The following is a 229099-nucleotide window of genomic DNA, read 5'->3' on the forward strand; positions in this document are numbered from 1 at the left end:
GAGAGCGAGGCCTGTACATGCTTAAGTTAAACTTGCGTCTGAAATTGCTTATTTTGAACATAAGTATTGCGATGGTCGCTGTCCTGGTGGCCGCCATGGCCTACTGGGGTGGTCACCAAACTCAAGAGAAGTACGAATCTGTGGCCCGAGGTGTTCTGGATGATGTTATTGCGGTCGATCAGACATTTTTGGATTTTAGAGAAACGCGCATAGGCCTTAGATCACTGGGAATTGAAGGCGTTACGGCTCAGCAGGGAGCTGCCGCCAAAAAACAAGCGGTGGATGCTGTCGCCAGCGTGGATGCTCAGTTGGCAAAACTAAATCGTTCGGATCTATCACCAAATCAAAAAAAACTTGTTGATGAGGTTAGTACATCTTGGGCTTCTTTCAAGAAGACAGGGGTTGAGATCTTTGCGCTTTATGACAGTGGGACACCTCAAGACAGAACCCGTCTTATAGGAATCTTTTTTAAAGAATGTCCGGAAGCTGCTACGGAGTTTTTAGGACGTATTGAAAAGCTCAGAAATTTTTTAGCTGAAGAGCAGAAAGTATGGGTCGCAGAGGCCCGCGCTACAGCTGACTTCAACAATCGGCTGCTTGCAATTATATCGATTATTGGAGTTATCTTAGGATTGTCATGTGCGGTGTTGTACGCTGCTAAGTTATCTAAAGAACTTCATCGTGTGACAGAAGATTTAGCCGGAGGATCAAAACAGGTCGCGGAAGCTGCAGGTCAGATTGCCACCACATCGACGACTCTATCTCAATCTTCAGTGAATCAAGCTGGCTCATTGCAAGAGTCTGTATCAACCATTGAAGAGCTGACGGCGACAGTAAAGTTGAATTCAGAGAACGCAAAGCAAGCTTCTGTTTTGGCGAGCTCGACACGCGATATGGCTTTGAAAGGCGAGCGAGATATCAAGGCACTTATTGAATCCATCAATAGTGTTTCTATGGATTCCAAGAAAATTGCTGAGATCACCACGGTGATTGACGATATCGCCTTTCAGACAAATTTGTTGGCATTGAATGCGGCTGTTGAAGCTGCTCGGGCCGGAGAGCAAGGGAAAGGCTTTGCGGTAGTTGCTGAAGCGGTAAGAAATTTAGCCCAGAGAAGTGCAGAGTCAGCAAAGAATATTGCTTCTTTGATTGATGCCAGCGTAGAGCGCATTGGAAAGAGCGCCCAGCAGGCAAATCAAAGCGGTGAAGTGCTTACAGAGATTGTTAATTCAGTGAAGAAAGTTTCCGACCTCAATGGAGAGATTGCAACGGCAAGTGAAGAGCAATCAAATGGCATTGTTCAAATCAGCAAGGCCATGAATCAATTAGACGGCGTCACACAACAAAATGCAGCTGCATCTGAAGAAGCGGCCGCAACAGCAGAAGAACTTTCAGCGCAATCAGCGGTGTTGTTGAAAAACGTGCGTTCGCTGGATGAATTGGTTACAGGGGAAAGTCATATTGAGATTGATTCATCACCGCAGGCAATGAATCACGCATCTTCCCAGGGTGCGAAGGTCGTTAGTTTTAGAAAGAGCTCTTCTCAGGTAGCTAAATCTCAGTTCGTAATTCCTTTTGACGATGCTGAGGCTTCTCGCAAAGTGGGTACGACAAAGTGGTTTTAAAACAGATCTCCAAGAGCGCCTGACTCGCCGAGTGAAGCAAAAGGTGCCAGGCACCTTTTGCGGGTGGGCGTCTTTACTCCGGTAGAAGTCCTTCTGGCATCACACCGTTGGCAATGGCGGTCGCCACCTTCAAATTATCGGGGCTGCCAATAATTTTGATCGCTTCCTCAAGAGGAAGGGGATCAGGATGTGAGATTTTGATTTTTTTGAAATCAAGAATCTTTCGGTGAGTCGCTTCGAGTTCTGCTTTATCTAATGAGCCCTGTGCAACGGCTCCCAAAATCGCTTCAACAGCTTGAGGTGGAACTTCCGGTTCATTGCAGTACAAAAGTAGCTCTGCACCGGCTTTGAGCGCACGCACCGGGATTTCCTCGACGCCAAAGTGAGCTGACATTGCCTTCATTCCTAAATCATCTGTGATGACAAGGCCGCGATAGCGGCATTCTTCTCTGATAATCTTTTTGATGAAGATCTCTGATAAAGTTACCGGCCAATCAGGGTCAATCTTCGGGAATTTAATATGCGAAGTCATGACCATGTCGACGCGGGATTTGAAAGTTTTTTTGAAAGGGATTAGTTCAAGGCTTTCAAGACGCTCCAGATCCAAATTCTCAACTGGTAAATCATAATGACTGTCTACGATCGTGTTGCCATGACCAGGGAAGTGCTTTGCACAAGTGATGATGTCAGCTTTGATATAGCCACGCACCAAGGCTGAAGCATGGCGTGCCACTTTTTCCGGATCATCGCTGATCGAGCGATCGCCGATGACTGTGTTTGCTGAATTCGTAAAAATATCTACGCACGGTGCGAAGTCCAAGTTGATACCAACCGCTTTTAGCTCTTGTCCCATGCGATTTGCAAAGTGGAAAGAAGCTGTGGGTGCATCAAGCTCGCCCAGACGTCTTAGTGGTGGCCAGATGGTGAATGGAGCTTTAAGACGATGAACACGGCCGCCCTCCATATCAATGCCAATGAAAAGCGGTGCTTTATCTGCTTGTTGAAAACGGAGGGATTGAATTTCTGCGCAGAGATCGCGAACTTGTTTTGGATCTGCGACATTGCGGCCGAAAAGACAGATGCCGCCAATATTATTCTCTACGATGAATTGTTTTTCATCTTTGGTAAGGGCATGACCGGAGATGCCGATAAACATGTGCTGACCAATGATTGAATTAATGCTCATGGAGTATTCCTTTACTAACTGAATTTACTGGCTGTCTTTTTCAGGTTGAGCTTTCAGGTTGATTCCTTCGCCTTGAGGAACACCCATTTGCTTTCCGGGTTGAACTGCAGGTTTTGATTTTTGGGATTGCGCGATCACGTTTTGCTGGCCGGTGGGTACTGATGCAAAAAGTGTTTTTAAGATCGTGCTGCTGTAAGGCTGTCCGGTGGTGGCATCATTGGGAGTCGCAACAAGCTCCGTTGTCACTCCTTGCCCCATGGCGTTGGTGCCAAGAACTTCACCGCGTTCGTTGACGTAACTCAAGAACTTGCTGTCTTTGAAGGTGTTCAAGATCTTGAAAGCTTTAAAGCCGTTGTAGGTTTCTTCTTTGCCCACCAAGGCTTGGCCTTTGTAAATGCCACCATCTTCTTCGGCTATGGCTTGATACTCATACTTTGTTTCCGAGCGCAGGCCATCTTTGCTTTTGAGCATCAGGTAAACCAAGAAAGTGGAAAGGAAAGTTCCTTTGGGAATCTTCTTTTCAAAACGCTGAATCTTACCGTTGGTTTTAACTACAGCACTGAGGTTTCCTGCCTTGAAACGAGCGTCGATGGTTTTGACTTCTTTGCCCGCAAGACTTGTGTATTCGTAAGAGATAGGAGCCAGTTCAGAATCGGCAACGGCCTTCAAACTTTCGGTAACTTCCGAAGAGCCTTTTCCTGTTTTCAGAATGTACGTGGATAGGAACTGTTTTTTCTTAGCGTCGAATTCATAACGGCTGACGATATAGCCGATGTGTTGGTCCCCGGCTAGAATCTTGGAATATCCTTCGAAAAGCACATCAGCATGGGAGCTGAGTGGCAAAAGCAGGATAGATAAAATGAATGCAAAATACGTACGGACCATAGTCGAGTTCCCTTCGTAGAACTATGCAAGAAAGTCTGTCATCTCACTATAGAACAGTCAAAGTTTTCGAGGTCGAGGTGATTTTCACTTTTGCTTCGCCAAGAGCAAGGGTCTTGCCTCTGGGGACTCTATGCGCGACAATGTTTACACACAAATGCACTTTGATTGAGGCTCATGCTTAAGAACAACCACAGTACTTTCATTTTGAGTTTGAAAAGTCGCAAGGGCCAAGTTGCTCTATTCGTGGCGTTGATTTTTCAAATTCTGTTTTTGTTCTTCGCAATGGTCATCAATGTCGGTCTTTTGGTTCATCATAAAATCAACCTGCAGAATTCCGTGGATCTTGCGGCATACTATGGGGCCGCGAAACAGGCAGAGAATCTGAACGCGATCGGACATATGAATTATCAGATTCGTCAAAGCTGGAAGTTGTTGGCTTGGCGGTATCGGATGTTGGGGAGTGGCGGTGAGTTCGAGTACCACCCGTTTAAAAAGCCAAATCCGCCTCACTTGGATGAGTCCCAAGCGTATGAAGGTATTGCGAATGAAAACACAGATCCAATTCGCAATGGATTTCAAGAGGCTCCAGCATTTTGTATTACTTATATTCCCTTTAAACCTATGCCAAAGGATGAAAACACCTGCAAGTACATGGCCTCAAGAAGCGGTGTGAAACTTTTCCGACCACCAAAGCATTTTGGTTTTTTGCAAGTTACGGCGACAGTAACATCGATTTCCAATCGACTTCTGGATCGAGCTCAAGAGCGATGTCGCGCATTCGGTTCATATAACTATCTTATGCTGGGGAAGTTTGTCGTTGCATATAACGCCGATCAACGCGATCGCATGATTGTGATTAACGAACTTTCCAGAACAATGAGCTCTAGTGTCGAAGATTTTTATGACCTGGATGGAGAAAGTGTTAGCACCGGAGTAAAGAATACTTTTCAAAATAATCTGACAGCACCGAATCGAAGCGCGGTTACTTCTTTCAAAATGCATAATTCGTTGGGCGACCCCAAGTGTGGCGTTACTGGCAACAGTGACCGCCCGGTTAAGTGGTTGAGTCCTATAAAAATTTATCCCGGATTTTCCTATATCGATACAAAGTGTGATCGTCAGCGAATCGATACTGTTGGCAAAGAGTTCAATGCATCCAGAGATGAAGACGATAAGGGTGTACCTATTCACTACAAAGATGGAACTGTTGATCCAAGTCTTGCGAGCGGTATCAATGAACTCCTTCCTTACATTGGGTATCGCTCAAACTTAGTTGATACTTATAATTTTTCTTTGGGTGTTGAAAAGAACCCTTGGTGCATGGCCTATGTAGGAGTTTCTGCGGAGACTCAGCCAGTGATTCCATTTTCTCCATTTGGTAAAGTTACTTTGAAAGCGCGTTCCTTCGTTAAGCCATTTGGTGGGCGGATTGGTCCTTGGTATTCAGATCGGTGGAGTCGCCGCGACATGGACGCTCAGAATTCAGATGGTAATAATAGAACAGATGACTTGATCCCACCTCGTGTTTCGGATCTTGCCAGTTTGACGACGGGAATGGCTGATCCAAAAGTTTTAAAATGGCGTGCAGCAAATTATAGTCGGTATGTTGGCGATCCTTACGGATTGAAGTCAGCAATGATGATTGGTAATTATGGAAAAAGTATTTATGAATTGGATCCGGCCTGGGCTCCACTTCCTCAGGGCAACAGTCCCAATGCAGACATGGGATCAAACGTAGATATTTACAATGGATCCAATCCTCCGAACTTTGCTGATTGGGACGCATTGCCTTTTAACTACGCGCAAACCACTGGCGACATTCTTGCTTGGGCAAAGGATCAACCATCAAAGATGCGACTTCTTGAAATGTCAGCCGTGGCTCCCAATGCATTTGACATCGCATATTATTCGATTGAGCCAGACTTCTATCACAACTATTTCACCAGAATGCGGGATGGATTCATTAGGAAGGTCGGCTCTTCAGTCGCAAAAAGTTTCAGACCCGATATTGGCTATCATAAAGGTTTTAGAGTTGGTGCTTATAACTTCGATGAGTTTTCTGTAAAAGATCAAATTGCGGAAGTCGGGGGGATTGTTGAATCAATGCTACCGATTAAAAGTAAATTTACTTACTCGGTGTTAAATTGGAAGAATTTATTGACGGGTTGGGGAAGTAAAAACCTCAAAGACTACTCTCTCAATCCGGGAACCTTCGGCAATTGCACATCGGAGCCTGTTGGCGGAGTCCCGAATCCAGGTAATTGCGTGGTTGGCGGGTCTACAGGGTATTCGGTGAAGATGGTGTCTTCTGACTACTTAAGTTCAGAGTTGCAGCTTGGCGGCGAGAATACGGGTAAAGGAAAGATCTTAAACTTACCACCGAGCGACTTTTAATCTAACCGTCTCATTCTGATACAAATCTAAATAATTTTAAGATTGTCTGACTTTTGTCCGAAAAGCAGGACATAGGGGAATCTTATGAAAAAGTTAGGTGTGTGTTTACTCACTGCTTTTATTTTTGGTGTGTTTGCGACATCACCGTATGCTTTTGGTGACGAATCCGCCACAAAGGCACCCGTAACAGATAAGTCTGATATTCAGAGCGCACGTGAAGCCGCTGATGGCGGCTATGACAAAGAGGCAGGTGACGTTAAAGCAATGCTTGCTGAAATCAACCAATTGGCGGTGAGCATTACTGAAGCGCAGGCGCAGATTCCAAGAGCTGCAATTAAAAAGGCTCTAGGTCATGCAGGATATTACAGTATGTATCACGGTACGTGTACTTCTACCCAATCCACAGCGGGCGATATTTGCCGTGAGAGAACCAGTCCCCAGCTTCAAAATACGTTGAACTCCATTAATACTGTGGCGAGTATGATTACCGGTGTAGCGGTTAAGGATTCATGCAGTACTTTTGCGAAAATTGCTAAACTTGGTCAGATGGGATTAACTGCTTACACTGCTGCATGTTCAGCTGCTCGAGCTGCATGTGAGGCCTCTTGTTCTACAGTTAAATCAAATTTAGACTCGTTAATTAATTCAAAGATAGAAACATTTTCTACATGTATTCCTCAAGGGCTTAACGCCGATTTAATAGCAAACAAGGTTTTGTGCGAAAAATATTCTGCTCAAGTAAATTCTTTGATTTCAAAAATTAACCCAATTCTAACATCGGACGCAAAAAAAGAAGATGTGAAATCTGTTGCTATGAAGAATATTGCTTGCACATATGACTATGCAAATATGATCGTCTCTGCGGGAACTGGTATCGCATCGATGATCGCCGGACTTAAGCAAGGTCAAAGTTGCGATGAGGAATCCAATGGTACAGCGGGAACGACTGCGGCTGCGGATTTGCGAGCGACTTGTGAAAAAGCTGAGAATGCACAGATGCCAGAGTGTCTGTGCTTAGCGAATCCACGTCTTCCTGGCTGCGCGAATGCTTTGCAAAAAGCAGGTGACTCGTCCACTTCAAACTTCTCTGCGTTATCTTCACCAAATGCTGGCGCGGGATCAGATAGATCCGGAGCAGGTTTAGATCTTTCTGGCGGCGATTCAGGTCGGGATCCGGCAAGTGATTTTAATAAGTCTGCAGATTCCGCCGGTGGCGTTGGTGCACCAACAGGAGGTGGCGCTGGTTTCGGCGGCAGTGGTGGTGGCTTCGGTGGCGGTGGAGCTGCAGGAGCTGGTGGATCTGACAAGAAAGGTTTGAATGCCAATATTCTTGGCGGATCTAGTGGCGGCGGTGGTGGAGGTGGAAGTTGGGGATCCGGCGGTTCTTCTTCTGACTCCAAACTTCGCCCTTATCTTCCAGGTGGAGAAAAAGACCCAAATAAAATGGCGGGTCAGCAGAATTGGACCAAAGAAGTTACAGGTCAAGGTGGCAAGTCGAACTGGGAAAAAGTTCGTGACCGTTATCGCGATAACAACTCGACACTGTTAAATAACTAAAGGGCGCATTATGAAAAAGCAAATCACTTCCGGTGTTATTACTTTAAGTTTAATATTTTCGCCCTTGTTAGCTTATTCGGCAACGGGTGTTGAGGATGGGAAAACTGTTTCAGGTACCAGAGATAATCAACCAAGCGTAAAAGATGGTGCAGATAAATCCAAGAGTGGAAATGGTTTTGCTCAGGCCGTAAATATGGTAACTGGGGGCGCTCAAGTAGTTATGGGCGGTGTGATGATTCAGCAAGGCTTTGCATCTACTCCAGCCACTAATTGGTCGTTAGTTGCCATGGGTACGATGGTACTCAGTATGGGGCTTACAAATTTAGCTCAAGGTAAAGATCACGGTGGCGCTGCTGGTTCGGCTGGAGTTACAGGATTTCAAACGGACGGCTTTGGGGGGCTTACGGAGACCGGCAACACAAATGATCCTTATGTGAATGCCGCGACTAAAGATCCAAACTATAAAGCCATCGGATCCACATTAAAAACTCTTGAAGCTCAAGGTGTCTATAATCCAAAAACCGGTGCTTTTAAAATTGGGGATAAAACCTACAAGTCTTCTGACTTTAGCTCAGCTGGAGCTATGGCCGCAGCAGGCTTTCCGAAAGGGATGATCGACGGCGCGATGGCGGCAAATGCAGAAGCGGAAAGGAAAGCCCTCGCGAAACTTGAGAAAGTTAAAATTGGTGCTTCAACTGCAGCCAATGGCTACGAAGAAGGTGGCGGCGGAGGCGGTGGCGCTCCGGTTGGTGATGGCAGTGGGGGAATGGATGATGGTTCTGGTGCCTATGCAGGTGCGGGCGGTGCTGGTCATGGAAAAACAGGCCTTGAGCGCGATCCTTCAAGTCTTGCCGGCATGTCGAAGAACTATAATGGCGAACCTATCGGGGTTGCTGCTGACAGTATTTTCTTGATGATGAGTCGTCGTTATAAAGTCAAAGAAAGCCAAGAATCATTCTTTGGTCCTGCTGACTTGGCTTTGCAAAAGTAATTTTCTTGAGTTGGTGGCACAGCTCCGGTGAAGCCGGAGTGTAGCTGCCAAATCTCCCTCCAATCCAAAATAGAAAAAGATACCCAAGATTCAATTTCTCGTTAGACTAATGAGGAAAAGGAATCTGTTGTTATGAAGTTGGGTGTTGAAGTTCTATTGAGTGATGTGAAGCGTTTAAAATCTCTTAAGGGCAAACGTGTGGGTTTGATTTGTCATCCGGCCAGCGTTGATGCGGAACTTAAGCACAGCCTCGATCTTCTTTCCAAAAAAATTAAATTGTCTTGTGCCTTCGGTCCTCAGCACGGTGTGCGTGGTGATAAACAAGATAACATGATCGAGAGCCCAAACTTCATTGATCCCGTCCATCAGATTCCTATCTTCAGTCTTTACGGCGAAGTTCGTCGTCCCACTGCAGAGATGATGTCACACTTTGATGTTCTGCTTTTTGATCTTCAAGATTTGGGTTGCCGAATCTATACGTTTATCACGACGTTATTGTATGTGATGGAAGAGTGCGCGAAGACTCAAAAGAAAATCATCATTCTTGATCGTCCTAATCCAGCGGGTCGCGTGATCGAAGGATTCCGTATGCGCCCAGGTTGGGAATCTTTTGTCGGAGCAGCTCCGATTCCAATGCGACATGGTCTGACAGTCGGTGAGTTGGCGTTGTACTTCAAAGATTTCTATCAGCTCGATCTTGAACTTGATGTTGTTAAGATGAAAGGCTATGCGCCTAATAAGGCTCCGGGTTTTGGCTGGGATGTGAAAAGACCTTGGGTGAATCCATCTCCGAATGCGGCTTCCTTGAACATGGCTCGTGCTTATCCAGGAACGGTACTGATCGAAGGAACCACACTTTCAGAGGGGCGCGGAACGACCCGAGCATTGGAAGTAATCGGGGCCTCTGATTTGGATTACACAAAGATTTTGGCAGAGATGAAAAAGAAAGCACCGCAGTGGCATAAAGGCGTGATTTTGCGCGAATGCTATTTCGAGCCGACTTTCCATAAGCATCAAGGCAAACTTTGTCATGGCTTCCAGTTCCATACAGACTGCGAGTCCTACAACCACGCGCAGTTTAAGCCCTTCCGATTAGTGGCTTTGATGTTGAAAGTGATCCGTGAACTTTATCCTGATTATCCAATTTATCGTGATTTCGCTTACGAGTATGTTCACAACAAACTTGCTTTTGATGTCATTAATGGCGGACCTGAATTGAAAAACTGGATTGAGAAGAAGAATGCCAAGCCAGCGGACCTAGATAAAGAACTTCTAAAAGACGAGAAGTCTTGGGCTAAAGAGAGCAAAAAATATTTGCTCTACAAATAACCCTTACTCCGGCGAAACCGGAGTGCTGACCTATATCAGCAGAACATTTTCAGCTTGAGTGCCGGGGGGGATTTGAACTCCCTCGCCAATCACAACGTTCTTTAAGTTGCAATTTTCAGGAAGGCGACTTCCTTCCGCGCAGCAGACGAACCCTTGAAATTTAGATTCAGTATTGATGCTGGCCTCGTTTGAGAAGTGCAGGTGAGCGCCTTCCAAACTTTGAGAAATCATTTTTGAATTCGCATATCTGTCGAAGACACGTTCAAGAGCCGTTTTTTCAGGAGAGGCCAGGGGATTCAGAAGGAAGCTGATGCATTTTTCTGAAGCCTCCAGGAAATCTGTGGGATTGCCTGTTTCAAACCAAGTTGCTTCAAAAGGGAAGCATTGAACGGACTCACCATTGGCAATCGCGGCGGCCATCACATCATAAAGAATGTTTGAAGCTCCTGTTGTCGGAATGTACTGGAAGATTCTTTCGGAAAGAATCTGTACTCCGATGAAATGCCAGGCTTTCTTTGTGCCATCAATTGCTGTCTTGCCGAAGCCTTTGACTTGATTGGCTCCATCAACCCACACACCACCAAATTGAGTTCCCACTCCGTGATGTTCCATAACCATCAATGTTGCGATCGCGCCAGAGGCCTTATGTTGAGCGACAGCTTTTTTGACGACATCTGAATCTGTCGGAAGAATGACTTCATCTGAATTCATCATGATAAAATCACCACCGCCGCTGAAATGCGCTCGTGCTTTACCAAGACCGCCACCATTGCCAAGGATTTCACCGACCTCATTAGAAAAATGCAACTCTTTAGCGTTGTGGGGAATTCTGTGGAAAAGACTGTGGATTTTTTCAGGAAGATGGAAAGTATTAACGACCAGTTTGTTGATTGGCAGATCGTTCAAAAAACCCAGTGAGTGTGAAGCCAAAGGTAAGTTTAAAAACGGAATGGCGGGCTTTGGCAAAGTCAAAGTGTAGGGGCGAAGGCGTGTGCCCTCACCCGCAGCAAGCAACATCACATTCATAGAGATTCGTACTTTCTTTCAAGAGCGCCAGAATCGATCAGCACATCACCGAAAACTTTGTATTCCGGGAATTCATTGATGGCCTTCATGACTCGGCGAAGAGTTCCTGAAAGATACTTAAGGTAACGTTTGTCTTCACGCTGGTGATAGAAGCTTGCGAAACTGCCGCAGGCCTTGAAGCAACGTTGAATAGACTGAAGTTCATAAATGCGATCAAAATGTTCACGCGAGAAGTCTTTGGGCAAATAAGGTTTAGACTGCTCAAGATAGTAATTGATCAAACTTTTTGCCATGGAGTCGTTCATGTCGACGTACGAATCACGCATCAAGCTGACTAGGTCATACTGAATAGGACCAAGGCGCGCATCTTGGAAATCGATCACGACCATTTGGTCCAATTTCAACATCAAGTTGCGTGAATGATAGTCGCGGTGTGCAATGCGTTTCGGTTCTGCGTGAAGCTTTGAGCAGATATCCAGAAAGATGTCTGAGATCTCTTTGTTACGTTGCTCGCTGAATGGGAACTTCAAAACTCCAGAAAGCAGATTGTCTTTTCCGTAGTTCATTTCCCACAAAAACTTTTCAGTATCGAATTGAATCTTAAAGGCTGTGCAGTCGGATTTATCCAGGGTTGCCGGGTGATGGATCTTAACGATCTCATCAATCGCCATTTTGTAGAAGTCCATGGAGGACTCTTGATTTTGGCTTTCCCAGAATTTTCTTTCCAAAGTGTAGTCGCCAAGGTCTTCAAGAAGAACAAGTCCTTCTTGCGGACTCATGGAGACAACTTGAGGAACGTGTACGCCATTTTTTGCAAAATGATTCAGGACACTCAGGAATGGATAGTTATTTGGATCAAAAGGCTCCCAGCGCATGAGCACCCAGGATTGATTGTCCAAAACGACGCGGTAATAGCGACGATTCGAAGCATCTCCTGCAAGGGAAAAAACTTTGTAGGCATTTGAGCCTAGGGAGCGATCTAAGAAAGGAACTAAAAATTCATCATGAGTGACCATAAGAAAAATTCTCACAGACACTCATGGGATTTTCAAGTTTTATGCGTCTATCGGGCCATCTTTCATAAAGAACAGCTCGAGAACTTCTTTGAGTCCTTGAGTCGTCAATGGAGCGCGATCGACCTCAAAGCAGTTTACAGAAAGTTCGTCGATCAAACCTGCAGACAATGTTTCGACAGTTTCAAGCTCTCCGGCGTTCATTTTCGAGCTGGTGATGATCAAAGGTTCATCGGCAGAACGCTCTTCTGCAAGGTATTCCATCAATAGTTCTTGTTCGGCAGCATTCAAAGTTTCAACGTTTTCGATAAAGATCGTCATTCCACCCAATTTTGCAATGTCATAGGATGAGTGAAGTTGTCCTTTGATGTCATTGAAAGGAACAAAAGCCCAACGGCCGGTCATTTCATGTAGAAGTAGAGCCACTTTTTTGTTGGTGGTTTCCGTGCGTCCCTCTAAATGAATAAGGTTTGAAATCAAATCGAAACTTAGACCTTTGGCGAGGTCCGTATCTTCTTTGATGAGATCATCTATTGAGGGCATTTCTTCCGCGAACAAATGCACGTTATCCAGATTTAGGTTCGCTTTGCTGATTTCAGCAAGATTGGCTTCGCGTTGATCGAGATACCACTTGTACATCGCTGGTTCCAAAACCATGCGAATTAACTGAGTCACCCCTTGGCGTTTTTCCTGATTCAAGTCGTCTGCAGAAGGAACAACGGCGGTCCCCAAAAGCGCGCCGTTGACCTTGATAGGAACATGCAAATCACGCCCCCGCGTGTAAGCATCTTCTTCTGATTGAAGCTCTGAAAGATCCATCAACTGACGAATCTGTAAACCCTTCCCATAGCGGTTTGATAAAATCTGCTTCAAGCGATTCACGAATGAACTATCTAACGTTGAGTTCTGCATAGACCACGTATCCCCTTACTCTCGAAAGCCTATTATACAAAGGCAATGCCAAGACTTCGCAGTATTAAGATTCCTTAGAGGTTTCATGTAGATAGTGGGGCTTGGTGTCTAATAAAGTAGCGATTCGGAGGGGCTCAAAATCCCACCAATTTTAGTTCAACAAGGTAATTAATTTAGGGTAGGCGCCCCGAAAGGTCACCGCATCCAGGGCAGCCTTCGACACGGTGAGTGAAGCAAAAGGTGCCTGGCACCTTTTGCGGATTCGAGGGTGAAAAAAGAAAAAACCCACAATTCTGCTGAACTGTGGGTTTTTAAATTTAGTTTTTTGGGCTGATTAACGAGCTAGTTTGCGTTTATCAAGGCCGTATTTCTCAACCTTCATAATCAAACCAGCGCGACTGATGCCAAGTTCTTTCGCAAGTTTGGATTTATTCCAACCTGTGCGGCGTAGACCCTCGCGGATCATCTCGCGTTCAAGATCTTCCAAGGCGTCTTTCAACTTACCTTGCAAACGAGAACCTTGAACCTTGTTCTTTTCGCCAGCTTCCAAAACTTTTGGAGAAAGAAGTTCCGCCATCAATTTTGTTTCTTCGCCAGAAAGAACACAAAGTCTTTCGATTTCATTTTGCAATTCACGCACGTTACCTGGCCATGGATAGTCATACAACTTTTCCAAAGCACGTTTCGTCAACTGGCGTTTTGGTCCGCCTTGTTGTTCGTGAATTTTATTAAGGAAGAAATCCGTCAAGAAAGGAATGTCTTCTTTTCTTTCTCTAAGTGGTGGCACGCGAATGTTGATAACATTCAAGCGATAGTACAAGTCCTCACGGAACGTACCTTGCTCAACCATCTCCTTCAAATTTCTATTCGTCGCCGCCACGATACGTACGTCAACTTTTCTGGATTCAGTTGCGCCCACTGGCATGAAAGTGCCTTCTTGCAATACACGAAGAAGCTTAACTTGCATTTGTGGTGATGTATCACCGATCTCATCCAGGAAGAATGTTCCTTTGTCGGCCATTTCGAAAAGACCTTTTTTGTCTTTCAAAGCGCCGGTGAAAGAACCCTTCATGTGACCGAATAGTTCTGATTCTAAAAGATTATCATTGAAGGCAGAACAGTTCTGAATGATGAATGGCTTGTCTTTGCGGTTGGAGTTGTAGTGGATCGATTTCGCGATCAACTCTTTACCTGTACCGTTTTCCCCTTGTACAAGCACTGTAGAATCAGCGCCTTTGATTTTGTCCATCAAAGCGTACAAAGATTGCATTGGTTTAGATTTACCGATCATGTTGTCGTATTTAAATCTGTTACCCAACTCTTTATTAAGCTCTTTAATGCGATCTTCACGTGAAGAGATTTCCAAGTGAAGAGTCACGATCTCCTGAGCCACCAGTTCACAAATCTCAGTGAAGTGAGTGCGGTCTTGATCATCAAGGAACTTCAATTTGCCCAAGCATTTTTCGATCACTTCGCCAGACATGCCAAAAGCAGCCAGACGGTCGCGGATCTCTTGCAAGCGGGAAGTGAAGTTTGAATCGCGGAAGAAGCCCATCGCAACAACAGTACCCACGCAATCATTTTCAATCATGATTGGGAACACGCCGACGTCAAAACCAACCATATCCCATTTACGGATGCTGAAACGGTTTTGTGAAGTGCGAAGATCATCCAAAGATTTAGATACAAGTTCAGCAATGCTTGATTGACCAGCTTCTTTGTTTACAAGAGCTGCGATAGCTGGATTATTGAAACCCGCTTTATCAGAGTCATAGCCCTTAAGCATTCCACGCTCATCAGTGAATACCACATCGATATTCCACCAAGCGCTGAGGATATGTTTGAGCTTCTTGATCACGTGTATGTGTTCAAACTCATCCCAATTAATCATAGTTCCGTCCCTTCAAGTTTTGACTGTAAAAAAGTGTCGAATCTTTTATCGTCAACTAACTAGACGAACTTTAGCTTTGCTGTCTAAAAATCATGCAAACCCCGACTTTTAAATTAATGCTTAAACCAGAGTGTTTCAGCCTGAAACACTTGGGGAGGTACGGCGTACCTTTTTGAGGCTCGTAGCGTTAGATAAGTCTGGTGAGTGTCTAGTTTTAGATGGGAGACTGTCTAGAGAATGTTCTGAGGTCTCTGACTGTCAGGACGACAGTCAGAGGATTGTATAGCCGTCGGACGGTATTAACTGTGTTGCAGGCTGTGGAAACGGTGGTATTCGCCTTCGTTTTTCAGAAGTTCGTGGTGTGTGCCGATTTCTACGATTTGGCCGCCTTTAAGGACGACGATCTTGTCAGCTTTTTGGATTGTTGAAAGACGATGAGCAATAACAAGTGCTGTGCGGCCTTCCATCAAATGATCCAAACCCTTTTGAACTTCGATTTCGCTGGCAGTATCAAGAGCACTGGTTGCTTCATCAAGGATCAACAAGGGAGCATCTTTAAACATCGCACGAGCGATGCTCACGCGTTGTTTTTCGCCACCAGAAAGAAGATTCCCACGATCGCCGACGCGGCTTTGATAGCCATTTGGCATCTTCATGATGAAGTCATTTGCGTTAGCCAATGTCGCCATTTTTACGACGTCTTTTTTATCGCGTGAAAGATTTCCTGCTCCGATATTGTTCTCAATGGTGTCGCTGAATAGGAAGACGTCTTGAGTTACCAGCGCGATATTACGGCGTAGTTCTGTGAGCTCAATGTCGCGAATGTTGACGTCATCAAAAAGAATTTCACCTGAAGTGGAATCAAAGAAGCGTTCAAGAAGATTAACGATCGTTGACTTGCCGCTACCGCTTGCGCCAACCAAAGCGACGATCTCGCCGCGCTTAATTTCCAGATCAACATTTTTCAAGATCATTTCGCGACCATAAGAGAATGAAACATTCTTGTAAGTGATCTTGTTCCACTGCTGCGGGAATGGTTTGTTTTCGATACTTTCAGGGACTTCGTTTGGATCATCGAGAACGTGGAAAATACGTTTAGCCACGGCAACGACAGATTGAATGCGCACATAAGACTCTTGGAACTTCTTAATAGGAGCATTCAACATCAGCAAAGAGGCGATGAAGCCGACAAAAGTACCAGGAGTCGCACGACCCGCTTTTACTTCCCAAGTTTCATAAAGAAGCACGCCCATGACGATCGCTGAAGCCAGAATCTCTGTCACAGGGCCCATGATTTCAGTGCGCGCATGAACGATCTTACGAGTCTCAAGATATTCTTTAGACTCATTGATAAGGCGGTTGCCCATGACTTTTTCAAGATTGAAAGACTGGATGATGCGAACACCGTCGATGCTTTCTTTGATTGTCGAAGTCATCTTTTGCAGCAGTGTTTGGCCAATTGGCGTGTACTTACGCAAGCTGCGTGAAGTTGATTTCAAGAAAGCTCCAATGATTGGAACCAAAATCATCGTCGCCAAAGTCAGCTTCCAGTCGATGATCAACAAGTTGCCCAAAAGGAAGATGAAAAGAAGCGGATGAAGGAAGATATCCGCAACCATGCGAAGTCCATCTTGAATTGCGCCGATGTCATTCAAGATCAAGCTGATCAATCCACCAGAGCCCGTTGCATAGGTATTGTGGAATGAAAGATTTAGCTTCATGAATTTTTGCTGCAATTTTTGACGAAGCGCTTGAGTGATACACTCTGCTACATAGTTCATAAGATAAATATGGAAGTAGCGTGCAACGCCCGCGATCACTGCTAGCAACATGGCCCAAGGAACCAATTGAAGAACCAGATCGAACTCAGCTTTTGCCAGGTTGTCGAAAAGAGGTTTGATCAAAAGAGCCATTCGCGCAGACGCAGCAGCGTGAATAACTCCGGCGACAGCAACGATTACGATAGTTTTTTTGTAAGGTTTTGCTTCGCTAAGGAGTCTTTTAATTTCAGTTACCATTGACCTATCTTACCTATGACTTTCCACGTAACGCTTCAGATACTGACCGGTGAGGCTTTTTTTAGCCTTGATGATGTCATCCGGAGAGCCTTGAGCGACTATTGTTCCGCCTTTTTTACCTGCTTCAGGACCGAGGTCAATCACATAATCGGACCCACGGATCACATCCAGATTGTGCTCAACCACGACGACGCTGCCGCCAGTCTCAATAAGCTTGTTCAGAACCCTCATAAGCAGCTCTACCTCGCGGAAATGCAAGCCGGTAGTGGGTTCATCCAGGATATACAAGGTCGACTTCTGGTGGACCTGAGAAAGCTCTTTGGCGATCTTCAGACGCTGAGACTCACCACCGCTCAAAGAGTTGGCTGGCTGCCCCAAAGCGAGGTAATCCAGGCCGACTTCTTTAAGGACACTGAGAGGTTTTCGAATATTTGGATGCGCCACGAAGAAATTCATGGCCTCGCTGACGGTCATCGCAAGTATTTCGGAAACATTCTTTCCTTTGTACTGAATTTCAAGAATTTCGGGACGGTATTTTTTACTGTCACAGACATCGCAGGGAATGACGACGTTATCCATGAACATCATGTCGATCTCTTCGTAACCAGTCCCTTTACAAGCTGGGCAACGACCGCCATCGACATTCAAACTGAAGGTCCCCGGAGTGTAGCCGCGGGCTTTCGCTTCGGGCACAGTTGCCATGATGGTGCGAATTGCATCGAAAGCCTTCAAATAAGTGATCGGCGAGCTTCTCGCTGATTTCCCGATGGGCGACTGATCGATGAGCAAAACGTTTTTGATATGCTCAACCCCTTCAAGGGCCGCATATTCTTGTGATGGAATGTATTCAATATCAAGGGCGCGCGCCAGGGCTGGATACAAAGTCTTAGAAATCAAAGTTGATTTTCCGGAGCCGCTCACGCCCGTGACTGTGACCAGACGATTGAGCGGAATAATCACATCCAGATTTTTTAGATTGTGACCTTTCGCCCCTTTAAGCTCGAGCTTGACCTTGTAAGACTCAACATCCACCGGGCGAATGATTCTTAGGGGCGTTGAGCTCTTATTTAAAAGGTAAGGAACAGTGACTGATTTATCGAACTTGTAAAAATCATTGGTTGTTCCAGAGTAAACAACCTGTCCGCCGAGATAACCAGAGCCAGGTCCCATCTCAATGATGTTTTCGCTGGCCTTGATCACATCATGATCATGTTCAACGATAACCAGGGTGTTTCCCAGCTCTTTGAGGTCTTTTAGAATTGAAATCAGGCGGTCATTGTCACGAGGATGTAAGCCAACGGTCGGTTCATCCAGAACATACAAGGCTTGGGAAAGACCCATGCCCAGCTGGTTTGCCAAAATCAAACGTTGATACTCTCCACCGGAAAGTGTGCGAGTTTCGCGACCCAATGAAAGATAATGAACTCCAACACGCATGAGGAATTCGAGTCGCGCGCGAATCTGTTTCAGAACTTCATTGGCCACTTCAAGTTGATGTGGAGCCAGCTGCAGCTTTTGGAAAAATTGGTGAAGATCTTCAATCGTCATGTTTGAAAGCTGATTGATATTGGAGTTATCAATCAAAACATGATTGGCTTCGACACGCAGGCGGGCACCTTTGCATGTGGGACAAATAAATGGACTGCGGAAGCGCGAGATAAAGACGCGCACATGCATTTTATATTTAATTTGATCGAGATATTCGAACAAGCCACGCACGCCAAAGAAATCTTTATTGCCATTCCAGATCACATCACGGTGATCTTTAGGCAGTTCTTTCCAGGGAGTGTGCGTGTCGATTTTAGCTTTCTTACAATAAGCCAAAAGTTGTTTCTTTTCATGAGCAGCACTGGGCATCCAGAAGGGACTCAAGGCACCTTGGGCCAAGCTCATGTTAGGATTAGGAATAACCTTTTCCTCGTCGATATCCAGAATATTGCCGAAACCCTTGCAGGTCGGGCAGGCTCCGATCGGTGAGTTGAAGCTAAAAAGCTTCGAACTCAACGCTGGAGGGGTGTATCCACAAACAGGACAAGAAGACTCTTCGCTGATCTGAAGGCGCTGACCTTCAGTCGTCAGCACTGTGGCCTTGCGGGAAATAAAATTAGTATTGTATTTGATGCTGGCTTCGTAAGCCTGAGTCATGGAGTCAGCGATACGACCGCGTTCTTCTTCGTTGAAGCTCATGCGATCGATAACCAAATAAAAGCTTTCTTTAGGAAGACCTTTTTTAATAGCCGCAGCATCGCCGATTTCGACGACAGTGCCCATGTCTTCAGAAGTTACACCACCGACACCGGTGCCAGAGCCCATGCCAACAACAGGAGTTGGCATTTCAACTGCGGCAACTTTCTTTGTCGCTTTTTTTCCTGCCGTCTTTTTCGCCGCTTTGCTGGAGGACTTTACAGGCTCGCTGACTTTTGGAATATAAATTCTTAAGTAGCCGTCCTGCAAAAGAAGCGAGTGAAGTTTCTTTCCTTCAGCCACGCGTCCCTCGGCGCTGATTTCAACCAAAAGATAGCCACGTTTTCCAGAAAAGTTCTTAATCACCTTATCAGTCGCTTCGGTGACACTCTCTTTTTCGGTCAGGCAGTGATGAGTGGGGCAATAGGATCTGCCGATCTTTTCATAAAGCAGACGAAGGTAATCAATGATTTCAGTCGTTGTGCCCACTGTTGAGCGCGAGCTCTTGATTGTGTTCTTTTGTTCAATAGAGATAGCAGGAGGAATGTTGTTAATGCCCTCGATGTCAGGCTTTGGCGCCTTATTCAAGAATTGGCGGGCATAGTTCGACATGCTTTCGATAAAACGACGCTGACCTTCCGCAAAGAGAGTCTCAAAGGCCAAGGAGGATTTCCCTGACCCACTCGGGCCACAAATCACCGTCATAGAACCGACAGGAATTTTGACCTCGATGTTTTTGAGATTATTCTGCTTCACCCCCCAGAGGTGAATATTGTGTTCGCGGTCTTTGACGTCGTCTTTCACATGATCCTTTACTCAGAGAGATCCTGTTTGTAGAAGTCCGTAGCTTCTTCTGATTTACCAGAAGCGGCTGTCGGCTCAGTTCCTTCAACAAACGCTTGGCGAAGAATATTTTTCGTCGAAGCATTTGCCAGTTTTCCTGTTTCACTGTCGATATTCGCAAATACGATACCGTCAGGAACTGGGAAAGTCATCTGAGGAAGTCCCTCGTGAGCAGCTTTCATGTAATCTATCCAGATTGGCAATGCGGAGCGACCACCAACCTCGCCTTTGCCCAGGCTTTTCTCTTTGTCAAAACCCACCCAAACACCCGTGGCAATTTGTGGGCTGTAGCCGATGAACCATGCGTCATAGTAGTTGTTCGTCGTACCAGTTTTACCAGCCACTTCGCGACCCAAAGAACGTGCGCGAGCGCCGGTTCCTTTTTTATCTTCAATAACACCTCTTAAAAGAGATGTCATAACGAAAGCCGTTGTTGGTTTGATCAACTGATCTGCATCTTCAAAGAAGATATTCTGTGCAAGAGCAGCTTTTTTTGGTTCTTTCTTTTTGAACTCTTCAAGCTTTGCCGGATCTTTGGCAATGGCGAGGTACTCTTTTCGGCGATTTTCGAAATCGTCGTCGTAAGTTTTAAGTTCTTTCTCCATGCGCGCATCCAAAGAAATTGTTTCCATCAACGTTTTACCGTTTTTGTCTTCAACTTTGTGGATTAACAAAGGTCGTGTGCGTTTACCTAAACGACCGAGTTCAGAGAAAACTTTCGTCATTTCATATAAAGTGACGCTGCTTGATCCAAGAACCAATGTGAAGTCAGGATTTAACGGAGAATAAATTCCCAAACGATGTGCGTATTCAGTGGCCCAAGGAACGCCCACGTCTTCGATGACCTTCACGGCTGGAATATTTAGGGATTGTGAAAGTGCATTGCGAACAATGATATCACCACCGAAACTTTTTGAGTGATTCGCTGGCTTCCAAACTTTCGGATCTCCTTGACCTTCTTCATCACCACCGGAACTGTTGCCACCTTCTTCATAAACCAAGGGAGCGTCCATGATGGGAGTTGAAGGATTGTAGCCCTTGTCGAGTGCCGCCGTGTAAACGATGGACTTGAACGAAGAACCTGTTTGACGGGGAGCCTGGATAGCTCTGTTGAACTCACTTTTTCCAAAGCTGGTTCCGCCAACCATCGCAAGAACATCTTCTGATTGCTGGTCGATTGAAAGCAAGGCACCTTCAACCAGAGGCTCTTGATCCAACTCAAGATCTACGTACTTTCCAAAATCCGGCAGCTTCGCAGGAGTCACGTTTTTCTTTTTGCTTTGTCCGATGATACGAGTCGGAGAGAATTTATCGCCGACGACGCGAACCAAGATCACATCACCTTTTTTCAACGCATCAGAAGGTTTTTTGATGGTTGATAAATCATAACGTTTGTCAGAGTCCGGTTTGCGGGCCCAAGTCATGGTATCAAAATCAATCAAACCCTGAGAGTCAGGGAACTGAACATAAACCAATCCCAAAGAATCATCGATATCCTGCACGACACCCTGAACGGTGTCGCGAAGCTTGATGTAGGTAGGAAGAAGCGGGTGCTCTTTTGCTGCCTTCTCATCGCGCTTAGGTACGATGTCCGCGAATTTTCCCTCGGGCAAAATAATACGCTCGGGGGTCGAATCGCCGACTAACTTTGCGCGGGTGTCTTTGAGGAATGTTTCGACATCCTTTTGATCAGCGATATTTTTAAGCGGACCGCGATAGCCTTGGCGTTTATCAAGACTCTTGAGGCCTGCCATCACTGAATCTTGGGCTGCCAATTGCTTGGTGAGATCCAAACTTGTGTAGATGCGAAGACCTTTATCCAAAACCATGTCTTCACCAAGTTGAGCCACTAGAAGCTGGCGAACTGTTTCAAGGAAGAAGGGAGCATACTCTTCATAGTTTTCCCGCACATAAACCTTAACAGGCTCTTTGCCGGCTTTGTCAGCTTCTTCTTTGGTGATGAAACCAACATCAGCCATACGATGCAAAACGTACATTTGACGTTCTTTGGCTCTAAGAGGATTTCTGACCGGGCTGTATCCACTTGGAGCTTGTGGAAGACCTGCCAGGATGGCCATCTCAGACAAAGTTAGTTTTGAAACTGGTTTGCGATAGTAAGTTTGTGCAGCTTGTTCCACACCGTAGGCACCTTGACCAAAATAAATTTGATTCAAGTACAGGAACAGGATGTCTTGTTTGCTCAAGTTCTTTTCCATCTCAAGAGCAAGAAGGATGTCGCGCATTTTTCGAGTTAAAGTTTTCTCAGAGGAAAGAAGCAATGTCTTGGCAACCTGTTGAGTGATCGTCGATCCCCCTTGAACCGAACGACCTGCTCTTAAGTTTGCCAAAGCAGCTCTGAAAATTGCTTGAGGATTGATACCTTTATGCTGGAAGAATTGGTCATCTTCCGCCGCCAAGAAGGCATTAACCAGATTTTTAGGAATCTTTTCGTAGGGAACCAAAGTGCGACGTTCACGGAAGAATTCGCCGATCTTTTTTCCATTGCGGTCATAGACCTGACTGACCAAGAGAGGTTCATAGTCTTTGACGGTGATAAGTTGCGGTAAGCTTGACTTAACTGATTGATAAACGAGAAACAATCCGAAGATACCAATGAGGCCAAGAGCAGCAATGAACAGGATGATTTTCTTTAGCACTTGAGGGGGCTCCTTTAACAAGCCCCCATACTATCAGTGCAGATCGAATGGGTCTAGGGACACTGGTCCGAAGGCGAGGCCTATTTTGTAGCACCTGATCTTCTTGAACCACCACCCGATTTAGATGAGGCAGAACTACCGCAGTACTGATCAACGGAAGCCTGCGCTTCCTCGATATTCTCTTGAAGACCGCCAATTTCAGATCCGACTTGTTTCACAGTTTTGGTCGAATCTTCGCTTGGAGCAGGACCAAGCTGTGCCAGCTCGTTATTCAAACGGTTGAGTTTCTCAGACAAGCTCTGATTTTTAGTGGCAATTGTTTGCAAGTTTGACTGCATTTTCTGCTGAGCCGCGAGCATTTTGGTCTGGTTGGTCTGCATGAGTTTCAGAACCTTTTGAGTAGCTGCGTCTTCTTCAGTTTTCGCGTCTTGCTCCATTTCAGCCAATTGGGAACTTGCAGTATTCATGCTGTTGGTAAGTTCTTCTGCTGACTGTTGTGTGTCTGTGATCGCTTTATTGATTTGGTCTTGCTCTTGTTTTTTAGACTTATTCAGAGCAACACGCTGTTGTTGGAAGGAATCCATACAGTCGTTATATGTACTGATCAGGTCTTGCTTTTTTTGCTTGGCTTTAGCGATGTAATTGCCGCTGCCGCTGGATACGATCGCATCATAAGCCTTTTTCGCATCATTAACGGCCTTTTGGCAGGCACGTTTACCTGAAGCATCTGACATGGCGATCAGCTTAAGGGCTTGATCCTGTTGAGAAGAAATCAACTGACCACGCAGACTTAGCAAATCTGTACTCTTTTTACGAAGTTCTTCCTTGGCTTGGTTTTGACTCGCCTGGAAGTCGGCAATCTGTTTGCGTTTTCTTTCCTTCATCTCAAGCTTTTGCTTGTCGAGTTCCTCTTGAGCCTTGTTCAGCTCATCTTGCAGATCTTGAATTTGCTTATTGAAATCATCTTCAATAGTCGCTTTCTCGTCATTGAGCTTCGCGAGATCTTCTTTCGTGCTGTCGATGTCCTTATTAAGACTGTCTTTTCTGTTGAAATATGTTTTACCGGCCATTTGCGGGCAGCCTTTGCCGCCGGCACCCAAAGCGCTCACTAAAGAGCCGTACTGATTACCGATAGCACTCATGTATTGTCCTGCAGTAGCAAAGGCACTCGAGCCCCCCACTTCGGCGCAGGCATCTACCTTTTCAGCGCAATCAGAACCCATGTCAGCTTCGCTGCAAGTTTTTGCGAGGTCCTTTTTGGCATTGGAAAGATCTTTTTTCGCATCAATACAAAGTCTTGCATCTTGATTGCTGCAGTTATTTTTGCAGGCGTTGACTGCCTTGATATTTGTTTCGCCAGCATAATCATAATCACATTGTGATATACAGGCAGATCCAGCACTTGCGGGGAGCGTGATGAATTGAGATGTCACAAGAGACAATGCGAAGAAAATTTTGACAGTCGTCGTATTTGTATAGTTCGAAATGCGATTCATTTGAACTCCTCCCCGATGCAGTTTGATGATGCAATTGCAGTACCATTTATCGGCACTTGTGGAGAGAAAGTTTACGGCTCAATTTGAGACAGAGACGTGGGGGCAGAAAGGGAGTGTGGTCACACTCCCTTTAAAAGAAACATAATTACATACTTCTGCTGGGGGCCGAGGCCTTATCAGAGTACATGGTCGAGGTCTGAAGGCTTCCACAGTGAGAACATTTACGGGCTTTCAAAGGGATGGCGGATAAGCATTCTGGGCACTCTTTGGTATCAGGAGCTTTCGCTTCTTCCTTTTTTTGCAATCTATTAATCGCCTTGATCAGCATGAAGATCGCAAAAGCCACAATCAGGAAATCAATGACCGCATTGATAAAAAGACCATAGTTCAAAGTCGCTACGCCCTCTTTTTTGGCCGCTTCTAAAGTAGCATAAGTGCCGCCATTGAAAGCGACGAACATGTTTGAAAAATCAACTTTCCCCATTGCCAGACTAATCACGGGCATTAGCACATCACCGACGAAAGAGGTTACAATCTTAGTGAAGGCAGCACCAATGATGATACCGACCGCCAAATCCAAAACATTGCCTCTCATGATAAAGGTCTTAAATTCCTTCAACATAGTACAGAGTTCCTTTCTCAATACGTCGAGCCGTCTGATGGCTGACTCGGTTATTGTAATGACTAACACTAAGAGTGTGGTCGAAAAAATGATCTCGAGTCAAATAACAACATCTCCATAATAACACCGCGGACATTCCAGGCGATTCATGACAAAAAAGAGATGAGATCTGGTGAGTTTCTTGATAGATTTCCAAAGGTGGTTAAAGAGGTTTAGAGGATGCAAAAAGGTTTTAATTCAGACATCAATGTACGCGGACAGAAATATCATGTGCAAACAGAGGACTGGGGTGCGCAAAACCCATTCTTGGTGAGCCGTATTTTTTGTAACGGTGCTGTGATGAAAACCATCAAGATTCCTCATGACCAAGTCCTGAAAGTAGGCTCTTCTCATAGAGAAGAAGCGATCAAATTAGCCCTTCATCGCCAGCACTCCACCATCATCGACACTCTGATGGCTGGAGGAATGCCTTAAAATAATAAAAACCTCGACTGAAGGCGAGTATTCAAGAACCCACATCTTCCATAAGATGATGGGATGATTGAATTTTCCCACGTATATAAGACATATCCCGGCCCGGTTCACGCTCTTAAAAATATCGATCTGAATATCGACAAAGGTGAATTCGTATTTCTTACCGGTCCTAGCGGTGCAGGGAAGACAACTCTATTTAAGATGATATCCGCTTATGATATTGCGACTTCCGGCGGCGTGAAAGTTGCGGGCTACGATTTGTCAGAGATTAAAGACGGTCAGGTGCCTTACTTCCGTCGAAAAATCGGGGTGATCTTTCAGGATTTCAAACTTCTTAAGGACCGAACGATCTTTGAAAATGTCGCTTTACCACTAATCATCCGTGGCGACAAACCGATGGCGATTTCTCGTCGAGTCTCTGAAGTTTTAGAACAAGTTGGATTGGCCCATAAGCATGACCAATACCCTGAGTTCATTTCGGGTGGGGAACAACAGCGAACTGCTATTGCCCGCGCCATCATTCATCAACCGGGTGTTTTGATTGCCGATGAGCCGACAGGAAACTTGGACCCTCGCCTGAGTGAAGAGATCATGGATCTTTTGGAGCGAGTTTGCGCTCAAGGAACGACAGTCTTCGTGGCTACACATGATCACGATATGGTGAAGCGACGTAAAAAGCGAACCTTAGAACTTCGAGATGGAATGATCGTGGGGGATACTAAATGAAACCTCCACAAAAAAATATAGCACTCAAGCTTTCAACTTTAGTGGTCGTCACGGCTTGTTTTGTAGTGATGGGTGCCGCGCTCTTGATCTCGCAAAACTTTAAAAATATTCTGACGATGTGGGGGGAAGACGTGCAAATGACAGTCTATCTTTCCCAGGATCTTTCGCAGCAAGGCCGGGAAGGTCTTGAAAGTTTTCTTAAAGAAACGGGCAAGGTTGGTGAGATTCGCTACGTCACGCAAGAAAGTGCCCTCGGTGATTTCCGCACTCAGCTTGCTAGCTATGCGCCAGATATGAGCCAAGATGAAGAACTCTTGAAGCTTATCCCCGCGAGTCTTCAAGTAAGTCTGGCTCCTTCCGTTGCGACTCAAGATCAGATGCAAGTTCTGCAAAATCTTGCTGCGGATTTAAAGAAAAAAGAAGGCGTCGATGAGGTCAGCTACGGGCAGGATTGGGTTGAAAAATACGGAGCCTTGGTAGCGGCAGTTGAAATCACGATGAAACTTCTGGGCCTGGTTATTTTGGCGGCTTCTTTGTTTGTGATGTCCAATGCCATCAGAGCCTCAGTTCAATCGCGCCGAGATGAAATCGTCGTGCTTGAGATGATTGGGGCTACGAACTCGATGATCCGCAAACCTTTCCTTAAGGAAGGGGCCTTGTTGGGAGTGATTTCGTCGGTCCTCGCCGTGAGTCTATGCTTCGGGACATATCTGTTTTTCAAAAACTTGTTGATCACAAAATTGAGCTTCCTGCAGTTAGGTCAGCATCTTACTTTCATTCAACCTATTGCCATTGTGATCTTAATTGCGGGTGGAACAGCCTTAGGTGCATTTGGTTCTTATCTTTGTGTCAGAAGAATTAACGACGGCTGGGCCGCGAGTCAGAGGTCCTAGTTTGAAATGGCAACAGGCCCTCGTGGCCGTCTTCTTTTTTGCTTCGTTAGTTTCATCCGCCAGCGCGCAGGGTTCTGTGCCTTTTGGCGCAAAAGCTTCAGTGCCTGTCGACGCGGACGCGTTGGCTAAAGACTTTGAAGTCAATAAGAAGAAGATCGAAGACGCAGAGATCAAACAGCGTCAGGTCCTGTCGGGTCTTTTTGAAATCAATAAGAAAATTAAAAAAACAGTCACCGAGCGCGGAGCTTTTTCCCAGCAGCGCGCTTTGATTGAAGTCAATATTAAGAACCTCACTCAAAAGGTCGAGGAGCTTGAGGGTAAAGCGAAATCTCAGCGGGCCCTTTTGGCGGAACGCTTGAGGGCCATTTATAAGCTCGGCGGACCTTCAGTCGCTCGTTATGTATTCTCATCAAACAGCTCGTCCTCTTTGGAGCGCAATCTCAAAATCTTAGGCATTGTGGCTGAACGAGACCTGGAGCTTATTAAGAACTACCGATTGGACCTAAAAGACCTTCAATCGAAGAAGAAGATCCTGGCCCAGCGATTGGAAAGTTTAAAATCGATAGAAGAGAAGATCTCCAGCCAGGAAAAGAAGCTAATTGCTGAACAAAACCTTAAGAACAAACTTTTAGACGGTATCCGCAAGAGCAAGCTTTTCGCTCTCAAGCAGATCAATGGGCTTCGCGAAAAGTCGACCCAGCTGAATATCGACGATGCCGGAGTCTTCGATCTTTTGTTCAAGCCATCTTTCCTGGATCAAAAAGGGGAGTTGCCTCATCCCATTCTTGGGGTCGTGACTCGCAAATTTGGACTTATGAAAGGCCAGGATCAGCCGTACACTTTATCAAATAAAGGTATTTTCATTTCTGCCGCAAAGGGCAGTCCGATCAAATCAGTCTTCGAAGGAAAAGTTTCTTTCGTTGGTGAGATCCCTGGATTTGGAACGACATTAATTGTCGACCACGGAGATCATTACTACACGGTTTACGGTCATGCAGAAGAAGTGAAGGTAAATGTTGGGGATGAGATCACTCAGTCCCAAGTTATTGCCGCCGCAGGAGTTCCCTCTGGTGATGATCCTGCTGGAATTTATTTTGAGATTAGACATTTTTCAGAACCCTACGACCCGCAGCTGTGGATGAAAGGACTTTAACTACATGCAATCACTGAAACGCTATTGGAAAACCTATATCTTGGGATTTATTTTAATCCTGACGATCTTCATCATGGCAGAAACAGGTTTTCAAGTCCCTGCATTCGCTCAAGAAAGATACGCAGATCTTCAAAATTTCAGTAAGGTTCTAAACCTCATCCAACAATACTACGTTGAAGAAGTAGACACGAAAAAACTTGTCTATGGAGCCATCAAGGGGATGTTGCGCGAGCTGGATCCACATACCAATTTCATGCCTCCGGAAATCTTTAAAGACTTCGAAACTGAAACGAGCGGAGAATTTGGTGGTTTGGGGATTGAGATCTCCATTCAAAACGGCATTCTGACTATTATTTCTCCAATTGAAGACGCTCCAGCCTGGGAAGCGGGAATCAAGGCGGGCGATAAGGTTGTCGGCGTTGACGGAACGAGCACTAAAGGCATGAGCCTGGTTGAAGCCTCTCAATTGATGCGCGGTAAAAAAGGCAGCAAAGTTGTTCTGCGAGTCGTGCGTGAAGGCGAGGATAAGCCTCGGGATATCACCGTCACTCGTGGCAGCGTGAAAATCAAATCAGTTAAATACACAGACATGGGCGACGGTTTTGCTTATGTCAGAATCACAAGCTTCATTGAGAACACATCGAAAGATCTTGAGAAGATCTTGGAAACTCATGCGAAGAATAACAAAGGGAAAATCTCTGGTTTGTTGATTGATATGAGAAGAAACCCAGGCGGTTTGTTGGATCAGGCAATCAAAGTCAGTGATATGTTCCTTAAAGAAGGTGTGATCGTCAGCACGATCGGTCGTAACAAGGCTGAAAAAGAAGTGGCTTCTGCGACTAAAAAAGGAAAATACACAGATGTTCCTTTGGTGATCTTGGTAAATGAATACACCGCGAGTGCTTCGGAAATTGTTTCCGGTGCTCTTCAAGATAACAAACGCGCTTTGATCACCGGTCAACGCACGTTCGGTAAAGGCTCTGTTCAGTCAGTTATTAAATTGGGTGATGGCAGTGGTTTAAAACTGACCGTTGCTCGCTACTACACACCAAGTGGCGTTTCGATTCAGGCGGAAGGTATCCATCCTGATATCGAGATCGATGATGTGGATGTCGAAGCATTTGCGAAGTCCGTCGTGAAAGGACAGACCACTCGTGAGGGCGATATCGCGGGTCACTTGAAGGGTGATAAAGAAAGAGCCGCTGAAAAATTGGATCTTAAAAAAGCCACAGAAGAAGGCGCAATGGCTTGGTGGAAGGATTTGGGCTCAAAAAAAGAAGAAAAGCTGTCGCCTCGCGACAAACTTCTGAAGTCAGATTATCAAGCATATCAAGCATTTAGCTATTTGAAGGCGTGGAACACCATGAAGGGTTTGACGCGCTAGTTATTGCCTCTCCTAAATAGGTCTCCTACTCTACGCGCCTACTTGAGGGGCAGATGAGGGGGCCTTTTATGTTAAAAGTTGTCTCTACAATCTTGCTACTTTGCTCTGTTGCGAAATCCGCTGAACTTGCGGGTTTTGCTTCGGGACGCGAATTTGCAGCGACTCCTCTTGAGGGGACTGTTGTTATGACCTGCGAAGGTTTCAACGGAACCGGGCAGGCTGTCTATACCTGTCGTGATGTCGTTTTAGATCCTCAATCCTACGATACATTTATTGGCCCTGTGGATGCTCGTGCAAGCCAGGTTGAACTTCGCGCTGAGCACGAAGACGGATCAACTCGCGTCAAGATGGCGGGCTATAACGGAAAAGTCGGGAAGAGTGTTTCGACGTTCAATCTTTGGGTTTCAACGTTGTTCCAAAAGCCGTTGTTGATGGCGGGTACAAATAAGCTTTCCTACACGATCTACAACGGAAGCGGAGAGAGCTACCAGGAATATGCTCGTGGCAACTTCATCGTCACAGTCAAACGCAACAGCCTGCGCCGCTGTCCAACAACTCAGTACAACTCTACAGATGTTACAGATTGCAATTCTCAATACTCCATCTGTCAGCGCTACTTCGAACAATACAATAACTGCCAATAAGGTACGGACACACTTTTGGTGTCGCGCACGCGTCAAGGAGTCCATCTCTCAAAAAGAGCATTGCCGCCGATTGCTTCTATTCAGAGGTTCGAAGACTGTCTTTTTCAAGTTTTGTTGAATAATAAGACGTGTTTCTTGTTGGAAGCTTTGATTAAGCCAATCTCTTAAATCATTTGAGGCTACAGGAATATCAGCGAACCATTCGTCTCGTTCGGTGGTGGGTATTAGTGAAGTGTTTAGGGTTGAGTAACTGTAAAGCTCGACCGAACTCGTGATGCCAGCTTCCACTGGATTTCTGGCGACATATTTAAACACGGCAGAAAAATGTTCTGGGTGTCTGATGAGGCAAGCTTTGTAAGGGCCTCCGAAAATATGATTCGTTCTTTGGGCTTGCTTGTTAATTTCTCGGCTTACAGATTTTTGAAGCCAAGCCATGACTTCGCCGAGGTTGTGCTTTGATGAGCAACTTCCGATTAAGTGGTAGTGGTTGTCCATTAAAACAAAGAGATAAACTTTAAAACCAAATTTTTTTTGAGCGAAAAATAAATGCCTAGAAAAAATTTTCCAGCATTCGATAATGGGGAGATAAAACCACTCCTTGTTATTGGAGCGGGCCATGATGTGATAGGGATGTTCATCGGTATATAGCAATGGTTTTCTAGGCATTCTGAACGTACTTGCTAATGTAATGCCGACGATGAAGAGGAAATAACGCGGATGCGACACCAAAAGTGTGTCCGTACCTCGCGCGTGATTTCATGAAAAGTGAATAGAGTTTGTTCACTTAAACAAAGAGATATGCACTGATCTCGCTATTTTCTGAGCTGAATTTGCAGAATAAATACTAGAATTTTGACAGTTTTTCGAACAGTCAAGGCCGTTAAAAATCAGCCGATCTGTTATTCATGCAAAAAACTACTTTCAAAATAATTTTGGTAATCGCGGCTCTTGTCACTTTCAAAGCAAACAACGCGTGGTCGTTCGGCCAAAGACTGCCGGCTTTGGATACGTCGACCTCAACGCCCACTCCAGCACCATCACCAGTCCCTCCATCGTCGGGAACAGGTGGCACGACATTGGAGGTAGCGCCGTTGTGGGAGGCAAAGATTTCCGGAAGCAAAACTTGGACAGATCATGTGAACAATGAGCTCGATAGACTTGGAAAAAATCTTTTGGATGTGATTCCGGCAGATAAAAACACCTTCTGTCCCAAGTACGACAAGTTGTCTTATGCCCAACGTAAACAGTATTGGGCCTTCTTGATTTCTTCGATGGTGAAGTTTGAAAGCAACTTTAATACGAACACTTCATACACAGAGAGTTTTGCTGACAGTAATGGCAATCGTGTTGTGAGCCGTGGCTTGCTGCAAATCTCAATTGAAAGCGGAAATGCCTATGGGTGCGGATTTAAAACAACCAAAGATCTGCACGATCCTCTACAAAACTTAAGTTGCGGTATCAGAATTTTGGATCGTTGGATTGGCCGGGACGGCCGGATCGCAGGAAATGTCGGAGGCTGGAAAGGCGGATCCAGATACTGGTCGGTTCTTCGCACCAGCAACTCAACCCCATACAACTCGATTGTGAACGGCAGTAAAAACTTAGCAATGTGCAAATAAAAAAAGGCTCCCTTGGGGGAGCCTTTTTAGTTTCTAAAAGTTTAGAAAGCTAATTAGTTAGCTTCGTCTTTCAAAGAGCCAGCTGGCACTTCTTTTACTTTCACAGTTTTGTTGAGGAAGTTGATCACTTTCTCTTCTGTGATTTGATAAGTCAGACGGCTAGCTTGGTCTGGGCGACCGTAGAATTCTTTGATACGAGAAACTTCAATACCAGTTTGTTGAGCGTACTCAGCAAATTTAGCATCAAGGTCTTCTTTCTTCGCAAAAAGATCATGTTTTTTCGCAATAGCATCAACCAAGAATGAAGATTGGATCATCTCAGTCGCAGTTTTAGCGAAATCGCCATCCCATTTTTCAACGTAAGAAGCGAAATCAGCTTCGCCCATGCCTTGTTCAGACATACGTTTTTTGAAGTCTTCTACCAATGAAGCTTTTTGTTCTTTCAACAAAGAAGGTGGAACTTCGACTGGGTTTTCTTTTACAAGAGTTTTCAAAAGACGGTTTTTGAAAGCGTCTTCGATTTTTTTCTTGTCGCCTTGTTCAAGGTCTTCTTGGATTGTTTTTTTCAAATCAGCCAAGTTGTCTGGTCCACCAAGTGATTTCAAGAAATCATCAGTCAACTCAGGCAAAACTTTTACTTGGATGTTGTTAACAGTCACTTTGAACTCAACTGGTTTACCAGCAAGGTCCGCAGAGTGGTATGGATCTGGGAATTTCAAAGACAAAGTTTTAGTTTCGCCTTTTTTCATTCCTACGATGCCATCTTCGAAACCGTCGATGAATTGTTTTGCGCCAAGATCAAGGTGGTGGTTAGTGCCCGCACCGTTTTCAAGTTCTTTACCGCCAACATAACCAACGAAATCGATAACTGCGATATCGCCAGCTTTAGCAGCGCGCTCTTCTTTAAGATCTTCAAAAGTCGCGCGTGATGCACGGATGTTCTCAAGAACTTGATCAACTTTTTTAGGGTCGAAAGAGTAAGCTTCTTTTTCTACTTCAAGACCTTCGTATTTTTTCAAATTGATTTCAGGGCGAACATCGAAAGCTGCCGTGAAAGAGAAGTCTTTGTCTTCAGTTGGATCTGCAAATTCAAACTCAGGGTAGCTGATTGGCTCAAGTTTGTGTTCTTGCAAAGCTTCTGCGTAGTGCTTTTGAACCAAGTCTTGAACGACGTCTTGTTTTACGCGATCGCCGTACATGCTTTTGATTGTGTTCAAAGGAGCTTTACCTTTACGGAAGCCTTTGATTGTTACGTCTTTTTGGATGCCGTTAAACACCTTATTGAAAGATGATTGAACTACAGCAGCTGGAATTTCGATGCTGATTTTTCTGGAAAGGTTAGAAACCTTTTCTACATTTGATTTCATGTTTTTACTCCTAAGTGCAGACAGATAAGCGCGAATACGCCAAAACCGCTGGATCTTAGAAGATGCCCACTGTATTGGCATCAAATAATGCCATGCGCAATGCCTATATTTCAGAGGTCAGCCACACTTAGGGATCTATGAAGCAACAGATTCACTTTGTGACGGGAAAAGGTGGGGTTGGAAAGTCGGTTCTGGCCGCTGCCCTGGCTTTAAAATTGAGCCAATCGGGAAATCGGGTCCTTCTGGTGGAGCTCGGTGACCAGAGCTTTTATCGCGATTTCTTCGATTTGCCACAAGTTGAGTTCCATCCGACCCAAGTTAAGCAAAATCTTTCAGTGGCTTTGTGGTCCGGAGACACCTGTCTTCGCGAATATGCCCAATATTTAATAAAGGTGGAGAGTCTGGCAAAGCTCTTCTTCGATAATGCCGTCATGCGTGCGTTTATCAATGTGGCGCCGGCCCTGCCGGAGCTCGCAATTCTAGGTAAAATCACCAGTGGCCCCCGCAAGCATGGTCCGGCACTCCCGTTTGATTGCATTGTGGTGGACGCCTTCGCAACAGGACATTTCAAGGCGCTGCTGGAGGCCCCGAAAGGGATGGCACAAGCCGTTCAATTTGGCCCGATGGGAGAACAAAGTCGCAATATCGACAAGGTGATTCGCGACAAAGAGATTTGCCATTACCACATCGTGACTTTGCCAGAAGAACTTCCGCTTAAAGAGGCGACGGAATTGTCGCAAGATCTCAAGTCAGAGTTCGACATTGAAGCAGAGATCATCCTTAACAAGATGTTGGCGGTGCCGGTTTCAGTAAGCGCTATTGACGAGGCTGCGAAAGAACCAGAAGAGGGTCTTCGTGATTTTGCTTTGTATCTTCAGCAGCATCTTCATCGACAAAGTGAAATGGTGAAGAATGCTCAAGGACTCACGAAAGATTTGAAATCTGTGCCACTCTTTTTTGAAACTCAGCCGTGGAAGCTTGTTGAGTTGATCGGAGAGAAACTCTGATGGCTTCAGAACTTTTTAAAGACACGAAGGTTTTGGTTTGTGTAGGCAGCGGAGGAGTGGGAAAAACCACAGTCGCTGCTTCATTGGCGGTAATCGCAGCGAAAGAAGGCAAACGCGTTCTGGTGTTGACGATTGATCCGGCTAAACGTTTGGCGCAAACTTTGGGAATTGAAGGTTCCACTGATATCACCAAGGTTCCGGGGCAGAACTTTAGTGGTGAGCTCTATGCTTCGGTTATTGATCACAAAAAAACTTTTGATGAATTTGTAACTCGGGCCGCGCAGAAATCGGAAGCGGTTAAAAAGATCTTTGCAAACAGTTTGTATCAGCAGCTTTCAACCAATCTCAGCGGCTCTCAGGAATTCACTTCTTTAGAAAAACTTTATTCATGTTATGAGTCGGGCAATTTTGATCTGATCATTCTCGACACTCCTCCAACGAAACATGCGATTGATTTCCTCCATGCTCCGCAAAAGCTTTCGGCATTGTTCAACGAAGGAGTTGCAAAGTGGTTCCGCGATCCTGAAGGCAAAAAATCAGGATTCTTTGGACAGCTTCTGCAAACCAGCACGCGACAGGTGCTAAAAATTCTGGAAAACCTGACGGGATCTCAATTCATTCATGAGTTGGGCGATTTCTTTATGAACATCGAGCAATGGCAGGGAAAACTTTTGCAACGAACGGTCGACGTTCATCGTATGCTCGTTTCTCCGACCACCAAGTTTGTACTGGTTACGAGTTTTGATCAGGCAAAGCTGAAAGAGGCTGAGTACTTCTCTCGCGAAATAAAAAAGGGTGGCTACCACCTTGACACCGTCATTTTGAACCGCATCTTTCCTTATTGGCTGGACCTGGGAACAGGATCTGAGAAGAGCGGACCGGATCAGCCACTCATCGACTTGTACACGCAGATGAAGTCCTTCTACAATCAGAGGGATGCTTTGTATCAGCAGTTTGAATCGAGAATGGAAAAGGAAGCTCGCGTCTTGCGAATTCCTGACCTGGTTAAAGACATTTCAGATCTGTCTGGGTTGGAAGAACTCAGCGAGTTGATTGAAGAAAGGGAAAAGAAAAAGTGAAGTCTAAAATTCTGGGGCTGAGTTTACTTTCTTTTCTTATGGGCTCCATAGTAGCTTGCAGCTCTTTCCAGATTGATCGAAGTGATGAGTCCGCCGTTGCCGCAAAGAATCTTGCAGAAGAAAATGAAATCAATAATGCCGAAAGACTCTTAGCCCTGGCGCGATTTGAAGAAGCTCGCGCACAGTTCAAGAGTTTTCAAGGGACTTATCCACAGTCATTTTATTTTCAATCTTCACGCTTGGGTGAGGCGGAGTCCTTAGAGGGCCTGGGGAAATGGTCGGAAGCTGTCACCATTGATCGTGATGTGTACGAGAAAACTTTGAAGCACCAACCAGCGATCGCGGCGCGTGCACTTTATCGGATGTCATTTGCCTATGAGGCTTTGGGCGATGATTTAAAAACTTTGGCAACTCTTTTGGATGCCTACAGGATGGGTTCACAACTTCCCAGCGAAGTGGCGAATGCCGAAATTCCTGCGCGCTTGGCATCGGTCTATGGCAAAGCGGGACGTGATAAAGAGGCGATGGAGTATTTGAATCTTGCTGAAAAAGGAATTGCGAAAGTTCGCGAGGAAAAGCGCGATCTGGATCAAACTTGGCTGGCAAAAACTTATGTCCAGATGGGAACGGTCTCGACCAATCAAGTCTCCAGTGAAAATTTCGAGGCCGCAGTCGAAGGTCAAAAGATGGTGCAAGTTTATTTGATCAAGGCGATGCAAATGAATGACCCAATTTGGTCTCAGCGTGGTGTGGATCAGGCTAAGAACACCTATCTCGTTTTCCTCACCTTGCTGCAGGCACAACACGGCAATCGTCAGCTTGAAGCCAATATGGGCGGAAGTTTGAGTGATTTGATCGAACAAGCAGAATTGTTTAAGCCGCTGCAGGGACAAAAAGTGAACAGCTTTGAGAAAGATTTTTTCTCATATCTGCAGGAAGTTAGAAAAAAAATAGAAGATATTTTATATCAAACCAAAGAGACAATGTCTTTGACCGAAGAATCGCAACGTATGAACAGCGTGAAACGGCCAGGCCGGGCCAAGGTAGATGCCTTGCTTCCCGAAGAAGAGAAGCGTCCTATTCAAACGCCTCCGAAAATTGTACCTACTGAAGATCCGAATCTGTAAGGAGATAAGATGGCGAAGCTCACACTTCACAAACAAACACTCGCCAACATGAACGAGATTTGCGAATGGTTCGCGGCAAAGACGGCAACTTTGTCCTATCCTATTTATTCAAGCTATGACATCCGTGATGCCGGCTACAAGATTTCAAACGTCGATGCGAATATTTTTCCGGCGGGGTTTAATAACATTTGTCCCACTGACAAAGAGACCTCTGCTGGGTTGATGACGAAATATATAAGCAAACATTATGGTGACGTGAAAAACGTTATGCTGGTGACGGAAGAGCATACAAACAACGCCTTCTATTGGGAGAACGTCTACACGATTAAGTCGTTGATCGAATCATCCGGTATCGTTGTGAAAGTTGCTATTCCCAAGGATCTTCCGGAGCCGTTAAAGGTGACGAGTTCAACGGGACGCGAGATTGAGGTTCACTCTGCGTTGGTGGGTGGTCCTCTTTTGAAGACATTCAAGCCGGATCTCATTATCAGCAATAATGACTTTTCTGAGCAGTATGAAGAATGGTCCAAAACAGTGTTGGACTATCCAATGAATCCTCCCCATGAATTGGGTTGGTACCAAAGAAAGAAAAGCACTTACTTCAAATACTACAATCAACTGGCAGAGGAGTTTGCCGCGATCGCGAAGATCGATCCGTTCCTGTTGACGGTTGAAACAGAGTTGTTTGAGCATTTCGATATTGGTGATGAAAAGAGCCGCGAAGCTCTTGCCGCTCGCGTGGATGCCATGATTGAAAAACTTCGCGCAGATTACAAAAAACGCGGAATTGACCAAGAGCCCTTTGTTTTTGTGAAAAACAATGCAGGTACCTACGGGTTGGCAGTGATTCGTGTTGGTTCTGGCGCGGAAGTAAAAGAGTGGAGCTATAAATCTCGTAAAAAGATGAAAGCTGCCAAAGGTGGCCGTGACGTTGAAGAGGTGATCATCCAGGAAGGCATTCCTTCGGTGGTTCAATCGGATGGCGCAAGCGCAGAACCTTGTATCTATATGATCGGCTGTGAATTGGCGGGGGGCTTCCTGCGCACTCACTCTGAGAAAAGTTCAACAGACAGCTTGAACAGTCCCGGTGCCGTTTACAAACGTCTGTGCGTTTCCGATCTTGCGATCAATACGCCAGGTTGCCCTCAGGAAAATGTTTATGGATGGACGGCGAAGTTGGGGTTGCTGGCTATCGCGCACGAAGCTCGGGAGCTTGGCGCGCGCTATAAAGGGTATGTTCAGACAAGTTGTAGAGAATCTTAAAAGCGATTCCTAGTAGCATGAGCGAATATTGCCGACAGGTTCGCCGGTTTCGCTCAAGCTGACTGAGACATTGGATTTTATCAAGTCGGGTGTGAATCTGATTTTAGAATCATAAGGCGTTCTGCAAGGGACGCCACCCAGTCCGATCTCAATCAAATTCATTTTTCTATCAAAGCCGAAAATAGAATCTTGAGAAGAATAGGTTGCAAGAGAGCTTGGGCTTACAAAGACAGTTCCTTTGTAAGAAAACTCAGCTTGTGTTGTTAAAGGAGCTCCTTGAATTTGAACGACCTGTTCATTCTCATCAAATCTCCATTTGGTGCCAGAAATAAAGAGTGAAGAGTCAATTGAGTTGTACTGAAAGTATGGCAGCGGACAAGCCATTGATGACGCGAATTGGGGATCGACTTCAACATTTAAAAGCTTTCCCTCTTTAGAAAGAAAAACAGCTCCCATGCGCGGACTCGCCTCAAGGTTAAAGCAAAGATAGTTGAAGTACGGCTTGTTGATGCTTTGGTGTGAGGAGAGAGCGGCATATCTAATTCTGCCACCCTCGTCGATATTGACTGGCGAACTTATCCATTCACCGGTGCTGTTCGCGGCACCCAGGAAAATCATAAGATCGTTGTACTGATAGCGACTGATGTGAACATCTTGAAGTTTTGCGATATAATCTTTTAAGCTAAAGATTCCCGGAAGATCAGAATGAATGAAAGCGTTGAAGTAGCGAACTCTTTCAGAACTGAACTCTTGTGAGGGCGTCGAAATGAATTCACGGTAAATCAACTCATGAACGATCAGCGCCGCCTGATTGTCGGGATCCAGCTGATTCCAAAGCTTGGAATTGATAAGATAGCGATAGTTGTTAACCACCGAAGGCTGCTGTTGAACGATGACCTGCTCCAGTTGGCAGTTGTCTGGAATTAAAACCGCCCCCAGGTCTGGCGTTTTCGCAAAACTTCCACCGACAAAACTTGCAGTCCCCAAGAAACCGTCGAGCCAATCTTTGAAGAGCTTGGCGCGGTGTGAATCTATTCCTGAAAGGCGTGAAATCAACTCTGAAGCTTTAGCTAAAGTCTCAGTGGACTTTGTGGGCACTGGTGGAAGGTTAAAGCGTGTAGATGCTTCATAAAGATCGAGAACCTGTGGCTGTTGCCCCTGGCACAGAAGAACAAATCCGCCATTGCCGCGATCATACCAGTTATTCGCATACGAATTGATAGAGAACAAAAGAACAAGCGCGATAATGGTTTTCATTATTTTGTTACCTTCGTGACGGGGAAAAGTTGGATATTGAGATTGTATACGTCAGTCTTTGGACCTTGTGACATGAGGTCCGCCATTTTTCTTCGGAATTTACGAATGATGCCTTTTGCTTCGGCGATTTTTTTTCGATTGATGGCAAAGGTGATGGAAGTCACATCTCTGAGATGCACCGGGACCGTATCCAATTGATCGACGACCTGTTGTAGTGACTGCCTATGCGAGCGACGAAGAGAGTCCGAAGGAATGTTATGTGTCGTCTCAAGTTGGCGCCTGGTTGCAACGAATTTTTTATCCTTGAGTTCTATTAGGCCTAAGCGAAGCAAGCGATCCAAGGCCGCCTGTGCAACTTCTGCAGGAATATTCAGGCGTTCACCAATCCATGCTGGATCTGATTGGAAAGACTTTAAGGTCATTAAAGCCATGATTGCAAAATGATACCAATCGCAAATCACTGAAAACTCATCTTCGCGAAGTTGTGTTTCTGAGCGCAAAGTTTTTTTGCTTTTCTTGTCTAACTCAATCAAAGTTTTGAGATGTTCCAGATCAGCGGGGTTCAATGAGAGGTTCTTGGTAATCTGTTTGGCGACCGCGACAGTCATTACTCGGCGGCCATTCAAATAGTCACTGAGGCGACTGGCCGGAATTCCTAAGTTTTTAGCGAATTGAGAATTCGTTAATGCCGGAGACAAAGTTTTCTGTCTTTGGAATTCATTGAGAAGAAATTCTGAAGATTTATGCATAGGCTTCTTTTACTATAACGACAGAGTAGGGAGTCAAAGGCTTAGTGAGTTAGTATCGTATTCCTTCGAGGGTAGTGGTAAAATTACCAAATAAAATCAGGTAATTTACCATTTTGTAAGGGCCGAGGAATGCTGGAGGGGAGCGGGTTTGAGGGCTCTCATACAATTTTTACAATTGTCTCTCGAATGGCACTCTTCTGATTCATTTGAAAGGTCAAAAAAATTTCCGCGTTCATGACTTTTTGAGGGGCGGAATCTTTATTTTGTGATCTAAGTTCTTCCAGAAATTTGCGGTAATTTGCACCGATTCGTCTGGGTTTCCATTGCAAGGCTATCACACTTCTTTAGGGCGACATATTCTAGTCCGAAGAGGAGATATGAGATTTAGTCTGTTCTTATTCATAGTTCTTTCGACATCACTTTTTTGCGTAGGTTGCTCCATCGATGCGAGCATTCAGTCGCTGGTGCAAGACAAATTCTCTATCGAGCGAAGTGGAAGTGCTTTGGCCATAGCGCCCTCCGTGCAAAGACAGGCCAAAGATCAATATGGTCAATACAAAGTTCAAAGCGCAGTAGGCGAAGTTCTGAAATCGGAAGGCAGCAAAACTAATGACGGTGTTTATCGAGCTGAAATCAGTGTGACATATCAATCGATGTGAATGAGGAACGTATGAAGAGCATGAAGCTGATTGTTGCGATACTTATCTTTGCGCAGACGGCCCTGGGAAATGGGCCGAAGGGCATCAATATATCAGGAAAGATTGTTGAAGATGCCTCTAACGTCGCGTTGTCGTCGGCAGCCGTGGATTTTACTATTAAGGTTTTAAGTCCAGACAATTGTTTATTGTATTCCGAGCAACATCTAAATACAGATCTAAGCGCAACAGGCGGAACGTTTTCATTTACTATCGGTGAAGGAACATCTCCTATAAATGTTTATTCTGTGGGATCACCACAATCTCGCGCGAGCCTACTTAAGGTATTTTCAAACTCAACAGCATTAGTGAGCGGTTTAACTTCAGAGGATCAGGGGCTCGAAACAACAGTGTGTCCTGGCTCCTACACTCCAGCAGCTGGAGATCAACGCAAGGTTAAAATCATTTTTAATACGGGGTCTGGTGGCGATCGAGCGATCCTGCCTTATCACAATATTGGCTCAGTCCCTTATGCGATGGTTGCGGAAGAAGCTACAAGCGCGGCAAAGGCCACTGATGCTGATCAGTTAGGTGGGCAGCCTGCTTCAGCCTATGCACTCGCTTCAGATTTGAGTGTTTCAGTTCCTGCAAATGAAACCGATCCTTCGGTAAAATCATTTGCGAAGTCCAATCTTCCTTCATGTAACGCTGGTGAAGTATTAAAAGCTTCAGGCGGAGTGCTGACTTGTGTGAGTGCGGGCGGTTCTGTTGCTGTCGCAACAACAACATCCACTGGTATAGTGCAGGTAGGCAGTGGCCTTTCGGTCAACGGTGCGGGGGTGCTTTCAACTGATACGGCGGCAATTAAAACTGCATTGGCTCTGGGACTTACCGATGTCACGGGATTACAAACAGCTTTGAACGATCGTGTTTTGTATTCTCAGATGCCTTCGTGTGGTGCGGATGAAGTTTGGACTTTCGTTTCCCCTGCAGGTGGTTTCGTTTGTACTCCAATTTCGATCACGTCAGCCAAGGTGAGTGACTTCAATACCGCGGTGGATGCACGAATTGCTGCTGATACGACAAAACTACCTTTGAGCGGCGGCACTATGACAGGTGCGATCAACATGAATGATCAGAATTTGACTTTAACCGGTTACATTACGATGAACCCATCAAAGTCATTGCACCTTTCGAACAATGCGACGGATCCAGCGGGCTTGACGGTTGCAGATAAAGGTAAAGTTTGGTTTAACTCGACAACTAACGAAATGAAATACTGGGACGGCACGCAGGCTAAAGTAATAGGTACTGCGGGGGCTGGTGTTCAATCAATGAATGGTTTGAGCGACAATGCTCAGGCTTTTGCTTTGGGCACGAGCGGTACTGACTTTAATATTAATTCCGCTTCTGGCGTTCACACATTTAATATTCCAAGTGCTTCTGCCTCAAATCGCGGTCTTTTGACGGCGGCTGATTATACGACATTCTCTAATAAACTCTCTGCGGTTAGTGGCAGTGCTTTGCCTTCAGCTCAAATTTGGGTGGGTAATGCTGGTGGTAATGCTGCGGCTGTATCGCTGAGTGGTGATGCGACGATTAGCAACGCTGGTGTTTTTGCGCTGAAAAACACTGGCGCTGCTGGAACTTACTACAAAGTGACAACGGATGCGCAAGGTCGCGTTTCAAGCGGTGTCTCGACACTGGCTGTTTCAGATGTAACAAATCTTCAAACTGATTTGGATGCCAAGGTTCCATACGCTCAATTGGCAACTTGTACTGATAATCAAACTTTGAAGTTTATTTCCCCAGTGGGTGGTTTTTCGTGTGTGAACATTGCGATCACCGCTTCACAGGTAACTGATTTCAGTACGGCAGTGGATGCGCGAATTGCCGCAGATACGACGAAGCTGCCAGTTGCTGGCGGCACCATGACAGGTACCCTCAATATGGGTGGCCAAGATGTTACGAATGCGGGAAATGTTTCTTTAGCTTCAAATAAAAATCTTCAACTGGGTTCTTATGCAGCGGATCCATCAACGGCGGCTTGGGGAGCAGCGGAAAAAGGTCGGACTTGGTTTAATACCACCAGTAACCAGATTAAATATTGGGATGGAGCTGCAGTGCAGGCTCTGGGAATTTCTGGAGCGGGTTTAACTTCATTCAATGGTCAAGTTGGTTCTACTCAAACTTTAGCGGTGCCGGGCACTTCGGGCGCAGCTCCAAACTGGTCGTCATCTGGTAATACTCATACCTTGAATATTCCACTGGCGTCTTCTGCCGGCGCAACAGCGGGTCTTTTAAGTAAAACAGATTACGATTCTTTTGTTGCGAAACAGCCGGCAGGAAACTATGTCACAGCCTTGACGGGGGATGTGACTGCTACAGGCCCGGGTTCTGCGGCGGCGACAATTGCCGCGAATGCAGTGACAACAAGTAAAATTTTAGACGGAACCATCTTGGCTGCTGATTTGAATTTCACGGGCGTGAATACAGCAACTTCTGGAATTGCCATCGTAGATTCAGCTGGTAAGTTTAATAACTTCGCGTGCGGAACTACGGGTCATGTTGCGACTTGGACCGTGACAGGCTGGGCTTGTCAGGCTCCTGCCGCAACAGGGGTGACGAGTGTTGCGACGGGCACGGGACTTACTGGTGGTCCCATCACAGGAACTGGCACTATTTCTTTGGCAAATACTGCGGTCGCGGCTGCCTCCTATGGTTCCGCGACACAAATTGGAACCTTCACAGTGGATGCGCAAGGTCGTTTGACTGCAGCGGGCAATGTGACGGTAACTCCTGCGTGGTCTTCAATCACAGCAACGCCAACAACTCTTGCGGGCTATGGAATCACAGACGCTCAGTCATCTACATTGACTGATGGAAAAATCTTAGTAGGTAATGCTTCGAATATTGCGACAGCCCAAACAATGAGTGGTGATGCCACACTATCGAATGCTGGGGCTTTGACATTGGCTTCAAGCGGTGTGTCTGCGGGAACTTATTCTAAGGTGACCGTGGATGCAAAAGGTCGCGTGACTGTTGGAGCGAATATCGTTTCAGGTGATGTGACGACAGCCTTGGGCTACACTCCGCTGAATAAAGCGGGCGATGTGATGGCAGGGCTTTTAGGTCTTAATGGTGTTGCTGCGGACCCAGGTGGCCTTGTTGCTGGTGACAAAGGTAAGATGTGGTATCGCACGGATACTAACGAGATCAAATACTGGAATGGCTCCGCAGCAATTGCACTTGGTGTTTCGGGTGCAGGGTTGACTTCTTTGGGTGGTCAAACAGGATCAACACAAACTTTTGCCACGGGAACAACAGGTGCGGCTCCAGCTTGGTCATCAGCTTCCAATACTCATACACTCAATATCCCAATGGCTTCTTCTGCGGGGACTACCGCAGGTCTATTAAGCAAGACTGATTACGATTCTTTCGTAGCGAAGCAACCCGCAGGTAACTATGTCACAGCCTTAACTGGTGATGTAACTGCCGCTGGTCCTGGCTCTGCGGCGGCGACAATTGTCGCGAATGCAGTGACAACAGGTAAAATTTTAGACGGCACGATCCTAGGTGTTGATTTGAATTTCACGGGCGTGAACACCGCGACTTCAGGAATTGCTATCGTAGATTCAACGGGCAAGTTTAATAACTTCGCCTGCGGAACTGCGGGCCACGTTGCAACTTGGACGGTGACGGGTTGGGCCTGTCAGGCTCCTGCAGCAACAGGGGTTACGAGTGTCGCAACGGGCACTGGATTAACGGGTGGTCCAATCACGGGAACTGGTACGATTTCTTTGGCTAACACGGCTGTCACTGCTGCTGCGTATGGTTCTGCAACTCAAGTGGGGACATTCACCGTAGATGCTCAAGGCCGTTTGACTGCTGCAGGCAACGTGACAGTGACTCCTGCTTGGTCGTCGATTACGGGAACTCCGACGACGCTAGCGGGTTATGGCATCACCGATGCTCAATCTTCCACTCTGGCAGATGGAAAGATATTTGTCGGTAACGGCTCCAACGTTGCAACCGCTCAAACAATGTCCGGCGATGCATCTTTATCGAATGCGGGCACACTTACTTTGGCGAGCTCTGGTGTGACAGCGGGAACTTATTCTAAAGTGACTGTGGATGCGAAAGGTCGTGTGACTGTTGGAGCGAATATCGCATCCGGCGATGTGACGACGGCCTTGGGCTACACGCCGCTGAACAAAGCGGGTGATGTCATGACTGGAAACTTTGGTCTTAACGGTGTGACCTCAGATCCAGGCGGTCTTGTCGCTGGCGATAGAGGTAAGATGTGGTATCGCACGGATACCAACGAAGTTAAATATTGGAACGGTACAAGCGCAGTTGCTCTCGGTGTTTCTGGTGCGGGTCTTACTTCGTTGAATGGTCAAAATGGTTCCACTCAAACATTTGCAATTGGAACGACGGGCGCAGCGCCAGCATGGTCATCAGGTTCTAATACTCATACACTGAATATCCCATTGGCGTCTTCTGCGGGTACAACCGCAGGTCTGTTAAGTAAAACTGATTACGATTCTTTTGTAGCAAAACAACCCGCGGGTAACTATGTCACAGCATTGACTGGGGATGTGACTGCCGCAGGCCCAGGCTCTGCAGCGGCGACTATTGCCTCGAATGCAGTGACGACTGGTAAAATTTTGGATGGCACTATTTTGGGTGCAGATTTGAACTATACTGGTGTTAACACTGCCACTTCAGCAATTGCAATTAAAGACAGCACCGGTAAGTTCTTCGATTTTGCCTGCGGAACAACTGGCCACGTTGCTACGTGGACAGCAACTGGTTGGGCCTGTCAGGCTCCGGCAGCAAATGGAACTGTAACTAACGTTGCGACTGGAGCTGGTTTGACTGGTGGCCCGATCACTGGCTCTGGAACTATTTCTTTGGCCAACACCGCAGTAACTGCTGCTTCGTATGGTTCTGCAACTCAAGTCGGAACCTTTACTGTCGATTCTCAAGGTCGTTTAACTGCGGCTTCGAATGTGACAGTGACACCAGCTTGGACCTCGATCACAGGAAAACCGACAACGCTTGCGGGCTATGGCATCACTGATGCTCAGTCTTCAACTTTGGTGGATGGAAAAATATTAGTTGGTAATGCTTCGAATGTTGCTACAGCTCAAACAATGTCTGGAGATGCAACTTTATCTAATGTGGGAGCCTTGACACTCGCGTCAAGCGGTGTGACTGCGGGAACTTACTCTAAAGTCACTGTCGATGCAAAAGGTCGCGTGGCTGTCGGAGCGAATATCGCATCCGGCGATGTGACAACAGCATTAGGCTTTGCTCCACTAAATAAAGCCGGTGATGTGATGTCGGGTCTCCTCGGCCTTAATGGTGTTGCAGCAGATCCAGGCGGACTTGTTGCTGGTGACAAAGGTAAGATGTGGTATCGCACGGATACCAACGAAGTTAAATACTGGAACGGCTCTACGGCTGTTGCTCTTGGTGTTTCAGGCGCTGGTTTAACATCGCTGAATGGTCTTAGTGGATCGACACAAACATTCGCGACAGGAACGAGTGGAACTGACTTCAATATTTCTTCTGCATCGACAACTCATACATTTAATTTCCCGAGTGCTTCTGGCACCAATCGGGGTCTGCTAACGTCAGCAGACTGGTCTTCGTTCAATTCAAAATTGGGAACAGCTTCTGCGTTTTCTGGAGATGTAAGTGGAACTTCATCGACGATGTCCGTGGATAAATTAAAAGGTAAGAGCCTTGCTCCAGTTGCTTACTCTGCCGGGCAACATCTTCGGTATGATGGCACGAACTGGGTCAATAGCTTATTGGCGCTTTCAACCGATGTGACTGGAACCTTGCCTGTGGCCAACGGGGGGACGGGCTCGACGACTATAGGTTCAGGTAACTTGATGGTTGGTGCAGGCACTGGTGCTGTGACTTCGCTGGCGGCAGGAGTTGCAGGAAATGTAGTTTATGCGACAGGTGTTTCTACATGGGCAAGTGGTTCTCCTGATGCAGCGGGGGTTGTGGATAAAGCTAGCACCCAAGTAATCTCAGGCGCAAAGGCGTTCCTCAACTATATTCAATTGAGTTCACGAAATGAGGTTCGTTTCGCCGATCTGGATTCAAGTAACTACGTTGCATTCAATGCACCTGCGAATGTTGCTGCAAACGTGACGTGGACTTTGCCAGCTGCCGATGGTGCAAGTGGTAGTGTCTTAAGTACGAACGGAGCTGGAATACTGTCTTGGGCTCCCGTTTATAATGGTTCAGATAAGGTTACGAAGACCGGTGATAGCATGACCGGGGCGTTGCAAATGAATTCTCGAAATGAAATTCGGTTTGCTGATTTAGATTCGAGTAACTATGTGGGGTTCAACTCACCAGCTAATGTGACTGCAAACGTTGTATGGACATTACCCGCTGCTGATGGCACAAATGGGCAAACTCTAACTACCAATGGATCTGGGGCTTTGTCCTGGACAACTCCAAGTGCTGGAGGAATCACTTCATTAAACGGTCTTAGTGGAGCGGCACAAACTTTTGCAACAGGAACGACGGGAACAGATTTTAATATCTCTTCTGCATCAACGATCCATACTTTCAATTTTCCAAATTCTTCGGGTACCAATCGTGGTCTTCTAACATCTACCGACTGGACAACTTTCAATTCTAAATTGGGAACAGCTTCGACTTTTTCCGGTGATGTTTCTGGTACTTCTAGCACGATGTCAGTTGATAAAATAAAAGGTAAGAGTGTTGTTCCCGTGGCTTATTCTGCCGGCCAGGCTCTTCGTTATGACGGCACGAATTGGGTCAATACCTTAATCAATATATCAACGGATGTAACTGGGACTTTGCCAGTGGCCAACGGTGGCACAGGTGCGACTTCGATTGGCTCTGGTAACATAGTTGTCGGAGCAGGCACGGGTGCGGTGACATCATTGGCAGCAGGTGTGGCCGGAAATTTAGTTTATGCTACGGGTGTTACAACTTGGGCAAGCGGCACACCTGATACGGCGGGCCTTGTTGATAAGACTTCAACCCAGACAATCTCTGGAGCAAAAGCATTTACAAACTATCTTCAAATGAGTGCGCAAAATCAGTTGCGTCTTGCCGATAGCGATTCTTCTAATTACATCGCTCTGCGATCTCCAGCAACTGTAGCAGCAAATGTGACTTTAACTATGCCAGCAACAGCAGGCACAAATGGTCAGGCATTAACGACTGACGGTAGTGGAACATTATCTTGGGTGACTCCAGGATTACCAAGTAATTCAATTCCCATCTATCAAGTTCGAGTCGCAACGACGGCGAATATTACCTTATCAGGGACCCAAACAATTGATGGAGTCAGCGTTATCGCTGGGGATCGTGTGTTGGTAAAAAACCAAACGACAGATTCACAAAATGGCGTATATGTGGTGGCTGCAGGAGCTTGGACTAGAGCAACTGATATGGACGCGTGGACGGAGACAATTGGTTATCATGTGCAAGTGAGCGAGGGAAGTGCTGGAGCGGGGATGAGCTTTTCTTCCAGCACGGTGCCGTCGGGAACAATTGGGACTACATCTCTTAACTGGACATCAAATGGAAGTGCGACAACGGTTGAAAATACAGCAAATGGTTTAAGTGCTCTATTTAAAAACACCACAGGGACCAACAATACCGCAAACGGTGCATGGGCGCTTCTGAACAATACTTCGGGAATTGAGAACACCGCAAATGGCTGGGGCACGCTTTTCACAAATACCACTGGTGGTGAAAATACTGCAGACGGCTCCGCAGCACTCTATGCGAATACGACCGGATCACAAAATACCGCAAACGGATGGAGTGCGCTTCGTTACAACACAACTGGTTGGTATAACGTAGCATTGGGAGATCAAGCTCTCTACAGCAGTGCTACAGCGGATAACAACGTTGCCGTAGGCTCAAGTGCCATTTACTCCAACTCCACGGGGAGCAAAAATTCGGCGATTGGTGCAAATAGTCTGTTCGGTAATACGGTAGGTACTGGCAATACTGCCTCCGGGTATCAGGCCCTCTATAGCAACAACGCAAAATTTGAATCAACTGCTATTGGATACTTGTCAATGAAGTATGCGGATAGTACAGCCACGGCGTCCACTTCGTACAACACGGCCCTTGGCGCATATTCACTTTATGGAAGTACAACGGCTTCTGCGAATACAGGAACTAAGAACACGGCACTTGGCCATTCAGCTTTAAAAATTATGACATCTGGAAGCTCAAATATTGGAATCGGTTATAACTCGGGATCGGCGATCACAACGGGAAGTAACAACGTTGTAATTGGGTCTAATACCGGTTCGACGATTGCAACAAGTTCAAATACTATTCTAGTATCCGATGGCGCGGGCACAGAGAGATTGCGCATTGATAGTTCCGGCAACGTTGGTATCGGAACGACTACGCCCGCGCGATTACTTCATGTCTCTGGGCCGATGCGAATTACTCCCGCCGCTTTGCCAGGTTCACCAGCAGCTGGTGATATTGCCATAGACAATGCTGCTTCCAACGCTCTCAAGTATTACAATGGTTCATCTTGGGTGTCAGTGGGTTCCTCTTTCCCTCTTTTGGGTTCTGGTGGTTCATGGTCAGGTCCGACATATAGTTTTGCTTCGAGCACTACGACTGGTATGTATAGTTCGACTCTTGATACTCTTGAGTTTGCAGCAGGAGGCAATCGAGTTTTCTATATTGATTCTCAAGGATTCAATGTGGGTGGCTATGGTCGCATCAAAGATGCTGGAATGGCATCAGCTCCCACCTATACTTTTCAGGCTGATACATCCAGTGGCATGTTTCAGCCTGCTGCAAACACTTTGGCGCTTTCCTCAGCAGGATCGGAGCGTGTTCGCATCACTGCAGCTGGAAACTTCGGTATTGGAACAGCGACTCCATCTACGGCACTACAAGTAAGCGGAGTGATTTCTCCGGCGGCGGATAATACCAACACTTTAGGAACAGCGGGTTTGCGATTTACGACTATCTACGCGACGAATGGAACAATCAATACCTCGGATCGTCGTCAGAAACAGGACATTGAAAATTCTGATCTGGGCTTGGACTTTATCAATAGGCTTCGTCCCGTTTCATACCGTTGGAAAACTGGAACAGATAAAGATCAGCATTATGGTTTAATTGCACAAGAAACTGAAAAAGTTCTCAACGAGGTTTCAAAGTCCAACAGAAAACCAGCCGGCCAAGGCGTTGTTACTTATGACCGCGAGAGTGACCGTTATGGTATTCGCTACACCGAGCTGATTTCACCCATAATCAAGGCGATTCAGGATCTATACGAGTCGTTAGTGGGAACTCAGAAAGAGGTCGTCGCACTGAAAGCTGAAAATACGATGATCAAAGCTTACCTTTGCAAAAAAGAGCCTACCGCACCCTTCTGCGGAGAGAGTTCAACCTTACTAGCCCGTTAGGAAAGGAACCTAATTGGGCCGACCGTCTAACAATTTGTCGCTGGCGTCTTTGTCTTTAGCCTTATAAACCCATCTATTGCCTTCTGGGATGAGCTATCTGAAGAGCTTCCCCGGTATGGAGTTTGCTCTTCCAATCCTTGTTAAAATCAATTTATTTCAGGGAGATTATCATGTTGAAGAAAAAGGCTATTTTGGCGTTTATGTCGGGTCTTCTCATTCAAAGCGTTGCTTCGGCAGGTGTGAAAGAAGCCGCCTTTCAGTGTGTGTACTTCACATGCCCTGCGATCCTATTGCGGGTAACAGGAGTCAGCTACCTTCTTGAGAATATTGAGCGCAATAAACAAGCTCAGAAAATTGTGGCCGCCACAGAAGATGCTAACTTCTTTAAGTCACATGTCATTCAGTCAAATCGCGGTGAGCTGGCGAATGATCTCTATAACAAACTCGTGATTCATGTGGCTCCTGGGGACGTTGTAACACAATCAGTTCAGGTGAAGCATACCTCTGGTGATGGCTCTTACTACTACACTTCAGAAGATGCGTTACTTGAAGTGGACACGACTCAGCCTATCCTTTTAGAAAACAGAATCGCAACGGGAGTAAAGATCAATGGGCGTGCGCTTATTTCGCCAGCTTTGGCGGAAGCCCATTTGGCGGTGCAGTTCCTGATTTTCTCTGATGCCTTGGTTGTTAAAGATACAGATCGCACACAGTACTCCATCGCAACGGATGCTCTTTCGTTGAACGAGATTGCGATCATGTTTGCTCATAAAAAATAACCCTGAACGTAGAGGTTTACCATGTCCGGGATGTTATTTTGATATCCCGCTTCCCACCAAATATTTTTTCCGTATCCTTTAAATCGGGGGGCGGAATGTCTGAAGATGTGAAGGCGCAAGTTGAAATGAATACGGCGGGCGCTCATATGAGAACCTATCTTGAGGAGATGGTTAAAAAGATCGTTCGCAATCCCAGTGACGCGCGGATTGAGTTTTCCCAGGGGGAGAAGACGACGGTTTATATCGCTGTTGTAAATCCAGACGATCTTGGATTGTTGCTAGGTAAAAAAGGAGCGACGATTGATGCTATCCGAACTTTAGTGAGAGCGATGATGGCTCGGTATGGGATGAGAGCCATCGTGCAATTAGACGAGCAACTTGAGAGTCATTGCGCTAAGAGTGATCTGGATTAGCGACGAAACTTTACGAACCACTTTGTGATCGCATCGGGAGCTTGATCCAACCATTGATGACTAGCGGTTGGGTCAGTCACGAGTGCGCTTTTAACGCCACTCTCTTTAAGTAAGTTATAATAAGGCAGCATTGTGCTGATAGGGACGATCAGATCGGCATCACCGTGCAAAAATAAAGTGGGCGGGTGATCCTCAGGAAGTTGTTCTGGTAGATTGCAAAGAGGGCCACCACAAGTTGCCCATGAGCCTGATTGAATCGCAAGAGCTTTGAAAACCCCTGGGAATGAAAGTGCCATACGGCTTGTATTATACCCACCGCTAGAAATACCCGTCGCAAAAAGCTTGCTCATATTGATGGGGCCGAAGCTGCCTTCATTCATATTTTGCAAAAGATTCTGAATGAAGATTTCGTCTTCAGAGTTTTCGTATGGGATGCCGATCAGATTGGTCATCCATGCCAATCCGGATATTGCGGGCGGTGCGATCACGGCAAATCCATGATCCAAAAGACTTTGAATCAGGCGGATCTCGTTGAATCCTCCAAAAGGCATCCCTTGATATCGCTCAAAATCGACAGAGAAAAAACTGCCTTGAAAAATCACGACAGTGGGCCAACCTTTTTTGGGAACTTTGCCCGGTGGAAGGGAGTACTTCACCGTTCGAGTGAGATGGTGTCCCTTGATGTCCAAACTGGAAGAGGGGCAGGTGATATGAGAAATCACAATTCCAGTTGTTTCGCAGAAAGAAGTTTTTTGCTCAGCCAGAGCCGAGGCTGCTATGAAAGTTAGAAGTACGAACAAAAATTTCAAGGGCTCCTCCGTTTGGACTCAGAGATGTTTATCAATGTCTGGGGTCGGATTGCAAATGAAAGGCTGTCCCGAGGCTCAAACTCGGGACGAATAGTTGATACATATGTAAAGGTTCCCAGCTTTTGTTGGACAGACCTAAGGCCTGACAGAGGCCAAAATAAGAGGTCCCATTCAGAAAGCATGTTATTCTGCATAAAAGAGGGCTAACTATGCGTAATTTTGCAAGTGTATTGGGGATCTTTTTTCTGTGCTTTGCTGTGGGATATTCCTACCTCAGATCAACAACAGACGCCTATCAAGTGAACCGGGACCCGGCTGCCATTCGTACAAACTTTGATTTTTCTCATCTTAGTGGCACGAAACTTCAAGACGCGGTTAAGCAAAGACTGGTAGCAGGCTTTGAGTTGAGAAAAAATGCAGAAGGAACCGGCATCGGTCTTGGTCACTTTGTGTTTCTCGATGAGAAGGGTGAAAAGAAATTGGCTTGCCAAGAGTTTGGTAAAGTCACTTTGTCCTTCGTGGCAGAAGGTATTTCAGTCGCGGGCGACAAACCGGCAATGGAACTTGAAGGTCGCTGTGAGTTTTCAACCGATATGACGAAGATCAACCCGTTGTACCTTCCTGTTGCGAAAATCTTGGGCGAAAAGCCGGGCGATGGTGAATTCCAATTTAACGAAGGCCATGCCATCACGGTTCGCTTCACCAATCTTCCAGAAGAGTGGCCAAGAACTTGGTTGCTGAAATCAGTGAAACTGACAAACGAGAAAAATAGCGAAGCTTTGGTCGTTGAAAGCAACGAAGTCGCTCGCTACCTAGGGCATCCGCTAGTTCTTACTTTCTAGTTAGTGGTATACGGCGGTCCCGCCCACTCATAATTTTTGGGCATAAAAAAACCCTCATAGGAAACTATGAGGGTTTTTGTTTTTTTGAATCGAAGCAGAAGTCGACTAAGTGTAAGACTTAGCGATTTCTACGAATGTACGGATCATCGCACCTGAAGCACCTTTTTTAGGAGCGTAAGGCAAACGATTTCCAACTGCCCAGCCAGTTCCCGCGATGTCGAAGTGAGCCCAAGGGATGCCTTCGCCAACGAATTGCTCAAGGAATGCCGCCGCAGTTGCAGAGCCTGCACCTTTACCAGATGACATGTTAGAAAGATCGGCAAAAGTGCCTTTCATGTCTTTCACGTGGAAATCTGTCAAAGGCATATGCCATACCCATTCACCAGACTCATCAGCCGCTTTTTCCACTTTGTTTTTCAAAGCATTGTTGCGAGTGAAGTAACCTGTGTGAGTGTTGCCCAATGCAACAACCATTGCACCGGTCAAAGTCGCAGCATCGCAGATCATTTGTGGTTCAAGTTCAGTTGCGTAAGACAAAGCGTCCGCCAAGATCAAACGACCTTCAGCATCTGTATTGTTGATCTCGAAAGTTTTACCGTTGCGAGCTGTGTGAACGTCGCCTGGCTTAGTTGCAGAACCGTTAACCAAGTTTTCAGTTGAAGCGACCAAGCCAACAGCGTTGATTTTTAGCTTCAATTTTGCGATCGCAAGCATTGTACCGATAACATTTGCGCCACCGCACATGTCGTATTTCATTTCTTCCATACCAGCTGAAGGCTTGATGCTGATACCACCGCAGTCAAAAGTAAGACCTTTACCTACGAAGCAAACTGGCTTTTTAGAAGCGGCAGCGCCTTTGTATTCCATGATAATGAAGCGTGGCTCTTGGTCAGAACCCATAGAAACACCAAGAAGACCGCCCATGCGTTCTTTTTTGATGCGAGCTTTATCCCAGACAGTCACTTTCAAGTTGGCGATGCCTTTGGCAGCTTCAACTGTAGAGTCTGCCAGGATGGTTGGTGTCATCAAGTTGCCTGGCATATCGCCAAGACGACGAGAGAAGTTCACCACAGAACCCAAGATCACGCCTTCGTTGAAAGCAGCTTTTACAGCCTTGTCATTACCTAGTTTAGTAGCAACGTGGATCGTGATTTCTTCATTTTCTTTTTTTGCATCCTTTTTCGCAGAAGATTTCAATTCGTCGAAAACGTATGAAGTCATAACAAGACCTTCAACAACCGCTTTGGCGAAATCAGCAAGGTCTTTTTTAGAAGTTGTGATGCCGTCGAAGTGCAAAGCTGCTTCTTTAACATTCAAAGCTTTAACAGCCTCGTAAGCAGAAGCCACTGACTGACGAACTGATTCGTGCGTGATTTCATTTTCTTTACCAAGACCGACAACGATCACGTGACGGAAGCCAGCGTGGTTGATTTCGCGGAAAGTAACCGCTTCTTGGTGTTTGCCGGTGATTGATTTTTCTTCGATAGAAGCGGCAAATTTTTTGTTGAGCTCAGAATGAGTCACTTTTGCGAGCTTTTCTTTTTGCGAAGATGATTTAGAAAACACGACCAAAGCCGGGCATGTAAGTGAATCGACATCTTTGTTTAACAAGTTGATAGCCATATGAACCCCTTAAAATTATTAAGCTTTATGAAGCAGAATAAGATGTAACATAGCAGTGTTGTGGGTCAAAGGTTTTTCGTAAAGTCCTGTTGGAGTATTCCGATAGGTAGCACAGCATAGGACTTCATTTCCAACCACAGGAGACAGCGTGGCAGTCATTCCATACGTCATAGAGCAAACATCTAAGGGCGAAAGATCTTACGACATCTATTCTCGCCTATTAAAAGACCGTATTGTGATCCTCGGAACACAGGTAACGGACGAAGTGGCTAATGCCATCATTGCTCAATTTCTATTCTTGGAAGTGGATAATCCAGAAAAAGACATCCATTTCTACATCAATTCTCCGGGTGGTAGCGTTTCAGCTGGTCTGGCGATTTACGACATTATGCAATTCGTAAAATGCGACGTGGCAACTTACTGTATGGGTATGGCGGCCAGTATGGGTTCGCTTCTTTTGACGGCGGGTTCTAAAGGTAAGCGTTATAGCCTTCCGAACACTCGTATCATGATCCATCAGCCACTTCTTTCTGGAGGCGGTTTGTCAGGTCAGGTTACGGATATCGAAATTCATGCCAGAGAGTTGCTCCGCACGAAGGAAAAGCTCACTCGTATCTATGAAACGCACACGGGTAAAGACTACCAATTCTTGAAAGATCAAATGGAAAGGGATAACTTTATGGACCCTTACCAAGCGAAGGAATTCGGACTTCTAGATCACGTTGTAGAATCTCGTAAGGCAAAAAAAGGATAACAACAGATGACGACGAAAGATACCAACGGCACTTTGAGATGCAGCTTTTGCGGTAAAGGCCAAAAAGAAGTCAAAAAACTGATTGCAGGCCCAGGCGTCTACATCTGCGATGAATGTATTGATCTATGCAATGACATTATCGACGAGGAAAAAGACAGAGAGACCGCGGTTAAAGGCACCTTTAAGGTTCCAAAACCGTCCGATATTAAAACTTACCTTGATGACTATGTGATCGGCCAAACTCAGGCGAAAAAGACGCTGGCAGTTGCGGTTCACAATCACTACAAGCGTGTGAATGCTTTGGCACAGGGTAAAAAATCTGCTGACGTTGAGATGCAAAAATCGAATATCTTGCTTATTGGTCCAACGGGATCTGGTAAGACGATGCTTGCTCAAACGATCGCTAAGATCCTCAATGTTCCATTTGCGATGGCAGATGCGACTACATTGACGGAAGCAGGTTATGTCGGTGAAGACGTTGAAAACGTGGTGTTGAATCTTCTTCAAGCTTCTGACTACGACGTAGAAAAGGCCCAAAAAGGTGTGATCTACGTGGATGAGATCGATAAGATCTCTCGTAAATCAGAAAACCCATCTATCACGCGTGATGTGAGCGGTGAGGGTGTGCAGCAAGCTCTCTTGAAAATTCTCGAGGGAACTGTGGCAAATCTTCCGCCAAAAGGTGGTCGTAAGCATCCGCAGCAAGAGTTTATCCAGGTGGATACAACAAATATCTTGTTCATCGTGGGTGGTGCGTTCGTTGGTTTGGATAAAATCATCGATAACAGAACATCAAATAAAACAATGGGTATCGCAGCGGATATTCGCACGGAACAAGAGACAGAGAAAAGCGCCAATCTTCTTGCGAAGGTGGAGCCAGATGACTTGTCTAAATTCGGTTTGATCCCAGAGTTCATTGGTCGTTTGCCAATGATCGCGGTGTTGGGTCAGTTGGATGAAGAAGCGTTGATGGATATTCTTGTGAGACCAAAAAATGCGATCACAAAGCAATACCAAAAGCTTTTCAGCTATGAAGGTGTCGAGTTGAAGTTTACGGAAAAAGCTTTGCGTGCGGTGGCACAAATGGCTTTGAAACGTAAAACAGGTGCCCGTGGTCTGCGCGGTGTTCTTGAGACGGCAATGTTGGATATCATGTACGACATTCCATCCAAGAATAACGTGAAAGAAGTGATCATCGATGAAAACGTGATCAACGACGGTGGCGCTCCGATGCTTGTTTATAAAACGGAAGAAGAAATTCAAGCCGAAGAAGAAGCAAAAAAGAAGAGCTCAGCTTAGTAGCCACTCTTTTAAAAGAGATTTAAACAAAAAAGCCCAAGGACTTCGAAAGTCTTTGGGCTTTTTTCATTCTACCTATTGCTTTTTCACATAAGCGCTTAAGCGCATGCCTGGAGCCAGAGAGCTCGTCACAGACACCGTTGTGCCGCGAACAAGGTCTTCCACGGTGGTAGAGGCAAAGTCGATGTTGAAGTCAATTTTCTTACTGCGATCGCTTGGGCAGGTCATTTTGCCTCTGAAGGCCTTATTCGCAGCCAGAATGGCGTAGTCGTTCAAATAGAATGAGTTGGTCAGCGTATAACTGCCGTCACACAGCTCATCTTTGCGGCCATCTGGATAGGTTCTTTGAAACTCAAAAGAGTCTTGGTCAAGCACGCGAAAGTTCACATAGACGGTTTGGAAGCCCGCTTTAGCCTGAACTTTATAGTGCCCTGGGAGATTGCCCGGAGAAAGTTCCGTGGCAAAAGCCTGAGAAGTTGAAAGCATTAGTAATGCAGTTGTTAAGATATACTTCATCATATTGAATCCTCCATTTTTATAAGAAGATTTTTATAGAAGTGAATGCGATACAGGACAAAATAAAACCGCTAAGTGTGGGGGAATACATGAAGCGCAGACCACGCTGCATGGCGTGTTGCAGAAGTGTTGGAGAGTTTTAGATTGAAAGGTTGAGGTCGACTTTCAAGGCTTCATTTAAAGCGTTGAAGTCCACGGGCTTGCTGAGGAATCGTTGCGCGCCCAGGCTTTCGGCTTTGGTGCGGAACTCAGTGGATTCGTAAGCGCTGACAACGTAGAAGGGCATCTTGGCATCAAATTTACGAACCTCTTGCAGAAGCTCGAAACCGTCCATTTCAGGCATATTAATATCAGACATGACAAGATCAACGTGGGGAGTGTCTTCGCGGCGAAGATAATTTAAACAATCCTTTGCGCTCAAAAAGGAAACCAACTTGAGGTCTCCCAAGGTCGCAAAAAACTTCTTAAATTTTAACTTATAAAGCAGATGGGTATCTGCCTCATCGTCCACTATCACAATATGAATCATGCATGCAGTCTTTCATGGGAGATCGGTATAGACATCACAAATTCTGTCCACTGACCAAACTCACTCGTGTACTTTAAAGTACCACCATGTTTCTGTGCAATATTAAATGCAACAGTCAGACCTAGACCGGCACCTTCTCCGGGTGCTTTTGTGGTCAAGAACGGATCGAAGATTTTCTCTCCAAGAATAGCAGGGATCCCAATTCCATTGTCGCGAATGGAGATTTCGACATTTTCGCCGCGAACCATCGTGGAAATAGTGAGTTCAGGTTCGAAATTTTTTTGGACCAACACCTTTTTTTCGATCGCATGAATCGAGTTGTCGATGATATTTGACAGGGCCCTTTGTAATGACACTGAGTACACCTGAGCGTGAACGTTGTCGCCTAGGCGGTAAGTCACTTTCGGTGGAACATAGCTTGATCCCAGAGAGCGATTTGAAATCGTCTGCTGATAGGCTTTTTTTAAGATGTCGTTGATATCAGTGCTCTCAAGAAGGTCGCTGTCATAGCCAGACAAAATCTGCATAGAGCGGACAATCTGGTCAATGCGCTGGCTGTGCTTTAGAACCACGCGACTGACTTCTTTGATCTCTTCTGCATCTTCAGACTCTGTGAGCAGTTCGCTGAAGTTGAGAACAAAATTCAATGGGTTGCGAATCTCATGGGCAACGCTGGCCGTTAGGCTTCCCAAAGAGGCCAAACGCTCTTGGGCCACCAAAGTTGCCTGCATACGCTTAATCTGGAACATCGCCTTTTCCAGACTTTGATTTTTATTGGTGAGTTCGCGAGTACGATCCGCAACCTTCTGCTCCAGGGCCTGGTTGAGCTGTTCCAGTTTTTTGTTGGCTTCGAGCAACTCGACCCGGAAAAGGTTGATGGAGTCCGCCAGAACATCGAGTTCGTCCTTCTCAGCGTGGGGAGGACGGTTTAGGGCAAGATTCTTATTCTCCCGGAATCCCGTTTTTAGGTAGTCGGCGATATGCTTGATGTGAATGACGATGATTCGATTGAAGATGAAGTACAAGCAGAAGACCACGACCAGGGTTTTTGCTGCCTGACGCACGAAGATCCAAATCGCCTCATGAAAATAGCGATCACGCAGGCTTTTTGTGTCGAGTTCCACATCCAGGTTGCCGAGGGTTTCATTTGTATTTTTGTGGCGAATTTCGAAATTCTTATGGCTTTCTTCGGTCGGGTCCGTTTTGCCCGTTTCGTAGATGACCTTGTTGTCTGCCGTGAGTTTGAGATAGCTCACACCTTGCAAACGGCTCAAGCCATCCAGCTGGATTTCCAACAAGCGAGTGTCATAGGACCATAAATGCTCCGCCATGGAGTCCAAATAGGAGTTCTTGATAATCGAAAAGTTGTTCTGAAGCTTATCGAAGTCCTTTTGGTAGTCCAAAATCAATTGTCCAGCTGTGAGGATAAGCGTAGCAAACGAGCTGACGGCCCATGTTGCTATAAGCAGCTTGAGTGATAATGAGTTGGTGCGTACCCAGGGTGATTCGTTACGTGTCACAGAGCACTTATCGTGCAATTTGCGGAAAAAAGGGACGAAAATCTTTGTATGCGGTATTACAAATCAGAAAGGTCCCTGGATCCCTCTCAGAACACTACACAAATTAGAAATATTTTCGGGTAGCATTAGGCTGTTTTATATTGCACAAACTTTGAGCAAGGCCGACCTCTGGCAAGGGCCAGAACTAAAAATTACTCTGATATATTTACTTCCCAGCAATCGTACACATAGTTAGACTGGATATAGACTTCGCGAAGGTTGAAATGGAATTAACCTGAATGGAGATCCTCTTGTGTCCTATACGCAAGAAGCTCGTTAACCCAAGGGAGGGAGAGGATTATGAGCGAGGGAAAAGTACAACAACTACCACTTTTGCCCCTAAGAGACCTCATCATTTTTCCGCATATGATGATGCCTTTGTTCGTAGGTCGTGAAAAGAGCATTAATGCTCTTGAAGAGGCCATGAGCAAACAGACCGACATCGTGTTGGCTGCTCAAAAGGACGCTAAAACCAACAACCCAGAGGCGAAGGACATCTTTGCAATCGGTACAGTTGGAACAATCATTCAACTCCTCCGTCTTCCAGATGGAACTGTAAAAGTTCTGGTGGAAGGTAAACGTCGCGTAAAGATTAAGAATTTCGTAAACAACGAGAACTTCTTTGTCGTGGCAGTTGAAAACCTTGATGAAGAACCAACGAATATCGTTGAGGCACAAGCCCTTGTTCGCTCGGTAAAAACGACGTTCGAGACTTATGTGAAGCTCAATAAGCGTATTCCACCAGAAATCTTGATGCGTGTTTCAACGATCGAGAACCCAGGTGAACTTGCGGATATCATCGTTGCCCAACTCAATTTGAAATTGGAAGACAAGCAAACTGTATTGGAGATCATTGATCCATCCAAACGTTTGGAGCATTTGCTGAACTTGATGACAGGTGAGATCGAAATTCTTGAAGTAGAGAAGAAGATTCGCACTCGCGTTAAGAAGCAAATGGAGCGTTCTCAGAAAGAATACTATTTGAATGAGCAAATGCAGGCCATTCAAAAAGAACTTGGTGAGAAAGACGACTACCAAGCTGAGCTTCAAGATCTTGAAGTGAAATGTAAGAACAAGAAAATGTCTCAAGAAGCTAAAGACAAGGTCATGAAAGAGATTAAAAAACTCAAAATGATGTCACCTATGTCGGCTGAAGCGACTGTTGTTCGTAACTACATCGACTGGATCTTGTCTCTTCCATGGGCTGATTACTCTGAAGAGAAACATGACCTTAAAAATGCTCAACGCATCTTGGATGACGAGCACTGGGGTCTTGAAAAAGTTAAAGACCGTATCCTTGAATACCTAGCCGTTCTTTCGATTTCGAAAGATATCAAAGGTCCTATCCTTTGCTTGGCGGGTCCTCCAGGTGTGGGTAAAACTTCATTGGCGAAATCTATCGCTGAATCTTTGAATCGTTCTTTCGCACGTATCTCTTTGGGTGGCGTGAGAGACGAAGCAGAGATCCGCGGTCACAGAAAAACCTACGTTGGAGCAATGCCAGGTAAAATTATCCAGGCTTTGCGCAAAGTAGATAAAGGAAATCCATTGGTTCTTCTCGACGAAATCGACAAGATGGCCAATGACTTCCGCGGTGACCCATCAGCGGCAATGCTTGAAGTTTTGGATCCAGAACAAAACTCAACATTCCAGGATCACTACCTAGAAGTTGAATACGATCTTTCAAAAGTGATGTTCATTGCGACGGCGAACAGCCTTCATACCATCCCACGTCCATTGTTGGATCGTATGGAAATCATCCAGCTTGAAGGTTATATCGAGCAGGAGAAATTCAATATCGCGAAGAACTACTTGGTTCCAAAACAATTGGAAAACCATGGTTTGAAAGACTACAAGGTGAGCGTTAAGGATGAAACTATCCGTGACATCATCCGCTACTACACAAGAGAAGCGGGCGTGCGTAACCTTGAAAGACAAATTGCGAATGTCTGCCGTAAAGTTGCAAAAGACATCGTGATGGGTGAAACAGTTGAAAACTTTAAAGCTGAAGGCACTAAAAAGACTGCGAAAACTGCAGCCGCTAAAAAAGGTGCAAAAGGCGCGAAGACTTCAACAACGACAAGCAAAAACGCGGGTTACGTTGTAACTCCGGCGAAGTTGGTTGAGTTGTTGGGTGGCCACAAATACAAATTCGGCGTCATCGAAACTGAAAACGAAATCGGTTTGACGAATGGTATGGCTTGGACGGAAGTGGGCGGTGACCTTCTTGCTGTCGAAGTGAGTGTGGTTCCAGGTAAAGGCAAATTCACAGTCACAGGCCAACTTGGCGATGTGATGAAAGAATCTTGCGCAGCTGCGATGAGCTACGTTCGTTCAAGAGGTCCTTTGTTCGGTTTGGATAAAGAATACTTCGCGAACATTGACGTGCATATCCATTTACCTGAAGGTGCTGTTCCTAAAGACGGTCCTTCTGCTGGTATCGCTCTGACAACTTCGATCGTTTCTGCGATCACGAAGATCCCTGTTAAACGCACAGTTGCGATGACAGGTGAAGTTTCTCTTCGTGGACGTGTGATGGCCATCGGTGGTTTGAAAGAGAAAGTACTTGCAGCTCACCGTGGTGGTATCAAGTTGATCATCTGTCCTAAAGAGAATGAAAAAGATCTTAAGGACATCCCTAAGGAAGTGATGAAAGACTTGAAAGTGATCTTGGTAGATCACGTTGACCAAGTGTTGATCAATGCATTGGATGTTAAAGGTCCTAAAGAGATCTTTAAAGTTCAAAAAGAACGCGAGTTCGGCATCAAGGCTCAATACACTGGCCAACAAAATGTCGCTCACCACTAGATCCATCTAGTGAAAAAATAATTAAGTTTGAAAAAGGGCTGGTAGAAATACCGGCCCTTTTTTTGTTCAAAATTTTCTCTGAATCAAAGGTCCTTATTTCTTTCTGCGGATTAAGCTTCTTTAGAATGACAAATTGCTGAAGCGTAGGGGTGGGTCTACCTTAAGGGTGAATGATTCGCTCACTAGGAGGTGGGTTATGAAATCACTTCTTATGATTCTTGTGCTGGCGCTCTCATTGAGCCCCCGTGAATCGCAGGCGGCGCAAGATTTTGTTATGGTGGGTGCCGATCAGGCTTACTACGAAATTCGTGAAACATTTGGATTTGTTCCGACCTTTTTAAAGCAGTTTCCAGCGGAAGCCATCTCGGGCGCCTGGCAGGAAATGCGTGATCTGGAATTAAGCCCGACGACATCTCTCAATCAGAAGACGAAGGAGCTGATCGGTCTTGCCGTGGCTTCGCAGATTCCCTGTCAGTACTGCGTTTATTTTCACAAGCGAGCCGCTAAGTTCAGCGGTGCCACAGAAAAAGAAATGAATTATGCCATCGCTGTTGCCGCGAGTACGCGAAAGTGGAGTACATACTTTTATGGCGCACAAATTTCCATGGAGTCCTTCAAGTCAGACATTGGTAAAATGATTCACTTCATGAAAAACAAATCAGTGTCAGGTATTCCTGAAAGCTCCGGCATCGTGGCTTACGATGCACCCGAGGCAATGACAGACATGCGGAAAGCCTTCGGCTTCACACCTGATTTTATTAAATTCTATAGCAGTCGCGGACTTGCGGGCGCTTGGAACGAAATGAAAACTTTGGAAATGAACACGCAAGCACCACTGCAAAATAAAGTTTTGGATCTCATCAGTTTGGCTGTGTCGTCGCAGATTCCCTGCCAGTATTGCATTTACTCAGATACTGAATTCGCGAAATTTGACGGAGCCAACAAAGATGAAATCCAAGAGTCTGTGGCGATGGCGGGAATTGTACGTCACTGGAGTACTTTCCTAAATGGAATGCAACAGCCGCAGAAAGCTTTTGAAAAAGAGGTCGATCAGATTTTTAAAAACTTGGAAATGAAACGGGATAGCTTAAATAATAAACGAATTACATATCGCTAAGACCAATCCTCCACACTAGGTTGTTCAAAGCGTTTTTAGGAAAAGAGCTGGTTGAAAATGCCGGCTCTTTTCTTCAGAAAGCCCCGAGTTGCTTGGCGCTGCAGCCTTACTCCTAAGCCAAAATTGACAATTGACCCACCTCAGCAAGAGGTGATTTCCGTGAGCTTTCATTAAATTACTGAAATCAATTCCCATGTTGCACAAATATTGAGCAACTGTCCGCGTCTTGCATTGACCTTATCCTGACAATCTGACAGAAATCGTTTCCCTGCGAGTAAGGCAGATTTTGTTTTGGAGTTTTAATATCTTATGAATCAATTCGATCGCGCTTTTGAGCTCGGCAAGCTGTACAGCGATCGCGGAGAGTTTGGTCCTGCAATAGACCATCTCCGTGAGGCCTCGGACGGCTATTTTGCTGAGAAAAATTTCTCTCAACACCTCAAGTGCATGAACTTGCTGCTGCGTATTTTTGCCGAGCGCGAGCAGTTTGACGACATCAACGCAACCAAAGAAAAACTCCAAGACTTGGTTTTGCAAGAAGGCTTTGAGCTCAACTCAAAGACTTACTACACACTCGCGATCTGCGCGTCTTACAAGCAGCAACTTGATACAGCGATGGATTATTTCCAAAAAGCTTTGGCTATCGCTTTGGCTTCCGACAACAAGGAAGACATCTGTCACGCTATCTTCGGTCTTGCTCACGTCTATGCAAGCCCTCAAGTAAACCGTCAGTCCGATGCATTGAAAGAGATCTACAATCTTCAGGTCTTCTTCCAGGTGTATCAAATGCCGGATGTTCAAGCGGCTTCATTATTCCTCAATGCGGAAATTTTGAAATCGATGAAAAAGTACGACGAAGCCATTGAGATCTTGTGGCGCGCGTATGATGTCATCAGAGAAACTCGTAACTTCGTTATGAGCAATTATTTGATGGGTGCCTTGGCCGATGCTTACTATGAAATCGGCGACAAGGACATGGCGAGAACTTATATCACTCTTGCTCAGAAATCGATTGATGGTGAGAACCACCGTCGTTTGGCTCGCATGGCGAAAGCCTTGGCTGAGAAAATCGGTGGCGAATCACAAACGAATTTCGATCTGATCTTCGATGAAATCAATCACTCTGTGATCGAGAAAAAAATCGGTCGCATTGATTTCAAAAACCAATTTATTCTTTTGGATCTTTTGCGCCTGTTCGTTACGAACCAAGGCACGATCTACTCAAAAGAATTCCTGGTCGAGAATGTTTGGAAGCAGCCGTATGACCCGGCTATTCACGACAACAAGATTTACGTGACGATCAAACGTCTTCGTAAATTGATCGAACCAGATTATGAAAAACCAAAGTATATCTTCAGAGCCAAAAACGGCTATTACATGAATAAAGCGGCTCGAGTTCATTTCGAGCACTAATTAGGGGGATTCATGTTGCGTCACATCTTGCTAGCTACATTGATTGCGTTTTCGGGTTTAACGGCTCACGCGGTAACATCGTCTTATCTACAGGACGAAGAGCAGATTATGCCTGCTGGGGACCGCTGGACTCCGTTTCCTTGGAATTTTAAAAATGCTCAACCGTTCCCTTGGTCTGATATTCAGGGCACATGGAAAGTTGAACAGGACAGCTTCATTTCATACTTCTCTTTCAAAGTGATTCAGCAGAAGAACGGCGTGAGACAGTTGAAAGTGAAACAATACGACGGTGAAAGCTGCCGTTTGCTTGCCACAGGCGTTGGTATCGAAAAAGGCCAACTGGTTTATGCGCAAATGACGAGCAAATCTGGAAAGATCTACAGAGTGAGTCTGACAGCGTTTAAACGCTCTGATTCACCTCAGCCACCACTACAAGGCAATGTTTATACAGAGTCAGTGATGGTTCTTTCTATCGGTGAACTGAATCAAGTGAGCGTCGAAGATATGATGCACACCCAAATTTTGAAGGTTTCATCTCAGCTAGATCAAAAATCTTGCGTCGATGACTTGAAAAATTAGTTTTTTATAAAAAAGAGTTTGCAAATGAGGTCGGACCTTTGTTATTAATTGGTCCTTCCAACGATAGGGAGTTAGCTCAGTTGGTAGAGCGCCACCCTTACAAGGTGGATGTCGCAGGTTCGAATCCTGTACTCCCTACCAATCTTTCCTTGAAAGATTGGCCTATCAAATCGAATTAAACCGCCTCATGGGCGGTTTTTTCGTTTCTGGGCCTGTAATTTCATATCAATCTCAAAAAAATCACTTTTATCTTAATATAAACTAGTCGTTGTTATTTGCGGCGCTGGTGTTGCGTTGCATTCTATTCCACCAGTAAACGGGGAGAGTTATTTTTCTAAGAGGTGAATCAGATTTAAAATCTATATCCGTAAAAGAGTTGTCCGCTCATCACCGTTGAATAAATGTCCAGGGATCCAAGGCGCGAATAAAGAGTGTCAGTAAAAATTCGAGCCCCCCAGATGTCTTCTGTAGTGTTGTGAGCCAGACAAATTTTAAAGCCCCATTTTCCAGAGACTCCAAGGGTCCTTTCAGTTGCTGTATTTGGATTTTCAACGGTTTGACTTTGAATTGCCGGGCCAATCGAAGACTGAACCGAAAAAGAAGAATGATAGTTTGGAATCAACCAAGTATGACCGTAACCAAACGTACTGCCCAAGCTGACCAGTTGCAGGTGATTGATATCAGGCTTGGTTTGGATGGCGTCACTTTCGCTGCCGACAATGATTTTATCCCCCATATCTAAGACAAGATAATTTAAAAATGGCATAGCAAACCAGCTGCCGCCATTCGACAGAGGAATCTTCGTTTGGTCAAAGGCAGCTCGCGGACTATAGTGAGCTTCATCAAAGACGTAATAGAAATTTGCACCGATATTGCTTACTGAGGCATCGGGAAACTGAGTGAAACGTTCCGGCTTACTAAATGAAAACTCTGTCAGCGGATTCCCCGCGTAAAGACCACGGTAATACTGCGAATAAAAATCAATAGCGTGCTCACGCCAGCGCGTGTGAAGAATGATGCTCTGCTGATCCGAATTTCCACGGCGATCGAGCTCTTCTTTAGGAATAGGTAAAGCGAAAGCCACGGTCAGTTGAGTGGCCTTCCAGCCTAAGGTTATACCAAGGCGGGTCGCATAGTTTGGTACAAAGGCATAACCCTTAATATCCGGAGCTCCTAAATAGAATGAATAGGTAGGCAATTCAAAAAACGGTTTGATCAAAAATGGTGTTTTTAGTTCTTCAAACAAAGAGGTCGGTGGCGGAGTTGGCATTTGCGCCACTACCGGAATTTGGGGCGGAATTTCGGGCGGAATTTCGGCAATTCCTGTTTGCGCTTGTGCCTGGATGCAAAACGGAAACAGCATAAATATAAAGAGAGTAAAATGGAGCTGTAAGTGCATTCTGGTATTGGATTTTAACTTTCTGTCCCGAAGTAATAGAATCTAATTGTGCTGAAATACTCACTTTTTGCCTTTTTAAAGCCCTAAGGCCAGGTGGTGGGAAGCCCGCTAGTGGGCGACCATTGCTCTCATGAGGAGTGTTTAAAAAAACGACACATCCATAATCCTTACAGGGCTGCTTCGTTTCGGAGGCAGAGGCCTTATCTTTTTGCTACAACCATTGAGATTTTAAATATGAACGCCTGTTTATTCGGAAAGAATAAGGAGATCTGTATGAAGTTACTTGCTGCTGCCATGCTTGTTTTGGCTACCACTATCTCAGTAGCCCCTTCGGCACATGCTGAAACTGTCCAAGAGCTCGAAGCAAAATTGATGGTTGAAAAGCCTTATGAGGCTCCAAGAGGCCGTCTTTTTGATGAAGAAGCCTATTTCCGTGGTGAATTGGCTATTAACCAATTCACGAACGTAGTTGTGGTGAATAAAGCAGCCTATGGATCCGAAGCGCAAACAGCTCGTCTTTATATCAATCGCCAATTGGTTTTAAAAACGAAGGTCTCTACCGGTCGTGAAGACGTAGAATATATCGCTCCGTTGAAGGGTCTTTTCCGTAAGATCTTCCAAACCAAAGGGACTTCAGAGTCTCATTGGAGACACACACTTCGTGGTTTCTACGGCGTAACTCGCGTGATGGATGAGAACTACAAATCTGGCGAATCTAAAGTGCAAATGCCTTACGCTATGTTCTTCAATGACACTCATGGTTTGGCTTTGCATCAAGTTCCACCTGACTTGATCGGTGGGGAAGCAAATGGCATCGCAGCCTTGGGAACACGTGCATCTTCTGGTTGCGTTCGTGTGAATAAAGACCAAGTAATCCAAATCCACGATGCCGTTGTGGCAGCTGATCAAGGCCAAGTTCCTGTTATCGACTCACGAACAGGTCAACAAGTGGTGGATCAATATGGTCGTCCACAGACCAAAATCGGTTGGAAAACAATCGTGATCGTAGAGGAATTCTAGCGAGAACGCGTCTTGACCGAAATTAAAATTCATAGGAAAAAGGCTGAGCAAAATGCTCGGCCTTTTTTTATCCAGGAGCTCGCTCATGACATTGACTGACTTAGTTAAAATCCCTGACGAAAAACGCGATCACCAGTGGGAAATCGATTTTTTCATGGCGATCTCCAAGGGGAGCTTGAGACTTATTAACGATGCTCCCCAAACCGGACCTGACGGTTGGCCTTATTTGTTGGCGGAAACTTCTTTGGAAGCTTCGGAGCCGGCTCAACAGGTGATGCAGTGGTTGGCGATGAAGGGCGTGGGGCTTGTCGTAAACCCACAAAAAGAATATCCCGACTATGTTTTCACCTATGGCATGATCTGGAACTTCCGCGAAACGGGATTGTTTTATCAAACCGCAGAAGCGGCTCCGGTGGGCGCTTTGCAGATTAACGAAGGTCAGGCTTTGCATGCCGGTCCTCCGACGCCTCAATATCTGCCTCAGTATGTTCGCAATATTTTAAAAGAATTCTTCCGTGATCAAGCGGTGCTTCGTCCGCGCATCCTTGTGATGAGTACGGATCGCAAACACTATGACCTGGCGTTTTCTTTGGAGTCTTTGGGAAATCCGCCTGAAAAAGAACATCAGGGTATTGCGGAAGCGATCAGCTGGTTCTTGCCGCCACATTATTCTATCGTGTTGGTTTCTGAAAAAGGACTTCCAGAGTTCGTAGATTTGTAAGCTTCAATTTACCAGCGAAGGAAATAAAAAAGGGCTGAGAGATCAGCCCTTTTTTCATTAATCCAACTCACCTGGGGTCGGCAAAAGATCCATCAGGCATTCTCTCCAGTACTCGGGAGCTTCGTCGCTATAATCGACAGCCACATAGAAACCTTTTTTACCCAGAAGTTGAGTGCGAGTGATCACACCTGACACTTCCAAATTCATTTCTTCCAAGTGCATGAAGACACGATCACCAATCAGGCAATCCAGATTCAAATTTTTACGAAGAGCGGTGGGGATGAGATCTTCGCGTTTAATCAGAAGGAGCAATCCAGAAGAGGACGCTTCGACGATTTCACTATTTTTTGCGATCTTCGCAAAGTCATCCAATGAAGTTAGATATGATATATGAATGGGAGAGACTTCTTTCCTTGGAGCCACTCGTTTGTTGCTTTTTGAACTTCCCATTTTTCACCTGCTTGTTTAAGAACACTCTACAAATTGTCTGTTACTAAACTGATCGGCAGGACTCGACCAAAGTTAAGAGCAAAAAATAAAAAAGCCGAGAGTATGTGCGGATAAATGTTTTATCACGCCCCGTCCTTCAGAGGGAGCATTGAAGGCAGATGCATTTATGAGACGGAACGTCTCAGTCTGAGAATCAATTTTTTGCCATTCCCCTATAGAAATTTTCGAAAGGACCGACGGCTGATCATAGCTTTTAAGCGCTTTAAAAGCCGCTTCCTTCGCACACCACAGGCTGACGGGGCTTGGTGCTGCCTTAACCTCTTCGCGCGAACTGACACGGGCTACGGGGGCTTCTGTCACGCGGGCTGATAATTCAACATCAACACCTATGGCTGAAGACGACAGGGCTATGGCTCCCAATTCATGGGTGTGAGAAATAGAATGCTGAAGATAAGAATCCACATTCACTTCTTGAAGAGCCGCTTTGATAAAATTTCTGTATTCAGGATTGTTGCTTCCCCATTCAGACCTGGCAAAGAGTTGCAAATCAGGGGAGCGCAGTAAGAAGCGCAAGGATTCGATTTGGGACTCTAACACGTCATTTGAAATAGGCATGTCAAAGTCCCTTGTCTTTCCTGAGAAAAATTAAACAGTGAATTCCGCAGGCCATTGAACTGGCTTGCCGCTGGTGATAGCCATCATGCGATCCAAAGAAACCTGCGCCTTCACGCGAAGAGTTTCATCCAAGCCGACTTCAGGCTGCAAAGTCTCAAGCGCATGCTTGATCTTTTCCATATTGTTCATCTTCATGTAAGGGCAGTTGTTGCAAGAGCAACCCGCATCCAAAACCGGCGCTTGAATCAAAGTCGCCTCAGGACGTTTTTTCTGCATTTGATGGAAGATCCCAGTTTCCGTAGCGACAATAAATTTTGTCGCTGGGTTTTTCTCGACTTCTTCAAGCAAGCGAGAAGTTGAACCGACAACAGAGGCATACTGAAGCACAGACTCATCACACTCAGGATGCGCGATAACCACTGCATCGGGATGTTGTTGAATCAACTCGTACAATCTTTTTGCATTGAACAGCACATGCACTTCACAAGCGCCTTGCCACAATTCAAAAGGACGATTGAGTTTCTTAGACAGCCAACGACCTAAGTGCTGATCCGGCCCAAACAGAACCTTACGGTCCTTCGGAATAGAATCAACGATTTGAGCGGCATTGGAAGAAGTAATAATCACATCAGAAATAGATTTCACTTCGGCACTGGAATTAATGTAAGTCACCGCGATGCCATCAGGATGCTGACGACGCCAAGCCAGGTACTTATCGTAAGGAGCACCCTTCACCAAAGAACAGCTGGCTTCCAAGTTAGGAACCAGAACAGTCTTAGTAGGATTCAAAATCTTCACGGATTCGGCCATAAAGACCACACCAGCAAGCAAGATCACTTGCTCTTTGACGGTCTGACCCATCTTAGCCAGATAGAAGCTATCACCGACATAGTCAGCAACGTCCTGAATATCACCATCTTCATAGTAGTGAGCCAAAACAACAGCATTCTTCTCTTTTTTAAGTCGCTGAATATCAGCAGCAATATCATAACTCATAGCAATCACTCCAAGCCTAGATTCTAACCTGAAAAGTCGCGAACACCTATAGCATAACTACCCGAAGGTCGTAAGCCAAATCCAGCACTGCGCAAGAGGGCAAAAGAGCCAAAAATTTATAGCAAATCAAAGGATAGTCATCATGGCAAAGAGCTCGTTAAGGGGAATAAAGTACCCTGAGCCAAGTTCCGCAAGCGAACAAAGAAACTATGAATATGAAAAAGGCCAACAAGAGCGAGGACTGTCCGAAGGATCAGGGTACTTTATTCCCCTTAACGAGCGGACTTCGCTATAAAGTCGTTCCGCCTTTTAAGACGTTGATAATGGATTTAGAAACGGTTTTAAGAGACTCGAACACACCACGGCCCTCAGAAGCACAGCCTTCGATTTCAGGCGCGTTATAAGGGTTCAGGGCGCTACGAAGTTCAGCCAAAGAAGCCACATTCGGAAGGTCACGCTTGTTGTATTGCATGATCAACGGAATTTCGCGGATGTCGTAGCCTTGTTGTTCCAAGTTTCTTTCAAGATTGCGCAAAGACTCAAGGTTTTCGTCCATACGTTCAATTTGAGAGTCCGCTACGAAAATCACGCCATCAAGACCCTTTAAGATCAATTTGCGAGAAGCATCGTAAACAACTTGGCCTGGAACGGTGTAAAGATGGAATCTGGTTTTAAAGCCACGGATGTCGCCGACATTCAAAGGCAAGAAGTCGAAGAACAAAGTACGCTCAATGTCCGTATTCAATGCCACCAGCTTGGATTTTTGATCCTCAGCGGTTTTTTGGTAAACCCACTGAATGTTCGTGGTTTTACCACCCAATGAAGGGCCGTAATACACGACTTTGCAGTGAATTTCTTTGGCATTGTAGTTAATAAAAGACATTACAGCTCCACTCTATTTTGCAGGGCACGACCCATAGTTCTATCATCTATGAAATCGATGTCGCTGCCAATAGGAACTCCATGAGCAATGCGAGATAATTTCAATCCCTTACCTTGAAGCTGCTTTGTGAGGTACAAAATTGTCGTATCGCCTTCAAGATCGGCATCTAATGCGAGAATAATCTCTTTTATAGTCGGACCATCGCCATCGATTCCGTTGTTCACGCGATCGAGCAGTTCTTGGATTTTCAAATCTTTAGGGCCAATACCTTCCAATGGCGAGATCGCACCATGCAAAACATGGTAGCGGCCGCGGAAGGCGCCTGAAGATTCAATTCGCATAATATCGGCCGGTTCTTCAACCACGCAGATAGATTCATCTGAACGATGGGGCTCTTCGCAATAACGGCAAATATCCGCATCAGTAAAGTTGAAACAGCGAGGGCAATCATGAACCTCGGCACGCACTCTGAGCAAAGCTTCGCTGAGTCTTTCAGGAAACTCGTTTTCAGATTTTAGAATGAAATAGGCCAAGCGCTGAGCAGTCTTTGGCCCGATACCGGGAAGACGGCTCATTTCATGGACTAATTTTTCAAGTGCCGAGATGTGAAGCATGCGTTTAGAACAATCCTGGGATGTTCATGCCGCCAGAGATTTTTTCCATCTCTTTAGCAGAAGTATCACGTGCTGTTTTAACAGCTTCGTTAGTTGCAGAAAGGATCATGTCTTGAAGCATCTCAACGTCGCCAGATTTTAGAACTTCTGGATCAATCGCCAAAGAAACGATCATGTGGTCGCCGTTTACTTTTACTTTAACTGCGCCGCCGCCTGAAGTTGCTTCGTATTCTTTTACAGCAAGCTCTTCTTGTGCTTTTTTCATGCGCATTTGCATTTGATTAGCTTGCTTCATCAATTGAGCCATTCCGCCTGGAAGACCTTTCATAAGAAACTCCTTTTATCTTTTCGAACTCTGATTTGAATCAGTTTTAAGTTCAACTACGGATTTGATCTGCCCTTTGAAAACTTCTTGGGCGGTCTTAACCATAGGATTGGTTTCGATCCGAGTGCGAATCTCATCTTCAGCCAATTGCACCTTTTTTTGCTGCAAAGACTGAGCAGATTCACCGACCTGATCGCGGTTCATTAATACCTCAAAAGAATACCCAGCCGCCCAGTATGAATCAATAAATCCTTGAAGCTTTTTACGCACCTGAGTGTCGGACATTTGATCTTTGAGGAAAGCTAATTTTGGAGGAACGCCAAAGGTTAAAAGTTTGCCTTCTTCCTTAACGAAAAGAAGATTTTCAATTTTGGCTGCAAACAAGGCATCGTCTTGACGAAGCAACTCAACGAAACTGACCCATTTTTCCGAAGGCGTATTGCCAGTGGCCACTTTCGGAGCCGCAACAATGGGCTCAGCAGGAGCCGTTTGGACTTCTTGAGGAGCGGGAATCGAAGCCGCAACCGACGTCGACGCCGCTTTAGGCTTCGGCGCTTCCATCACGGATTTCATTTTTTCCAAACCCTGAGGAACTTCAGCTACTTTTTGAGCTTCTTGAAGACGCTGGTGGCCTTTGACAGGAAGTGCTACCGGCGGAACGTAGGGCCTGGCCCCACCTGCGCTGACTGTTTGCACTCCGGCGCCGCCTTGTAACAGACTTTTTAGATCAGTCAGTTTCGGAGCTGAGGCCATGCGAAGCAAAACAACTTCCAGCACAATGCGCGGATCTTGAGCGCGAGGAATATCACTGCCGCCTTTTAACGCCATGTCGAAGAGCAAGTGAATGTCTTCTTCGGAAAGTTTTTGAGACATGTCGTTCAAGGCATTCATTTCAGAGTCAGGCATTTCCAAAATCTGATCGACTTGGTTGCCTGAAACTTTAACGAGCAAAAGATTGCGAATCATCTCAAGCAAATCTTGAGAGAACAAATGCGGTTCAAAGCCAGCTTGGGCAATCTTTTCGATAACACCGATAATGCCCTGAGTGTTGCGCTCGACCAAGGCATCCAATGTTTCAAACAAAAGCGCGCGATCCGTCAGACCCAGGATCTCGACCACGTTGGCGCGAGTCAGGGGGCCGTTGGCAAAAGTGATCACTTGATCGAGCAAGCTTTGCGAGTCACGCATGGACCCGTCACCTTGGCGAGCGATCACCCACAAAGCATCTTCATCAGCCGTGACACCGTCTTGATCGCAGATCAATTTCAAGCGCTCGGTGATTTGACGAGTAGAGATTCTGCGGAAATCGAAACGCTGACAGCGAGACAAGATCGTTTGCGGAATTTTATGAACCTCAGTGGTCGCCATGATGAAGATGACGTGAGACGGCGGCTCTTCCAAAGTTTTCAAAAGCGCATTGAACGCGCTCGTTGAAAGCATGTGCACTTCGTCGATGATGTAGATTTTGTATTTACCGCTGGTCGGCATGAACATGACGGTTTCGCGAAGCTCACGGATGGAGTCGACACCGTTGTTTGAGGCTCCGTCGATTTCCATAACGTCGACGCTGTTGCCAGTGGCGATTTCTTTACAAGAGTCACACTCGTTGCATGGAGTGAAGTTCACGGCATTGGGGCAACGCAAAGCTTTCGCTAAGATACGTGCTGAAGAGGTTTTACCTGTACCGCGGGGACCTGTGAAAAGAAGTGCGTGAGGAAGACGACCGTTTTTAAGAGCATTTGAAAGAGTTTGGGTAATATGATTCTGTCCGACAACGTCAGTGAAAGATTGGGGACGCCATTTGCGTGCAATCACCTGATAAGACAAGAATCACTCCCGACTGGTCTACACTCTGACTTCGTCAGAGTACAAAAAAAGTGGCCGAGCACCCCACATCACATAGTCCCTCGAGTGCCGTTGCTTCCTTCCGGACCTAGCGGAGTTCGTCAAGAGAGCTATTGTATGGGACCCGGCCACTCAGGGATGTACCCCATCGCCCCCCTCAATTCAGCCAATAACTCACCGCAGAACAATCAAAAGGGTGCCTGCCATCTTCTCGGAAAAGGTGCCTGCCATCTTTTTGGGTCTACGCTGCGTTATTCCCGGCATTTCAAGAGTTTAACCGAGTGAAAACGGGTTCATTTGCCAAATAGCCGCGAAAATTGACAGAGGTTCCAAAAGGTTTGAAAGATGGAGGGGTTCAAAAGATGTTAGTGCGAGAACTCTTCGGAAAATTTGAGGCAAAAATGTTAATCAAAGATCAGTTTAAGAATCAGGATTTTACTCTTTCGTTGAGTTCTGGCTACTTTGGTTTTTTTGCTCACTGCGGATTCGTCAAAGCGGTTTATGAAGAGGGCTTGAAGCCAAAACTTCTAACTGGCAGCAGTGCAGGGGCGATTGTTTCGGCATGTCTGGCTTCCGGCATGACTCCACTTGAAATGGAAAAAGAGTTTCTGACTTTGGGAAAGCACAGCTACTGGGATCCCGCTTTTGGTTTTGGCGTGCTCAAAGGTGAGATCTTTGAGAAAACTTTGAAGCAGTTTCTTAAGGCAGATTTCGCTGACCTTCAGACGCCTTTAAGAATTGCGACTTACAATATTCGAAAAAGAAAAACAGAAATTTTCGATCAAGGCCCTCTGGCAAAAGTGGTCAGAGCCTCCTGTTCTATGCCGCTTTATTTTCATCCGGTGAAGATTGGCGATCATCACTACTGGGATGGAGGTATCAATGACAAAATGGGTTGGACCGGAATTGCAGAGTCAGAGCTCATTCTAGGACATTGGCTGCCTTCCGATAAAATCAGCGACTGGTTCGAGAGAAGATCCAACAAGCAGGCAAGTGCCGGAGCTAGCCAGATCTTGAAGATTCAAAATCTTCCGCCGACCGGGCCGGGACACTTCGCGAATGCTCCAAAGGCCATCGCTTTGGCCTATGAGGAAACAAAGAGATTTCTCAATCAAACCGTTGTGGACTAAATTTGTTTTAAAACCCCCTTTTTGCCTAGATTTTTGACAGCCTTGAAAACTCTTCTTTAAGGTCATTTTGTTTGGAATTATCCACGTCATTTCAATAGATTAAGCTTTTATATCGATTTATCCAGTTGAGCCTAAAAAGGGACGGTCATGAAGCATCTTGCGGCGCTTGTTTTGAGTCTGACATTGAGCCTTCTTTTCATCAGTTTTTCCGCACAAGCGTCGAACTGTTCTGGCGTTAACGGCGCGATCAAAGACGTCGTGTTTCTTGCGCAGCCTAACTGCGATCTTGCAGAAGGCGTTTCAATTGTTGTGAATGAGATCGCGAAAACTTTCGGTGGACCAAACATCACTGTCATCATGGGGTCCGTTTCGAACAATGCCTCTTTCGACTTGGGTCATCTGATCGAACTTCCTTATCAAATGATTTTCTACGGGCAGTACGGTGCCAGTTATCCGATGTCCCGAGTGAGTGTGATCACCAGTGCCGCTCATGAATATGGTCACGCCATTTTCCATGAGAGAGTTAAAAAAGAATTTCCAGATAAGTTCGGTGATCTTGCCGCAAAGTTCGCTAAGGTTTCAGATCTTAAAGAAGCAGTTGCACGCGGCAAAGCAACATCAGAGCAGCTAAGCAAAGCCGCACTGGAGCTCGCGGCAGCCCCAGCCTATGCGGATTTCAGCAAATACCTAACGGCTTATTCGGAGTTTTACGCAGATGTTATCACCGTATTTAACTTCGAAAGTAAAAGCGCGATGCTCAAGGCCCTTTACTACGATCAAATGTCTGACAATGAATATTACTATGTAAGAACCAGAGACTTCGATTCAAAGCCATCTTCAAGTCATGATGATATGCTGAGCGAAGATCACGCCAAACTTGCGTATGTGCGCGCCTACGTCGGTGAGTTCATGTGGCCAGAGAATCGCGAACAAGCTCGTGTATACGCAGATAAAATCCTTTCCGCAATCATGGTCGTCGCAAAGGAAGACATCAAGTCCGGTCGCAGCCCCGAATTCAAAGAGATGAGCGATCGCCTGATCGCGGAATTGAAAAAGCCTTAGAAAAAGTTTCTTTGAAGTCTTTTTTAAAATCTGAGAAATTTGATTAATGTCTTAAGGTGAGACGGGTGAAGGGTCCAAAAATGGCAGCTTTAAAGAAGTTTGTCGCCGTCTCGTCTTGAATCGCCTTCTAATTATTTGAAATTATAAGAGTTTCCTCGCCTGAAAGGCTGATGTTCGGGGCATGTCAAATGCACTATCTCAGCTTAAGCGGAGGAATTTCCTGTGAACCCAAAGACATTAAACTTTAAAGCATTAATGACTTTTATAATAGTAATGTCTGCCGTTGGATGCAGCTTTAGGAAATCGGGCGAAGTAAATCAAGAGTCTCCTATCGAAGTAAAGAAGATTGCAAATGAGGATGACATTCAAGCGGTGCTTGAGTCTAAGATCGGAAAGAAAGATCTGGTTGGAGCTCTAAATTATGCTCTCTATAACGAATTAAGCCTCAGATATATCATCAAAGAAAAAGATAAGTCACTGATTGAGATCGCTGAAAGTTTCTCAGTGGAAGAGCTTTCTAAGTCCTCTGTTGTCTCACTGCTTCAATCTATTCAAAAAAAGAATCCAGTAAAAATATTGGATCAACGAAGTATGTTGGTAGTTGCTGCGAAGTCGATGGATAGAAGCTTCTTCCAGGAAACTGTTCAATCTCTTAGCGAAGAAGTGAAAGTCACAAAGGTAGATCATGAAGAGCTTTCTTCTGCCCTTGAAGAGATCGCATTAGAGTCGGAAAATAATTCAACCTTTGGAGAGGTTATTGAGGATTCAAGACTTTCTCAGAGGTTTGAGTGGATTAAATTTAAGACGGAAACTTTAGGGAGTTTAAATCTCATTTCGAAAATGAATATTTCGGTGAAGGTGCTTAATTCGTATCTATATTCAAATTATATTAAGCAAAATCCTTCGAAGTCTTTGGAGTTGGTTAAGGCGCTAGATTCAGCAAAGATCGCTTGGGATTTAACTCATTCGGAGCAGCTATCAGTTTTTACGACTATTTATGCTGTTGGTCTTCCAGGTAATACGACGAAAGAATTAACCTTGTTTTTTCTGAGTAAAAATCGGTCAGCTGCCGAAATACTAACTTCAGAGTGCGACTTATCTACGCCATATTTGCTAGATCCAGTAATTGCTAGTTTTAAAGTTGGCCACGACGATGAAGGTATTCTTGCAATGAGAGATTTAAGGGCGGCAATGAAAGGTAGCAAGAACTACTGCCAGAATGGAATTAAGTATATTGTTGGAAATGTTACCGATGATGCAATTGCGGCAAGACTTATAAAGTCTTATGTCCAAATAGAGGGGCTGCCTACTGAAGAGTTTATCAAAACTTTGCAGTTTGAGAGCAAGGCTAAAAAAAGACCTAATCTTGTTTCAAAAGTTCGTTCTCTTATTCCAGAAGAGCAAAGAAGCCAATTTGATCTATATGTGCAGATAGCTTCAGGCGACAAAGCTGAATAAAAAAAGCCCCAGGTTTCCCTGAGGCTTTTTGGCTCACCGTGTGAAGCAAAAGGTGCCAGGCACCTTTTGCGGATTACATTGAAAGAGCTTTTTTCAAGTTCTCATCAAGTTTGTTCAAGAACGGCTCAGTGTTCATGTATTTGTCTGCAGGAACTTTATCGCCGTAGATGCAAACCGCAAGGTCTTTAGTCATGAAGCCAGCTTCAACTGTTTCAACGCAAACTTTTTCCAAAGTTTGAGCGAACTTAACCAAGTCTGTGTTTCCATCCAAGTTTCCACGGTGCTCAAGACCACGAGTCCAAGCAAAGATAGAAGCGATTGGGTTGGTAGAAGTTGGTTTGCCTTGTTGATGCTGACGGTAGTGACGAGTCACAGTTCCGTGAGCAGCTTCAGATTCCATTGTTTTACCATCTGGAGTGATCAAGACAGATGTCATCAAGCCCAAAGAACCGAAACCTTGTGCCACTGTATCTGATTGAACGTCGCCATCGTAGTTCTTACAAGCCCATACGAAGTTACCGTTCCATTTCAAAGCAGAAGCGACCATGTCGTCGATCAAACGATGTTCGTAAGTGATGCCAGCAGCATCGAACTTCGCTTTGAATTCTTTTTGGTAGATTTCTTCGAAGATGTCTTTGAAGCGACCATCGTATTTCTTCAAGATTGTGTTCTTGGTAGAAAGGTACAAAGGCCATTTTTTAGTCAAAGCCTGGTTGAAGCAAGAGCGAGCAAAGCCAGAGATAGACTCATCTGTGTTGTACATTGCCAATGCCACGCCATCACCTTTGAAGTTGTAAACTTCGTGAGTGATTGTCTCGCCACCATTTTCAGGTTGGAAAGTGATCGTCAATTTACCTTTGCCTTTAGTCACGAAATCAGTTGCGCGGTATTGGTCACCGAACGCATGACGACCGATACAGATCGGCGCCGTCCAGTTAGGAACCAAACGAGGAACGTTTTTGCAGATGATTGGTTCACGGAAAACAGTTCCATCCAAAATATTTCTGATAGTACCGTTTGGTGATTTCCACATTTGCTTCAATTTGAATTCAGTAACGCGAGCTTCGTCAGGAGTGATCGTCGCGCATTTGATACCAACATTGTACTTTTTGATGGCTTCAGCAGCATCAACAGTTACTTGGTCGTTGGTAGCATCACGATGCTCCATGCCCAAGTCATAATATTTAATGTCGATATCTAGGTAAGGAGTGATGAGTTTTTCTTTGATGAATTTCCAGATGATTCTCGTCATTTCATCGCCGTCTAGTTCAACGACGGGATTTGCAACTTTGATTTTCTTCATAAGTCAGTCCTTTTGGTGTTTTGTAATTGAGCCCTGAAAATATAGAATGAAGCCCCTCTCAAGACAAAGGAAATCCATGTCCATCCCCGACCATATTTCTTTGAATTGGAGTGAAGTGAAGCTATTGCTCTTGCGTAGGCGTTTTGCGGCATCGAGTCGTGGAATAACAGGCTCAGGAGTCTTCTATCGTGGGGCGTAAAAAAGGGAGACTCTATAAGTCCCCCTTTAAAAACCTAGCGGGGAGCCAGAGTCAGGCGGTCAGATTTTCCCTGTTGATAGAACACCAGGCAGTTCCCATCAAATGTGTAGTTCATCTTAGTTGTGCTCAGGCGGGCTTCGCAGCTCATCTTGAAAGTTGGGTTTTCGATATTCTGAACATCATAAGCCGCATTCATCGGCTGGAAAGTCATGTGATCGTAAGAGGCTGGTGCTGAAACCTGCGCACGCAGAGTCATGTCATTCATCACGCAGTCATTTGTAAGCTGAACAGCTCCGTTGGCAATTTGGAAGGTGGTAACGAAACGGAAAGGTCCTTGAGATTGAGTCATGTACCAAGTGCCTTCAATAGAGTGGGGAGCCGGGCTGATATGGCAAACACTGTAATCAGTTTCATTGACGAGTTCGTTGTCGGGATTAACTTTAGATTTCGTTTCTTCTGGCTTCTCACAGGCGGTGATTGAAAGAGTCAAAAGACCGACCAGAGCCATGGATAAGAACTTCATAAAGCCTCCCGCTTTGTAGAACATGTTGTTTGTACCCATAAGCTTTTCGTGGCGACTGTAGGGAGTCAATGAAAAGTGTGAGCGGTATTTACAATAACTACGCGAACCCCTAGGATGAGGACATGAAGAAGATAAATGCTTTCTATCGCATGCTGATGATTTTCATTCTGATCTCACTCAGTGCAAGGTTTGCGGGATTTCTTCGTTCTTGGCCGGAAGTTCTTTTGATGACAATGACCTTGGTATTCTTCTTTGCGGGCGTCAGTCATTTTACCAAAGCACGACACGATTTCGAGAAAATGGTGCCCCCAGCAATTCCCGCAAGAATGCTTATTGTCTATGTGACCGGAGTTTTGGAAGTCGTGGGTGCAATCACCTTGCAGATTCCCTCTTTGCAAAAGATCACTGCTGTAGCTTTGATACTTTTTTTGATCGCCGTCTTTCCGGCAAATTACTACGCAGCAAAATCAGGAACTCTGTTTCGAGGCAAGGCTCATCTGGGAGTCGTGCAAAGAGGATTGATTCAGCTGGGATTCATTCTCGCGCTCTATTTCGGAGCGCTCGCTTAAATAATTAAAAACGGGGGACCTTGCGATCCCCCGTTAAGAATTACACTCTGAAGAATGGATTTCTTAAGTTGGTTTCCAGTTGTTGCAGACCTGGTTCAACAGATTCTGCTGCTCTTTCAGGTGTGATGAAACGTTGAAGTTTCGGTCTTTGAAACATCCATCTTGCAATGGCGAGCATTACTCCCAGTGTTTTATACACAAGGTAAAGGAGGAAGCTTGTTATTTGACCGGCCTTCTTAACGCTTTCAACAGACACATCCGCAGAGGTTTCAACGAGCCTCAATAAAGTTCGCTCGTTCTGGTATTCCCATATTCTTTTCTTACGCAATAGTGCGTTCATAATCTTCCCCCTAAGGTTGATAATGCTCGCCAAAGCGTAAGATCCAAAGGCCATGGACCAAATCTTCAGCGAGAGTTGATAATCTCCGAGTTCGTCGGAGTAATTGTTTAAATTTAGTTTCGTTTCAAAACCGATTTCTTCGAGTGAAGACAAGGCGACGCGCGAGATGGAGATTCAGACTTTCAAAAGCCCGAATTGCAAATGCAGCAATGCCTAAAACGGTCATTAGTTTTTTAAAAATGCAAATTAGCAGTTATTTTTAGCAGTCAATTTTTTTACGTGATACCTGAGAACCTATAGTAAGAACGGCTAGCAAAGAGCCATAGAATTGTCAGAGGCCACGTCGACGTGTTGTCCTGTAGTTGTCATTTTTGCTGTAATCATCATTGTGTTAATCATGATGGCCTCCTTTCATTAGAGTGATTTCTAATATCAAGGATAGTGCTTAAAAAGTAAACTAATATTTTTGAAATATTTTAATTTTCGCTCTAGAGGCCAGTTCCAAGACGGAACCATTCTTAAGTTCGAAGAGCTTCTAGCAAGGTTTTTGATTCTACTTTTTTGTGATCGAAGTAATGAGATCTTTAAAATACGTCGGCATTTCTGCGCGTGGATACCATGCGAGTGCAACGGCCTCGTCGAAAAACATTTCCTTATCCAAAGAAATCAAAGTTCCTTTTTTGATGAAGTCCGCAGCGAATTCAGAAGTAAGAACGGAGTATCCTACTCCTTGTTGAATCATAGATGTTAAAGCGTCGATGTTATTCGCGAAGTGTCTTTCGCTGCGGGCTTTTTTAAAGAGCTTATATTTTTTCAGTAAGTCAGAAGTCATAGTGTCGTTCGGATCAAAATCAATGATGCATTCTTTCTCCAGGATATCAGTCAAAGATCTTTTTTTCCAAGAGGCCGGTCCCACTAATATATAGCGCTCAGGCGCAAGCATTTTTGAATCCAGCTCCAGGCCCACTTGATTTGCAGGCATAGCAACTATTTGCGCGAAGCCGGTTTTTAATTTTCCAAGAATGCTATCTGTATCAGTCAGGTCAAAGCGCACGCGCAGTTGTGGGTGCTTCTTTAGAACAGCACTCACGCGGGGAATGATTCTTGAGCGCATCAAAGTTGATGTCCCACTAAAGCAGATATTCACAATCGCAGAACTTTTCTTTCCAGAGAGCTTGGCAAGAGTATCGCCTTCAAGATCGCGGGCGGCCTGCACATAGCGGAGTAAAGATTCGCCCTCGTTAGTCAGTCGCATGCCTTTACGAGAGCGTGTGAAAAGGGTGACCCCCAGCTGTTTTTCCAAACCTCTGATTCTTTGGGTCACCCCTGTCTGGGTGAGATTCACTATTTTAGCTGCTTCCAGGACCGTGCCTTTTTCGACAACGGCCCAGAAAGCTTCAAGGGAAGGGCTTAGTAAACTCATTTAAAATGATAATAAAATGATATTTATGAATTATACAAATACTTTCTTTAAGATTATTTAAGATTTTCAAAGTGCGTAATGTACGACGAAGTTTTCCACAGCAAGAATGTGGAAAAGTCGCGACAGTCACCACCACTAGGAGATTTATGAAACTCAAAACTATGTTAGAAACTCTTATCGTGACTCTCGGGCTGCTTCTGGGGAAAGCCGCCACAGCAGCGGATAAGCCGAGCGTGCATGGAATGTTGGTCTTTGGCGAAAGCACCATTTTCTTTTCACATCTTCCGATGTTTCACAGTCCGCACGACTATCAAGCCATCTTTAGTGTGAAGATAAGTGACGAAGTAAAAGATCTTTATCTGTCTGATAAAAAAGCACACCGTGAAGAAAGGGTTTACACTTTCGTACCTGAATTGATGGTGTTGTCAGATGCAGTTTTGCAAACAAAGACCTTCAAAGGCCAGTTGTACAGAGGCCACTTCGAACGTGCAGGCACTTTGCTTGCCAATGACGTCCAAGTCACAGTTCAAGACGTTATCGTTTTCAAGAAATTTGATCCTGGCGCCAACAAAGCGACTCAAGCGTCGTATTATCTTTTCGGAAAAGACGGGGAGTACTGGTTGGCCCACAATATCACCAAGAAGCCTGATTTCGATCACGTCATCCCCGTGCGACTGATTTCTTCCTCCCATCAAGGGTCCGTAACCTTAGTGAACTTTGAACAGAGCGAAAAACCTTTAAACGATGGAATGTCATTCAACGCCCATTCAAGCGGTAAGACATTTCATCTGGAGACTCTTCGCTCAATCTATTTGGAATTTGGCGATCTCGCTATGTAAGGGGCTCAGCGCCCGGAATATATTTGCGATGATGGTTGTTATGGTGGGCGGAGTTTTAGCCCACAGCTTTTCAAGCAGAATGAAATCTAGGAGGGATTGATCGTCCAGGCGATTTTTTCTAATGCTTCCACTTCTTCGGCCCAATATCTGTAGGTGTTAAACTCAGGGAATAGGCGGGGGAAGCTGGGGTCATCCCAGCGTTTAGCGATCCAGCCAGCGTAAGAAATGATGCGAAGACCGCGAAGCAAAGGAATCCAGGCCCATTGATGATCTGGGAATTCACGAAGCTCTTCATAGCCCGCGATAATTTGTTCACGCTCTGTCGTTAGGGACTCTGTATCTCCGGAAAGAAGCATCCAGAAATCTTGAATGACGGGGCCATTTACAAAATCATCGAAGTCGACCAGAAAGAACTGCTCGCCGTTATTGAGAAGATTTCCCTTATGACAGTCGCCATGAATACGAATGAATTCCGAAGGATCGAAATTGTCGTCAATCGAATATAGAATATCTTCAGCGGCAATCGTATAGCGTTTGCGCAGCTCGGGAGTGATCCAATCCTGCAAATTATCTAAAGTTTCCCAGCCACCATAATAACTCGTATCTAGGACGGGACGATGTGGAGCCTCTTTGCGCGCACCCACATTGTGAACTTGCGCCATCAGACGGCCGACTTTTTTGAAGTCATCTCCTAAAAATTCCTGCGGCATACGACCGAGTACTTTCGGAAAGAAGGCGACGTACATGCCATCCACTTCACTGACAGTTGAGCCGCCTTGAAGCAAAGGAGCCACGGCGGGAATCCCCTCACCCTTTAAGGAAAGAAGAAACTCATGTTCCTCAAGGATGGCTTCCTTGCTCCAGCGATTTGGTCGATAGAACTTCGCAATGATGTTCTTGTTGTGGCTATTTGCTTCGAAAGGTTCTTCGAGCTTGATATCGAAAACGCGATTCTCGTAGGAATTTAATTGCGTGAACTCACCCGTCGGATAAAAGCCCGCATTTTCCGCAGAGAGCAGAACTTTGTCGGGATCCAAATTATAGAAAGAAGAGCTTTTATCCATTTTTCCTTAAACAATGAAGCGGTGAGCCTCAAAAGCATTCGATGCCCACCTGCGGCGGGACCGGCGTACCCATTTCCTAATCTTGCCACTGGGCGGGGGTTAAGTCATTCTTTCTTGCGATGGGTAGTCAGACTGAAAACTTTCTTTTCGCTAAATGGCCGGTAGAGGTGCACAGACGCGCCTTTCGTCGATCTGTCTCCATCTATTTATACCCGAATAAGCCTATTAAAGTTGTCGCCAGCAAGATGACCTCGCAAAAGGTGATTATAGATTTTCTGATGGCGAAAAAAGATTGGATCGCCAAGAACTTTGAAAAGTTCGCCGATCTGGCAGAGAAATTCCCGGAAAAGAAAATCAAAGCCTATGAGGATTTTCCCTATTTAGGCAAAGATCGAAAATTCAAAGTCGTAATTACTTTGAATAAGAAATCTTTCGTCTCAGTCACTGACGAGCATTTGCTCTTACATATTCCGCGCAACGACTGGAATGCCGACACTCCTTTGCAGGAACATCCCACGGCGCTGAATGAAATTCGTCACTTCTATAAAAGAGAAGCCGTGAAGCTTTTGAGTGAGCGCATTCATCACTGGTCACAGCAGATGAACTTGCATCCTTCGCAAGTGAAGTTCCGCGAGCAGCGCACGCGGTGGGGCAGTTGTTCTTCAAAAAAAATCATCAACCTGAACTGGCGTCTGATCGTCTTCGGGCAAGACATAATCGATTACGTCATCGTTCACGAGCTGGCGCACTTAGAGCACATGAATCACTCAGATCGTTTCTGGAGCCTGGTCGAAAAGCATTTGGCGAACTATCAGGATCTGATGAAGACCCTCAAGCAATCGCAGAATTTGGTCGAGTTTCTGTCGGAAAAACCCTAAAAAAAGGGCCCTTGATCATCTCAAGAGCCCGAAATATTTAGTCACCAAACTCAATCAGGGAAACATCGCCATCACAACTTAAAGTGGCGTGGATCCAGCATTCCGCACCTGGTCCGCAAGCCCAATAGTACAAGGTCCCCGTCAGGAAAACATTGCGGGAATCATCCCAAGCCGTCGTCGCAACACCTTCAGGAATGGAAGTGCGAGAGGTGGCTGCGCCGTATTGTTTCTTGATCATTTTCAGAAGAACTTTTTCTTGAGAGTGAAGCGTATCGCGGGCTTCAGTGTCGCTCATGCAAGCGGGGGCTGCGATAGCCTGGGCATTGAAAGAGATAACAAAAGTGAGGGACAATAGACTCAGAACAAGTTTATTCATGGGGCCTCCTGATTTGGTTTTCAGCGTTGTCGCCGTTGCCAGATCAAGAGGCAAGTAAAGATTGTGTCAGGACGCCCTAATGAAGACTGTTCGGAGTCTTCTTCATCATCAATCTTAAAGCGAGCAAAGTACCAACGTATCCCACGCAAGCTCCAAAGATGGTGTCGCTTAGGAAATGATCGTGCACAACAATACGAGTCGCACAGCCAATAATGGCGATTGCGAGCCACAGCCAACGCAATTTCGGGAATGCAATACTGAACATGGTGGCAGCAGTAAACAACACTTGAGAGTGGCCCGATGAAAACGAATGCCAGTGCCAGTGAGTCGTGAATGGATCAAAAACAAAAGGATCAAAGTCAGGGGTTTTATGCGGGCGCTGACGTCCCACAGTGGCCTTAATAAGATGAGTTAGTACTCCTGAAACCAAGAGGGCAACCAACAGACTCAAGCCCCAGCGACGAGCATAATCAATTTTCGCGGAATACTTTTTCAAAGAGGCGATTCGCGGCAGAACCCATCGAGCCAATGCCCACGTAAGAATCGCTATCACAAAATAGTAATCAGAAAGACCGATATCAGTCACAACGCGGGCCACAGGACGCCAAGTGGTGCGAATGTCTTCATGGTTAAAGAACAAAGACAATCGCTGATCTAAGAAAGCCGCTGCTAAGGCCGCAAGAATCAAAGCAGATAAAGTCACAAGCAGGATATGCTTTTTCAATTTAGAGGGGCTGCGCAGGAGCTCGCCGAATTGTTGTACAGGCATGTAATTCCTTCCAAAAGGGAGTGTAAAACGGTTGTGTATTCGAATACAAGCCCTGATAGAGGGTGACGAAAACTGGCCCAAGCCTTGCTGACGGCTAAAAGCTGAGTTGCTTCATTCGAACCAAATCTTGGAGGTTTCCATGTTACCAATGCTTCACAAGCATACTATTATTACGGCAGCTTTGATGGCATCACTCAGCCTTACTGCGTGCGGCAGTAAGAAAGATATTTTTACCCCACCAGAGACTCCTCAGCAGCAAACTGATTCTAACAAAGGTGAAACTGAAACAGGTGGCACTATTGGTGGTAACCTTCCTGATCCTAACTCTGCAAATAACACCGAACCACCACTTCCTCTTCCAGACTATTCTGACTTGCCAAATCCTGGTCAAACACCTGGCTCGGGCCAAACTCTTCCTCGTCCACTTCCTGAAACTCCAAAAACTCCTCCTCCTGTGGCGGACACCCGACCTTCTCCTGCACTTGGAACAAATCCACTTCCGGCAGACTATCGCTCTAACGACGCTTCAAATGTAGGTCGTGATAATTTGACGAAACGTATGACCGGTGGCGTGACGGCGGATGGACTTGTCTATACATCGTCTTCAACAGATGAACTTTTGAATTTGCTCAGAGGCCGTAACGAACGCGTTGATGAGTACTCTCGCCAAGCCAACTTGCAAGCGGCTGCTTCTGTGTTGTCAGCGAAGCTCACCGTTGATGGTATGTCCGGTGATGCGATCGTGACTTTGAAAGTTCAAGAAGGTCGCGATGTGAAAGTCTATAACGTAGCTGGTGGCATGAGCGGCGAATATGCGTCTCCATTGAAATCAGTGCGTGCGGGCAATGGCGAAAAATCAACAGGTCAGCGTGCTGTCGAAGGCACTATTAAATGTCTGGATCTTGATGGCCTTTGTGAAAATACTTTCGTCCGACTTAAAATTGGAACGCCCGGATCCAGCGCCATCGTTAACGTCGTCTTCAGAAACTCAGTTGCGGACTTGTACTTCAACTTGCCAGGCAAATATTCTGACAATCCAGAGTATTTGATTATGCGTGAGTTCATCAGAAACACGATCACTCAACAAAACACCGACAACAAAATCAAGCAAGCTCGTATGAGTTCATTTGAAGTTGTGAACGGTCGCTCGGGTGTGGCGTTGACGATGAAGGGTAAGAACAACGAACTTCTTGGTTTCTCAGGTCCATTGTTGGCTCCTGAAGCTGGAACAGGCGTGAATATCACTCTTTCTAGAATTGCCAAAGATCAAGACGACAGTTTGGATCTAATCAGTCTTGATAAATCACAATTAACTTACGCAAACTGGATTGGCGACGCCCGTATGGTGGCTAATAACGGTTTGGGCCAAGTTAAGATCGCTTTGAAAATGAGAAAGCGCTCTAACTACGGTCAAGACATGTTCACGGTGACTTTCATGAGAAAAATCAAACCTCTCGTGGAATTGACTGACGACAATTTGAAATAAGCTAAAAGCAAACATATAGAGTTCCTCCCTACATGTTTCCAAAGAGCCCCCAGTCTCCAAGCTGCGGGCTCTTTTTTTGTCCTTTGGGCAGCAGTTGGTATCTCTTTGGCCCTAAATTCTTTGGTACGGCGATTGCTTTATTGCTTGTCGGGGACTTTAATTGAAAACCACGGGGGACAGAATGGCTCTAAAAAATAAAATCTTTCTAGCAATCGCAGTAAGTACTCTTTTAGGGATGGCTTCAGCGAAAGCCTATATCGTACCAGGCGGGACACGCCCGGAACCACCACCACAAGGTGGCATTGGTCCCATTCCACAACCTATTCCTCAACAACCGAACGCACCCGTTCCACCTCCAATGCCCCTCCCGGGTGATGACGGCGGTGGTTACAATCCATACCCAGGTAATGGTGGTGGATACCCACCGGGCAATGGCGGCGGTTACGGCCCAGGCCAAGGCGGGGGCGGATACAACGATCAAGAACAACGTGTGATTCAAGTTCGTCGTCGTATTATCAACGAACAACTTCCACTTCTTCAATTGGCTGGTATCGATCGTCGTTACGATGGTTACACTGTTCAGTCTATCGTTGTTTACGTTTCTGGCAGCGGTCCTCGTTCAGACATGTCTTTGGTGATCAACGGTCAACGTGATGCCAGCGCAGTGTCTCCTCGCGGAGCAGTGACTTTGATCCCTCGCTACAAGGCAGTTTTGGGCAGAGGCCAAGTGAACTCTATCCAACTTGCGATCTCTGGCGGAGTTGATGTCGATTCAATCGTCTTGAATCTGCAACCACGTAATGGTGGTGGTTACCCTCCAGGTAATGGCGGTGGCGGTAACTGGGGTCGTGAAATCACAGTTCCACTTTCAGTAGCACGCAGAATGTTGGGTAACGATCGTTTGGATATTTCTCCATACATCGATATGTACCAATACCGTGGTATGAGAATCACTGCGATCGAAATCGAAGCAGCAGCTTTGTACCAAGTGGCTTTCATTGATGTTCTTATCAACAGCTTCGGCCAAGGTCCTTCTGTACAAATCGGTAACTACATCCAAAGATACACTGTGTATCCACAAGATGCTGTGATTGGTCAAAGTGCAGCAAGCATCGTACTAAGCACACGCGGTGACATGGACATCCGCGGAGTGACTTTAAGATTGTCTCGTCGCTAAGACGGAACGACTCGTTCAAAAAAATTGAATTCCCGAAAAGGGCTTCTGGAAACAGAGGCCCTTTTTTTATGCTTTGCGAAAACTGGAAACCCGCGCCAGATTAAATTCTCTTGTTTTGGCGATCCAAATCAGGTCCACTTAATGGGCGTAAAGGGGAATGAATTTCTATGCAAAACAATCATCTAGAGTTTGGCAAAGGCAAAGAGAATTCAACGACTTCGCTGGTTCCGCCAGTCTTGTCTGATTACATGAATTACCGCCAGTTTCTGGCAGACTTTTATAAGTTCAAACGTCAGGCTTCCAAAGGAGCTTTGAGAGCTTATAACTATGCCGTGTTCTCTGCGGCAGCGAACATCAAATCTCCGAACTATTTGAAAATGATCATCGAAGGAAAAAGAAATCTTTCTGACGATATGATCGGCAAATTCGGTAAAGCCCTGGGTTTCAATAAAGAAAACACTGAAGAGTTCCGTTTGCTCGTGCAATTCACGCAAGCAACAGATCCTGCAGACCGCAATATGTTCCTGAAAAAACTCAGCGAACACAGAGTCGGTGTAAAACTTAAATCGGGTGAGATCGATCGTAAGAGCTTTGAAAAAGTTCCGAACTGGGTTGCGTGGATTATCTATGCCATGGTCGATCAAGACGGAGTTTCCTTCGATACAGCCTCTTTGAAAAAGCTTCTTCGTGGCAAAGCCTCTGAAGACGAAATCGAAACTTCATTGAACACCTTGGTGGCTTCTGGCGATCTGCGCAGAGACGAAGTGACCGGGGAGTTGAAGAAGGCCCGCAGTCTGACTGAATCACCGGAAGACATTCCAGTGGCATTGGTCAGAAAGCTTCAATCACAATTGATGTACTTGGGCCTTGAGTCTTTGTACCAAGATCAACCCACAGACCGCGAGTTCGGTACATTGACGATGTCTTTGACGAAAACAGAATTCGAAGAAATCAAATTCAAGCTTCGCCAAATGCGCAAGTCGATCAATAAAGACAACTCTATCGCGCGCATGAAAACAAAAGGGGAGAGAGTTTACCAACTCAACATCCAATTGTTCCCAGTGACCAACGCCGCAGAGGGTTTGGAAAAAGCTGCAGAGAAAACAGTGACCATGAACCAGGTGATTCAGCCGGCTCTTGATGTGAAGGTTGACACAATGGTTGAGGTGGCTGCGGCTGCCCCAGTTGCTGCCCCAATTCCTGAGGCTGCACCAAATGTTGCTTCGGCGACCGCTCCTGCAAAAACTTCGAACGTCAGTTCGCTTGCCGCAACTGCTGCTTCAGCAGCAGATCTTTTCCGCTAAATGCCTATTTGAGAGGCTGTCATTTAACACGACAGTCTCTCACGTTAATTTAAGATTCTTACATTTCAGTGTCACTTTTGCCCCATTTTTTGGGCAGCAATGTGGATAAGTCTGTGGAAGACCCCCATAAATGGTGGATATCTCGACCTTTTGGGACCTATTGTCTCATGCTTATGTTAGCGTACTGTTAGGACCTTGTAACATAACATGCTCAACTTTTGCGCTGTCTGGGTGCTTATTTTTTGATTGCTGTTTGTGTGTTATAAGTAAAGGATGTTCGAGTTATTCACATGGGGGCGTACTGGCTTCGACGTGGGTGCTGAAACATAAGGAGCATACCGGGGCGGATGAGGACCTCGATAAAAACGTCCATTTTGTAATTGGCAACGATTACGCACTTGCAGCTTAATTGACTGCACGATCTCCCTTGAGGCGGCTGCGCTCTTGGATAGATTGTCACTTTAGTGGCCTCGGCGTGTTGGGTTTTCTCCAGCAGACTCGCTTAAATACACTGGGGGAATGTGTCGCGTATATTTTGTCTGTAGAAGCTGCGCGAACAAATTAAAATACTGACTAAGTATGTAGCGCCTTATCGCGGATCACTTGCGGACGGGGGTTCAATTCCCCCCGCCTCCACCTGAGGTGAAATCGAAAGATTTCGGCTGAGGTGGAGGTGTAAAAGTCCTCTTAAATCAATCATTTGTAATTCGATATCGGGTTCGATAAAAATAGATTTCTCTTAACCCCCTAGTTACGTCTTATCGAACCCTTTCGCAGAAACGACGTGAGGAAGAGATGCAAATCGTCCAAGATGACTCTGCTCAAATATTTTTAGATAATTCAGCGGAATTGCTCTATCGAGATGAGCCCACCAACAGTCTTCTGATCGGTTTGTGCGAGAGCATGAGAATATCAGAACCAAAAATTGCGCCAATTTTACTTCGGTTTATCGATGGAGGCAAAACTGTCTCAGCAGCAATTCAAACGTTACCAATGAATTTGGTCCTAACATATTCGAACACAGGTCAGGTTGCCGTCTTGGCAAATTATCTTAATAAGATCAATGCCAGCTTTCCCGGAGTTGTTGGGCCAGCCGTAGAATCAGAACTATTTGCAAATGCTTGGAGCGGGCTAACCGGTAAACCCAATAGACTGGGAATGGGACAAAAAATTTATAAAATCGAGCAAGTGGAATTTCTATCGGGAGTTGCTGGTGAGTTTCGATCTGCAGAAAAAAGGGATTTAGATCTTGTGACCGAATGGGTCATTGCTTTTGCAAAAGAGTCGCTCCCTATAGGTCCTCGCGGTGAGCAACACTGGAAAGACTTTGCAGAAAGATCTATTCAAAATAAAACGGCGTATCTTTGGACAATTGACGATGTTCCAGTCTCGATGGCGCACACGGGGCGTCCCACAAAAAACGGTGTTTCCATTAGTGGTGTCTATACTCCATTAAACGAACGAAAAAAGGGGTATGCATCTGGCGTAGTTTCTCATCTTAGTCAGACGATGTTAGATTCGGGCAAAAGGTTCTGTGTTCTTTATACTGATCTAGCAAATCTTAATTCGAATAAGATTTATCAGAATATTGGGTATCGAGAAGTTTCTGACTCAAAACATTTTCTTTTTTCGGAAATATAAACATGGTCAACCTTATGGATAATATTCCCAAATTTTCTATTTTGCTCCGCAACAAATATTGATCTCTCGATTTTTTTAATTTACCCTTAAGCAGATTTATGCTGTGCTTCAATCAGCTTAAATTAGCGACCATAAAAATATCCCTTATTTTTTTGTTGAAAATCGAATCAAATTCATGAAATAGAAATCTCAAAGCCTTTATGGCGGGAGATCTACATGAACTTACAAATCACATATATCAAGAAGCCTGTTCAAGGAAAACACGAACACATTACTCATTGTGGAAATACGTCCGCCCGCTGGGAGCTATCCGTGGCGGATATCGTTTATCGAATTGAAGCTAAGATCGATAGCTTCTATGTCCAAGATCCCAGAACGGGTAAAGTTGCTTATGTGGGCGTCGTAAGATCAAGCAATCATGCTCCGTACCTTCGCACTTACGCCGACAACACATGGAACGACAATTTACTTTCATTGCCGAACTTGTCTGTGCAAGACCGCGTTTATTAATGATACTACCAGTGGAGGAAACTTCCTCCACTGTACTTTTCCTCCATAATCAAGATTTTATAATTTAATGGTCTGAATGATTTCAAAAAGATAAGACGGATTCTGACGCTGGAGAAAGTTTCGATAACTCGCGACTCGCCGCCACCATTTTTCTAAATCATAGATCTTATTGATTTATTTTGGGTTCAATTCTCCTAGGGTAGCCTGAGGGAATTGAATTTCTGTTATTACTTTAGCAAGATAGATCAAAAATCACCGCTGGAAGTCCGCTATACCCGTATTCAGCAGAGGGGCGTCATGAGTGACCATGGATTTAGAGTATTTAAAGCGATCACGTATATCGATCAGAATTTATTTGCGCAGATAGATTTGGAATCGATTGCTAGTGCGGGTGCATTTTCGCCGTTTCATTTCCATCGCGTTTTTACGAGCTTGATGGGAATGACGGTTAACGAATATGTACGTAAGCGCCGCTTAAGCGAAGCCGCTCGCCGATTGATTGATACTGATCAAGATATCTTAGATCTTGCATTGGAGTGTCAGTACGAATCGCAAGAAGCTTTTACTCGCGCTTTTAAAAAAGCCTATGACATGGCACCAGGCCAACTCCGCAAAATGAAAAAGTCTATGGAGGTCAGTCGATCTTTAACATTAGACGAGATCAACGCCTTAATTAAAGGAGATGCGGTGAAGCCAGAAGTTATAAAACAAAAAGCAAAGCGGTTAGTGGGAATTGCAAAAGCCTATGGTGATTACGATTTCCAAGAGGCACACGATCAGTGGGATCAATTTGCGGCACGGTGGAGCGAACTGAAGCCAACTGACGAGAACATCGTCTATGGAATTCGACTGCCATCACATCCACTGGTTAATAACCCTGCGAAAAACGGATATGTATATTTAGCGGGCATCGAAGTAGGGCAAGACTTCGCTCTTCCGACGGGAATGACAGAGGTTATTCTTCCCGCAGGTAATTATGCGAAGTTTACGCACAAAGGTCATTTAGCTGACTCCGGTGATACCGCCAGAAAGATATGGAATGTGTGGATGCCTGAGAGTGGTCTTAAAATATTGGATGGGCTTTCGATTGAAGCGTATGGTCCAAAATTTGATCGTGAATCAGCCAACAGTGAATTTGATATTTTAGTGCCGATACACGATTGATGTTAGTGGAGGAGTAAATATAATCTTCCATGCATAGAATACTTATTAAAACCGGCATTCGAGATTTTTATAGCTCCAATAATTCCGGCAAGATAGGATGGGTTTTGTTGCTGGAGGAAGTTTCGATAAGAATGAACTCGTTTCTACCAATTTAGAAAATAAAGAACCACCCATTGCGGTGGTTCTTTATTTTTGTGACTATGTTAATCCCTAGGTCTAAATTATAAATAAACAATAGATTGATTTACTTTACCGAGAGAGAATTTTTCAAGGCTTGAAGTAATTTGGTGTGCCTATTATATAAGTCACAATTTGAAGAGGTTAAGTTTGGCTCGCATTTCCAGCATTAAAGCGGCTTTGCTTGAAGAAGCTATTTTGTACTTGCTCGAAGATTCCTGCTATACGACTGTACAATCGGTTCCAAATATTAATCGTAGAGATCCATATCTCGAGAATGCCCCGAATGGAATATGCGTCTTAGGGCGTGGCGAGAAACACCAAATAGATGCCATCGCGGACTATGTTTTTCCGCCGCCATTCTCCAATCCCCTTCGTTTGCTTTGTGAAGCCAAGTATAGCGAGGGAAATCCCGTCGGAATAAGCATTATTAGAAATGCTGTGGGTGTGAAAAAGGATGTAGAGGAATATTTTCGTCCTAGTTCTAATCGCCGTACAAGTAGGTATCACTATCAATATGCTGTAATATCTTCCAGTGGGTTCACGGTAAATGCACAAAACTACGCGTATGCACAAGATATTTACCTTCTTGATCTAAGTGCAGATATCTATGAGAGTATCATTATTGATGTCATCGATTTGTATGTTGAAACGGTGATTGTACAACCTCTCAAAGATAAAGGTCACCGCATCAAATGGAATACCGATATTAATATAGATTTAAAATATCTTAGAGAGACCTTTCGAGGAACTTTATGACCGATGGTAATGTTGAAGTTGAAAAACATCAAATTGATGAACTGGTCAGTAAAGTAAAAGCTGATATTTCTAGAAATAAAGGAAAAGTTATCCTTGGTGTCTTTAATGACAAAATTCCCGTTATTTTGAGACATGAAGGGGAGCGCCCGCTGATCCATGAGCTTTTTAACGAACGTGAATATCGCATCCATTTTGAGGATATCAATGGGGTTTGGTGGATTCAGCTGAATAATAGTTCTGCGAGGTTTGCTTTTTATATTCCTGAAGAACTAAAAAAAATAATTGCGAGTAATCCGATATCCAATGTCTTGGATGTGAAGCAAAGGCATATGTCGACGCTCACAATAACATATCGATTTAATGGCAATGCGATTACTGTCAAATTATTCGTTGATTCAGAATGGATTAAAAAATTGATAGTTTGATAAGTAATTATTGAGACGCAAAAACTAGACCTCTGGCAAAAAAAATAAATTCTTCTGGACACAGATGATTCCAAGTACTTTAAATAAGTAAACAAACATTAATTGTTTACTGGAGTGGCGAATGTCCGAATGGAATCGGCAAGATTTACAGTTGTCCAACTTAGAGCTAAACACTCAAAATCCCCGATTCGAGATGGCCGGTGATCAACGAGAAGCCATCAGAACGATGCTGAATGAGCAGTCAGACAAAATTATAAATCTTGCAGAAGATATTATCAAGTTCGGACTAAACCCGTCAGAGTCAGCAATTGTCGCTCCAGTTGAAACTGTAAAAGGAATATTTGTAGTGTTAGAGGGTAATCGCAGAATTACTGCTCTTAAGCTGCTAGACAACCCAGATTTTGCATCCTTTGATAAAGCACTGCTCAAGAAATTCAAGGAACTCTCTAGTGGATATAAGAAAATAAAATCTATAAGCTGTATAGTTTTTGATGATCCAGATAATGCAAATAAGTGGATTAAGCTTAAACATACCGGGGAGAATGAAGGGGTTGGCACCGTTCGTTGGAACACTCAGCAGCAGGCGAGATTTGAGGAAAGTGTTGGTGGCAACACGGCAGAGGCACTTCAGGTGATCGACTTTTTAAAAAAGAGTTCGTATGTATCTCAAGATGTAAAGTCTAACTTGGGAAAAGTCCCTGCTACTAATCTTGAGAGAATAATAAAAGATAGAAATATGCAATCTGTTCTTGGTATCACGATCGAGGATGGGAAAGTTAACACAGACTTTGAGGAGTCGGAAGTTGTAAAAGGCCTGACAAAAGTTGTTAACGACTTGGTTTCCAAAGCCATAAAAGTTAAAGATATTTACACGAAAAAAGATCGCGAGAAGTACATTGAAACTTTTGGAAAAGGTGACCTCCCCTCTAAGGGAAAGAAAGCTCCGGCAAAGTGGGAAGTGGTTGCATCATCAAGGGGCACTGTGCCTACAGCTACCACAAAAAGTAGATCTAAGAAGCCGAATCCTCTCTCTGCATCAAGAGTTTCGTTAATTCCTAAGGACTGCATTCTTAAGATATCAGAAAGACGTATTAACAAAGTGTATCAAGAGCTAAAAAGCATGAATTGTGACGAATATGTCAATGCTGCCGCAGTCCTTATGCGTGTTTTTGTTGAGTTAAGTGTAGATGCCTATATCGAACGAAAGAAGCTACCGAAGCTAAATAGCGATTCAAAACTGCAATTGAAGATAAATGGAGTTGCGGATCATCTTGAACAAAGTGGGATTATTCATAAGCAGGAGTTGAAAGGTATTCGCGCTAGTGGCGGTAATATTCATCACATGCTGTCTGCGAATACATTCAATGCGTACGTGCATAATAAGTCTTTCAATCCTGTTGCGAATGAGCTTAAAATTAACTGGGATAACATTCAACTATTCGTCGAAGCAATCTGGAGTCAAGTGTAATGGAGTTCTTTTCTCCATTAAGATACCCGGGTGGTAAAGCTAAGCTGTCCAAATATATGGGGCTCGTTTTAGATACAAATCGGCTTGGTGATGCAGACTTCGTAGAGCCTTTCGCGGGCGGTGCTTCTATAGGTCTTTATCTATTGGCAAATGCGTATGCAAGAAAGCTATACTTAAACGATATTGATATATCTATTTATGCTTTCTGGCATTCCATATTGAATCACCCTGAGGATTTTTGCCGAAAAATAGAGAAGATTCCAGTTGATCTCAAGAATTGGCGAGAGCAAAAGGAGATTCAAAGAAATCGCTATGAATCCAATTTATTTGATTTGGGATTCTCCACCTTCTTTCTAAATCGTACAAATCGTTCGGGCATTATGAACGGTGGTGTAATTGGCAGCCTAAAACAAGATGGTCCTTGGAAAATTGATAGTCGTTTCAATAAAGTAGAATTGATTCGCAGAATTGAGAGAATAGCCGACTTTGCAGGCAGGATATCCGTTCATAATCGAGATGCATGCGATTTTGTAAAAGAAATTAAACCAGTTTTATCAAAGAAGTCTTTAGTTTATTTAGATCCGCCATATCTTGAAAAGGGGCCGTCTCTTTATAGAAAATATTTTGATCAAGATGACCATGCAAATATGGCGGAATTTCTGAAAGAATCTGAAGATTTAAAGTGGGTCATTTCATATGACAATCACAGTATATTGCAGAAGCTATACAAAACATATGAGAGAGTTGAATTTACGTTGAGCTATAGTGCTGCAGGAAATCAATTCGGTGGAGAAGTCATATATTTTGCAAAGAGCATGGCTGTGCCGAATATTTCGGAAATCGGTGTAAATGGTGAATTAATGATTTGAGATATCAAAAGATATCTCATCACTGCAGCCGCGGTAATTCGTAAAAAGTATATGCAGGAAAATATACTCCGCTTTATTTTTTTCTTCAAAAACCACCATTCAGATTTTTGGTCGGAATAAATCACACAGCTTGGGTTATTTGACTATGTGTCTCCGGAATGTCAAAAGGTGGCTTCGATGGTGGTGCGCTAATAAAATTAGAAACTAAACTACCTCAGCCCAGTCGAAAACCGCTCACGCATTTCATTCAAATTCAACTCATCCAAAATCCAATTTAAACGATCGGCAGCACGCTGGCGGGGGCCTTCTTTTTTAGTCGCAATGATCAATTCGTTTTTCATCGAATGCTCAAACCCGACAAGTTCAGTGACGGTGACCTGATATCCATAAGCCTCTAAACGAAGACTGCGCAGAACATTCGTTAAGTGACTTCCGAATTCGCGCGTGTGAATGGGGTGGCGCCAAATTTCTGTTAAAGGACTTGCAAGTTGTTTGGCTTTATTTTGACGAAGGACCTTCGCCATTTCAGCTTGGCAACAAGGGACTAAGACGATGTGCTTAGCTTGTTTTTTGAGGGCAAAATCAATGGCGTCGTCAGTGGCTGTGTCGCAGGCGTGAAGAGCTGTGACCAGACCGATCTTTTCAGGCAATAGTTTAGATTCTGTCGCTTCTGCAACCAGCAACGGTAGGAACGACATATTTGGAAAATTCAACTTACCTTGCAGTTCAATTGACTTCTTAACCAGTTCGTCGCGCGTTTCAATACCGTAAACGTGGCCGTTGCCAGCCAGGTTTTTAAAGAACAGATCATAAATGATAAAACCTAAATAGGATTTACCAGCACCATGATCGACCATGTTCACATCTGCGCCGGAGGCCTGAAGGTCTTTCAGTAAAGGCTCAATGAAATTATAAAGATGATAAACCTGTTTTAGCTTGCGACGGCTGTCCTGATTGATTTTCCCATCACGGGTAAGAATGTGTAGCTCTTTAAGTAATTCAATCGACTGACCGTCTCGCATCTCTTCTAGTGGCTTTTTCATGACTCGTTTCTATCTGATTTTGAGTAAAAAGTATATCTAAGGAAGCTAGAAATGCTGGAAATGGTTCTAAGTCGTTAAAATCGTTGAACACAACTCCTCTATAAGTCCGTCAAGTCCATCAAGTCCGTCGAGAATTTAAAATTGGCCAGGGGCGGGCACTTTGCGATATACTGAGTTAAAGTTAAAATAGGAACCTCATGGAACTACCATTCTCCGCTGCCGCCGATCGTAATAAAGAGCCCATCCTCGAAGTTCTTAAGAAAGTTCTTCGTCCTGAAGACAAAAACCTACTTGAGGTCGGCGCAGGCACAGGGCAACACGCGGTTTACCTCGCGCCATTTTTTCCAAAGATGGAATGGACTCCAACTGAGGTGGCAGAAAATCTACCCATGCTGCGCGAACGCATAAAAGAAAGTGGTGTTCCCAATATCAAAACTCCATTTCGCATGACAGTGGGTCAAGATGATTTTCCGATTCGCACTTTCGACGTTATTTTGACGATTAATACCTTCCACATCATGCACTGGAAGGAGTGTAAGACGTTTATTAAGTTGATCAGTGGCCGCTTGCAAGAGGGCGGTAAGGTTCTGATTTACGGCCCATTTAATTATAACGGCAAGTTCACAACCCCGAGCAATGAAGAGTTCGACAAGTCTTTGCGTGCCAATGATCCGCAAAGTGGCATTCGTAATTTTGAAGATGTCCTAGGGGCGATGTTTAAGAATGGCTTTGAACTTTTAAAAGATTTCGAAATGCCAGCAAACAATCGCTTACTGGTATTTCGCAGATTGAAATTCATCAGAAAATCTTAAACTTTTTTCAAATAGTCTAATCCACCCTTAATGGCGGCGATCTGCGCATCTATGCAGATCGCATCAGTGACTTTCGGACTATCAGGATAAACCTCGGTAGTCGTTGTGAATTTCGCTTTTGAAAACCCCGCGCAAAGGTAAAGTTTCTTAACAGGAAGGTTAATCACACCTTCTTGCTCCAAGGGTTCGCCAATAAGTCTTCCCTCTGCATCCGGGGGAGCAATATGAGTCACCTGTCTGACGGAGTGGATGATGGCCTTCTGGAAATCAAAGCACGGATTTTCTGAGTCGCCGACTCCATAAAATCCATCAGGGATTTCGGTCAGCTCTTCATCTTTTCCGTCGCGAGCAATTTTGGCGGGGCGAAAGACAGAGTTATCAGTGTCCGTCGTCTCGTGCAGATCAAAGTGAGCATAGATTTCAGACTCAAAAGGCTCCATGGCCTTGAGGAAGAGCTTGCATTCTTCGGCGGGACTGTTGGGAAGAAATGAACGGTTCGGATCAATCGCGAGGGGATTCCAGCGATTAATGGTTTCATATCCCCACGGACTGATACAAGGAGTGCAGAGGAAATTAAATTCCTGGTAGTTCGCAGCTTCTTTTTTCATGAAAGCAAGAGCGCCCTGAACACCACTGGTTTCGTAGCCGTGAACGCCGCCAGTGATTAGAATGGTTTTCTTTTTTGGATCGAAGTTTTTCGATTTTACTAAGAAAAGGGGATAAAGATCAGGATTGTAAGACAAGGCTCCGTACTGGATAACTTCAAACGAAGATTTCAGTTCTTCGATCTTCGCTAAAACTTCGTCTTTATAAGAACGCTTCACTGATTGTTCTTTGAACCATGCTTCTTTCTCAAGTGCGCCCCAGGGGACTAAATTTTCCATGCGTTTGACCCTCATGCGCATCAAAGCACTTATCTCGATCACGGGTCAATAAAATGACCATTTAAAGCCAAAGTTGTTAAATGTTTTTTATCAGTCAGTGATTTCGAAAATGGCTTCGCTTAGATCTCTGTCAAATATTCAGAAGCTAGTTCCGTTTTGAATTGTTGCGCACTCATTCGCAGAAATTTGTGCTTAGCCTGAACCTCCCTCACGTGTACACTTTCACTAAAATAGGAGAACCTTCACCATGTCTAAAATCTACGCCTGTATCTGGTCCAATGATAAAGCCGAAGAAATGGCCAAGTTCTACAAATCAATTTTCAAAGACACCAAGATTGGCAAGACTTCTTACTGGGGCAGCAACCCCATGGGCGTCAAAGAGGGCTCTGTGCTGACTATGCACATTACTCTGTTGGGTCAAAAAATTATGCTCTTGAATGGCTACACCAAGATGACTTTCAATGAATCCATTTCATTCGTTGTGCCCTGCAAGACCCAGCGCGAGATCGACACCTATTGGAAGAAGTTGACCAGCGGTGGAGGTAAACCTGTGCAATGCGGTTGGTTGATCGATAAGTACGGCGTTCGCTGGCAGATCACTCCGGCTGACTTTGACAAGTGGAACACCAGTAAGAACAAGAAAAAGAAGGAAGCTGTGATGCACACGATGTGGGACATGGTTAAGTTGGACTTGAAGAAACTGAAGGCAGCCTACGAACGGGCTTAGTTCAGCGTGCGGGGAAACTAATTAAAGCAAAAACATTTTTGCCCTGATTGCCAAGCCGCTTTTGAGGCTGCTATCGTGGTGGTCAGGGGGAAGACTATGAAGAAGAGCAAGGTCGGCACTTCGCCGAAAGCCAACTCACCATCTCAGTTGATCGATGCAAGAATCAAGGAACTGGCTGACTGGCGCGGTGAGACTCTTTCCCAGATCCGTTCTCTGATCAAAAAGTCAGTCCCTGAAGTTATCGAAGAGTGGAAGTGGCGAGGCGTTCCAGTATGGTCACAAGATGGGATCATCTGCACGGGGGAGTCTTATAAAGACAAGATCAAGCTGACCTTCGTCAACGGTGCTAAGCTAAAGGATCCCAAAAAGCTTTTTAACTCGAGCCTGGAAGGCAACTCCAGACGCGCCATCGACTTAAATGAGGGCGATAAAGTTAATGTAGCTGCGTTCAAATCTCTCATCCGTGAAGTGGTAGCACTGAACGCTTCGAAACAAAAAGGTAAAAGCATTGGCAAAGTATAGGATATTTTTAGCGATCTGTTATTTAGTAGGGGCTTTCCTTCATCTTATGGATGTCTTTGGTTATCGCCTTTCTTATTCCTCTATGAGCTGGGGATGGAAAGTTTGGATTATCTATCTTTTGATTTTTGATAGCGTTGCTTCATTGGGACTATTTATGAAGCGTCCATGGGGAGATTATGCCTTCCTGCTTGTGGCGCTATCCCAGCTTATTGCTTATGCTGGTTTCTCGCATTATTTTGGCGATCAGGGAGTGCTAATTAAGTTTCATATTATAACTTTGAGTATTTATGGGATCTTTAAATTGCTCTCCCTCAGAAGGTTTAAAGTCTTAGAACAGCAGAAATAGGAAGATTATGACGACATTCACTACTTCTCGTGAAATTCCCGCAACTGTAGAGCAAGTTTTTTCTGCGATCAGCAGTTCAGAGCGCTTGGCGCGTTGGTGGGGACCAGCTGGTTTCACCAATACCTTTAATGTTTGTGAGTTTAAAAGCGGTGGGCGTTGGTCTTTTGTTATGCATGGACCGGACGGCAAAAACTATTTGAACGAAAGTATGTTTGCAGAAGTCGAGTCACCGACAAAGGTGGTTGTGCAGCATATGTCGGAACCAAAGTTTCGCTTAACAATTGGCTTGGCTGCATCGCCGGCGGGAACAATGGTGTCTTGGTCGCAGGCCTTTGAGAATTCAGAAGTTGCAAGGAACGTTGAACATATCGTGGTTCCCGCTAATGAACAAAATCTGGATCGTCTGACAGCTGAAGTGTTGGCGCGGAAGTAATGTACCAAATAAGAAGAGCGAAACCAGAAGATGCGCTGGGAATACACGAAGCTCACATGCGCTCGATTCAAGAAGTCTGTTCAAAGGATCACACTTCGGAGGAAGTTAGTGCTTGGGGACATCGTCCCTTTCGGGAAGATCAAAGAATCAATGCGATCAAAAATCAATTTGTCTGGGTCGTGGAGTCTTTTGCGAAGATCGAAGGATTTGGACACATGGCTCTCTCAGAGAAAGACGGATCAATAAAGGCTCACGTGCTAGGGCTTTACCTAGTGAAGGAAGCCAATGGTTTTGGACTTGGGTATAAAATTGTGAGTGCAATGATCGCGGAAGCAAAATCAAGAGGTGCGGAAGAGGTGACTCTTGAATCCACATTAACGGCTCACAAGTTCTATCAGAAGCAGGGATTTGAAGATTCAGGTCCTCAAGGAACTATAAACATCGGTGGAGTCGGGATTAGATATATTCCCATGAGGTTAATTCTATGAGCTTCAAAATCCAAGAGGTTACGGCGATTCGTATTTTTTCAAATGATATCCAGAAAAGCCGCGATTGGTATGAAGCTCTTTTTAATCTGGAACCCATTGAAGATTTAGACTTTTTCGTTTCGTTTAAAATCGGTGGGGCATGTTTTGATATAACCTTGCCCGATGCGAAGAATCCCTTCTCGCAAGGCGGTTCAGTCGGCTATTGGCTTGTAGATGATATTGATGCAGTTCTAAAAAAAGTCGAAGAATTAGGTGGGAAGCTTTACCGAGGTCCTTTAAAGGTCTCTGAAACTCAAAGGACAATTATGCAGGTGCAAGATCCGTTCGGAAACGTCATTGGTTTTGAGGCTAATACGCTTTAGCTCATTCCTATTAAGGTGGGCGACCTTTAGGCCGCCCCATGATTTCTTGGCTGTTATTGAAGCTCACACCCAATGTTCATACTAGCTCCGAGAAGCTTAATGAAAACATCGCTTCTGTATGATGGCACTTCGAACGTGCAAGTTCTTGCCATTTTTGGCTCGATTGTAATTCTATAAGTTGAGACCCCTTCAGGCAAAATGAAGCTGCTCTTGTAAGCGCTGAACTGATTGAAGGCCCCGAAATTGTACTGGTGATAAACCTCGTCGTTAGAGTTCAAAGCGGATATAGTTACAGTCCCACCTGGAGTGCTTGAGAAGTTAGCGACAGCAATCTCAACATAAGCCCCTGCATTTGCGATGGAAGTGACTAGGAGGGTGGTCAATAAAGTTGCGATCCATTTCATATTCATATCCTTTCAAGGTCTGGTTTTCCTAATATGTGAAAAGCTATTAAATATCCATCCTTTTTTTGGCTGATAAATTAATGGCGCCAGTAATTTCAATAAGATAGGATAAACAAGAGTCAGATTTATTGGCCCAGAGCAAAACTGAGGAGATTTTTTCAAAATGGATGAGAAGGATTTTGAAGGAACATTGGTACTAGAGAAGCTTGCTGAGATTGGCAGGATCGATGCCTTTTTCGAAGCTATTGATGCTGACGATTTTGGGAAAGCCAAGTCTTTAATGAAGCGAGCTGGAGTTGATGCCGAAACCATCTCGATGGTGCTGAAGAAGATGCACCAAGCTGATGGTGAGCACTGAGATGAATTATTTGCCGTCCGCTCTTTCCTTCAATTCACTCAAACAATCATGGGACGTCTTTATGCTGTTCGCGATTCCCATCGGTGGAGGAATTCCCGCGGGCGTCGTACTGGCGCAAAGCAAGGGCATCGGTTGGCTTGCGATGACGATTCTGTACTTTATTTCTGATGTCGCTCTGGCTTTTGTTTTTGAGCCCTTAATGATCGTCATGGGTCATCTGGCGAAACGGTTTCAGTTTCTGGCTCAGTTCATGGCAAATCTTAAAGAGACTACCAACAAAACAATTGCGGGATATGGACCCAATCCAGGTCCATTCTTGTTGGTGCTGATTGCCTTTGGTGTCGATCCCATGACGGGAAGGGCGGCGGCACTTGCGCAGGGACATAGTTTTTTATCCGGTTGGGCTGTTGCGATCATTGGAGATATGTTCTTCTTTGGCGTGGTGATGGTCTCAACGATCTGGCTCAATAGTATTTTGGGTGACGGAACGTGGACTGCGATCATTATTATGGTTTTGATGTTGGGGATTCCAGCTCTTGTACGCCGCTTTAAAAAAGTGAATATATAAGCAGACTCCTACTTAGGTTGAGTCTGAGATGCGACTGGAAATGTATCTGAACCACCTGTAGAATTGAGTCTTGGGGAGAAAATTCCATGCAATCGCAAATCAATAACTTCAGAACAGAAAACGTGTTTTCCATCAACTCCGAAGAAGAGTTTGTTCAGGCTTTCCGAACGCGTGATCAAAATAAACTGGTTCTTCCCGAAAAACTGAAGTTTCCGTTAAACGTTCGTTCTTACTTTACCTGGAAAGAGCCCTCTGGAGTTTATACTTATTTGGTGTTTAAAGCACCGAACTGGGATCTTCCGCGAGGAGTGGCTTTTAAGCGCACCGCCTCGACGGTTGAACCCGTCGGAGGACTTTGTGGCTGGTGCAACTCCTATGGAACTTCCGATGATATCGGCCTGCTTTCTGTTGCGATGAGTGCCAATGTCAGCAACTCGTATCTGATCTGTCAGGATTTGCGCTGTATCGAAAAGATTGAAGAGAACACGATGCTTGCAGGAAAGAATCCGGAAAAGTACATTGCGGATCTTTACTATAAGATTGGAAAACTTTTCGAGAATATCAGCGGCTACAAACAGGAATAGCTGGCAGATCCAGGGTGTTCATTTTGAAGATGGTGGTTTCGAAGCCTCAGTGAGGTAACGTTCCCTGATGCTCTCATGAATCTTCTTTTCTTTTACAATCTGCCAGGCTCTTTGCAGTTTCGTGACAGTGCTTTTTGGGGTTTTGAGGTTGGCAACCAGATAGGCATTGCCGGAAATCTGAGGCAGGGGAAATGCCATTTCAAAACTATCAGGTGAATAGTTGCATTGTTTGACCTGGCTCCAGAAGGTGACCTCGTCCAGTGCGATAAGATCGACATGTCCTCCATTCAGCATGCCAACCAACTGTTCATCTCTACTTACCCGGTAGAAATTTTCACTTCGTACGCCATGTTCCAATAGATAACGATGGGTCACCACTCCTTCCATTGTTCCAAGATAGTATTTGTTTAAGTCAGCCAATGAGTGGACGACGATATTGCTTCGTTTTTTGAGCTTCCAAATCTTAATTCGCGTAGGGGTGATATCAGCAATCCATTGATACTTTTTTTCTCGATCTGCAGTTCTGGAAAGAGAGAAAAACAGGACGCTGTCTTTTTTGGAAGCCAATTCGTGTTCAGCGCGGGACCAGGGAAGAATGGAAATGGTCGCTGTGATTTGAGCTTCCTTGAGGATCTCTCGGACAATGTCGGCAGAAATACCTTCCACTCTATTAGGTCCTTGAGACTGATAGGGCGGATATTCCGTAGTATATATCTGCAAGCTTTCCCCGCCTTGCACCATTTGGTGAAGCAGCAGGATAGCAAGAAACAGCATAAGTTTCATAACGCATCCTAGAGCTGGTTAGCGGTAAAATAGATTGGCTCAATTGTACCAAATCTTATTTTATCACTCGGCTCTGTGGATGAGATCTAACTTTAGTCTCAAAATTTCGCGAGTCATTCTGGCATTGAACACAAAAGCTCTGCATAAATTGGCTTTTGCTAGAATTCCACCACCATCAGTTCATGACGGTCATCCACTTTCAGGCAAGCCATTCCTGCGTTCTTGGCGGCTTCGATGCCTAAGGCGGCATCCTCAAAAACTAAACAATCTTCGGGGCGGACATTGAGCAATTCAGCCGCACGTAAAAAACAGTCTGGAGCGGGTTTGCCGTGGACATAGTCTTCCGCGCAAACAAGGTGATCAAAATACTTTGTTAAGCCTAGGTGTGAAAGGGTCGTCTCAACGGGTTTGTGGCGGCTGCCTGTGACGATCGCCATGGGAATCTTGCCGTGATAGTGTTTGATGATTTCCACAACCGAGACGATCTCTTTCACTTCATGGACCGAAGCGAAATAGTTGACCTCTTTAGCTTTTAAAAACTCATCAACGGGAATATCTACTTTGTGCAGTTCGTTGAGCATTTGCACGATCATGCGTGTGGGGCGACCCGCCCATGCCAGATGTTGCTCGCGGCTCAAGGTCAGATTGTAAATGGAAAGACCGTGATTCCAGGCTGCAAGATGAACACCCATGGTATCAGCAACGGTGCCATCAAAATCGAAAAGAAGAGCCTTGAATTCGCGACTAGGGTAATACTTGTTTAACATCTTTAAGATCCCTCAAGGGAAAATACATTGGTGCAATCTGAATCCACCAATAACTACCTCATAGATCAACTTGTGTCCACTCAAGCGACCTGAATTCTAGTCGATGGCTTGGGTACGGTCACACCTGCTTTCGGCGCCGGTGTTGCGTTTGGTCATGAGAGGAGCCAATAAAATAAAGATTTGAGCTAAGGTTACTTCGAGATCAGAAAATCAGGTCAGCGCTTCCTCATCTCTTCAAGCACGCCCTGAATGGTAATCAGGCCGTGGGCGATCTTGAGCATGAATGATGAAGAAGTAGGGATGTAGTGAAAGTTTGGATGCTGCTCCCAAACTTTCTTTAACTTTTCGTCAAGCAGAGTGGCGGCTCGCGAATCCTCGGAGCGGTAGGGGTTGTTACTTTCAATGTCTTCATTGACCGAGGCTGCTGTTTGAAAAAATATAACAGCATCATAGCGGGCGATTTCTTTCTCGAGACTGGATCCGATGCTTTCAAAAAAGCTGTTTTCGTCTTCCGGCCAGTAAGCCAGGCCGTCGAGGGCGCCACGGTCACAGACCAGCAACCGGTCTGAATACAGATTGTGATAGATATCCTCCAGATTGATTTGCATTTTATAGATAGAGCACTGCAGGAGCTTCATTCTTTCCGGGGTTCTTTCGCGATTGAGTCCGCGTGAAAATAAAGTTGTCGCTGCTTCAGGGATGATCTTTACTTCAGTTCTTAATTCCCTTTGGAAGAGATCTAGCGCCGTCGTTTTTCCGCCGCCGGGGCCACCAGTTATAACAATCTTGAAGTGATTATTTTTCTTCATAAGTGGTCGTTCTCCTAAGTCCGCTAGCAGACCCCTTAAGGATACCTGCGTAGGGAAAAGGCGTGTACCAAGAAGGTTCGGTTTTGTGTTTGGGCAAGGAGCCCAAGGGGCCCAATTTTTTAGGAGCCAAAGAGACAGAGTTTTAGCTGCCTTTTTATTCGATTTGGTATTTAATAGTCAGTCATAAAACAAAGAGGTTTTCTGTGCTTGGGATCATTGGCTTGGTTGTTCTAGCTCTTGTGGTAATTTTTGTGATCTTCATTTCAACTCGTCCTAGCAGTTTTAAATATGAACGCAGTGACCTTATCAATGCTTCGGCCGACAAGATCTTCCCTTACCTTATTAACTTCAAGCTGGCTGGGCAGTGGTCTCCTTATGAGCAAATGGACCCGAAGATGAAGAAAAATTATGGCAGTGTCGACGGTCAGGTGGGCTCTTGGATGAGCTTCGATGGAAACAAGGATGCGGGCACGGGTAATCTTGAGATACTGCAGATTGTGCCTAATGAGTCGGTGCAAATTAAACTTCAGATGCTGAAACCTTTTGAAGCGAATAATTTGGTTGAATACAAACTGACACCTGAGGGTTCTGGGACTCGATTTACCTGGACTATGTCAGGACAAAATCAATTTCTTGGAAAAATGATCACGGTCTTTATCGATTGTGACAAGATGTTGGGTGATCAATTCCTAAAAGGGATCAGCAACTTAAAAAATATTGTCGAAAATAATAAGTAATGTCGGCAAATCAAACAGGTCGAAATTTGAAAATCTCCCGTATCCTTCATGCGGGATACGTTTTTGAGTGCGATCAAACGCAGATCGCCTTTGATACAATATTTGAAAACCCATTCAGCAGGAACTGCCACGCGTTTCCGAACGTTCGATTTGATCACGAGCAAATCAGAAACCTGAAGCTGGATGCGGTCTTTATTTCTCATTTTCACGATGATCACTGCTCTTTCGAAAGCTTGGACTTCTTGGATCGTAAAACTCCGATCTACGTCTATTGTCTGTTTGAGGAGCTCTTTGCTTTGATTAAAGAGCTGGGATTTGTAAACGTCCATCCCTTGCAAATCGATGTTCCCGTTGTTGTGGGCGCCATTGAAATTATCCCACGCAGAGCTTTGGATTCCGATGTCGATTCGATGTTTCAAATTAAAGCTGCGGGCCTGAATGTCCTGAACGTGGTTGATTCGTGGATCGACTATTCGACACTGGATGAACTTGCGCGGATGGGGCCTTGGGATATGGTGATGTGGCCGTTCCAAACAATGCGCGAGATTGAAGTGATTGCACCGTCTCGGGCCACGGCTGCAACCGGAGAGCTTCCGGTGGAGTGGGTTGAACAGCTCACAAAACTAAAACCTAGATATATCGTACCAAGCTCTTGTCAGTTCGTTTTGGAAGACTGGTCTTGGTACAATCAGGCTTTCTTTCCAATATCCTATCGTCAGTTTCAGAAAGAAATTGAATCCGCCTTGCCGGATTCACAGGTCGTTAGATTAAATCCCTCGGTCTCTGTGACTTTGGATCAAGGGTCTCTTCAGCAATCATCGCCGTTGCCTTGGGTTCTGCCTGTCGGAGATCAGGATGTGGATTATGATTACAGACCTGAGCTGCCGCCGCCGCGAACAGCAGAGATCGCTCAACATTTCGAACCACTGACGGCACAACAAACAGAAAGAGTTTACGAATATTGCCGGGTTGGATTGATTGAAAAATATCAGTTGATGGATCCACCTGCTGATATGTACTTTGAAAAGCCAAGGATGTGGCAGTTGTCTGTTTATGACCATAAGGGCGAGGTCAGGATTTTCCGCTATCGATTGGATGGTTCTAGTATTGAAGCTCTTGCAGATACACAAGACCCTTTATCTTGGACAACCGAAGTTCCTATTTCTAAACTCTATGCCGCTTTAGAGCTCGGGGAGTCTCTGACTTCGATGTATATGCGAATTAACGATATGGTCTTTGCGCCAGAGATCGAAAAAGAAATTCAGGACGCTGATATTGTCGATGATCCGTTAATACGCTGCCTGTTCAATGGATTTTTTGGATCCTATCAGATCGCGCAGCTAAAACGAATCAAGGCGCGGGAGCACGCAGAGAAGTTCTGATCTTTTCCAGCAAAAGACCTAGCTTGTTTTTGCCAGTTCGATCTCCGCAATCACCCCAGTAGCAATCATTTTTGGTATGCTCGTAAATTCGCGCAGTCCCCGTAGAAAGCAATAAGTTCTGCAAATCCGGATAGCGCGAAAATTTATCCACGACCGCTTTTTCCATGAATTCATCTTTGCGCTGTTCCCAGTCCGCACGTTTTTCAATATTCTTGTCGCGTCCGCGCAGGGCCGCCTCATAAGGCGTTGGCGCTTCCTTCACCCAGGCCATGAGCTCTTTCTTCTCGTACTTGTGAGCTTGATAATAGTGCTCGCTCGTCGCCCACCATTCATCATCGACGAAAACCGGGAAGAGGGCAAAGTTAGAAAATTCTCCGTAAGGATCTTTGGTGGAGTAGAAATCCAAAATCGCTTCTTGATAGGGGACGGCGGCTGTCTTGGGGAATTGCTCGTAATGGCGGGCCCCAGGATGTGCGCACGCGACTTCACATGAGAAAACTAAAAGAAGTAAAAAGAAGCGATATCTCTGCAGGAAATTCGTCATGAGCCAGTTATTTCAAAAACAATGGGAAAGCTCAATGAAAATAGAATTCTTTGGTGATCTGCGCTGTCGCAAGCCCCGCACGGGGCCTACTGAAGATTACTGATTTATTTTTTGCGGTAGAAGTGCAAAGAACCTTGGCCTCTGCGCATTTGTGGCTGAGAGTTAAAGCCCTTGTCGTAGGCCTCAAACATTTCATCTATACTTTGAATTGAGAACTCTTTGGAGTTGGCGCTTTCTTTTTGGAAGACCATATTGTCACCGATGTAAACAGCACTGTGGCCAACCTCAGTTCCGACGTCGAACCAGACTCTTTTGTGTGTATCCTCGTCAAATTCGCGGACTTGGGTTTGAAACCAAACCGCTACATAGTCGCCGGCCTTTAGCTCTTCTCTGGAAATCTCGACAAAGTCTCGGGCAATGATTCCAGGAACCTCTGTATAGAGGAGTTCCCATTTTTCCACGGCTTCGCGAACCCCTTGTTCATAAAGAGCGTTCCAATGACAATTCGGATAGCCTCCATCAGGATAAACTTTCTGGTCGATGAGCTGCTTCACCTTGGCGACTCGGTCGATGGTGGATTGAGACAACTGATCTATTTTTTGATTGCAGACTTCGGCTGAAATGGAAGGGTTGCAGCAGTTAATGCCCTTATATTGAAGCTGGTTTTCAGGGGAGCAAAAGAAGCTGGTGGCCCACGCTGGCGCAGTTAGAACTGACAAAGTTATAGACAGTAGGACGCGAGAAAAAGCCATGGAGTGCCTCCAAAAACAATAGAGCGAGTTGAGCTTCTGCATTGGAGGATATTGCTGTAATTGTGCCAAGGCTTTTAGAGAATGGTCTCCCGCGATTCATAGGCGCGGGAGACTTTACTTAGACGATTAGCCGCGACGTTTGGGAGCACCTGAAGAGAAGCCACGCTTTGCTGCGGGCTTGGCACCGCCCTTAAATGGGGGCTTCGCTGAGGCGCTTGGTTTTCCTTTTCCCAAAGGTTTCGCATCAGCGGCCTTTGCGGATTTCGCTGCAGGTTTTGCGACGAATTTTCCAGCAGCTTTTTCTGTTGTTTTACCTTTGCCGGCAGCTTGAGGCTTCACATAAGGTTGTGATGCATATTTAGCGGCATCTCTGACTGCAGGCATTTTGCGGCCTTCGATTTGTGCAAGCAAGCGCTCATCACGTTCAGTCACAAGATTGATAACGAGGCCCTTGCGACCGGCACGTGCTGTACGGCCCGCGCGGTGAAGGTAGTTTTCTTTTTGTTTCGGCAAATGGTAATTGATCACACGGTCTACGTTGTAGATATCCAAACCACGACCCGCAAGATCGGTGGCGACCAAGAGCTTTACTTTGCCGTCGGCGAATTTTTTAAGATTCTGACGACGATCATTTTTTTCCATTTCGCCGCGATAGATGACAGCTTCATATCCGTTGTCGGCCAGTTCTTTGGCAAGATTGTCACACTGTTCGCGAGTGTTGGTGAAAAGAATGGTTCCGCCTTCGACGGGTTCGGCCAAAATCTTTTCCAGCAAAGGCCAACGTTTACCGTCTTTGACAATGCGGTTGGATGTTTTCAAAGATTGCACAACTTTACCGCTGCCAGAACTTCTGAAGATCTCTGCAGAGGCAAAAAGGTTATTGATCAAATCCTGAACGGCTGTTGAAACCGTTGCAGAGAACAAAGCCATCTGCACGTCCTTAGGACAGGCATAATAAACTTTATTGGAATCAGGCAAGAATCCTTGATCCATCATCTGATCGGCTTCGTCAAAAACCAACATACGCACGTCTGTAAGATTGATCAGATCGCGATCCATCAATTGAGTCAAACGACCTGGAGTAGCAAGCAAGATTTCAAATGCACCCGAAGTATTTCGGCGCGCTTGTTCCATCGCCATACCACCCAAAGCAGGGCGAACACGCAGGCGAGTATCATGGGTCAATGTTTTAAAAACTTTAGAAACCTGTTCGCCTAGCTCTCTAGTCGGAACCATGACGATTGCGCGAGGTGAAGCCTCCGCAGTCACTGGTGTGCCCTCATCTTCGAGAGTTTTTAACATGTGCAAAAGAGGAAGAGCATAGGCCAAGGTTTTACCGCTGCCGGTTTCAGAAACTCCAACGACAGATTGTCCTGCCATCATCAATGGAATGGTGTTGTTCTGAATTTCAGTGGGTTTGACGATGCGCTGGGCTTTCAGAGTTTTAAAAAGTGATGCCAGTAAACCAAAGTCAGAAAATGTGCTCATGGGAAGGGTCCTTACTCAATGAAATCAAAGATCTGGGCACTCTATCTTTCATTCGGTAGATGCCCTACAAAAATCGCCTTAAAGGCCTAATATATTTGGATTATTTAAAAAAATTACCAGCTCGTAGGCCAAAATAAAAAGCCAACCCCTGGGGATTGGCTTTATTGTTTAGATTCTGAGGCTAAGTTCTATGCTTTGCGTACGAACTCAGACTTCAAATTAATAGCGCCGATACCGTCGATTTTGCAGGCGATATCATGTCCGTCTCCGGCATCAGTAAGGCGAATATTCTTAACTTTCGTTCCGACTTTAACTGCGGAAGAAGAGCCTTTAATGCGAAGTTCTTTAATGACAGTCACTGAGTCGCCATCATTCAAGACGTTGCCGTTAGCATCGCGCACGAGATTGTCTTGGGGAGCTTCGACGGGTTGCTCAGAAGAAGCGAGAGCGCTCCATTCGTGGCTACACTCAGGACAAATCCAGAGGTTGCCGTCAGAGTAAATATTTTCGGAATTACATTTTGGACAATGAGTTGGATCTTGCATGGGCCGATCTTATTCGACGCGGGCCCTTTTTACCAAGAAAATCGAAGCTATTTGATAATGCTTTGAATCCAAGGATAGGCATCTGAAACATCGGCGTAGCCGTCGACATTGGCTTCGTTATCTCGATTGAACGGACGGCAGGCAAAACCCCAGCTGACGATTCCGATTTGGGTGAAGGCGCCATTCGCAAATTGAAACAAAGGACCGCCGCTATCACCTGGACAACTGGATTTTGTATTCTGAAAAGTTTCAGCGCACAAGACATCAGGGCCGAGTGGCCAATTCTTCTTACGCAAGTAAGGGTCTTCCGCGCAGGCTTTGCGACTCAGGAGGGGCAGAGTGATTTTCTGCAGCAAGACACCATCTTGCTTTCCAGCAGAGTCGACAAGGCCCCAGCCCGCCACCGTTCCGAATAAAGGCGTTGAAGAGCTATCCAAATCTTTTTGATTTAGCGAAACAGGAGTGACATCGGTGACGGGGTCAACCAGTTCTAGCAAGGCGACGTCATGATGAGGCCATGAAAACTGTGGATGAATTAAAATAGATTTAGCTTTGAGTGCTCGTCCACCCTGGCCGGAAATTTTATTGCTTCCGATGTACATGACGATGTCTTTGAGTTTGATGGTGCCCACTGTTTTGTCGGTGACATCCTCAAGAAGGCAGTGAGCAGCGGTTAGGACCCATTTTGGATGAATTAAACTGGCTCCGCAAAGATGATCTACGAAATTGTCCTGAGGGCTGTTTTGCCAAATATTAATTAAAAATGGAAATTCATTTTCTGTGGCGTTGGTGCCGCCAATGATAGAAGCGACGGTGTTTTTTGCATTGATCGTTTCTTCAGAACTCTTTGGCTGGCAAGAGGTCTTCATGGTCCATGTTGTGAATAGAAATAGTAATGTCGAAACCCGCATGGAACCCGCCCTGTGATAGGGGAAAAGTATCCGACCCAAGGGAAAAAGGCACTTCTGCCCTGATTCCCCTGCAAAAACTTCATAGCCAAGCCGCGGGAAAGTCCTAGATTTGGTTCCTATAATACAGCTCAACCACGCCGTTCTTTCTGACCTTGGATCTGATTAGCGAGAGCTTCATGCGCTCGTCCATCTCTTTAAACAGGGGATTTCCTTTTCCAAGAAGAATCGGGTTGAGAAGAATTTGGTATTCGTCGATCAGCCTGAGCTTCATAAAGGAGGCCGCCAATTCGGCGCTTCCAAGGATAACGACGTCCTTGCCAGGTTGTTTTTTGATGGTTGCGACTTCGTCTGAGATTGCTCCTTGGGCCAGTCTTGAATTCTCCCACTCCACTTTTTCCAGGGTTCGAGAGAATACGAGCTTGGGCAATTCATTCATGCTTTTTACTATGGGCGATGATTGGGTGGAGGCGTGAGCCCAGGCTTTTTCCATCAGCTGATAGGTTTTCCTTCCGAAGATCATTGTATCCACAGAGTTTAGCAGCTCCACGGCAAACTTATCATGCTCTTCATCGGCATAGTGCCAATCAATTTCTTGCTGGGGTCCTTCGAAGAATCCGTCGATAGTCATGAGGTTGCAGAAAATAATTTTTCTCATCATCAATCTCCTAAATGCACTCAAGGTTTATTATTCAGAACAGATGAGAGAAATTGCAATGGCCCTTACAAATACACACAATATTTTTAAACTGATGAGCAAAGATCCGAAGATGTCGAAAATGAATATGGAGCCTTCGTTCATAGATCCGAAACGTATGGTTGTCGGTGGCTTCTCTCTTTTAGTGGCAGTTGAATAGTTATCATCAAAGTCGGCTGGTAAAAGCTTTCCGACTTTTTTCTGCACAGACCATCAGCGAGCGAAATTGCTCGACAAATCACAGATAGATTTCCTTTAACATTATGAGATAAGGCTTTTTAGCACTCCTAACGATTCATCTAGCGGCACATCTTCTCTTTAGTTAACTTTCCATCAAGATTTCAATTACGCGCAAAGTTCAAAGGAGGAAGATATGCGTTTTGATGTTAAGTTACTTCTTGTTTCAATGTTTTTCGCGACGACAGCCCTCGCAACAGAGACTGTCTCTATTCTTCAACCCGGCCCACCCACTGCCATATCGCCACAGCATGATGATCCGACGGCCCCTGGCTGGTCTCCATGGTCAAGCATTGGAGGAATCGCCACTTCTGATCCGGCATCGTGTTCTCGATCAGGATATAAAACCGATGTCTTTGTAAAGGGCGCTGACAACGCACTTTGGGTTAAAAGTTGGAATGGCTATTCTTGGTCAGCCTGGAAATCACTCGGTGGATTCTTAACCTCATCTCCCGCAGCGGCTTGTTGGGGACCGAATCGTATCGATGTTTTCGCAAGAGGTGGAGACAATGCTCTTTGGCAGAAAACGTTCCTACATGGTTCATGGGGAGCCTGGCAATCTTTGGGTGGAGGCTTAACTTCGGGTCCTGCTGCTGCGACATGGTCGGGTGGACGACTTGATGTCTTCGTCCGTGGTGGCGACAATGCCCTCTGGCACAAATGGTTTATGGGTGGTGCCTGGTCAGGTTGGGAGTCCCTCGGTGGAATCTTAACTTCAGATCCTGCTGCGGTTTCGTGGGGAAGCGGTCGCATTGATGTCTTTGTGCGAGGAACTGACAATGCTCTTTGGCACAAGTGGTTTACTGGTGGTGCTTGGTCGGGCTGGGAATCTTTAGGAGGTATTTTAACTTCTGCTCCTGATGTTTCCTCTTGGGCTTCAGGTCGTCTCGATGTTTTTGTGCGCGGGACAGACAATGCCCTCTGGCACAAATGGTACAGTGGGGGTTGGTCTGGATGGGAATCTTTGGGCGGAGGATTGATCTCGGGACCTAGCGCAGATTCTTCTTCTTTAAACCGCATCCTTGTTTTTGTTATCGGAACTGACAATGCGGTTTGGTTTAGGGCTTATAGATAGTTAAAGTAAAGACTGACTCGTGACGGGATACTTAGTTCACGAGTCGGTCTGTTCAAGTCTTGGCAATTCGATCTTTGCAGAGAAGAGGGATCGGATATTTGCGAAAATCCAGGATAGTGAATAGCCACTCCAAATAATCAAAGTCATATCCACAGGTACTCGGAAACGATTTTCAGATTTGAAAATATAGACCGTAAGAAAAATAGAAAGCATCAACATTGCAAGGACTTGGCTTTCTTTGTGCCCACGTAGATAAAGAAGTATGAATCCCAACAAACTCATTGGGAGCAAAAGATAATAGTAGATATTCTTCCAAGGTCCATAGACAGCTACGAAGGTGTGATTGAAGCCCGCCGGCCAAAGCTCATTGCCTGCAAAGAGGTAATAGATATAGCGGAAACTTGTGAGCATAATCTGCGGATTTTCTTGTACACACTTGATGCCTTCACCCCAGAAGTAAGATTGATCGGTGAAGGGGCGTGGCCACTTTTTGCTGGCGCGCTCACCGGTCTCGTTGAAAAGAGGAGACATCCAGTTGTTTCCCGCAGAGTCCTGATTATTTTTCCAAGGACATTTCCCTTCGACGAAATTTAAGCCTCCCGCTGTAGGACCGGGCATTGCTTTGTTATATGCATATTGAGTCCAAGCTAAGTGAGGCGTCATGATGACAATACAACCTAGAGCCATTGCCGAGACATTGCGCAAAGATTTTTTTAAATCGGTTCTGTCTTTCAATAGCAACAAGATACTAAAGAGAGGAACAAAAACCGCGTGATTACCTTTAAAGTAGAAGCTGATCATCAAGAGTAGACCTGCGACAAAGTATTTCCAAGGCTGCTCTTTTTTGAAGGTTCGGAAGATCCACCACATTGCGAAGGTAAGAAGAAACGTGTAGAGGCATTCCGCCAAATGATAAGAAGCGAAGCTGATTTGCGGAAAATGCAATGTAGCGAGGATCAAGCTGAATAAACCAGCCATCAGGCCGAAATACTCAAGTGCCATCAGAAAAATTAGAAGCGATGTACCCCAGGAAGCAAAGACCTGGCTCCAATTAAGAAGTTCCCACCCACCAATTGCGCGCATTAACAGGGACCAAAAGGTATAACCGAGAGGTTGAAAGTTTTGATCCAAGTTGTATTCACCACGAAGAATTTCCACGGCTCTTTGGAAATATCCAGCCATATCCGATTGAAGAGTTATCTGCGGTGGGCTGATAATGAAGACGGAGTAGAATCGTAACGCGAATCCAGCACCTAGAATGAGGATGGCGAACATTCTCCATTTTTTGTTCTGAATAGGAAGAGTGGAGTAGAGCATTCCCGCCATAACGAGAAATAAGATACCGAGTGCAAAAATCAAAATAGGCTCTGTCCAATCCTTTTCAAGATAAACCCCATAGCGACCCCCATTTGTTTGTCCCGAGAAGCTCCACGTGGTGGCTTCTTTGAAGGTCGATGAGGCTTGGCGCAACAGCATTCCATTTTGATTGTCACAACGAAGTTTTTCGTTGGTAGGTAGATTCCATTCGCGATTATTTGTTGTGATGAAATCCAAGCAGCCCCATATACGCAGGCGAAGGCGCTCTAAAGGAAAGAGCTGTGGTGCCACCTTGAATTTCATCCAGTACAAACCATTTTCGTGGCTGCGATTTTGAACCAAGGATGAAGGAGCTTGATAGTCTGTATAGAGGTCAGGATAAATGACCTCAGTTGTATCCCATCTTGGTGTCACGGCACAAAACCATGCGATAATGCCGAGAATGACCACGATGCCAAGTTTTAAAAGAAAATGAGGTTTGTGTAAAAGGCTGCGAATAGACATAGAGCACGCTTATAGGCATTGCCAACCCGGGCCTCAAGTTACGAATCATTCAGGTGAGCACGACAGGCGATTTGTTCTGGCGAGAATGAAGAACTTGTAATTGGAGTCATCGTGACGGCTTGATGGTGAAGTCATTCCGGGGTAAAAATAGTTGGGGGAAAAATGCAAACTGGAAATGTCGCGCAAACTGTCGGTCAAACACCACTTATCAAGATTAAATCTCTTTCTGATGCCACTGGCTGTGAAATATATGGCAAAGCGGAGTTCCTGAATCCCGGTGGAAGTGTAAAAGATCGCGCAGCCTTGGGGATTATTGAAGCGGCGGAACACGAGGGCCTTTTAAGACCTGGATATACAATTGTAGAGGGCACCGCTGGGAATACGGGAATTGGTTTGGCGACGATTGCTGCGCAAAAAGGTTATAAGTGTGTAATTGTCATGCCGAACAATCAGTCGCAAGAAAAGTATGACACTCTAAGAGCTCTTGGTGTTGAGCTGGTGACGGTTCCACCTTGTCCTTTTGCCAATGAAAATCACTTTTACCATACAGCCAAGAGGATCGCAGCAGAGCGCAATCAAAGCTTTTGGGCTGATCAATTTGAAAATACCGCAAACTACAAGATGCACTTCAAAACCACAGGTCCCGAGATTTGGGAACAAACTGCCGGAGAGATCGATGCCTTTATATCTGCGGTGGGCACAGGCGGGACATTAGCGGGCGTTTCAAAGTTTCTGAAATCAAAAGACAAAAGTATCCATGTGCGTTTGGTGGATCCCTTTGGTTCAGGCCTTCATTCGTATTTGAAAACGGGGCAACTTGCAGCGACGGGATCTTCAATCACCGAAGGCATTGGTATTATGCGTTTGACGGCCAACTTTAAAGAGGCCGTGATTGATGATGCCGTTCAAGTAAGTGATCAAGAGATGATTTCGATGCTTTACCATCTGGCAAAACACGATGGAGTGCTCGTGGGAACATCTGCAGCTTTGAATGTTTTCGCTGCCTACAAATATGCGTTGGAGAATAAGGGCTCGGGAAAAAATATCGTCACAGTCCTTTGTGACTCTGCGGTTCGCTATCAATCGAAAGTATTTAATCAAAATTTTTTGAGTGAAAAAGCTTTGCAGCCAGAGCCTTTGTATTGAAGACTGAAGTCACGGGGGCTCAACATGGGATATGTACTTTACGAAAGCGGTAAAAAGGTCGGGGAGTTGGAAGACTGGAAATTGATCCAACATCCCGCTGAAGTTAAAAATGTGCTGGGTAAAGAGTTTGTCTCTCGTAAGCCTTACGATGAGTGCTCGTTCACCTCACCGAAGCCCGTCAATCGCAAGGGGAAGTTTTCTGTGATTCAAGACAAGAAGACAGAATTTGTTTTGGAAGCCACGAGTATTAAGAATGGCACCATTGTGATTGCCACGGTTTTGGAAAAGAAGAAGATTTAATTTCGGGATAGAAAAAGGGGAGAGTGCCTTTTTTAACCGAAGAAGCAATGCAACACCGGCGATGGTGTTGCGTTGCTTCTTCGCTTGTAAAGGAAAACCCACACCTTGTCAGAGATGCGGGTAATAGTAACGTTGCCTCATTTTTCATGAAGCCTATTTATCTTTAACTACGCGCTCGTGGAGTTTGACGGGCTCAACGTTTTGTTTCTTGCGCATTTTTATATTGAGCATTTCAACCAGAATTGAGAATGCCATCGCAAAATAGACATAACCTTTAGGAATATGCACTTCGACTGATTCGACGATCAAAGTGAAGCCAATCATCAACAGGAAGCTTAAAGCAAGGACCTTTAAAGAAGGATGGGCATCGACGAAGTCGCTGATAGTCTTTGCTGAAAAGATCATTACCAAAGTAGATGCCAGAACCGCCGCAACCATCACAGAAAGCTGACTGACCATACCCACAGCCGTGATGACGGAATCCAATGAGAATACGATATCAAGCAACAGGATTTGGAAAATCACCGCATTGAAGGAGTGCGCGACAGAGTTTGACTGACTGCCTTCGACACCTTCAAGTTTGTGGTGAATCTCAAGAGTGCTTTTGAAGATCAGGAACAGACCACCCAAAAGAAGAATCAGGTCGCGACCAGACAGCTCGTGCCCAAAGACTGCAAACAAAGGTTCTGTGAGGCCGATGATCCAAGAGAGTGACATCAAAAGAAGAATGCGCGTGAAGACCGCAAGTCCAAGACCAGTCATTCGGGCTTTTTGTTGTTGGTCCTTTGGAAGTTTTCCAGCGAGGATTGAGATAAAGATGACGTTATCAATTCCTAGCACCAGTTCCAGTGCAAAGAGCGTGAAGAAAGCGATCCATACCTGGGGATTCGCGAGCATTTCGATCATGAAAGAACTCCTTTGTGTTCGCCCTTACTTATAAACGGATTTATCAGCCTTGGGTATGCGGATTGTGACATCCGTTTTTAACAATTATTAATTCTATATTGTCTGATGTGCGAGATTCTTCAGGGCCTCGCCCGTAACGCGATGGACGGTCCATTCATCCATAGGTTTTGATCCCATCGAAAGATACAAATCAATTGCCGGCTGATTCCAATCAAGAACAGACCATTCCAGTCTTCCGCACTCGCGCTCCACAGCGATTTTTGCCAAGGTCGAAAGAAGTTTTTTTCCATAACCTTTGCCGCGATATTCTGGGAGTACAAAGAGGTCTTCAAGATAAAGCCCGGGTGCTCCTAAAAAAGTCGAGAAGCTATGAAAGAAGAGTGCGAAGCCAACTTTCTTGGAGGATTCTTCGAGGAAAATAACTTCTGCGAATTTTCGATCGCCGAAGAGATTCTTCTTCATCGATTCTGCGGTGGCGATGGCTTCATGTTCCAGCTTTTCGTATTTCGCAAGTTCCTTGATGAAGTGTAAAATCGTAGGAATGTCGTTTTCAGTAGCCCAGGTAATCTGAATGTTATTGCTCATGACGGGGATTGTAGACGGACTTTCAGAAGGTGTCATTAGATAGCAGTAGAGGTCGCGTTTTCCGAAGAGCGTGGACCCCTACCGTTCTGAGTCAGCTGGTGCAAATCATTGCACAGTGATCCAGACATTTGATTTACCGTTGGCTCGAACCAATCGATTGAACATATAGGCATTATCCGGATGCATGCGAATGCAGCCATGTGAGGCGGGGGTGCCGAGCTTAGGCCAATTGCCTCGAGGTGTGCCGTGCAAAGCATAGCCTCCCGTGATGAAGACGGCATAAGGCATATTACCAAGTCCGTTGTAGTCTCCGCCTGGGTATTTTCCCGAAGTATAGGCGTCGTAGATACGTCCGTCAGGATGGCGATCGAAGTTTGGAGTGCCGTAACCCGCCATACCAGTAGAAACCGCCCAAGAGCCACGCAAACTTCCATTTACGTAAAGATACATTCTTTGCGATGATTTCACGACTTGTGCCCACACAGCGCAACTATTGCGTGAACAGCCTCCAAAGATTCCGATGATGTCATCCATAATGCTGTTTTCCAGATGGGCTGATTTGCCGGTTTCGCGTTCGTAGATCTCATCGATCTGTTGCAAAGTTTGTTCAATGTTGGGATCGAAGGGATTGAGCTCTTCGATGACGTTTGTCGTTTCGGGGTCAGGCTCGTTCGAGGCCTGTGAGTTGACGGGAATTGTCATCGAAAAGAGTAATGCTACAACGAGGGATGCTAATTGATGCTTTGTTTTCATGTCACACCTCATTAAGTTTAGTGGGTTCACTGTCATTTCTTGCTCTTAGTTTACGCCTGCGCGTTCAAAGAACTTTATTTTCCTAGTCCTCAAAAGATAGCTGACATAATTTTTGTATTCTTTTTGCGGTCCCCCACAGGACTTCTCGTGGCAGGGTGGAAAGGATGTGTCGAAGGTAGATGATTAACGGCAGGTGATAGTCATTAAACAGTTGTGAACAGAAATCCCGCAGTGGGTCATGCATTGGCATTTGCCTGCTGTCGACTCTGTGGGTATTGGTGTCGAACACATTTGTCCATAGAGGTGAAAAGTGATCAAAGGCTTTAGAGTGCTTGGATGGTTAGAAGGCATTTCTCTTTTGGTTTTGTTGTTTATCGCAATGCCAATGAAATATGTGATGGGGCAACCCGAAATGGTTCGCATGGTTGGGCAGGCACATGGGATGTTGTTTTTGCTTTATGTCGTGATGGCCGTGAATTTGGCAATCTCACATGACTGGAAGAAAATGAAACTGTTGATGGCAGTTATTTTGTCTTCAGTTCCATTTGGAACTTTCTTTTTCGAGAAGAAATATCTCTAGGAAGAAATAAGGAAAGCCAGGCAGCACCACACCGCCTGGCCTTGGGATATCCTTGAGTTCAACTCAAGGATATTAGGAACTAGTTACGATCTTGATCCAAAGTGATGTCCATTCTGTTCAAGCCAAGGTTTACACCGAAACCTTTTGCGAACTGCAATGAAACTTTAAGAGCCATAGTTGGCAAATCTACGCGAGTTGCAGTGATAAGACCAACGCCACCCAAGATAGCGCCTTGAGCTTGAGCCACATAATAAGTACCCAAGATTGAAGCTGGGTTTGTGTCAAACAAAGCGATTTCAGCAGCTTGACCAGTCAACTCCATGCGACCGAAAGCAATTTGTGGAGAAAGCGGTTTCGCTTTCATAGTTACGTTCACTGGATAGTGAGCTGTTGCACCTGAAAGGCTTACGCAGTTCAAATCGCCCTTACCCTGATAAGCATAGTCACCCAAGATAACTTTGAATCCACGAGCTTCACCTTTGAAAGCCAAGTTACATGCCCAAGCTGGAGCTTCCAAAGCGTGTGCAGAAGCTGTTCCCAAAACCATCGCGATAACCAACATAACTTTTTTCATTTTCATACTCCTTGAGAGTTTGTGTTTTTGTTTTTCCGCTACATGCGGTGATGGGCTATAGGTATTTTAGAAAGTTCCGGCTGTCTAGGGGGTGATCGGGACATTGTGTCCCGACTTGTAAAAACGGGACAAAGTGTTCCGAATACTTGCGTTGCAGAAATCGTTGGCATATATAAGACGCATGGAAATCACTGTAAAAAATTTACTCCTGACGGAACTTGCCAAAAGGCAGACACGCAACTCCTCTTATTCCTTAAGAGCCTTTGCGCGCGATCTGAATATTGGTGTGACGACCTTGTCTGATGTTCTTGCAGATAAGCGCTCTTTATCGAAGACCAACCTGCAGAAGGTGATGGAACGTCTTTTGGTTTCTCCCTTGGAGAAAGAGAAGTTGTGGTCGGACTATAAAGATCAAGCAAGTCGTCCGGAAGTGGATGATCGTACGTATTTGGATGAAATGACATTTCGTTTGATCGCAGACTGGCACTACATAGCGATTCTGAATCTTGCGAAGATCAAAGATAATCAAGCGACCCCCGCTTGGATTGCAGAAAGATTAGGAATCAAAAAGTCTGAAGCCGAAGAGGCACTAGAGCGTTTACTCAGTTTGAATCTTGTAAAAAAGACTCGAGGGCGCATGACTAGAACAACTACTCCAATTGCGACTTCGCGAGATATCCCTTCAGCTGCAATTAGAAAGCACCACAGCCAGAATTTGCAATTGGCAGAGGCTTCATTACATCGTGACCCTGTTCACACGCGCGAATTTGGTTCTATTACAATGCCGGTGAACCCTGAAAAACTGCCACAGGCTAAGGAGCTATTAACTAAAACTCGTAAAAAAATAGCTGATCTGCTAGAAGACGGGGCCGTAACAGAGGTTTATACGCTTTCGTTCCAGTTGTTCCCGATAACGAAACTTTCTGACACTTCGACTTCGTCGAAGTAGTTTTACGGAGGATAAAAGATGATTAAGTTAAATCAGTTTGTCTTGTCTGCATGTTTGATGGCGATAGCTTCCTTCAGCACTTCTGCGGCTTTCGCCCGCGGCGGTGATATGGTCAATAACGGCGGTGGCATCGCTGAAAAGAATGTGTTTTACGCATACGAAAAGCTGGATAAATACATTCTAATCTGCCTCAACTCCGATGCTTGCAAATTGAATGAGCGACAAAAGATCGTTCTTCGTCAAATTCTTGCGACCTTGCCGCGCGAAAAATCCATGCAGCAATTGTTCTTCTCTTCAGAGAAAAAAATGCCCGGAACATATATTATCGACGGCTTGGTAAGAGTTGCGAAGACCGGGAGTGAAGTCGGCAGCCCGATCTACATCAACTCAGATCTTCTTTATAGCAGAAATGAAGCTAACAGCTATGATCCCGTTACAATCCCTGAGGCGGTGGCAATTCTAATTCATGAGATGGGACATCACCAGGGGAGCTATTCTCATGAAGAGTTAGACCTCATTGGCGTGCGAGCTTCCATGCTTCTTCAGCAGAAGTTTATTTCAACGCCTTTAATCCCTTGGACTTCGGAAATTTCAGCCAATGTTCTCAATCCGAATGTAGTTTCCTCATTCCCGGAGGTTCTGCTTAATATCGGTGACGACGTGCTCGATATCAGTCGCATGTATGAAGAAACTGCGATGTGCTATGCCATTACAATCCCAATTCCAATTTTGCCATTGCCGGATCTTGAACTTTTAAACAAGAAGCCAGCAGGATCTTTGTTCCACAATGTACATTGGGATAAGTTTTCTGAAAAAGGTGATACATTGACTGTTCGTATTATTGGCAATGTTTCTAATAACTGCGTTTACAAAACTGATATTGGCATTCGTAATAACGATTACAAGATGGCGATTGGTTTTACCGCCAACAAAATCAATGGCAAATGGGTGCTCGACAGAACCTCTGTGGAGATGAATCAATACCGCGAACCTTGGTACAAGCTGATCAAGCTTCCAATCAATCCTTTGCACACCTTGATGTAGTTTTTAAAGCCCACGAAAGTGGGCTTTGTTTTTTGGGTAGATTGTATCGGCCGCAATTTCAACTGCGCTTTTCTGCATCAATGCTGAAGAGCCCAAGTGAAATCGCAGTCGATAATGAGTTATATATGCGCAGCTTGGGCGATAGTCAGTATGCTAAGAATTGCCATGATTACTATTAAGCTTTTCATCTGCAACATCCTTTCGCTTATGTCTGAATTCTAGGACTATAGTTTTACTTAGATAACTCAAAATACACTGATCTTTGGCAGGACAAAACATTTAGTGTTTGTGGACATCCAAGTCTGACATTTGCCATCTATAAAAATGGTCGACATCGTTGCGACGAGGGGTAGCATTTAAGTGGAAGGAGCTTCTATGAAAGTCATCAAGTTCATTCTTGGTTCCGCTCTTGGCGCTATCCTTATTCTGGTCGCGATCGGCTTCTTTCTTCCCTCCAACTGGCGCGTCGAAAGATCTATCATCATTAAAGCCCCGCCTGAAAAAATCTATCCCTATATTGCCAATATCAAAACCGGATGGCCGCAATGGAACTCGTTTGATAAGGAAGATTCCAATATTCAGTTTACCTATACAGGGCCCGAGGGGGGAGAAGGTGCCAGTCGCTCTTGGACATCTGAGAAGGTGGGAAGCGGAGTGCAAAGAATCACCAAGGCCAATATCCACAGTGGGATTGATTTTGAGGTCTCTACGGAAGGTGCGGGTTTTGTTGTGTATGGAAGTATAAACATGGAGCCGCACCCAGAGGGAACCAAGGTGACTTGGCGAGACACAGGTAATATGGGCGCGAATCCCATTTATAAGATTATGGGTTATCTAATGGACTCTATGTTGGGAAAGAATTTGCAAAAGAGTCTGGAGCAACTCAAGGGAAAGGTTGAAGCGGAAGCACCCTAGAGGTGCTCTCATTCGGAGACAGATATCTGTGTCGGCCTAGTATTGTTGACTCAAACCAAGACAGCCATTGATTTGTTTTTGGGGTCATCTTGTGAGTTCCCAGAGACAGAGAGATAATAAGACAAAGTACGTAGAGATAATGTTTCGCATGAAGAGACATTTAAGATTACGGAAGGTTTTAAATATGGCTCGTCATTCAGATAAAAACACATTCTTTATTGTCAGCGGAGATCAAGGCCGTATTGCCAGTCTCACCGAAACCTTGGGGAAAAACTTCGCAAACTCCAGTGTCTTTCACGCCTGCGATTGGTTTGATGTGAAATACAAAGTCGACAATGTCAGACCGCGAATGATTTTTATTGATGAGTTTCTCCCTCGCGGTTCTGGGATGGAGATTCTGGCGAAAATCTTAAAAGAAAAGAACAATGCGGAGTCGCATATCGTGATCATGTCCTATGCGGCTGATCCGAGTCTTTATCCTCAAGAAGTCCAAAAGGGGCGCGTTCAATTCCTGCGGGAGCCTGACAGCGAAGAAGCCATCATTGCCTGTGTTTCCAAGGTCATTGCTCCGAAACAAACTGCAAGTTCCAAGTCCTCCAAGGCCTCTGACTTTAAACTGATTCATCTGACCAAAGGGGATGTTCTGTTTAAGGAGGGCGAGGACACGCGTGTCGTGTACATTGTCAAAAATGGAATTCTGCGTGCTTATGCTGACAGTCGTGAAGGCAGCCGGGTCGATTTGGGTGACATTAATTCAGGTGAGTTTGTCGGTGAAATGGGTCATTTCAATCATGAACCTCGTTCGGCCACAGTGGAGGCTCTTACCGACGTGGAATTAATTGAAATTCCGATGAGCTCTTTGGACAACGTGATCTTTTCGAAACCCTCATGGGCAAAGGCCTTGGTGAAAACCTTGGCGCAAAGACTGAAGAAGGCCAATAAAGCCCTTGCCAGCTAGCAAAGTAGTTGATCCTGCTGGGGACTCTGATTATCGTAAGAGGGCTCTGATCTAGTCAGAGTTTTCTCTAAAGGAGTCCTCAGTGAAATTTCTCGCGCTTGCAGTTATCGCCTTGGCCACTCACTCAGCTTTTGCCGCAAAAACTGAGACCAAAGAATTTGATGCCAAATATGTGAAGTCTTTAGAAATCGAAAACATGCAGGGTGCGATCAATATCACAGGGGTGACCTCTGAGAAGGCCATCGTGGTTGCAGAGCAAGAGAAGTTTCCAGAAGACTGCCGTATGGAGATCCTTCAAGAAGGCACTGAAGTCAAAGTGAAGGTCGATCAAAAAAGCTTCATGAGAAAAGACTGCGTTGTTAATTTCACAATCAATCTTCCGGTCAATGTGAAATTGAATATCAAGCAAGGTTCTGGGAATCTGACTATTTTGAATACCAAAGGCGTGATCGACTACAAAGTCGGCAGCGGTGACGTTTCGATTGATTCCGAGATTGTTAAAATTGACGGTAAAATTGGCTCAGGAACGACGACAGTAAAGGGCTTGCAGGGCGATGCCCATTTCTTTGCTGGCAGTGGTGCGCATAAGGTGACTTATGCCAAGGTGCCGGCAAAAGGCGAGATTGAAATCAAAACCGGTTCTGGCAATGCGGATCTGACACTGCCGGCGGATACCAAGTTTGAACTCGAGTCTAAAATCGGTTCGGGCAAAGTGACGAATGAGATTGGCGAAACTAAGAAAGCCAAATTCAAGGTTATCTACAAAGCGGGAAGCGGAAATCTTAATATTCTTAAAAACTAGGCATTGTCCGGATGCCAATGTGCTTCCTAACTGAGCTTTAAACAGACTTAAAAAGAACTTGAGAATCTTCGTTGCAAGTCAGGCAGTTTGCAACGAAAGTGGTGCCTATGAAAACTCCGCCTCTTCCTCTGGAAAAAACCCTCCACGATTCTTTTAAGCTTGATGCATTTCGTATCGGTCAAAAGGAAATTATCTCTGACACTTTGTCAGGGAAGGACGTGCTGGCGGTTCTGCCGACGGGTGGTGGTAAGTCCTTGTGCTTTCAACTTCCTGCGGTGGCGGAAGGTAAGCTTGTCATCGTGATTTCACCGTTGATCGCTTTGATGAAAGATCAGGTCGCGTCACTGCAAAAAAAGGGAATCCCTGCAGGTGCACTTTATTCCGGACAATCTGACTTTGAAAAGCGTGAAGTTTTTGTCGATATCGATAAAGGTGGAGCTTACATCCTGTATCTTTCCCCGGAAAGAGCGCAAAAAGAGGGGTTTCAACGCTGGATTCTGAAAAGACCTATCGCACTTTTTGCGATCGATGAAGCTCACTGCGTATCGCAATGGGGGCATGACTTCCGCGAAGAGTACGCCCAACTCAATATTCTAAAATCAATAAGACCGGATGTTCCGATCCTGGCGCTCACCGCTTCCGCCACACCGACGGTGTTGGCAGATATTGCAAAACATCTGCAGCTTAAGACTCCTGAACGTCATGTGCATGGATTCTATCGCCCGAATTTGTATTACCAGGTTGAATTCTGTGCCGATGATGAAGCGAAATCCTTGATGTTGCTTGAAGCAATCAAGCGCACACCGCAGGGTCGCATTATCGTTTACTGCGGCACTCGCAAAGTTACTGAAAGTCTTGCGGGCTTCTTGCAAAAGCGTTTTTCTAACGTTGGCTATTATCACGCAGGAATGAGCAATGAAGAGCGCACTTCCACTCAAGAATCCTATGCCCGGGGTGATTTAAGAATTCTCGTGGCGACCAACGCCTTTGGAATGGGAATCGATCAGCCGAACGTTCGCTTGGTTGTGCATTATCAAATGCCTGCGAATATCGATGCCCTTTATCAGGAAATGGGACGTGCGGGCCGTGACGGTGCCGACTCAACTTGTTTGATGCTCTATTCTCGAAAAGACAAGGGATTGCAGGGTTACTTCATTTCCAGTTCTGAAGCCCCTCAAGAAATTAAGAACGCCCGTTGGCGCAATCTGGAAGCTTTGGTGAATTATTCTGAAGGTGGTGAATGCCGTCATGCCGAGATTCTGACTTATTACAAAGATGCTCAGCGAATTGAACGCTGCGGTCATTGTGATACCTGCATTCCAAATTCAAATCGTCGGGTTCCGGTTCCGGAAATCCCGAAATCTCCAGTGTCGGCGGAGATGAAAACAACGAAGACCAGAAAATCATCAAAAAGCAAAAACGATGTGGGAACTCTTGTGCTTGATCAAATGCAAGAACAGCGCTTCCAGCTTCTAAAGGCTTGGCGTAAAGAAAAGGCCAAAGAGATTGATGCTCCGGCCTTTGTCGTCTTCAGTGATCAGACCTTGCGACATTTGGCAGTCCACAATCCGAGCAGCCTGGATGCGCTTAAGAACATTCATGGTATCGGCGAGTCTAAACTGGAAAAATACGGATGGGATCTCTTGGCAGAGCTCGGCCACCGTCACTAGGAAGGTTCAGTCCGCAAGAATCAAGTCATTCGACAACGGAGCTCCCTTATTTTTTTCGACGACATTTATCTCCTTTGGGCTGATGATGATCTTTCGGGGGATTTATGAGAGTAGCAATTGCGGGGGCAAGTGGATTTGTTGGCAAAGCGCTGATGAATGCGCTATCTCGAGATTATGATCTGATTGCGCTCAGTCGCTCTAATAAAAAAGACTCACAAAAAAATATTGAATGGCGCGCCTGCGATCTTTTTAGCCTGCTGGATGCGGAAAAAGGTCTGCAAGGTGCAGACGTTGCGGTTTATCTTGTCCACTCTATGCGGCCCTCGGCTCACCTTTCGCAAGGATCCTTCGAAGATTTTGATTTGATTGTTGCCGACAACTTTGTCAAAGCGGCAGAGCGCTGTGGTGTGAAACAAATTATTTATCTGGGAGGTTTGGTCCCGGAAAATCAAGGACGCCCGTCCAAGCATCTTGAGAGCCGTCGTGAAGTTGAAGAAGTCTTCGAGCAAAGCAAAGTGCCTGCCATCATCTTCAGAGCTGCAGTGATCATTGGCGGCGAAGGGTCTTCCTTTCACATCATGACCCGCTTGGTAGAGCGGTTGCCCGTGATGGTCTGCCCATCATGGACGAGCACCTTGAATCAGCCAGTGGCCTTGTCGGATGTCTGTCGCAGTATTGCGTATGCATTGGGTAAATCTGAATTTGAGAATAAAACCTTCGATTTGGGGGGAAGCGATATTCTCAGTTATCGGGATATGATGCTGAAGGTGGCCGCCTTCAAGGGACTGAAACGAAGATGTATCCCTTTTCCATTCGTGACACCTGGGCTTTCAACCTTGTGGGTATGCGGTGTCACGGGGGCACCTAAAAGCTTGGTTCGCCCATTGATTGAGGGTTTGAGATTTTCAATTGTCGCGCGAAAAGATCATGAGTTTAAAGTGCCAGGTCATCCAAGTCTGAGTCTTGAGCAGGCTTTGCAAGAGGCCAATCAATCATATGATCACCATGCAAAACCCCATGCCTTTAAAAAGCCAGAGATCGGGCGTTTCGAAGCGCGTTCGGTGCAAAGACTGCCATTGCCCAAGGGGTGGAGTGCCGAGGATGTCGCGAAGGCCTATATGGATTTTCTGCCAAAACTGCGTCCCCTTTTTGTAAATGTCAGGGTGAAAGATTCTTGGGTTTATTTTGAAAATAGATTTCCGAAATTCACTTTGCTAGAGCTTGAGTATTCTCCGGAGCGAAGTTGGCGCAACCGACAGCTTTTCTATGTTCGTGGGGGCCTTTTGTCGCAAAAGATAGGGCGAGGGCGTCTTGAGTTCCGAGAAGTTCTCGGTGGTCGGGCCTGTCTTGCTGCGATTCATGACTTTAAACCGAAACTTCCTTGGTTTGTCTACACCTCCACCCAAGCGGTCTTTCATCTTTGGGTGATGACGGAATTTAAGCGATATCTGAAAAGGCAAGAGGGACGTGCGGCTCCCGTGTCGACATAGGATAGTCTTGAATTAAAAGGACCCTTCCAGTATTTTACTAGAGGGAGATTCTATGAAACCAATCATTCTTACTGGCGATCGTCCAACCGGCCCTCTTCATTTGGGACACTACGTAGGCTCTTTGCAAAATCGCGTTAAATTGCAGGCAGACTATCAGCAATTTGTGATCATCGCGGATGCTCAAGCTTTAACTGATTATTATGACAATCCAAATCTAGTGCGCACGAATGTTGAACAAGTGGCATTGGATTATCTGGCGGTGGGCTTGGATCCCGCACAAAGTACATTCTTCATCCAGTCACAAATTCCAGAACTTTATGAGCTGACATTTTACTTTATGAATCTGGTCACGGTCGCGCGTCTTGAGCGCAATCCAACCATCAAGGATGAGATTCGTCAGAAGAACATGAAGGACTCCATCCCCGCTGGCTTCTTCTGCTATCCGGTCAGCCAAGCTGCCGACATTTTGGCGTTCAAAGCAGATCTCGTTCCCGTTGGCGAAGATCAGAATCCTATGATCGAACAGACTAATGAAATTGCGAAACGATTTAACTATCTTTATAAAACCGAGTGCCTCAAGGAAGTGAAATCTTTGATTGGCTCCGTCGGGCGTCTTCCTGGAATTGATGGAAAGACGAAAATGAGCAAATCCCTCGGCAATGCAATTTATCTGGGTGATTCGGCAAATGACATTAAGAAAAAAGTAAACTTGATGTACACGGATCCAAATCATTTGAAGGTGGAGGATCCAGGCACTGTTGAAGGGCATGTGGTGTTCTCTTTCTTGGATATCTTTGATACCAATCAAACGGAAGTTGAAGAGTTGAAAGCACATTACCGCCGCGGTGGACTTGGTGATGGTGTTCTTAAAAAACGTTTGATCGATATTTTGGAGAACATGATTGCGCCCATGCGCCAGCGTCGTGAGCAATTCCAAAAAGATCCAGCTTATGTCCAAGAAGTTTTGCGTAATGGCACGGCTCGAGCACGAGAAGTAGCCGCGAAGACTCTTTCTGAGGTAAAATCGGCGATGGGCATCGTTTACTGACTTCACTCCAAGGAGGATTTATGACCTCTCATCCAGCGCAGACTAAAGATGTCATGACGAGGAAAGTGGTCTCGATTCCCATTGGCAGAAGTATGGTGGATGCCGTGGAAGTCATGCAGGAATTGCGCGTACGCCACCTCCCGGTAGTTGATAATGTTGGCAAGATTGTCGGCGTCCTCACTGGGAAAGACTTTTCTCATATCAAAGAACTTTCCAAATATAATGTTGAAACATTTATGTCTGTACCCGTTGAATGGGTCAGTCAGGACATGCCTCTTCGTGAGGCCATCAAACGCATGATTGAAAAGAAAATCAGTTGTCTTCTAATTGGCGACGACAAGCCTGAAGTCGTTGGCATTGTGACGGCGGAAGACTTGATGTGGTTTCTGGCGAATCGTTTGGAGCAAGAAGAGAAGAAGCATTCACCGTTGACTCTATTTGATGTGCAAAGTTTGGATGAAATTGCGAACCAGATTTCCCTGACTGGACTCTAGACTTTTCTTTTGCTCTGGTGAATTAGCCATAGTTTACTGGAAGGGGAGGGGTCACCATGTTTAAAAATATTCTCGTATGTATGTCGTTGTTACTTGTAGCTTCCGTTTCTCAAGCCGCGCTGAGAGGTGAGTGGACAGGTTGGGGTGAGTGGACTTATCAAGGTCAGGGAACTCACTGCACGGTTATGAAACTCAAGTTCTCAGAGTCCGCTGAGAAACTAACCAGAGACAAAGGTTATTTTGATTGTGGCATCGTCGGTTTGGATCTTCCTGCCCAGGAGTTTATCAAGCAGGGTGATGCTTTGTTGGTCGACGGTGAAGTCGTTGGAAGTGTTCAAGGTGATCTTTATCAATGGAGAGAACAATACAGCGAATCAGTGGTCATCAAGAATTCGATTCAAGTTTCTGGTGGACATTTGGACTACAAAGAAATTTGGTATGATAGCAAGGGTGATGAACTTTACGTTATTACAGGACGCATGTTCCTAAAGGAATAGATTGATGGACAATCAAAATTCAACAGCTACGCAAAATTCAACTCATTCAGTCGTTATTGGCTATGTGTTGTGGATCTTTGGTTTCATGGGCTCACACAGATTTTATTATGGCAGACCTGTCTCTGGTACGATCTGGTTTTGCACCCTGGGTCTGTTGGGAGTTGGTTGGATCATTGATTTATTTTTGATCCCGGGAATGGATCGCTCTGCCGGTCGTCGTTTTAAGTCAGGCAAAATTGATTACAATCTTTGCTGGATTTTGCTGACCTTTCTGGGGTTGTTCGGCGTCCACAGATTTTATATGGGTAAATGGGTGACCGGAGTTATCTGGCTTTTGACGGGTGGACTTTTCACTCTGGGATACCTGTATGATTTTTGGACCTTGAACGACCAGATCTCTGAAATAAACGGCTAAGATTTTAAAGTGATGTGCTGATCAAGGGTTGCAGGTGGCTGCTAAAGGCCACCAGGAAAGGCACTGTGATCGGCAGCACCACGGGCCATGGTTTTGGATTGTGAAAAAAATGAAGCATTGTGATCACAAAAACAATGGGTGCGAAAATCAAAAGATTTAACAGCACCGCGAATTTGCATAACAAGAGTAATCCGCAAACAACTTCAATCATCTTTACTGTTGGCATAATGAAGCGAGTCTCGATGCAGGCTTCAGTAAATCTTGTCACACCATCACCTGAAGGTGGAATGGCCACCCAATGGAAAAATCCATTGAGTCCCCAAAAAGCCATTTGTAATCCGAAAGCCCAACGGCAAATAATCTCGATGTAGTCCAACATGACTTCCAGTTTACATCTAATTCGCATCCTAGGTCACTGATTCTTATCACTGGACTTCGCCCAGCTTTATAAGACTGGAGCACTCTTGATAGCTTGAGATCAGGTGGTTTTGATGGACAGTGAAATAGCGAGACCCGACAAGGAAACAGTGGGGCCTGAGCTTTATGAACAGCTTGGCAAGAAGTGGTATGAAGCGGGTGATGATCCGATAGCGTTGTTGCGCCATCAACATCAGCTGACCAATCCCTGGATGTTGGCGGAGATTCGCAAAAACATAGGTTATCGGGCAGAGATCTTGGATATCGGCTGCGGGCCTGGGTTCTTTGCGAACGAGGCGGTGAAACTAGGGCACAAGGTCACGGGGATTGATATTTCCACCACTCAACTTCGTGTGGCTCAACTACGGGATGCCACAAAATCGGTAAGATATATTTATGGTGATGCCTATGCCATTCCCTATCCTCGGGAATCCTTTGATGTCGTGATGGCGATGGACCTGTTGGAACATGTTTCTGATCCACAAAAAGTTTTGTTTGAAGCATCTCGGGTTTTGCGGCCGGGAGGACTTATGTTCTTCCACACGTTTAACAGGAATTTTCTGTCCTATTTACTTGTGGTCAAAGGTGTACAGTGGTTCGTAAAAAACACACCTGCTGATTTGCATGTTTACCAATTGTTCAGAAAGCCCGAAGAAGTTGAAGAGTGGATCGACAACGCTGGAATGGATTTGAAAGTGACTCGGGGCCTTGCTCCTGTTTTGTGGCAGGCCGGGTGGTGGCAGTTGTTGTGGAATAGAGTTGTTCCAGAAAGTTTTCAGTTTCGTTGGACCAAGAGTCGATTGGTTTCCTATATCGGCTACGCGAAAAAACTCAGAGAGCAGTAAACATTAAAGTATCGAAATAACAAACTTGAAATTTGTTGTTCCTTACTGTTGGTGCGTATAAATGCCAAATGAAATTCAATCAACTCATGAAGTACACAAGCCTGTTGTTGGTAGGTCTCCTGGCGGGGAACTCTTTCGCTTTTGTTCTCGGCATGGGTTCTGCGATGAAAAAACTTTCTGCTTCCTCTTACGTCGCCTTTCATGAGTCTATGCAAAGATCATTTCTTTCTTGGACGCCGATGTTGTGTGTTCTACTTATTTTTGCCTTGTTTTCACTCTTGGTGACGATGCGCAAGCGATGGAAAGAATTAGAATTCTACTTAGTGCTGTTAGCCCTCGTTTGTGTCCTGGATGAGCTCTTTATGACGTGGACAGGAAACTATCCTCTGAACAAAGTGGCGTCAGTAGGTTGGGGAGATATCAGAACACAGTGGCTGCACTTTATGTACTGGCGCTGTGCTCTGTTGATCGTAGGTTTTGGTCTTCTGTTGGCCTCAGTATTTACTAAGAGGTCTGTGTCTCCAATTTCCCGAGATGTCGCTGCTGCCTTTTAGGCAAGCTAGAGCGCTGCAAATCCCCCTCTGGGGATGACTTTCTTTTTACATCTTCATCACCCAGTCTTAAGAACTTAGGCAGATCAATTTTTCCGGTTGCGCGATAGTCGGTCAAAATCAGATCGCGAGCTTGTTCTGCCGGCCATTGCAAACCTTCCGTCAGATAAGCCATTGCCGATTCGAACAAACTCATTAATGAAATTCCAAAATATTGTGAATGGCGTGCCGACAGGTACTCTGAGAACGCAAAGAATTCCCAGAAGAACGATTTGTCGTCACGAGTTTGAGAGCGTTCTTTCAGGGTTGTAACCAGTGTCTTGAAGTTTCCGCTATTGGCATAAAGATCCCAGAACTTTGCAAAGCGATTCATCTTCTGCAAGGTTTCGAAATTCATTGTTTTAGTGCGTAAAATTTGGAATGGAGGTTGATCTGCGTAGACCATTTCCCATTCTTTATCATGACGGGCAATCGGTGCCCCTTTGAGGCGTTTCAAGATGCCCACTTGAATTTCATCAGGACCAACTTCGGAAAGAATATCAAATCCTCGCGCGAAGCTTGGTAGGTCTTCGCCAGGAAGGCCCACGATCAGGTCGGCATGCGTGTGCACGCCCGTTTCTGTGGACAGAAAGCGGAAGTTATCTTTTACCTTTTCGAAGTCATTACGGCGACTTACAAGCTTTGCTACTTCGGTGTTCCAAGTTTGAATCCCGATCTCAAACTGCAAAGAGCCCGCTGGGAATTGCTTAATCAGATCGCGAATTTCAGTCGGCAAACGATCTGGAACCATCTCAAAATGCAGGAAAAGTCCCAAGTGGATGCGGTCCAAGAAGAACTGCAGGATCTGAGTGCAAGTTGTCGGGCTTAGGTTGAAAGTGCGATCAATGAACTTGAATTGACGGGTGCCACGATCAAGCAGGGTCTGCATATCTGCCAAAAAGGTGGTGACATCGAAGTTACGCACCGATTTGTCCAACGAAGACAGGCAATATTCACAGCGATAAGGGCAGCCGCGTGAAACCTCAACGTAAATCACGCGATTCTTGATGTCTTCCTCGGTGTAATAAGCGTACGGAGAAGCGATAGTTTTGATATCTGGGAGCGGACCGGAGATGAATTTCTTCTCTGGAAGAACACCCAAATTTAAATATCCATGGCAGAACTCATAGAAAAGGAAATCTGCTTCCCCTTTGATGGTGAAATCCGCAGTTTGACAGATTTTCTGAGATTCAGACTCGTGGCTGACCTCGGATCCTCCCAAAACGACGATTGTTTCGGGGCTGACTTTTTTAAGAAGTGACACAACTTCCAAAGACTCGTCCGCATTCCAGATATAAACACCTAGACCAATAATCTTTGGCTTTTTGCTCAACAATGATTCGACGATGTCGCGCGGTGAACGTGCCGTGGTGTATTCCACAATTTGGGCGCGCTCTTGAAGTTCCTTGAGATTGGCATAGAGATAACGCAATCCAAACGAGGAGTGGGCATACGAAGAATTCAGGGTGACGAGTAGAATATCGGTATTCATGATTTTCGCATCCTAATGCATGTTGAAAAAATAAGCGAATTGTCTTTGCCAACATGCGGACAATTTAGCTAGCATTAAGCAGTAGCAATATTCATTTCAAAGGACTGAAATATGAAAACTGCCATGATGGCTCTTTTATTCGTCGCATCGTTAGCGCAAGCGCATGTTCCCAGTTTAGAAAGCTTTAATACCAAGCCAATTTTGGCAGATCTGAAGGATCTTCGGGCTTTGAACATCCCTGTGATGGCTAAAGATGAATTTGCGGAAGTGGGTTACGCTGTTGTGACGCCAAAGATGCAGCAAAGAATTCAAGAGTACGCTCATGCCAATGGCAAATGTGGTGGTTTTGAAGATCTCAGCCAAGAGGCGCAGAATTTGACCGGCGGTTTTGACGCCCTTCTTGGCAACTTGGCTTCTCTAAAACAAAAGAACGAATTGTATGACCGAGCTCCTTTTAGAGCTTTGGCGACACAGAAGAATGAAGCCCTGGCTTCAGCAATCACAGAAATCAACGTCGACAATATGAAGGCCACAGTTCAGTGGTTGTCTTCTTACCCGGATCGCAACAATCGTTCTGCTCAGCCAAATGTTCACGTTGAAGATATGAAGAAGAAACTAGAGGCGATGTTAGCAAGCTCAACTTTGCCTTATGAAGTTTCCTTGGTGTCACACACAAGCACAAAACAAAAATCAGTGCGTGTGCGTTTGACGGGATCTGAAAAGCCGAACGAGATCGTTGTTCTTGGCGGGCATCTTGATTCTATCAATATGGGCTGGGGAAGTGGTAATAAAGCGCCAGGTGCTGATGACAACGCCTCAGGTTCTGCAAATCTCTTGGAAGCCCTTCGCATTGTAAGCCAAAAAGTTCAACCAAAACGCACTGTGGATTTCTTCTGGTATGCAGGCGAGGAATCAGGTCTTTTGGGTTCGGCGGAAATTGCCAAACAATACAAAGCACAAAATGCGGATGTGGTGGCTGTGCTCCAATTGGATATGACTTTGTTCCCAGGTTCTGGCGAATTGGTTATTGGCAGCATGACGGATTTCACAAGCGCATGGCTTCGTGATTATTTGAAAGCGGCAAATGAGACTTACATCGGTGCGCGCATTGTAGAAGATAAATGCGGATACGGTTGCAGCGACCATGCTTCTTGGCATCGTCAAGGTTACCCGGCGATCATGCCATTTGAAGCGAGAATGAACGACTCAAATCCTAACATCCATTCAGCGCGTGACTTGGTGTCGAAGGATTCTAACTTCAATCACTCTGTGGCTTACACTAAAATTGCTCTGGTGTTTGCGATGGATTTGGCGAACAGCACGGCTCGCCAACCTTATTAGAATAATTTCCCCATGGCCTGTACGGCCTTTCTGACATCTTCGATCGCCTCGTCATAGTTAGATTCTTTGCGGGCGATCAGATACAGCATATGTTCCCAGTATCCCTTCTTGGGGCCGATCGCAGAGACCTGCCCCAACTTTATTTCCTCCAGCAAATACGGTACGGGTAAAAATCCAAAACCTGCACCATCGACAATCGCACGGCCTACGACTGACATAATATCTGATTCAAAGACGATCCTTTTGCGCATCTTGATTTCTTGCATGTAAACATCAGTTTCCTGACGAAGCTTCATTCGAATCGAAGGGATCACCAACCCCCAGGGAGCCGCAGATATAAAATCAGAGGCAGACGTATTCTTGGAAAGTCGCATTTTAAAACTTTGCAGACTTTGTGATGAGACCATGAGTTTCACTGGCATAGCGACAGCGGCAAGTTCCTGCAGGTCTTCAGAGTAGATGGCTCGATTTGTAAGAAGGAGATCAATTTCCTGACTGCGCAAAGCTTTCTTTAGATTTTCATCTGAAGATGAACTGACTGAGAAGATTCGTTCAGGCCCTTTTTTCTTTTGCAAGACAAGTGGGCTTAACAGATCGGCGACGAAAGGACGCTCGACTTGATCGCTGACTCCGATGCGAATGCGTTGACTGAGTTGTTCAGTGGGTGATTTCAAAGACTCTGCAAAGTCGGCAGCTATGTCGAACATCTTGCGTGCGTAGGCAAAAGCTTTTTCTCCATCACCAGTCAGTTGAAGTTTTCGTCCTTCCTTCTTGAAAAGTTTTTTTCCAAGTGATGATTCCAAAACCTTAAGCTGTGAACTGAGTGAAGGTTGACTAATGTGAAGATAAGAAGCGGCATTGCTAACGCCACCTAGCTTTGCCGTTACGTAAAAGTAATATAAGTGGTTGTAGTTGAACATAAAAACTAGACCCCCTAATAACAGGCATTTTTCGGCTCCTATTTGGAACCAGTCCTTTGCTGCGCTCAGGTAAGTGCATAAGAGCATTAGCTTATCTCTAACAGGACCCTTTTAATATATAACTTTAACCTAAGTATGTCATTTAAATTATATATTTTAGAAAAGTGTCCTCAGCGGCGATAATGAAAGCACAAGGAGGTAGATATGCAAACAGACATCTACTACAGAGACGTCACACGTACCGAAAACTTGGAAAATTTCTTAATGGAAAGACTTGAAGCCGCTTGCGGTGATTTTTTTAAATACGATAGTGACGCTCATCTCACAGTCAGGGTTGAAACGGAAAGACATAGAACTCATAACCGTAAACCCAGCTACACCTGTGAGGTCATTTTGAAACCCACAAAATCTCGTGGAGTTATCAAAATTAGAAAGTCAGATACAAGTTTCAAGCGCGCTGTCGCGTTGACCGTCGCTTCTTTAAAAACAGTTCTTCGTCGCAGATCTTCTCGAAAAGGTCAGCATCACAGAACAGATCCGATGCTGAGTTTGATTCCTGAATGGCGTGAGGAAGAACAAATATACAGTGTAGTGCCAGCATGAATAACTAATTAACTAACTAAGTCGAGGAACAGGAGCAGCCAATGACGAATACTCTACTTCTAAAAAACCAAATCGACAGCGAACTTGCTCGCAAGATTCGTGATCGCCTGAAATGGGACAAGAGAGTAAGTCCGGCTGATATTGATATCGTCGTAAGTGGCAGTTCCGTCATAGTCTCTGGCTATGTCGATACTGCTTACAAGAAAAATGCCGCGATTGAGGTGGTCTCTGATACGGAAGGCGTATGGTCCATCGAGGATCGAATTGTGGTCCCCGCAGATTATTTCCGAAGCGACGAAGAAATCAAAAACATCCTTGAGAAGCAAGTGGCAGAGATGATCAAGATCGGAGGAGAACACATTGAAGTCGACGTCGTCGATTCAGTAGTGACCTTACGAGGTGAAGTCTTCCGCCCTCGCCTCAAAGCGATGGCTGTGGCCTCGGCGTGGGAACTCTCGGGAGTGAGGGACGTTCTTAATCTCATCGCGATTAAGGAGCCGCCTCACCGAGTTCCTCTTTTTGTAAACAATGATTTCGAGGCGTTCTTTCTTCTTGAAAAGAAAGACACAGGTCACCCCGGTGATACCCTCGAAGATAGCAATCCCTTCTAAGGAGGTTTCTTGATGGCAGACCATTCCCTAAAATAGTGCGGTCTTTTCCAACTTATCTCTCCATAAGTAGAAGGGCGCTCCTAGAGAGTGCCCTTTTTTATTCTGGGCGGGCGCATTCACCCTTGTCCTGGCATTCCATCAATTGAGCTCTGAGAGCCATCAGATCATCCAATGAATAATTCAACTCCACATCGAAACCCGCAGATTTTGTGCCTTCCTGTCCAATGGAAATAAACTGCTGGATCCCTTTGAAATTCCGTTCGCTGACGGTGCAGGGTTTTCCAAGGCAGGCCATGAGCAAACTGGTTTTGCTGCGAATCGCAGAGAGGAATCTGGTACGTTGTTCGCGGGCTTTGGAAATTCCAGCATGTGGATCTTGGTAACACTTCACCTCACCAACCAAAATCGCCTTTTTGCTGTCATTTTGGAAAACGATCACGTCGAGTTCGCCGATCACGCGTTTTTTAGTTCCGTACTGAATTCCAGTAATTACGGTGTATTGTGGGGCTGGATAGATCTGTTGCATGTCCAATTTAGCCACTTGTTCGCAGACCGTGCCTACGACGGAATATTTCTCACCAGAATCACGCAAAGCTTCAAAGAGGGGTTGGATGTCCTTGGCCTGAGCCGCTGAAGCAGTCAATAATAGCAGGAAGAAATATTTCATCGGGATGCCCTTTCGAGATTGGCCAGAAAACTGAAGTATGGGCTAACATAGGGGCCTCAGGGCGACAAACCTTTAGTGTTTAGGATGAGTGAACATGGCGGACTCTATAAAAAATTTACTGGTGTTGAACGGAAGCCCTTCGGGTGATCAAGGGAACTGTGCGACCTTAATTAAGTACCTGCAAAAGCTCGTCGGTAAAAAGGCCCATGTCGAAGTCGTTCATCTTGCAAAGAGCACTTATGGAGCCAGCTTTAAAAAGAAGATTGAGAAATCCTCGGGTGTGATCTTTGTCAGCGGAACTTACTGGGATTCCTGGGGAAGTCCGATGCAAAAGTTGTTGGAACAAATGACAGAGCTGGAGGCAACGCCTGCGATTATGGGTAAACCGTGCGCAGTCTTTATTCTGATGCACTCTGTGGGTGGTAAATCTGTGTTGTCACGATTGCAGGGGGTTCTTTCGACCATGGGCTTTCTGATTCCACCAATGAGCGGGATGGTTTATTCCCTGGTCAGCGATATCGCTTTAAAAAGCAAAAGTACGCATGCGAATGACTTTTGGCAGAAGGAAGACGCTGAGCTGATTCTTGAGAATTTGCAAAAAGCCTGTGAGTTGAATGTCGCTTGGACGACCTGGCCGGTGGATAAAAAAGATCCACGCAGAAAGTGGCTGAGATAGATGATGGACGAAAAAAAAGGGAGCAGTGTTGCTCCCTTTTTCATTTGGATCGAGGTTTGACCTAAACCATTGCTTTCGTCAAATCGCGAACTTTTTTAGAGGCAAAGTTTTCTGAAACGAAGTTCCAGTTAACTTGTGACCACATAGTTTCAAGATATTTTAGACGAAGATTTCTGTAATCGATGTAGTAAGCATGTTCCCAAACGTCAGCCACCAACAATGGAGTTGGACCGTTGTTCGTGAATGGAACAGCTGCATTGGAAGTTGAAACCAAGCTCAATTTGCCAGAAGCATCTGTGCAAAGCCAGATCCAGCCAGATCCGAAAGTTTTCACGCCGCCATCAACGAATTTCGCTTTCAATTCATCAAGTGAACCGAAGTCGCGAGTGATCGCCGCCATCAAGTCTGAAGAAGGTTGGCCACCTTTTCCTGCTGGGCTCATACCGAACCAGAAGAAAGTGTGATTCCAAGCTTGAGCTGCATTGTTGAAAACGCCGCCAGATGAAGACAAAGTGATTTCTTCAAGAGATTTACCCTTCAAAGAAGCATCTGTTTCCATGAACTTGTTAAGATTGTCGATGTACGCTTTGTGATGTTTGTCGTAGTGATAAGTCATTTGTTCTTCGTTGAACAAAGGAGCCAAATCAGTTTTTGCGTAAGGTAGTTGTGGAAGTTTAAACATTAAAAGCCTCCTGTTTATGTATAGCTTCCAAATGAAACTATAATGAAAACAGGAGGCGGTCTATTAATTAAGCGTTATCGCCAAGCATCGTCTTAACGAAGGTCGGCAATGCAAAGGCTGCAGTGTGCAGATCTTCATTGTAGTACTTAAGACCTTTGGCTTGAGAGAATTGGCGCGCTTTGTCTTTGTTAAAGTCTTTTGCCGGGTGGCTAGAGCCTTTCACGCCAACTTGCAAACTCCACATACCTGAAGGGTAAGTCGTCGCATGGAAAAGCATTGTGTGAACGCTCTGCTTGCCGAAGATACCTTTTAAGCAATGGTTTAGTTCAACGAAAGTGCCTTCGTGGAACATTGGAGATTCGCCCTGAGTGACAACCAGGCCGCCGTCTTTCAGTGCGTTTTTGCAGTTTGTGTAGAACTCAGCAGTGAAAAGACCTTGAGCAGGTCCAACTGGGTCAGAACCATCCACGATAATGACATCGTAAGTGCCTGGTTTTGCATCCTTAACAAACTGAATGCCGTCACCGATAACAAGATTCAATTTCGGATTGCCGAACTCAGATGCAATAGTTGGAAGATGTTCTTTTGAAGCACGAATAACCGCTTCATCAATTTCAACCATCGTCACTTTTTCAACGTCATATTTGAAAAGTTCACGAATCGTTCCGCCGTCGCCGCCGCCGATTACCAGAATATTTTTCGCGTTGCCGTGAGTTTGCATCACAGGATGAGTGATCATTTCATGGTAGTGGTATTCGTCGCGCTCAGTGCACATAACCATGTTGTTGATCGCCAAGAATTTTCCATGAGAGTAAGAATCTAAAACACGAACACGTTGGAACGGATTTGTTTCGTCGAACAAAACTTCGCCCGTGTAACGCAAAGACAAGGCTTGGTTTTCATCTTTGTCAGTGAACCAAACGTTGCGCTCGATTTGCACACCTTTAGACAAATCGAAAGATGGTTTTTCGCGCATGATTTTAGGTTGGAAATCAGATTTTTGAATGACGTGCAAAGAGCCACGGTTCAATTCCAAAGCAGAGTAATTTGCTTGGAAAGCCTTTTTCAAATGTTCGAAAGAAACCCAAGGGTCTACTGAATCGCCACATGTGAAAAGATCGACAGCTGCATATCTGTATTCAGGCCAAGTATGGATCGCCAAATGGCTTTCTTGAATAACTACAACGCCGCTCACACCCCAAGGAGAGAAATGGTGGAATGTAGAGTTAATAACTGTCGCGCCAGCAATCTGTGCTGCTTCAATCATACTTCTTTCGATGATGGAAACATCGTTCAAAACTTCCGCGTTACAACCACTAAACTCAACCAAAATATGGCGACCTAAAGCTTTCAATTCCATGCCCTCCAAAGACAAAAAACTATTTAATCATGTATTTAAGAATGGGGGGGTTCTAGGACCTTTTGCCCCCCCTGACAAGGAATATTTTGTCCTCAAATAAATTCTTTAAAAAATCGTCTTATCAATGACTTAGTCCTGTGGAGGATTCCCACTCGTGAGCCTCAGGAAGATCACCCAAAAGCAGGCGTTCCTCGAGAGGAATCTTAATAAACTGTTCCTGAGGAGTTCCCAAACCCTTTAGGACATGTGTGGCGCGCTGAATTTCCGAACCCTTCTTGTTGAGCAGGGTCGCGGAGATCTCGAGCTCAGTTCCAACAGGGAAGTGATGGCGCAATAAAGGCAAAGTAAGGCTTCTCAAAGGAATCACTTTTCCGTTTATTTTTAGAATAAGTTTCATTAGCTCCTCGCGGTAATCAGAGCCTGATGCGATGATTTCGATTTTTTCTCCTCTTTTAAGAATTTGCAGGCGGACGTCTAAAGGGCGGGGCGGCTCATATCTGAGCTGTTTAGGGCGGGGCATGGCCTCAAAGTCTCCAGCTCTGTAAGCGGCTAAGGTCTCCTCATTCAAGGACGAAACCCACGTTGCATACTGTTTGTAGTTGATACATTTTACTTCGGGCAAGCCGCAGACTGCTTTGGTGAAATCTTGAAGGGCGTCCCAATAGGCCCCGCCGTTGTAGAGGGCGAAATGGTGGCCAATGTAGACGGGAGCTCTGTTGCCGTAGTAGTTGGCGTTAAAATAGTTGAGATAAGAATCGACCATTTGTTTGCGATGAGCTTCGCGATTTAGCAGATCTTCTTGAGCTTTTGACTGGGCGACATAGAAGTTATAGTCCATGCTCAAAATCTTTTTGCCAGTTCCCGCGACGGATATTACCGGGACTGAGAATTTCCAGAGGCCGTTTGCATCTTTCCTGGGCCAGTTCGTCGCCTCTCCAGTTGTTGAAGCATCGTAAGTGTATCCATAGGCTTTTAGGGCTGGGAAGAGATCCGGGGTTACTCCCAAGTAGGGGGCCCTGAAGCCTACGATCTCTTTCGCATCAAAGGCGTAGCCGTGTAAATATTTGTTATCAGGATTTGGCTGAGCCTTGTTGTTGAAGAATGCTCCAAATAGAAGATCGTTAAATTGTTTCAATTCCGCAGACCAGTCGCTTAGATTCCATTTGTCCGCTTCCGCATCAAAATGTCCATTGGCATGAGAGGCAATCTCTTGTCCCTCTTGGATGGAGTTGTTCATTTGATCCACGCGGTTTGAAATAGCCTGAACGTTATCCTCGCCAAAACCAATCATTGAATATCCGCTGGAATGCTTCGGGGGTGCATAGGTATGCTTGTTGTCGTCTGAAAGGAGGTAAACTCCGCTCACGAAGTAGGTAAGGCTTAAAGGCTTCTTAGTCATTCTCATGGAGTTGGAGAAGTCGCGAATTTTTTGCCACTGCTCGAGGTTTAAACCACCGTCGAAGCCAACCATTACATACTGGGCCGGTCGAGCGACAGGTGTTTTTGCTGGGGCGAGTGTCATCCCTGTTGAGGCAGATAGAGTAAAAATGAGATTTAGAAAAAATCCAAAACGTGTGCGATTCACGATTCACCTCTGAAATCTGCACCCTGCAATTTTCGGCAGGGCGAGCTAAATTTCTTAGAGTGAAGCAGTGTCTGCGGTGATGTTCACCTTACTTGTTTTTAATCTCGAAGCAGACATGAATTTTTTTGTCGTGAAAGTCTTGAGGAATGCTTTCCTCGGTGATGTCTTTCACCTTGTATTTCGATAGAATATTCGCACTAATTTTGAATTTGCGCTTGTTGTTAGAGAAATACAAAACTCCATCAGGTTGCAGCATGCTCATGCAGCTCTCTACGAGGAAATCCTGATCTCTCTCCACGTCGAAGCTTTCGCTCATTTTTTTAGAATTTGAGAAAGTTGGAGGATCTAAGAAAATCATATCAAAGGCTGGAGCGCCCTGGTTGCGGCGCAGCCATTCAATGACGTTCTCGTTGATAAAGCTGTGCATGCTCGTATCAATTTGATTGAGCTCGAAGTTATCCTGAGCCCAACGGAGGTAAGTTTGTGACATGTCAATGCTGGTTGTGCGCGCGCCGCCCAAGGCGGCGAAAACGCTGACGGATCCTGTATAGCAGAACAAGTTCAAAAACTTTTTATCCTTGGCGGTTTTGAAGACTTTCTGGCGCATCGGACGGTGATCCAGGAACAAACCGGTATCCAGATAGTCATAAAGATTTACCTTGAGAAAAGCCTGAGACTCTCGAATGGTCATCGTTTCGTTTTTGGCCGTGAGTTTTTCGTATTGATTCAAACCCTCTTGGCGCTCACGTTTTTTGATCACAATTTTTTCATCAGAGCATTTGAATATGTGCTTAACCGCCTCAATGACATGAGGAAGATGCTGTTTGTCCATATCGACGTAGTAGTCGGTTTTGTCATAGATGACGTAGTGATCTTTATAGACATCCACAATGAATGGATACTCCGGGATATCTCGGTCGTACAGACGATAGGCCTCGATTTTAAGGCGTTCAGCCCACGGTTTTAACTTTTTGAGATTCTTTTCAAGGCGATTTTTAATCATGTCCATAGAGGGGTTTTAGACAAAAAGGCCCCGATATGGTACTAAATCTTGGATGTTAGAGGAAAAAAGAGCAGAGCATATAGCATTTTTACTCGCCGAGCCTGGCAGCGAGACAGCCTTTGTCGAACATAAAGGGGTGGTTTACTTTGCCCGTTTTCCTAAAGAGGCAGTGGCGCCTTCTTCGGCAGTGGTCAAACTTCTGCAAGGTTTGTTTGATCTGCATATCGATCATAGTTTTTTCATTTTGCGGCAGAGAATCTACACCACAGCACTACTGAGCGAAATGTGCCGAGGCATGATCAAAGTGGTGGCCAAAAGAGCCAGCGAAAGTATTTTGCCAATCAACCATTCCCTGGAGTTGGGGTTTGCCTTTCAAGAGATTGGTGATTCCCAGGATGTCCTGGCAAAGGTAACTCACCTCAATGAGGAAAACAGGGCTGATCTTAAAGACGTTCGGACCTGGCTTCTAGCTCAGCAACCACAAAATGATTTTCAATATTTACAAGCGGCGCAGGGCCTTTCGAGTCGGGTTCCGCGTGGTGAAATCCTGCATGACTATGATCGAAATATTGCGGCGATCTTGGTGGACTGTGATGGAGAAATTCTTAGCTTTGGATTGAACTCAAATTCGAAGAACAAGACATTACATGCGGAAGTAAACTTGTTGCAGCGGCTTTACAAAAACGGCGGGCATCGCATTCCTGAGGGCGCGGTGCTCTATAGCACTCACAAGCCTTGTAAGATGTGTGCGGGGATGATTCATGACTGGAGCGAGAACCCGCAAGCCTTGCAGGTCTTTTACGCCATAGAAGAAACAGGGGCGCTGTCCAGACAGACCGTGCTGGATCGCTTGGCCTTGAATAGACGCCTAGAGAGTTGATTCTGCGGGTGGCAAATACGAATTGATGGCCTTAAGCAGGGTGTCCTTGCGAATCGGTTTTGAAAGGTGCATATCACATCCGGCGTCCATGCTCTTGGCGACATCCTCCGTGAAGGCATTGGCCGTGCAGGCCAGAATTTTCGCGGGTTGACGGTTTTGCGCCTTTTCCAACTCGCGAATCAAGCGAGTCGCCTCGTATCCGTCCATCCCTGGCATTTGCACATCCATAAAAATAATGTCGAAGGAAGTTTGTTCCACCAAACGAAGGGCGTCGATGCCACTTTCGGCATAATGCACGTCATGCTGAGAGCTTTGCAGATAAATGCCAAAAAGATTACGATTGTCGTCGACATCGTCGACCACCAGAATCTTCATATTGCTGTCAATGAAGCGATGATTGATATCGGTCAGTTGGAAGCGACCCTGCATGGGATTGTGGATTGAAGTCGTGCGCTCCGTTGTCTCTGGCATTGTTGCTGTGAAAGAAAAGACACTGCCCGTGCCGATTTCACTTTCAAGCCAGATTTGTCCATTCATCATCTCAACCATTTTTTGTGAAATAGAAAGTCCTAAGCCTGTTCCGCCGTAACGACGTGTTGTGGCTGTGTCAGCTTGGGTAAAGGCCCGGAAGATATCTTTGTACATATGCCGGGGAATTCCGATGCCTGAATCGGAGATTCTGAAAAGCAGATTGCCAGGTCGTGTGGTGGTGTTTTTGCCAATCTTAAGAGTGATGGATCCCTGATGAGTAAATTTGATGGAGTTGCTCAAAAGATTGATCAGAATTTGGCGAAGACGATCACAGTCGCCGATAAAGTAGGAATCAAGCTCCGGATCCACCGCGACATGCAATTGCAGGCCTTTTTCCTTGGCTCGAAAACCCAGAACAGAGACCACATCATCAATCACCTTCTGCAGATCAAAAGGGGCCAGATTCAAATGAATCTCTCCGGATTCAACCTTCGTCAAATCAAGGATGTCATTGATGATAGTCATAAGCTGGTGGTTCGCTCTTTGTAAGATCTCAACAAAAGAGGATTGGCGCTCATCCAGTGAGGTTTCGGCAAGAGTGTCTGTGATTCCGATAATGGAATTCAGCGGAGTGCGAATTTCATGGCTCATGTTGGCCAAGAAGGAAGACTTGGCGTAAGTGGCAGCGCTTGCTTTGCTGGCGGCAAACTGCAGCTCGCGATTTTTTCTTTCGAGATTTTCAGCTAGTTGTTTTTTCTCGGTGATATCAATGACGATCATTAAAATTTTAATGATGTTATTGTTCTCGTCCTTTACAGGACTGTAAGATCCATGCACCCAAATGTTTTCATTGCTCTTGGTCGTGCATCTGAATTCCCCTGTTTGTGGACGCCCAGTGGTTAGATCTGCCCAATCAAAATCGGACAGGAAAATCGAATGAGGAGATCCTGCAATTTCATCAAATTCATAGCCCATCAATTTCAAAAAGTTTTGATTGGCCCATAGAATATGTCCTTTGACAGAGAACTCTACGAGTGCGTGTGAATTTAACAATGCTTCAAAAACTGAATCATTCATGTTTTGTAGTGTAACTAAACAAATCTTGTTAAATAAAATTACAAACACGCTTGGGAATTAAGATTGTGTAATCTACAAACCCAAAATCCATCCTTCCTTCTTCAAAGAGGGGACCTTGGGAGTTCTAAAGAGCCGCTTTCTCTTATGAAATAGCAATCCGCTGTAGGCCAGAATGATGGCGTCGCAAAAGTTCAGATTGTGCGGAGACCTGAGGACAGATGGGTGCAGTTTCACGAACTTTTGTGCGGCTAAGAAATTTTTCAGCGATTCAGTGTCGCGAGAATTTGATTTTATTATCTTTTTCCAAAGCAAATCCGGATGAGCTTCGAAGATCCAAGGACCATGGAGATGGAGGCGCTGATGATGGAGATCGTCCATGGGCCAAAGGGAAAACCACTTTTCTTTGGAGGATCCCAGCTCTGTCCAAGAGCGAAAGGTTCCTGTGCTTATGTTTTTTGGAGCAGAAGGCGTTTGAAAAATGGAACTCGCAGAGGCGATCCTTTCACACTCGCGCCGAGGGTGAGGATCCGAAGTCTTTTCCAGAAATTGTGCGAAGAAGGCATGGGCCGTCTTGGGTCCCAACTTTCTTCCATCATCGCTGAAGCGATGCGCTCTTTGCATTAACTCAAAGATATTTTTGTTTTTTGGAAAAACCCCCTTGGGAAGTCCCAGAACGCTGTCTAAAAGGATGATTGTTGAAGAAAGTTTGTGTTGTGGATTTAAGTCTTTGATCAAGGATTCGATATTTCTTTTATTAAGGCCCGAGATTGATAAATCACTTTCCAGTATCCAATGGGAGCCCGATTTGTAGATAGCAGCTGTCGGCAGAGGGCGAGAGTGTCCCTTTTCCGCAGCGGCCTCTGCTTGGTCAATTCCCAGGAAAATCTCAAATGACATGGCATTCTCGATTCTTTAAAAGTATGGTTAGTAATAAGATAGAAGCCAGCTTCGAGAGGGAGAAATAAATGATCACATATCCGTTAAAATTCAGTGTGAAGGCCTCTGGGACCGCTGGAATCAATGCCAATTGGCAAACCTCCAGTCATTCCATGGATCAAGTTTTGCCTGCAGCCGTGCCACCTGAGTTCGCCGGTCCGGGACATGGCTTTTCTCCTGAAGATTTCTATTCTTTGGCGATGGCCAACTGCTATATCGCGACCTTTAAAGTCTTCGCTGAAAGATCGCACCTGGATTATAAAGAGATTCAAGCTGATCTCACCTTGGAAGTGGATCGTGATGAAAAGGGATTTCCCTGGATGGCGAGGGCAGAAATGCAGGTCCGCCTTTATGGCCCTTCTTCAAAAGAAAAAGCTCAGGCTTTGCTTGATAAGACTTTGAAAGGCTGTTTGGTGATGAATTCCATCAAGACTGAAAAAAATGTGACCTTTGAGATCATCGACTGAGTTTGGTGGCTGCTAAATAGTCTGCGCAAAGAAATCGACGAGCTTGCCTTGATCTGAAGAGTAACTGATTTGAATAGGCTTGCAGCAGACTTCACAGTCTTCGACATAGAATTGCCGACCAGGTTCGGAGATATCCAGAAGCATTGAAATCTTCTGATGGCAGTACGGGCAATTGAAATACTTTTCAACTTCTGCGTTTTCAAAGCTTTCGAATTCTATTTTTTCATCCATAAAAAAAGCCCTCTTACACAAAGTATAAGAGGGCTCTTAATTTGATATAATTTGAAACTGTTGCTTATGCTATTTTGCAGTCGGAGTTTCGAACATAGAAGTCGCAAAGTAAGACTTACGGAAAGTTTTCCAGTTATTAGGTCTTACAGAAGCCACGCGCCAGAAGTAGTGTTTACCAGCTTCAAGCTTAGTCACTTCGAAAGAAGTTTCTTTGTGGAATTGATCTTCAGCAACCAACCATTTGAAGTTCGCATCAGTAGCCACTTGAACATGGTACTCTTGCGCGCCTTCAGCAGCTTTCCACTCAAGCTTTACAGCGTCACCTTTAACTGCAGTGAAGTAAGCAGGGCTTGAAAGCTCAGGTTTTGCCGGAACTTTTTGATCTTCAAGATTGGCTTGTTTTGGCGGGAACAAAGAATTCATTTTTTCAGCCAACTGCTCGTGACCGCCGTGGCCTTCACCGTGAGCTTCTTCAGCTGCGAGTGATTTGCTTGTTAGAGCGAAAGTAAGAGCAATAGCGAATACAGATACCAAGATCTTCATAGATAAGTCCTTTTTAAGTCAGTGCTACCAAAGTAAAATAAAACATCTTCGAAGAAAACCCTTTGCGTAATATGCTGGAGGGTGTTAGAAATTGCGTCGGTTATGTGGATGATCGCTCTGATAATATTGTAAACTATTGATATCAGGGAGGAAAGTCCGGACTCCAAATGGCAGCGCAAAGGGTAACGCCCTTCTACAGCAATGTAAGGAACAGTGGAACAGAGAGAATGTCCGGGGCTATGAGCCTGACACCGGGAACGGGAGGGTCAGGGGAGCCGCCGGAGTGAAAACAGCCAAACTCTGCGCGGAGCAAGATCAAATAGGGAGGCACTAGTAGGACGGCCAGTCCGTAGTCTCCGGGTAAGATCGCTCGAGGGTGTCAGTAATGCCACTCCCAGACGAATGATCATCCATTATTATCGGGAAACTCATGGGACCTGGTGATTTGGACAGAATCCGGCTTATAGCATGACCGATTTCCCACCTTCTTAAGTCTTCCCCCCTCGGGGGAGCCAACTCCGACGCCGTCGGAGGGTAGATTCGATAGGCTCGATAAGATCTTTATCAATGCCAACCAAAGCCGCCGCTACTCCAACAGAGTTAGACTGTAAGTTAGATCTTTTTTGATAAATCACATATATGGGCACAGGAAGTGTCCTTTTTTTTCCTTTTAAATCGTACTGATCATCGCCAGGCTTTAGGCGCTCATTTTCACCCTCGTTGAGAAAGGGCCAAATATCCGGGGCGAATGATTCAAAAAACAAAAGCGGCTCACCGGACAAGGTTTTTCCAACACCTTCAATTAACATGCGGCTGTTTCTGCGATTTTCGTTGGCATTGTAAGTGGCAGAAACAATCTCACCTTTTACAAACTCGAAGTCGTCTGGATTTCTTAGAAAATTGCGGAGCGGATCGAGATTGCGTTCTTTAAGAAAAAGACTTGCGGCAAAAAAGCATAAAGCCGCCATCACAATCATAATAATGCTGGAAAAATAGCCCTGCACAATTATTAAAAGAGAGGCGGCAATCAGCAAGCTAAGTAAGCCCGCGAAAGTAAAACCGATGATAACGAATAGAGAGATATGAGATCGCTCTCTAGAAAGAGTGCGAATTCTCTCCAGGGAGCGAAGATCGTTTTCTTGGGAGATGAGCAATGATTTCCATGAACGGTACATGTGTCTACTTTAGCACGAGATCAGTCGATCTCCAGATTCATTTTTTGAATTGTTCTATTCGACAATATTCACGAGTGACGGAATGAACATAAAGCGCTGAAGCGAGTTCTTCTTGATTCCACCATAGTACTGTTCGGCGACCTCTTTATCTTCAGGCTTATGTGAAGAAAGAAGTTTATAAACCTCAAGCATTCGGAGGCCGATTTTTTTGTTTTGATCCGCCCAAAATGCGAAGCCTCCCGTTGGGCCTGCATAACTACTGCTGTAGGGGGCATCGCCTTCGCGGCAGGCTCCGGTGGAGCTGTAAGCAACTCGGTACCATCCATTTGTTCCATCCATGTAAGTATGGAATAGAGGACGCTGCGGACTCATGACTTTCGCGGCAAATCCGTCGGCGACAGCTTTAAGCAAGCCTTGGGCGCGCAAGGTAGGATCCACGATTTTACCGCCGGCCCGAACAAGCCAAGGTTCATTTCGCTGTAGACTCTCAAACATAGGAACAAGTCGGCGAGCATGGCTAATATCCATGTTCACAGAGGGAATCACCGAAACTTTGTCCTTGGGAATGCGATATGTTTTGCTGCCAGTAACTTCACAGACAACTGGTTTTTCCAGAGACAAATGCCCCGCATAGGCCATGTCTTCATAACGACTCCAGGCTCCTAAATCAAAGAGGGCCAAGGTCACGGGTTTCTTTTGTTCCAGCACGGTCGCTTTATCAATACGTGAACGAAGGAAGTCGATTCCTTGATTGTACATCTTGGTCATTTTCCAATTCAAAAGCAGTCCCGGTCGGAACGGAGAAGCCAAGCCCAGTTTTAAATCCGCAGTTTTCATTTCGGAAAGAACAGTGAGGAGCCACATGTCTTTGTCATCGAAGGCATTTCTGAAATTACCTGGGACTTCCGTTCGCGGCAGTTTCGCCAACTTTTCCCAGCGACTTGAATACAGATCAATCCAGTACGGCAAGTGATCTTCAAAAATAACCGGCATAAAGGTCTCTAGGAAATGATGCATTTCCGGAGTCACTTCAGAGCGAGGCAAAGCCGCGATCGTGTTGATCGTATTAGAAATAAGTCCGGCAAATTGCACCGACACTAAGAAAACTTCTTTGTTCAGAAGATGGTTGCTGCGACAGATGTCTCCGCCTTTGCAGATCCATTTTCTTCTTTGGTCTTGGGGGTCCAACGTGAGAACTTTCGCGGACGGTTGCAAGATGCGAACGATTTCATTCAGCTGGGCGGTTCTTTGGCAGCGAGCCGACATGGTTAAGAAATTCTGCAGGAAAATCTGTACGTCATAAAGAGCATAGACGTCGCCCTCTTGAAGGAGTCGTCGATTGATGAGGTCCTCTATTTGTGGGCGGGCATCCGTATTCCAGAGGTTGATGGCCTCTTTTTCAAACTTTGGATTTCTGCAATCGCGAGCCCGCGAATAAGCGGGCAGCTCAAGCGCGAAGCTCATATTTCCAATGATGGAAAGAGCCAGAAAACAAAAGAGTTGAAGGAGTTTAAGCATGTAAGTTGGTATTACAAAACTTGCTCCAGGGTGGGGTGCTTTTAGCCGGTCGTGAAGAGGGGCTGAGTGTCTATTCTTTTGACAGGGGTCTCTGATTGTCACTCTGATGAAGTCTTGAATCGACGTCACCAGAGTCGGTTTTTTAAGAACTTGCGCTCGAGTAGAAGCGCAAAGCAAAGCGCCAGAATTTGTTGGTGATAAACAGAAGAATTCCCGCAAGGACGATAACCCAAGCAATCAAGCCCCATTGAGGCGGCTCTAAGAGCGCACGCGCAGGAACGCTGGCAATGACTCCGACCGGAAGTGCCGTGAGCAAAGTCCACTTCAACCAAGGGACATAGATCGAATCAGGGCGCATGCCCAAACGATAAATTTGATACCAGATAAATTGAAGATTTTCTGAGCGAGCAAAAATCACGGCCGTGGAGGCCATAACAAAACGCATGGCATACAAGGCGATCAAACCACAAGGAACCAAAATGATTAACCAAAGAAGGCGAATCCATTCGAAATCTGGCAGCTGCAAAATGCTGTAGATGAACCAGGTGATAGCGATGCAAAGGTTGCCAATCGCGGGAGTTGAAGCTTTTTGCAGACTGATCATGAACTGCGAGTTGACGGGTTTCGCAAGCAGCAGATCGAGATCTCCTTTGCGAACCTTTTCAGAAAACTGATCCAGATTTTCAGACAAGATAATCATGTAGAGTGCGTCGACCATAAAGACAACGCCCAGGAAAACGCGCATCTGCGGGAGATTCCATCCACCGATTAATTTGGTATGTGTGAAAAGCACCTCGAAGGTCACGACTTGGGCGATGTACCAGAAAATATCGGTCATCACGCGTGTCACAAAATTTGCGCGATACTCAAGGTCCGCGATGAAGCTGGCGCGGAACATGGCTAGGTACAAGCGAAGGTATTTGATGATGTGACTCACGCTACGCTCCCGTTCCTGTATATACGTTCAAACCTTTTTTCCACATCCAAGCGCCAAGAAGATTCACAACGACGATACCAATCGTCACAGAGATGAAAGATTGGTAGATCGAGGCGATTTCCAGGCGTCCTGTGAGATAGCCCACAGGAACATAAACTCCGGCGCTGAAGGGCAGAGCGATGACAAAAGATTTAAAAGGCTCTGGCATCAAATCCAAAGGGAAGAGTTCTCCGGTAAGCAGCCACAGCGCCAAGTTTTTTGCAGCGGTGAAGGAGTAGACTTTGTTCAGATAAAACGCGCAGGAAGCGATAACGAAACTGATCGAATGCACGAGGATCAAATAATAGAATTCCAAGGCAAACGCCATTGGCAGCCGTGCGAATTTGGTTGGAAGTTCGAAGATTCCAATGGCCATGAGGGGGATGATCATCGACACGATCGTCGTGATGAATTTATATCCCATCAACTGTGAGAAATAATATTCATAGTAACTCATGGGCCGGGTCAGCAGACTGTTGATTGAGCCCGAGTCAATTTCTTGAATCATGCGGGATTCATACATCCAGCTGGTGCAGATACGAGCAAAGAATGCGCCCCAAAGTGCATATGACAAATAGTATTCGCGGGTGAAACCTGCAATTTCAGTTGTCTGCGCACCACGAAAGACTGCAAACCACAGAAGGATTTCAATCCCCGTAGTCAGCGTCGGTTGCACAACAGCATCGACGAAGTAATTTAGTCTATACTCAAGATTGGAAACAATCGCGAGCTTAGCGAACGCGAGATTCCGTTTCCAAAAAACGGTGTATGACCTCTTCAAAATCGACCTCTTCATTTTCAGCCATACCTGTGTTGGCTTTTTTTACGAATTCTTTCACTGTGCCTTGGTAAACGATATTGCCTTTTGAAATCAGCAAGAGCTTGTTCGCCAGTTTGGCAATGTCGTCCATATAGTGGCTGGTAAGAATGATAGTGGGACCTTTATCTTTGACGTATTGATCAAGGAACTCACGGATAGTTTCCTGGGCAACGATATCAAGACCGATGGTGGGTTCGTCGAGGAACAATACTTTTGGCTCATGCAAAAGGGCCCCGATGATTTCCATCTTCATGCGTTCGCCAAGGCTGAGGCGACGCAATTGGGTATTCAAGACATGCGAGCATTGAAGCATCTCGGCCAGGTAAGCCACGCGCTTTCTGGCTGCTTCAGGCTCAAGGTCATAGATGCGTGCGAGCAAAGCATAAGAGTCCGCCGGGGAGATATCCCACCAAAGTTGATTCTTTTGCCCGAGAAGAATGCTGATCTGACTGAGGAATTCATTTTTGCGTTCCCATGGCTTGTAACCCAAAACAGTGGCGTCACCGCTGGTTGGCGTGACCAAGCCGGAAAGCATTTTCAGCAAAGTGGTTTTGCCTGCGCCATTGGCGCCGACCAGGCCGATGATTTGGCCCGGCTCAATAGACAAGGTGGTCTTGTCCAGAGCGACTTTGTTGACGTATTTTCTATTGAAGAATCCACGCAGTGAATTCAAAAAGCCTTCAGGCTTTTGATAAGTCTGATAGACGCGGGAAAGATCTTTGGTTTCGATTACGAACGACATGCGGGCGAGTATAGCGAAGTTCTAAGAAAGTCGTAGCTTTTTGTATGGCGCTTTTAGACAAGCGCCATGAATTTTAACAGAATAAAATTAGAGAATTTCTTCACTTGCAAAGTCAGCGTGCTTATCTTCATCGGTGAAGAATGTTTTGAGATCCGGGGAAACATAGCTGACCTCAGAAATACGACCTTCTTGGCAGCCTTTCAGTGTGTCGCGAGTTCCATCGTAATCACACTCACCTGTGTACCAAGCTTTTTCAGAGTACTGGATGGTGTAGCCCACGAGTTTTTGATCCTTATAAAAAGCAGTTACCAAATCCAAACGAGTGTAGCCAGAAGAAGTGTAGTCACCTTCAAGGATCGTGTCGCCCCAGATTTGCGCTTGCTCCCATGCGACCTTTTTCAATTGGTCTTTTAGAACAGCCGGCAATTTAGTTGATTTCGTTTTTTGATTATACAGAACCGCAAAACTGTAGGGAGCTTTGCAAGTTTTGTCAGAGCAAGCATTTGTGAAGTGAGCAGCCTCTTCATAAAATTTATCCCCTTGAGGACCCATTTTATCGGCCATGGCAAAAGGAGACACCAAAACGCTCAAAACCACTGCTGCAAAGAATTTCACGCCCATAACACACCTCTTGTTAAGAACCATAGCCCCAAAACAAAAGATCTTTTAATACATACCCAAGAAGTTAATATACACCCCACGCATACCAAAGGGTGCCTGCCGTTTTCTCGGAAAAGGTGCCTGTCATCTTTTTGGGTCTACACCGCATCAATTTTAAGAGTGCCTGCTTCATTTTCCGAAAAAGAAGCAGGTACTTTTTAGATTTTCTTTTCGAGGATGACGAATTCGAGGTTGTCGACTTTGGGTTGGCCGAAGCGTTCGTCGCCATAAGGGAAAGGGCGCTTTTCGCCGGTGTTGCGGAAGCCGAGCTTTTCATACCAGGCGATAAGCTCTTTGCGAACTGAGATCACGGTCATATAGATTTGAGTGCAATCCCAGAATTGGGCGAAGGCCTCACTCTCTTGAACCAACATGCGGCCGATTCCTTTTTTCTGAAGAGTAGGATCGACGGTGAGCATGCCTAAGTAGCACTTGTTTTCGTGCTGCTCCAGATGAACGCAGCCAACTAATTTGTCATCGTCGTCCTCATCTTGAGCAATTAGAATTGTCGAGTTGTCTCTTGTGAGTGCGGCAATAATACTTTCAGAATCAACACGTTGTCCGCCAAGCAAATCTGCTTCGGTCGTCCAACCTTTTTTGGAGCTGTCGCCGCGATAAGCGGAATTCACCAACGTAACGATGGCATCAACATGACTCTCATCAGCTTGTGTAAATTCAATATGCATAGAACCTCTCAATAAAATGCTGCGCTGTAGACCCAAAAAGATGGCAGGCACCTTTTCCGAGAAAACGGCAGGCACCCTTATTTTTTAGTGCAGTAGATGAATAACTCTTTGCCTTGGCGGTTGGGAACTGATTTTTGCCAGCGGCCCCAGAAAATGGGCTGGTAATTGTTTTTGAGGCGTTGGCGGAGTTCCCATTCTGTGCCGCCGAAAGGTGGGCCCTGGCGTTTTTCGAAGGTGAAGAAGACACCCATGAGGTGGCCGCCGTCGGCAAGAACGCGGTTCCAGACTTTGACCAGATCTTGGCGTAAGCTTGGGTTGATCGCGCAATAACAAGTGTGTTCGAAGACAACATCGAAAGATTTGTCGAAGCTGCGTGGGAGGTCGAACAAGTCGGCTTCCATAAACTTCAAATTTTCCATGTGGCCGTATAGTTTTTTGGCGCGCTCAAGTGCCAGAGGAGAAATATCCACGGCCGTCACGACATGACCTGCGGCTGCAAACATCGCAGCGTCGTGGCCTTCGCCGCAACCCAGAACCAGAATGCGCGAACGTGAGATCTTCAGACGCGGCAACATGTCTTTCAAGGCTTCCGCAGGTTCGCCTAAATTCCAACCGGGGTTGTTGTCGTTTTGATAAGACTTGCTCCAGAAAGTTTCTTTTTCAATTTCGGGCGTATCGTCCCAATAGGGAGGAATTTGATAAACTTTGCCATCGAAAGTGATGCTTTCATCGTCAAACTCTTCAAGCATATTGAAGAACTCGGCCTGGGCTTTTCGCGACATCACGAAAGGAACATTTTTTTCAGTGTAACCGTGGAAACGATCCCACTCATCTAGGGAAAGTGACTCAAGCTGGAAATTAAATTCAGTGCCGTAGAGGCCATGAATTTGCCAGGTTTTTCCTTCAAGATAAATTTGCTGGGCAATCAAAGGCTCGTCGAAGGCTTCGACGATGACGGGGGTTCCGCCGAAAGTACTCAGCAGAGTTCCGCCGGCGTGGACTTGTAGATTTTTTAGAAGCTCAGATCCCACTCGAGAGTCTTGGATGCGCAGCTCGCGGCTGACTCCGTAACCTTCTTCATCAATTTGAACGAATTGAGTGGGAATTGCCATTAGTGTTGTTCAGTTCCGTGAGTATCAGCAGGGGCTTCACTTGGAGCCGGTGTTGCTGGGGTTGTTGCTGGAACTTGAGTGTCACCACCAGGAGTGACCGTGGAGCCCTCAGTGAATGTAACGAAGTCGTTAGTTGTTTTCACGGATTGCAAAGTCCATTTATCAACTTTTGAATCTTCAGAAGGTTCGCGGTGAAGAATAGCTTCGCCTTCGATCACTTGCTCAAGAGCTTCGCCGCCCTCAGAAAAGTCCACAAATCTGTAAGAAAACACCGCGCGAACTTTGTTGTCCGTCATAGTTTCAGTCCAAAGTCTTTGGATCGTAAGGTCTTTGGCGTGAGGTTTCTTTGAAGCCAAAGTGTCCTTGATAAGTTCAGCCAATTTAACTTGAATGCCGGAGTGCGTCTCGAAGCCAATTGCCTCAGTTGTATGAACAACATTCCAAGTCCAAATCAAAGCAGCGATGAAAACAACAAGGCTTACAATTTTCTTCATACGAAGAGTCCTCTCTCTATTTACTCAGTGTGATAAAACTGACATCTTAATCCGAGCATGATATTTGGTTTTTTTCAACGCTCGCACAGAGAGGATATCTCATGAACCAACAATGGCTGACAATCTTAATGTCAAAGGGGATTGAGCTGGAACAAAATCTGCATCAGCAGCTTCAGCACGCCAAAGATGGCCTAAAAACTCAGCTTGAAGATCGTGGCATTCGCTTGAGCGCCGCAGATTTGGCGGCTTTGCTCGAGGAAGTCTCCCCGAAGGCTTCGCATGCTGCTTTGAGTTATGCGCTTGATATCGTTCGTCCTTTCTCTGCGGGGATGGGGCTGAGAATTTCTCGCTTATCAGACACACAAGTTGAGATGGTTGTGCCGGCGCGCACGCGAAATTTAAATGACGCAAATACAATGCATGAAGGTGCGATTACGACCGCGGCCATTGAGGCGGCGAAGCTCTTGTGGATGCGTCATGCTCCATTGGGAAATTTCGAAATCACAGTGACTCGCATTGAGGCGGACTTCTTTAAAGTTCAAAATACTGAGTGTCGCTTGCGTATGGAACTTCCAGAGACAACTCGCGAAGTTGTTCTGGCAGAGCTTCGCGATCAGCGCGAGACTTCGGCCGAAGCGGAAGTAAAAGTTTTTGATGAGCATGACCAGGCCGTTGGTGGAATTATTTTTCAATTGAAATTCAAACACACTCCCGCGCTCACATAAAAGTTGGTCGGAAGAGTTTGTTTTAGTTATTCGCAAAGTTGATTAGAAAAGGTTTTATGGAAATTTTAGAAAGTCATATCGATACAGGTTCTGCGGACTTCAAAGCCAATCAAGAGGCGATGCTTTCAGTTGTTAAAGAATGGCGCGAAAGAGTCGACCTCGTAAAACAAGGTGGCGGGGCAGATGCTACGAAGAAGCACAAAGCCCGCGGTAAAATGACGGCGCGTGAGCGTATCGAAGCGCTGGTTGACGGCGGAACTGCTTTCTTGGAATTTTCCACTTTGGCAGCTTGGGATATGTATGAAGGCCAAGCTCCTGGTGCTGGAGTTGTTACGGGAATCGGTGTGGTTCATGGAACAGAATGCGTGATTGTTGCCAACGATGCGACTGTCAAGGGTGGAACATACTTCCCAATGACTGTGAAGAAGCATCTTCGCGCTCAAGAGATCGCTTTTGAAAATGGTTTGCCATGTATTTATCTGGTCGATTCCGGTGGCGCTTTCTTGCCGATGCAAGCGGATGTCTTCCCTGATCGTGATCACTTCGGAAGAATTTTCTACAATCAAGCGCGTATGTCTGCGGCGAACATTCCGCAAATTGCGGTGGTCATGGGTTCCTGCACAGCCGGCGGAGCTTATGTGCCGGCGATGAGTGATGAAACGGTGATCGTTAAAGAAAATGGTACGATCTTCTTGGGAGGACCTCCTTTGGTCAAAGCAGCAACCGGTGAAGTGGTTGATGCCCAAGAACTTGGTGGTGCCGCTGTTCACTGTGAGCAATCAGGGGTGACAGATCATTTCGCAGAAGATGATCAGCATGCGGTTGAGATCACACGTTCAATCGTAGCGCACTTGAATCATAAAAAAGTGGTTCAGTTGAAAATGCTTCCTATTGAAGAGCCGTTGTTTGATTCAAAAGAAATTTACGGCGTGATCCCTAAAGACAGCCGTGTTCCCTTTGACGTTCGCGAAATCATTGCACGTTTGGTGGATGGCTCCAGATTTCATGAGTTCAAAGCTTTGTATGGAAAAACTTTGGTCACTGGCTTTGCTCATATCTGGGGAATGCCTGTGGGAATTATCGCGAACAACGGTGTGTTGTTCAGCGAAAGCGCGCAGAAGGCGGCTCACTTTATCGAGCTTTGCGAACAGCGTGAAGTGCCATTGATCTTCTTGCAGAACATCACCGGCTTCATGGTCGGTAAGAAATATGAAACGGAAGGTATTGCGAAACACGGCGCCAAAATGGTGATGGCTGTTTCGAATGCGCATGTGCCTAAATTTACGGTGGTCATTGGCGGTTCTTACGGAGCTGGTAACTACGGTATGTGTGGTCGCGCTTACCAACCTCGCCAAATGTGGATGTGGCCGAACGCGAAGATCAGCGTGATGGGTGGCGAGCAGGCAGCGAATGTTCTTTTGACAGTAAAAATGGATCAGATGGCTGCTAAAGGACAAAATATGGATGCCGCGGCTCAAGCGGAGTTCAAGCGTCCGACCTTGGAAAAATACGAGCACGAAAGTTCAGCGTATTATTCATCCGCGCGTCTTTGGGATGATGGTATCATTGATCCTGCAGACACTCGCAGAGTTTTGGCTTTGGGAATTGCAGCAAGTCTGAACAAGTCTTGGGGAGATAAAACTCAAGGCGTGTTCCGTATGTAGGCTTGCTTTCGCTCTGGTTTAAAATAGTTTTTGGATGGGATGTATATGAGTTTTTTAACTGTGACAGAATTGGATCTTGTGGCCTATGTGAAGCTCAATAGGCCTGATGTGCGTAATGCCTTCAATCCAGAGATGATTCATGAAATCACTCAGACTTTCCATTCCTTCAATCATCGTCATGATTTGCGTGCAGTGGTTTTGCAAGGTGAAGGCAAATCCTTCTGTGCCGGTGCGGATCTAAACTGGATGAAGGAGATGGTGAACTTCACTTTCCATCAAAATCGCGAAGACTCTTTGAAGCTTTTTATGATGTTCGAGGCGATTGCAAAGTGTGCGCTTCCCGTAATTGGAATGGTCCATGGCGCAGCCTTTGGTGGTGCCCTGGGGTTGATCGCAGCTTGCGATGAAGTGGTGGCGGAAGAAGGCACACAATTTTGTTTTAGTGAAGTGAAGCTGGGAATTGCCCCTGCGGTGATCAGTGCTTTTGTCGCTCGGAAAACAGTTCCGGGAAAAGTTCGTCCTTTGATGCTTTCAGCAGTGGTGTTCAATCCTCATATCGCCCAGCAAGCGGGCTTGATCAATGAAGTGGTGCCGGCTGGAGAAGGTCACACAGCTGTGCAAAAGATTATTCATAACTACAAGCAATGCGGTTCTGAAGCCGTTCGTGAAACGAAAAAGCTTCTGAATGATATTGATCGTCTGTCGTGGGAGCAACTTCGCGATCGCACCTCAACATTGATAGCTGAACGTCGTGCCAGCTCTGAAGGTCAAGAAGGATTAAAGGCTTTCCTTGAAAAGCGTGAGCCTTCGTGGAGAAATTAAAGTCCATAATTTGGGTTTTCATTGCGATTCTGTCCATTCAAGGTGGGGCGACTTTTGCCAAGCAGCTGTTTCCCGCGATTGGACCTGAGGCGACAACTTTCCTGCGGGTTTGGATCTCTGCCTTGTTATTGCTTGCTGTCTATCGACCGTGGAAACAGGGGCTGTCCAGGAAAGCAATTTTTGCGGTGGTTCTTTATGGGATGTCCCTCGGAGCCATGAATCTGCTTTTCTATCTGGCTCTCGAACGCATTCCATTGGGTGTGGCAGTGGCCCTTGAGTTCGTGGGGCCTTTATCTGTCGCCTTGTTTGCGTCTAGAAAGGCCCGGGATTTCCTTTGGGCTTTGTTGGCGGCTGCAGGAATTATTCTCATTCTTCCTCATACAGATTTTTCACAGAGTATTGATTTGCTCGGAGTTTTGTTTGCTCTAGCTGCCGGCGTTTGCTGGGGGCTCTATATTATTTTTGCAAAAAAAGTCGGAGAGCATATTATCGGAGGCAAAGCCACAGCGTTGGGGATGTTCGTTGCGGCTTTAACAGTGACGCCGACATCCTTAAGCCATGTTCATTTTGCTGAGCTTGATGGAAAGATCTGGATGATGGCGTTCTTTGTGGCAATTTTGTCCAGTGCACTTCCTTATTCACTTGAGATGATGGCTTTACGAAGCATCCCCGAGAAAACATTTGGTGTTTTGATGAGTTTGGAGCCGGCGTTTGCAGCTTTGATGGGGCTTCTGTTTTTAAGCGAGAACTTGAATGGGACTCAGTGGCTGGCGATCTTTTGTGTGATGGCGGCTTCTGCGGGCAGCTCTTTAACAGCTCACAACGTGACTCCGCCACCTCAAACTTGAGCTCGTCATATTCCGAGATTTATTTCGTCGCAAGGTGATACTCCGCAATTTATTTATGTGAGTATATCAAGAATAAAAAAGCTATTGCCGAGAAGTAATCTATGAACAGGTCAAACATCATACAGATGGATTTGGCCCTGTCTGGTGCGCTTTCGGTATTGGGCTTTTTTCATAATCAAAAGAAAAAACAATTTGCCGAAGATGCGCATCGCTCGTTGCGCCGTCTTGCCTTTTACATGGAACCTTCGGTTTTTACCAAAACGGGGTTCGTGTGGAAGGAATAAGAGAATTAAGCTCAGTCATTCTGGTAACTTTCAATTCTTCATGCTCAAAGACATTCAAAGAAACGGACAATCGCTTTGCGATGTTGATGCTAGGGCAATGGGCCTTGGCGATCATTTGTTCAGTCTTCTTGTCACCTCCGGCTTACAAGGGAATGGAGGCAGTCCTTCATACCAACATTTGGATGACCTTGTTCTTTGGTGGTGCGTTGACTTTTGTGGCCTCAGCGTTTGCGCTGGTGCACGCGGGGGAAGAGATCACCCGGCATGTGGTGGCCATTGCTCAGGTGCTCATGGCGGCCTTGTTGGTCTTTCTTGTGGACGGAAGAATCGAAGGCTCGCTTCTGCTGTTGGCGGCTTTCGCGCTCTTGGCGTTCTATCGCGATTGGCGAGTACTTGTGACGGCCTCGATTGTAATTGGGGCAAGTTCGCAGTTCATTGCCGCCACGCACCAGTGGTTCTAAAGACAGCGTGAAAGGCCCTTGGCAATTGCCTTCCAAGGCATTCAAGTTTATAGGTAAAAGCTCTTAAAATTGGAGCTTTTGCACCATGACAAAAATGCCTGGTAAATTCAGTCGTATCGCTATTGCAAACCGTGGGGAAGTTGCGGTTCGAATCATCAAAGCTTGTGAAGAGCTGGGGATTGAAACAGTCCTGCTACATTCTGAAGCCGATATCAACTCTCGCGCATACAGAATGGCGACGAAAACTATTTGCATCGGCCCCGCGCCGACTGCGGAAAGCTATCTGAGCATTCCTGCGAATGTGAACGGAGCTTTAGCAGCGGGTGCCCAAGCAATTCACCCAGGCTTTGGTTTCTTATCTGAGAATGCTGACTTCGCAGAAGCGGTTGAAAAAGCTGGAATGACCTTCATTGGCCCCTCCGCGGAATCTATTCGCTCTTTGGGTGACAAGGTTCACTGTAAAGAGCTTGCGAAAAAAGCAGGACTGCCGTTGGTGCCTGGCTATCAAGGTGAGAACCAAGAAGTTGCCCATTTGATTCAACAGGCTGAAAAAATTGGTTACCCTGTCATCGTCAAAGCAGCAGCTGGTGGCGGTGGTCGCGGTATGAAGTTGATCACAAACTCTGCAGACGCGGCCGAGTTGATTGAATCCGCGCAAAGGGAAGCTCAGTCAGCCTTTGGGTCTCCAAAAGTTTTTCTAGAGAAATACCTGGATCGTGCCAAGCACATTGAGTTCCAAATCTTCGGCGACAGTTCCGGCCAGGTGATTCATTTCTTTGACCGTGAGTGTTCGGTGCAACGTCGTCATCAAAAAATTATCGAAGAGGCGACATCGCCTTCATTGACTGATGATTTGCGCCGTCGCATGGGTGAAGCCGCTTGCGCGATTGCCACCGTTGGAAAGTACAAAGGTGCGGGCACGGTGGAATTCCTGCTTCAAGATGGTGAGTTTTATCTGCTTGAAGTGAATACGCGTTTGCAGGTTGAGCATCCGGTGACTGAAGAAGTTATGGGCGTTGATTTGGTGAAAATGCAAATCCTGACGGCTCAGGGCGATTTCATACATGATCCAAAACAGGTACGCATTCCACGTGGTCACTCCATTGAATGTCGTATCTACGCAGAGAATCCTTTTATGGGTGGCGTGCCTTCGACAGGTTTGTTGGGACATGTTGAATGGCCGGAAGGACCCGGGCGCCGTTATGAGTATGGATTTGATCAGGGTGATGTGATCACGCCATTCTACGACCCGATGATCGCGAAAGTGATTGTTTGGGATGAGAATCGTCCGCGTGCGATTCAAAAAATGATCCGCGTGTTGAAAGACTCCGTGGTTTTCGGTGTGCACACGAATATTCCATATTTGATTGAAATTCTGTCTCACAAAGAATTTGTGATGGGCACCATGACGACTCGATTCATTGAGACATATTTTGCTGAAGCTTTGAAAGAACCGGCTTTGTCTGAAACAGAAAAGAAAATTGCTGAAGGAGCTTTATTGCAACTTCGCGGTGGTGGAGCTTCTGAGGCGGCGATGGCAACATCTCCATGGTCATCTTTCTGGAGAGGTATCTAATGGAAGTAAAAGTTAGAATCGACGGAGTTGATCATAAAGCCCAAGCGCAACTCATGAAGGGAACTTTGTGGGTTCATGTAAATGGTCGTACATTTACAATGGATTCAGGCACTGGACAAAAGTCTCGTAAAAAGGCCGGCGCTGGTGGTTCTTCAGATACGGTTTCTGCTCCGATGCCGGGCAAGGTGACCAAGCTTCTTGTGCAATCTGGCACTGCGGTGAAGGTTGGTCAGGCGGTCCTGGTGATGGAAGCCATGAAAATGGAGTACACCTTGAAGTGCGAAATCGATGGTACAATTGATTCAATTTCATGCGCGGTTGGTGATCAGGTGGCTTTGGGAAAAGCCCTTGTGAAAATCAAACCTTCTGCCGAAAAGTAAGCCTATGAAAAAGAGTTCAGTCGTTATTGTGGAAATGGGACTTCGTGACGGACTTCAAAACGAGAAAACCGTTTTGGATGCAGACACGCGTGTTGAGTTTGCAAAACGACTGATTGACGCGGGAACAAAGCGAGTCGAAATTGGCTCATTTGTTTCTCCAACTTGGGTTCCGCAAATGGCGGGGACTGCTGATGTATTGGCTAAGACTTTTGCTTTGCAAAAGGTGGGAAAGCTTTCCAAGAAGGCCGAGCTGTCAGTTTTGGTTCCCAATGAGCGTGGGCTGCAAGATGCGATTCAAAGTGGCGTGAAGGAAGTTGCGATCTTCGCGGCTTGTTCTGAATCCTTTTCTAAAAAGAATATCAATTGTTCTATTGAGGAAAGCTTTCAACGTTTCGCACCGGTAATGGCTTTGGCGAAGAAGCATAAAATCAAAGTGCGTGGTTACTTGTCGACTTGTTTTGGTTGTCCATTCGAAGGCAAAGTGTCGGAAGCCAAAGTGGTTAAGCTGGCTCAACGCATGCATAAGCTTGGCGTGTATGAGCTTTCAATTGGAGACACCATTGGTGTGGCTGATGTTGGCCAAGTTCGTTCTTTATTTAAGAAACTAAAAAAAGTGGTTCCAGCTAAAAAGCTCGCAGGACATTTCCATGACACTCGCGGGCAGGCTTTGGCCAATATTCTTGCGGCTTATGATTTAGGTATCACAGTGTTTGATACCAGCCTTGGCGGTCTTGGTGGTTGCCCTTATGCTCCGGGTGCGACAGGCAACGTGGCGACAGAAGATGTCGTGTACATGCTTCACGGAATGGGCGTAAAGACAGGCTTGAATCTCGATAAGCTGCTTGAAATCAATCCATGGATCGCTGAAAAAATTCAGCATCCTCTTCCTTCCAAAGTCGGTAAAGTCGGCAGACTAAAACCCCTCGGTAAAGTTTAAGTACGGTGAGGTACGCCGTACCTTTTTGAGGCTCACGGCGTTAGTTGGACTACTCTTCTCTATTTGATTGCTGATGAAGTCTTGTCTGCTGGTGCGGATTTGGTGCCGGACTGTTTTGCTTTTTCTATTTCGAAGATTTTATTCGCTGCCGCTTCAGCCCATTTCTTTCCGTTTGTTCCATCGAAATGCAAGCCATCACTACCTGTTTTGATATCGCTTTGCTGAAGGCCAATGCCATTGGCGCTGTCGATGACGGTACAGCGAGGCGAGGCTGTCTTCTTAATAATGTCGATCAGCTTCACAAGTCGCTCATTGGTTTTTTGATAAGGCTTGCTTCCGGATTTATCTGTCCAAGTGGGAGTCACCCAATAGCAAGTGGCTTTTGAATTTTGCTTTTCCAGTTCTGAAATAATCAACTGCACTTGTTTCTTTGCGGAGGCATCTGAGTTTGCAGAAGGGTTGCGGTAGTCCGCGAAGTTGTCACCCAGCTCGATGACGATGCGATTGGGGTTTGTTTTTGCCAACAAGGGACCTAGCTCTGGAAGTTCAGCTGCGGTTCCACCTTTGATCAGTCTTTCGTTTTCGTTATTGCGATCAGCAAAGCCATAACTGAGGGTGCGTTGTTTGGCATTAGCCGCGACAAAATTGCTTGGTGAGGCGCCAGCCAGTCCAAGCGTGCGCGTGTCTTCTTTGGTTTTAGTGCGAAAGATTTTATGCATATTTTCGCCGAAGGGACCCACGACATGGGAGTCACCGATGATGAGTGTTTCAACATTGGCGAAGACCGCAGAGCTTATGAAAAAGATGATAAGTGCCGAATATTTCATAGGTAATTTAAGTGTCTTGTAAACTGCAGCAGACTTCAAGTATACTGAAACAGTCCGGTGCTAAACCAGACGTCTATGAGAAAATAATATCCGTCTTACTTCCTATTTTAAGAACCAAATTCTGATCCTTCTGGATCATTGACGGATATATCTATGCATAACAATTTATTTCAAGTGACCGCAAGGTCCTTGGGCTTTGAGCTTCCGCAGGGAAGAAAGCTCTTTTCTGACATATCATTCACCTTGAATTCATCACGCTATGGCCTTGTAGGTCCTAATGGTGTTGGCAAGTCCACTCTGGCGAAAATCTTAGCTGGTGAAAACTCTCATTCCGAAGGCGAGCTGCGGATCTCCAACAAGGTCACGTATTTGCGCCAAGACAGTGAGCGACCTTTAGTGACCGTGGCTGAGTATTTGGCAGACCTTTGGGAGAGCCCATTTGCAGACCCTCAAGTGTGGGGGCCTCTCTTGGAGGGGCTGTCTTTTGAAAAACCTCTTTCTGTGTTAAGTGGCGGGGAGTGGACCAGAGTTCGCATCGCGCAGGCTCTGATGTTGGATGCAGGTCTTTTAATATTGGATGAACCGACCAACAATCTCGATCAGGAAGCTCGAGCTCAGATTCAGGAGTTCGTCCGCGGCTACCAAGGGACTTTGCTGGTGATCAGTCATGATCGTCTTTTGCTTGAAGAGGTTGAGTGCATTCTGGAGCTTTCCAATCAGGGACTGTCATCGTATGGCGGCAATTATTCGTTCTATCAGCAAGAAAAGTCAGCGGAGCGAGCGCTGCAGAGTGAAACATTAGATCGACTTCGTCGCGAGAAGAAGAAGCTCGAGCGCGAACACTATCAAAAAGTTTCTTCTCAAGAAAAAAGAATGAGGGCGGGCGCTGCGAAGGCGGCCAAAGGTGGACTGCCAAGAATTCTTATTGGCGCTTTGAAAAGACAGGCTCAGGAAACGCGCGGGCGCATTCATAGCCATGAGGATAAGCGTGTGGAAAATGCGCGAGATGAATTTTCACAATTCTATTCAGGAATGAAGTTAGAAAGCGCTCTGGGTTTGAATCTTCCCGAAACGGCGATTCCTCTTGGCAAGTTGGTTTTCGCCTTTGAAAAATTCAATTTCCAATTTGTCTCTGTAGCCCATTGTCTATGGAAGGAAGAAATCAACCTGGTGATGAAAGGACCAAGGCGGTGGGCTCTGGCGGGGGTGAATGGAGCGGGCAAGTCCACTCTCATCAGTCTTCTGCTCAGTGAGGGGGTAAATCCGTCAGGGAGCTATGTCGGTTCGATGAAGAGAGGGGACCTTCCCACTGCCTACCTGGATCAGCAGTACTCGGTTTTGGACAAGGACAAGTCGGTGTTGGAAAATGTTTTGAGTTCTACACAACGAACACTGACGGAGATTCGCAACGAGCTTGCACGATTTCAGTTTGTTGGGGAGCAAGTTCATCAACAGGTGGATTCCTTAAGTGGGGGAGAAAAGCTCAAAGCGGCATTGGCTAAAATCTTATTGGCCTCGCCCTCTCCGCAGTTTTTGATCTTAGATGAACCAACCAATAACTTGGATATCGCAAGCCTTGAGGTCCTTGAGGATGCGCTTCAAGGTTTTCAGGGAGCTTTATTGGTCGTTTCCCATGATGAAGTTTTCTTGAAGAACATTGGGATTGAGGAGGTCTATGTTTTGCAATCTAAGCCCCTTGTATGATTTCACGTTGGCTCACATATCTTAGTTTCGCGTGTTTTGGCCTACTTAGCCTGGTTGTTCTTCAGATGACGAAGAGGCCGCTTTGTATCGATTCCAAAGTTGTCGAAAGAATTGACAGGCTTGCTGGGAAAACCAGCGAGTCGATTTACCGTTGTGCTTTGAACAAAGATACCGGCTACAGCGAGTATTTCGGTCTACAAAGTCGTGACTTGGGTTCGCGCATTCAACAGACCGAGAAGGTCCTGGAGAGCTTGGAGCCTTTCTATAAAAAGATCCAAGTGACCATCATGGAGGATCATCCATATCTCTATCGTATTCAAGGGCATCAGCTCTTCATCGGCAGCAAACTTCTGGAGGCTCCTGGGCACCTCGAGAAGGGGTTGGCCAAAATCTGGTACCGTGAACGCAATGAGACTCTTTTCGCGCAGCAAAGCCTCATGGAAGAAGTCGTGACCGACTTCTTGGTTTATCTGCAATCAGGCGACTTGGATATCGGTGATCCAAATACTCATTTGGCCACGGCTCTTCGTAAGGTCAAATGGCCTTATATATTAAAGTCAGTCGCCGCCTATTGTGATTCTTCATGGAAGCAATCCGAGCACTTCGCGATCTGTCAGAATCGCACAGATGCCGAGAATGTGTTGAAAGATCAAGTCACCGAGATGAGTCTTCGTCCTTTGTTGGTGTCGAGCTGGGTGCGCTCTTACAAGCAGTTGAGCATGAAGGACCGCTTTGATTTTGTGAACAACCTCACGCAGTTCTTGCGTTCGGATCACAGCCTTCATTTGCCAATGGTGAGTGAAACTTTAGGGGTTGTGCCTGCGACGACCTTGGTAAAGGCTGCTGAAGCCATTAAGAATGTAAATCTGTTTGTCTCCAGCTCTACAGTTGCCAAGGAATCAAATGCGCATCGCAGTTTCGTCGCGAATTTAACAAATGAGCTTCGCACCAGCGGGTTCCAAGACGCTTTCGCGGAAGCGGCCTTTGACGTCTTATTTGTAAGCCAAGTTCCTTTAACAGATTCTTCAAAAGTCTTCCAAGATTTCGAGAAGATCGCCAAGAACCAACCGAAGTTGCAGATGGCATTGAGAGACGGCCAAAACTTGTGGATGCTTCCATCTCGGTATCCGATTCCAGTAGCTTCTTTCGGTCAGATCAAAGCAAACCGTACGATTGTTGAAAAGTGCGGCGGTTATAATTTTAGCTATGTGATGGACTATGCTGATGTTACTGAAAAGCTTTTAGTTGTGGATCGCTGTGACCTTAAGAAACAAGTGCAGTATGAGAAGTTTCTGGCTGAAGGCGCAGAAGGATTTGCCATTCAAAATAAAGGCCTGTCCTTTGTTCAATTCCATTTGCCGTCATTGTTGATGAAAAGAACAGAGCTTGAGCAGGTTGCCAATGTCTTTGAATTCATCCAAAAGAGGGATCTTGAAAGTCCCTCATTCAAAAGTTTGGGATGGCGTGAAGTTCGCTGGAGCCAACAAGCCAATGCTTATCAACCAAAAGCCTTTGTCGACGCCATTGAGTGGTTTCGAGTTCCCACCCTCTAAATTATTACTCTTCTAGTGAGGGCAGTTCGGCGCGGAAATTCGAAATTTCTGCCGCGAGCTGATCTTGCTGTTTGCGAAGGGCTTCGACCTCGCGATTTTTTGAATTCACAGTATTCTGTTTGATGCTGATGTCCCCGGACAAAGCATTGATCTGGCCATCAATATATCCTGCTTGAGTGGGGTTTTGTGCGCTCAAGGCGTTGCTTCTTTGCATCTCAAGGAAATTGCGTCGTCCTTGCAGATTGTTGAGTTCTGCATACACATTGTTGAGCTCAGATTGCTTGGTCAAAAGTGTGAAATTGATTTGTTGGCGCTGATTTTCCTTATCGAGAATTTGCGCGTCAACGAAGCGTTTCCGCCCACGGCGATATCCAGGAAGAAAATCTTTTTCTAAATTTGCCGGGCAAACATTTTGGTACTTCTTGCCGGAGGCACCTGCCGCCACTGAGTTGGCCTTAGAACAGTAATCACGGATTCCTTGTGAATGCTGCGCCAGAATGCTGTTGATTGACGGACCTTCGCAAAGGCCGCGATAGAACAGATCGCCCGATTTACCGATTTGATAAGCCTTCTGGGGAGTGCAGTATTGCTCCATGCCTGCTTTAAAGCCCTGATCGAGTTGGGTTTCATTGATGTTCGCTTCAGCCTTGCGACATTCTTGCAAAGTCTTATCAGCATTCAGCCACTCACCACGTAGAGCCACTTTCTGACCATGGTCGAACCAATTTATATTTTCACATTCTTGTCTTTTGAAGTAGCTCGAGCAGCCAAGAAGATTGATTGAACAAATGAGAGCGAAAGTGGAAAGCGCCAGATGTCGTTTCATTTTAGGATGATCCTTATCCAATAAGCTGTTTCAACTCTGTTTCTTGAGAGTGCTGGTCTTCCATGGCTTGCAGCATGGTCAACTCCAATTCCTCAATGTGCGCGCTGGTCTCGTGCAGATCCTTTGCCAAAGAAGCGGCATTGCTGCCTCCACCTGTCGCCAGAGATTCATTTAAAGCGTCTCTTTTTTTGCTCAATTCGGCAATCTTCTTATCGCAGTCCTCAATCAGCTTCTGCGCTTTTTTTATGAGACCTTCAAGGCGTTTGCGCTCTTCCTTGTAGTTGAACTTTGAGGAATCTGTGGCAGAGCTGACCGTCGAAGTCGTTTTGGCTTCTGGAAGGTCTAAGTTTCTTTCCGCAAGGAAGCCTTTTTGCAAACTCCAGACATATTCATCATAAGTGCCAGGGTAAAGAGTGAGCAATCCATGATTCACTTCCAGAATTTTATTCGCGACACGACCGATGAAGCCGCGGTCATGGCTGACCGTGATGATGGTGCCTTCATATCTTTCAAGCGCCGTCGTAAGAGCTTCGACAGTGTCAAAGTCCAAGTGATTCGTCGGTTCATCCAGCAACAACAGTGGAGATTTTTGCAAAAGTATTTGCCCTAAAGCCACGCGGGACTTTTCGCCACCCGAAAGAATTTTTACTTTTTTGTAAACAGCATCGCCACTAAAGAGCAAGCTTCCGGCGATATTCAAAACTTCTTGCTGAGTCACTTCTTTGTGGGCTGCGGAGGCCATCGCTTCCAGAACTGTGTGCTCTGGATTCAAAGCTTCTGGAGTGTGTTGCGCAAAGTAAGACAGACTGACTTGGTGACCCCATTTGATGGCACCACTCAATAAAGGAATTTGCTGACCCAAAGATTTTAGCAAAGTCGATTTCCCGGCTCCGTTAAGACCCACAATGCCCAGGTGATTGCCACGTTCCAAGCGGAGGTTCACGTTCTTTAGAATAACTTTGTCGCCATATCCGCATTCACCATTCTCAAGTTCAAGAATCATTTTGCCGGTAGGGCTTGCTGGCGGAATTTGAATGTGCGAATGAGTGGGCGCGGCCTTCAGTTCGATCATCTCCATCTTCTCGAGAGCTTTCAGGCGACTTTGCGCCTGGCGGGCCTTTGTGGCTTTCGCACCAAATCTGGTGACGAAGTCCATGATGGATTTCTTCTTGGCCTGTTGGCTAAGAGCCTGCTTTTGCAAGAGTTCTGCAAGCATGGCTTTTTGTTCGAAGTAGTCATCGAGATTACCTGCGAACTTTACAATGTCACCGGCTTCCACTTCCAAAATATGATCGGTCACGCGACGAAGGAATTCGCGGTCGTGCGAGATCAGCAGGAAGGCGCCTTTAAATTCCTGAAGAAAGCTTTCCAGAACCAGCAAAGTTTCCAAATCCAGAAAGTTCGTTGGCTCATCCAGCAGAAGCAGGTTGGGCTCTTGGCCGATCAGGAACAATAGCTTTACGCGCATGCGGTAACCACCGCTGAGCTGTTTTAAATGAGATTGGAAGTGCTGTTCTGTCAGACCTAGCTTTAAACCGAACTGTTTGAGCTCCCACAAAGGTTTGATGCAGTTCTTTGCCAGGTACTCTTCGACCTTTTCGTCGACATTCCAGTCAGACTCTTGTTCCAGGTAGCCAAGGCGGAGCTGTTGAGATTTTGTGACGAGGCCCTGATCAAGATGTTCCTGATCAACAAGAATTTTGAACATAGTCGTCTTGCCGGCGCCATTTGGTCCGATAACACCGACATGCTCGCCTTCATTGATGGCGAAGGTGGCGTCTTCAAATAATACTCTTGAGCCAAAGCCTTTGTGGCCGCCTTGGACTTGTAACAGCGTGATTCCCATAGCAAGAGCACTTTCCTCGAGATCGTTCAGTTGGTCAATCTTTTAGGGGGTGCTGTCTTGAACCGAGGCTTGAATCTAAGAAGAGAGGCATAAGGAATGCCTCTCTGTTTTTTGGATTGAAGAAACGATGCGACACCGGCGCCGGAAGTAGATTTCAAATATTGCCTGTGTAGGCGGGATGAATTGTCCCTCTGTCCTTAGTGCGGTGAAGGCAGACGTTTATTTATTGTTTTTTCTGCTCTCTGCGCGTTTTTCTTTTATACGATTTTTGTCATTAACAAACACGACAGTCGGTTTGTGTTTTTGTGCTTCTTCGAAGCTCAATCCGCAATAAGAGCAGATGATCACAAGATCGCCCTTTTGTACATGGCGAGCCGCCGCTCCGTTGAGGCAGATTTCGCCTTTATTGCCTTTGATCACGTAAGTAGAGAAGCGTGCGCCGTTGTTGCAGTTGTAGATATCAACACGCTCGTTGATCAAAAGACCTGAAGCCTTGATCAGATCCGGGCAAACGCTCACCGAGCCTTCGTAGTTTAGATCAGCACCCGTTACGGTCGCGCGATGAATTTTTGTTCTAAGCATTGAGACATTCATAATATTACCTCTAAGCGCTTTGCTGCTTAAGCAATTAGTTGTTAAGTTGAAGGGCAATCAACATACCTTTTAGGACCAAGTCCGGGATGATCACATCAAAAACTTTTTCTTTTTCAAATAGGGACGAGAAACCGCCCGTGCCGATGACAAAAGGCTTTTCCCCGTGGAAGCACTCTTTGGTCATGCGTTCGATGATTTCCTTCATCGCGCCGACATGGCTGTAATACAAGCCCGATTGAATGCTTTCAATTGTCGAGCGGCCCAGGGCCTCGTGCATAGCAACGATTTCCACTGAAGGAAGTTTCGCTGTTTTGCTTTCCAAGGCCTCCATGCACAAACGAAGACCCGCAACGATGGAACCGCCAAGATAGTCTTTCTCTTTAGTCAATGCGCAGAAGGTTGTCGCCGTGCCGAGATCCACAATCACTACGTTCTGATTTGGATAAAGGTGAGTGGCTGCAATGGAGTTGGCAATACGATCCGCGCCCACTTCCAAAGGGTTGCGGTACTTGACCTTCAAACCTGTTTTCACACCGGCTTGCAAGATGAATGGATTGATATTGAAGTACTTCATGCAGGCGCCACGAAGAGAGTAAATAACTTCTGGAACAACACTGCAGATGGCGATCTGGCGAATCTTCGTGGGGTCGTAGCCGTTCTCGCGAATGGCTGTTCTTAAGAAAATACCAGTCTCGTCTGAAGAGGCGCCGCTCTTTGAGTTTTTACGAAATGACAGGACCATTTTGTCTTTATCAAAAAGTCCTCCGAAAATTTGTGTGTTGCCAACATCCAGGCACAAAATCATAAGTTATCCTTAAGTTCTAAAAAATCAAACTTGTGAATTGAGTTTGTCAAAGTCGTCTTTGGCGATGACTCGAACAAGCTCGCTCGTTAAGCGATCTAAACTTTCACAAGCCACAAAGCCTTCGTGGTTATATAAAGTGAATTTGTGGGTTCTATTAACAATATCAATATCCGTCAAATCATTATGAACGACATAGTCCGCATGGGAGCCTTTAAATAGCTTTTCCACGGCGGCCCGTTTTTGTTCTTCATTGGCATGACTGGTCAGCTTGAAAGCAATCACCTTGAGATCTTTATTTTTTGAATAGTCTTTCAGGCGATCGACAATTTTGTGATTTCGCTGCAAGTGAATCGTCATCGTTTCAGAGTCAGAAGAAACTTTCTTCATTTCCAAAGGACGGTATTTTTGGCCATCAATTTCAATATCAGACACCGAATAGTCGCTGACGGCCGCCGCATGAATGACATGGCTAAAGCTTTCTGTCGAAAGATAGTGTTTTAGCTTTTCATCCAGGCTTGCAAAGCTGACAAAGACATCGCGATGGCTGATATGTTCAGCCTTAGGCGACGAGTGGGCTTGCAACAACGTCACATCAAAACCCATTTGAGTCAGATACTCTGCCAAGGCGATTCCGGTCCGCCCGGAGCTCAGATTTGAGATCACGCGAACAGTATCAATCGGTTCCTGCGTCCCGCCGGCAGTGACTAACACCTTAATTTTAGAAAGCGCTGGTGAGCGAGGGGCGACAGAAGCCGTTTCGGCTTCCGATACCTTAACCTTTAACTTTTCCAGGACAATTTTCAAAATTAAATCCGGCTCAAGCAGTTTGCCGTAGCCATCTTCACCACAAGCAAGAATTCCTGAAGCAGAGTCCAGCACCTCAATACCATAAGTCTTTAGGCTCTCCAGGGACTTTTGTGTCACGGGATGCATATACATGCTGGTATTCATCGCGGGAGCTATTAAGAATGGTTTTTTAAAGTCATGAGCCAGGAAAAGCGTCGAAAGAAGATCGTCGCCAATTCCTTGCGCCGCTTTGTTGATGAAGTTCGCCGTGGCAGGGGCTACCAGAATCAAATCCGCCCAACGCATAAGGTGAATATGATCCATGACATTGCCACTGGCATACATATCACTGACGACAGGCTTGCCCGTCAGTCCTTCAAGAGTCGCATTGCCGACGAACTTCAGGGCCGCAGGCGAAGCCACGACTTGAACCTCGCAGCCCGCTTGAACAAGACGAGAGATCACGTGACAGGCTTTGTAACAGGCTATCGAGCCCGTCATCATAAAAAGAACTTTAGATTTGGACATTGTCGATCAACCTTACTTCACCTAAAAATGCCGCCACATAACGGCGGTTGTCGATGTCGGTGACATAGTCGACTTTGAAACCCTGCTGATTCAAACTGTTTGCAGCTTCCTCGGCAGATTTGCTTTCGCGGATAGCTTTATAGATCGCAGGAGCTTTGGCGCGTTCTTCAGAATTCAGACGAGTATTGCGGGAACTTTTCGCAAGGCCGTCTTCTTCGCGCACGGTTGCAACGGGAACGATTTCCAGATCCATAAAGAAGCTTTCAACCATGCCTTTGATCAAAGTCATTTGCTGAAAGTCTTTTTCGCCAAAGTACGCTTTGGTGGGAGCAACGATATTGAAAAGTTTCATAACCACGGACAGTACGCCATCAAAGTGGCCTGGGCGATGAGCTCCGTCCAAAAGCTTTGAATACTCGCCCTCTGTGACTTTGTAGCGATAGTTATCAGGATACATTTCCGGATAGCGTGGATAGAAAATCGCGTCGACTTTATTTGTCTCGGCCATTTTCAAATCCTGATCCCAGGTCAGAGGATATTTCTCAAAGTCTTTAGGATCATTGAACTGAGTGGGATTAACGAAAATAGACAGAACCACCAAGTCATTTTCCTGGCGTGCACGCTTCAACAACTCTTCGTGGCCAGAGTGCAAAGCGCCCATCGTGGGTACAAATCCTACGGAGGAACCTTTTTGTTGCCGACGCCATTGCTTGAATTCCTGAGGAGAGCGCAGAACAACTGTCATGAGTAGCTCTCTTTCTCTGTGGGGAATTCGCTGTGGATAACCTCTTGATGATAGGTATTGAAAGCCTCTTTGAGGTTGTTAAAGCCGTCATAGTAAGTTTTCAAGAATTTCGGTTTGAACCCTTGATTCATGCCGAGCATATCTTGCAGAACCAGAACCTGTCCGTCAGTGGCAGGGCCCGCGCCGATGCCGATCGTTGGAATGTCCAAGGCCGCCGTGATTTCTTCTGCCAAATGCGAAGGAACACATTCAAGAACGATGCAGAAGGACCCGGCATCCTGCAGACGTAAAGCTTCTTCCTTGATGCGTGCTTGTGCTTTCTCATCGCGACCTTGAACTTTAAAGCCGCCAAGTTGATGCACGGATTGAGGAGTTAAACCCAAATGCCCCATCACTGGAACGCCAGAGCCGATCATGTGTTTGACCAGTTTGTAGTTTCCTTCTCCGCCTTCAAGTTTCACCGCGTGAGCACCGGCACGCATGATGACCTCTGCGGCTGTCATTGAGGCCGTAACACCTTTGCGATAGCTCATGAAAGGCATGTCACCGACGATGAATTTCTTATCGCCAGCGCCGCGTGCGACTGCACCAGTGTAAAGAGCCATAATATCAACAGTCGCGCTTAGAGTCGTTTGATGTCCCAGCATGGTGTTGGCGAGAGAATCTCCGACCAGAAGACAATCGACATCACTCTCGGCAAGAATCTTTGCGAATGTGTAGTCATAGCAAGTCACCATGGTGAATTTTTGCTTTTTAATTTTCTTTTCGTGGAAGTCGAGGATGGATTTCATAAGGCCTCACTTTCTGGGATATTCGGGCCAGTATGTTTTTAAAAACGCTTTGTAGATTTCTGCCGTCGAATCGGAATCCAGTGCCTGCAAATTTGCATTCACTGTTTCAATATCTTTTCTGACCAAGGGGCCTGTCAGAGCTTTGCCAGGCTCTGCGAAAGTGTTGCCAACCACCTTCTCAATATAAAGCTTTGCTGCTTCAGAGGGAATTTTCATCTCAGCAAAGCCTTCAAGCATCTTGGCAAGAAGCAAAGTCGTGAAGTTGCCACCGAGCACGCAATAGGCATGGTAAAGAGCTTTTTGTTCGGCAGGCAAAACACTCGAAGGATTTGTCAGGCCAGGCAGGGCTTCATTTAAAGAAGCACCCGTCATAGTGAAGTGGATCTTTTTATAGAATTCGAGATCATACAGATCAGGACCAAACGTCATTAAGGGGTGGGCGGCAATCATAACATCAAAGTTATGCGCCCCTGAGAAGTGCACGACTGTTTTTTCAAGGCCCGCGAGGTGCAAGCGAAAGAAGCCTTCAATCGCGTTGTCACTGATTGCTAAGAGCACATGGCTGCTTTCATGAATCAATTTCTTTAACGCATGAGGGTCTTGAGAGCGATCCCAGCTTTTATGTTTTAAATTTAATAAATGGAAATAGTGACCGATATGTCGGGCGACGCGGCCAGAGCCAATAACTAAATAGCTTGTAGAAGATAACTTATTCGTCGCCATATATTTTTCGGTACCTGTCTGTTTCTAGATCAAGTCCTCTGTAATGCTCGGAATCTAGCACAATTTTAACAGATTACAATGACTCTTGCCATGATGGGTCAGGGGTGGTAGGTCGATAGTCCTATGAAGTATTTTTACTGGCTCGGCGCTGCTGCCGTTATCGCTCTAGGTATCTATTTTTCCACGCAAATTTCTGTTAAGCCTCAGTCGCTATCGAAGCTTGAGTTGACTCAGGTTGCGGTGCCAGAAGACCTCGGGAAACTCGTCTTTGAGAACCTTCGTCGCGAGGTGAAAGCCGCTCCAGTTTTGATGTTAGGGGTCACTCCCAATCAGATCGAAGATTTGGAATTGTGGAGAGGTTTTCTTGAAGCGAACCAAGAGCAGGGCTCAAAGTACGACCTAATCGTCGTGGAGTCGATGCTTCCTTATGTTGAGATCTTCAACAACGGGATGCACCTGCAGGTCAAAGATGAAATGCCTCGTATGGTCGAGGGGATCAATAAAGCTCTGGCACAGGGTCTGCGTGTTGTGATCATTGTTCCGAGCATCTACGCTTCTCAGTTGATTAAGAGCAATCCCGTTTCGCGTTTGAAGGAAGAATTCAAAGTGGACGTGACAAGTATGTCAGTCAGCAAATTTCCACTAACGCGAGAACAGGAAGCGAGCTTTGATCCAGCTTGTTCCGCCGGCGGCGCCGTGGATCCTGCGGGGACAAGTGCTTTGGGTTGCATGGTGCGGGATATCGCGCGTAAGACTTATCGCAAAAAGTTTGAAGCCAACAAATACTCTGGACTGTTAGAGCAGACTGGGGCTAAAGATTATTTGATCTTGTTTAATAGGAATTAGCAGAGTCAATGAGCGGAGAAATCATGAAGAAGCTATTAGTGTCCGTGATCGCAGTTGTGTTGGCGGTGCCATTGATGGCTTCCGCCCAAAGCAGTCTTGAGGGTCTTTACAGAAATGAAGACAACTCCAAGCAAGTTCGTTTGGTGCAATTCAATCGTTCTTTGACGATGAATACAGTGAGCTACTATTCCACGGGTGCTGCAGTAAATTGGTTCTTTGAGTTTATTTTGCCAGCAGGACGCGATGTGAAGGTTGGCGAAACAATCACGGGTCGTGTGCGCAGCCTGGATTCTTATTATAACTGTGTCTTCGATGAAAAAGCCTTTATTCAAAAAGATTTCCAAGGAAACTTGAAAATCAATCATCCTCTTTTGACTTATCACCGTGAAACGCGCTCTGTGCGCGATAATAGTGGCGGGGGCTATCAATACGGACGCCGTGTTGATTGGAATGGCTGGGGTTGGGTGGAGACCGGTTACTACTTCCCTATCGAACGCTGGAGAGTGATTTCTTCTGAGTGCGTGATCGATCAGCGCAACTGGACAACGGCTTTGTTGATACCTGTCAACGGAGCTCCGCCGCAACCTCTTCCGAATTCAAAAAAGTAATCGGCAGTTAAAGCCAATTTAAGGATAGCGCCATGAAGAAAATTGCAGTTGTCACTGGAGCCAGTCGCGGTCTTGGATATGCAACCAGCGAAGCCCTCGCGCAAAGAGGCTTCAAAGTCGTCATGGCGATGAGAGATCCAGAGAAATCTCAAAAGCAAATCAACGCAATGAAAATGAAAGACCTCGATGTCGTTGCAATGAAACTTGATGTGTCTCAAGAAAAGAGCATCAACGAATTCGCGGAAGCTTTTCGCCGCGAATACGGTTATCTGGATGTCCTGGTGAACAATGCGGGCATCTTCATTGATGACGAAGACGGTGGAAATAAATCCGTATTCAAGACAAAGTCGTCAACGATTCAAAAAACCTTTGCGACAAATACTCTGGGCCCTTTCTTGCTCACCCAAAAACTCTTCCCTTTGATGCAACAAGAGGGCAGTGGTCGCATCGTGAACGTTTCCTCTGGTATGGGCCAGCTCAGTGAAATGGACGGCAATTATGCTGCCTATCGCATTTCAAAAACTGCACTTAACGTAGTCACGCAAGTCTTCGCCGCCGAAGGCAAAGGCCACGATATTCTAGTCAATTCCATCTGCCCTGGTTGGGTCCGTACCGACATGGGCGGCGCAGGAGCAAGCCGTGATATCAATCAAGGAATCAAAGGCATTCTTTGGGCAGCCACTCTTCCAAAGGGCGGCCCCACAGGCGGCTTCTTCCGAGACGGCGACGCCATCCCTTGGTAAAGGTACGCCGTACCTTTTTGTAACGTGAAGAGACTTCATTATGGGATGCGGTTGAGGGTGACTTGGCCGACAAAGTTATACTCGCCAATCTTACTTTTCTCATAGTAGTTCCCGACCCATTGGTCAGTCCCTCCGACTGGGTAGATTTGAATGTATCCATCATCATCGTTAACATTCACGATCAAGGCTTTGCTGCCGTCAGGGCGAGTGAAGTTTTTCAACATCTGATTACCCCGTGATCGACTGAAGGTTTTGCCGTTGGATTTTTCTGTCAGAGTAATCAAAGAAGAGCTGCTGGTTCTGCCTTGAGCTGTGATGTCGTTGATTTCCCAGTAAAGAATCCAATCTGACTTGTGCTTTTTTCGGTCGAAGAAATGGATCTCACCTTGAAAACGACCTTCGATGATCAAGGCTTCACCACGTGAAATATCATGTGAAGATTTTAATGTGGTAAAAAGATCTTCAATGGGATTTTGTTTCAAAGCGCGAAGAATGTCTTCTTCGCGGTCCATGTTGGCGATTCGCTTTTCATTTAATATCCAAGCTGGAGTTTTCACGATGGTTGGAGTTGTTGCAGCAGGAGGAGTCGACATATTACTTTGTTGAGGCGCCGGAGAAGGCGTCGGAGTCACTGCCGGAGCCAGTCCTGGGATCGCACAAGCTCCCTCAAGAAGAGCAGGATTTAAAGGTTTAAAGCTTAGTTTCAAACCAAGATCGGCAAGGAAGACAGTGACGATCTTGCCGAGGATCTCATCCGCCTTCTTGTAGCGATCTTCCATGGTTTTGAGATTTTGATATTCTTCGAAATCCTTCTTGGTCAGTTCTACCAAATCAGCTTTCACTTTTTCTTCGATGCTTGCTTCAGATGACAATGTAGACACGGATTTTTGCCCCGCCTCATAAGAGGCAAAGCTGACGCCAATCAAAAGGAAAAAACCCAATAATAAAGTGGTCGAATTTTTCATATGTTAAGGCTAGCAGAATTTAGCGAAGGCAAAAAAGAAAAACCCTCGATGTCTCGAGGGTTTTGACGCAATGTAGACCAAATTTTGGCTTTAGAAAATCTCGTGGGCGAGAGGTCTGCGTGGAGCGCGGAAGTAGGTTCTTGGAGAAAGTTCCAAGAGGCCCGCCAGCTTTTCCATATAGACGCAAGCGTAACGATCTAGTTGGTAAGCGAAGTAGCTTTCTTCGTTTCCGGCTCTCATCAATTGACCCCAGTTCGAGTTGTACATCGACTGTTGTTTCTTGATGAGCTGACTGATCTGACCATCGATTTCTGAAATGGTCTTTTGCAGAACTTCGATTTGCGATTCATTAAGATCTGCAGACTTTTCAATCTTCTTGGTCATGATCTCAGTAAGTTCATCTTCAAGAGGTTCTTTTTTCTTCATCAGAATTTCGATCTCTTGATTGATGGGCTCTGCCTTTTTGTTGTTTTCAACTTCAACATCCAGCTCTTCGATGACCATGGCAGTTCTCCAGTTGCAATCCTTCTTCAAGCGAAGGATGTCACCGTAGATATGGTCCCCGATGTAAAGAATGTCATCACCTTGAAGATCCAAGTCGGCTGTGAACTTCTTAGCGTTTCCGCCTTGGTAGATTCCCGGTGTCAACTTGCCTTCCATGTTTGTCATGGTGCCATCTTCAGGGTTTACACGAAGATATCTTTGGCTTTCATAGAAGAACTTAGGCTTGGAAGCGAAAGTGATCACGATCTCAAACAGATCCTGCCAAGATTTGTGATCTTTCAGGAAAGGTTGAATCGCATAGTCCAAAAGCAACTTCGTGTAATGGTAGTCAGAGTTCGTTAGAACGAAGATCTTCTTTCCATGACGGCGGAACTTTTCAAGTCCTGCGACCAAGCTTGGATCTTTAATGATGTAATGATCCAAGTTTTGCTTCACGACATCTTTCAAAGAACCATCACGATGCGCTTCATCGACAGCGTCCATAACGTCGTCGGCGATTTGCACGTATTCAGGGTACTTATTGGCAGTGTCGGTGTCTTTCAATTCAACGATCTGTGCAATCAAATTTGCAGAAGAGATCGAGAACGAGGTATCGACAGCCAAGTAGTCACTGTTGCTGAGGTCGATGTATGTCGACTTGTACAATTTCTGATGGCTTTTGAAGTCGAGGGGTTTCAAGCCATGGTAGCTCGCGCGAATCGCCGTGTAGCGATTCAATTTCAAAAGATTTCCCATCTTACGGTCGATAACAAGTCCGCGAATGGCGAAGTTGTAGTCAAACGTCAGTTTGCGCAAAGTTTCTGGGTAACCGCGTTTTACCAGCTTGTCGATCATTGTCGTGTGTGACAAACGCTCGAAGTTTTCGCTGTTGTAGCGAACAAGCGTATGGTCCATGTCGACGCCGACATAGCGGATTTTTTTCATATTAAGAGTTCTATTAACAAATACTTTTCCAGGCATATTTTCTTATCTTTCAACGGGCAGTTGCAATTGATTCCAAAGCAACATTCCGCCTTTCATGTTGTAAACGTTCGTAAATCCATTCATCAGCGCATAAGCAGTGGCGTTGCCCGAGCGGGCTCCGCTGCGACAGATGAACACAATAGTCTGATCCTTTGGCAGATTGGCAATTTGACTTGGTAAAGTATCAAGTACGATCAACTCAGCTCCGCCCACATGGCCGAGCTCGCCAGTGAATTCGTCAGGTTGGCGAACGTCGATCATTTTAACTTGATTCATTTTTTGTTGAAGTTCAGCAGGAGCAATATCGAATACACCCTCGTAGTTCGGGTTTTCCGTTTTTGTTTCGAACTCAACTGTTGTGAATGCCATAGGCTTTACTGTCATAACCCCTCCTTGCAATGGAGCCAGAAGGTAAGAATACCAGAATTGGATTTTGTCTTCAATACAGAGCCCCTCGTATTCACGATTCTCGCCAGTTTTCACCGATTTTCGACGAGGGGCGTAGCGCAATGTCCGCGCTCAAATCTACCAGATTTGAACTCGCTCATTTTCCGGCAGGGTCATCTTGTCTCCGGCTTTACACTGGAATACTTCCGCGAAGGCCGGTTGTTGCTTCACTTGCTCATTGATGCGAGCCGCGCCCGAAGCATGGGGATCGGTTTTCCTCATTAACTTCTCAAAATCAGGGCGAGTGACTGAGCACCACAGGCGGCCATAGGCCACAAAAAACTTCTTCTTGTCGTCCACGCTGCCTTTGCCTTCAGGGAATGCGGCGTTGTAAGCAAAAGTCATCCCGACAAGGTCCGCTGTGTTTTCTCCCAAGGTCAAACGGCCATCATGTTCAGCTTTATTGAACTGATCGACCAATTTCTTCTGACGAGCGGCAAAGTCGAAGACATCTTTTTGAGTCATCCATTGTTTAAGGCGGCCCTCGGAATCATACTTGGCACCATTGTCATCGATGCTATGACCGAGTTCGTGGCCCACAACCGCTCCCACGGCCCCAAGATTTTCAATCAACGAACCGTCCTTGTTGTAGAACGGATATTGAAGAATCCCGATTGGCAAAACGAATTTGTTTTCGTTCTCACTGTAATAAGCATTCACCGTCAAAGGTCCCATACCCCATGCATCTTGGTTGGCAGGCTCTTGAAGCTCTTTCATCATTTTGCTGTGAGCCGCTTCACGGTAAAGATGCTTGTTCACCATCAGATCCGTCTTTGTGTATTTACGAATCGGCATGAAGTCCCACTCTTTATCGGAGTGAGGTTTTACGAGTTGCAAGCGAGCGACTTTGATCTTGGCAATAGCGCCTTTTTTACCCTCGGAAGAAAGCCATTTATTATTTTTAAGGCCTTCCAAAATGCTGGCACGAATGCTTTCCGCGACATCTTGAACTTTCTTTTCATCAAAGTTCGGGAAGACTTGATCGACCAGTGCCGCATCCAGTTCCTTCATGAAATATTCCGTAACCATATCTGTACAACGCTCAGCACGAACGGAGCGAGTGTCAGGTCCGCCGAAGTATTTCTTTTCGAAATCGAAGTTTTGTTGGAAGAATTTTGGATAGGCGTCATCCATTTGGTCGGAAAGATTTTTAACCAAAAGATAGTCTTTCCAAACAGCCAAAGGACGTTTCGGAAGTTCCTCGTTGAGGAAGGTCGCGGTCTCTGCAATCGGCTGGCTGACTAAAGCGTCTTTCGGTGTCTTTTTAAACAGAATTTCAAACTTTAGATTTGGATACTTTTTGATGGTGTCTTCCTGAGTGGAAAGAAATCTTTCACTCCAGCGTTGACGGCGTACTGCCGCCACGGGGAAAACTTTAATGAAGTCTTTTTCGAGCTCAACCAAATCCGTCGCGCGTTTTTCCGCATCAGCAGCTTTTACCTTGGGATCGATAGCTTTGAAGAAGGACGTCAGCAGTTTTTTATAATCCGCCATCAACTTCGCATCCTCATAATATTTATGATCAGGAAGGTTCATGAGGCTTCCGCCGATAATAATATTCAGTTTTTTCGGATTATCTAAGTCAGGAGTATTTCCCATCCACACAAAGGGACCGAAAAGACCTTTCGATGCATGTGTGTTGACGTAAGTAACCAGCTCCTCCGTCGTCTCAATGTCTTTTAAATCTTTCTGAAATTTTTTAACTTCAGCTTTTTCTGAATTGGCGCGGGCTTTGGGATCCATGCAGGACATGTACATATCGCGCATTTGCTCACTGCGTTCGCTCAAGCCTTTTTTCTGGGGCAATTCTGCCATGAACTTCTTTTTGATTTCCAATAGACGTTCGCGAGAGTCGCTGAAGGCAAAGAGATGGTGGCTGCGATCCGGGCGAAGCTTGAATGAAGCCTCAGCCTCAGAACAAACGTACTTGTGAAAGTCTTCACAGGGATTCGTCGTGGTGCTCAATGGAAATTCACGTTTTTCTGGAATTTCCGAAGAGGGCGCTTTGGCATATCCGGTCGCAGAGAATAAACAAACAGAAGCAAGCAGAGCCGATAAGGCGACTCTATTTAAAGAATGGTTCATTGTGTCGAATCCTTTCGAAAGACCCTCTTATTCCATTCCTGAATAATGTGAATTGCAATAGCCGCCTTGCTAATGGTCTAGGCGAATGGCATGATCAAACGCACTCATGACAAAAGCCGTTGTAGATTTATCACCCGAGCAAGCCGAAGCTCTGGATCTTTTAAGATCTGGAGAGAATGTCTTTCTGACGGGTGGTGCTGGCAGCGGCAAAAGCTTTCTGATCAGACAGTTCATGAGGGAGCTTGATCCCAAAGAGTTTCCGATCCTTGCCAGCACGGGAGCGGCGGCCGTGCTTTTGGGCGGTCGTACTTTCCATAGCTTTTTTGGATTGGGAATCATGGAAGGCGGAGCGGACGCGGCCTACGAGCGTGCTTCCCGGGATAATAAACTGATGGCGCGTCTTCGCAAAGTTGAGGGCGTGATCATTGATGAAATCTCAATGATTCCTGGCCAAGCCTTGATGATTGCCGAAGCCTTGTCACAAAAAGCCCGTGAATCAAAACTTCCCTGGGGCGGTCTACGTATTATCGCTGTCGGGGATTTTGCACAGTTACCACCAGTCACCCAAACCGGTGCTCGCGATTGGTGCTTCTTGAATGAAGTTTGGAAAAATTCGGGATTTCAAACCTCGATGCTTTCGCACAACCAAAGAGTTTCGGACAATCTTTTTTTGGATATCTTAAGTGATGTGCGCCACGGGCTTTCCACTCCACGTGTGCGCGATTTCCTGAATGAACATATTCAACATCATGATCCTGATCATCCGGGCACGCGACTTTTCCCTCGTAAGATCAATGCTGAAAACTTCAATCAAATGAAGCTTAAAGAATTGCACGAAGAAGAAGTTACGATTGATTCGATTTACTTTGGCTCTGAGAAGCATATTGAAATTCTGATGAAGACCGCTCCGGTTCCCGTGAAGCTGGTGTTGAAGCTGGGGTGTCGTGTGATGTTCCTGCAGAATGATCCGCAAAAACGCTGGGTGAACGGAACTCGTGGAGTCGTGACCGATATTGCCGATGATAAAATCATCGTTAAAAAAGATGGCGGTCGCGAAGTGCAGGTGGATAAGTCTTCTTTTGCTCTTCAAGATGCCGAAGGAAATGTCATGGCGTCGGTCATTCAATTCCCACTGACCTTGGCTTATGCCACGACCATTCATAAAAGCCAGGGGGCGACTCTTGATGATCTATGGTGTGATCTTAGTCATCTGTGGGAACCCGGTCATGCATACGTCGCTTTAAGTCGTCTAAGAAGTGCTGAAGGCTTGCATTTGATTGGCTGGAATCCTCGATCGATTATTGTCGATCCGAAGGTTTTGGATTTTTATAAGAAGCTCGAGAAATAGATAAAAGCTTAGTAGATCCACATGAGGTCTCGGAGCATGCCGATACCTAAAAGAATGAAGATGCACTGAAGCAATAGAACAAAATAGAACCATGGCGGATTTTTTTGTTTTTGATCCATGATGCCTCCTCATAATACCTTTCGGCTTAATCCGAAAAAACATCATACTATTTAGTCACATTACGAACTATTCATGTTCAAACGAACAGGTGTTCTACAAGAACAATGTGGTCCCATGAACAGGCCTCTTCCAGCTTGAAATAAGGGGTAAACAGCGATAGCCTCGTTGTTGCTTAGTTTCCTAATGATTACTGCAACTTACCTCTTAGAACAAGGAGCCCATAGATGGAACAAGTAAGGTCTTTGCCTATTCCAGCTCGCGGAACGTTGTTGTCCGTTGAACAGGCTATGCAGCTCGCTATCAGCGAAGCCTATAAGGGTGGTCCTCGGGTCAGTCCGAATCCTCTCGTAGGCTCAGTAGTTCTGGATAGAGAGGGGAGATTCCTGGCTTGTGGCTATCATGAATTTTACGGTGGACCCCACGCGGAAGTGAATGCGCTAAAAAATCTATCTGATGAAGAGCTCAAAGATGCTCATGTGATTGTGACCTTGGAACCTTGTGCCCATGAGGGGAAAACTCCTTCGTGTGCGAAGATGATTGCCAAGCTTCCTGTTAAAAAGGTGACCTTCGGCTTGATCGATCCCAATCCTCTGGTCGCAGGGCAGGGAGCTGCAATTCTTCACAAAGTAGGAATCCAAGCCGACGTATTTACAAGTGCAGATAAAAAGCTCGAGCAGCAGATCAAGACTCAACTTGAAGAAGTCTGCGAGGCCTTCTTGTGGAACTTCCGCCAAAAGAAAGTTTTTGTCGCTTTGAAGATGGCGAGCAGCCTCGATGGACAAGTGGCATTGAAATCCGGCGAGAGTCAGTGGATCACCGGGCCTGAGTCACGTGAATTTGTTCATTATATTCGCTCTTGTTACGACGCCATTTTGGTCGGCAAAGGCACTATTGAATTCGACGATCCTTCTTTGAATATTCGTCATCCACAGATCGAGAAGAAAAATAAAGTCGTGGTCATTGATGGTGAAGCGGAGCTGTTGGCAAAGTTCCCAGATCTGAAATTGGCCCAAATTCATGATATGCAAGATGTCTTTTGGTGTGTGGCTGCTGACTTGAAAGAGGAAGCACAGGCCAAAGTGGCGAAGATGTCGAAAGCACCTCAGATGGTTTTTGTGAAAACCAATGTTGGCGGTGATTTGGATCTTGAGGATTTGTTAGCGCAACTTTATCAGCTGGGCTTGCGCTCGGTGCTGGTCGAAGGCGGTGCTATGACGGCAAGTTCATTTGTGGCCCAATGTTTGGTGAATAGAATTTGGATGTTTCAGGCTCCCATCATCATGGGGTCCGGGGGCTCGCGCTCTTGGACGGAAACAGTTCGCATTGATCAGATGAAAAATAAAATTCAAATCAGAAATCCGCGCTATCAAACTTTCGGCGGTGATTTTATGATTACAGGGACTTTGTAGTAAGGAACTAGAAGATGACTGACGAAACGATGAACGCAGGAAACAACTCTGAAAACTCTCAACCCAAGTACCGCTGGGTCCGAGCTAGCGATGGAGCTTTGGCCGGAGTTTGTAAGGGCTTGGGGCAGGCCTTAGGTATTGAAACGTGGATGCTTCGCGTTATATGGATTGTAGCTATTTTATGGTTCGGCACTGGAGTCCTCTTATATTTGATCTTGGCGGTATGTCTGCCACGCGTCGATAGACTGGACCAAGCTCTAGATAGAAAGCTTCTGGGTGTGTGTGCTAGAATTGCTAAGAGATATCAGCTTGAGGTCGGTATCGTCAGAACAGCCGCTGTGTTGTTTTTGTTGGTGACCTTTGGAGCTGCGATCTTGGTTTATGGCCTTTGTTACTTCTTAGTACCCACGGCTGAAACCAGATAGGTAAGTCGCTTTAATGGCGCAGGAGTATTTCACTATATATGGGTGATGACAGTAGTAGGTCGATCGTAAAATCCCTCAAAAAAGAATGGTCCCTTTTCCTCGAAGCCTTTCAAGGCGAGGAAAATTCTGAAACTGAGAAGTCTAATCAAAAATCAACAGATGCTTTTGATTTCTCTCAGGTTGAAGTCATGAACTTGGATAAGGTCCGCGAGATCACCAAGGGTCTGACTGAGGATCGTAAAAAGCTAAATCAAAAACTTGAAACATTATCCAAAGAGTTGGATCTGAACTCTGCGAAGCTTGAAAGCTTGCGCTTGGTTGGTGGCAATGAAGATGAAACCTATCAGCGTATTCAAGAGTTGAATGACTTAGGTCATGCAATGGCGGAAGCGATGGCGAAATTAGATAAAAAGCTGCGCGAAGCCCGTTCGAAAGAATTGGAAATTCAAGAAGAAGCTTAATCCAAAGGACGGCCTTGGTCGCCGTCCCATCTTAGATATCTATTTAATAAAGAAAAAACTGATAAAGGCAGTCAGACCCACAAGGCCTGAGCCAGCACCCATGTAGAAGAAGAACTTCTTGCGGGTCAAGACACCGATCGCGATCACGGCGATGGCAACTTGGAAGAATGTCACAGCCATCGCAAGGCGTTCATGCCAATGCAGGAACTTCTCGCTGGCTTCTTCTTTCTCTTTCGCAGTTTCCTGGATGTGTTCTTGTTCTTGTTTGTACTTTTCGATCTTCTCTTGAATCTTGGCGATTTTTTCTTCGCCTTGGTTGGTATTCATTTCCAAGCGGAACTCTTGCAAAGCGCTTTTGATTCCTTTGGCTTGATAGTAAGACCACTGATCCGAAGATTTGATTTGTTCGATCATGGCTTCGTTTGAATAGTGACCGGCAAGCAAAGCGCAGATCGCCGCAAAAACCGCGAGGATGGCGGAAAGAACTGCACCCAAATTAATTAAGCTTGGGCCGCTTCCGCTGTGATGATCCTCATGCAAAGAAGCATGTTGAAGATGTTCTTGTGTTTGCTCGAGGGGAACTTCAATTTCGTCCATAAAACCCTATTAACTCAGTTAAGTGAAAAGTATGCTTATTTAACTTTTGTTAATATCACGTTTTTGGAACTCTTTCCACTCTCTTAGTTTGCGCGTGGCTTGTTGCAGAACGGTTTCCAGGATCACCAACTCTTTTTTGGTCGGGGTGTTTTGCAGAAGCATACGACGAAGTACCGTGAAGGCATTGATCTTCTTTTGCTTGGTCAAATCAAAACCCATTTCCTCGAGCCAGGTTTTCAAGGTCTGTTCGGGATTGATCCCTTCAATACCTTGAGGTGCACGACGTTCATCTCCTCCGTCTAAAGTGGTGCGGCTTCCGCCCCAAGCTCGACGTAAAGAGAACATTCCCAGTAAGGTGGCTTGCGCCAAGTTTAAGCTCCAGTTTTCACCCCAAGTGGGAAGGCAGGCGCAGAAGTTTGCGTGCTCAAGATCTTCACCTGAAAGACCCCAGTCCTCGGGACCGAAAACCAAGTGCAAAAGATAAGGGGTTTCGCTGGAGTGTTGAAATTGGGGAGCATGATCTTTGATGTCAGCAAGAACTTCATCAATATCCCGAACCTGCCGGCCTTTGCCATCACGAGCGGTGAAGCAGATTTTGATGCTCTCGGGTTCTTTCTCTAGAAAATCGTCCCAACTTTTGTAGGTGGTTCTATTCTGTAAACCCGTCTGCCCGGTAGCCGCTGTTTGTTGAGCTTCGTAAGTGATCTCGCATTGAGGATCAATCAGAATGAGCTTGTCCACCCCCATGTTGCTCATGGCTCTGGAGGTTGCACCGATATTTCGTTCATAGATTGTGCGCACTAAAACAATGCGCACTTCAAAGGGACGTTTCATTTACAGAGTTCCTGCTAGGGCAAGTCCATCTTGGATTAAGTTTTTGGTTTTTTCGTCTTTGCCTGCCAAAGCTTGAAGATCCTTCTCAAGTTTTGTTTTCAAAACGGCTTGCGGTGCGCGTGCATTCAAAAGTTCAATGGCTTCCAGGCGAAGCAGCCAGTCTTCTTTGAAATCGTGATCGTGAGTTGTCAGCAAGGCAGAAAGTTTTTCTTCCAAAGCTGCACCCATTACTTTGTTTTCACGAAGTTCCCGCAAGTTTCCGTACTGGCGTTGCAATTTCAATTCTTGCTCGGTGTATATAGGAGCAGGAACACGTTTTGCCACAAAGTCATCAACTTCACCGTAAGCTTCACGATCTGCAGCGCCACCGAAAACAGAAGTCACTGAAGATCCCACAGCCATATCGAAAGTACCCCATTCGGGCGCAAATAAAATGCGGCCTTGGAATTCGGCTTTAGCGTTTTTCAAAGACAGCAACAAAGTTTTGCCATCGCGAGTGAGAAGATCTTGAACGTCACCAGTCACAACAACCCCAGAATTAAATTCTAGTTTCGTTGTTTTTCCCTGAGTCACATTCAAAGAATCCCACTCGGCAGAAGTCAAAGTCGACGGGCAGCGGCCCGGGAAAGCTTTGAGAAAGCCAACCGGAGTTCCAAAGCCGTGGGCGTGATACTGTTGCCCGTGCCCGGGAAGTTGCTTGTCTTGATAGTTCAACTGCGAAGGACCTTGCAGGCGCAAATAAGCCACTTCATTGTTCGCAGTGATCGCTTCAACAATTTGTCCCGAAATCTGAATTCCAGAATTAAGTTCGGCGGTATTCACGGATTGGGCCTCGATGGCTTTATTCAAACCGGCAAGTCCGCCAATTCGGAAAGCCATTTGTTTGGCCATGTCTTCAAGAACGCTCGTCAAAGATTTAAAATCTGAGGCGACGAACAACTGAGGCTGAGGCTCGGTGATATCATAACCCATCTTGATGCATTCCACAGACAACGGAATTTTCTTAACTTTGTCGTTCAAGCACCATTTCGCTTCGCCAACACTTGAAAGAAGTCCGGCGCCGAAAATTTTTGGATTCTTTAAGTCACCAATCAATCCATACTCAGCGGTCCACCAATTCATGCGGCCCAACTCTGTTGCTTCTGAGATGTGTTGAATGCTTTTGCTGACTTGCTCCAGTTTGTCTTCAGAAGCTTTGATGTCTTCTTTGGTCGAGCTGGGATTTTCTTTGATATCGGAAAGCTCACGAATTGCTTCGTAAAGATTAAGATCTTCTTTGCTGATGATCGCCTTCTTCGCAACCTGTGCATACTGGCGAAGGTATTCGGCGAATTCAGGATGAATCAAAATTGGCGCATGTCCCGCCGCCTCGTGAACGATATCAGGAGCCGGAGTGTAAAGAAGATGATCCAGAGTTCGCATGTCAGAAGCGATCGGAAGAACACCCAAAGACTGAAGCTCCATGAAGGCTGCTGGTGGAATGAAACCGCTTACTGGGTAAGCGCGCCAGCCAAATTCTTGAAGTTTTTTGCTGATATCATCAATGCGCGGGATGCGTTCGACATCAATGCCCGTTTTCACAAGGCCATCTAAGTAGCACTCGTGAGCATGGACCGCGAGGAAGGCACGCAACTGGCGCAAAACATAGCGCCAGACCGCCTGATCAATCGGAGTGTATTTTTCGTAGTGTTGTTCTACGACGTATTTTCTTAAGTGCGGGGGTAGAAAGTCAGTCTCCATAATTAGTGCTCCCTAAAGGGATGGATCCTCTTTTGAGAGATAATTTTGAACATAATCTGGAACTGCTTTTTCCAAAGGCCATTTTGCCGGACTCATGCCTGCGCCCAACCATTTGTCGGTCTTTGCTTCGGTGTAGTACTGATACTGACCACGAATGTTTTCCGGCATTTCCAGCCAATTGATCTTAGTTTCTTTGCCCATGGCTTTGAAAGTGGCATTGGCCAAATCCAACCAAGTGCGTGGCTTTCCGAAGCCCATGTTGTAGACGCCATTTTTTGGTTTCTTTTCCATGAGCTCAGCCATCCAGCCAGTGACATCTTTGACGTAAACGAAGTCACGCATGAATTCGCCGTCTTTGTATTTTGGATTTGCTGATTTGAACAAGCCCAACGCACCAGATTCTTTGATCTGATTGTAGGCCTTGAAGACGACGCTCGCCATGGCTTCTTTTTTGTGTTCATTGGGACCGAACACGTTGAAGAACTTCAAGCCATACCAGTTTGGAGGAGTTTGCGTTTGCTTCAAAGCCCAACGATCGAAAAGAACTTTTGAATCACCGTAAAGGTTTAATGGCTTGAGCAATTCTGGATCGGTTGTGTCATCAAAGCCTAATTCGCCGGCACCATAAGTGGCAGCGCTGGAAGCATAGATCATCGATTTTTGGTGTTTTGTACACCATTCAAAGATTCGCTGTGTGTAGTAAGTGTTGTTCTCCCACAGAAACTCTTTGTTTGTTTCGGTCGTGGAAGAGCAGGCGCCCATGTGAATAATCCAAGTCACTTTGGACTTTGCTTCTTCGCTTTCGAGGAAGGGCCAAAGTTCATCTTTAAGAAGGAATTTAGAGTATTGGCGTTTCTTCAAGAGATCGCGCTCTTGCAAAGAAACCGAGTCCACAGCCACGATGTCGGTCACCCCTTTTTGGTTGAGTTCCCAGACCATCACACTTCCAATAAAACCATTCGCGCCAGTTACAATAATCATAGTGGATTCACCCTATTACAGGGGGGGGGATTTCTCAAGAAATAAGCCCTGTGGAAGCTCTGTCCAAACCTGCATTTTCTTCACGAAACCCCTGTCTAGACCGAACCAATTCGAGCTGGGGCGGTACGGCCCTTGCTCTCCCACTGACAGAAGCTGTCACAGTCGGTGTGTCAGATATTGGGAGGCAATGGGTGTTACGCTCGCCGCGATTGACCATCATTTCATTGTTAATTTTCACCATGGGGATCAGCCTTTCGTTGTCGCGTGTAAAAAGCGACTCTTCCAAGGTCAAATCAGTGGACGCCTACTGGGCCGAGTCGGGGCTCGGTCCAGCGGCCTTGGAAGACCTTCTTCAAGATAATATCTGCGGCAGTTCTGAACGCTATTTCTTGGCTTGTGCCAGTTCTATTCTCAATATCGCCAACCGTTTTAATATGACTTTGACCACAGAGGGCAAACTGGTTCCTGTGGACGTGAACATGTCAGCGGACATGAGCTCTGAAAAAATGCAGCTCGAAAGTTGGAAGCAATTCTTCAACAACAATACGGCGGCAGCCATGAAGCTTTCCTTCCTGAATGTTTGGAAACTTCTTAAGACAAAATATATTTCTGAAAAACAAGAATCCATGATGGTCGGTTTGGGGCTGAATGGTTTCATCTCTGTCTTCCGTGACCCTCACACTTATTTGATTCCGGTTGCGATGTTCAAAGAGGTGGTTTCCAAGGCCGACAACCAAACGACTTCCTTGGGAATCACTTTGGGGAGAGCCAACGGTCAGTATGTGGTGCGTAAAGTGATGGAAGGCAGCCCTGCGAAACTTCAAGGAGTTGAAAAAGGGGATGTTCTTGTGGAAATCAACGGGCAGAAGGTTCGTGGATTGATGCAGGGGCGTGTTTCTGAGCTTCTCAAAGGGGATGTCGGTGCCACTTCGGTGATCAGCGTTCTTCGTAACGGCGAGAAAAAGAAGTTCAAAATGGTTCGTGTTGAAATCACCGTAGCCACGGTATCCACACGAGTGATTGACGGCATTAAACCGATCGGTGTGATCGGTATTAATAAATTTGCCAAAGGTGTCTGTGAAAAAACCAAAGAAGCTATCGGCATGGTTAAGAAAGCTGATGTTCGAGGTTTGTTGTTAGATCTTCGAGACAATCCCGGTGGACAAATGGAAGAAGCTGCCTGTGTGGCGAGCCTCTTTGTCGGTGCGGATAAAAAGATTTTTGAATTGCGTTACTTGGATCCGGGTAAGAAATCTGAGCAGTACTATGGCGGAGAAGAAAAAATCTTTGATCGTCCGGTTGCGGTTTTGATGAATGCAGGATCCGCCAGTGCGGCAGAAATCGTGGCGGGGGCTTTGCGTGACTTGAATCGTGCGGTCTTGGTGGGGGAACGTACTTTTGGCAAGGGCTCGTTCCAAGAAGGTGAGCTATGGACTCAAAACAAACAGATCGCTTTGTTTGAAACCAAAGGATTCTATTATCTTCCCTCAGGACGTTCGCCGCAAATGAAGGGCTTGTCTCCGGATGTGGCAGTGAATTTTGATAAGATTGCTGTGGGTCGGGAGGAAGATCAGTTTATGAATCCTCTGCGTGCTCCAGAGAGACAAGTGAAGGCTTTGGCTGCTTCAATTTCGACCAAAGATTGTTTGGAAATGGAAGACGCTCATTTTTCAGAAGATATTCAACTTACCAAGGCTCGCCAGGTTTTATTCTGTACGAAAACAGTTGGAAAAACAGTGGCAGGGGTGAACTAAAATGATCAGTACTGAGCTCTTTAAACATAAATTTATCGCCGCAAAGAAAAAGTCCGACTTCTTGATGATTGTATTGCATGGTCGCGGCGACAGCATTCGTCCTTTCTATTCATTCGACGAAGAATTGAATATTCCAGAAATGAACTATCTGCTTTTGAATGCACCCAGAAAGTTTCTGGATGGTTATACTTGGTACGGGGAGCCTCCTTATCAAGCTCAAGGAGTGATGAAAATCCGCGAAAAGCTTTTTGATCTTTTGAATGACCTGGAAAATCAAGGTTGGAAGAGCGAAAACATCTTCCTTTTTGGATTTTCACAGGGCTGCTTAATCAGCGCGGATATCGGATTGAACTATCCTAGAAAACTAGGTGGGGTCGTTGGTATCAGTGGCTACTTCAATTTTTATCCTCGTTGGAAAAACAATCTGTCTTCAGATGCGAAACGAACGCCATGGTTGTTTACCCATGGACACCAGGACGATATTCTTCCCTTGGAAGAGACGAAGTATGGCGTTGATAAGTTGAAGACAGCCGGTCTGAAGGTCGAATGGGTCGAGATGGATAAGGATCATACTCTGAAAGATGAAGAGTATCCGATCATACGCAAATGGGTCCGTGAGAAATTGACGGATTTGAGGAAAAATTAAATTCCAGCGCACAGGGGCTGATAAAAAAAAGGGATGTATGACATCCCTTTTTTATTTTTCGGAGCCTTTGCGATCTTCTGCTTTCGTATACTTCTTTAAATCGTATCAAAATTAGAAAAGTAAACCCCGGGTTTAATTTTTTTAAGTTCATGATCGGCATCATGTAGCCATCTAAAGGACCTTCCGAAGAGTTGGCTGTAAACGCCACAAACGAAGAGGTGCCAAATGGGCGAATCATTCTTTAAATGGGATCAGCAAAAACTTACTACTCATGTCGATGCGATGGATCGTGAACATCAGAAGCTCATCGATATCATGAACCGCCTTTATGAGCGCCATGAAGCGAAGGCGACAAAGCCGGAATTACAATCTATTGTGCGTGAACTGGTTTCCTGGACAGTGACTCACTTCGAGCACGAGGAGAAATTCTTTGATACCTTGGCTTATTCCCAAGCGTCGGTTCACAAGAAAATTCATAAGGACTTGATCGCAAGGTTGAAAGAGCATGGCGGTGAATTTGAAAAGACCGGAGTGTTAACTCCGGCCTTCTTTCAGTTTCTTAAAACTTGGCTAACTGCTCACATCATGGGGATCGACACTAAATACGGTCTGATCGCTTCTCAAAAAGCGGGCTAGTGAGCCCGACAAAAGCAGGCTAGTTAGCCCGACGAAGGCAGGCTAGTTACAGCGGCGCCATTGCAAGTGGTAAACGAGGCCTGATGAAATATCGGCGCTATCCACCGTTGCAAGAGTTTGCTCGCGGCGAGAATTTGTTTGCGCCATCATTGACGTGTTGGCGCGAAGATTCACGCTGGCTCCACATGGAGTCCACACCATTGTTGTTGCCAACAAACCATCACTCACAGTGTAGTTGTCATTGTAAGGACCAGCGAATACGCGAGACACTCTGAAGCCACGGCTGCCTGCCCAGAAGTATTCAGCATCAAAACGCGCTTGAGCCCCACGAGGAACAGCAGTGAAGCCACGATAGTCCACTTGGAAAACCGCCACGCTATATCCATTTGGCACTGTCACTGGGATTGAGATGTTACAAGATTTACGGTCAATAGTTTTACCAGTCGTATTTCCCGCTTCTGTCACATAGCTATCAAATAGAATGCTGAGTGAAGATTGATCCGGACTGACAGTCACGCTAGCACTTCCCGCTGGACAACCAGTACCGCCGTAAGCCGCTTGTCCCAATCTCAAACTTTCCGCCTGAGCCTGAGTCGTCGCCAACACAGTCAAAGCCGCAACCACTTTCATTACCATTGCTAATTTCATACTTCCCCCTTTAATAGGTTCTCCCGAACCATTTTTGTTTTTTAAATTAATTCAAATCTCAAATCTCAAATCTCAAATCTCAAATCTCAAATCTCAAATTTCCAATGTCCAATTTCTATCTGCGGCCTGGTTCAGGAAAGCGCGGTGGTCTTCCTGGATTCGGCACCGGTGGTCTCGGATTTTCTTCGCGAGGTGGTGGAGTGTTTGGTGGTGCAGAAGGACCACATCTTCTCCATCTTAATTGAAAATTCTGTGACTGAATGGCACCGTCGACGCTGTCTAAGGTGATCTGTGCCTGGATGGATGACGATAGATTGAGATTTCGCGCCATCAAATAAGTCGTAATAAAGAGAGTTTGTTGGTCAACGGAAGAACAAGGAGCCCAAGGTGCTACACTTGGATTGAGTTCTTGGTGAATCGTGTAGTTGCCGTTGTAAGGCCCGCGGAATTCTTGAGCTCGGAACGAATATTTTCCGTTGTTTTCATATCCTGGGCGTTCATTGATGGGTTTGCTGCCATCAAATGAATAAAGAGCCTGATGGAAAACAGTGGAGCCTTGTTCTGCATAGGCGTAGCCGCGATAGTCTGCGGTGACGACTGTGAAGGTCCAACCGCGTGGCACGCGGAAGTTCACTCTTAACTCGCAATTAAGGCGAGAAATAGGATTGTGCAGGTCAGAAGCTGCGACATAATTATCAAGAAGAAGAGAAAAGGCTTGTCCATCCGGCGAAATATTCGCTGAATAGGAGCCTTGAGGGCATCCTGTTCCATTAGCTTGTAGTCCTTGAATTGAAATTCCCGCTGGCACTTCTGCGCGAGATGTTGAAACGAAAAATAACGGTGCGAGCAGAAGAAATAGACTTCTGTGCATGGTGCCCTCCCCCAAAAAACTTTTTTATCTGCTGGTGATCTTTTGATCACTGCAAAGGGGTAAAGCAAAGGGCAGGCCAATGGTATTGGGGACGAAGTGTCCCTGGTGCATTAACTAGATGCGTCTATATCAGATCGACTATCGCAGCGAAGAGTAAACTTTAATACTCCGACTTCGTCGGAGTGCAAATCAGCTACTCCGACTTCGTCGGAGTGCAAGCCAGCTAGATGGATTCTTTATTTTCTTCGACAAGACTTAAAAGTTTTGCGAACAGATCCATCTTGACGGCACCCGTGAATTCTTTCTCTTTATAAAAACGACCCACCGGAATTTCCGGCATGCCGTTGTGATCAAACACCAAGCGATCAACGATCTTTTGGATTTGTTCAAGAGGAAGGCCGCGTTTCTTTTCGGTGATGATTTCATCCACCATTTCGATCAAGGCATTTCCGGTGATGCGTTTGTCAGAATTGAGTTTCTCTGCGCGCTCACAGATTCCTTTCAAGATGGTGTCAGGCTTTTGTTTCCCCGCAGCTGTTACCACCAAGTCACGGTAAAGCTTCTGGAAAGATTCAATATGCAGGCGTTGCTTTTCGCCCATACGGGCATCACGGCTTTTGGCAAAGCTTGAGAGCACAGTTTTAAAGAAGTCTTTCTCCAGCATCCAGCGCTTTTCAAACGGAAGAGGGCTTTCTGATAAGAAATGCGGATAAGCTTTTAAAAGGTGGCGCATATTGTATAGAGCCGGATGATTGACTCCATCTGCGACCTTTTCTTCGGAGCCGCTGACTTTGGCTCTTTCAAAGAACGAGAACTCTCGGTCAAACTTCTCAAAGAGATCTTTTTTCTCAAGAATGTTCGCACGCTGTTTTTCGTTAAAGCCCATGCGGTAAAGAAGTCTTTGTGCGCGGAACTCAACGAACTGTGAATTAAATTTCAATACCATAGGGTGGCGGGCGAAATCACGAAGCGGCTTTTTCTGCTTCGTCTTCAGGTAATCCACCATTTGCGCAAAGACTTGAACAATCAAACGTGCTTTTTGTTTTTGCTCGTTCAGATTTGTCGAGAATCTTTCCACGTCATCGTATTTGTACTTATCGTGGCGAATGCCGAACTGGCGAATGCTGCCATAGTCAATAATACCGGCATCGGCGAGGACGTTGTCTCCGTCCCAGTCCAACCAGGCAAAAATATAATCAATATCAAGTAAGGCTGTGAACTCCGCGAAGGATTTGCAAACGGCATCCAGAAGTTCATCGTACTTAGCAGCGCCTTTGGCTTTGATATCCCAGGCCTTGTTGGCTACCTGACGATCAATAAGATAGTCGGTTGCCGCTTTTAAGGAATCATAGCGCTCTTGTTTCAAATAGAGGAAGAGATGGGCGGGGCGAACCAAGTTGTGAGCTGCGCGAACGCCGATGCCATAGCCTTTGCCAAGATCAATCACACAGAGCATGCGCTCAGTGCGAATTCCTTGTAAGTGCATCACTTCTGCCAGAATGGAGGCAGCCAGAAGCTCATCCATCTCTGCCAGTCCGCAGCCGTATCCAAACTCAGTGCCGCCTGTTTTCAAAGGCTTTTGCGCAGAGACGGCGCCAGGGGCAAGACACGTGACGCCCGTGCCGCGGCTTGAGACGTCCCAGGTTATTCCGCGATTATAGACAGTGCCATTCCAAATCCCACGACCATCGCCGGAGGTTTTTCCTTGTTTGTTCGCATGTTGCAACTGTAAGTACCGAGTTGCCATATACTTATGAGGACGGATGGTTTCGGGATCGATGCGACGATTGGTAAGCTCATCGTATTCATTTATGATTTGCAGAGAAAATGTTTCGATGAGTTTTTCAGCGAGTTCATCATTCATCTGATCAGAGTGATCTGCAGGGATGAGTCCCATTTCTTTTGCGAGAGCGAAGTTGAAGTAAGCGATTTTGCCAGTGTTGAGTTGGCGCACGCGGTAAGCGACAAATCCATCTTTGACTGCTTCCATCCAAGGATGGACGCCGTTGATCTGATCAAATGTCGAATAGAAGTTCGACATTTGCGAAAGCTTTTTAGCGCCGTTGTGCTTCATCGTCATGCTGGATCTTGGCTCCTTGTTTAAAAACGAGACACTCTTTATTTCTTCCGACTTCGCCGGAATACTTTTTTAAAATCCATAAACAAATACTACTCTTTTATATTAAGCCCTAAAAAACTTCCGCCGAATACTAGACTGGACATATTGAGGGGACTTTTTTAAATGAAATCATCTTGTTTGGCTTCCGGCTTTCTACTTCTGGCGCTGTTTTCAACGACCTCTTTCGCCGTCAAACAAGAGCCTGCGGGTCGCATGTTGCGCCCGAAATTTCACTCTGCGCCTGATTGCCAGGATCGTCCCGAGTTTCTTACTGAGATGAGAAACGACTTCCTTGGCGGCTTGTCTCGCTTGCCAGAGACGGTTTTGGTGGCCAGAGAAGTTGAGTTTTACGTTGAGGGAAATGAAAACGGCGGTCCGGTGAAGCTTCACGGTTACCAGTCTTTCTTAAGAACAAATGTGGGATCATCCGAGGTCCTGTGCGCGAACGCCGCACCAGACCTGAAGGAGCGGTTCTCGTTGTACGCGCCAACACTGATCGATACTCGCAAGCAACCGAAGGTGGGGCAAAGCTTGTGGCAATTTCAAATGATGACAGAGGGAAATAAATATTCTTTCTGGAATTTCAAAACACCGTCGTTTCAGCAGAATGAGGCGCTTGAGGCTTATCTAAAGAGCACGGGTGCGACTTATAAGATCTATCAAAAGACGCACACCGAGTTTGAATTGTTGCTGGTAAAGCAAACTGAGGGTGTGACTCAGTACCTTTCAATTACCTACGATGCCGTCCCCCACCTAAAGTAGGACTTCAGTCCTGTCGTAAAATCTGCAGCTATTTAAATAGAACGCAGCCAAAGCCGCCGTAGGGAGTGCGCAGGTTGGTGACCTGTCCTTGATAGAGGCGGGCCACGATAAGCTGAAGGCGGCCTTGGTAGGCATAGCAGCGCAGATCGTACTTGAAGCTCTGCGGACCTTCAGGAGTTTCAAAAACCTGCTCGGGAGCGGGAACATACTCTTGCCCGATGATGTCCTCTTTCAAAAGATCATCAAATGTTTTTCTGCTGATGGAGGAGCCTTTATAAGACTGCTTAGAGCCGAAAGCATTTTTAGGTTTGAAGAACAATTTCTTGCGAAGTGCCCAGATCTCTTCCGCAGTGCCTTTCGTGACATCGTAAGAACGCGGCACGGCTGTGCGCAAAAGTTTGATATCGGATTCTGAGAGGCCTTGGGCTTCGAAAAATCCCTCTTGGCTCCATTCAATCAAGCGCTGCTTATCTGCCAGCAAAAGATATTCATAGGGATTTGGCGAGAGGCAAACATCGCGGCTTAAGAATTTATCAAGCAACAGCTCACTGCTTTCATCACTCAGGAAGAAATCTGTATAGCGATTGTAAATAAAGTCTGGATCAAAACCTTTGAATAGATCCCGGTAGTCAACAATGCGTGAATCCCAGCCCCAAGACTTAAAGAGTTCGTTGTACACTAGGAATTCGACAAACAATCTTTGCTCTGAAGGTTTGTCGTCGGTGATAGCCACTTTAAAAGTGCCACCGACATCTTTACCCTGAAGCTTCATCTCGGTCAGGATGTTTTGGCGAATTTCGTCGAATGAAAAATCGCTGACAGGAAGAGGAAGTCCCTGGGCCTTGTACATTTCATGACCCAGCGCCAGGAATGAGGCATTGGTGTTGATTTCAATCAGTTTCAAATTTTGCTGTTCATCAACGTGAAAGTCGTAACTCATCAAGATGGATTTGTTGCCGGGATCTTTAAGTCCCTTCATGGCAATTAAATCTTCGTAGTGAGTTTGATAGGATTTTCTTTCGCGCAAATCGAACAGAGCTGAGACCACATCCTGCGCCTGTTGTAAAACGGCTTTAGGCAATTCGATCGTGAACGGAGAAAGAAGATTGTCGGCAACAGCCGACTCAAGGGGCTCGGTTGCAAGCCCCTTGAAGGAAGACCTGAGTTGTTGGATGAACTCAGCTTTAAGATTCATATTACTTCAAAGGCACGATGTGAACGTCGCCCTTTTTCCATCCCGCTGCGCAAAGCTCGCCAGATTGGCAACCTTGAAGAACGCGAAGGATTTCCTTGGCATCACGGCCGACAGCCGTGTTGTGAATGCCCATGTATTGAATTTTTTGGTCTGGATCGATAATGAACGTACCACGAGTTGCAATGCCACGTTCTTCAAAGAGAACGCCGTAATCACGTGCGATGCGTTTTGTAAGATCGGCAAGCAACGGGTAGCCCAAGTTGCCAAGATCATCTCGCAACCAACGTTTGTGCGAGTGCACTGAGTCTACGCTGCAACCCATAACCACTGCTCCCGCCATAGCGAATTCAGCAAGGTGCTCGCGGAATTGAGTCAATTCAGTTGGGCAAACAAAAGTAAAATCTAGAGGATAGAAAAAGAGGATGACCCATTTTCCTTTATAATCGCTCAAGTTCACGTCTCTTACGTCGCCACCGTCAAACACAGCTTGAGTTGAAAATTGTGGCGCGGGTTGGTTAATCATTGGCATAGACACTATCTCCTTGTATCTGCTATCTATTCATAGCTTTTTAGATTCGAAATACAAGGAGAAACTGTGAAAATCATCTCTTGGAACGTGAACGGAATTAGGGCTTGTCATAAGAAAGGCCTGGTCGATTTTGTGAACAAAGAAAATCCAGATATCTTCTGTGTGCAAGAAACAAAAGCTCATATTGATCAGGTGGAAACTGAAGCTCGCCAGTTGCATCGCAATTATGCTTATTGGTCATCAGGCGTGCGCAAAGGATACTCCGGTGTTGCGACTTTCGTAAATGAAGAGCCAAAGAATGTGGCGCACGGCATGGGCATTGATGCTTATGATCGTGAGGGAAGAATCGTAATTACGGATCATGGTCAGTTTGATCTTTATAATATTTATTTTCCGAACGGTGGGTCGGGAGATGAAAGACACAATTTCAAACAGCAATTCCTGAAAGATTTGAATCAGCATCTAAAAGAAAAATTAAAAGCGGGCCGGGAAATTGTCGTTGTCGGAGATTACAACGTTGCTCACCAGGCAATGGATGTTTACGATCCGATTCGCCTTTCAAAAGTCAGTGGTTTCTTTCCAGAAGAACGCGCGTGGTTTTCGTCATTTTTAGAGTTGGGTTTTATCGACACCTTCCGTTATTTTCATCCTAACGCGGCCAATCGCTACTCTTGGTGGTCTTATCGTGAACTGGCCCGCGAAAATAATCGCGGATGGAGAATTGACTACATTAGCGTTTCGAAAGGTCTTGAGAAATATCTTACTTCCGCGGATATTTTGGACCAAGTTGAAGGTTCGGATCACTGCCCGGTGGTTGCGGAACTGAGTTTTCCGTAAAGGAGCTATATGATCATTCCATTTCCCTTTATCATCGCTGAGGTTGTGATTTTCTTTCTTGGCGTGAATCAGTGGGGCTTCTTTAATACTTTGGGGCTTTATCTTTTGCCCTGCATTTTGGGCTTCATCATTGTCAGCACAGTCGGTCGCATGGCGATCATGACGTTGCAAAGCACGGTGACCCAAGGGCAGCTTCCGGCTAATAAGATTTTGCACTCAGGTGCGATCTTTTTGTCCGGTATCTTCTTTTTAATTCCGTCTTTCTTCACTCGCATCATCGGTGTGATTCTGCTTTTGCCGGGTCTTCGCCATTTGGCGGTGTGGAGATTTAAACTCTTTATGGCCAAGCAAATTAAAAAAGGTGCTGCCAGTTTCAACTTCGGTGGCAACGGCTTTGGCTTTGGTGGTATGGGAGGAATGGGCGGCATGGGGCGCGGCGGGCCTCAGGGCTTCCGCTATTATGAATTCCGCAACGACGGTACGGGCTTTCAAGATGTCAGTGAGGTCCGAGAAGAGCGTGAAATTCAAGCTGAGGTTGTCGATGTAACGCCACTTGAGATCACTCATGAAGAGAAGAAGCCGAAAGAAGACTAATTGTCGCGCTGAGCCTCAAAAAGGTACGGCGTACCTTTTTCTACCGCCTCGAGTTTGGCTTAATTTTTTGCGTTATTCTTTGTTCGTTGGTCACTCCTGAGAGGGTACTCTCAGGAGTCCAAGGTGTGCTTTGGTGTGTACCTTAGCGAGATGACACTTTTCTGGAGGCGGCTTTTTGTTGGGCTACGATGGGAGAGAAGTATTTTCTGAACATGCTTTGGCCCAAGTGAGCTGATTTTACTGTCCAGAATTTTTTGTTCACTGTGATGGCTGCGACTGCAATTTTGCGGTCTTCATCAAGAGCGTAGCCCACGAACCAGTCGACGCGGCCGCGAGGGTTGTCGCCGGTTAAGTGGCCTGTTTTTCCGCCCATTTCGATTTCGCGGAATTTACGATCTTTCATGATTGGACGGAAAGAACGACGAGAGGTTCCGGCAAGAACTGTCTGGCCCATTAATTCACGAAGTTTAGCTGCGGATTCTTTGCTCATCGTTGTGCCATGAGAAAGTGTGCTGCCTTGATAAAGGGTTTTGCCAGAGTCGTCTTGAACGTTGCTAACAACATAAGGAACAACCACCTGGCCATCGTTCGCAACAGAGGCTGCGATCATCGCGCCCTGCACAGGGCTCATGCGGTTGGACTTCGTGTAGCCAGAGGCTGCCTCGGCCATTTCAAAGCCTTTGCCCGGAGGAATGTAAGCCACGCCCATCTCAACTGGGAAGTCTGCTGGGATCTCTTGGTTGAACATGAAGCGGTTGGAGTATTCGTTCAAATCTTCTGGGTGAAGATTTTCAATGCTCAAACGACCAAACGCCGTGTTGATGGAGCGAGCAAAGGCATCCTTCAAAGTGATGACATTCGTCCAACGAGTGACGCGTTCTGAAAGAACGTTTTTCTTATAAAGTGTATGCGCGCCACCGTTGTAGTGGATTTTGTGTGAAGGGTTAACCCCGGCTTTGTCCACAGCCGCCGTTGCCGTTACAACTTTGAAGATGGAAGCAGCTGGAAAGGTCGCCTGCAAGTTGATGTTCGGCGCGTGAGCGTCGTCACGTTGGAAGCTCGACATTGTCAGAACTTCTCCTGTCGTGGCGTCCATCACGAAAATCGCGCCGTAGTCCGGTTTGTAAGACTTCAGCAGGCGATCCGCCTCTTTTTGCAGATCTGTGTCGATCGTGTATTTGACTGCAACGTCTTGCTCTTTGCCGTCCCAATTCAGCTTCATTTTCGCAGGCAAATCATTGGCGCGAACCTGATTGGCGAAGAGCTTCGCAATATGAGCACGCTCCTCAATTTGACTGGTGGCCTTTTTGGCAACTTGTTCTGCGGTTGGCGTGGTTGATTGGCCCTCTGAGGCTGTAAATCCCAAAAGGGAATAGAGGGCGATCGCCGAAGCGCTAGAAAATACGAATAGTTTTAGGAGCTTAGATTTTGTTTTGGATCGCATTCTTAAATGGTAGCATCATAAAATTATCAGTTTCAAGACCATTCTCGAAAGAAGTCGCTTTAATTGGTCCTCGCAAACTCAATGCGGACGAGCCTTTTAAGCCCATTTAATTTGTCGAGTTGCGACTCTCATGGTGACTCTCAGTGAGACTTGGACTAAAGACTATAAAGCATGAAGACCAAAGAACGCATTCTCCTAACTTCCGCAGAACTCTTCAACCGCAGTGGTGTGGTATCTATCACCACCAATCACATCGCAAAAGCGATGGAGATCAGTCCAGGAAATTTGTATTTCCACTATGACAACAAGGAAGAAATCCTGGAAGAGCTCTTCAAGAGAATGACGAAAGACACCTACGATGTTTGGCGTCCACGTCGTACCAAGAAGCTGACTCCTCAAGAATTCATTAACGAGAATTTCGAACTTTACTGGCGCTATCGTTTCTTCCATCGCGAAATGTATGCTCTTCGCCGCAAAGACCAGCAGTTGGCAAAAATGTGGAGAGCCCATATCCAGAAAATGATGAAGTTGATGGTCATCCTTTATCGCCAATGGGTGAAAGACGGCAAAATGGCCAAAATCGACGACGTCAGCGAAATGCAATACATCGCTGAGTCTTTATTGGCGATGGCGACGACCTTCCTTCAGTTCTTTGAGTCTGCAGAAAAGCAGCCCGGCAAGCGCACCATCGAACGCGGAAAACACCATGTGGCGCGCCTCTTGTTGCCTTACACTGCTGGCGAAACAAAGAACGAGTTTGAAAAATTTCTTAGGAAGTAGCCTAAAATGTCACCTCTAATGTCGATATAATCGATCTGAGGTGGCAGAGACCTTGCTTTAGTGGTCCTCATCGAATTGAGGTCCAATGATGAAAGCACTTATCCTATCACTATCTTTGCTTGTTACTTCCTTGGGGGCGAGTGCTTCTACGGATTGTGCTGACCTCAAAAAAGAGCTGGCTTCGATGCAAGAGGCTCAAGAAAAGATCATGAACAGTTTGGTGAGCAACCACGAAACTTTCGCCTCCACCATGGAGGAGTATTCTCAGGTCGTATCGACTTCAAAATCTGCATCTTCTAAATCTATTTCTCAAAGTATGGATCAATCAGCGAAGGCTTTCCGTGCGCGTGGGGTACAAGGTAAGCGCATGACCGGAAGGCTTAATCAAGCGACGGGTGATTTGATTGCCCGTGTATCTGCCTGCTTGAAATAGAGATCCATAAAGGAAAGCGGATGCCTCTCGGGGGAGAGCGTTTCGTGACCGGGCTGAAGGCGACTGAAACTAAGTAGGTCGCCTTTTGTCTTTATATATAGAGAATAAATGCACTTCCTTTCTGTATTTCTTGTCTGTACTTTTTGTCTGTGGCCTTCATTCGCGGGCTCTACTCGGTATTAATTAATAAGTCCAAGCCCTCAATAATTGACTCAAAAAGAGAATGTTAAGCCTTGTTTGGCGGGAGCAGTTTGCTTTTTGCTGACTTAGGTCTAGAATTTAACGCTACGCGTGTTTAGCTAAGAAAGTCATTTTTTAGCTGTTTATAATTGTAAGAAGCTTACTGGAAGTCGATTTTTAGAGTCTTTAGCCTAATCGCAGCATTGTCCTCAGTCATAAATTCGTTAGGATTTTCATAAGCTTAGTTAATTTTAAGTTAATGTAAGAATAAGTACTTGCAATATTTACACGCTTGGAACTTAATAGGTCAGTTCCAAATTGGCACTTAAGCAGGAACGAGGGGGCAGTATGGCTATCTCTGAAAAGCTTGTCACTGAATGTAGACAAAGACTTTTGCAAGCGAAGCAAGACATCCTTAATAGAGTTAAGGAAGGTCGTCTAAGCTTGGACCAGAATGAGGAAAAGGGCGGCGACGAAGGCGATCAAACGATCCGCGTTCTAGCTGAGCAAGAGTTCCTTAGCATGCACGAAAGACTTCGTGGTCAGCTAATGGAAATCGAGAGCGCTTTGGCTCGCATCGAAAATGGTTCATTCGGATACTGTGAAGAGACAGAGGAAGAAATTGAACCGGAAAGACTTCGTGCGCTTCCATGGACACGCTTGAGCATTGAGGGTGCGGAAATCCGCGAATCAATGAATAAGCGCTACGCTCGCGGCTAATAGCGCCGTTAAAATTAGAATAAGTATTTCTCGAGGGGATTAGAGGGGAATGAGCTGAAGGGCTTCATTCCCCTTGTTTTTTGCGAACTGTTCATGCGCAAAGAAAATTTCAGCCAAGGCTATCAGACACAGTATCGACATAAAATAAATGAAGATCTTCATAAGACATCCCTCCTGCATTTTTTAAATAGCAATGAGAATGCCAGACCAAACCGACACCAGTTTAATTACGAAAAATTTAAATCAGAATTAGAAATTAAAATTTGCGGATAAGACCAACCACGATCCCGCGGATCTCAACCTCTTCAGGTGAGAACCACATGGATTTCATCGTGGAATTGGATGGGCGAAGTTCTACTTTTTTCGACTTGTCGTCTGAATCCGGTTGGGCGCGGAGGTAGAAACGTTTGACCGTTGCTTCGTTGTCGACAGTCGCGACGATAATGTCTCCGTTCGTCGCAGATTTTTGTTCCTGAATCAGGATAATGTCTTCATCAAAGATTCCGTCTTCGATCATTGATTCCCCTTGAACTTTCAGAGCGAAAGATTTCGAAGGGTTTCTAACCATAGAAGGTGGAACGTCGACAAACTCGTCATATTTAAGTGCTTCAATAGGTTGTCCCGCTGCAACCTTACCAAGTAAGGGAAGGGACAGGATCTCATCACGAGCCTGGAGGAGCTTAGTGCGAGGAGATCCTGTCGTCGTCGAGACTTTTGCTTGGAGATGTTCCTGCACTGCCGACGCAGAGTGGAGCACCTGTATGGCTCTCTTCTGATTGAGGGGATTTGAAATGTATCCCTTGTTCGTTAACTGTTTCAGATAATTCTGAACCGAGTTGAACGAAGCCAATCCGAAGTGATCCTTAATTTCTTGATATGACGGAGAAACTCCTGAACTTAAGAGTTGAGCCTCGATGTATTCGAGGACTCCCTTCTCTTTAGGAGTCAGGGGCGCTGTCGGGGACGCTTGCTTTGGGAGGGGCGATTTCTTTGTCATAACTTACATATAAACTTACAGTGTAAATAATGTGTAAGTCAATGCGGAAAATTGCAGGTCTAGGAAAATAGTCGAGGATATTAGATTGCCGCAGACCGGCTATGGTCCAAGCTCAGCAGGACTCGGAGGAATATCCGAACCCGCACAGGAATTTTCGGCTTCCATCTAAGGTGGGAAGCCATTCTGATTAGATTACTCAGCTGCTGCGCAGTCTTTTTTATTCTCTTCGCAAGCAGGTTTGATCTTTGCAATTACCGGCTTCGCTTCAGAAGCGACCTGACGAATCGCAATTGGAGGCGGTGAGTTTTTGGCTTGGCTTACTGGCGCCATCGAGCAGTTTTGATAAAAAAGTATCACAACGGGATTAATTACCAGCATTGCGACAAAGCTAAAACCACCTCTATTGATCATACGTACCTCCGTAACTGAGTCTTAAATTGCACACCCTTTCTCTAACGGACGAAAGTCATCAAGACTTTAGTCAATTTGTAAGCATTCTCACCTTGGTTCAAAAAAAGGCGTTTTCTCAACTTGAGAGATTGCGCAGACGCGGTGATAATAGATAAGTGATGACGACATTTCGCCACTTAATTACTGGATTGTTTTTTGTCTGTGCTACCGCGACAGCGCAGGCAGAGTTTGCCAATCTTTCTGAAGCTTGTCTGAATGATCTAAAAAAGTTTCCGGGCGCGACGGATGACAAACTTTTGAAACAAGCTTGTGAGAAGGCCATTGTCGACGCTCAATGTGTGAGCGCGGAAGGCCGTCCTATTTACCACTATGAAAAACTAGCGACTGAGCCCGATGCCAAAAGAGTTCTGGTGTTCAGTCTTATTCATGGTGACGAAACGCCTGCAGGAACTGTGGGACGCTATTGGATGGAAAGACTGGAAGCAATCGCACCAAGAAATTCTTGGCGTGTGATCCCGGTTTTGAATCCTGACGGTGTGAAATATAAAACGCGCACCAATGCGAACAAAATTGATGTGAATAGAAACTTCCCAACAAAAGATTGGGATTCAGCAGCGATCTCTAACTGGAAAAGAACGACAGGAGCAAATCTTCGTCGCTTCCCAGGTAAAGAAGCGGGCAGCGAGCCTGAGACAAAATGTGCTCTTCATCATATTGAAGAATTCAAACCTGACTTCATCGTTTCAGTTCATACACCACTGAAAGTTTTGGATTTCGATGGTCCGCGTGTCGCGCCTCCTCCGAAGTTTGACTATCTGCCATGGAAGAGCTTGGGAAATTATCCCGGGAGTTTGGGTCGTTACATGTGGATGGAAAGAAACACCCCAGTGTTGACGATGGAATTGAAGGAAAACTTACCGCCGAATTTTGGTCCTTTTGAAAAGTTGCAGGACATCATCGGTACTCTGGTGAAGCTTGAAGCGAAGAAGACGACGGCTGCGACAAAGTCGAACTTCCTGCCGCTTGCTTTGGATCACAGATAGTACGAACACTGAATATCAGAATCGAAAAAGAGCTCTTCAAACTGAAGAGCTCTTTTTGTTTTTAGTATCTAAGTTTAATAGGTGAAAATCTTTTTAAGATCCTTGTCGACTTCAGGTGTGATGGTGATCTTTAAAGCCCCCAAATTTTCCTGAAGCTGTTCAATGCTGGTCGCTCCTAAAATAACACTGGTCATTCCCGGCTGAGCTGCCAACCAGGCTAAAGCCAATTGCCCACGACTGCACTCCAGTTGGTCGGCAATATTTTTCATGGCACGCACACGCTGCACATTTTGTTCTGTATAAAGAGTTTCTTTGAGCCAATCAATTTTTGAAAGTCGTCCCTCACTCACGCCATTATCATACTTGCCGGTAAGCAGGCCTGAGGCCAGAGGCGACCAGGTCACGAGTCCCATGCCGTGATGAGTGGCTTTCGGTTGGACGTCTTTTTCAAACTTTTCGCGCGTGAGTAAATTGTATTGAGGCTGCTCGACTTGAGGTTTGTAGTAGCCACGCTTTTCGCAGATATCCATAGCCTCTTGAATTTGATCGGCGGTCCATTCGCTGGTTCCCCAGTATAGAATTTTACCGTGATGAATAAGGTCATCCATGATACGAATTGTCTCTTCCACCGGAGTTTCCGGGTCGTAGCGATGGCAGAAATAGATATCCAAATACTCGGTACCAATACGTTGTAAACTTCTATTCACTGATTCGATCACATGTTTACGTGACAGGCCCTTGTCATTGATGTCTTCACTCATCGGCCAAAAAACTTTTGAAGAGATGACTAGTTCATTGCGTGGAAAATCTTTAAGCGCCGCACCCATGATGCGTTCGGATTCTCCTTTGGCATAAACGTCGGCGATGTCGAAGAAGTTGATTCCCGCTTCGAAGGCGACATGCAAAATACTTCTAACGGAGGTGAAATCCTTCACTGAACCACCAAAAGTAGTCCAGCCACCTAGAGAGAATTGACTGAGTTTAAGCCCGCAACGGCCGAGGTTGCGATAAGGCATATTTGGATTAGACATGAGCAACTCCTTAAAGCAGAAGTCTGCTACTCTTCATTGCTCATGTCTAGCTTGCTTGCACTCCGACTTGCTCGGAGTGCGGGACTAATGCAATACAGGATGTTGCAGGTAGTGATTGATCTCAATGATCCTGTCTTGTTGACTGATGACAGAATCTTGGATTTCAACGAGCTGTTTCAAAAGATTGTCTTTTGCCATCTTAATGGCTTGGTAGATATCTTCATGAACGCCCTCGGCCTCCATTTTTGTATCAGCCTCATTGAGAACAATCGCAATGCGGTAGAGCTTTTTGAGATCGCTACGTGAAAACTCCCGTCCTTCTGTTTCATATTGAAGCGCGAGTTTTCTTGGATCTCTGGCGACCACTGCGACTACAGTTTGTGGGGTGACGAAGCCGTCGAACTCAGCAATTTGCTGGTAAATGAACGACTTAACATCTGGATTCTGTTCGATAAGTTCTATTGTGGGGTTTGGAAGGGTCTGCATCGGGCTCCTCCTTTTCCTCTTACACCTAGTTTAACAATGAGGCTGAAATTTGTCTGGTCAAGAACCGCTCGGCATGAAAAATAAATTGAAAACCAATAGGATTGAAATAGAATCCCACACCTAGACCTTTGTCATGTGTCAGGGTGAGACTAAATTGGAATCTGAACTAAAATTACATTCATCATGGAAATCCAAGCTTCAATCTGAGTTCGAGAAGAGCTCAATGAAGAAGCTCACTACTTTTTTGGCTGACGAGTACAAGAAAGGAAAAGTCATCTATCCACAAGAGGATGATCTTTTTGCCGCATTGAATTTGACCCCTTTGGATAAAGTGAAGGTCGTCATTGTGGGGCAAGATCCTTATCATGGTCCAGGGCAGGCGCATGGACTTTGTTTCTCGGTCCAAGATGGCGTGCGTTTTCCTCCCTCTTTGCGCAATATTTTTAAGGAGCTTCAAGAGGATGTGGGTGTTGCGATACCCAAGAGTGGCTCTTTAAAAAAATGGGCAGAGCATGGTGTGCTTCTGCTCAATGCGGTTTTAACTGTTGAAGATGGCAAGGCCAATGCTCATCAGGGCAAAGGTTGGGAAGAGTTCACAGATAAGGTGATTCACCTGGTGAATGAAGAACGTGAAAACGTGGTGTTTATCCTTTGGGGTTCTTATGCCCAGAAGAAAGCCGCCTTTGTGGATCGAAAAAAGCACTTTGTGATCGAATCGGTGCATCCCTCGCCATTGTCCGCGCATCGCGGCTTCTTTGGGACCAAGCCCTTCTCCCGGGCCAATGCGTATCTGAAATCCAAAGGTCTTCCTGAGGTTGACTGGTCGCTTTAGCTCTCAATATGAGACAGATTAAGAGGAAGCCGTAGATTCCGATAAGAGGTCATTCCAAGGAGTGACTTATGAACTGGATGCTTTCCTCATTATTTGTAATTTCATCGATTATCGTTGCGCCAGGTTCGTCTGCGAGAGCTTCGGAGACTTCGGTGGGACGCAAGCCCGCATCAGCTAGAAGTGCAGTCTATGACGTCGTCAAAAAGGTCCGTGAAGATGACGATGGTGTGGTTATCCTTTTTGAGAAAAACACCGGATCTTACTATTTGCGTCGAGATCTTCCTGAGTTCGATGTATGTAAAAAGAAATTGCAAGAAAGTCTCAGTGGCAAAAAGCCTGTAAGCGTCACGGTGGACTCGTCTCAGCTCAATATTCTTGAAGTAAAATAATGCTCCGATGTAAACTGGTCTTCTTCTAAAGGAGACCAGCTATGAAAGCTATTTTGATCGCGCTCGTGACCCTGTCTTTTTCTTTCTCATCCCTCGCTACCACAAAAGAAGAAGTTCAACAGAAAACCGCTGAAGCGGCTTCTGCGGCTGCTGACTACAGCAAAGAACAAAAAGAGCAGTTCCAAAAAGATATGGAATCCAAACTTGACGATTTAAAATCTGAGATCGCTGATCTAAAGAAACAAGCGTCCGAAAAAACCGGCGAAGCAAAAAAAGAAATGAATGAGCAGATCGCCAAGCTTGAGAAAAAACAAACTGAAATGAAAAAAGATCTTTCTAAGCTTGGAAAAAGTTCTGGAAAAGCCTGGGCTGAATTGAAAGTCGGCATGAGTAAAGCATGGGGTTCTTTGTCTGAATCCTACGCAAAAGCTAAAACCAAATTCCAAGAAGAAAAATAATGAAACCAAGCGCAGTTCTTTTTACTCAGAACTTTCCGGCACCTAAGAAACTTGGTGAAGAACTTCTTCTGATTTATGATGAGGTTCTTCCTAAGAAGTCGGAAGAGTTCAAAAAATGGATGAAACAGATCCCTTTGCGTTACGCTGTTCAGGCGGGCGAGGGGCTGAAGAGTATTGACCTCTTTCCGGATCATATTTCTAAAATCACCACACTTTGTGAAAAGGCCTCTGTGAGCAAGCTGACTATCGTCGTCGTCGGTGGTGGCAGCGTCGGGGACTTTGGTGGATTTGTTGCGAGCATTCTAAAGCGCGGTGTGCGCTTGATTCATTTGCCCAGCACCTGGCTGGCCGCGATTGATTCTGCTCACGGTGGAAAGACTGCTTTGAATGTTGGCGGTGCAAAAAATCAAATCGGAACATTCTATCCAGCCACCGAAGTGGTCTTGGTCAAGTCCTTGTTGTTGTCACAGCCACCATCCCGCACCTTTGAAGGTTTCGGGGAGCTTCTGAAAATTGCCTTGATTGAAGGGGGAATTTTATGGGCTCAGCTTTCTCGTGAATATGAAGTGAATGCGGAAGTTTTGTGGAAGTATTTGGAAGCGGGTATTAAAGCGAAATACAAGGTCGTTAAAAAAGACCCTGAAGAAAAAAAAGGTCTGCGCCATGTCCTGAATCTGGGGCATACCGTTGGGCATGTTCTTGAAAGCTATTATGAGCTTCCGCACGGCATTTCTATCAACTACGGTTTGGAATTCGCGCTTCGCTGGAGTGTGGAAAAGAAGATCATGGCCAGGGAAGATTTTGATAGATTGCAGCGTCAGCCAGTGATGGCCTATCTGCTTTCTGCCTCGGCGGATCAGTTGTGGGATGTGAAGGCAAATGTCCTCAAAGAATTCCGACGCTTGCTTTTGAACGACAAGAAGAAAACAAAATCTGAAACATTGCGCTTCGTCTTTATCAAAAAGGCCGGTCAGACGGTTATTAAAGAAGTTCCTGTCGATGACATTCTGGTCGAGATTTGTCGTCAAAGAGAAGAAGAGTTGAATGGGTAATTTTCGCTTTCGCGGAGACATTCCGGGATCCAAATCTGTATTTAACCGCGCTTTGATTGTGCAAAGTTATTTCCCTGTTTTGGATCTTCGAGGTTTTTCCGAATGCGATGACGTTCGCCATATGCGTGAAGGTCTTAAAGACATTCGCGATCGCAGCCGCATCGACTGCGGTGAAGGTGGGACCACTTTTCGCTTTATGGCCCTGCGAGCTTCGAGACATCGAGGCGTGCATATTCTGGAAGCGGCCACGCGCTTGTTGGAGCGGCCTCAAAAAGGTTTGTTGGATCTTTTAAATCAGTTGGGCGTGCAAACTCATATCAAACGTAATGAGTTGTATGTCATCAGTGAAGGTTGGAAAAGACCACGCGGCCCCATCTTTGTGGATACTTCCGAGTCCAGTCAGTATGCATCTGCATTGGTTTTGAATGCCTGGCTGTTGGATTTTGATTTGGAGTTCGAGCTGGTCGGTGATCGTGTTTCAGAATCCTATTTTGATTTGACGATGAAGATGCTTCGCTATTTGGGTATGCGCTATCAAAAGACGCCCAAGGGTTATTTGATTCCCGCGGGACAAAGAATTGAAAAGTTGCAGTATGATATTGAAGCGGATTTAAGTTCAGGCTTCACAATGGCCGCGGCAGGGGCCTTGGCTGGTGAGAGTGTTATTACCAACTTTCCTTTACAGAGTCAGCAACCCGACAAAGTTTTTGTCGATATCTTAAAGCGCATGGGCGCAGAGGTTGAGCTTTCCGAAAATACATTGAGAGTTGTTAAGCCCACGATATTGAAATCTGTTGATTGTGACTTGTATCAGTCACCCGATCTCTTCCCGGTTTTGGCTGTGTTGTGCAGCTGGGCGGAGGGAACTTCGAAGCTATATAACGCTCCTCATTTGGTGAAGAAAGAATCCAATCGGATTCAGAGAGTCTCGGATCTTTTGTCTCTTGTGGGGGTTCGGCATGAAATATTGCCTGATGGCATGATCATTCATGGAGATCCTCAACAAAAGCTGGTGAAAAAAGTATCGTTTAATCCTGATAAAGATCATCGCATGGTGATGGCGGCATCTTTGATGAAACTTAAAGGGCACGGCATCACGATCGAGGAGCCTCAGGCCATCAACAAAAGCTTTCCTGAGTTTTGGGAAATGATAGGACTTCAACCATGATTACGGTCGTGATCGGTCACCGCGGAACTGGAAAAACGGAATTGATGAAGCGCTTGCAGGTTTCCTTGCCAGCGGGCTCCGCTGAGTTCGTGGATCTCGATCATGAAATAGAAATGAAGATTGGCAAGACGATCATGGAGCTTTTCCTGGAACATGGAGAAGCCTACTTCCGTGAGCTGGAGCGCCAATTGTTCCTGGAAACTTTGCAGAAGCCTCACAAGGACATGTATCTATTTGTCGGCGCCGGCTTTGACGTCAATGTTTTGCCGGAAACAGTGCGCACACTTTGGGTGCGTCGTAAAACCGATCTGGATGGACGAATTTTCCTCAATCGTCCCCGGTTGAATCCTGAGATGTCGCCTTTGGAAGAGTTCTTAAAGCGCGCGAAGCAGAGAGAAGAGAATTACGCGAAGGTCGCTGATGAAGTGTATCTGATGCCGGAAGGGCTTTTTGAAAACCATCACTTTGTACTGGGTGTTGAGAAAGCCATTCTGACTCATACGGCGACTCACATAGGTGGATGTTTGACGCTTCTTCCATCACTTCATGATAAGCCTTTGCGTTGGCAAATGTTTAAAGATCGATTCGCACAAAAAGGAATTGAACTGTTTGAATTGCGCGATGATTTTTTAACTCTCGAACGGATTCAACAAACCTTGCAGGAAATGCCTGGCGAGAAGTTTTTGTTTTCTTTCCGTGAGGTGAAAGATCGCAGAGAGTTTTGGACAAGTCCCGAGTGGTCTCAAATTTTAGCTCGTTCGACCTGGATCGATTGGCCTCTTGAACTGGGCAGCCCTGAGGAAGTTCTGAATCACGTTCCAAAAGAGAAACTGATCATTTCATGCCACGACATGAATGAGTTTGAGGCTTTGCAGTCTTATGAGAATCTGGCCGCTCATTTAAAGTTTGCTCCGATTGTAAAAAGCTATTCAGAACTTTGGGTTTATCACCAATGGCAAAAGGCCGTTTCATCGCATCGCAGTTTCTTGCCCAGATCAGAGAATGGTCGGTGGGCGTGGTACCGTCAATTGCAGATAGATCAGCAGCTTATCAACTTCTGGCGCGATGGTGAGGGCAGTGCCGGTGATCAACCTTCCTTGTTTCAATGGTTGATGACTCCACAGCATCCTGTGAATTTTGCTGCAGTCTTGGGGGCTCCCGTTGAGCACAGTTTCACTCCCATCGAGCATGCCGAATTCTTCCATAAAAGAAATCTTCCAGTTTTTGCCGTTCATATTGAGCGCGAAGAGTGGGATGAAGCGATGCCCATTTTGCAGAAGCTGGGATTGCAATATGCCGCAGTCACGGCACCTCACAAAGAAGCAGCGGCAAAATGGTGTGGGCATAAAGAGCTTTTTGCCTTGAATACTTTGTACTTCAATAAAGGAAAGCAACAATGGGTTGGGACCTCGACAGACGACGCGGGATTCTTAGAACTTATTGAAGGTGTTGGTATGATCGCACCCTTGCAAAAAGAGATTTTTGTCTGGGGCGGGGGCGGAACCTTGGGCATGATTCAAAAAGCTCTGCCTCATGCGAGCTATTTTTCATCGCGACAAGGGGCTGCGCGCCCGGGAACAGAAGACCTTGAAGGTGTTAAGCCGAAGATTTTGATTTGGGCGGCACCGCGGGGGCCGGAAACAGTTCTTCCTCCGAAAGAGTGGGATCCTGCGATGGTTTATGATTTAAATTATAAAGAAGACTCCATGGGGCGTGAATATGCGCAACTCAGTGGGGCTAACTACCAGTCAGGTTTGACGATGTTTATCGCCCAGGCTCAATTGCAAAGAGTTTTCTGGCAAAAATGCGAGGATGATCTATGAGTGCAAATCAATTTGGTTCCCGTTTTGTGATCACCTCTTTTGGTGAAAGCCATGGAACTGCTTTAGGCGTATTGATTGATGGTTGTCCAGCGGGAGTCACATTTGATGAGGCACTTCTGAAGAAGGAACTTGAGCGTCGCAGGCCGGGCCATCATGGGGCCGGAGCTGGGCAAGTTGTCGGGCAAGTCGTTTCTGGCAGAGCGGAGACCGATGCCGCAGAAGTATTGAGCGGAGTCTTCGAGGGAAAAACCCTGGGAACACCGATTGCGATGATCGTGAGAAATCAAGATGCGCGTTCCGAAGACTATGCACAAATTCAGAAGGCACCGCGAGCAGGGCATGCTGATGATATGTGGAAGAATAAATTCGGTCACAGTGATCATCGCGGTGGCGGTCGTTCTTCAGGCCGAGAAACAGTTTCACGTGTGATGGCCGGATCAGTGGCGCAAATGATGATGGCGCATGTAAGTGCACCAACAAAAGTCATTGGTTACGCCTCTCAGATTGGTTCTTACGAATTGACGCCCGACGAACGTGTTCGTGTGACGCAAAATCATATTGATTCCTATCAGGCGCGTTTTCCCTCTGTTCGTCACAATGAAATTGCGGAAATGCTAAAAAAAGCTCAAGAGTCAGGTGAAAGTTATGGCGGAGTGGCCGAGATCTTGGTGCAAAATCCTCCCGCAAATTTGGGACAGCCGGTATTTCATAAATTGAAATCGGATTTAGCCCAGGCTTTCTTGAGTGTGGGTGCCGCCAACGGTTTTGAATTGGGTTTGGGTTTTGAATCCGCAGCGGTGCAGGGAACTTCGTTTCATCAGGGTTCGCAAGAAGCTTATGGCGGGATTCGCGGGGGAATATCGACAGGGGAGTCCATTCTTCTCAGAGTTTCTTTTAAGCCCACCAGTTCGATTTTGGATGTCGCAAAAAAAGGCCGTCACGATCCCTGCATCGTCACGCGTGCCATTCCGGTTCTCGAGGCCATGACATGGCTCGTGTTGGCAGACCACTATTTGTGGTCTAAAACCGATAGAATATAATTAGCTGTTAATTGAGCCATAATTGAGGAGTTCAGATGGTTTCCGATATTTTTAATCCTGAGTGGTGGACTGAAGTTCCTGGTTTTAAATTTCAAGATATTACATATCACCGCGCCAAAGATCAGGGCACCGTTCGCATTGCCTTTAACAGACCGGAAGTGCGCAATGCCTTTAGACCGCAAACCGTGGATGAACTTTATACGGCCTTGGAGCATGCTCGCGTCACTCCGGATGTAGGGGTTGTTCTTATCACGGGCAATGGTCCTTCACCCAAAGACGGTGGCTGGGCTTTCTGTTCAGGGGGCGATCAACGCATTCGCGGTAAAGATGGCTACAAGTACGAAGATAAAGAAGCTGTTGGCAAGGCGGACCTGGCTCGTTTGGGTCGTTTGCATATTCTGGAAGTTCAGCGTTTGATTCGCTTTATGCCGAAGGTGGTTGTGGCCGTGGTTCCGGGTTGGTCCGTGGGTGGCGGGCATTCGCTGCATGTTGTTTGTGATCTTACCTTGGCCAGCCAAGAGCATGCGATCTTTAAACAGACAGATCCTGATGTGGCCAGCTTCGACAGCGGTTATGGCTCGGCTTATCTGGCAAAAATGGTGGGACAAAAACGTGCTCGTGAAATCTTCTTCTTGGGGCGCAACTACTCTGCGCAGGAAGCTTTTGATATGGGGATGGTGAATGCCGTGATTCCTCATAAAGATTTGGAAAAAGTCGCCTTGGAATGGGCGAAGGAAATGAATTCGAAGAGCCCAACAGCTATGAGAATGCTCAAATATGGCTTCAACATGGTTGATGACGGTCTCGTTGGTCAGCAATTGTTTGCCGGTGAGGCAACTCGTCTTGCCTATGGTACTGAAGAAGCAGTCGAAGGTCGCAATTCCTTCGTAGAGAAACGTCCTAAAGACTTCTCTAAATTCCCTTGGCACTACTAGGACTCTGTACGTTAGGGCTGTCTTAAAACACATAGCCAGCCGCACTCAACGGGGAGAAAATAAGAGCCATGAAAAGGTCCTCTTATTTTCTCCTTTTTATTTGCCTTGTGTCTTTGTGGGGATGTCCTACACGGAAACAAGTGCCTCAGCCTCCACCTCCGCAGCCACAAGAACCGCAAGTTCAAAAAGAAAAACCTCAAAGCATTTACATTCTTCCCGATGGCTCTCATATCATCATCGTTCAGCAGCAGCTCACTTATGATTGGATGGACGTCATTGAAGTCCTCAAAGGAATGGCGCCACTCGTAGGTCCTGCACCATGGTTCTTTAGGATGATTGCTTAGCGAGGACTAGGCCCATTGACTGTCTATGGACAAGCCCTACAATAAAGTGAGTGGAAGACTTATCAAACCTACCCATATCTCTGGATAATTTGCCAATAGATCTGAACTTCAGTGTTTGGGCTATTGTCGCCGGTCTTCTCTTTAGCTCCATCGGTCTTTGGCTTTTCCGTCACGGAAAAAGAAATGAAAATCGCCGCAATATCTACTCGGGCGTTGTCCTGATGATTTACCCGTATTTTATTGCCAGTGCCTTGATGAACTGGGTGATCGGCCTAGTCATCTGCGGCTACGTCTTCTACTGGTGGGACTAAAAAAAGAATCTCATCAAGGGCAACTGACTGCGTTACTCGTCGGCGCCGTACTTCTAGTGCGGCTTCTCCTCGCGCCTTGCATTTGCCCTTGCTGAGATCCTTTTTCGTAAAAAAAAGCACCTTTTTAGGGGTGCTTTGGGGAATCATAATTTTGGAGATCTATATCGATTACTTAGTCGATTATTTAACAGTGCCTTTGTAGATGTAAGCGATGCCGCCAGTTAGAGAGATGTATTCCATCTTTGAGAACTGACCGCTTTCTTTCATCAAATCTACGAAGCCGTCTTTGCAGGGGAAGGCCGCAGAAGATTTCTGCAAATACTCGTAAGCATCTTTTTGGCCCGTTACGAGACCGCCGATTTTAGGCAGGATGTTTTGAGAATAGAAATTGTAAAGTGGACCGAACACAGGAATGCTGACCTGTCCAAATTCAAGGACCATCACTTTGCCGCCAGACTTCGTCACACGACCCATTTCGCGCAAAGCTTGCACGGGATCGCTCACATTGCGAATGCCGAAAGAGATGCTGGAAACATCAAAAGTCTTGTCAGTGTACTGAAGTTGAGTCACGTCAGCTTGTTCGAATTGAATCTCAAGGCCACGCTCTTTGGCTTTGCCTGGAGCCGGAATCAACATCTCTGCGCAGAAATCGGTACCGATCACAGCGCCGTTATTGCCCACTGTTTTCTTGAATTCAATCGCCAGGTCGCCGGTGCCTGTCGCGCAATCCAAAACCTTGTCGCCAGGTTTTGCGCCTGCGTACTTAACAAGTTTCTTTCTCCAGAGGTGATGCACACCCATAGAAAGAACGTTGTTTCCTTTGTCATAGTTCGCCGCAACTTTGGAGAACATAGAACGAATGATTTCAGGATTTGGAGAATGATTAGTGGGCATGTTCAGTCACCTTGTGAAGAGGTCTGTCGATTGCTGTCAGAATTTTATCAAGTTTTTTCATCATCGCGCTGAAGTCGCTCAACGTAAGAGCTTGCATGCCATCAGAAAGAGCTTCTGCGGGACGAGGATGAACTTCAACGATGATTCCGTCAGCTCCTACCGCGGCTGCAGCACAAGCCAGATCAGGAACCAAAGCGCGAATACCCACTGCATGAGAAGGATCCACGATCACCGGAAGATTTGTATTTCTTTTTGCGTAAGCAACAGCATTTAAATCCAACGTGTTACGAGTCGCAGTTTCAAAAGTACGGATACCGCGCTCGCAAAGGATGACGTTTTGATTGCCACCATTGGTGATGTACTCAGCAGCTTTGATCCATTCGTTGATGTAAGCAGATAAACCGCGTTTCAAAAGAACTGGTTTTCTTTGTTTGCCCAGCTCACGAAGCAATTCATAGTTTTGCATGCTGCGTGAACCGACTTGGAAGCACTCTACCAGATCGTAGATTTCTTCGATTTGACGGATGTCAGTCACTTCAGAGACAAGGCTCATGTTGGTCTCTTTGCAGACGTTCTTAACGAAATCGAATGCAGCGGAACCCAATCCTTGGAAGTCTTTGGATGAGGTTCTCATTTTCCAAATACCACCACGAAGTAAGTGAGCACCGGATGCCTTGACTCCGTTGGCCGTTTCCATGAATTGCGCAGGGCTTTCGATAGAGCATGGACCAGCGATCACTGTGAAGTTGGGACCACCGATATCAAACCCGCCAATATTGACTATTTGGGTTGAGGGACTTGTTTGCATAGTTTGAATTTCCATACTACGAACTTCTTCTGTTCACCCAGAAATTGAGGGCTTATTGTGGATCGGCAGAATAGCATAACGCTTCAAAGCTTTACAAACTTTTTACGGTCAGGGGCCCTCTTGCGACATGAGGGCCAATGGATCCTCATTGAAGGCCCATTTGAACCTGTAAAAAATGCCAATTCGTCAGCTAATTCATCAGAGATTTCAGTATTTTGGCCCGATTTTTATGAACTCGAAGGCAAGCCCCTTTTTCAAGGAACTGTCACGTACGAACTAAAGAGCTCTGACATTCAGCAGATTTGCGAGAGTTATTTGCGCGCGAATGCAGTGAGTGACGGCCCCCAAAGCAAAATCCTAGGCAAGGCGCCATGGCGTGAGCCTCTGCAAGAGCACTTCGCGACGGCCTTAATTAGCATGCTTGCAAAAATCAAAGATGGTGAAATTCAAAAAGCAGTTCCGGCGGTGTTTGCGCGAACTGCACAAACAGTGAGTCCCCATGACCTCGCGCAGATGATTTTCAATCTAAGCAAAGCGCCTGAGACTTTGCATGTCTATGGGTTCTGGCAAAACGGCGAAGGCGTGCTGGGGGCGACTCCCGAGGTGTTGTTCGATTTTGATTTCGGAATTTTGAAAACCATGGCCTTGGCAGGCACGTGTCCAAAAAGTGAAAGCACAGAACGTGAATCCTTGCTTAAAGATCCGAAAGAAATGCAAGAGCATGGCTTGGTTGTTGAGGATCTAAAAAGTCGTTTGGCAAAATGGGGATCTGTGAAAACAGAGGGCCCAAAGATTTTAGAGCTTCCGACTTTGTTCCATCTCAAAACAGACTTTGTGGTGAAATGTCATGCAACGCCCAATTTCAGGAAACTGACTGAAGAGCTTCATCCGACTCCAGCATTGGGAGTGGCCCCACGTTCTGCGGGTTACAAGTGGATGGCCGAGTACCCAGGTCAAGAGGGACGCCGAGGATTCGGAGGTCCATTCGCCTTTTTCGACCAGAATAAGGCTCTGTGTCTTGTCGGCATTCGAAATTTACAGTGGAATAGCGAGGAAGCCATGATTGGTTCAGGGTGCGGCGTTGTTGCTGCCAGTGAATTGGATCGCGAGTGGCGAGAACTCTTTCAAAAACGTTTATCAGTGAAAAAGATTTTGGGGCTTGAATTATGACAAATATGGAACTTGCAGCAAAGGTCATTCAGGAGTTAGTGGACACTGGAGTTCGCGAATTTGTTTTATGTGCTGGAGCTCGAAACAGTCCCTTGGTGCATATTCTTGACGAGAATAAAAATCTTAAAGTTTATACGTTCTTTGAAGAGCGTTCTGCAGCTTTCTTTGCCTTGGGGCGAATCGCCAGCAGTCGTCGTCCGGTCGCAATCTTCACAACCTCTGGAACTGCCGTTGCAGAGCTTTTGCCAGCTGCAGTTGAGGGCACTTATTCATCTTTGCCATTGATCATGATTACTGCGGATCGTCCGAAGCACTATCGTGGCAGTGGGGCTCCGCAAACGATAGAGCAAGTTGGGATTTTTTCATACTACAATGAAGTGGCTTTGGATCTGGATGCAGAGAATTCGCATCTTTCTTTCAAAAGTCTTTCATGGAAAAAACCAATTCACGTCAACGTCAGTTTTGAAGAGCCTTTGATTGATGGGCCGGTTCCGCAAATTAAGATTCCAGCAGTCGCAGAGCGCACCAAGCTTCCAGGACAGACTCCACTTGGAACTTTGAAAGAGATGGAAACTTTCTTGAATACTCACAAACCTTTGGTGATCGTGGGGATTCTTCCAGAAAAAGCTTATGGCACCGTTTTGGAGTTTTTGAAACAATACAAAGCGCCAGTTTATGCGGAAGGCATCTCAAGTCTTCGTGGGCATCCAGAGCTTCAGGATATTTTGATTCAATCCGGAGAACAGATGATTCACCGAATTCTGCAATCTGGGGAGTGCGATTCCATCTTGCGCATCGGTGGCGTTCCTACGGTGCGTTTGTGGCGCGATCTTGAAGATAAATATAGAAAAATCCCGGTTTTCTCGGTCAGCTTTAATCACTACACGGGTTTAAGTCGTGAAGTCCAACACGTTAATTCATTGGATTTGCTAAGTCAGGTGGAGTTCACCTCGAAGCAACATGAAAATGTAAAAGTGAATTTTGATGATGCTGCCCAAGCAGCCAAAGTCAGAGCTTTGCTGATGAAATATCCTGAGTCTGAGCAGGGTATGATTTATTCTTTGTCGAAGAAAATGAAAAAAAGCTCTGTGTATCTTGGAAATTCACTACCGATTCGTGAGTGGGATTCTTGTGCAGATCAGGATTCGCCTCCTTTGCGTGTAGCTGCGAATCGCGGAGCAAATGGTATCGACGGACAGATCTCGACGTTCATGGGCTGGGCTCATCCAGAGACTGAAAATTGGTGCCTTGTTGGGGATTTGACAGCAATGTATGATTTATCGGCACTTTGGGTCACTTCTCAGGTCGATGCTCAGAAGTTCCGTATTGTCGTTATCAACAATGGTGGGGGACAAATCTTCTCTCGCATGTTCAAAAAAGAGATTTTCATAAACAAACACCAGATTTCTTTCGAATCTTGGGCAAAGATGTGGAATTGGTCTTATCAGCAGTGGCATAATATTCCAGTAACAACTGAGTTGGCTGATAAACAGATCATCGAACTTTTGCCGAATGCGCAACAAACGCAGGATTTTTGGAAGGAGCTGGAAGCTCTGTGGAAAGAGTAAATCTTTTCTTTCTTCACGGGTTCTTAGGAAGACCCACTGACTGGGAGGCTGTGAAAGCAGCCTTACCAAAGAGTGATCGTTTGACGATCTATACGCCCGACTATTTCAAAGAGAAGAATCTAAATCCCAATCATAATTTCACAAGCTGGGCTCAGAATTTCAATCGCTGGGTGCAGATGGAGACCAACGGCACAGATCGCAACGTGTTGGTTGGATACTCTCTGGGAGGCCGTCTCGCTTTGCACGCTCTCGAACAGAAGCCAGCACTTTGGTATAAAACGATTTTGATTTCTACGAATCCCGGTTTCAATGATCCTCTCAAAGCTTTTGATCCGAGCTCTGAAGACCGCCGCTTGCGCTGGATGAATGACTCCTATTGGGCGGAGGAATTTTTGAAATCTTCGTGGGAAACTCTTTTACGCAATTGGAATGCGCAACCGGTTTTTGGCGGAGGCGAGGAAGAACCTCAGCGTATTGAAAAAGAATATTCACGCGAGGCTCTGGGTTTGGCTTTGACGAACTGGTCCCTGGCTCAACAGAAAAACATGCGCCCTTTGCTTCAGGAGCTTTCTTCTAAGATTTGTTTTGCAGTGGGGGAGCGCGATGAGAAATTCGTGGCCTTGGCAGAACAACTCAGACGAGATATCGGCAATCTGAGGGTGGAATTGATCCCTGAAGCATCACATCGAGTTCTTTTCGATCGCCCCAAGGATCTGGCAGAGAAAATTAAATCACTTATTCAGCAATTGCTTTGAGGCTTCGCTGATCCACGGAAGATATTCAGAGACATTGATATAAATCGACTTCTCGGTGCAGAAGTCTTTCTGCTCGAGATAGTTTTCCTTTTCGTCGCCGCTCAACTCTTTAGGGACCGTCCATAGCATTGCAGAGGCAATGCCTACAACATAGTAGTCACTTTGACTTTTTATCAGCGCGGGACCGCCAGAGTCGCCGTTGCAAATTCCGACACCAGAGCTTTGATCAACACGGAACTGCTTTTTGTCTGCGCTTACACTGTCGACTTGAAGCCCGACATGGCGGAGTTGGCCGGCGCCTTGAATATCACCTTCGGCAGAGGCTTTTTTGCCGGTAATTCGGCCATAGCCCAAAGCCAGAAAGAGTTGCTGAGGCTGAATATTGAGATTGGATTTTGTTGGCAGGCGGGCAGGGAAAAATCCATTCGGTAAATTTCCTTTGAAACTGACCAGTGCCAAGTCATTGCGTTCTTCTGCCCCCGCCTTATTGTAGCGATCGTGAACCACGATGTCGTCACTGTTGCGCAAATCATAAGGTCCCATCACAGGATTATTTCCGAAAGCGATCGTGATGCCCTTCTTGTTGGGGCCGATGCAGTGAGCAGCTGTGAGAATAAGATTTTCTGAAATCAGGGTGCCGGTGCAGGACATTTTTGTGCTGCCGTCATACAGAAAGGCAACTGTGCGACCAGCTATATTGTTGGTATCTGTTTCTGTTCCGCCAACGATAGCACTACTTTGTGCATTCAATGCCGTAACAGGGCTGCTATTTTTTTGGCAACCACAAAGAATAAAAACGACTAAAGAGCCGACTAACAACAAATTCGTTTTCATGGGTATGGAAATAACAAAAGGGCTGCTAGTTGAGTAGCAGCCCTTTGAGTATTGAAAAGTCTTCTTAACAGTTTGGGAACTAACTAGTTGCCGTTTGTTGCAACATTGTTAAGTCTGTTTGGATCCGTCAAAGATGTGACCATTTTTTTAGCAGTTTGGCTGATCCATACTTTGTAAGCGTAAGCGTTTGTGTAGACTGCATTTTTAGAACAGTCATTTCTTGGGTCATTGGCTCCGCGGCTTGTAACACCCCAAAGGTACAATTTACCTTTGATGGCAACATAAGCTGGGCCGCCAGAGTCACCGTGACAAGCGCCAGTACCTGAAGTTTGGTCCAAAAGAACCTCTGTCATGCCGTGTTTGTTGTCGGCAATTTTCACTGCAGTTTTGCGAAGAACGCCAGATCCAGGCATTGCCACTTCAGCACAATTTGTAAGGTTCATTGGATCATCACAAACCACTTTGCCGGTTTGAATCGCATTGATCAAATCAGGGTAAGTGTTTTTATCAATCGGTGTTTGGACAACTTTATTTGTGCCGTAACCTGCAAGTAAAACCGTAGTTCCATTTTTAAGTGCAGACATGTCAGTCAGGAAAGTCGCCGGAACGAAGCCTTTTGGAACACTTCCTTGGAAGTGTATAAGCGCGATATCGCCTTGATCTTTCTGAGCAGTCTGACGAGTTGCCCAGTATGGAGAAACTTGCGCCGCATCGACAGGACGAGATTGGCTTTCAGAAGCTGAGTCGATATCTGGAGCAAAAATGATTGTCATGTATTTATCTACACAGTGAGCAGCCGTTAGAACCAGGTTTCCTGGAAGAAGAGATCCTGTGCAGATCGCTCCGCCGTTTTCATCGTCATTTTGAGAGTAAATTGCGACGATGCTTTTTGCGATCGCCTCGTTAGGGGCAACTAGTTTGCCGTCAATAATTGCTGACGAATCAAGTTGTGAGTTGGAAGTTTGAAGCTGTGAAGTTTCGCTGTTTTGTGGAGTGCAGGCAGCGAAAGAAAGTGTTGAAAGAACCCCTACGATCAGACTTTTATTCAGTCCCACTTAATCCCCCCGGATAGTGCTGCATCGCGATGCGCGGTGCGTGAAGTGAATAAACCCAATTTGGCACCGGTTTACAACAAATTAATACTTATGCCTGATATAAGCGCTCTCGAAAGAGCGCTTATTCATGAAGTTCTTACAGGGATCTGCAGGCGTCTGTCGCTTCTATTAGAGCTGAGCGAGTTCCGGGCTCCGCAGCCGCATGTCCGGAATCTGCGATGATTGTAAATTTTGCTTCTGGCCATGCCTTATGAAGTTCCCAAGCTGACTTCGCCGGGCACACCACATCGTAACGACCCTGAACGATGAATCCAGGGATGTGGCGAATCTTATCGACATTCTCAAGAAGCCAATTGTTGGTCTTAAAGAAAGCGTTATTAGTGAAGTAGTGACACTCAATACGCGCAAAGCTCAACGCAAAATCAGGATCATCGAATTCATCAACAGCACTTGGATCCATATACAAACGAGAAGTTGCCGCTTCCCATTTACTCCACGCCGTCGCAGCTTCCAAACGGATGTGGGCATCGTGATGTGTGAGGCGTTTGTAGTAGGCGCTGACTAGATCATGACGTTCATTTTCAGGAATTGGTTTTAAGTATTCATCCCAGACATCAGGGAAAATTTGCGAAGCACCTTCCTGATAAAACCATTTAATTTCTGATGGACGGCACAGGAAAATTCCACGCAAGACGAGGGCTTTCACTCTGTCCGGATGAGTGATTGCATAGGCCAATGCCAATGTCGAACCCCAACTGCCGCCGAAAACAACCCATTTGTCGATTTTCAAAAACTCACGAATGGTTTCCGTGTCCTTGACGAGATCCCAAGTCGTATTTTCACGAAGCTCTGCACAGGGAGTGGATTGTCCTGAACCGCGTTGATCGAACAAGACGATGCGATATATTTTAGGATCGAAAAATCTGCGGTGATCTGGAGCCACTCCGCCGCCGGGCCCGCCGTGCAAGAAAACCACGGGTTTGCCTTGGGGATTGCCAACTTCTTCATAGTATAAATTATGAAGCTCTGAAACTTTGAGGAAGCCTTTGTTGTACGGCTCAATGGGTGGATAGAATTCGCGAAGAGTTGCGGTCATAAATTTCCTTTCACAGGTTTGATTCAAAATCGATTTACTATTTAGTGCGCCATCCAACTTTATGGGTCCACTCCAGATATTCTTGATAGCGCTTCTGGGGGTTCGGTGGATGGTATTCGCCGGTAAGGGGAGTGATGACCAGGCTTTCAATGGGATCCAAGTCCATGGCGGCTCGGCGTTTATTTAAATTTTCTTCATCTTCAACATCGGTGATACGCAGTATTCCGTTTTCATCCCAGTCGGCGTTGGTCGCGTAGACTTGCTTTCGGCCCTCGTAAAAACGAATGCGATCAATGAGGGTCGCGACGTACATTTTGGGGACCTTGTTGGCCTTGGCCAGATCTTGCAAAATAACTTCCTGGGCCCGCATAAATTCAGGCAGGCTGATTGCGTGAAGAACTATTTTTATCGCGGCGGTGCAGACTTCTTTGCTGACCACGTCGGTGGTGGGGAAGCCCTTCTCGTCGATGATCTCTTTCAATTTGTGCGCATTCTTCAGATGAATTTTCTCCATCGCCGGATGATAGCCGTGAAAAAGCTCGCCGGTCTCGGCGAGGGCATCGCGCACCGCCTGATCTTCACGCATCATGTGCAATATTTCTTCGCCAATTTCAGTCCACGATTTGTTAGCCATGATTGAAGAAGTCCTGTTTGAATCGAGCTTTTTCCTGGTCGGAAATAAAACTCGCGTTGAAGGCAATCTGGTTGCAGCGACGGAAGTCCTCTTCGCTGAAGTTATGCACGCGGTGAAGAACTTCATAGTCATCGCTGAGGGTGGTTGCAAAGACACCAGGGTCATCCGAGTTGATGGTGACCAGGACACCGCTGTTGACGAGATTGCGAATTGGATGCGCTTCGTATGTTTCAAAAGACTGGGTGAGATAGTTGCTGATCGGGCATACTTCCAGAGGAATCTTATGATCGCGCACGAAATTAAGAATATTTAAATCTCTGACAATTTGAATGCCGTGGCCGATGCGTTCGGCCCCTAAAATTTCAACGGAGTCTTTGACCCAGGACGCAGCCAGATCATTGGGTGTTTCGCCGGAATGCACAGTGATGTGAAGGCCGGCTTTCTTGGCTTTTTGGAAGAGAGGTGCAAAGGCTTTCGGATCAAAGCCTTCTTCATTATCTGCCAAGTCCAAAGCAATGAAGCTGTCTTTGTGATCGATAGCGAAATCCACAACCTTTTCCGCAATGTTGTAAGGTTTTACCCGCTGAACAATGCAGATCATTCCTACAGCCATGGCAAATTTCTTTTTTGCCATGTCGACACCTTTTGTCAGGGAGCGATGAATCTTCTCGAAGTCGAGTGAGGCGTGGCCATCTGCGATGAAGGTGGGTGCGTAACGAAGCTCCAAAAGACGGATTCCATCGTTGTAAGCATCTTCGCAGGCTTCAAATGCAATACGCGTGAGTATTTCTTCGCTGGCTAAAACTTTTTGTGCGTTGAGAAATTTGCCGAGCACAGAACCCAGGTCTTTCATGGGTTTTGTGATAAGGAACTGGTCCTTTTGGCCTTGCGAAGTTGGGGCCAGCTGGATGCCAACTTGGGGGGCCAATTCAACCAGAGTGCTCCAACGCACTGAGCAGTCCAAATGCCTGTGCAGCTCGACTTTCAAAAGATCGCGAATGTTCTGGGAAAACAGTTTTTGCATTTGAAGTTCCTCGTCTTGGGAAGTAAAACATAACCCTATGACAGAACCTATTCAAATCAAAACAAAACTCGCGGGCAATCCTTCTCAAGAACCTCAATTTAAAAGCTTTGTAAAAAGCAAAGACGGACGTTCCATTCCAGTGGCAGATCCACGCTCAACACGTGCTCTGGTTTCTTTGATGGATATGAATGCTGTCTTGGGTGGCGCTGCTTCCCATTACGGTGGTCCTGCGGCCTTCGCGGAATTGATGTCCGCGTTGCACGGTTTTGTTTTCGATGTGGCAACACGCGAGAAGAAGCAATGGTTCGACCTTTTCCATATCGTCAACGATGCCGGTCACTGCGAAAATGGTTTGTATGCTTTGAAAGCAAATTACAACATGGCAGGATTGACGATTGATTCGTTGAAAAAATTCCGTTCGATCGAGAGTGGTTTGACTGGTCACGGTGAAGTTCACTGTTTCCCAGAAGGCGTTTTTGTCTCTAACGGTCCGTTGGGTTCTGCTTTTCCACAAACTCAAGGTTTGGCAATGGGAGAAGCGTTCTCTGGCAAAAACCGAGTGACGATCACAGCGATTTCTGACGGTGCCAGCATGGAAGGCGAAGCGAAGGAAGCCTACGCAGCTATTCCGGGTCTTGCTCAAGCCGGCAAACTGGCTCCTTACGTTTTGCTCATCAGCGATAACAATACAAAACTTTCTGGTCGTATTGATCAGGAATCATTCTCTATGAATCCAAGCTTCGAATCTTTGAAGGCGTTGGGTTGGAAGATCATCACCTTGGCGGATGGAAACAATTTGCAAAAATGTTTCGATGCGATTGCAGAGGCGGTTGAGTCTGCGAAAGCAAATCCTAAAGTTCCAGTGGCGATCTGGGCAAAAACAATTAAGGGAATTGGAACCAAGAAAACGGCAGAGTCGGCTTCGGGTGGTCATGGTTTTCCTCTGAAATCTCCTTCTGAATTACCTGCTTTCTTGTCTGAAATTTACGGAGGCGAAGCTTTGCCGGCTGTTTACAACACTTGGATTGATGAACTCAACAAGTGGGAAGCGGACATTAAAGCCAAAGCTGTGAAAGATTCTGGCGAGAAAATTCAAACAGGTATTTCTTCTGCGATGGTTCGCGCGCGTAAAGCGGGCTTGCCAGTTTTGTCTGTGACTTCAGATCTTCCTGGCTCTACAGGGGTTGCTGGATTTAGAAAAGAATTCCCACAGGATTCATTCGATGTC

The 229099-nt window shown here is 45.8% G+C and carries 231 protein-coding genes, 1 tRNA gene and 3 other RNA genes (1 of these 235 cut by a window edge); 126 read left to right on the plus strand and 109 right to left on the minus strand.

Annotated elements, in window-relative coordinates; all coding sequences use genetic code 11:
- Positions 1-17 precede the first annotated feature (17 nt).
- On the plus strand, positions 18-1625 hold the full coding sequence (locus NWE73_RS01700; protein WP_277576537.1) for a methyl-accepting chemotaxis protein: 1608 nt from the start codon (positions 18-20) through the stop codon (positions 1623-1625).
- A gap of 73 nt (positions 1626-1698) precedes the next feature.
- On the opposite strand, the gene nagZ is transcribed toward NWE73_RS01700, so the two are convergent.
- Together nagZ and NWE73_RS01710 are read right to left on the minus strand one after the other, a co-directional pair.
- Positions 1699-2811: a beta-N-acetylhexosaminidase gene (gene nagZ / locus NWE73_RS01705; RefSeq protein ID WP_277576538.1), complete on the minus strand. Its 1113-nt coding sequence runs from the start codon at positions 2809-2811 to the stop codon at positions 1699-1701.
- Positions 2812-2835: 24 nt separating this feature from the next.
- Positions 2836-3696, minus strand: a complete 861-nt coding sequence (locus NWE73_RS01710) for a hypothetical protein (RefSeq protein ID WP_277576539.1) — start codon at positions 3694-3696, stop codon at positions 2836-2838.
- A 174-nt stretch (positions 3697-3870) separates the two neighbouring features.
- On the opposite strand from NWE73_RS01710, the gene NWE73_RS01715 reads away from it, so the two are divergent.
- From NWE73_RS01715 to NWE73_RS01730, 4 genes are all read left to right on the plus strand, one after another.
- The gene (locus tag NWE73_RS01715; protein WP_277576540.1) at positions 3871-6090 is read left to right on the plus strand and encodes a Tad domain-containing protein; all 2220 of its coding nucleotides are present in this window, start codon (positions 3871-3873) and stop codon (positions 6088-6090) included.
- 84 nt (positions 6091-6174) lie between these two features.
- A complete protein-coding gene (locus NWE73_RS01720; protein WP_277576541.1) occupies positions 6175-7647 on the plus strand; it encodes a hypothetical protein in 1473 nt (490 codons plus the stop codon).
- Positions 7648-7657: 10 nt separating this feature from the next.
- Positions 7658-8638, plus strand: a complete 981-nt coding sequence (locus NWE73_RS01725; RefSeq protein ID WP_277576542.1) for a hypothetical protein — start codon at positions 7658-7660, stop codon at positions 8636-8638.
- Between the two features lie 132 nt (positions 8639-8770).
- Positions 8771-9967: an exo-beta-N-acetylmuramidase NamZ family protein gene (locus NWE73_RS01730; RefSeq protein WP_277576543.1), complete on the plus strand. Its 1197-nt coding sequence runs from the start codon at positions 8771-8773 to the stop codon at positions 9965-9967.
- A 30-nt stretch (positions 9968-9997) separates the two neighbouring features.
- Here NWE73_RS01730 and NWE73_RS01735 read toward each other — a convergent pair whose 3' ends face one another.
- The 9 genes from NWE73_RS01735 to mscL all read right to left on the minus strand — a co-directional run bounded on the left by NWE73_RS01735 (position 9998) and on the right by mscL (position 24629).
- Complete coding sequence (locus NWE73_RS01735) at positions 9998-10984, minus strand: sugar phosphate nucleotidyltransferase (protein ID WP_277577282.1); 987 nt, start codon at positions 10982-10984, stop codon at positions 9998-10000.
- Positions 10985-10989: 5 nt separating this feature from the next.
- Positions 10990-12024, minus strand: a complete 1035-nt coding sequence (locus tag NWE73_RS01740; protein WP_277576544.1) for an aminoglycoside phosphotransferase family protein — start codon at positions 12022-12024, stop codon at positions 10990-10992.
- 24 nt (positions 12025-12048) lie between these two features.
- Positions 12049-12918, minus strand: a complete 870-nt coding sequence (locus NWE73_RS01745; protein WP_277576545.1) for a hypothetical protein — start codon at positions 12916-12918, stop codon at positions 12049-12051.
- Positions 12919-13252: 334 nt separating this feature from the next.
- Positions 13253-14809 (minus strand): sigma 54-interacting transcriptional regulator, encoded by a 1557-nt coding sequence (locus NWE73_RS01750; RefSeq protein WP_277576546.1) that lies wholly within the window; start codon positions 14807-14809, stop codon positions 13253-13255.
- A gap of 299 nt (positions 14810-15108) precedes the next feature.
- The gene (locus tag NWE73_RS01755; protein WP_277576547.1) at positions 15109-16827 is read right to left on the minus strand and encodes an ABC transporter ATP-binding protein; all 1719 of its coding nucleotides are present in this window, start codon (positions 16825-16827) and stop codon (positions 15109-15111) included.
- 9 nt (positions 16828-16836) lie between these two features.
- Positions 16837-19815, minus strand: coding sequence for an excinuclease ABC subunit UvrA (gene uvrA, locus NWE73_RS01760; protein ID WP_277576548.1), 2979 nt, complete (start codon positions 19813-19815; stop codon positions 16837-16839).
- Between the two features lie 8 nt (positions 19816-19823).
- Positions 19824-22511, minus strand: coding sequence for a penicillin-binding protein 1A (locus NWE73_RS01765; RefSeq protein ID WP_277576549.1), 2688 nt, complete (start codon positions 22509-22511; stop codon positions 19824-19826).
- An 80-nt stretch (positions 22512-22591) separates the two neighbouring features.
- The gene (locus NWE73_RS01770; protein ID WP_277576550.1) at positions 22592-24007 is read right to left on the minus strand and encodes a coiled-coil domain-containing protein; all 1416 of its coding nucleotides are present in this window, start codon (positions 24005-24007) and stop codon (positions 22592-22594) included.
- 145 nt (positions 24008-24152) lie between these two features.
- Positions 24153-24629: a large conductance mechanosensitive channel protein MscL gene (gene mscL, locus NWE73_RS01775; RefSeq protein ID WP_277576551.1), complete on the minus strand. Its 477-nt coding sequence runs from the start codon at positions 24627-24629 to the stop codon at positions 24153-24155.
- A 219-nt stretch (positions 24630-24848) separates the two neighbouring features.
- On the opposite strand from mscL, the gene NWE73_RS01780 reads away from it, so the two are divergent.
- The 6 genes from NWE73_RS01780 (at position 24849) to NWE73_RS01805 (ending at position 29903) form a co-directional block, all read left to right on the plus strand.
- Complete coding sequence (locus tag NWE73_RS01780) at positions 24849-25103, plus strand: hypothetical protein (protein ID WP_277576552.1); 255 nt, start codon at positions 24849-24851, stop codon at positions 25101-25103.
- A gap of 63 nt (positions 25104-25166) precedes the next feature.
- Positions 25167-25829 (plus strand): cell division ATP-binding protein FtsE, encoded by a 663-nt coding sequence (ftsE, locus tag NWE73_RS01785; protein WP_277576553.1) that lies wholly within the window; start codon positions 25167-25169, stop codon positions 25827-25829.
- On the plus strand, positions 25826-26722 hold the full coding sequence (locus tag NWE73_RS01790) for a cell division protein FtsX (RefSeq protein ID WP_277576554.1): 897 nt from the start codon (positions 25826-25828) through the stop codon (positions 26720-26722). The genes ftsE and NWE73_RS01790 overlap by 4 nt, the downstream gene beginning before the upstream one ends.
- 1 nt (position 26723) lies before the next feature.
- Positions 26724-27875, plus strand: a complete 1152-nt coding sequence (locus NWE73_RS01795) for a murein hydrolase activator EnvC family protein (protein WP_277576555.1) — start codon at positions 26724-26726, stop codon at positions 27873-27875.
- Between the two features lie 4 nt (positions 27876-27879).
- On the plus strand, positions 27880-29259 hold the full coding sequence (locus NWE73_RS01800; protein ID WP_277576556.1) for a S41 family peptidase: 1380 nt from the start codon (positions 27880-27882) through the stop codon (positions 29257-29259).
- A 68-nt stretch (positions 29260-29327) separates the two neighbouring features.
- On the plus strand, positions 29328-29903 hold the full coding sequence (locus tag NWE73_RS01805; RefSeq protein ID WP_277576557.1) for a hypothetical protein: 576 nt from the start codon (positions 29328-29330) through the stop codon (positions 29901-29903).
- Between the two features lie 48 nt (positions 29904-29951).
- Here NWE73_RS01805 and NWE73_RS01810 read toward each other — a convergent pair whose 3' ends face one another.
- The gene (locus NWE73_RS01810) at positions 29952-30629 is read right to left on the minus strand and encodes a transposase (RefSeq protein WP_277576558.1); all 678 of its coding nucleotides are present in this window, start codon (positions 30627-30629) and stop codon (positions 29952-29954) included.
- A gap of 179 nt (positions 30630-30808) precedes the next feature.
- Between NWE73_RS01810 and NWE73_RS01815 the strand changes: the two genes are divergently transcribed.
- Positions 30809-31522 (plus strand): transglycosylase SLT domain-containing protein, encoded by a 714-nt coding sequence (locus NWE73_RS01815; protein ID WP_277576559.1) that lies wholly within the window; start codon positions 30809-30811, stop codon positions 31520-31522.
- A 53-nt stretch (positions 31523-31575) separates the two neighbouring features.
- Here the strand turns inward: NWE73_RS01815 and tig are convergent, their stop codons facing one another.
- Positions 31576-32889 carry a trigger factor gene (gene tig, locus NWE73_RS01820; RefSeq protein WP_277576560.1) on the minus strand — a complete coding sequence of 438 codons (1314 nt, stop codon included), beginning with the start codon at positions 32887-32889 and terminating at the stop codon, positions 31576-31578.
- Positions 32890-33026: 137 nt separating this feature from the next.
- Here tig and NWE73_RS01825 point away from each other — a divergent pair, with 137 nt between their 5' ends.
- The 4 genes from NWE73_RS01825 to gshA are packed head-to-tail and all read left to right on the plus strand — an operon-like array spanning position 33027 to position 37365.
- Positions 33027-33896 carry an ArsA-related P-loop ATPase gene (locus NWE73_RS01825; protein WP_277576561.1) on the plus strand — a complete coding sequence of 290 codons (870 nt, stop codon included), beginning with the start codon at positions 33027-33029 and terminating at the stop codon, positions 33894-33896.
- A complete protein-coding gene (locus NWE73_RS01830; protein WP_277576562.1) occupies positions 33896-34975 on the plus strand; it encodes an ArsA family ATPase in 1080 nt (359 codons plus the stop codon). The genes NWE73_RS01825 and NWE73_RS01830 overlap by 1 nt, the downstream gene beginning before the upstream one ends.
- Positions 34972-36102, plus strand: a complete 1131-nt coding sequence (locus NWE73_RS01835) for a tetratricopeptide repeat protein (protein ID WP_277576563.1) — start codon at positions 34972-34974, stop codon at positions 36100-36102. Before NWE73_RS01830 ends, NWE73_RS01835 begins: the two co-directional genes overlap by 4 nt.
- Positions 36103-36111: 9 nt before the next feature.
- Complete coding sequence (gene gshA / locus NWE73_RS01840) at positions 36112-37365, plus strand: glutamate--cysteine ligase (RefSeq protein ID WP_277576564.1); 1254 nt, start codon at positions 36112-36114, stop codon at positions 37363-37365.
- A 9-nt stretch (positions 37366-37374) separates the two neighbouring features.
- On the opposite strand, the gene NWE73_RS01845 is transcribed toward gshA, so the two are convergent.
- Together NWE73_RS01845 and NWE73_RS01850 are read right to left on the minus strand one after the other, a co-directional pair.
- Positions 37375-38622: a hypothetical protein gene (locus NWE73_RS01845; RefSeq protein ID WP_277576565.1), complete on the minus strand. Its 1248-nt coding sequence runs from the start codon at positions 38620-38622 to the stop codon at positions 37375-37377.
- Positions 38622-39371, minus strand: coding sequence for a TIGR02147 family protein (locus tag NWE73_RS01850; RefSeq protein WP_277576566.1), 750 nt, complete (start codon positions 39369-39371; stop codon positions 38622-38624). The genes NWE73_RS01845 and NWE73_RS01850 overlap by 1 nt, the downstream gene beginning before the upstream one ends.
- 377 nt (positions 39372-39748) lie before the next feature.
- On the opposite strand from NWE73_RS01850, the gene NWE73_RS01855 reads away from it, so the two are divergent.
- The 4 genes from NWE73_RS01855 (at position 39749) to NWE73_RS01870 (ending at position 50653) form a co-directional block, all read left to right on the plus strand.
- Positions 39749-40030, plus strand: coding sequence for a hypothetical protein (locus tag NWE73_RS01855; protein ID WP_277576567.1), 282 nt, complete (start codon positions 39749-39751; stop codon positions 40028-40030).
- An 11-nt stretch (positions 40031-40041) separates the two neighbouring features.
- Entirely contained in the window at positions 40042-49461 is a 9420-nt protein-coding gene (locus tag NWE73_RS01860; RefSeq protein ID WP_277576568.1) for a tail fiber domain-containing protein, read from the plus strand.
- 170 nt (positions 49462-49631) lie between these two features.
- Positions 49632-50240, plus strand: coding sequence for a hypothetical protein (locus tag NWE73_RS01865; protein ID WP_277576569.1), 609 nt, complete (start codon positions 49632-49634; stop codon positions 50238-50240).
- Positions 50241-50335: 95 nt separating this feature from the next.
- Positions 50336-50653, plus strand: coding sequence for a KH domain-containing protein (locus NWE73_RS01870; protein WP_277576570.1), 318 nt, complete (start codon positions 50336-50338; stop codon positions 50651-50653).
- On the opposite strand, the gene NWE73_RS01875 is transcribed toward NWE73_RS01870, so the two are convergent.
- Positions 50650-51462, minus strand: coding sequence for an extracellular medium-chain-length polyhydroxyalkanoate depolymerase (locus NWE73_RS01875; RefSeq protein WP_277576571.1), 813 nt, complete (start codon positions 51460-51462; stop codon positions 50650-50652). The genes NWE73_RS01870 and NWE73_RS01875 overlap by 4 nt on opposite strands.
- Before the next feature lie 209 nt (positions 51463-51671).
- Between NWE73_RS01875 and NWE73_RS01880 the strand changes: the two genes are divergently transcribed.
- A complete protein-coding gene (locus NWE73_RS01880; RefSeq protein ID WP_277576572.1) occupies positions 51672-52304 on the plus strand; it encodes a hypothetical protein in 633 nt (210 codons plus the stop codon).
- Between the two features lie 105 nt (positions 52305-52409).
- Here the strand turns inward: NWE73_RS01880 and NWE73_RS01885 are convergent, their stop codons facing one another.
- Entirely contained in the window at positions 52410-53927 is a 1518-nt protein-coding gene (locus NWE73_RS01885; protein WP_277576573.1) for a leucyl aminopeptidase, read from the minus strand.
- A 148-nt stretch (positions 53928-54075) separates the two neighbouring features.
- On the opposite strand from NWE73_RS01885, the gene NWE73_RS01890 reads away from it, so the two are divergent.
- Together NWE73_RS01890 and clpX are read left to right on the plus strand one after the other, a co-directional pair.
- A complete protein-coding gene (locus NWE73_RS01890; RefSeq protein ID WP_277576574.1) occupies positions 54076-54681 on the plus strand; it encodes an ATP-dependent Clp protease proteolytic subunit in 606 nt (201 codons plus the stop codon).
- A gap of 6 nt (positions 54682-54687) precedes the next feature.
- The gene (gene clpX / locus NWE73_RS01895; protein ID WP_277576575.1) at positions 54688-55980 is read left to right on the plus strand and encodes an ATP-dependent Clp protease ATP-binding subunit ClpX; all 1293 of its coding nucleotides are present in this window, start codon (positions 54688-54690) and stop codon (positions 55978-55980) included.
- A gap of 75 nt (positions 55981-56055) precedes the next feature.
- Here clpX and NWE73_RS01900 read toward each other — a convergent pair whose 3' ends face one another.
- The 3 genes from NWE73_RS01900 to NWE73_RS01910 all read right to left on the minus strand — a co-directional run bounded on the left by NWE73_RS01900 (position 56056) and on the right by NWE73_RS01910 (position 58545).
- Entirely contained in the window at positions 56056-56499 is a 444-nt protein-coding gene (locus NWE73_RS01900; protein ID WP_277576576.1) for a hypothetical protein, read from the minus strand.
- A 136-nt stretch (positions 56500-56635) separates the two neighbouring features.
- Complete coding sequence (locus tag NWE73_RS01905; RefSeq protein WP_277576577.1) at positions 56636-57025, minus strand: response regulator; 390 nt, start codon at positions 57023-57025, stop codon at positions 56636-56638.
- Entirely contained in the window at positions 57022-58545 is a 1524-nt protein-coding gene (locus tag NWE73_RS01910) for a sensor histidine kinase (RefSeq protein ID WP_277576578.1), read from the minus strand. Before NWE73_RS01910 ends, NWE73_RS01905 begins: the two co-directional genes overlap by 4 nt.
- Before the next feature lie 339 nt (positions 58546-58884).
- Between NWE73_RS01910 and lon the strand changes: the two genes are divergently transcribed.
- The 5 genes from lon to NWE73_RS01935 all read left to right on the plus strand — a co-directional run bounded on the left by lon (position 58885) and on the right by NWE73_RS01935 (position 64642).
- A complete protein-coding gene (gene lon, locus NWE73_RS01915; RefSeq protein WP_277576579.1) occupies positions 58885-61392 on the plus strand; it encodes an endopeptidase La in 2508 nt (835 codons plus the stop codon).
- Positions 61393-61588: 196 nt separating this feature from the next.
- Entirely contained in the window at positions 61589-62509 is a 921-nt protein-coding gene (locus tag NWE73_RS01920; protein WP_277576580.1) for a carboxymuconolactone decarboxylase family protein, read from the plus strand.
- Between the two features lie 309 nt (positions 62510-62818).
- The gene (locus NWE73_RS01925; RefSeq protein ID WP_277576581.1) at positions 62819-63922 is read left to right on the plus strand and encodes a winged helix-turn-helix domain-containing protein; all 1104 of its coding nucleotides are present in this window, start codon (positions 62819-62821) and stop codon (positions 63920-63922) included.
- Positions 63923-63934: 12 nt separating this feature from the next.
- The gene (locus NWE73_RS01930) at positions 63935-64501 is read left to right on the plus strand and encodes a hypothetical protein (RefSeq protein WP_277576582.1); all 567 of its coding nucleotides are present in this window, start codon (positions 63935-63937) and stop codon (positions 64499-64501) included.
- Positions 64502-64566: 65 nt separating this feature from the next.
- Positions 64567-64642: transfer RNA gene (locus tag NWE73_RS01935), tRNA-Val, on the plus strand.
- 211 nt (positions 64643-64853) lie between these two features.
- Here the strand turns inward: NWE73_RS01935 and NWE73_RS01940 are convergent.
- Positions 64854-65864, minus strand: coding sequence for a DUF4421 family protein (locus tag NWE73_RS01940; RefSeq protein ID WP_277576583.1), 1011 nt, complete (start codon positions 65862-65864; stop codon positions 64854-64856).
- Between the two features lie 309 nt (positions 65865-66173).
- On the opposite strand from NWE73_RS01940, the gene NWE73_RS01945 reads away from it, so the two are divergent.
- The gene (locus tag NWE73_RS01945) at positions 66174-66920 is read left to right on the plus strand and encodes a L,D-transpeptidase (RefSeq protein WP_277576584.1); all 747 of its coding nucleotides are present in this window, start codon (positions 66174-66176) and stop codon (positions 66918-66920) included.
- Between the two features lie 85 nt (positions 66921-67005).
- On the plus strand, positions 67006-67641 hold the full coding sequence (locus NWE73_RS01950; RefSeq protein ID WP_277576585.1) for a hypothetical protein: 636 nt from the start codon (positions 67006-67008) through the stop codon (positions 67639-67641).
- Positions 67642-67698: 57 nt separating this feature from the next.
- On the opposite strand, the gene NWE73_RS01955 is transcribed toward NWE73_RS01950, so the two are convergent.
- The 8 genes from NWE73_RS01955 to ffs form a co-directional block, all read right to left on the minus strand.
- Positions 67699-68091: a hypothetical protein gene (locus NWE73_RS01955; protein WP_277576586.1), complete on the minus strand. Its 393-nt coding sequence runs from the start codon at positions 68089-68091 to the stop codon at positions 67699-67701.
- Between the two features lie 72 nt (positions 68092-68163).
- Positions 68164-68706 (minus strand): 4'-phosphopantetheinyl transferase superfamily protein, encoded by a 543-nt coding sequence (locus NWE73_RS01960; RefSeq protein ID WP_277576587.1) that lies wholly within the window; start codon positions 68704-68706, stop codon positions 68164-68166.
- A 30-nt stretch (positions 68707-68736) separates the two neighbouring features.
- Positions 68737-69702, minus strand: a complete 966-nt coding sequence (gene nadA / locus NWE73_RS01965) for a quinolinate synthase NadA (RefSeq protein ID WP_277576588.1) — start codon at positions 69700-69702, stop codon at positions 68737-68739.
- Between the two features lie 289 nt (positions 69703-69991).
- Positions 69992-70585 (minus strand): GTPase MglA, encoded by a 594-nt coding sequence (gene mglA, locus NWE73_RS01970; protein WP_011166041.1) that lies wholly within the window; start codon positions 70583-70585, stop codon positions 69992-69994.
- Positions 70585-71199, minus strand: coding sequence for a recombination mediator RecR (gene recR / locus NWE73_RS01975; protein ID WP_277576589.1), 615 nt, complete (start codon positions 71197-71199; stop codon positions 70585-70587). Before recR ends, mglA begins: the two co-directional genes overlap by 1 nt.
- 4 nt (positions 71200-71203) lie before the next feature.
- The gene (locus NWE73_RS01980; RefSeq protein ID WP_277576590.1) at positions 71204-71527 is read right to left on the minus strand and encodes a YbaB/EbfC family nucleoid-associated protein; all 324 of its coding nucleotides are present in this window, start codon (positions 71525-71527) and stop codon (positions 71204-71206) included.
- A 12-nt stretch (positions 71528-71539) separates the two neighbouring features.
- The gene (gene dnaX, locus NWE73_RS01985; protein WP_277576591.1) at positions 71540-73351 is read right to left on the minus strand and encodes a DNA polymerase III subunit gamma/tau; all 1812 of its coding nucleotides are present in this window, start codon (positions 73349-73351) and stop codon (positions 71540-71542) included.
- 49 nt (positions 73352-73400) lie between these two features.
- An RNA gene (gene ffs, locus NWE73_RS01990) (signal recognition particle sRNA small type) lies at positions 73401-73499 on the minus strand.
- A gap of 271 nt (positions 73500-73770) precedes the next feature.
- Here ffs and NWE73_RS01995 point away from each other — a divergent pair.
- The 3 genes from NWE73_RS01995 (at position 73771) to NWE73_RS02005 (ending at position 77019) form a co-directional block, all read left to right on the plus strand.
- The gene (locus NWE73_RS01995; RefSeq protein ID WP_277576592.1) at positions 73771-74499 is read left to right on the plus strand and encodes a patatin-like phospholipase family protein; all 729 of its coding nucleotides are present in this window, start codon (positions 73771-73773) and stop codon (positions 74497-74499) included.
- A 147-nt stretch (positions 74500-74646) separates the two neighbouring features.
- Complete coding sequence (locus tag NWE73_RS02000) at positions 74647-75561, plus strand: hypothetical protein (RefSeq protein ID WP_277576593.1); 915 nt, start codon at positions 74647-74649, stop codon at positions 75559-75561.
- Between the two features lie 222 nt (positions 75562-75783).
- Entirely contained in the window at positions 75784-77019 is a 1236-nt protein-coding gene (locus tag NWE73_RS02005; RefSeq protein WP_277576594.1) for a hypothetical protein, read from the plus strand.
- A gap of 73 nt (positions 77020-77092) precedes the next feature.
- On the opposite strand, the gene NWE73_RS02010 is transcribed toward NWE73_RS02005, so the two are convergent.
- Positions 77093-78322, minus strand: coding sequence for an NADP-dependent isocitrate dehydrogenase (locus tag NWE73_RS02010; RefSeq protein WP_277576595.1), 1230 nt, complete (start codon positions 78320-78322; stop codon positions 77093-77095).
- Between the two features lie 233 nt (positions 78323-78555).
- Positions 78556-79044 carry a hypothetical protein gene (locus NWE73_RS02015; RefSeq protein WP_277576596.1) on the minus strand — a complete coding sequence of 163 codons (489 nt, stop codon included), beginning with the start codon at positions 79042-79044 and terminating at the stop codon, positions 78556-78558.
- Between the two features lie 122 nt (positions 79045-79166).
- Between NWE73_RS02015 and NWE73_RS02020 the strand changes: the two genes are divergently transcribed.
- Positions 79167-79613, plus strand: coding sequence for a DoxX family protein (locus NWE73_RS02020; protein ID WP_277576597.1), 447 nt, complete (start codon positions 79167-79169; stop codon positions 79611-79613).
- 40 nt (positions 79614-79653) lie between these two features.
- Here NWE73_RS02020 and NWE73_RS02025 read toward each other — a convergent pair whose 3' ends face one another.
- Positions 79654-79953 carry a hypothetical protein gene (locus tag NWE73_RS02025; RefSeq protein ID WP_277576598.1) on the minus strand — a complete coding sequence of 100 codons (300 nt, stop codon included), beginning with the start codon at positions 79951-79953 and terminating at the stop codon, positions 79654-79656.
- 553 nt (positions 79954-80506) lie between these two features.
- Entirely contained in the window at positions 80507-81376 is an 870-nt protein-coding gene (locus tag NWE73_RS02030) for a LysR family transcriptional regulator (RefSeq protein WP_277576599.1), read from the minus strand.
- Positions 81377-81522: 146 nt separating this feature from the next.
- Between NWE73_RS02030 and NWE73_RS02035 the strand changes: the two genes are divergently transcribed.
- On the plus strand, positions 81523-82215 hold the full coding sequence (locus tag NWE73_RS02035; RefSeq protein ID WP_277576600.1) for a hypothetical protein: 693 nt from the start codon (positions 81523-81525) through the stop codon (positions 82213-82215).
- 86 nt (positions 82216-82301) lie between these two features.
- Here NWE73_RS02035 and NWE73_RS02040 read toward each other — a convergent pair whose 3' ends face one another.
- Positions 82302-83279, minus strand: a complete 978-nt coding sequence (locus tag NWE73_RS02040; RefSeq protein WP_277576601.1) for a serine/threonine protein kinase — start codon at positions 83277-83279, stop codon at positions 82302-82304.
- Positions 83280-83398: 119 nt separating this feature from the next.
- Between NWE73_RS02040 and NWE73_RS02045 the strand changes: the two genes are divergently transcribed.
- Positions 83399-84157, plus strand: coding sequence for a M48 family metallopeptidase (locus tag NWE73_RS02045; RefSeq protein WP_277576602.1), 759 nt, complete (start codon positions 83399-83401; stop codon positions 84155-84157).
- Positions 84158-84194: 37 nt separating this feature from the next.
- Here the strand turns inward: NWE73_RS02045 and NWE73_RS02050 are convergent, their stop codons facing one another.
- Positions 84195-84533 (minus strand): hypothetical protein, encoded by a 339-nt coding sequence (locus NWE73_RS02050; RefSeq protein ID WP_277576603.1) that lies wholly within the window; start codon positions 84531-84533, stop codon positions 84195-84197.
- Positions 84534-84609: 76 nt separating this feature from the next.
- Complete coding sequence (locus NWE73_RS02055; protein WP_277576604.1) at positions 84610-85302, minus strand: phosphatase PAP2 family protein; 693 nt, start codon at positions 85300-85302, stop codon at positions 84610-84612.
- A gap of 139 nt (positions 85303-85441) precedes the next feature.
- Between NWE73_RS02055 and NWE73_RS02060 the strand changes: the two genes are divergently transcribed.
- From NWE73_RS02060 to NWE73_RS02110, 11 genes are all read left to right on the plus strand, one after another.
- Positions 85442-86788 (plus strand): hypothetical protein, encoded by a 1347-nt coding sequence (locus NWE73_RS02060; protein WP_277576605.1) that lies wholly within the window; start codon positions 85442-85444, stop codon positions 86786-86788.
- A gap of 181 nt (positions 86789-86969) precedes the next feature.
- On the plus strand, positions 86970-87965 hold the full coding sequence (locus tag NWE73_RS02065; protein WP_277576606.1) for a hypothetical protein: 996 nt from the start codon (positions 86970-86972) through the stop codon (positions 87963-87965).
- A gap of 167 nt (positions 87966-88132) precedes the next feature.
- Complete coding sequence (locus NWE73_RS02070) at positions 88133-89269, plus strand: TIGR02147 family protein (RefSeq protein ID WP_277576607.1); 1137 nt, start codon at positions 88133-88135, stop codon at positions 89267-89269.
- 292 nt (positions 89270-89561) lie between these two features.
- Positions 89562-89908: a transfer-messenger RNA gene (ssrA, locus tag NWE73_RS02075) on the plus strand.
- 156 nt (positions 89909-90064) lie between these two features.
- On the plus strand, positions 90065-90910 hold the full coding sequence (locus NWE73_RS02080; protein ID WP_277576608.1) for a GNAT family N-acetyltransferase: 846 nt from the start codon (positions 90065-90067) through the stop codon (positions 90908-90910).
- Between the two features lie 216 nt (positions 90911-91126).
- Positions 91127-91420 carry a DUF3892 domain-containing protein gene (locus NWE73_RS02085; RefSeq protein WP_277576609.1) on the plus strand — a complete coding sequence of 98 codons (294 nt, stop codon included), beginning with the start codon at positions 91127-91129 and terminating at the stop codon, positions 91418-91420.
- A 297-nt stretch (positions 91421-91717) separates the two neighbouring features.
- Positions 91718-92584 (plus strand): AraC family transcriptional regulator, encoded by an 867-nt coding sequence (locus NWE73_RS02090; RefSeq protein ID WP_277576610.1) that lies wholly within the window; start codon positions 91718-91720, stop codon positions 92582-92584.
- A gap of 327 nt (positions 92585-92911) precedes the next feature.
- The gene (locus NWE73_RS02095) at positions 92912-93520 is read left to right on the plus strand and encodes a hypothetical protein (protein ID WP_277576611.1); all 609 of its coding nucleotides are present in this window, start codon (positions 92912-92914) and stop codon (positions 93518-93520) included.
- A complete protein-coding gene (locus tag NWE73_RS02100) occupies positions 93517-93945 on the plus strand; it encodes a hypothetical protein (protein ID WP_277576612.1) in 429 nt (142 codons plus the stop codon). Before NWE73_RS02095 ends, NWE73_RS02100 begins: the two co-directional genes overlap by 4 nt.
- A 121-nt stretch (positions 93946-94066) precedes the next feature.
- The gene (locus tag NWE73_RS02105; RefSeq protein WP_277576613.1) at positions 94067-95413 is read left to right on the plus strand and encodes a hypothetical protein; all 1347 of its coding nucleotides are present in this window, start codon (positions 94067-94069) and stop codon (positions 95411-95413) included.
- Complete coding sequence (locus tag NWE73_RS02110) at positions 95413-96282, plus strand: DNA adenine methylase (protein WP_277576614.1); 870 nt, start codon at positions 95413-95415, stop codon at positions 96280-96282. Before NWE73_RS02105 ends, NWE73_RS02110 begins: the two co-directional genes overlap by 1 nt.
- A gap of 209 nt (positions 96283-96491) precedes the next feature.
- On the opposite strand, the gene NWE73_RS02115 is transcribed toward NWE73_RS02110, so the two are convergent.
- Positions 96492-97325, minus strand: coding sequence for a class I SAM-dependent methyltransferase (locus tag NWE73_RS02115; RefSeq protein WP_277576615.1), 834 nt, complete (start codon positions 97323-97325; stop codon positions 96492-96494).
- Positions 97326-97522: 197 nt separating this feature from the next.
- On the opposite strand from NWE73_RS02115, the gene NWE73_RS02120 reads away from it, so the two are divergent.
- Positions 97523-98137: a DUF938 domain-containing protein gene (locus tag NWE73_RS02120; protein ID WP_277576616.1), complete on the plus strand. Its 615-nt coding sequence runs from the start codon at positions 97523-97525 to the stop codon at positions 98135-98137.
- Here NWE73_RS02120 and NWE73_RS02125 read toward each other — a convergent pair.
- Positions 98134-99021: a M14 family metallopeptidase gene (locus NWE73_RS02125; RefSeq protein WP_277576617.1), complete on the minus strand. Its 888-nt coding sequence runs from the start codon at positions 99019-99021 to the stop codon at positions 98134-98136. The two genes, NWE73_RS02120 and NWE73_RS02125, sit on opposite strands and share 4 nt — an antisense overlap.
- A 247-nt stretch (positions 99022-99268) precedes the next feature.
- On the opposite strand from NWE73_RS02125, the gene NWE73_RS02130 reads away from it, so the two are divergent.
- The 6 genes from NWE73_RS02130 to NWE73_RS02155 all read left to right on the plus strand — a co-directional run bounded on the left by NWE73_RS02130 (position 99269) and on the right by NWE73_RS02155 (position 101899).
- Complete coding sequence (locus NWE73_RS02130) at positions 99269-99748, plus strand: VOC family protein (RefSeq protein ID WP_277576618.1); 480 nt, start codon at positions 99269-99271, stop codon at positions 99746-99748.
- Positions 99749-99844: 96 nt separating this feature from the next.
- Positions 99845-100270, plus strand: a complete 426-nt coding sequence (locus NWE73_RS02135; RefSeq protein ID WP_277576619.1) for a DUF1801 domain-containing protein — start codon at positions 99845-99847, stop codon at positions 100268-100270.
- A 46-nt stretch (positions 100271-100316) separates the two neighbouring features.
- Entirely contained in the window at positions 100317-100616 is a 300-nt protein-coding gene (locus tag NWE73_RS02140; RefSeq protein ID WP_277576620.1) for a DUF6163 family protein, read from the plus strand.
- A gap of 7 nt (positions 100617-100623) precedes the next feature.
- Positions 100624-101049 (plus strand): SRPBCC domain-containing protein, encoded by a 426-nt coding sequence (locus NWE73_RS02145; protein ID WP_277576621.1) that lies wholly within the window; start codon positions 100624-100626, stop codon positions 101047-101049.
- On the plus strand, positions 101049-101537 hold the full coding sequence (locus NWE73_RS02150; RefSeq protein ID WP_277576622.1) for a GNAT family N-acetyltransferase: 489 nt from the start codon (positions 101049-101051) through the stop codon (positions 101535-101537). Before NWE73_RS02145 ends, NWE73_RS02150 begins: the two co-directional genes overlap by 1 nt.
- Positions 101534-101899: a VOC family protein gene (locus NWE73_RS02155; RefSeq protein ID WP_277576623.1), complete on the plus strand. Its 366-nt coding sequence runs from the start codon at positions 101534-101536 to the stop codon at positions 101897-101899. Before NWE73_RS02150 ends, NWE73_RS02155 begins: the two co-directional genes overlap by 4 nt.
- 53 nt (positions 101900-101952) lie before the next feature.
- Here the strand turns inward: NWE73_RS02155 and NWE73_RS02160 are convergent, their stop codons facing one another.
- A complete protein-coding gene (locus NWE73_RS02160; RefSeq protein ID WP_277576624.1) occupies positions 101953-102303 on the minus strand; it encodes a hypothetical protein in 351 nt (116 codons plus the stop codon).
- A 163-nt stretch (positions 102304-102466) separates the two neighbouring features.
- Here NWE73_RS02160 and NWE73_RS02165 point away from each other — a divergent pair, with 163 nt between their 5' ends.
- The 3 genes from NWE73_RS02165 to NWE73_RS02175 all read left to right on the plus strand — a co-directional run bounded on the left by NWE73_RS02165 (position 102467) and on the right by NWE73_RS02175 (position 103813).
- On the plus strand, positions 102467-102661 hold the full coding sequence (locus NWE73_RS02165; RefSeq protein ID WP_277576625.1) for a hypothetical protein: 195 nt from the start codon (positions 102467-102469) through the stop codon (positions 102659-102661).
- A 61-nt stretch (positions 102662-102722) separates the two neighbouring features.
- Positions 102723-103229, plus strand: coding sequence for a hypothetical protein (locus tag NWE73_RS02170; protein WP_277576626.1), 507 nt, complete (start codon positions 102723-102725; stop codon positions 103227-103229).
- An 86-nt stretch (positions 103230-103315) separates the two neighbouring features.
- Positions 103316-103813 carry an FBP domain-containing protein gene (locus NWE73_RS02175; RefSeq protein WP_277576627.1) on the plus strand — a complete coding sequence of 166 codons (498 nt, stop codon included), beginning with the start codon at positions 103316-103318 and terminating at the stop codon, positions 103811-103813.
- An 18-nt stretch (positions 103814-103831) separates the two neighbouring features.
- On the opposite strand, the gene NWE73_RS02180 is transcribed toward NWE73_RS02175, so the two are convergent.
- The 3 genes from NWE73_RS02180 to NWE73_RS02190 form a co-directional block, all read right to left on the minus strand.
- Positions 103832-104596 carry a substrate-binding periplasmic protein gene (locus NWE73_RS02180; RefSeq protein WP_277576628.1) on the minus strand — a complete coding sequence of 255 codons (765 nt, stop codon included), beginning with the start codon at positions 104594-104596 and terminating at the stop codon, positions 103832-103834.
- 158 nt (positions 104597-104754) lie between these two features.
- Complete coding sequence (locus NWE73_RS02185; RefSeq protein ID WP_277576629.1) at positions 104755-105363, minus strand: HAD family hydrolase; 609 nt, start codon at positions 105361-105363, stop codon at positions 104755-104757.
- A 215-nt stretch (positions 105364-105578) separates the two neighbouring features.
- Entirely contained in the window at positions 105579-106172 is a 594-nt protein-coding gene (locus tag NWE73_RS02190; RefSeq protein ID WP_277576630.1) for an AAA family ATPase, read from the minus strand.
- A gap of 203 nt (positions 106173-106375) precedes the next feature.
- Between NWE73_RS02190 and NWE73_RS02195 the strand changes: the two genes are divergently transcribed.
- Positions 106376-106909: an SRPBCC family protein gene (locus tag NWE73_RS02195; protein WP_277576631.1), complete on the plus strand. Its 534-nt coding sequence runs from the start codon at positions 106376-106378 to the stop codon at positions 106907-106909.
- The gene (locus tag NWE73_RS02200; protein ID WP_277576632.1) at positions 106909-108291 is read left to right on the plus strand and encodes an MBL fold metallo-hydrolase; all 1383 of its coding nucleotides are present in this window, start codon (positions 106909-106911) and stop codon (positions 108289-108291) included. The genes NWE73_RS02195 and NWE73_RS02200 overlap by 1 nt, the downstream gene beginning before the upstream one ends.
- Here the strand turns inward: NWE73_RS02200 and NWE73_RS02205 are convergent.
- From NWE73_RS02205 to NWE73_RS02230, 6 genes are all read right to left on the minus strand, one after another.
- Positions 108260-108835 carry an NADAR family protein gene (locus NWE73_RS02205; RefSeq protein WP_277576633.1) on the minus strand — a complete coding sequence of 192 codons (576 nt, stop codon included), beginning with the start codon at positions 108833-108835 and terminating at the stop codon, positions 108260-108262. The genes NWE73_RS02200 and NWE73_RS02205 overlap by 32 nt on opposite strands.
- A gap of 104 nt (positions 108836-108939) precedes the next feature.
- Positions 108940-109587 (minus strand): hypothetical protein, encoded by a 648-nt coding sequence (locus NWE73_RS02210; RefSeq protein ID WP_277576634.1) that lies wholly within the window; start codon positions 109585-109587, stop codon positions 108940-108942.
- Positions 109588-109713: 126 nt separating this feature from the next.
- Positions 109714-111075, minus strand: coding sequence for a DEAD/DEAH box helicase (locus NWE73_RS02215; protein ID WP_277576635.1), 1362 nt, complete (start codon positions 111073-111075; stop codon positions 109714-109716).
- Positions 111076-111263: 188 nt separating this feature from the next.
- Positions 111264-111620 (minus strand): zinc ribbon domain-containing protein YjdM, encoded by a 357-nt coding sequence (locus tag NWE73_RS02220; protein ID WP_277576636.1) that lies wholly within the window; start codon positions 111618-111620, stop codon positions 111264-111266.
- Between the two features lie 47 nt (positions 111621-111667).
- Positions 111668-112489 (minus strand): S1 family peptidase, encoded by an 822-nt coding sequence (locus tag NWE73_RS02225; RefSeq protein ID WP_277576637.1) that lies wholly within the window; start codon positions 112487-112489, stop codon positions 111668-111670.
- Between the two features lie 145 nt (positions 112490-112634).
- Entirely contained in the window at positions 112635-113186 is a 552-nt protein-coding gene (locus tag NWE73_RS02230) for a dihydrofolate reductase family protein (RefSeq protein WP_277576638.1), read from the minus strand.
- Positions 113187-113229: 43 nt separating this feature from the next.
- Here NWE73_RS02230 and NWE73_RS02235 point away from each other — a divergent pair, with 43 nt between their 5' ends.
- Both NWE73_RS02235 and NWE73_RS02240 read left to right on the plus strand, forming a co-directional pair.
- The gene (locus NWE73_RS02235; RefSeq protein WP_277576639.1) at positions 113230-113385 is read left to right on the plus strand and encodes a DUF1428 domain-containing protein; all 156 of its coding nucleotides are present in this window, start codon (positions 113230-113232) and stop codon (positions 113383-113385) included.
- Positions 113386-113598: 213 nt separating this feature from the next.
- On the plus strand, positions 113599-114537 hold the full coding sequence (locus tag NWE73_RS02240) for a hypothetical protein (RefSeq protein WP_277576640.1): 939 nt from the start codon (positions 113599-113601) through the stop codon (positions 114535-114537).
- 36 nt (positions 114538-114573) lie between these two features.
- Here the strand turns inward: NWE73_RS02240 and NWE73_RS02245 are convergent, their stop codons facing one another.
- Entirely contained in the window at positions 114574-116358 is a 1785-nt protein-coding gene (locus tag NWE73_RS02245; RefSeq protein ID WP_277576641.1) for an ArnT family glycosyltransferase, read from the minus strand.
- A 162-nt stretch (positions 116359-116520) separates the two neighbouring features.
- Between NWE73_RS02245 and NWE73_RS02250 the strand changes: the two genes are divergently transcribed.
- Both NWE73_RS02250 and NWE73_RS02255 read left to right on the plus strand, forming a co-directional pair.
- Complete coding sequence (locus tag NWE73_RS02250; RefSeq protein ID WP_277576642.1) at positions 116521-117504, plus strand: cysteine synthase A; 984 nt, start codon at positions 116521-116523, stop codon at positions 117502-117504.
- A 24-nt stretch (positions 117505-117528) separates the two neighbouring features.
- A complete protein-coding gene (locus tag NWE73_RS02255) occupies positions 117529-117804 on the plus strand; it encodes a hypothetical protein (RefSeq protein ID WP_277576643.1) in 276 nt (91 codons plus the stop codon).
- 153 nt (positions 117805-117957) lie between these two features.
- Here NWE73_RS02255 and NWE73_RS02260 read toward each other — a convergent pair whose 3' ends face one another.
- From NWE73_RS02260 to NWE73_RS02270, 3 genes are all read right to left on the minus strand, one after another.
- Positions 117958-118710 (minus strand): TerC family protein, encoded by a 753-nt coding sequence (locus tag NWE73_RS02260; protein WP_277576644.1) that lies wholly within the window; start codon positions 118708-118710, stop codon positions 117958-117960.
- A gap of 93 nt (positions 118711-118803) precedes the next feature.
- The gene (locus NWE73_RS02265) at positions 118804-119295 is read right to left on the minus strand and encodes a GNAT family N-acetyltransferase (RefSeq protein WP_277576645.1); all 492 of its coding nucleotides are present in this window, start codon (positions 119293-119295) and stop codon (positions 118804-118806) included.
- 105 nt (positions 119296-119400) lie between these two features.
- On the minus strand, positions 119401-120048 hold the full coding sequence (locus tag NWE73_RS02270) for a L,D-transpeptidase (RefSeq protein ID WP_277576646.1): 648 nt from the start codon (positions 120046-120048) through the stop codon (positions 119401-119403).
- A 310-nt stretch (positions 120049-120358) separates the two neighbouring features.
- On the opposite strand from NWE73_RS02270, the gene NWE73_RS02275 reads away from it, so the two are divergent.
- On the plus strand, positions 120359-120628 hold the full coding sequence (locus NWE73_RS02275) for a DUF3817 domain-containing protein (RefSeq protein WP_277576647.1): 270 nt from the start codon (positions 120359-120361) through the stop codon (positions 120626-120628).
- A gap of 79 nt (positions 120629-120707) precedes the next feature.
- Here the strand turns inward: NWE73_RS02275 and NWE73_RS02280 are convergent, their stop codons facing one another.
- Positions 120708-121202 carry a hypothetical protein gene (locus NWE73_RS02280; RefSeq protein WP_277576648.1) on the minus strand — a complete coding sequence of 165 codons (495 nt, stop codon included), beginning with the start codon at positions 121200-121202 and terminating at the stop codon, positions 120708-120710.
- A gap of 181 nt (positions 121203-121383) precedes the next feature.
- Between NWE73_RS02280 and NWE73_RS02285 the strand changes: the two genes are divergently transcribed.
- From NWE73_RS02285 to NWE73_RS02335, 11 genes are all read left to right on the plus strand, one after another.
- Entirely contained in the window at positions 121384-122151 is a 768-nt protein-coding gene (locus NWE73_RS02285; RefSeq protein ID WP_277576649.1) for a DUF4423 domain-containing protein, read from the plus strand.
- An 18-nt stretch (positions 122152-122169) separates the two neighbouring features.
- A complete protein-coding gene (locus NWE73_RS02290; RefSeq protein ID WP_277576650.1) occupies positions 122170-123195 on the plus strand; it encodes a hypothetical protein in 1026 nt (341 codons plus the stop codon).
- A gap of 375 nt (positions 123196-123570) precedes the next feature.
- Positions 123571-124110: an SRPBCC family protein gene (locus tag NWE73_RS02295; RefSeq protein ID WP_277576651.1), complete on the plus strand. Its 540-nt coding sequence runs from the start codon at positions 123571-123573 to the stop codon at positions 124108-124110.
- A gap of 184 nt (positions 124111-124294) precedes the next feature.
- Positions 124295-125068 (plus strand): cyclic nucleotide-binding domain-containing protein, encoded by a 774-nt coding sequence (locus tag NWE73_RS02300; protein ID WP_277576652.1) that lies wholly within the window; start codon positions 124295-124297, stop codon positions 125066-125068.
- A gap of 82 nt (positions 125069-125150) precedes the next feature.
- Positions 125151-125870: a DUF4097 family beta strand repeat-containing protein gene (locus NWE73_RS02305; RefSeq protein WP_277576653.1), complete on the plus strand. Its 720-nt coding sequence runs from the start codon at positions 125151-125153 to the stop codon at positions 125868-125870.
- Between the two features lie 107 nt (positions 125871-125977).
- On the plus strand, positions 125978-127540 hold the full coding sequence (locus NWE73_RS02310) for a RecQ family ATP-dependent DNA helicase (RefSeq protein ID WP_277576654.1): 1563 nt from the start codon (positions 125978-125980) through the stop codon (positions 127538-127540).
- Between the two features lie 104 nt (positions 127541-127644).
- The gene (locus NWE73_RS02315) at positions 127645-129030 is read left to right on the plus strand and encodes an NAD(P)H-binding protein (RefSeq protein WP_277576655.1); all 1386 of its coding nucleotides are present in this window, start codon (positions 127645-127647) and stop codon (positions 129028-129030) included.
- 52 nt (positions 129031-129082) lie between these two features.
- Positions 129083-130078, plus strand: a complete 996-nt coding sequence (gene trpS / locus NWE73_RS02320; protein WP_277576656.1) for a tryptophan--tRNA ligase — start codon at positions 129083-129085, stop codon at positions 130076-130078.
- A 20-nt stretch (positions 130079-130098) separates the two neighbouring features.
- A complete protein-coding gene (locus NWE73_RS02325; RefSeq protein ID WP_277576657.1) occupies positions 130099-130572 on the plus strand; it encodes a CBS domain-containing protein in 474 nt (157 codons plus the stop codon).
- Positions 130573-130628: 56 nt separating this feature from the next.
- Complete coding sequence (locus tag NWE73_RS02330) at positions 130629-131069, plus strand: hypothetical protein (RefSeq protein ID WP_277576658.1); 441 nt, start codon at positions 130629-130631, stop codon at positions 131067-131069.
- A 4-nt stretch (positions 131070-131073) separates the two neighbouring features.
- Positions 131074-131484 (plus strand): NINE protein, encoded by a 411-nt coding sequence (locus NWE73_RS02335; protein WP_277576659.1) that lies wholly within the window; start codon positions 131074-131076, stop codon positions 131482-131484.
- A 4-nt stretch (positions 131485-131488) separates the two neighbouring features.
- Here NWE73_RS02335 and NWE73_RS02340 read toward each other — a convergent pair whose 3' ends face one another.
- On the minus strand, positions 131489-131863 hold the full coding sequence (locus NWE73_RS02340; protein WP_277576660.1) for a hypothetical protein: 375 nt from the start codon (positions 131861-131863) through the stop codon (positions 131489-131491).
- Positions 131864-131975: 112 nt separating this feature from the next.
- On the opposite strand from NWE73_RS02340, the gene ubiG reads away from it, so the two are divergent.
- Together ubiG and NWE73_RS02350 are read left to right on the plus strand one after the other, a co-directional pair.
- The gene (gene ubiG, locus NWE73_RS02345) at positions 131976-132746 is read left to right on the plus strand and encodes a bifunctional 2-polyprenyl-6-hydroxyphenol methylase/3-demethylubiquinol 3-O-methyltransferase UbiG (protein WP_277576661.1); all 771 of its coding nucleotides are present in this window, start codon (positions 131976-131978) and stop codon (positions 132744-132746) included.
- A 68-nt stretch (positions 132747-132814) separates the two neighbouring features.
- A complete protein-coding gene (locus NWE73_RS02350) occupies positions 132815-133300 on the plus strand; it encodes a DUF1772 domain-containing protein (protein ID WP_277576662.1) in 486 nt (161 codons plus the stop codon).
- On the opposite strand, the gene NWE73_RS02355 is transcribed toward NWE73_RS02350, so the two are convergent.
- Entirely contained in the window at positions 133251-134828 is a 1578-nt protein-coding gene (locus NWE73_RS02355) for a B12-binding domain-containing radical SAM protein (protein WP_277576663.1), read from the minus strand. The genes NWE73_RS02350 and NWE73_RS02355 overlap by 50 nt on opposite strands.
- Positions 134829-134939: 111 nt before the next feature.
- On the opposite strand from NWE73_RS02355, the gene NWE73_RS02360 reads away from it, so the two are divergent.
- Entirely contained in the window at positions 134940-136169 is a 1230-nt protein-coding gene (locus NWE73_RS02360; RefSeq protein WP_277576664.1) for a M20/M25/M40 family metallo-hydrolase, read from the plus strand.
- Here the strand turns inward: NWE73_RS02360 and NWE73_RS02365 are convergent.
- On the minus strand, positions 136166-137089 hold the full coding sequence (locus NWE73_RS02365; RefSeq protein ID WP_277576665.1) for a LysR family transcriptional regulator: 924 nt from the start codon (positions 137087-137089) through the stop codon (positions 136166-136168). The two genes, NWE73_RS02360 and NWE73_RS02365, sit on opposite strands and share 4 nt — an antisense overlap.
- Positions 137090-137293: 204 nt before the next feature.
- On the opposite strand from NWE73_RS02365, the gene NWE73_RS02370 reads away from it, so the two are divergent.
- On the plus strand, positions 137294-137692 hold the full coding sequence (locus tag NWE73_RS02370; RefSeq protein WP_277576666.1) for an HPF/RaiA family ribosome-associated protein: 399 nt from the start codon (positions 137294-137296) through the stop codon (positions 137690-137692).
- Between the two features lie 41 nt (positions 137693-137733).
- On the plus strand, positions 137734-138303 hold the full coding sequence (locus NWE73_RS02375; RefSeq protein ID WP_277576667.1) for a BON domain-containing protein: 570 nt from the start codon (positions 137734-137736) through the stop codon (positions 138301-138303).
- Between the two features lie 97 nt (positions 138304-138400).
- Here NWE73_RS02375 and NWE73_RS02380 read toward each other — a convergent pair whose 3' ends face one another.
- Positions 138401-138970: a hypothetical protein gene (locus NWE73_RS02380; protein ID WP_277576668.1), complete on the minus strand. Its 570-nt coding sequence runs from the start codon at positions 138968-138970 to the stop codon at positions 138401-138403.
- Positions 138971-139064: 94 nt separating this feature from the next.
- Between NWE73_RS02380 and NWE73_RS02385 the strand changes: the two genes are divergently transcribed.
- The gene (locus NWE73_RS02385) at positions 139065-139646 is read left to right on the plus strand and encodes a flavodoxin family protein (protein WP_277576669.1); all 582 of its coding nucleotides are present in this window, start codon (positions 139065-139067) and stop codon (positions 139644-139646) included.
- 61 nt (positions 139647-139707) lie between these two features.
- Here NWE73_RS02385 and NWE73_RS02390 read toward each other — a convergent pair whose 3' ends face one another.
- The 4 genes from NWE73_RS02390 to NWE73_RS02405 all read right to left on the minus strand — a co-directional run bounded on the left by NWE73_RS02390 (position 139708) and on the right by NWE73_RS02405 (position 144282).
- Entirely contained in the window at positions 139708-140328 is a 621-nt protein-coding gene (locus tag NWE73_RS02390; RefSeq protein WP_277576670.1) for a superoxide dismutase, read from the minus strand.
- A 67-nt stretch (positions 140329-140395) separates the two neighbouring features.
- Positions 140396-141682, minus strand: a complete 1287-nt coding sequence (gene speE / locus NWE73_RS02395) for a polyamine aminopropyltransferase (protein WP_407652932.1) — start codon at positions 141680-141682, stop codon at positions 140396-140398.
- Between the two features lie 127 nt (positions 141683-141809).
- Positions 141810-143210: a polysaccharide deacetylase family protein gene (locus NWE73_RS02400; protein WP_277576672.1), complete on the minus strand. Its 1401-nt coding sequence runs from the start codon at positions 143208-143210 to the stop codon at positions 141810-141812.
- A gap of 151 nt (positions 143211-143361) precedes the next feature.
- Positions 143362-144282 (minus strand): class I SAM-dependent methyltransferase, encoded by a 921-nt coding sequence (locus NWE73_RS02405; RefSeq protein WP_277576673.1) that lies wholly within the window; start codon positions 144280-144282, stop codon positions 143362-143364.
- A 46-nt stretch (positions 144283-144328) separates the two neighbouring features.
- On the opposite strand from NWE73_RS02405, the gene NWE73_RS02410 reads away from it, so the two are divergent.
- Complete coding sequence (locus NWE73_RS02410; RefSeq protein WP_277576674.1) at positions 144329-145156, plus strand: Bd3614 family nucleic acid deaminase; 828 nt, start codon at positions 144329-144331, stop codon at positions 145154-145156.
- Here the strand turns inward: NWE73_RS02410 and NWE73_RS02415 are convergent.
- Together NWE73_RS02415 and NWE73_RS02420 are read right to left on the minus strand one after the other, a co-directional pair.
- Positions 145145-146704 (minus strand): PAS domain-containing hybrid sensor histidine kinase/response regulator, encoded by a 1560-nt coding sequence (locus NWE73_RS02415; RefSeq protein WP_277576675.1) that lies wholly within the window; start codon positions 146702-146704, stop codon positions 145145-145147. The genes NWE73_RS02410 and NWE73_RS02415 overlap by 12 nt on opposite strands.
- Positions 146705-146776: 72 nt before the next feature.
- Positions 146777-147601: a hypothetical protein gene (locus NWE73_RS02420; protein ID WP_277576676.1), complete on the minus strand. Its 825-nt coding sequence runs from the start codon at positions 147599-147601 to the stop codon at positions 146777-146779.
- 68 nt (positions 147602-147669) lie between these two features.
- Here NWE73_RS02420 and NWE73_RS02425 point away from each other — a divergent pair, with 68 nt between their 5' ends.
- On the plus strand, positions 147670-148107 hold the full coding sequence (locus NWE73_RS02425) for an OsmC family protein (RefSeq protein WP_277576677.1): 438 nt from the start codon (positions 147670-147672) through the stop codon (positions 148105-148107).
- 12 nt (positions 148108-148119) lie between these two features.
- On the opposite strand, the gene NWE73_RS02430 is transcribed toward NWE73_RS02425, so the two are convergent.
- Together NWE73_RS02430 and NWE73_RS02435 are read right to left on the minus strand one after the other, a co-directional pair.
- Positions 148120-148338, minus strand: coding sequence for a CPXCG motif-containing cysteine-rich protein (locus NWE73_RS02430; RefSeq protein ID WP_277576678.1), 219 nt, complete (start codon positions 148336-148338; stop codon positions 148120-148122).
- Between the two features lie 69 nt (positions 148339-148407).
- Positions 148408-148881, minus strand: a complete 474-nt coding sequence (locus tag NWE73_RS02435; protein ID WP_277576679.1) for a fibronectin type III domain-containing protein — start codon at positions 148879-148881, stop codon at positions 148408-148410.
- Between the two features lie 96 nt (positions 148882-148977).
- On the opposite strand from NWE73_RS02435, the gene rnpB reads away from it, so the two are divergent.
- Positions 148978-149361: RNase P RNA component class A (gene rnpB / locus NWE73_RS02440), an RNA gene on the plus strand.
- Between the two features lie 8 nt (positions 149362-149369).
- Here rnpB and NWE73_RS02445 read toward each other — a convergent pair.
- The 9 genes from NWE73_RS02445 to NWE73_RS02485 form a co-directional block, all read right to left on the minus strand.
- Entirely contained in the window at positions 149370-149915 is a 546-nt protein-coding gene (locus NWE73_RS02445; protein ID WP_277576680.1) for a hypothetical protein, read from the minus strand.
- Between the two features lie 195 nt (positions 149916-150110).
- The gene (locus NWE73_RS02450; protein ID WP_277576681.1) at positions 150111-151520 is read right to left on the minus strand and encodes a hypothetical protein; all 1410 of its coding nucleotides are present in this window, start codon (positions 151518-151520) and stop codon (positions 150111-150113) included.
- A 196-nt stretch (positions 151521-151716) separates the two neighbouring features.
- On the minus strand, positions 151717-152511 hold the full coding sequence (locus NWE73_RS02455; protein WP_277576682.1) for an ABC transporter permease: 795 nt from the start codon (positions 152509-152511) through the stop codon (positions 151717-151719).
- A 1-nt stretch (position 152512) separates the two neighbouring features.
- Positions 152513-153331, minus strand: coding sequence for an ABC transporter permease (locus tag NWE73_RS02460; RefSeq protein WP_277576683.1), 819 nt, complete (start codon positions 153329-153331; stop codon positions 152513-152515).
- Positions 153282-154112 (minus strand): ABC transporter ATP-binding protein, encoded by an 831-nt coding sequence (locus NWE73_RS02465; RefSeq protein ID WP_277576684.1) that lies wholly within the window; start codon positions 154110-154112, stop codon positions 153282-153284. Before NWE73_RS02465 ends, NWE73_RS02460 begins: the two co-directional genes overlap by 50 nt.
- Before the next feature lie 87 nt (positions 154113-154199).
- Positions 154200-154733, minus strand: a complete 534-nt coding sequence (locus NWE73_RS02470) for a hypothetical protein (protein WP_277576685.1) — start codon at positions 154731-154733, stop codon at positions 154200-154202.
- 197 nt (positions 154734-154930) lie between these two features.
- Positions 154931-155458 carry a GNAT family N-acetyltransferase gene (locus NWE73_RS02475; RefSeq protein ID WP_277576686.1) on the minus strand — a complete coding sequence of 176 codons (528 nt, stop codon included), beginning with the start codon at positions 155456-155458 and terminating at the stop codon, positions 154931-154933.
- A gap of 77 nt (positions 155459-155535) precedes the next feature.
- A complete protein-coding gene (locus NWE73_RS02480; protein ID WP_277576687.1) occupies positions 155536-156570 on the minus strand; it encodes a class I SAM-dependent methyltransferase in 1035 nt (344 codons plus the stop codon).
- Entirely contained in the window at positions 156570-157064 is a 495-nt protein-coding gene (locus NWE73_RS02485; protein WP_277576688.1) for a hypothetical protein, read from the minus strand. Before NWE73_RS02485 ends, NWE73_RS02480 begins: the two co-directional genes overlap by 1 nt.
- 101 nt (positions 157065-157165) lie before the next feature.
- On the opposite strand from NWE73_RS02485, the gene NWE73_RS02490 reads away from it, so the two are divergent.
- The 9 genes from NWE73_RS02490 (at position 157166) to NWE73_RS02530 (ending at position 164761) form a co-directional block, all read left to right on the plus strand.
- The gene (locus tag NWE73_RS02490; protein WP_277576689.1) at positions 157166-157789 is read left to right on the plus strand and encodes a YiiD C-terminal domain-containing protein; all 624 of its coding nucleotides are present in this window, start codon (positions 157166-157168) and stop codon (positions 157787-157789) included.
- Between the two features lie 56 nt (positions 157790-157845).
- Complete coding sequence (locus NWE73_RS02495; protein WP_277576690.1) at positions 157846-159453, plus strand: carboxyl transferase domain-containing protein; 1608 nt, start codon at positions 157846-157848, stop codon at positions 159451-159453.
- 45 nt (positions 159454-159498) lie between these two features.
- Positions 159499-160275, plus strand: a complete 777-nt coding sequence (locus NWE73_RS02500; protein ID WP_277576691.1) for an enoyl-CoA hydratase-related protein — start codon at positions 159499-159501, stop codon at positions 160273-160275.
- The gene (locus tag NWE73_RS02505) at positions 160263-161123 is read left to right on the plus strand and encodes an EamA family transporter (protein ID WP_277576692.1); all 861 of its coding nucleotides are present in this window, start codon (positions 160263-160265) and stop codon (positions 161121-161123) included. Before NWE73_RS02500 ends, NWE73_RS02505 begins: the two co-directional genes overlap by 13 nt.
- A 125-nt stretch (positions 161124-161248) precedes the next feature.
- Positions 161249-161407 carry a hypothetical protein gene (locus tag NWE73_RS02510; RefSeq protein WP_277576693.1) on the plus strand — a complete coding sequence of 53 codons (159 nt, stop codon included), beginning with the start codon at positions 161249-161251 and terminating at the stop codon, positions 161405-161407.
- A complete protein-coding gene (locus tag NWE73_RS02515) occupies positions 161395-161868 on the plus strand; it encodes a hypothetical protein (RefSeq protein WP_277576694.1) in 474 nt (157 codons plus the stop codon). Before NWE73_RS02510 ends, NWE73_RS02515 begins: the two co-directional genes overlap by 13 nt.
- A gap of 85 nt (positions 161869-161953) precedes the next feature.
- Positions 161954-163444, plus strand: coding sequence for an acetyl-CoA carboxylase biotin carboxylase subunit (locus NWE73_RS02520; protein ID WP_277576695.1), 1491 nt, complete (start codon positions 161954-161956; stop codon positions 163442-163444).
- Positions 163444-163824 carry an acetyl-CoA carboxylase biotin carboxyl carrier protein subunit gene (locus NWE73_RS02525; RefSeq protein WP_277576696.1) on the plus strand — a complete coding sequence of 127 codons (381 nt, stop codon included), beginning with the start codon at positions 163444-163446 and terminating at the stop codon, positions 163822-163824. Before NWE73_RS02520 ends, NWE73_RS02525 begins: the two co-directional genes overlap by 1 nt.
- 4 nt (positions 163825-163828) lie before the next feature.
- Positions 163829-164761, plus strand: a complete 933-nt coding sequence (locus NWE73_RS02530; protein WP_277576697.1) for a hydroxymethylglutaryl-CoA lyase — start codon at positions 163829-163831, stop codon at positions 164759-164761.
- 59 nt (positions 164762-164820) lie between these two features.
- Here NWE73_RS02530 and NWE73_RS02535 read toward each other — a convergent pair whose 3' ends face one another.
- Complete coding sequence (locus NWE73_RS02535) at positions 164821-165588, minus strand: SGNH/GDSL hydrolase family protein (RefSeq protein WP_277576698.1); 768 nt, start codon at positions 165586-165588, stop codon at positions 164821-164823.
- A 153-nt stretch (positions 165589-165741) separates the two neighbouring features.
- Here NWE73_RS02535 and NWE73_RS02540 point away from each other — a divergent pair, with 153 nt between their 5' ends.
- Both NWE73_RS02540 and NWE73_RS02545 read left to right on the plus strand, forming a co-directional pair.
- Positions 165742-167292: an ABC-F family ATP-binding cassette domain-containing protein gene (locus tag NWE73_RS02540; protein WP_277576699.1), complete on the plus strand. Its 1551-nt coding sequence runs from the start codon at positions 165742-165744 to the stop codon at positions 167290-167292.
- Between the two features lie 65 nt (positions 167293-167357).
- Positions 167358-168845, plus strand: coding sequence for a hypothetical protein (locus NWE73_RS02545; protein ID WP_277576700.1), 1488 nt, complete (start codon positions 167358-167360; stop codon positions 168843-168845).
- A gap of 4 nt (positions 168846-168849) precedes the next feature.
- On the opposite strand, the gene NWE73_RS02550 is transcribed toward NWE73_RS02545, so the two are convergent.
- From NWE73_RS02550 to NWE73_RS02585, 8 genes are all read right to left on the minus strand, one after another.
- Positions 168850-169671: a DUF2799 domain-containing protein gene (locus tag NWE73_RS02550; protein WP_277576701.1), complete on the minus strand. Its 822-nt coding sequence runs from the start codon at positions 169669-169671 to the stop codon at positions 168850-168852.
- A gap of 13 nt (positions 169672-169684) precedes the next feature.
- Positions 169685-171517, minus strand: coding sequence for a ribosomal protection-like ABC-F family protein (gene abc-f, locus NWE73_RS02555; protein WP_277576702.1), 1833 nt, complete (start codon positions 171515-171517; stop codon positions 169685-169687).
- 219 nt (positions 171518-171736) lie between these two features.
- Positions 171737-172111, minus strand: a complete 375-nt coding sequence (gene panD / locus NWE73_RS02560; RefSeq protein WP_277576703.1) for an aspartate 1-decarboxylase — start codon at positions 172109-172111, stop codon at positions 171737-171739.
- Positions 172112-172145: 34 nt separating this feature from the next.
- The gene (locus NWE73_RS02565; protein ID WP_277576704.1) at positions 172146-172916 is read right to left on the minus strand and encodes a type III pantothenate kinase; all 771 of its coding nucleotides are present in this window, start codon (positions 172914-172916) and stop codon (positions 172146-172148) included.
- A gap of 24 nt (positions 172917-172940) precedes the next feature.
- On the minus strand, positions 172941-174230 hold the full coding sequence (coaBC, locus tag NWE73_RS02570; RefSeq protein WP_277576705.1) for a bifunctional phosphopantothenoylcysteine decarboxylase/phosphopantothenate--cysteine ligase CoaBC: 1290 nt from the start codon (positions 174228-174230) through the stop codon (positions 172941-172943).
- Entirely contained in the window at positions 174217-174975 is a 759-nt protein-coding gene (panC, locus tag NWE73_RS02575) for a pantoate--beta-alanine ligase (protein WP_277576706.1), read from the minus strand. The genes coaBC and panC overlap by 14 nt, the downstream gene beginning before the upstream one ends.
- Entirely contained in the window at positions 174972-175766 is a 795-nt protein-coding gene (panB, locus tag NWE73_RS02580) for a 3-methyl-2-oxobutanoate hydroxymethyltransferase (RefSeq protein WP_277576707.1), read from the minus strand. Before panB ends, panC begins: the two co-directional genes overlap by 4 nt.
- Positions 175767-175772: 6 nt before the next feature.
- Positions 175773-176489, minus strand: coding sequence for a Rossmann-like and DUF2520 domain-containing protein (locus tag NWE73_RS02585; RefSeq protein WP_277576708.1), 717 nt, complete (start codon positions 176487-176489; stop codon positions 175773-175775).
- Positions 176490-176612: 123 nt separating this feature from the next.
- Here NWE73_RS02585 and NWE73_RS02590 point away from each other — a divergent pair, with 123 nt between their 5' ends.
- The 3 genes from NWE73_RS02590 to NWE73_RS02600 are packed head-to-tail and all read left to right on the plus strand — an operon-like array spanning position 176613 to position 178686.
- Positions 176613-177335: a hypothetical protein gene (locus NWE73_RS02590; protein WP_277576709.1), complete on the plus strand. Its 723-nt coding sequence runs from the start codon at positions 176613-176615 to the stop codon at positions 177333-177335.
- A gap of 23 nt (positions 177336-177358) precedes the next feature.
- Positions 177359-177943, plus strand: a complete 585-nt coding sequence (locus NWE73_RS02595) for a hypothetical protein (protein ID WP_277576710.1) — start codon at positions 177359-177361, stop codon at positions 177941-177943.
- A gap of 32 nt (positions 177944-177975) precedes the next feature.
- Positions 177976-178686 carry an SDR family NAD(P)-dependent oxidoreductase gene (locus NWE73_RS02600; RefSeq protein ID WP_277576711.1) on the plus strand — a complete coding sequence of 237 codons (711 nt, stop codon included), beginning with the start codon at positions 177976-177978 and terminating at the stop codon, positions 178684-178686.
- A 38-nt stretch (positions 178687-178724) separates the two neighbouring features.
- Here NWE73_RS02600 and NWE73_RS02605 read toward each other — a convergent pair whose 3' ends face one another.
- From NWE73_RS02605 to NWE73_RS02620, 4 genes are all read right to left on the minus strand, one after another.
- The gene (locus NWE73_RS02605) at positions 178725-179651 is read right to left on the minus strand and encodes a hypothetical protein (RefSeq protein ID WP_277576712.1); all 927 of its coding nucleotides are present in this window, start codon (positions 179649-179651) and stop codon (positions 178725-178727) included.
- Positions 179652-179741: 90 nt separating this feature from the next.
- The gene (locus tag NWE73_RS02610) at positions 179742-181115 is read right to left on the minus strand and encodes an HAD-IG family 5'-nucleotidase (RefSeq protein WP_277576713.1); all 1374 of its coding nucleotides are present in this window, start codon (positions 181113-181115) and stop codon (positions 179742-179744) included.
- 6 nt (positions 181116-181121) lie between these two features.
- Positions 181122-181502: a rhodanese-like domain-containing protein gene (locus NWE73_RS02615; RefSeq protein ID WP_277576714.1), complete on the minus strand. Its 381-nt coding sequence runs from the start codon at positions 181500-181502 to the stop codon at positions 181122-181124.
- Between the two features lie 141 nt (positions 181503-181643).
- A complete protein-coding gene (locus NWE73_RS02620) occupies positions 181644-183650 on the minus strand; it encodes a M13 family metallopeptidase (protein WP_277576715.1) in 2007 nt (668 codons plus the stop codon).
- A 106-nt stretch (positions 183651-183756) separates the two neighbouring features.
- On the opposite strand from NWE73_RS02620, the gene NWE73_RS02625 reads away from it, so the two are divergent.
- From NWE73_RS02625 to NWE73_RS02640, 4 genes are all read left to right on the plus strand, one after another.
- Complete coding sequence (locus tag NWE73_RS02625; RefSeq protein ID WP_277576716.1) at positions 183757-184998, plus strand: DEAD/DEAH box helicase; 1242 nt, start codon at positions 183757-183759, stop codon at positions 184996-184998.
- 344 nt (positions 184999-185342) lie between these two features.
- On the plus strand, positions 185343-186527 hold the full coding sequence (gene ribD, locus NWE73_RS02630; protein ID WP_277576717.1) for a bifunctional diaminohydroxyphosphoribosylaminopyrimidine deaminase/5-amino-6-(5-phosphoribosylamino)uracil reductase RibD: 1185 nt from the start codon (positions 185343-185345) through the stop codon (positions 186525-186527).
- 14 nt (positions 186528-186541) lie between these two features.
- The gene (locus NWE73_RS02635) at positions 186542-186952 is read left to right on the plus strand and encodes a PspC domain-containing protein (RefSeq protein ID WP_277576718.1); all 411 of its coding nucleotides are present in this window, start codon (positions 186542-186544) and stop codon (positions 186950-186952) included.
- A 38-nt stretch (positions 186953-186990) separates the two neighbouring features.
- Positions 186991-187413, plus strand: a complete 423-nt coding sequence (locus tag NWE73_RS02640) for a hypothetical protein (RefSeq protein WP_277576719.1) — start codon at positions 186991-186993, stop codon at positions 187411-187413.
- A gap of 39 nt (positions 187414-187452) precedes the next feature.
- Here NWE73_RS02640 and NWE73_RS02645 read toward each other — a convergent pair whose 3' ends face one another.
- The 4 genes from NWE73_RS02645 to rfaD are packed head-to-tail and all read right to left on the minus strand — an operon-like array spanning position 187453 to position 191565.
- Positions 187453-188010: a DUF4337 domain-containing protein gene (locus NWE73_RS02645; protein ID WP_277576720.1), complete on the minus strand. Its 558-nt coding sequence runs from the start codon at positions 188008-188010 to the stop codon at positions 187453-187455.
- A 39-nt stretch (positions 188011-188049) separates the two neighbouring features.
- Complete coding sequence (locus tag NWE73_RS02650) at positions 188050-188844, minus strand: RNA methyltransferase (RefSeq protein ID WP_277576721.1); 795 nt, start codon at positions 188842-188844, stop codon at positions 188050-188052.
- Positions 188845-190584 carry an aromatic amino acid hydroxylase gene (locus tag NWE73_RS02655; RefSeq protein ID WP_277576722.1) on the minus strand — a complete coding sequence of 580 codons (1740 nt, stop codon included), beginning with the start codon at positions 190582-190584 and terminating at the stop codon, positions 188845-188847.
- A gap of 12 nt (positions 190585-190596) precedes the next feature.
- On the minus strand, positions 190597-191565 hold the full coding sequence (rfaD, locus tag NWE73_RS02660; protein ID WP_277576723.1) for an ADP-glyceromanno-heptose 6-epimerase: 969 nt from the start codon (positions 191563-191565) through the stop codon (positions 190597-190599).
- A gap of 191 nt (positions 191566-191756) precedes the next feature.
- Here rfaD and NWE73_RS02665 point away from each other — a divergent pair, with 191 nt between their 5' ends.
- The 3 genes from NWE73_RS02665 to NWE73_RS02675 all read left to right on the plus strand — a co-directional run bounded on the left by NWE73_RS02665 (position 191757) and on the right by NWE73_RS02675 (position 194601).
- Positions 191757-193319 carry a S41 family peptidase gene (locus NWE73_RS02665; RefSeq protein WP_277576724.1) on the plus strand — a complete coding sequence of 521 codons (1563 nt, stop codon included), beginning with the start codon at positions 191757-191759 and terminating at the stop codon, positions 193317-193319.
- Position 193320: 1 nt separating this feature from the next.
- Positions 193321-193965, plus strand: a complete 645-nt coding sequence (locus NWE73_RS02670) for an alpha/beta hydrolase (RefSeq protein WP_277576725.1) — start codon at positions 193321-193323, stop codon at positions 193963-193965.
- Positions 193966-194190: 225 nt separating this feature from the next.
- Complete coding sequence (locus NWE73_RS02675; protein ID WP_277576726.1) at positions 194191-194601, plus strand: bacteriohemerythrin; 411 nt, start codon at positions 194191-194193, stop codon at positions 194599-194601.
- Positions 194602-194643: 42 nt separating this feature from the next.
- Here the strand turns inward: NWE73_RS02675 and NWE73_RS02680 are convergent, their stop codons facing one another.
- The 3 genes from NWE73_RS02680 to NWE73_RS02690 all read right to left on the minus strand — a co-directional run bounded on the left by NWE73_RS02680 (position 194644) and on the right by NWE73_RS02690 (position 198200).
- The gene (locus NWE73_RS02680) at positions 194644-195249 is read right to left on the minus strand and encodes a DUF4360 domain-containing protein (RefSeq protein ID WP_277576727.1); all 606 of its coding nucleotides are present in this window, start codon (positions 195247-195249) and stop codon (positions 194644-194646) included.
- A 115-nt stretch (positions 195250-195364) separates the two neighbouring features.
- Entirely contained in the window at positions 195365-196120 is a 756-nt protein-coding gene (locus NWE73_RS02685; RefSeq protein WP_277576728.1) for a DUF4360 domain-containing protein, read from the minus strand.
- 223 nt (positions 196121-196343) lie between these two features.
- Entirely contained in the window at positions 196344-198200 is a 1857-nt protein-coding gene (locus NWE73_RS02690; RefSeq protein ID WP_277576729.1) for a hypothetical protein, read from the minus strand.
- A 162-nt stretch (positions 198201-198362) separates the two neighbouring features.
- Between NWE73_RS02690 and NWE73_RS02695 the strand changes: the two genes are divergently transcribed.
- The gene (locus NWE73_RS02695; RefSeq protein ID WP_277576730.1) at positions 198363-199001 is read left to right on the plus strand and encodes a hypothetical protein; all 639 of its coding nucleotides are present in this window, start codon (positions 198363-198365) and stop codon (positions 198999-199001) included.
- 28 nt (positions 199002-199029) lie between these two features.
- On the opposite strand, the gene NWE73_RS02700 is transcribed toward NWE73_RS02695, so the two are convergent.
- Both NWE73_RS02700 and NWE73_RS02705 read right to left on the minus strand, forming a co-directional pair.
- The gene (locus NWE73_RS02700; protein WP_277576731.1) at positions 199030-200196 is read right to left on the minus strand and encodes a hypothetical protein; all 1167 of its coding nucleotides are present in this window, start codon (positions 200194-200196) and stop codon (positions 199030-199032) included.
- 1 nt (position 200197) lies between these two features.
- A complete protein-coding gene (locus tag NWE73_RS02705) occupies positions 200198-200725 on the minus strand; it encodes a peroxiredoxin (RefSeq protein ID WP_277576732.1) in 528 nt (175 codons plus the stop codon).
- 66 nt (positions 200726-200791) lie between these two features.
- Between NWE73_RS02705 and NWE73_RS02710 the strand changes: the two genes are divergently transcribed.
- Together NWE73_RS02710 and NWE73_RS02715 are read left to right on the plus strand one after the other, a co-directional pair.
- Entirely contained in the window at positions 200792-201562 is a 771-nt protein-coding gene (locus NWE73_RS02710; protein WP_277576733.1) for an exodeoxyribonuclease III, read from the plus strand.
- 9 nt (positions 201563-201571) lie between these two features.
- A complete protein-coding gene (locus tag NWE73_RS02715) occupies positions 201572-202156 on the plus strand; it encodes an FxsA family protein (RefSeq protein WP_277576734.1) in 585 nt (194 codons plus the stop codon).
- 142 nt (positions 202157-202298) lie between these two features.
- On the opposite strand, the gene NWE73_RS02720 is transcribed toward NWE73_RS02715, so the two are convergent.
- Positions 202299-203600 carry a penicillin-binding transpeptidase domain-containing protein gene (locus NWE73_RS02720; protein ID WP_277576735.1) on the minus strand — a complete coding sequence of 434 codons (1302 nt, stop codon included), beginning with the start codon at positions 203598-203600 and terminating at the stop codon, positions 202299-202301.
- Between the two features lie 171 nt (positions 203601-203771).
- On the opposite strand from NWE73_RS02720, the gene NWE73_RS02725 reads away from it, so the two are divergent.
- From NWE73_RS02725 to NWE73_RS02735, 3 genes are all read left to right on the plus strand, one after another.
- Positions 203772-204380: a TetR/AcrR family transcriptional regulator gene (locus tag NWE73_RS02725; protein WP_277576736.1), complete on the plus strand. Its 609-nt coding sequence runs from the start codon at positions 203772-203774 to the stop codon at positions 204378-204380.
- Between the two features lie 85 nt (positions 204381-204465).
- Positions 204466-204813, plus strand: a complete 348-nt coding sequence (locus NWE73_RS02730) for a hypothetical protein (protein WP_277576737.1) — start codon at positions 204466-204468, stop codon at positions 204811-204813.
- A gap of 528 nt (positions 204814-205341) precedes the next feature.
- A complete protein-coding gene (locus tag NWE73_RS02735) occupies positions 205342-205713 on the plus strand; it encodes a TraR/DksA family transcriptional regulator (protein WP_277576738.1) in 372 nt (123 codons plus the stop codon).
- A 39-nt stretch (positions 205714-205752) separates the two neighbouring features.
- Here NWE73_RS02735 and NWE73_RS02740 read toward each other — a convergent pair whose 3' ends face one another.
- The 3 genes from NWE73_RS02740 to NWE73_RS02750 all read right to left on the minus strand — a co-directional run bounded on the left by NWE73_RS02740 (position 205753) and on the right by NWE73_RS02750 (position 207121).
- Complete coding sequence (locus tag NWE73_RS02740; RefSeq protein WP_277576739.1) at positions 205753-205875, minus strand: hypothetical protein; 123 nt, start codon at positions 205873-205875, stop codon at positions 205753-205755.
- Positions 205876-205969: 94 nt separating this feature from the next.
- The gene (gene lexA, locus NWE73_RS02745; protein ID WP_277576740.1) at positions 205970-206710 is read right to left on the minus strand and encodes a transcriptional repressor LexA; all 741 of its coding nucleotides are present in this window, start codon (positions 206708-206710) and stop codon (positions 205970-205972) included.
- Between the two features lie 192 nt (positions 206711-206902).
- Entirely contained in the window at positions 206903-207121 is a 219-nt protein-coding gene (locus NWE73_RS02750) for a hypothetical protein (RefSeq protein ID WP_277576741.1), read from the minus strand.
- A gap of 158 nt (positions 207122-207279) precedes the next feature.
- Here NWE73_RS02750 and NWE73_RS02755 point away from each other — a divergent pair, with 158 nt between their 5' ends.
- The gene (locus NWE73_RS02755; RefSeq protein ID WP_277577283.1) at positions 207280-208164 is read left to right on the plus strand and encodes a M14 family zinc carboxypeptidase; all 885 of its coding nucleotides are present in this window, start codon (positions 207280-207282) and stop codon (positions 208162-208164) included.
- Positions 208165-208238: 74 nt separating this feature from the next.
- Here the strand turns inward: NWE73_RS02755 and NWE73_RS02760 are convergent, their stop codons facing one another.
- On the minus strand, positions 208239-209195 hold the full coding sequence (locus NWE73_RS02760; protein WP_277576742.1) for an aldo/keto reductase: 957 nt from the start codon (positions 209193-209195) through the stop codon (positions 208239-208241).
- 84 nt (positions 209196-209279) lie between these two features.
- Positions 209280-209681, minus strand: coding sequence for a hypothetical protein (locus tag NWE73_RS02765; protein ID WP_277576743.1), 402 nt, complete (start codon positions 209679-209681; stop codon positions 209280-209282).
- Positions 209682-209814: 133 nt separating this feature from the next.
- Here NWE73_RS02765 and ung point away from each other — a divergent pair, with 133 nt between their 5' ends.
- From ung to NWE73_RS02815, 10 genes are all read left to right on the plus strand, one after another.
- A complete protein-coding gene (ung, locus tag NWE73_RS02770; protein WP_277576744.1) occupies positions 209815-210513 on the plus strand; it encodes a uracil-DNA glycosylase in 699 nt (232 codons plus the stop codon).
- A 68-nt stretch (positions 210514-210581) separates the two neighbouring features.
- Positions 210582-210902, plus strand: coding sequence for a hypothetical protein (locus NWE73_RS02775; protein WP_277576745.1), 321 nt, complete (start codon positions 210582-210584; stop codon positions 210900-210902).
- A 41-nt stretch (positions 210903-210943) separates the two neighbouring features.
- The gene (locus tag NWE73_RS02780; RefSeq protein WP_277576746.1) at positions 210944-211360 is read left to right on the plus strand and encodes a sll1863 family stress response protein; all 417 of its coding nucleotides are present in this window, start codon (positions 210944-210946) and stop codon (positions 211358-211360) included.
- Positions 211360-212412, plus strand: a complete 1053-nt coding sequence (locus NWE73_RS02785; protein WP_277576747.1) for a 3-dehydroquinate synthase family protein — start codon at positions 211360-211362, stop codon at positions 212410-212412. Before NWE73_RS02780 ends, NWE73_RS02785 begins: the two co-directional genes overlap by 1 nt.
- On the plus strand, positions 212405-213580 hold the full coding sequence (locus NWE73_RS02790; protein WP_277576748.1) for a 3-phosphoshikimate 1-carboxyvinyltransferase: 1176 nt from the start codon (positions 212405-212407) through the stop codon (positions 213578-213580). The genes NWE73_RS02785 and NWE73_RS02790 overlap by 8 nt, the downstream gene beginning before the upstream one ends.
- Positions 213577-215403: a shikimate kinase gene (locus NWE73_RS02795; RefSeq protein ID WP_277576749.1), complete on the plus strand. Its 1827-nt coding sequence runs from the start codon at positions 213577-213579 to the stop codon at positions 215401-215403. The genes NWE73_RS02790 and NWE73_RS02795 overlap by 4 nt, the downstream gene beginning before the upstream one ends.
- The gene (aroC, locus tag NWE73_RS02800; protein WP_277576750.1) at positions 215400-216443 is read left to right on the plus strand and encodes a chorismate synthase; all 1044 of its coding nucleotides are present in this window, start codon (positions 215400-215402) and stop codon (positions 216441-216443) included. The genes NWE73_RS02795 and aroC overlap by 4 nt, the downstream gene beginning before the upstream one ends.
- Positions 216444-216478: 35 nt before the next feature.
- On the plus strand, positions 216479-217378 hold the full coding sequence (locus NWE73_RS02805; protein WP_277576751.1) for a 1,4-dihydroxy-2-naphthoyl-CoA synthase: 900 nt from the start codon (positions 216479-216481) through the stop codon (positions 217376-217378).
- A 140-nt stretch (positions 217379-217518) separates the two neighbouring features.
- Positions 217519-217722, plus strand: a complete 204-nt coding sequence (locus NWE73_RS02810; RefSeq protein WP_277576752.1) for a hypothetical protein — start codon at positions 217519-217521, stop codon at positions 217720-217722.
- A gap of 50 nt (positions 217723-217772) precedes the next feature.
- Positions 217773-218033: a hypothetical protein gene (locus NWE73_RS02815; RefSeq protein WP_277576753.1), complete on the plus strand. Its 261-nt coding sequence runs from the start codon at positions 217773-217775 to the stop codon at positions 218031-218033.
- Positions 218034-218213: 180 nt separating this feature from the next.
- On the opposite strand, the gene ubiE is transcribed toward NWE73_RS02815, so the two are convergent.
- Entirely contained in the window at positions 218214-218927 is a 714-nt protein-coding gene (gene ubiE / locus NWE73_RS02820; RefSeq protein ID WP_277576754.1) for a bifunctional demethylmenaquinone methyltransferase/2-methoxy-6-polyprenyl-1,4-benzoquinol methylase UbiE, read from the minus strand.
- A complete protein-coding gene (aroF, locus tag NWE73_RS02825) occupies positions 218917-219750 on the minus strand; it encodes a 3-deoxy-7-phosphoheptulonate synthase (protein WP_277576755.1) in 834 nt (277 codons plus the stop codon). Before aroF ends, ubiE begins: the two co-directional genes overlap by 11 nt.
- 105 nt (positions 219751-219855) lie before the next feature.
- Between aroF and NWE73_RS02830 the strand changes: the two genes are divergently transcribed.
- Genes NWE73_RS02830 through NWE73_RS02840 form a run of 3 tightly spaced genes read left to right on the plus strand, consistent with a single transcriptional unit; the run spans position 219856 to position 223228 of the window.
- The gene (locus tag NWE73_RS02830) at positions 219856-220905 is read left to right on the plus strand and encodes a chorismate-binding protein (protein ID WP_277576756.1); all 1050 of its coding nucleotides are present in this window, start codon (positions 219856-219858) and stop codon (positions 220903-220905) included.
- Positions 220902-222473 carry a 2-succinyl-5-enolpyruvyl-6-hydroxy-3-cyclohexene-1-carboxylic-acid synthase gene (gene menD, locus NWE73_RS02835; RefSeq protein ID WP_277576757.1) on the plus strand — a complete coding sequence of 524 codons (1572 nt, stop codon included), beginning with the start codon at positions 220902-220904 and terminating at the stop codon, positions 222471-222473. The genes NWE73_RS02830 and menD overlap by 4 nt, the downstream gene beginning before the upstream one ends.
- A complete protein-coding gene (locus tag NWE73_RS02840; RefSeq protein WP_277576758.1) occupies positions 222461-223228 on the plus strand; it encodes an alpha/beta fold hydrolase in 768 nt (255 codons plus the stop codon). The genes menD and NWE73_RS02840 overlap by 13 nt, the downstream gene beginning before the upstream one ends.
- On the opposite strand, the gene NWE73_RS02845 is transcribed toward NWE73_RS02840, so the two are convergent.
- From NWE73_RS02845 to add, 5 genes are all read right to left on the minus strand, one after another.
- A complete protein-coding gene (locus NWE73_RS02845; RefSeq protein ID WP_277576759.1) occupies positions 223205-224062 on the minus strand; it encodes a S1 family peptidase in 858 nt (285 codons plus the stop codon). The two genes, NWE73_RS02840 and NWE73_RS02845, sit on opposite strands and share 24 nt — an antisense overlap.
- An 83-nt stretch (positions 224063-224145) precedes the next feature.
- Complete coding sequence (locus NWE73_RS02850) at positions 224146-225117, minus strand: S1 family peptidase (protein ID WP_277576760.1); 972 nt, start codon at positions 225115-225117, stop codon at positions 224146-224148.
- 136 nt (positions 225118-225253) lie between these two features.
- Positions 225254-226213, minus strand: a complete 960-nt coding sequence (pip, locus tag NWE73_RS02855) for a prolyl aminopeptidase (RefSeq protein WP_277576761.1) — start codon at positions 226211-226213, stop codon at positions 225254-225256.
- A gap of 37 nt (positions 226214-226250) precedes the next feature.
- Positions 226251-226847 (minus strand): DUF6624 domain-containing protein, encoded by a 597-nt coding sequence (locus tag NWE73_RS02860; protein ID WP_277576762.1) that lies wholly within the window; start codon positions 226845-226847, stop codon positions 226251-226253.
- Positions 226840-227871: an adenosine deaminase gene (add, locus tag NWE73_RS02865; protein WP_277576763.1), complete on the minus strand. Its 1032-nt coding sequence runs from the start codon at positions 227869-227871 to the stop codon at positions 226840-226842. Before add ends, NWE73_RS02860 begins: the two co-directional genes overlap by 8 nt.
- A gap of 37 nt (positions 227872-227908) precedes the next feature.
- Between add and NWE73_RS02870 the strand changes: the two genes are divergently transcribed.
- A protein-coding gene (locus NWE73_RS02870) for a transketolase C-terminal domain-containing protein (RefSeq protein ID WP_277576764.1) crosses the window boundary here: on the plus strand, positions 227909-229099 show its 5' portion. It continues 816 nt past the right edge of the window; 1191 of the gene's 2007 nt are visible here — the first part of the coding sequence; its start codon is at positions 227909-227911; its stop codon lies beyond the right edge, outside the window.

This window comes from Bdellovibrio svalbardensis (genome assembly GCF_029531655.1).
GTDB classification, from domain to species: Bacteria; Bdellovibrionota; Bdellovibrionia; order Bdellovibrionales; family Bdellovibrionaceae; genus Bdellovibrio; species Bdellovibrio svalbardensis.

Excerpts from the sequence above, each read along its gene's own strand:
- NWE73_RS02740 (WP_277576739.1), bottom strand. The coding sequence starts at position 205,875 with ATGAAGATCTTCATTTATTTTATGTCGATACTGTGTCTGATAGCCTTG.
- NWE73_RS01995 (WP_277576592.1), top strand. The coding sequence starts at position 73,771 with ATGTTAATCAAAGATCAGTTTAAGAATCAGGATTTTACTCTTTCGTTG.
- mglA (WP_011166041.1), bottom strand. The coding sequence starts at position 70,585 with ATGTCTTTTATTAACTACAATGCCAAAGAAATTCACTGCAAAGTCGTG.
- NWE73_RS01925 (WP_277576581.1), top strand. The coding sequence starts at position 62,819 with ATGAATCAATTCGATCGCGCTTTTGAGCTCGGCAAGCTGTACAGCGAT.
- NWE73_RS02500 (WP_277576691.1), top strand. The coding sequence starts at position 159,499 with ATGAGTTTTTTAACTGTGACAGAATTGGATCTTGTGGCCTATGTGAAG.
- NWE73_RS02120 (WP_277576616.1), top strand. The coding sequence starts at position 97,523 with ATGGAACTACCATTCTCCGCTGCCGCCGATCGTAATAAAGAGCCCATC.
- NWE73_RS02235 (WP_277576639.1), top strand. The coding sequence starts at position 113,230 with ATGAGAGAAATTGCAATGGCCCTTACAAATACACACAATATTTTTAAA.
- NWE73_RS02335 (WP_277576659.1), top strand. The coding sequence starts at position 131,074 with ATGGACAATCAAAATTCAACAGCTACGCAAAATTCAACTCATTCAGTC.
- panC (WP_277576706.1), bottom strand. The coding sequence starts at position 174,975 with ATGACAGTTGTTCTGCGCTCTCCTCAGGAATTCAAGCAATGGCGTCGG.
- NWE73_RS02750 (WP_277576741.1), bottom strand. The coding sequence starts at position 207,121 with ATGATCAATAGAGGTGGTTTTAGCTTTGTCGCAATGCTGGTAATTAAT.
- NWE73_RS01920 (WP_277576580.1), top strand. The coding sequence starts at position 61,589 with ATGAAATCACTTCTTATGATTCTTGTGCTGGCGCTCTCATTGAGCCCC.
- lon (WP_277576579.1), top strand. The coding sequence starts at position 58,885 with ATGAGCGAGGGAAAAGTACAACAACTACCACTTTTGCCCCTAAGAGAC.
- NWE73_RS01770 (WP_277576550.1), bottom strand. The coding sequence starts at position 24,007 with ATGAATCGCATTTCGAACTATACAAATACGACGACTGTCAAAATTTTC.
- NWE73_RS02635 (WP_277576718.1), top strand. The coding sequence starts at position 186,542 with ATGACTGACGAAACGATGAACGCAGGAAACAACTCTGAAAACTCTCAA.
- NWE73_RS01805 (WP_277576557.1), top strand. The coding sequence starts at position 29,328 with ATGTTAAAAGTTGTCTCTACAATCTTGCTACTTTGCTCTGTTGCGAAA.
- NWE73_RS01900 (WP_277576576.1), bottom strand. The coding sequence starts at position 56,499 with ATGATGAAGTATATCTTAACAACTGCATTACTAATGCTTTCAACTTCT.
- NWE73_RS02145 (WP_277576621.1), top strand. The coding sequence starts at position 100,624 with ATGACGACATTCACTACTTCTCGTGAAATTCCCGCAACTGTAGAGCAA.
- NWE73_RS02400 (WP_277576672.1), bottom strand. The coding sequence starts at position 143,210 with ATGACACTCGCCCCAGCAAAAACACCTGTCGCTCGACCGGCCCAGTAT.
- NWE73_RS01755 (WP_277576547.1), bottom strand. The coding sequence starts at position 16,827 with ATGGTAACTGAAATTAAAAGACTCCTTAGCGAAGCAAAACCTTACAAA.
- NWE73_RS02700 (WP_277576731.1), bottom strand. The coding sequence starts at position 200,196 with ATGAATCTTAAAGCTGAGTTCATCCAACAACTCAGGTCTTCCTTCAAG.
- NWE73_RS01745 (WP_277576545.1), bottom strand. The coding sequence starts at position 12,918 with ATGCAGAACTCAACGTTAGATAGTTCATTCGTGAATCGCTTGAAGCAG.
- NWE73_RS02210 (WP_277576634.1), bottom strand. The coding sequence starts at position 109,587 with ATGGCTTTTTCTCGCGTCCTACTGTCTATAACTTTGTCAGTTCTAACT.
- NWE73_RS01945 (WP_277576584.1), top strand. The coding sequence starts at position 66,174 with ATGAAGTTACTTGCTGCTGCCATGCTTGTTTTGGCTACCACTATCTCA.
- NWE73_RS02510 (WP_277576693.1), top strand. The coding sequence starts at position 161,249 with ATGGATTTGGCCCTGTCTGGTGCGCTTTCGGTATTGGGCTTTTTTCAT.
- NWE73_RS02155 (WP_277576623.1), top strand. The coding sequence starts at position 101,534 with ATGAGCTTCAAAATCCAAGAGGTTACGGCGATTCGTATTTTTTCAAAT.
- NWE73_RS02680 (WP_277576727.1), bottom strand. The coding sequence starts at position 195,249 with ATGAAATTAGCAATGGTAATGAAAGTGGTTGCGGCTTTGACTGTGTTG.
- NWE73_RS01870 (WP_277576570.1), top strand. The coding sequence starts at position 50,336 with ATGTCTGAAGATGTGAAGGCGCAAGTTGAAATGAATACGGCGGGCGCT.
- NWE73_RS01830 (WP_277576562.1), top strand. The coding sequence starts at position 33,896 with ATGGCTTCAGAACTTTTTAAAGACACGAAGGTTTTGGTTTGTGTAGGC.
- clpX (WP_277576575.1), top strand. The coding sequence starts at position 54,688 with ATGACGACGAAAGATACCAACGGCACTTTGAGATGCAGCTTTTGCGGT.
- NWE73_RS02015 (WP_277576596.1), bottom strand. The coding sequence starts at position 79,044 with ATGAAGTTCTTATCCATGGCTCTGGTCGGTCTTTTGACTCTTTCAATC.
- NWE73_RS01730 (WP_277576543.1), top strand. The coding sequence starts at position 8,771 with ATGAAGTTGGGTGTTGAAGTTCTATTGAGTGATGTGAAGCGTTTAAAA.
- NWE73_RS02035 (WP_277576600.1), top strand. The coding sequence starts at position 81,523 with ATGAAACTCAAAACTATGTTAGAAACTCTTATCGTGACTCTCGGGCTG.
- NWE73_RS02565 (WP_277576704.1), bottom strand. The coding sequence starts at position 172,916 with ATGATTTTGTGCCTGGATGTTGGCAACACACAAATTTTCGGAGGACTT.
- rfaD (WP_277576723.1), bottom strand. The coding sequence starts at position 191,565 with ATGATTATTGTAACTGGCGCGAATGGTTTTATTGGAAGTGTGATGGTC.
- NWE73_RS02590 (WP_277576709.1), top strand. The coding sequence starts at position 176,613 with ATGAAGTATTTTTACTGGCTCGGCGCTGCTGCCGTTATCGCTCTAGGT.
- NWE73_RS02125 (WP_277576617.1), bottom strand. The coding sequence starts at position 99,021 with ATGGAAAATTTAGTCCCCTGGGGCGCACTTGAGAAAGAAGCATGGTTC.
- NWE73_RS02170 (WP_277576626.1), top strand. The coding sequence starts at position 102,723 with ATGCTGTTCGCGATTCCCATCGGTGGAGGAATTCCCGCGGGCGTCGTA.
- NWE73_RS02490 (WP_277576689.1), top strand. The coding sequence starts at position 157,166 with ATGAACCAACAATGGCTGACAATCTTAATGTCAAAGGGGATTGAGCTG.
- NWE73_RS02725 (WP_277576736.1), top strand. The coding sequence starts at position 203,772 with ATGAAGACCAAAGAACGCATTCTCCTAACTTCCGCAGAACTCTTCAAC.
- NWE73_RS02435 (WP_277576679.1), bottom strand. The coding sequence starts at position 148,881 with ATGAAGATCTTGGTATCTGTATTCGCTATTGCTCTTACTTTCGCTCTA.
- NWE73_RS02430 (WP_277576678.1), bottom strand. The coding sequence starts at position 148,338 with ATGGATGAAAAAATAGAATTCGAAAGCTTTGAAAACGCAGAAGTTGAA.
- NWE73_RS02190 (WP_277576630.1), bottom strand. The coding sequence starts at position 106,172 with ATGAAGAAAAATAATCACTTCAAGATTGTTATAACTGGTGGCCCCGGC.
- NWE73_RS02330 (WP_277576658.1), top strand. The coding sequence starts at position 130,629 with ATGTTTAAAAATATTCTCGTATGTATGTCGTTGTTACTTGTAGCTTCC.
- NWE73_RS02070 (WP_277576607.1), top strand. The coding sequence starts at position 88,133 with ATGCAAAACAATCATCTAGAGTTTGGCAAAGGCAAAGAGAATTCAACG.
- NWE73_RS01700 (WP_277576537.1), top strand. The coding sequence starts at position 18 with ATGCTTAAGTTAAACTTGCGTCTGAAATTGCTTATTTTGAACATAAGT.
- NWE73_RS02055 (WP_277576604.1), bottom strand. The coding sequence starts at position 85,302 with ATGCCTGTACAACAATTCGGCGAGCTCCTGCGCAGCCCCTCTAAATTG.
- NWE73_RS02135 (WP_277576619.1), top strand. The coding sequence starts at position 99,845 with ATGAAGAAGAGCAAGGTCGGCACTTCGCCGAAAGCCAACTCACCATCT.
- panB (WP_277576707.1), bottom strand. The coding sequence starts at position 175,766 with ATGAAATCCATCCTCGACTTCCACGAAAAGAAAATTAAAAAGCAAAAA.
- NWE73_RS02615 (WP_277576714.1), bottom strand. The coding sequence starts at position 181,502 with ATGACAGTAAAGCCTATGGCATTCACAACAGTTGAGTTCGAAACAAAA.
- NWE73_RS02600 (WP_277576711.1), top strand. The coding sequence starts at position 177,976 with ATGAAGAAAATTGCAGTTGTCACTGGAGCCAGTCGCGGTCTTGGATAT.
- NWE73_RS02130 (WP_277576618.1), top strand. The coding sequence starts at position 99,269 with ATGTCTAAAATCTACGCCTGTATCTGGTCCAATGATAAAGCCGAAGAA.
- NWE73_RS01780 (WP_277576552.1), top strand. The coding sequence starts at position 24,849 with ATGCAAAAAGGTTTTAATTCAGACATCAATGTACGCGGACAGAAATAT.
- NWE73_RS02180 (WP_277576628.1), bottom strand. The coding sequence starts at position 104,596 with ATGAAACTTATGCTGTTTCTTGCTATCCTGCTGCTTCACCAAATGGTG.
- NWE73_RS02105 (WP_277576613.1), top strand. The coding sequence starts at position 94,067 with ATGTCCGAATGGAATCGGCAAGATTTACAGTTGTCCAACTTAGAGCTA.
- NWE73_RS02605 (WP_277576712.1), bottom strand. The coding sequence starts at position 179,651 with ATGAAAAATTCGACCACTTTATTATTGGGTTTTTTCCTTTTGATTGGC.
- NWE73_RS02175 (WP_277576627.1), top strand. The coding sequence starts at position 103,316 with ATGCAATCGCAAATCAATAACTTCAGAACAGAAAACGTGTTTTCCATC.
- NWE73_RS02045 (WP_277576602.1), top strand. The coding sequence starts at position 83,399 with ATGGGTAGTCAGACTGAAAACTTTCTTTTCGCTAAATGGCCGGTAGAG.
- NWE73_RS01940 (WP_277576583.1), bottom strand. The coding sequence starts at position 65,864 with ATGCTGTTTCCGTTTTGCATCCAGGCACAAGCGCAAACAGGAATTGCC.
- NWE73_RS02735 (WP_277576738.1), top strand. The coding sequence starts at position 205,342 with ATGGCTATCTCTGAAAAGCTTGTCACTGAATGTAGACAAAGACTTTTG.
- NWE73_RS02585 (WP_277576708.1), bottom strand. The coding sequence starts at position 176,489 with ATGGCGACGAATAAGTTATCTTCTACAAGCTATTTAGTTATTGGCTCT.
- NWE73_RS01850 (WP_277576566.1), bottom strand. The coding sequence starts at position 39,371 with ATGCATAAATCTTCAGAATTTCTTCTCAATGAATTCCAAAGACAGAAA.
- ribD (WP_277576717.1), top strand. The coding sequence starts at position 185,343 with ATGGAACAAGTAAGGTCTTTGCCTATTCCAGCTCGCGGAACGTTGTTG.
- NWE73_RS01855 (WP_277576567.1), top strand. The coding sequence starts at position 39,749 with ATGAGATTTAGTCTGTTCTTATTCATAGTTCTTTCGACATCACTTTTT.
- NWE73_RS01815 (WP_277576559.1), top strand. The coding sequence starts at position 30,809 with ATGCAAAAAACTACTTTCAAAATAATTTTGGTAATCGCGGCTCTTGTC.
- NWE73_RS02480 (WP_277576687.1), bottom strand. The coding sequence starts at position 156,570 with ATGGCAATTCCCACTCAATTCGTTCAAATTGATGAAGAAGGTTACGGA.
- nagZ (WP_277576538.1), bottom strand. The coding sequence starts at position 2,811 with ATGAGCATTAATTCAATCATTGGTCAGCACATGTTTATCGGCATCTCC.
- aroC (WP_277576750.1), top strand. The coding sequence starts at position 215,400 with ATGAGTGCAAATCAATTTGGTTCCCGTTTTGTGATCACCTCTTTTGGT.
- NWE73_RS02290 (WP_277576650.1), top strand. The coding sequence starts at position 122,170 with ATGATTAAGTTAAATCAGTTTGTCTTGTCTGCATGTTTGATGGCGATA.
- NWE73_RS02620 (WP_277576715.1), bottom strand. The coding sequence starts at position 183,650 with ATGAACCATTCTTTAAATAGAGTCGCCTTATCGGCTCTGCTTGCTTCT.
- recR (WP_277576589.1), bottom strand. The coding sequence starts at position 71,199 with ATGCTTCACATCTCGGCACTTGAAAAATTAGTCCATGAAATGAGCCGT.
- NWE73_RS02415 (WP_277576675.1), bottom strand. The coding sequence starts at position 146,704 with ATGAATGATTCAGTTTTTGAAGCATTGTTAAATTCACACGCACTCGTA.
- NWE73_RS01715 (WP_277576540.1), top strand. The coding sequence starts at position 3,871 with ATGCTTAAGAACAACCACAGTACTTTCATTTTGAGTTTGAAAAGTCGC.
- NWE73_RS02520 (WP_277576695.1), top strand. The coding sequence starts at position 161,954 with ATGACAAAAATGCCTGGTAAATTCAGTCGTATCGCTATTGCAAACCGT.
- lexA (WP_277576740.1), bottom strand. The coding sequence starts at position 206,710 with ATGACAAAGAAATCGCCCCTCCCAAAGCAAGCGTCCCCGACAGCGCCC.
- NWE73_RS02295 (WP_277576651.1), top strand. The coding sequence starts at position 123,571 with ATGAAAGTCATCAAGTTCATTCTTGGTTCCGCTCTTGGCGCTATCCTT.
- NWE73_RS02065 (WP_277576606.1), top strand. The coding sequence starts at position 86,970 with ATGGCTCTAAAAAATAAAATCTTTCTAGCAATCGCAGTAAGTACTCTT.
- NWE73_RS02310 (WP_277576654.1), top strand. The coding sequence starts at position 125,978 with ATGAAAACTCCGCCTCTTCCTCTGGAAAAAACCCTCCACGATTCTTTT.
- ubiG (WP_277576661.1), top strand. The coding sequence starts at position 131,976 with ATGGACAGTGAAATAGCGAGACCCGACAAGGAAACAGTGGGGCCTGAG.
- add (WP_277576763.1), bottom strand. The coding sequence starts at position 227,871 with ATGCAAAAACTGTTTTCCCAGAACATTCGCGATCTTTTGAAAGTCGAG.
- NWE73_RS01955 (WP_277576586.1), bottom strand. The coding sequence starts at position 68,091 with ATGGGAAGTTCAAAAAGCAACAAACGAGTGGCTCCAAGGAAAGAAGTC.
- aroF (WP_277576755.1), bottom strand. The coding sequence starts at position 219,750 with ATGGAAATTCAAACTATGCAAACAAGTCCCTCAACCCAAATAGTCAAT.
- pip (WP_277576761.1), bottom strand. The coding sequence starts at position 226,213 with ATGACCGCAACTCTTCGCGAATTCTATCCACCCATTGAGCCGTACAAC.
- NWE73_RS02325 (WP_277576657.1), top strand. The coding sequence starts at position 130,099 with ATGACCTCTCATCCAGCGCAGACTAAAGATGTCATGACGAGGAAAGTG.
- NWE73_RS02010 (WP_277576595.1), bottom strand. The coding sequence starts at position 78,322 with ATGAAGAAAATCAAAGTTGCAAATCCCGTCGTTGAACTAGACGGCGAT.
- NWE73_RS02785 (WP_277576747.1), top strand. The coding sequence starts at position 211,360 with ATGAAACCAAGCGCAGTTCTTTTTACTCAGAACTTTCCGGCACCTAAG.
- NWE73_RS01950 (WP_277576585.1), top strand. The coding sequence starts at position 67,006 with ATGACATTGACTGACTTAGTTAAAATCCCTGACGAAAAACGCGATCAC.
- NWE73_RS02425 (WP_277576677.1), top strand. The coding sequence starts at position 147,670 with ATGATCACATATCCGTTAAAATTCAGTGTGAAGGCCTCTGGGACCGCT.
- NWE73_RS02535 (WP_277576698.1), bottom strand. The coding sequence starts at position 165,588 with ATGAAATATTCGGCACTTATCATCTTTTTCATAAGCTCTGCGGTCTTC.
- NWE73_RS02385 (WP_277576669.1), top strand. The coding sequence starts at position 139,065 with ATGGCGGACTCTATAAAAAATTTACTGGTGTTGAACGGAAGCCCTTCG.
- NWE73_RS02640 (WP_277576719.1), top strand. The coding sequence starts at position 186,991 with ATGGGTGATGACAGTAGTAGGTCGATCGTAAAATCCCTCAAAAAAGAA.
- NWE73_RS02485 (WP_277576688.1), bottom strand. The coding sequence starts at position 157,064 with ATGAAGAAAATTGTAAGCCTTGTTGTTTTCATCGCTGCTTTGATTTGG.
- NWE73_RS02755 (WP_277577283.1), top strand. The coding sequence starts at position 207,280 with ATGACGACATTTCGCCACTTAATTACTGGATTGTTTTTTGTCTGTGCT.
- NWE73_RS02410 (WP_277576674.1), top strand. The coding sequence starts at position 144,329 with ATGTTAGAGGAAAAAAGAGCAGAGCATATAGCATTTTTACTCGCCGAG.
- NWE73_RS02160 (WP_277576624.1), bottom strand. The coding sequence starts at position 102,303 with ATGAAATGGATCGCAACTTTATTGACCACCCTCCTAGTCACTTCCATC.
- NWE73_RS02695 (WP_277576730.1), top strand. The coding sequence starts at position 198,363 with ATGAAATCATCTTGTTTGGCTTCCGGCTTTCTACTTCTGGCGCTGTTT.
- NWE73_RS02200 (WP_277576632.1), top strand. The coding sequence starts at position 106,909 with ATGTCGGCAAATCAAACAGGTCGAAATTTGAAAATCTCCCGTATCCTT.
- NWE73_RS02675 (WP_277576726.1), top strand. The coding sequence starts at position 194,191 with ATGGGCGAATCATTCTTTAAATGGGATCAGCAAAAACTTACTACTCAT.
- NWE73_RS01825 (WP_277576561.1), top strand. The coding sequence starts at position 33,027 with ATGAAGCAACAGATTCACTTTGTGACGGGAAAAGGTGGGGTTGGAAAG.
- NWE73_RS02365 (WP_277576665.1), bottom strand. The coding sequence starts at position 137,089 with ATGTTCAACTACAACCACTTATATTACTTTTACGTAACGGCAAAGCTA.
- tig (WP_277576560.1), bottom strand. The coding sequence starts at position 32,889 with ATGAAATCAAATGTAGAAAAGGTTTCTAACCTTTCCAGAAAAATCAGC.
- trpS (WP_277576656.1), top strand. The coding sequence starts at position 129,083 with ATGAAACCAATCATTCTTACTGGCGATCGTCCAACCGGCCCTCTTCAT.
- NWE73_RS02805 (WP_277576751.1), top strand. The coding sequence starts at position 216,479 with ATGGTTTCCGATATTTTTAATCCTGAGTGGTGGACTGAAGTTCCTGGT.
- nadA (WP_277576588.1), bottom strand. The coding sequence starts at position 69,702 with ATGAGTTATGATATTGCTGCTGATATTCAGCGACTTAAAAAAGAGAAG.
- NWE73_RS01960 (WP_277576587.1), bottom strand. The coding sequence starts at position 68,706 with ATGCCTATTTCAAATGACGTGTTAGAGTCCCAAATCGAATCCTTGCGC.
- NWE73_RS02360 (WP_277576664.1), top strand. The coding sequence starts at position 134,940 with ATGAAAACTGCCATGATGGCTCTTTTATTCGTCGCATCGTTAGCGCAA.
- NWE73_RS02390 (WP_277576670.1), bottom strand. The coding sequence starts at position 140,328 with ATGTTTAAACTTCCACAACTACCTTACGCAAAAACTGATTTGGCTCCT.
- NWE73_RS01750 (WP_277576546.1), bottom strand. The coding sequence starts at position 14,809 with ATGATTAATTGGGATGAGTTTGAACACATACACGTGATCAAGAAGCTC.
- NWE73_RS02240 (WP_277576640.1), top strand. The coding sequence starts at position 113,599 with ATGCGTTTTGATGTTAAGTTACTTCTTGTTTCAATGTTTTTCGCGACG.
- NWE73_RS02495 (WP_277576690.1), top strand. The coding sequence starts at position 157,846 with ATGGAAATTTTAGAAAGTCATATCGATACAGGTTCTGCGGACTTCAAA.
- NWE73_RS01880 (WP_277576572.1), top strand. The coding sequence starts at position 51,672 with ATGCGTAATTTTGCAAGTGTATTGGGGATCTTTTTTCTGTGCTTTGCT.
- NWE73_RS02185 (WP_277576629.1), bottom strand. The coding sequence starts at position 105,363 with ATGTTAAACAAGTATTACCCTAGTCGCGAATTCAAGGCTCTTCTTTTC.
- menD (WP_277576757.1), top strand. The coding sequence starts at position 220,902 with ATGACAAATATGGAACTTGCAGCAAAGGTCATTCAGGAGTTAGTGGAC.
- ubiE (WP_277576754.1), bottom strand. The coding sequence starts at position 218,927 with ATGCCCACTAATCATTCTCCAAATCCTGAAATCATTCGTTCTATGTTC.
- panD (WP_277576703.1), bottom strand. The coding sequence starts at position 172,111 with ATGAATGTCTCAATGCTTAGAACAAAAATTCATCGCGCGACCGTAACG.
- NWE73_RS02025 (WP_277576598.1), bottom strand. The coding sequence starts at position 79,953 with ATGAACGCACTATTGCGTAAGAAAAGAATATGGGAATACCAGAACGAG.
- NWE73_RS02030 (WP_277576599.1), bottom strand. The coding sequence starts at position 81,376 with ATGAGTTTACTAAGCCCTTCCCTTGAAGCTTTCTGGGCCGTTGTCGAA.
- NWE73_RS02000 (WP_277576593.1), top strand. The coding sequence starts at position 74,647 with ATGAAGCATCTTGCGGCGCTTGTTTTGAGTCTGACATTGAGCCTTCTT.
- NWE73_RS02215 (WP_277576635.1), bottom strand. The coding sequence starts at position 111,075 with ATGAGCACATTTTCTGACTTTGGTTTACTGGCATCACTTTTTAAAACT.
- NWE73_RS02205 (WP_277576633.1), bottom strand. The coding sequence starts at position 108,835 with ATGACGAATTTCCTGCAGAGATATCGCTTCTTTTTACTTCTTTTAGTT.
- NWE73_RS02475 (WP_277576686.1), bottom strand. The coding sequence starts at position 155,458 with ATGCATATTGAATTTACACAAGCTGATGAGAGTCATGTTGATGCCATC.
- NWE73_RS02370 (WP_277576666.1), top strand. The coding sequence starts at position 137,294 with ATGCAAACAGACATCTACTACAGAGACGTCACACGTACCGAAAACTTG.
- NWE73_RS02270 (WP_277576646.1), bottom strand. The coding sequence starts at position 120,048 with ATGAAAACAAAGCATCAATTAGCATCCCTCGTTGTAGCATTACTCTTT.
- NWE73_RS02685 (WP_277576728.1), bottom strand. The coding sequence starts at position 196,120 with ATGCACAGAAGTCTATTTCTTCTGCTCGCACCGTTATTTTTCGTTTCA.
- NWE73_RS02705 (WP_277576732.1), bottom strand. The coding sequence starts at position 200,725 with ATGCCAATGATTAACCAACCCGCGCCACAATTTTCAACTCAAGCTGTG.
- NWE73_RS02775 (WP_277576745.1), top strand. The coding sequence starts at position 210,582 with ATGAACTGGATGCTTTCCTCATTATTTGTAATTTCATCGATTATCGTT.
- NWE73_RS02090 (WP_277576610.1), top strand. The coding sequence starts at position 91,718 with ATGAGTGACCATGGATTTAGAGTATTTAAAGCGATCACGTATATCGAT.
- NWE73_RS02255 (WP_277576643.1), top strand. The coding sequence starts at position 117,529 with ATGGGATATGTACTTTACGAAAGCGGTAAAAAGGTCGGGGAGTTGGAA.
- NWE73_RS02530 (WP_277576697.1), top strand. The coding sequence starts at position 163,829 with ATGAAAAAGAGTTCAGTCGTTATTGTGGAAATGGGACTTCGTGACGGA.
- gshA (WP_277576564.1), top strand. The coding sequence starts at position 36,112 with ATGGCGAAGCTCACACTTCACAAACAAACACTCGCCAACATGAACGAG.
- NWE73_RS01800 (WP_277576556.1), top strand. The coding sequence starts at position 27,880 with ATGCAATCACTGAAACGCTATTGGAAAACCTATATCTTGGGATTTATT.
- NWE73_RS02245 (WP_277576641.1), bottom strand. The coding sequence starts at position 116,358 with ATGTCTATTCGCAGCCTTTTACACAAACCTCATTTTCTTTTAAAACTT.
- NWE73_RS02150 (WP_277576622.1), top strand. The coding sequence starts at position 101,049 with ATGTACCAAATAAGAAGAGCGAAACCAGAAGATGCGCTGGGAATACAC.
- NWE73_RS02060 (WP_277576605.1), top strand. The coding sequence starts at position 85,442 with ATGTTACCAATGCTTCACAAGCATACTATTATTACGGCAGCTTTGATG.
- mscL (WP_277576551.1), bottom strand. The coding sequence starts at position 24,629 with ATGTTGAAGGAATTTAAGACCTTTATCATGAGAGGCAATGTTTTGGAT.
- coaBC (WP_277576705.1), bottom strand. The coding sequence starts at position 174,230 with ATGTCCAAATCTAAAGTTCTTTTTATGATGACGGGCTCGATAGCCTGT.
- NWE73_RS02470 (WP_277576685.1), bottom strand. The coding sequence starts at position 154,733 with ATGGGCGTGAAATTCTTTGCAGCAGTGGTTTTGAGCGTTTTGGTGTCT.
- NWE73_RS02525 (WP_277576696.1), top strand. The coding sequence starts at position 163,444 with ATGGAAGTAAAAGTTAGAATCGACGGAGTTGATCATAAAGCCCAAGCG.
- NWE73_RS02595 (WP_277576710.1), top strand. The coding sequence starts at position 177,359 with ATGAAGAAGCTATTAGTGTCCGTGATCGCAGTTGTGTTGGCGGTGCCA.
- NWE73_RS02450 (WP_277576681.1), bottom strand. The coding sequence starts at position 151,520 with ATGAGCTTCGCGCTTGAGCTGCCCGCTTATTCGCGGGCTCGCGATTGC.
- NWE73_RS01860 (WP_277576568.1), top strand. The coding sequence starts at position 40,042 with ATGAAGAGCATGAAGCTGATTGTTGCGATACTTATCTTTGCGCAGACG.
- NWE73_RS02730 (WP_277576737.1), top strand. The coding sequence starts at position 204,466 with ATGATGAAAGCACTTATCCTATCACTATCTTTGCTTGTTACTTCCTTG.
- NWE73_RS02860 (WP_277576762.1), bottom strand. The coding sequence starts at position 226,847 with ATGGCTAACAAATCGTGGACTGAAATTGGCGAAGAAATATTGCACATG.
- NWE73_RS01930 (WP_277576582.1), top strand. The coding sequence starts at position 63,935 with ATGTTGCGTCACATCTTGCTAGCTACATTGATTGCGTTTTCGGGTTTA.
- NWE73_RS02375 (WP_277576667.1), top strand. The coding sequence starts at position 137,734 with ATGACGAATACTCTACTTCTAAAAAACCAAATCGACAGCGAACTTGCT.
- NWE73_RS02340 (WP_277576660.1), bottom strand. The coding sequence starts at position 131,863 with ATGTTGGACTACATCGAGATTATTTGCCGTTGGGCTTTCGGATTACAA.
- NWE73_RS02225 (WP_277576637.1), bottom strand. The coding sequence starts at position 112,489 with ATGAAGACCTCTTGCCAGCCAAAGAGTTCTGAAGAAACGATCAATGCA.
- NWE73_RS02380 (WP_277576668.1), bottom strand. The coding sequence starts at position 138,970 with ATGAAATATTTCTTCCTGCTATTATTGACTGCTTCAGCGGCTCAGGCC.
- NWE73_RS02610 (WP_277576713.1), bottom strand. The coding sequence starts at position 181,115 with ATGCCTGGAAAAGTATTTGTTAATAGAACTCTTAATATGAAAAAAATC.
- NWE73_RS02465 (WP_277576684.1), bottom strand. The coding sequence starts at position 154,112 with ATGTCGTTCGTAATCGAAACCAAAGATCTTTCCCGCGTCTATCAGACT.
- NWE73_RS02250 (WP_277576642.1), top strand. The coding sequence starts at position 116,521 with ATGCAAACTGGAAATGTCGCGCAAACTGTCGGTCAAACACCACTTATC.
- NWE73_RS01980 (WP_277576590.1), bottom strand. The coding sequence starts at position 71,527 with ATGAAAGGTCTTCCAGGCGGAATGGCTCAATTGATGAAGCAAGCTAAT.
- NWE73_RS02085 (WP_277576609.1), top strand. The coding sequence starts at position 91,127 with ATGAACTTACAAATCACATATATCAAGAAGCCTGTTCAAGGAAAACAC.
- abc-f (WP_277576702.1), bottom strand. The coding sequence starts at position 171,517 with ATGGGAATCACGCTGTTACAAGTCCAAGGCGGCCACAAAGGCTTTGGC.
- NWE73_RS02650 (WP_277576721.1), bottom strand. The coding sequence starts at position 188,844 with ATGAAACGTCCCTTTGAAGTGCGCATTGTTTTAGTGCGCACAATCTAT.
- NWE73_RS02645 (WP_277576720.1), bottom strand. The coding sequence starts at position 188,010 with ATGGACGAAATTGAAGTTCCCCTCGAGCAAACACAAGAACATCTTCAA.
- NWE73_RS02110 (WP_277576614.1), top strand. The coding sequence starts at position 95,413 with ATGGAGTTCTTTTCTCCATTAAGATACCCGGGTGGTAAAGCTAAGCTG.
- NWE73_RS02655 (WP_277576722.1), bottom strand. The coding sequence starts at position 190,584 with ATGGAGACTGACTTTCTACCCCCGCACTTAAGAAAATACGTCGTAGAA.
- NWE73_RS02050 (WP_277576603.1), bottom strand. The coding sequence starts at position 84,533 with ATGAATAAACTTGTTCTGAGTCTATTGTCCCTCACTTTTGTTATCTCT.
- NWE73_RS02140 (WP_277576620.1), top strand. The coding sequence starts at position 100,317 with ATGGATGTCTTTGGTTATCGCCTTTCTTATTCCTCTATGAGCTGGGGA.
- NWE73_RS02355 (WP_277576663.1), bottom strand. The coding sequence starts at position 134,828 with ATGAATACCGATATTCTACTCGTCACCCTGAATTCTTCGTATGCCCAC.
- NWE73_RS02765 (WP_277576743.1), bottom strand. The coding sequence starts at position 209,681 with ATGCAGACCCTTCCAAACCCCACAATAGAACTTATCGAACAGAATCCA.
- NWE73_RS01905 (WP_277576577.1), bottom strand. The coding sequence starts at position 57,025 with ATGATTCATATTGTGATAGTGGACGATGAGGCAGATACCCATCTGCTT.
- NWE73_RS02115 (WP_277576615.1), bottom strand. The coding sequence starts at position 97,325 with ATGAAAAAGCCACTAGAAGAGATGCGAGACGGTCAGTCGATTGAATTA.
- NWE73_RS02100 (WP_277576612.1), top strand. The coding sequence starts at position 93,517 with ATGACCGATGGTAATGTTGAAGTTGAAAAACATCAAATTGATGAACTG.
- NWE73_RS02690 (WP_277576729.1), bottom strand. The coding sequence starts at position 198,200 with ATGACGATGAAGCACAACGGCGCTAAAAAGCTTTCGCAAATGTCGAAC.
- NWE73_RS01720 (WP_277576541.1), top strand. The coding sequence starts at position 6,175 with ATGAAAAAGTTAGGTGTGTGTTTACTCACTGCTTTTATTTTTGGTGTG.
- NWE73_RS01725 (WP_277576542.1), top strand. The coding sequence starts at position 7,658 with ATGAAAAAGCAAATCACTTCCGGTGTTATTACTTTAAGTTTAATATTT.
- NWE73_RS02220 (WP_277576636.1), bottom strand. The coding sequence starts at position 111,620 with ATGCAAGATCCAACTCATTGTCCAAAATGTAATTCCGAAAATATTTAC.
- NWE73_RS01885 (WP_277576573.1), bottom strand. The coding sequence starts at position 53,927 with ATGGCTATCAACTTGTTAAACAAAGATGTCGATTCACTTACATGCCCG.
- NWE73_RS02265 (WP_277576645.1), bottom strand. The coding sequence starts at position 119,295 with ATGAGCAATAACATTCAGATTACCTGGGCTACTGAAAACGACATTCCT.
- NWE73_RS02670 (WP_277576725.1), top strand. The coding sequence starts at position 193,321 with ATGATCAGTACTGAGCTCTTTAAACATAAATTTATCGCCGCAAAGAAA.
- NWE73_RS02545 (WP_277576700.1), top strand. The coding sequence starts at position 167,358 with ATGACGAAGAGGCCGCTTTGTATCGATTCCAAAGTTGTCGAAAGAATT.
- NWE73_RS02420 (WP_277576676.1), bottom strand. The coding sequence starts at position 147,601 with ATGTCATTTGAGATTTTCCTGGGAATTGACCAAGCAGAGGCCGCTGCG.
- NWE73_RS01735 (WP_277577282.1), bottom strand. The coding sequence starts at position 10,984 with ATGTTGCTTGCTGCGGGTGAGGGCACACGCCTTCGCCCCTACACTTTG.
- NWE73_RS01710 (WP_277576539.1), bottom strand. The coding sequence starts at position 3,696 with ATGGTCCGTACGTATTTTGCATTCATTTTATCTATCCTGCTTTTGCCA.
- NWE73_RS02845 (WP_277576759.1), bottom strand. The coding sequence starts at position 224,062 with ATGAAAACGAATTTGTTGTTAGTCGGCTCTTTAGTCGTTTTTATTCTT.
- NWE73_RS02020 (WP_277576597.1), top strand. The coding sequence starts at position 79,167 with ATGAAGAAGATAAATGCTTTCTATCGCATGCTGATGATTTTCATTCTG.
- NWE73_RS02230 (WP_277576638.1), bottom strand. The coding sequence starts at position 113,186 with ATGAGAAAAATTATTTTCTGCAACCTCATGACTATCGACGGATTCTTC.
- ftsE (WP_277576553.1), top strand. The coding sequence starts at position 25,167 with ATGATTGAATTTTCCCACGTATATAAGACATATCCCGGCCCGGTTCAC.
- NWE73_RS02795 (WP_277576749.1), top strand. The coding sequence starts at position 213,577 with ATGATTACGGTCGTGATCGGTCACCGCGGAACTGGAAAAACGGAATTG.
- NWE73_RS02080 (WP_277576608.1), top strand. The coding sequence starts at position 90,065 with ATGCAAATCGTCCAAGATGACTCTGCTCAAATATTTTTAGATAATTCA.
- NWE73_RS02715 (WP_277576734.1), top strand. The coding sequence starts at position 201,572 with ATGATCATTCCATTTCCCTTTATCATCGCTGAGGTTGTGATTTTCTTT.
- NWE73_RS02780 (WP_277576746.1), top strand. The coding sequence starts at position 210,944 with ATGAAAGCTATTTTGATCGCGCTCGTGACCCTGTCTTTTTCTTTCTCA.
- NWE73_RS02760 (WP_277576742.1), bottom strand. The coding sequence starts at position 209,195 with ATGTCTAATCCAAATATGCCTTATCGCAACCTCGGCCGTTGCGGGCTT.
- ung (WP_277576744.1), top strand. The coding sequence starts at position 209,815 with ATGTGTCAGGGTGAGACTAAATTGGAATCTGAACTAAAATTACATTCA.
- NWE73_RS02405 (WP_277576673.1), bottom strand. The coding sequence starts at position 144,282 with ATGGACATGATTAAAAATCGCCTTGAAAAGAATCTCAAAAAGTTAAAA.
- NWE73_RS02550 (WP_277576701.1), bottom strand. The coding sequence starts at position 169,671 with ATGAAACGACATCTGGCGCTTTCCACTTTCGCTCTCATTTGTTCAATC.
- NWE73_RS02285 (WP_277576649.1), top strand. The coding sequence starts at position 121,384 with ATGGAAATCACTGTAAAAAATTTACTCCTGACGGAACTTGCCAAAAGG.
- NWE73_RS01865 (WP_277576569.1), top strand. The coding sequence starts at position 49,632 with ATGTTGAAGAAAAAGGCTATTTTGGCGTTTATGTCGGGTCTTCTCATT.
- NWE73_RS02315 (WP_277576655.1), top strand. The coding sequence starts at position 127,645 with ATGAGAGTAGCAATTGCGGGGGCAAGTGGATTTGTTGGCAAAGCGCTG.
- NWE73_RS01790 (WP_277576554.1), top strand. The coding sequence starts at position 25,826 with ATGAAACCTCCACAAAAAAATATAGCACTCAAGCTTTCAACTTTAGTG.
- NWE73_RS02790 (WP_277576748.1), top strand. The coding sequence starts at position 212,405 with ATGGGTAATTTTCGCTTTCGCGGAGACATTCCGGGATCCAAATCTGTA.
- NWE73_RS02625 (WP_277576716.1), top strand. The coding sequence starts at position 183,757 with ATGACAAAAGCCGTTGTAGATTTATCACCCGAGCAAGCCGAAGCTCTG.
- NWE73_RS02165 (WP_277576625.1), top strand. The coding sequence starts at position 102,467 with ATGGATGAGAAGGATTTTGAAGGAACATTGGTACTAGAGAAGCTTGCT.
- NWE73_RS02040 (WP_277576601.1), bottom strand. The coding sequence starts at position 83,279 with ATGGATAAAAGCTCTTCTTTCTATAATTTGGATCCCGACAAAGTTCTG.
- NWE73_RS02300 (WP_277576652.1), top strand. The coding sequence starts at position 124,295 with ATGGCTCGTCATTCAGATAAAAACACATTCTTTATTGTCAGCGGAGAT.
- NWE73_RS01845 (WP_277576565.1), bottom strand. The coding sequence starts at position 38,622 with ATGAAAACCATTATCGCGCTTGTTCTTTTGTTCTCTATCAATTCGTAT.
- NWE73_RS02350 (WP_277576662.1), top strand. The coding sequence starts at position 132,815 with ATGAAATTCAATCAACTCATGAAGTACACAAGCCTGTTGTTGGTAGGT.
- NWE73_RS02540 (WP_277576699.1), top strand. The coding sequence starts at position 165,742 with ATGCATAACAATTTATTTCAAGTGACCGCAAGGTCCTTGGGCTTTGAG.
- NWE73_RS02280 (WP_277576648.1), bottom strand. The coding sequence starts at position 121,202 with ATGAAAAAAGTTATGTTGGTTATCGCGATGGTTTTGGGAACAGCTTCT.
- NWE73_RS02260 (WP_277576644.1), bottom strand. The coding sequence starts at position 118,710 with ATGATCGAAATGCTCGCGAATCCCCAGGTATGGATCGCTTTCTTCACG.
- NWE73_RS02720 (WP_277576735.1), bottom strand. The coding sequence starts at position 203,600 with ATGCGATCCAAAACAAAATCTAAGCTCCTAAAACTATTCGTATTTTCT.